Source organism: Alistipes sp. 56_sp_Nov_56_25, from assembly GCF_001915285.1.
Lineage (GTDB): Bacteria > Bacteroidota > Bacteroidia > Bacteroidales > Rikenellaceae > Alistipes > Alistipes shahii.
Window position 1 is genome coordinate 1 of the sequence record NZ_MNQF01000002.1, and the last position, 230,686, is coordinate 230,686.

Genomic DNA, 230,686 nt, shown 5'->3' on the forward strand with positions numbered 1-230,686 from the left:
AATTTTCTGCGGAATCAAATTCAACCGATGCAACCCGTCCAAAAAGATTTTCGCCGCAATCAGGTATTTGTTTTTGGTCGATACGCTGAATGTGTCGATATTGGATAAATACCGTTTATAATCTAAATAAGAATTGCGGTTGATGCCGTGTGTTTCCGCATACCGAATAAAATGCGTGATCCGCACCCGGTATTCGTTGCGTGTTGCATCCGTGACATCCAGTGCGCCGAATACCTCGTTTTTCAGTAATTCCAACCGATTTGACCGAATAATCTCGTTTGTCATGTAGTTTTTAGTGATTTGTTACCGTAAAACTACAAAATAAATTCTATATTTGCAAATGTAAGTATTTGATAAATAGGTATTTGGAAATTGGTGAATGTTTTACCTATGTTTTACCCGGGGCAAAGAAAAACCGTCGCAAGTTATTAACTTACAACGGTTTACTGATGCGATTTTGTGACACCGACAGGACTCAAACCTGTAACCTTCTGATCCGTAGTCAGATGCTCTATTCAATTAAGCTACGGTGCCGAATTGCGAATGCAAATGTAGGGCAAAAATCCGAAACACGCAAATAATTGCTTAAAAAATTTAGTAAAAAAGATGATCCGGACGACGGGTGTTATGCCATCGTTCGGATTATCAGTCGTTTAAAAAATGACGCTATTTCATCAATTCCTCCAGCCGGGACTGCAATTGCCTGCCGGGAAGGTTGCGGGCGACGATCACGCCGTCGGGCGAGATCAGGAAATTCGACGGAATGAAGCGGATGCCGTACATTGCTGCGGCAGGGCTTTGCTTGCCGCAGCCGGGGGACAGCACGTTCGTCCACGGCAGGTCGTTTTCGGCGAGAAACCGCTGCCAGCGTGCCGCATCGTGGTCGATCGACACCGCGTAGATCGAAAATCCGCGTCCGCTGAATGCGGCATAGGCTTCTTTCAGGTAGGGGATTTCCCGGCAGCAGGGACCGCACCACGTGGCCCAGAAGTCGAGCAGCACCCAGCGGCCGGGTCCTGCGAGCGACGAGAGGGCGACGGTCTCTCCGTCGGCGTCTTTCAGCGTGAGGTCCATGTAGGGCCGGCTGACGGACGAGCGTTCGACGGCTTCGATCTCGCGCCGTACGCTCGCCAGCACGGGGTGGTTCTGCAATTGGGCGGGGAACTGCGCGAGCCGTTCGCGGGCCTTCGCCGGGTCCGCATCGGTGCGGCGGGCGTAGAGGAATGCGCCCAGCAGGTTGTCGCGGTTGGCTTCCAGCGCGTCGCCGGGAATCTGCCGGTAAATCCGTCCCAGCGAGTCGAGTTTCCGCCTGCGCTCGGGTGTGTCCGGTTCGTTTTCCAGTGCCTGCAGGACGTTGCCGAGCGATACCTGCGCGGCATTCATGGCGTTGAATGCATCGTTGAGCGGCGTCCCGGTGAACTGGAAGCCGCGTACGTCGCCCGTGGGCTCGAGCCGGATGTCGGCCGCTTCGAGCTGGATCGGCGCCCCGATACGGCGGTCGTTGTGCATCAGGTTGGCGATCGTCGGTTCGGAGACGTGTCCGCGGATGCGGAATGAGCTGTCGCGGCGTATGACCGTCGTGGCCAGCACCGAGTCGTTCTCGTAGGGCGAGCACAGGCGGAGCGTGTCGCCCGGAGCGAGGCCAGCCCTGCCCGAAAGGGTGTAATTGGGGCCTCCGCAGCCGGATAGCGCTACGGCGGCGAGGATTGTCGGGCAAATTCTGTTCATCGGAAAGTCTTTATTTGAGTACTTCTGCGAGTTTTTCTTCGAGGTGTTCGCCGCGCAGGTTCTTCGCTACGATTTTACCTTCGGGTGAGATCAGGAAGTTTGCGGGGATGGAACTGACGGCATAGAGCGCTGTTGGATCGAATCCTCCGCCTTTTTTCTGTGCCACATTGATCCAGTTCATGTCTTGTTCGCCGATGGTGTTTTCCCAACGGGTCAGGTCCGTGTCGAGCGATACGCCGTAGATTTCAAAGCCTTTGGCGTGAAAGGTTTCGTAGGCTTTCTTCAGGTGGGGCACTTCGTTCATGCAGGGCGTACACCATGTGGCCCAGAAGTCGAGCAGCACCCAGCGGCCGGGACCTGTGAGTGACGAGAGCGCAATGGTCTCTCCGGCGGTGTTTTTACAGGAAAAATCGGTATAGGGTTGGCCGACAGCGCTCCGTGCGGTGGCCTGGGAGGCATCCTGCGACTTTTTCAACATCGGATGCGCTTGTATTCCGGGGGTGAATTGCGCCAGCCGGGCTTTGACTTTTTCGGGATTGTCCTTGATGTTCTGGAATTCGTAGCTGTTGAAGACCCAGGCTCCGAAAACATTGTCGAGGTTGGCGTCTACGGTTTGGGTATAGAGTGCATTCATTTCGGCCAGGATCGCTTGGAGCGACTGCCCCGGGGAGCCTTTGCGGAGTTTGTCTCCGAAAGCGTACATTGCTTCGTCGAATGCTTTTTTCCGGTCGTTGAGCGGTGTTCCGCAGACGACATAGCCGAATGCGGGATCGTATTTCTCGATTCGGATTTTTCCGGGTTCGAGGAAAAACCAGGCGGGGTGGTTGGTTCGCTTCGCGTTGGCCAGGAAAACCAGGTCGGGAGTCGTAACGGTCCCTTGCAGCGAAACGGTCGTGTCGGCGTTCACGACACCGGCGGCGAGCACCGTGTTGTCGGAAGCCAGCAGATAGACCGAGTCGCCCGGAGGCAGTTCGTAGCGGCCTGTGATGGTGTAGTTTGCGCCTCCGCAACTGCATAGCAGGGCGGCGAGGGCGGCGGTCAGAAGGTTTTTCATGGCGGTGGGTAGTTTGGTGTTGGTTTTATTTGATCTCCCGGTCGGGATTCTTTTTCAGGAATTGCTCCCAGCTCTGCGAGCCGCCCTTCGAGGCGGCTTTTTTGCCGCCTCCGAGCCCCTTGACGCGTTCGTCGCCCAGCGCGGCGTTGAGCGGACTGGCCGAGGTGAAGTAGTGGCACAGGGCGACGGCCATGCCGTCCGTGGCGTCGAGCCGCTTGGGAGGGCGGTCGATGGCGAGCGTGCGGCAGACGATGGAGGCCACCTGCTCCTTGGCGGCCGATCCGCGGCCCGTGATCGACTGTTTGATGCGCATTGGGGCGTATTCGAAAACGTCGATGCCGCGGCTCAACGCTGCGGCCATGGCCACGCCCTGCGCCCGTCCCAGCTTGAGCATCGACTGCACGTTCTCGCCGAAGAACGGCGACTCCAGCGCCACTTCGCGCGGGGCGTACTCGTCGACCAGCGCTCCCACGCGCTCGAAAATGTAACGCAGTTTGGCGTAGGGGTCGGGGAGCTTGTGCAGGTCGATGTCGCCCAGCACCACCGAGCGCACCGTGCGCCCCTCGATCTCCAGCACGCCGTAACCCATGTAGTTCGTGCCGGGGTCGATGCCCATGATTCTGTATTTCTCGACGGATTTCATCTGCATTTTATGGAAAAAGCCCCTCCTTCCGGCTGTACGGAACGGAGGGGCCGGAATGTCGTTGGGAAATTACTGGGCCAGCAGCTCCGAGATCTTCTCGTAGAGCGCCTCGCCGCGCAGGTTCTTGGCGACGATCGTACCCTGACCGTCGATCAGGAAGTTCGACGGAATGCCCTGGATGGCGTAATCCTTGGCGGCCTGGTTGTCGAAGCCTTTCACCTCGCTGACGTGCAGCCAGTTCATGTCGTTCTGCTCGACGGCGCCGAGCCAGTCGCCGCGGTCCTCGTCGAACGATACGCCGTAGATTTCGAAACCCTTCTTGCGGAACTCGTCGTAGGTCTTCTTCAGGTGGGGAACTTCGCCCATGCAGGGACCGCACCACGAAGCCCAGAAGTCGAGCAGGACATATTTGTTCGCCGGATTCCTGACCACCGATTCGAGCGATACCTGCTCGCCGTCGGCATTGGGCTGTGCGATGTCGATGAACGGCTGGCCGATGTCGGTTTTCATCTTCTGCTCGGCGTTCTCCTTGAGCCGCACCAGTGCGTCGGTCTGCTGCATCTCGGCCGGGAATTTGGCGATTTCGTCGAGCAGTTCCTGCCCCGAAAGCTCGTAGCCGAGCTGCTGGGACAGCAGCATCACGCCGAAGAGGTTGTCGCGGTTCTGGTCCAGGACCGTGCGGGTCAGCTGTTCGTACTCCTGTTCGATGGCCTCGCGACGCTCGGCGGTGGTTTCCGGATTGCGGAACTCCTGCACGAGGGCGCTTCCGGCTGTGGCGTAGGCGTCGCTGGCGTCGTTGGCCGGCGTGCCCGTCACCTTCTTGCGGTAGGGGTTCTGTGCGTCGTCGGTCACGTTGATCGTGCCCGGTTCGAGGATCAGCATGGCGCCGAACGTCGCCCCGTCGTCGCGTGCGTCGCGCAGAATGGCCGCCTGAGGTTTCTCGGCCACGCCCTCGAAGCGGAACACCCCGTTGGCCACGGCCGCCGAATCGAGGATGTTGTCCTTCTCGTCGAAGAGGTAAACCATGCTGTTGGCTCCTTCGACCTTGCCGTCGACGGCGTACTTGTTTTTGTTGGCGCAGCTGCACAACACGGCTGCCGCCGCTGCGAGGATCAGGATTTTTTTCATCGAATTATTTTTTTGTGAGTTCTGCAAGTTGTTTTTCCAGCGCGCGGACCTGCTGCGCCAGTTCGGGCAGGCGTTTGAACACGGCTGCCGAACGGTGGTACTGCATGCCCGGGAGGGCGGGGTATCCGAAGCGGATTTCGTCGTCGGGAACGTCCTTGTCGAGTCCGCTCTTCGAGCCGACCTTCACGCGGTCGCCGATGGTGACGTGGTCGGCGATGCCCACCTGCCCCGCGAGGAAGCAGTTGCGGCCGACCTTCGAAGTTCCCGCGATGCCGGTCTGGGCCGACGACACGGTGTTCTCGCCGATCTGCACGTTATGGCCGATCTGGATCAGGTTGTCGAGTTTCACGCCCCGGCGGATGACGGTCGAGTCGGTCTTGGCGCGGTCGATGCAGGTGTTGGCGCCGATCTCCACGTCGTCCTCGATCACCACGTTGCCCAGCTGGGGAATCTTGTCGAATCCGCCCGCGGCGTTGGGCATGAACCCGAATCCGTCGGCGCCGATCACCGCCCCTGCGTGGAGGATGCAGTTCGCACCCACGATGCAGCCTTCGTAGATTTTGACTCCGGGGTAGAGCGTGGTGTTGTCGCCGATCCGGACGCCGCGGCCCACGTAGACCTGGGGGTAGATCTGGCAACCCTCGCCGATGACGGCGTCCTCCTCGACGACCGCGAAATCGCCGATGTAGCACTCCTGGCCGACCTGCGCCCGTTCCGAGACCGATGCGCGGCCGCTGATCCCCTTGCGGCGGGGTTTGGCGGCGTTGTACATTTCGAGCAGTTTCAGGACGCAGGCGCCCGCGTCGTCCACCTTGACGAGCGTCGCGGCTACCGGCTGCGAAGGCTCGAACGCACGGTCGACCAGCACGATCGACGCGCCCGTGGTGTAGAGAAACGGTTCGTATTTGGGGTTCGTGAGGTAGGCCAGCGATCCGGCCCTGCCCTCCTCGATCGACGAAACGGTGTGTACCTTGGCGTCCTTGTTGCCGACGATGTCGCCGCCCAGGAATCCGGCGATCATTTCGGCTGTAAATTCCATCATATGTTTCATATGTTACAGGTATTTGTTAATATCTATTCCTATGGGCATGAACTCTTCCACGGTGCGGCCGAACGAAAGCACCTCGCGCACGGTCGACGACGAGATGTCGGCCACGGGCGAGGGGGTGAACAGCATGACGGTCGTGATGTCGGGGTAGATGCGGTGGTTGGTGGCCTCCATCGTGCGTTCGTACTCGAAGTCGGTGGTGTTCCTCACGCCGCGGATGATGGCGCAGGCTCCTGCCGCCTCGGCGAATTCGCCCGTCAGCCCGGTGTAGATGCACGCCTCGACGCGCTCATCGCCGCGGTAGATGTCGTCGATGAGCCGCTTGCGGTTCTCGACCGTCAGCAGCCCCTGCTTGGAGGTGTTGTTGCCGATGCCGATGATCACGCGGTCGAACAGGTTCAGCGCTTCGTCGACCAGAGCCGCATGGCCGCGCGTGAAGGGGTCGAACGACCCGGGGAAGATTGCAGTGCGTTCCATATCGGACAAAGGTAGAAAAAAAACGGAAAAACAGCACGTTTTCCCGTTTTTATTCATTGCAGCCGCGGCGGGTCACTCCTTGTGGAGCAGACCGCGCAGGCGACGCAGCGCCTTGCTCATCTGCGCTTCGACGGTCTTGACGGAAATATGCATTTCGGCGGCTATTTCGGCGTTCGAGAGCTGCTCGTTGCGGCTTTTGAGGAAGATGTCGCGGCAGCGGCCGGGCAGCTGCGAGACGGCCTCGGCCACGAGCTGCGTGATCTCGTCGGTCTCGATCTGCAACGACTCGGGGCTGGCGAAAACCTCGCCTAACTCTTCGAACGGAATGTAGGAAAAACGGTCGTCGCGCAGGCGGTTGAGCGCCCGGTTGCGCACGGCGCGGAACAGATAGGCGCGTACCGAGACGGTGATCCGCAGCTCGGCGGCGTGCTGCCAGACATGGGTGTAGACGTCGAGTACGACCTCTTCGGCCGAAGCGCGGTCGCGGAGCCAGAACTCGGCGAAGCGGCACAACGGCGCATAGTAACGGTCGAACAACTCCCGGAAGGCGGCGATTTCCCCCCCCCCGTTCGATTCTCAACCACAGGTGAACGTCGTATTCGTTATCTGACATGGCGTGTCGTAAGACTGTGTAAAAGTACTAAAAATCGGGATTCCCCGAAAAGCCGTTGCGGAAAAGCAGGCCGCAGGGTGGGGAGGCGACCCGCTTTTCCGCGGCTTTGTTCACTCGATGTCCTCGAAGAAGAATTCCGAGAATTTTAGTTTTGCGTTTCCGTAAAGTTCCGGCAGGAGCCTTTTGGCCCGTTTTTCGAAATCGTCGTAATCCTTCCGGTCGTATGCCCAGGCGATTTCTGCGATGGCGGCCATCCTGGGGAGCGTCATTCGCTGCACATGGCCGAAATCGGCGATATATTCGGTCCATACGTTTCCCTGAATGCCGAGGATATTCCTGTACTCGGCGGGTTTCAGGCGGTCGTAGGGATCGAGTCGGTAAACCTGCCTCATGGAGAGGTACCGTGTGGGTCCTATCGGCTCGTACTTCTCGGGATCGGAAGTCTGCGAGTAGTCGAGGTAGCAGTTCCACTTGGGTGTCATGATGACTCGGTTTCCCTTCCTCGCGGCGTCCGTTCCCCGGAACTGATCCGTCCAGGCCATGATTACCGCTGACTTCGATATTCCGCCCTGCATGATCTCGTCCCATCCGATCAACTCGCGTCCGTGCTCGTGGAGCCACTTTTCGACGCGGTGCATGAAATAACTCTGAAGTTCGTTTTCGTTTGCCAGTCCCTCCTCCCGGATGCGCCTCTGGCAGGCGGGGCACTCCTTCCAGCGCTCCTTGGGACATTCGTCGCCCCCGACGTGTATGAATTTCGAGGGGAACAGGTCGAGCACCTCTGCGAGCACGTTTTCCACGAATTCGAAGGTCTCCTCCTTTCCGGCGCAGAGCACGTCCTTGGAAATCCCCCAGTGGGTCCATACCTCGTAGCCCTTGCCCCGGCATCCCAGCTGGGGATAGGAAGCCAGCGCCCCGAGCATATGCCCGGGCATGTCGATCTCGGGAATGACCTCGATGTAGCGCTCTGCGGCGTAGGCCACGATGGCGCGTACGTCGTCCTGGGTGTAAAAACCGCCGTAGGGTTTTCCATCGTATCGGTTGCGGCTTTCGTCGGTCTTGTCGTATCGGCCGATGACGGTCTCCCTGCGTACGGACCCGATCTCGGTCAGCAGGGGATAGTGTTTGATCTCGATGCGCCATCCCTGATCTTCGGAGAGATGCCAGTGAAATACGTTCAGCTTGTGCATGGCGAGGATGTCGATGAAACGCTTCACCTCGTCTACGGTCCAGAAATGACGCCCGGAGTCGAGCATTCCGCCTCGGTGTGCGAAGCAGGGTTTGTCGCGGACGACGACCGCGGGTACTGTTCCGTCGGTAGCGACGAGTTGGCGGAGTGTCTGCAAGGCGTAGAACACGGCTTGCGGGGAGCCTCCGAGAATTTCGACGGTACGGGGCGTCACGGCAAGAGTGTACTCCTCGGCGGCGAGGGACGGGGATGTCCGGAGACGGATTTCGCCCTTCGCGGCCACGGGTATTTCGCGCCCGATGACGGGTTCGATGTCCGTTGCGAAGATTTCGGCGGGACGCCGGAGTTCTCCTTCGGCGGCGATGGCGGTCTGGGCCGTGATCCGAAACTCTCCCCTGGCTTCGGTGATTTCCGCGGGGCGCGGGATGATGTCGATGCTCCGGGCGGAGCCGGCTGCCGCGAGAAGTGTGACGAAGATTAATAAAATGCTCTTTCTCATTGGATTGGGGAAGGGTGGTGGCTGAAAAAGCCGCCTGCGGGAACGCTCCCGCAGGCGGGTGATAAGGGATTAGTCGAGGTTCAGTTCTTCGAGGTTGCCCCAGACTTCGAATTCGGCGAATGTGCCGCCTTTGTAGGTCATCGGCGTCGGTTTTACGCTCGACCCGCTGTTCCACGACATGTGGAGCGTGAAGCGGATGTAGCGCGCCCGCTGTATTTCACCCAGATAGACCGAGTTATGGAGCGAGTGGGACATGATTCCCTCGTCGGGCTTCGTCCCGGTGAACCGTTCGCTGTATGTCCAGTCCGCGTCGTTCTCCATGCCGTCGCCCGTGATGGTCTTGGCCGTTTCGATCGTGATGTCGCCCGGAGGATTGTTCAGTACGCCGCCGGCTTTGGTGCGGGCCGTGATGCGGACGCCGCGCACGGTCACCTCCTTGCCCATGTCGAAGACGAAATAGAGCGGAACGTAGACCACCGGACCGACGGATGCCTTGAAATTGTAGGTCCAATAGCTCGCCGGGTTGCCGTCGAGCACGTCCTTGGCCCACCCGGTCTTGGGATTGCCTTCGCCCGGGGTGTATTCCGAGGTGCAGTGGACCACTTTCCAGCCTTCGCGGTCGAGCAGCTGGGCGGGCGGCAGCACGCGCTTGTTGAAGAGGATGTAGTAGACGTTGCCCTCGTCGGAGGTCTGCGCAGCGTCGTCGCCTTTGATCTGTTCGATGGTGATCGGTAGCAGGTACTGCTCGCCGTCGGGCATCTTCTCGCTGTTTAGCGTCACCTGCGCCGTCGACGAAACCTCGTTGTAGCGGGGCAGGATCACCTCCTTCTTCGAAAATTCGTAGGCCTCGGCCGGCACGAGTTCGTACGACGTGTCGTGGGCCTTGTTGTAGGCGTCGACCAGCGTGCGGTCGACCTTGAAGGTCACGGTGAGGTTCTCCGCACTGACCGACCGGGCGACGGCCCGGATGTCGATCGTCTGGGTTTTGGGTTCGAGCAGCGAGATCTGGAGCGGCTCGGCCCCGGCGTTCTGGATCGCCAGCACCGCGGGCCCGTTCAGCCCCGTTCCCGGATTGTCGTCCTTGCAGCCTCCCGACGCAATCAACAGCGCGGCGGCCGCAACGAGACGGATGGAAGCATATCGTTTCATGGTCGTGTTCGTTTTGGGTTCTACTTGTTTTTGGCCGGGAGTTTGATGTCGAGCATCACCGGCAGGTGGTCCGAGGCTTTCGTCACGTCGCCCGACTTAAACCAGCGCAGGATCTGCGAGCCTACGACTTCGCACTTCGGCGTGCCCTTGAGCTGCATGATGTAGTCGATGCATTTCGAGGGATTGTCCGACGGGAAGGTCCCGAATCCGGTGATGGTCAGGATCTCCCAGTCTTTCTGGAGCAGTTTGCCCGTCTCCGACGAGGGTGTGGCGTTCATGTCGCCGCCCAGGAAAACGGGCTTCCCGGAGTCGCCGTAACGTTCCTTCATCGTTTTGGTGATCAGCTCCACCTGTCCCAGCTGCGCCTCGGAAGAGACATGGTCGAGGTGCGAGGTGCAGATCACGTAATCCTCCATCTCCATGACGACCAGTACGCGCGGCTCGGCGCCCACGCCCTTGGGCAGGGCCACCGAAAACTTATTCACGGCCTTCTTGCGGGTTGTCACGCCCTCGCCGTATTCGCCTCCGTCGTAGGGCATGGCCGCACCGTATTCGAAGTCCCAGCTGCCCATCAGGGATGCGAAATGCTTGAGCTGGTAGACGTGGCGCGTGCGGTTGGTGTTGTTGTCGAGCTCGTTCATGCAGATGGCGTCGGCGTCGATCTCCTTCATCATGTCGGCGATGAGCTGGTAGTCGTCCTTGATGTATTTGTTGAAGATTCCGACATTGTAGGTCACCAGACGTGTCACACCCTCGCCCTTGGAGTTGTCGATCGAGACGTGGGGCGGAATTTCGGTGTCGTAAAACGGTTCGTCCTCCATGCAGGCTGCGGCATTGCAGGCCAGGCCGAGCATCAGCAGGGTCATCAGGTATTTTTTCATGAGTTCCAACATTTTTCGGTTTGTTTTGCGGTTAAAAATTCAGTCCGTCGTTCCATCCGGGGTTCTGGGTCAGGGCGCCGCCCGTCAGCGAGCGGTCGTCGGTCGGAATCGGATAGAAATAGTCGCGGGTTTCGTCCCAGATGCCGGGGTTGTTCTTGTGTGGCGAGATGTAGCCGTGGTCGCCGTCGGAGAAGAGAATGTCCTGGTCGATCACCAGTGTCAGTTTGGCCGTGGTCGAGGGCGTTTCGCCCTTGGTGGCGAAATAGACGTCGGGCGTTCCGTCGCCGTCAATGTCGTACTCGCCCTTGGCGGGGATGTAGAGGCCCAGCAGCGGTTGTTCGAAGGTCTTGCCCTCCTTCCAGCGCATGATGTCGTAGTAGCGGAATCCCTCCATCGCCAGCTCGATGGTGCGTTCGCGGCGGATTTCGAGGATCACCCCCTTGTTCGCACCCGTGACGTTGGGATAGCCGGTCTTCGCATCCGACAGGTAGGGGTCGGGGTTTTTGTTGGCGTCGTCGAGGATCAGGTTGGACATGCCCACACGGTCGCGCAGCCGTTTGACCGAGAGGTTGATGTCCTCCTGCGTGAGGGTTCCCAGCTCGGCCTTGGCCTCGGCGAAATTGAGGTAGACCTCCGCCGAGCGGAAGATCGGCAGGTCGTTGAACGACTTGTTGTAGGCGTCCTGCGCCGTTCCGGTGACGAACTTCACGACGTGGTAGCCGGTGATCGAGTTCGCCAGGTCCGGCGCTAGCTTGGTCGTGGCTCCGATACGCGTGTATCCCGGCGTGCGGATGGTCTGGGCCAGGCGCGGGTCGCGGTTCGAACACTGCTGCTTGAACTCCATGGTTTCCCAGCCGGCCTTGTCCGTGAATCGCGAACCGTCGGCCATCAGGTAGCTGTCGACGATCTTGCGCGTCATGCCCGGTTTGCCGTACGAGGCGCTGATGGTGTAGAAATTGGCGTTGTGGAAGACGCCCAGCGCCGAATTATAGTCGCGGGCGAGGATGACCTCGACGCTCTGCGCGTTCTCCGAGGCGAACAGGTCGCGGTAGCTGGTGGCCGGTCCGGTCGCGGTGTAGAGCGAATAGCCGCTGTTGGTGATGAATTCCTCGGCTGCGTCGGCGGCCTGTTCGAGATACCATTTCCAGTCGTGTTCGTAGCCGTCGATGCTGTGGTACTTGCGGAACGTGCCTTCGAAGAGGCAGAAGCGCGACTTGAGCGCCAGCGCCGTCCATTTCGTCACGCGGTAGAGATCGCGTTCGGCCGGCAGATAGCGGATGGCGAAGTCGATGTCCTCGATCATGCGCTGCATGACGAATTCGCGCGAGTCGCGGGGACGCTTCAGCTCGGGGTCGGCCGATCCGAGGGGCTTCGCGTACCAGGGCACGTCGCCGAAGCGCTTCACCTTCTCGAAATAGAAGTAGGCGCGGAAGAAACGGGCCACGGCGTCGTAACGGTTGCGCACGTCGGTGTCCTTGCAGTTGCCCGAGTATTCGAGCAGGGTGTTGAACTTGCGCAGGTCGGTCCACGTCCAGCCGCCTCCCGAGGCGGGAATCGTGCGGCCGTCGCGCATTTCGGCGGCGATTTCGTTCTTCACGATGTTGTCGTAGCCTTCGTTGTAAAGGCCGTCGCCGGGGAAGATCGTGTAGAAGGTGTTGCTGAAGGCCTGCAACTCGTTTTCGTTCGAGAAGAAGGTCTCGGGCGACATCTGCGCCAGCGGATATTTGTCGAGCCAGTCCTCGCACGACGAAAGCGTCAGGGCGCAGCCTACGGTCAGTATCGATAGAATCTTTTTCATAACTCTTCTCATTTAAGCGGTTAGAAGGTGACGTCCACGCCGAACATGTAGGTCCGCTGCCAGGGGTAGAGACGCAGGTTGCCGTTCGTGGCGGCCATTTCAGGGTCGATGTAATCCGAGCGGATGCCCGACCAGGTAAAGAGGTTTTCGCCCGTGAAGTAGATGCGCAGGCTCTCGATCAGCGCCTTGCGGGTCCATTGTCTGGGCAGCGTGTAGCCCACCGTGAGGTTTTTCAGACGGCAGTAGCCGATGTTTTGCAGGTAGCGGTCGTTGACGGCCGTCAGCTCGCGGTTGGTTCCCTGCAGGGCCGTGTAGCCGCGCGGACGGGGGAAATAGGAGTTCGGATTCTCCTCCGACCAGATCTGCGTGTGGAAGTTCTTGGGGAGGTAGGTGGCGTAGGGACGTGCGTAGGGACCCCAGAAGGCCAGTGCGTTGGCGGCCGGGTACCAGTCCTGGCGGCCGATTCCCTGGAAGAAGATCGAGAAGTCGATGCCTGCCCATTGCAGCGCCAGCGTGGCGCCGTAGTGGTAGCGCGGCTGGCTGTTGCCGATGATTTCGCGGTCGCCCGGATCGTCGACGGTGTTCTTGCCGATGGAGATTACGTTGTTGTCGTCCAGATCGCGGAATTTCAGGTCGCCGGCGCGCAGTCCCTTTTCGGCTCCTGCCGAGGCGTTGATGATCTCGTTCACGGTCGTCTGGTCGACGGGGTAGTTGCGGGCTTCCTCGTCCGAGGCGAACAGTCCGTCGATGCGGTAACCCCAGATTTCGCCCCAGCGCATGCCTTCGTAGTATTTCTTGGCGAAGGAGCGGTCGGGGTTGTCGAACTTGGTGATGTTCGAAACGTAGTCGTTGAAGGTCAGCGTCACGCTGTACGAGAACGGACGGCGCAGCAGCTGGAACTCGTCGCGCCAGTTGAGCGAGAGCTCGTAGCCCTTGGTGCGCAGGTCGGCGCTGTTCATTTTCGGCGAGTCGGCGCCGTAGGTGGCCGGCAGGGCGATGCCCGCGGTGAGCATGTCCTTCGTGTCGCGGATGTAGAAGTCGGCGGAGAAGGCCAGGCGGTTGTTCAGGAAACTCATGTCCACGCCGAGGTTCTTGTGGATGCTTCGCTCCCACGAGAGGTCGGAAGCCACCGGGGCCGAGATGGTCGCCGTGGTGGGCTTGTCGCCGCCGAACAGGTAGTTTTGACTCCCGATCGAGATTTTGCGGATATAGTCGTAATAACCGACGTTCTGGTTGCCCAGTTGGCCGTACGAGAAGCGCAGTTTGAGGTTGTTGAACTGGTCGCGGATGCCGTCGAAGAAGGCCTCTTCCGAGACGCGCCATCCCAGCGAGAACGAGGGGAAGAAGCCCCAGCGCTGCCCGCGCTTGAAGCGCGATGTGCCGTCGTAGCGGCCGCTCGCCTCGACGAGGTATTTGCCCTTGTAGTCGTAGTTCAGACGGCCGAAGAAGCCCATCAGGGCGTATTCGTTCTGACCGCCGCCTACCTCCATGCGTTTTTCGCCGTCGGCGCCCTGGCCCACGAGGTTCAGGTCGTTGAGCGTTTCGGAGAGCAGGTTGTAACCCGTTGCGGCCACGTCCTTGAGGAATTTGGTCTCCCAGTTGAAGCCGACCATCGCCTTGAAGTTGTGGTCCCGGGCGAAGGTGCGTTCGAACGTGCCGTAGAGGTTGGCCTGATAGTAGGTGTGGGTCATGCTCTTTTCATAGAGTTTGTCCTCCATCTTTCCGGACGTGAGCGTGTTTATTTCACCCGGATACTGCGAGTACTCGGTGTTGACCTGACGGTTGGTGTAGCGCGTGGTGTTGAACATGTAGGTGAAGTTACCCTTGATCTCCAGCCCTTTGACCGGGGTCCAGGTCAGCTCCGTCGTGGTCGACATGTTGTCCGTATGGTCGTCGTTGGTGTGGCCGTCTTTGTTGAGGATCGTGGGCAGTCCGTCCATGATCTGGTAGTTCGAGAACGACGTGTTGTAGACGCTCGTGCCGTCGGGGTTGACGGGAACGAACGAAGCCAGTCCGTGTACGGTGCTCCACGAGAAGGCCGTATTGACATCGCTCGGGCCGGGGTAGAAGTACTTGTAGTTGTAGTAGCTGGTGTTGTTGCTCACCTTCAGCCACTTGTTGATGTCGAAGGTGATTTTCGACCGGAATGTGATCTTCTGGAGCTTGTCGGGATGCTGGCGAAAAAGTCCCTCCTCGCTGTAATAGCTGCCCGAGAGCAGATAGTCCACACGGTCGTTGCCTCCCGAGAGCGAGATGCTGTGGCTCGTGTTCGGGTGCTCGTCCTTGAACAGGTAGTGATACCAGTCGGTGTTGCCGTAGTAGACATAGGTGTCGCGGCCGTCGCGCTGGTCGATCTTGACCCACGGGCGGTCGGGATGCTCCGTGCGGTCGTTGCGGCGCGCCCACAGCTCCATCATGTCCTGTTCGGTGTAGCGCGTGTAGTTGTTTCCGGCGTAGGAGCGCCAGAAGAGGTCGTTGAGGTAGACCGAGTAGTAGCCGCGGGTCTCGTAGTCGGTCGAGGTGGTGGGTTCGTTCCAGCCCCAGCGGCCGCTGTACGAAATGCGGGTCTTGCCCGAGGAGTCGCCGCTCTTGGTCGTCACGAGCACCACGCCGAATGCCGCACGGGCGCCGTAGATGGCCGCCGCCGAAGCGTCCTTGACCACCGAGATCGAGGCCACGTCGTTGGGGTTGATCTTCATCAGGTCGCCTTCGGCGCCGTCGACCAGCACCAGCGGCGAACCGCCGTTGATCGAGGTGATGCCGCGGATGTTGAGGCTGGCCGGATTGCCCGGGCGTCCCGACGAAGTCGAGACCGTGAGTCCCGGGACGGAGCCTTGCAGCATGTGGGCCACCGAAGGCGCCGACCGGTTCTGCAGCTGTTTTTCGTCCACCGTGGCGATGGCGCCCGTGAGGTTCACCTTTTTCTGGGTTCCGTAACCCACGACCACCACGTCCTCCATCTTCACGGCGTCCTCCGTAAGGAACACCTTCACGTTGTTCTGCGTGGCGGGGACGGCGACTTTCTTGCTCACGTAGCCCAGATAGGTGAAGCTGAGCGTTATGTCGGCGTCGGGGACCGTGAGCGTGAAGCTGCCGTTGGCTTCCGTTACCGCACCGCGGGTGTTGTCGCCCACGAGCGTGACGGCCACGCCCGCCAGCGGCGTTTCGGACGAGTCGTTGACGACGCCTGTGATCGTGCGCTGCCGGGCCGGGGACTTGCGGGCCGGGATCAGGGCGATCTGGCGTTCGGTGATGGTGAAGTTCAGCCCTGTCGGGGCGAGCATTTCCTTCAAGGCGGCTGAAATCGGCATTCGCTTCGCCTTGAGGCTCACGTGTTGGGAAAGGTCGGTCTGCTTGGCGTCGTAGAAGAACGTGTAGCGGGTGTTCTTCTCGATGCGGGATATGGCCTCCGAAAGCGGGATGTCCGTGAACTCCATATCGAGCGTCGGTTCCTGCTGCGTCTGGCCGGATACAACCGTCGTACTGCCTGCGACCAGCAGCAAGAGGATTGCAAATAGTCTGAAGTGCATCATGGTTGAAGTTTTAAGTTTGTGGAAAGTTTGCGGCGGCATTGGTCATGGGCCGCTGCGGTAAGGTCGGGTAGGGGGTCGGTTTATCGCTTCATAGGCAATCGGGTTTTTAAAGGTCGTAATGCAGGGTTTATTCGAGTTCGGAAATCGTGACGGTGTTGTCTTCGGCGAACGTGTAGGCGATGGGGTTGATGCGGCTCATGATGCGCAGGATCTCTTCGAGCGGTTCGTTGGTAATGGTGAACGTGTAGGCGTAGTTGTGTGCGAGGGCCGGGGTGATGTGGATTTCGGTGTCGTACCAGCGCGCCATGTAGCGGCAGATTTCGCCCAGCGACTGCCGTTCGAACGCGAGTTTTCCCGCGGCCCAGCAGGATTCCATCGCCACGTTGCCGCGACCGATGACCATTTTGCGCGTGTCGGGGTCGTAGCAGGCGATCTCTCCGGGACGCAGCAGTCTGCGGCTGCCGCGCCCGGTGTCGAGCGACACCGAGCCTTCGACCAGCGAGACCGACACGCAGCGGTCGGCCGCGGTGCGGACGTTGAATTTCGTGCCGTGGACGTTTATTTTCAGCCCTTCGACCTCGACGGTGAAGGGGCGTTCGGAGTCTTTGGCCACCTCGAAGAACCCTTCGCCGCGGAGTTTTACGCGGCGTTCCCCGGCGGCGAAACGGGCGTCGTAGGTGAGCGTCGATCCGCCGTGGAGCCAGACCGTCGAGCCGTCGGCCAGCCGGGCCTGCGACTTGCCTTCGAAGGCGCAGAGCCGCTGTTCCGCCGTCTCTGCGGCGGAGCGGAAGAGGTCGGCGCGGGTTGCGAAAAGGGTCACGGCGACTGCCGCGGCGACAGCTATGGCCATTTGCAGCAGGTGGCTCCGGCGACGTTTCGGGAGCTGGTCCGCATGCGGAATTTCGTAGGTTCCGATCCGTTGCTGCAACTGCCGCCACAGCCGGTCGCGGTCCGGCTCGTAAGCCGCGGCCCGCTGCTGTATTTCGCGCCATACGCGGGTCAGGTTGTTGTAGAAGCGGCGGTTTTCCGCTTCGGCGGCCCATCGGTCGAATTCGCGCTGTTCGGCCTCGCCGAGCGTGCCTTTGAGGGCGCCGACCAGAAGGTCCCAGGTATGGTTGTCCGGATTCATGGTTTGCTGTCGTTTCTATTGTGACACGAAAAATCCGGCCGACCCCTACGGGACAGCCGGATTTTTGCGGAAAATTTTTCAGCGTTCGATTTTCACGTACTCCGCATAGACGATCCGTGTGTGGGGATTGGTCGAGACGATCTCCTGCCGGAGGGCCTTCGTGCCCCAGCGGATGAAGAGGAAACGGCGCGGGATGCGGTGGACCGCCTGGCGCAGGGTGTCGACGCTGCGGATGCGGCAGGCGGCCGAGTCGCGGCCGATGCGTCCTTCGACCGAAATCCACGGGTCGCGCCAGCGGAACATCCGGACGGTGTCGCGTACGGGGAGCGTGTCGTGTATCCGGACGACGACGGTGTCGCGCAGCGGGGTGCGGATTTCGGCGTCGGTGACGGCGACGGCCTTGGCGGCGGCTTCGAGCCTGCGGAGCCGGATGCCGAGGCGCCGGATCTGCTCGGCGTCGGCCGCGCGCAGCGTTTCGAACTCCCCGCACCGCAGCCGGAGGGCCTGCACCGAGGCCGCTTCCGCGCCCAGCCGTGTGCGGTAACGGGTGACGTCGGCCGTCAGGGCCGTCTGGTTTTCGACCAGCCGCCGGTTCTCGGCGCGGTAATGGCGGCAGGTGAAAAACAGCAGTGCGGTTGCAAGAACCGCATACGCAAAGAGGTATTTTTTCACGATTTTCGGGTTTTGGTTCCCCGAAAGATAAGACGGTTGCGTCCGGTCCGGTTTCTATTTTTTCGGAAAAAGACCCTCCATCGCTTCGGCGATGCGTTCGGCGACGAAGGTCATCAGCGGCTGCCCGTCGCAGCGCGAAAGCGAGGTGACGCCCCGGTGGTCGGCGAAGAAAAGTTCGTCGAGCGAGGGCAGGTCGGCGCGTCCGAAGGCCTCTTCGCGCAGTTCCAGCCCTGCGGCCCGAACGGCCAGCATGGCCAGGCGGCGTTCGACGCTTGCGGGACCGGGGACCGTCAGGACGGTGCGGCCGGCGATGGCCAGCAGCGGCGCGTCGTCGGCCGAGCGGAGAATACCCGCGCTGTCGCAGCGCACGGCGACTTCCGCCCCGCGCCGTTCGGCCAGCCTGCGGGCCAGCTGCGCTGCGGCCTCGCGCGCGGAAGTCGGAGCCTCGGAGAGCGTCAGATCGTATCCGACGGTCACGGCTTCGGGCTGAAGGCTCCGGAAGGCGTAGCCGTCGTAGAGCGACACCCCTGCCGGGAGCAGACGTTCCGTGCCGTCGGGGTCCAGTTCGATGCGCACGAAGCCCGACACGCCCGCCGGATAGCGTTCCGCGGCGGAGAGCGTCTCGATACGCTTCGCGAGCCGCTCCGCGGCGGGGGCGTAGGGGCGTCCGAACAGTTCGCGCGACGCGGCGTCGAGCACGGCGATGTGTCCGGCGACGTTGCGCGCGCGGCCCCGGGCCAGATGCACGGTCTGGTATAGGTAGAGACCGGTCAAAGCAGAAAGATTTTCAGCAGCAGTTCGCGCAGCAGTTCGCCGTCCGACGCGCCGCCCGCACCCAGTCCCTTGCTCTTGGCGTCGTATTCGCGCAGCAGCCCGAGGATGTTGAACACCTTGCGGTTGTCCCATCCGGCGGCGTTCTGCTTGATCTCGCCGATGACGAACGTGTTGTTCTTGCGCAGGATGCGCATCAGTTCCGTGTCCGGCGGAAAGGGCCGTCCTTTGTGGCGTGCGAGCCAGCGCAGGTAGTTGACCACGAACAGCTCCTTGAACTGCCCGAACAGCGCCATGACGGTCAAGAGCAACGGGTTGTCCTTGGGGTTGCGGGCGAAGTGCTCGGCGATCATCAGCGCGCGGGCCATGTCCCGCGTGACGACCGCCTTGCAGAGCTCGAAGTTGTTGAAATCCTTCGAAATGCCGATGTTGGCCTCGATGTCGGCGTCGGTGATGCGCTGCGTGCCCTCGGGCAGCGAGACGGTGAGTTTCCGGATTTCGTTGGAGATCTTTGCGATGTCGGTTCCCAAATGGTCGGTCAGCATCGAAAGCGCCTTGGGGTCGATCGTGAATCCTTTCTGCCGGATGAACTGCTGTAACCACGCCGCGATCTCGTAGTCGCGCGGGCGCACCGATTCCAGCACCGTGCCGTTCGCCGCACAGCCCTTGTAGAAGGCCGAGCGTTTGTCGGCGTTCTTCTCCTTGTGGCAGATCACGAGAATGGTCGTCGGCGAGGGCTTCTGCGTGTAGAGCGCGAGCTTGTCCAGCCCCTTGAGCTGCTGCGCCTCCTTGAGGATCACCACCTGGTATTGTCCCATCATCGGCATCTGGCGGCAGAGGTTGATCACCTGCCCCGCCTCGGAGTCGCGCCCGTAGACGGTGATCTGATTGAAGGCCCGCGCGGCCTCGTCGAGGATCGTCGCGGCCAGCTGGTCCGAGAGTGCGTCGATGAAGTAGCTCTCCTCGCCCATCAGCAGGTAGATGCCGGAAAACCGGCGGGCCGCGACCTCTGCCGCGATCCGTTCGTACTGGGCGACGGAATCCTTGAATTTCAGAGCGCTCTTTGCCATTTTAAACGATTTCTTTGGTGATGCGCAACACGTTTTCCGTGCCGGGCGTAAGGCGGTAGCGGTCGTCGATGCGGCGTCCGACGAGCCAGACGATCTCGTCGCCCGACAGCAGCACGAACTGCCGCTGCTTCTCGGCCACGGAGACCTTGGCGTCGACGAGGAAGTCCGACACCTTTTTGCGGCCCGTCATGCCGAACGGCACGAACCAGTCGCCGTCGCGCCAGCGGCGCAGCGTGAGCGGGAATTGCAGGCGGTCGGCGTCTATCTGCGCGATGTTCTCGGGAACGCCGAAATTCTTGATCGTGTCGATGTCGCAGTATTCGTAGTAGAGGACCGAGTTGCCGCAGTAGCTGCGCGGGGCGCCTTTGCGCACCGTCGTCAGACACGCGTCGTCGGGGGCTATCGGCGCTATGACGATCTTTCCGCGGTCGATCGAGGCCACCCTTTCGCGGGCGTAGAACCGCCGTCCCGTGGCGTCCTGTTCGAGCGAGTGGCACAGTGCGTCGATCACGTCGCCCTTGAATCCGTAGCCCGAACTCAACAGTTCGTAGATCACGAATCCCTGCGGAAAGGCCGGATCGAGGCGGTCGAGATGGATCGTATCGATCCCCGTGTCCGAGGTGACGGCTTCCGAGCGGATGCGTTCGATGCCGTGGTTGATGAACAGCTGGGCGTCGGTCAGGCGCGCGAGGTTGCGGCTCATCAGGCTCGTGAACTTGGGGTTGATTTCGCGGATGCGGGGGATCAGCCCCAGCCGGATCTTGTTGCGCAGGTATTTGGTCGACCGGTTCGACGAATCCTCCCGGAAGGGGATGCGGTTCTGGACGGCGTATTCGAGAATTTCCTTGCGCGACGCGAACAGCAGCGGGCGGATCACCTTTCCGACCTGTGTCGAGATTCCCGTCAGCCCCCGCAGCCCGGTTCCGCGCAGCAGGTTGATGAAAAAGGTTTCGATCGAGTCGTCGGCATGGTGGGCGATGGCGATGGCCGTGTAGCCGTGCTCGCGGCTCAAGGCGTCGAACCATGCGTAGCGCAGCCGCCGGGCCGCCATCTCCATCGACTCGCCCGTGCGCTCCATTTCGGCCCTGGTCTCGAAGCGCCTGTTGTAGAACGCCGCGCCGTGCTTTTTGGCCTCGTCTTCCACCAGCACTTCGTCCTCGTCGCTCTCTGCGCCGCGCAGCTGGAAGTTGCAGTGGGCCACGCCCACCCGGTAGCCGCAGCGGGTGAACAGCGAGAGCATGACCATCGAGTCCACGCCGCCCGAGACGGTGAGCAGGATACGGTCGTCGTGCGTGGCGAGGTCGTTCTCGTCGATGTAGCGTTGAAAAGAGTCCAAAAGATTCATAATATGTTCACTTCAGTATCTATTTCGATGCCGAATTTTTCGCGGACCTTCGCCTGCACCGTGCGGGCGAAGGCGATCACCTCGCCGCCCGTGGCGCCGCCGTGGTTCACCAGCACCAGCGCCTGCCGCTCGTGAACCCCCACGCTTCCCTCGCGGTAGCCTTTCATCCCGGCCCGGTCGATCAGCCACCCGGCGGCCAGCTTTATGCGGCCTTCGGGGGCCGCATAGTGCGGCATGTCGGGATATTCGGCAAGGAGCCGTTCCGCGACGGGGGCTTCGACCACCGGATTCTTGAAGAAACTGCCCGCGTTGCCCAGCACGGCCGGGTCGGGAAGTTTTGCGCGGCGGATTGAGCAGATCGCCTCGCGGATGTTGCGCAGCGTGGCGCCTCCGCGGGCTTCGACCTCGCGCTCCACGTCGCCGTAGCCCAGTTTCGGACGCGGCGTATGCGAGAGGCGTATTTCGATGGCTGTGATGATCACGCGCCCTTTCAGGTCGTGCTTGAAGACGCTTTCGCGGTAGCCGAATCCGCAGTGCGCGGCGTCGAGCGTCAGCAGGTTGCCCGTTTCGACGCAGTACATCTCGACCCGGCGGATCGCGTCCTTCGCTTCGCAGCCGTAGGCCCCGATGTTCTGCACCGGGGCGGACCCCGCCTTGCCGGGGATCAGCGAGAGGTTTTCGATGCCCCACAGACCGCGTTCGACGGCCCATTCCACCAGGTCGTCCCATTCGACGCCCGCCTCGACGCGCAGGCGAACTTCGTCGCCGTCGTCGCTCAAAAGGGCGATCTGCCGGGCCACGGGGGTCAGCAGCACGCCGTCGTAATCTTCGGTGAAAAGGATGTTGTTGCCCCCGGCGAGCACCGTCCACCGCCCGGGAATCCCCGCGGCGAAAAACGTGCGCAGATCCTCGGCCGTTTCGAATTCTACGAGGCGTGCGGCCCGCTGGTCGACGCCGAAACTGTTGCGCCCGCGCAGGCTGATTTGGTGAAATTCTCGAATCATGGTATGCAAAGTTAGAAATTATTTTTAACTTTGAGATTCAAACCTGAATAACTCAATGGTGTGGCTGATCTGCATACTGCTGTCCTTGCTTGCGCTGATCCGTTTTTTTGGCGGCGATTCCCGGCGCAAACGTCGGAGGCACCGCAGGTTTGGCAATCGGTGACCATGTAAACGATAACAGAATATGTTCGACGAAAAAGATTTGCAGCAAATCCGGGAGCACGGACTCACTCCCGAACAGGCGGAGACCCAGTTGGAGAATTTTCGCCGCGGATTCCCTTTCCTGAATGTCGTGCGGGCCGCATCGCCGGGCGACGGCGTGCTGGTTGTCGGCGCGGCGGAGGCCGATGCCGCCGTGGAACGCTATGAAAAAGAGTCTGCCGGACTGGGGGTGGTGAAGTTCGTGCCCGCTTCGGGGGCCGCCACGCGCATGTTCAAGGAGCTGTTCGAGTTCGTCAACGACGGCAAACGCGGCAAGGGCATCGACACGCTGCTGGAAAATATCGGGAAGTTCGCCTTCTGGCCCGAACTTCGCGCCGTGCTGCCCGCCGGGGCCGACGACCGTGCGATCGTGAATGCCATCGTCGGCGACGGGCTGAACTACGGCCGCAAGCCCAAGGGCCTGGTCACCTTCCATGCCTATCCCGAAGGGGCGCGCAAGGCCGTCGAGGAGCACCTGGTCGAAGGGGCGGCCTACGCCGCGGCCGGAGGCGTCGTGCGCATCCATTTCACCGTCTCGCCCGAGCACGTCGCGGGCTTCGAGGAGCTGCTCGCCGCAAAGGTCCCCCTTTACGAAAAGCGGTTCGGCGTCCGTTACGAGATCTCGTTCTCGGTGCAGAAACCTTCGACCGACACCCTCGCCGTGAATCCCGACAACACGCCTTTCCGGCAGGACGACGGCACGCTGCTGTTCCGTCCCGCGGGCCACGGGGCGCTGATCGAAAACCTGAACGAGATCGACGCCGACCTGATCTTCATCAAGAACATCGACAACGTGACGACCGATGCCCGCCGCGGGGACACGGTCCGTTATAAAAAGGTGCTTGCAGGGGTTCTGCTCGACCTCCAGGGGCGCGCCTTCGAGTACCTCAAGGCCCTCGAAGTGGGTGGCGCCGAGCTGGAACCCATCGCCGAATTCATCGAGAAACAGCTCTGCGTGAAACTCCCCGCCGAGTACGATTCGGCGCTGCTGCGCGCCGTGTTGGACCGTCCGATCCGCGTCTGCGGCATGGTCCGCAACGAGGGCGAGCCGGGCGGCGGCCCGTTCTGGGTCGGGAACCCCGACGGTACGGAGTCGCTTCAGATCGCCGAGTCGAGCCAGATCGCGCCCGACGACCTGCCGCTGATGCAGTCGGCCACGCACTTCAATCCGGTGGACCTCGTCTGCGGCGTGCGCGATTCGAAGGGATGCAAGTTCGATCTGCGCCGGTACACCGATCCCGCGACGGGATTCATCTCGTCGAAATCCTCCGGCGGCCGCGATCTGCGCGCGCAGGAGCTTCCGGGTCTTTGGAACGGTGCGATGGCGAAGTGGAACACGGTCTTCGTCGACGTTCCCGTCACGACATTCTCTCCGGTGAAGGTGGTGCAGGATCTTCTGCGCCCCCAGCACCAATAGGTTTAAGGTTTTGCGGGTGTCTTTCGCCCGTCTTGTCCGGGCCGGCCGGGGAATGCGTTTGTATCTCCCGGCCGGCCCGGATCGTGTCGCGCCGAAGCCGGACTGCCCTTATTGCAGATGCAGGACCAGTCTGTCGAGTCCGAAGAAACACTCCGTGAATCCGGGAGCCGGGGCGACGGCCTCTATCGTCAGCGTGTTTCCGCCCTTGCGGATCTGTCCGTTGCCGAACGCAACCTCTTTGGCGATCAGTTCCGGGGCATGTCCCGGGCCTGCGGCGGCCGCCATTGCGGTGCGGCGGGCCTGCGGTTATACATCTGCTCCATTTGTGCCGGAAATTTGTCAAAATAGGATAAATTGCTGTTCAGTATCCCCGATTGTAGATAATCTTTTTTATATTTGTGCGTTAAAACCGAAAAACAATAATCAAAACTAAATAACGCTATGGAAAACAAACTTCAACAGTTGACGCAGAAGCTCTACGACGAGGGGCTGGAGAAAGGGCGCGCCGAGGCCGACAAGCTGGTGGCCGACGCCAAGGCCGAGGCCCGGAAGATCGTCGCCGAGGCCCGCGCCGAGGCCGAAGAGATCGTCAAAAAGGCGGAGGCCAAGGCCGAGGACGTTTCGAAGAACACCATGACCGAGATTTCGCTGGCCGGCAAGCAGGCCGTCGGCAGAATCAAGTCGGAGATCGCCTCGCTGATCATCGCCAAGGCTACGGCCCGGGGCGTGAAGGAGGCCGTCGTGGACCCGGCGTTCATCAAGGAGATGCTCGTCGCCGTAGCTAAAAACTGGAACGGTTCCGATTCGGGCAAGGTCGAATTGCAGGCCCTGCTGCCCGAGGGCGAGCGCAAGAAGCTCGACGCGGCGTTCGAGGAGAGTGCGAAGGAGCTGCTCGCCGCCGGTGTCGAGGTGGGCTGGTCGAAGGAGGTGAAGACCGGCTTCAAGGTGGGCGCCAAGGAGGGCGGCTACTACATTTCGTTCGCCGACGCCGACATCGAAGCGCTGTTGGCAGAGTACCTGCGCGACAAGGTGTTCCAACTGTTGTTCAAGGCGTAAGGCATGTTTGCGACCCAATATTATTGTCTGGTAGCCTCCCTGAAGGAGTACGCGCTCGACGCCGACACCAAGGGCTTCGACGCCCGGGCCATCGTCTCCGGGATTCTGGAGGAGGTGAACCGCGGCGACGCCCGCGAGGTGCGGCTCCTGTACGACTACTACGACTGTGAGAATATCGCCGCCCTGCGTGCGGGGCGCTCGGCGCACAATCCGCTGGGCAACTTCACGCGCGAGGAGTTGGCGGAGGAGCTGAAAGCTCCGAAGCGGCTTCCCGAGGCGGTTGCCCGCGTGGTGAGGGCCTATGCCGATCCCGAGGGCGAGGACGCCGAGACGGTCGACACGTCGCGGCGTTTCGAGAAGGAGCTGTTCGGGGCCTACTACGCCGCCTGCGGAAAGGCCGGGAGCCGCTTCCTGCGCGAGTGGTCCGCTTTCGACCGGAACCTGCGCAACGTTTCGGCGGCCGTCACGGCGCGCGCCGCAGGGCGTGCGGTCGAGGAGGTCGTCGTGGGCGGCGGCGATGTCGCCGAACAGTTGCAGCGCAGTTCTGCGGCCGATTTCGGGCTTCGGGGCGAACTTCCCTATATCGACGCGGTGATCGCGGCGGTGAACGACGAGGCCAACCTCGTGGAGAAGGAGCACAAGATCGACCTGATCCGCTGGAACGAAGCCGCGGAGCTGGCGACCTTCGACTATTTCGACGTCAACGCCATCCTTTCCTACCTGGTGCGGATCAACATCGTCGCCCGCTGGACGCTGCTCGACGCTGCGCGCGGCCGCGAGATGTTCGCCCGCCTGCTTGCCGAACTGGACGGCAAGGAGCTGATTAATAAGGAATAAACAATAAAAACATACAATGAAAACTACAGGACGTGTAAACGGTATCATCTCCAACATCGTGATCGTCAAGGCCGACGGACCCGTGGGTCAGAACGAGATCTGCTATGTCTGGACGGGCGATACCAAAATGATGGCCGAGGTCATCAAGGTCATAGGCGACGCGGCCTATGTCCAGGTTTTTGACAGCACCCGCGGTCTGAAGATCGGCGACCGGGTCGAATTCGAGGGTCACATGCTCGAAGTCACGCTGGCTCCGGGCCTTTTGTCGCGCAACTACGACGGTCTTCAGAACGACCTCGAAAAGATGGACGGTCTGTTCATCGCCCGCGGTTCGATCACCGATCCGGTCGACTACGATGCCGAGTGGGAATTTTCGCCGCTGGCCAAGGTCGGCGACAAGGTCACGGCGGCGTCGTGGCTGGGCGAGGTGAAGGAGCAGTGGGTGATGCACAAGATCATGGTTCCCTTCACGATGACGGACTGCTATACGGTTAAGAGCGTCGCCGAGGCGGGCAAATACAAGATCACCGACACGATGGCAGTCCTGACCGACGCCGAAGGCCGCGACCACGAGGTGACGATGGTGCAAAAATGGCCCGTGAAGCAGGCCGTGCGCTGCTATACGGAGAAACCCCGCCCGTCGCGCATCATGGAGACCGGCGTGCGTCCGATCGACACCTTCAACCCGATGGCCGAGGGTGGTACGGGCTTTATCCCGGGGCCTTTCGGCGCGGGCAAGACCGTGCTCCAGCACGCCATTTCGAAGCAGGCCGACGCCGACGTGATCATCATGGTGGCGTGCGGCGAGCGCGCCAACGAGGTGGTCGAAATCTTCAAGGAGTTCCCCGAGCTGATCGACCCGCATACGGGCCATACGCTCATGGAGCGCACGATCATCATCTGCAACACGTCGAACATGCCCGTCGCCGCGCGTGAGGCGTCGGTCTATACGGGTATGACCATCGGCGAATACTACCGCTCGATGGGCCTCAAGGTGCTCGTGATGGCCGACTCGACGTCGCGCTGGGCGCAGGCGCTGCGCGAGATGTCGAACCGTCTGGAGGAGCTTCCCGGCCAGGACGCCTTCCCGATGGACCTTTCGGCGATCATCTCGAACTTCTACTCGCGTGCGGGACTGGTGAAACTCGTCGGCGGCCAGACCGGATCGGTGACGTTCCTCGGCACGGTGTCGCCTGCGGGCGGCAACCTCAAGGAGCCGGTGACCGAATCGACGAAGAAGGCCGCGCGTTGTTTCTACGCCCTTTCGCAGGGCCGCGCCGACTCGAAGCGCTATCCGGCCATCGACCCGCTGGAGTCCTACTCGAAATACCTCGAATACCCCGAAATCCGCGAATACCTCGACGAGCACATCGAGAAGGACTGGGTGGACCTGGTCTACGCGGGCAAGACCATCGTGCAGCGCGGCAAGGAGGCCAACGACCAGATCAACATTCTGGGCGACGACGGCGTGCCGGTGGAGTACCACGAACGGTTCTGGAAATCGGAGCTGATCGACTTCGTCATCCTGCAACAGGACGCCTTCGATGACATCGACGCCAACTGCCCGATGGAACGCCAGCAGATGATGTACAAGATGGTGTTGGGCATCTGCAACCAGGAATTTGCGTTCGCCGATTTCGAGGCCTGCTCGCAGTTCTTCAAGGGGCTGATCAACCTCTTCCGCCAGATGAACTATTCGGAGTGGAAGTCGGAGAAGTTCGAGGGTTACCGGAAGCAGATCGAGCAGTATGTGAGTGAACAATCCAAATAAGCGGGAGAAATTATGACAACACGAGCATTTCAGAAGATATATACCAAGATTGACAACATCACCAAGGCTACCGTGACGCTCCGCGCCACGGGCGTCGGCAACGACGAACTGGCCACCGTCGGCGGCAAGCTGGCGCAGGTGGTGAAGATTATGGGCGAGAACGTCACGTTGCAGATTTTCGCCGGAACCGAGGGCCTGTCCACCGACTCCGAGGTCGTCTTCCACGGCGAGCCTCCCAAGCTGCGCGTTTCGGACAACCTCGCGGGGCGTTTCTTCAACGCCTACGGCGAACCGCTCGAGGGCGGCGAGATCATCGAGGGCGAGGCCCGCGAGATCGGCGGTCCGACGGTGAATCCCTTCCGGCGCATCCAGCCTTCGGAGCTGATTGCCACGGGTATCGCCGGCATCGACCTGAACAATACGATCGTGACGGGGCAGAAGATCCCCTTCTTCGCCGACCCCGACCAGCCCTACAACGCCGTGATGGCCAACGTGGCCCTGCGCGCCAAGGCCGACAAGATCATCCTGGGCGGCATGGGCCTTACGAACGACGACTTTCTGTACTTCAAGTCGGTCTTCGAGAACGCCGGCGCGCTCGACCGCATCGTGTCGTTCGTCAACACGACCGAGAATCCGCCCGTGGAGCGTCTGCTCGTTCCCGACATGGCGCTTACCGCCGCCGAGTACTTCGCCGTCGACAAGGGCGAGAAGGTGCTGGTGCTGCTCACGGACATGACCTTGTACGCCGATGCCCTGGCCATCGTGTCGAACCGCATGGACCAGATTCCGTCGAAGGACTCGATGCCCGGTTCGCTGTATTCGGACCTTGCGAAGATCTACGAAAAGGCCGTGCAGCTGCCCAACGGCGGTTCGATCACGATCATCGCCGTGACGACGCTTTCGGGCGGCGACATCACGCACGCCATCCCCGACAATACGGGTTACATCACCGAGGGCCAGCTGTTCCTGCGCAACGACTCCGACACGGGCAAGGTGATCGTCGACCCGTTCCGTTCGCTGTCGCGTCTGAAACAGCTCGTCATCGGCAAGAAGACCCGCGAGGACCATCCGCAGGTGATGAACGCCTGCGTGCGCCTCTACGCCGACGCGGCCAACGCCAAGACCAAGCTGGAGAACGGCTTCGACCTCTCGGACTACGACGAGCGCACCCTGAAGTTCGCCTTCGACTACTCGGAGAAACTGCTGGCCATTGATATCAATATCGAGATCAACCAGATGCTCGACACCGCATGGGGGCTTTTCGCCAAGTACTTCACCCGGGAGGAGGTCGCCATCAAGGAGGAACTTATCCAAAAATACTGGAAGGAGGCGTAACGCGCAATGGCAATCAAATTCCAATATAACAAGACCTCGCTGGGCGAACTCGGCAAACAGCTGAAAATGCGCCAGAAGGCCCTCCCTACGATCAAAAGTAAGGAGTCGGCCCTGCGCTCCGAAGTGAAGAAGGCGAAGGACTCCGCAAGCGACTACCGTCGTCGGCTCGACGCTCTGAAGGCCGAGTACGACTACATGGTGTCGCTCTGGGGAGAGTTTGATTGTGACCTCCTGCGCATTGCCGACGTCGATTTGTCGGTCCAGAAAATCGCGGGTGTGCGCACGCCCGTCCTGCAGGAAGTGAAATTCGAGGAGAAACCCTACGATCTGTTCTCCTCGCCGGTGTGGTTCGCCGACGGAGTCGGCATCCTCAAGCGCATGGCGCAGCTGGGGATCGAGTTCGAGGTCTACAACCGGAAGATGGAACTGCTGGACCATGCGCGCCGCAAAACCACTCAAAAGGTGAACTTGTACGAAAAGGTTCAGATACCCGGGTACGAGGACGCCATACGTAAGATCAAACGCTTCATGGAGGACGAGGAGAACCTCTCCAAGTCGGCCCAGAAGATCGTGAAAACCAAGCAGCAGGCCGCCGGGGAGGGCGCGATGTTATGATAGCCAGAATGTCAAAATACAACTTTGTGCTCTTTGCGGCGCAGAGTGAGGATTTCGTCGAGAAGCTGCGCGGCCTCGGGCTGGTGGACATCACCACCGCGGGTTGGGAACCCTCCGAGGAGGACCGCCAGCTGCTGCTGGACATCGAGAGCCTTGCGAAGGCCGCGGAGTTCCTGAAGAACTTCCGCGCCGGGGAGCGCTGCGACGCTGCCGCCGCGCCGTTCGCTTCGGGCGAGGAGGCCTATGCGCATTACGCCGCCGCGCACCGCGAGGCCGCGACGCTCAACGCCGAGATCGGGCGGCTGGAAAAAGCGGCCGAGGAGCTGCGTCCCTGGGGGGCGTTCGACGTGGAGGCGACGCGGAAACTCGCCGCCCGGGGCATTGTCCTGCGCTATTTCTTCACCCAGCGCAACACCTTCGACAAGCAGTTGGCCGAGTGGTCGGAGCGCTATACGGTTTCGGAGGTCAGCCGCACCGATGCCACGGTGTGGTTCGTCGTCGTGGCCAAGCCCGGCGAGGAGGTTACGCTCGACGCGCAGGAGATGAAGACCCCGACGATGGACATTCGCGAGGCGGAGCGCCGCATCGCCGAAGCCGAAGGGAAACTCCGGACCCTCGACGCTGAATTTTCGCGTGCGGCCGCTTCGGAGGCCCTGCTCGCACAGCACGCCTGCTCGCTGAAGGAGCGTTTGCAGGGCGTGCGGGTGAAGGCTACGGCGCAGGAGGCCGCCGACGGTACGCTGGTCGTCATGGAGGGCTGGGCCGAGAAGGAGACTTCCGGTCGGGTCGACGCCCTTTTGGAGGAGTACCCCAACGTGGTCTTCCTCAAATCGGACCCCACGCCCGAGGACGAAACGCCCGTGAAGCTCAAGAACCGTTGGTTCGCGCATGTCTTCGAACTGGTGGGCGACATGTACGCCCGCCCGAAATACGGGACGATGGACCTCACGCCCTTCTTCGCTCCGTTCTACATGCTCTTTTTCGGCATCTGTCTCAACGACGCCGGCTACGGACTGATCCTGACCCTGATGGGGTGGTGGATGCTCGCCAGGAACCGAAAGCCCGGCATGATGCGTCAGGCGGCGTGGTTCGCCACGCTGTGCGGCGTGTCGACCGTCGCGTTCGGACTGCTGTGCGGCTCGTTCTTCGGCATCAACATGAGCACGTGGTTCCCCTCGGTGAAATTCCTCGATTTCCAGGGACAGTTCTTCTCCATCGCGCTGGTTATCGGCGTGGTGCAGATTCTTTTCGGCATGCTGCTCAACATCTGGATGACCGTTCGCTGTTTCGGTTTCGGCCGTGCGCTGGGACTGCTGGGGTGGTTCATCATCCTCGTCTCGTGCTGTCTGGCCATGGGCCTTCCGATGGCGGGTCTCGCCATTCCGGGCTTTACGGCCGGATCGGCGGCCTTCTATGCGGCGCTGGGCGTCGGCGGCGTGCTGATGCTGCTTCTGAACAATCCGAAGCGCAATCCGCTCATCAACCTCGGCGCGGGTTTGTGGGACCTTTACAACAACCTCACGGGACTGTTGAGCGACGTGCTGTCCTATATCCGTCTGTTCGCCATCGGGCTTTCGGGCGGTGTGCTGGCGCTGGTGTTCAACACGCTGGCGTCGGGATTCGTGCCCGAAGGCGCGAACATCGTGGTCCGGCTGCTGATTATGATTCCGATTCTGCTGATCGGTCACGGCATCAACCTTTTCATGTCGACCATCTCGTCGTTCGTGCACCCGCTGCGTCTGACGTTCGTCGAGTTTTTCAAGAACGCCGGTTTCGAAATGGCCCCGCGCAATTTCGACCCGATTCGTAAAATGAACGATACTAACGAATAATAACAATTAAAAAAAACTCAAAACATTATGGAAACAACAGCATTGGTATTGGCTTACGTCGGCGTAGCGCTGATGGTGGGTCTGGCAGGTGTCGCTTCGTCGATCGGTACCGCAATTACGGGTCAGGCCGCAGTAGGGGCCATGAAGAAGAACGGCGGCGCTTTCGGCAGCTACATGATTCTTTCGGCGCTTCCCGGTTCGCAGGGTCTCTACGGTTTCGTCTGCTTCTTCCTGGTGCAGAAGGGTCTGACGGACCCGACGATGGTGCAGGGCGCGGCTATCTTCGGCGCCGGTCTGCTGGTCGGTCTGGTGAACATCGCCGCTTCGATCTATCAGGCAAAGGTCTGCGCCAACGGTATCGCCGCTATCGGCAACGGTCACGACGTGATGGGTAAGACGCTGATCCTCGCGGCTTTCCCCGAGCTGTACGCCATCCTGACGGTGGCCGCCACCTACCTGATCGCAACGCTCGACGGCGTGAATCTCTTCTGACGGGGCGGAACGCCCGTCACCGGAAAGGGAGACCCTGCGGGGCCTCCCTTTTTCGTTGCCGTCCTGCGGTCGGGGCGCTCTCCGAATACGAAGGAACGGTTGTCGTGGGACACCACGACAACCGTTCCTTCGGGGGATATGGGTATTACGGCCGAACCGGCGCTCGTTCCGTGACTACCGTCCTTTGCGGCGCGACGAGGTGCGCACCTTCGGGCCTTTGCCGCGGGGCTCTTCCGTACGGCGCGCCGCGGCCCCGGGCAGCAGCAATTCGAAGTCTAACTGGCGTTTCTGCAGGTCGGCGCGCTTCACGCGGATGCGTACCGGGCTGCCCAGCGTCATGCGGATGCCCGTCGAGCGGCCGATGATTTCGTAAAGCTGCTCGTCGAAGGTGAAGAAGTCGCCCTCGATGTCGCGCAGGAACGACATGCCCTCGATGTGGGTTTCGTCCAGCTCGACGTAGACGCCCCATTCGGTAAGCCCCGAGATGTGTCCCTCGAACTCCTCGCCGATGTGCTCTTTCATAAATTCGACCATCTTGTATTTGATCGACGCGCGTTCCGCCTCGGCGGCCACGACCTCGCGGTCCGAAGCGCGTGCGCAGAGGTCTTCCAGTTCCGTTTTGTCGGCCGGCTTGCCGCCCGCGAGGTAACGCGCCAGCAGGCGGTGGACCATCATGTCGGGGTAGCGGCGGATCGGCGACGTGAAGTGCGTGTAGTAGGGGAACGCCAGACCGTAGTGTCCGATGTTGTCGGTCGTGTAATAGGCTTTGGCCATCGAGCGCACGGCCATCGTCGCCACGGCGTTTTCCTCCGTGGTTCCCTTTATCTGTTTGAAGAGCTTGTTCAGTTCCTTGGCCACGGCGCGGCCCTTCGTAGCCTTGAAGATGTGCCCGAAGCGGAGGATGAACTGCCGGAAGCGGTCGAGTTTCTCCTCGCTCGGGGTGTCGTGCACGCGGTAGACCATCGTGCGCTCCGCCGAGCGGCCGCTCTCGGTCCTGCGTTTGCCGCAGAACTCCGCCACGCGGCGGTTGGCCAGCAGCATGAACTCCTCGATCATCTGGTTCGACTCCTTCTGCTCCTTGAAGTAAACGCCTAACGGTTTGCCGTTCTCGTCGAGGCGGAATTTCACCTCTTCGCGGTCGAACGAGATCGCGCCGTTCCTGAAGCGCTCCTTGCGCAGCGCCTGCGCCAGCCGGTTGAGCGTCAGCACCTCCTCGGCGTAGTCGCCGCGTCCCGTTTCGATGATCTCCTGCGCCTCGGCGTAGGTGAAACGGCGGTCGGAGTGGATCACCGTGCGTCCGAACCACTCTTCGAGGATGTCGAGGTTTTCGTTGAGCGTGAACACCGCCGAGAAGCAGAGGCTCGTCTCGTGGGGGCGCAGCGAACACAGCTCGTTCGAAAGCCGTTCAGGAAGCATCGGCACGGTGCGGTCCACCAGATAGACCGACGTGCCGCGCTCCACGGCCTCGTCGTCGATCACCGAGTGGGGCCGCACGTAATGGGTCACGTCGGCGATGTGCACGCCCACTTCCCAGACGCCGTCCTTTATTTTGCGCACCGACAGCGCGTCGTCGAAGTCCTTGGCGTCCGCGGGGTCGACCGTGAAGGTCGTGACACCCCGGAAGTCGCGCCGCTGGGCGATCTCTTTGGTCGTGACGCGGGCGTCGATGGCCTGGGCGGCCTCCTCGATTTCGGGTTCGAAGCGGTAGGGAAGCTCGTATTCCGCCAGGATCGAGTGCATCTCCGTGTCGTTGTTGCCCGCCATGCCCAGCCGCTCGACCAGTTCGCCCACGGGGCTTTTGCTGCCCGGGAGCCAGTCGGCGATGCGCACCACGACCTTCTCGCCGTCGCGCACGTCGGGATAGGTGCGCTTCGAGAGATAAATGTCCATCGGCATGCGGCGCGAGTCGGCCCGTACGAAAATCTGGTGCGCCCCGACTTCGGCCACGCCCACGTAGGGCTTGCGGTTGCGTTCGATGATCCGCGTGATCTCGCCCTCCAGCTGTCCGTTGCGGCCGCGGTGCATCACCACGACCTCGACGCGGTCGCCGTTCAGGGCGTTCGCGGCGTTGCGCTGGTTGACGAAGATGTCGCTCTCCTGCCCTTCGACCTTCACATAGACCGAACCCGAGGGGGCCATGTCGGCCACGCCCTCGTAGTGGGGCAGGTGGGTCTGCATCAGACGGTATTTTTCGCGCGCGCACTCCTCGACGACTCCCTCTTCGAAGAGGCGTCCGAGGATTTCTAACGTTTCGCGGCGGCCCTCTTTCGTGGCGCCTCCGGAAGCCGAAGCCAGGTGCTTCAGCGAGAACTTATTGTTGGGGAATTCCCGGAACATGCTCAATATGATCGAGGTGCGGTCCGTCTTCCGTGCTCCGTTTTCGGAGCGTTGTTTCTGTTTTTTCATCATTTCTCAAAAATTTGCGGGGCTTCGGTCCTCCGTCGGATTTCCGTTGTGCCCGTTTTGCCGCTGTCGCGGCCGGCCTGTGTGCGTTTTGCGGGACCGGGCGTTATTTTTCCAGGAGTTGCAGGGCCAGTTTCCGCATGTAGGCGATGCCCACGCCGATAGCCGCTTCGTCGGGGAAGAATGTCGCCGTGTGCGGGCGTCCGGCCGCAGCGCCCACGCCCAGCCGGTAGAACAGCGACGGGTATTGCTTGCAGTAGAACCCGAAATCCTCGGCCGTGGTGCGCAGGGGCAGCATCTCGACCTTCAGCTTCTCGGCTTTGGCCAGGGCCGTGGCCTGCTTCACGAGGATCTCGTCGTTGACGACGCACGGATAGCCGCGGCCGATCGTCACTTCGGTCTTCACGCCGTGCCGGGCGTCGATGTCCGCGGCGATGATCTCGATGCGGCGGTGGATGATGCCGCGCTCGCGTTCGTCGAACGTGCGCAGCGTTCCCTCCATGTAGATCTCGTCGGGCACGATGTTCGTCGCGCCCCCGGCCTCCACGCGGCCGATCGAGAGCACGCACTCCTCACCGTTGAGCGCGATGAGGCGCGTCAGCAGTTCGGCGCCGGCCGCCACGGGGTCTTTGAGCTGCTTGCGCATGGCGCCGTGCCCGCCCGTGCCGCGGACGCGGAAGCGCAGTTCGTCGCTTGCCGCCATGTACTTTCCGGCCCGGAATCCGAGGGTCCCGACCTCCAGCTGCGGTTCGACGTGTTCGCCGACGACGGCCCGCACGTCGTAGCCCTCGAACGGCTTTTCGGCCAGCACCAGCGAGGCTCCGCCCGGGTTGCACTCCTCGCCCGGCTGGAACAGCCCGAAGAGCGTGCCCCGGAAATCGGGCGCCTCGGCGAAGGCTTTCAGCACGCCGAACAGCACCGCGGCGTGCATGTCGTGGCCGCAGGCGTGCATCACGCCCTCGTTCTGCGATCTCCACTCGCAGTCGTTCCGCTCCGTGACGGGCAGGGCGTCGATGTCGGCGCGCAGCACCGCGGCGCGCCGGTCGCCTTCGGGGGTCTTGCGGCCCTTGATGCGGGCCACGACGCCCGTCGATGCGATCCGGCGGTGTTCGATGCCCAGTTCGTCGAGCTGCTGTTCGATGAACGCCGCCGTGTCGTGTTCCTTGAACGACAGTTCGGGGTGCGCATGCAGGCGGCGGCGGAATTCGACAGGTTCCATTGATTCTCTGTTTTATCGGTTTGGGTCAGAAAACCGCCTTGACGATTTTCTGTATGTTCGTCGTGCGGCTCATCGTGTAGTAGTGCAGCACGGGCACGCCTGCGGCCATCAGTTCGCGGCTTTGGGCGATGGCCCACTCGGTTCCCACTTCGCGCACGCCGTCGGGATGCGCCTTGACTTCGCGTACGAGTTCCTCGGGCAGCTTCACGCCGAACGTTTCGGGCAGTATTTCCAGGTGGCGCAGCGTCGAGAGGGGCTTGATGCCGGGGATGATCGGCACGGTGATCCCCGCTTCGCGGCAGCGGCGCACGAAGTCGAAGTATTTGGCATTGTCGAAGAACATCTGCGTGATGACATATTCCGCCCCGGCGTCGACCTTGTCGCGCAGGCGGGCGATGTCCGAGGTGATGTCGCGCGCCTCGGCGTGCACCTCGGGATAGCCCGCCACGCCGATCGAGAATTTCGAGTGGTGGCACTCCTCGACCTCGCCGTCGATGAATTTTCCGCGGTTCATGTCGGCGATCTGCCGCACGAGGTCCACGGCGTGGGCGTGGCCCTGCGGATGGGGCATGAAACGCTTTTCGTTCTGCGACTTGTCTCCGCGCAGCGCCAGCACGTTGTGCAGGCCCAGGAAGTCCATGTCGATCAGCGTGTCCTCGATGTCGTATTTCGACAGTCCGCCGCAGATCAGATGCGGGACCACCTCCACGCCGTAGCGGTTCTGGATGGCCGCCGAGATGCCCACCGTCCCGGGGCGGCGGCGCACGACGTGCCATTCGACGCTGCCGTCCTCGCGCTCGGTCTCCTTGATTCCCTCGCGGTGGAAGGTGATGTTGACGTAAGCCGGGTCGAGGGCCATCAGCGGCTCCACGGCGGCGAATATCTTCTGCATGCCGTCGCCCTTGAGCGGCGGGAGCAGTTCGAACGCGAAGCGGGTGCGCCCGGAGGCGATCGCTTCGTTGATGATCTCTACGACGTTCATACGTTGTTCGGTATAATCTTTTTTACGGTTTCGGCCTCCATTCCGCGGCGGCGTGCGTAGTCGAGCAGCTGTTCGGCGCCGATGGTCCCGACCGAAAAGTAGTCGGCGTCGGAGAACATCAGTCCGCACAGCGCCTCCCCGGGGTCGATCATCCAGTTTTCGGTCAGCCGCATTCCGGTCGTCACCTCGACCGCGAGCAGGTCGAAGACCTCGCGTTTGAGCGAATGGTCGGGCGAGGCCGGGTAGCCGAAGGCCATGCGGCGGCCGCGGTACTGGCCGCGGACTGCCTGCTCGGGGGTGGGCGGCGTGCCCGTTTCGTAGCCCCACATCTCGCGCCGCATGAAGGCGTGCACGGCCTCGGCGAAGGCTTCCGTGAGGCGGTCGGCCAGCAGTTTGGCCATGATGGCCGAATAGTCGTCGCCCCCGGCGCGGAACTTTTCCGCCAGCTCCTTCAGCCCGATGCCGGCCGTCAGGGCGAAACAGCCGATCCAGTCGCCGTCCGGTGCGATGAAGTCCGCCAGCGACAGGTTCTCCTCGCCGCGCGTCTGGTTGCGCAGCATCGGGAGGCGTTTTTCGCGCCCTTTCGCGTCCGTCACCAGAATGTCGTCGCCCTCGGAGCGTGCCGGGAAGATGCCCGCTACCCCTTGCAGCGTCAGCAGCCGCTCGTCGCGGATGCGGGCCAGCAGGGCCTGGGCGTCGGCGAAGACCTTGCGCGCCTCGGCGCCCTTTTCGGGATGGTCGAGAATCTCGGGGTAACGCCCCTTGAGTCCCCACGCCGCGAAGAAGAAACTCCAGTCGATGTACGGTTCGGCGTCGGCCACGTCGAAGTCGGGGAAGACCATGCGCCCCGTGTGGAGCGGCACGACGGGTTCGTGCTGCGCCGCGCCGCGCCGCGCCCTGCGCGCTTCGGCGATCGGAATGAGGTCGCGCTCCCGCAGCCGGCGGGCGTACTCCTCGCGCAGGGCCTGCTGGTCGGCTTTCACCTTGTCGGCGTAAAGGTCGCCGTCGGGGCCGAGCAGCTGCGCCAGTATCTGGCTGTTGCGGCTGGCGTTCGCGGAGTGGACCGCCACGCCCGAATAAACCGGGGCGATCTTCACCGCCGTGTGGAGGTCCGAGGTCGTCGCGCCGCCGATGATGACCGGAATGCGCAGCCCTCGCCGTTCCAGCTCCTCGCAGACGCGGGCCATTTCGTCGAGCGACGGGGTGATCAGCCCGCTCAGGCAGATGCACTGCGCGCCCCACGCCACCGCCTCCTCGACGATGCGTTCCGGCTCGACCATCACGCCCAGGTCCCGGATTTCGTAACCGTTGCAGGCCATCACGACCGCCACGATGTTCTTGCCGATGTCGTGCACGTCGCCTTTCACGGTGGCGATCAGCACTTTCCCCGAATTATGCGCATTCGCGGCCGACCCCTGTTCGATATAGGGCGTCAGCGCCGCCACCGCGCGTTTCATCACGCGGGCGGTCTTCACCACTTGCGGCAGGAACATCTTGCCCTCGCCGAACAGCGTGCCGACCTGCTCCATGGCAGGCATCAGCAGCGTGTCGATCACGGCCATCGGGCTTCCCAGCGCCTCGTAACCCTCCAGCGCATCCTGCTCCACGTAGTCGGCCACGCCCTTGAGCATCGCATGGGCGATACGCTCTCCGAGCGTCCCCGCACGCCATGCGTCGGGGGCCTGCGGCTGCGCCCGGGCCGTCTGCTGCACCCCGTGGGCATACTCCGCGAGCCGCTCCGCGGCGTCGGCCCGGCGGCAGAGGATCACGTCCTCGACGCGGCAGAGCAGTTCGGGTTCGATCTGGCTGTACACTTTGAGCATCTGCGGGTTGACGATGCCCATGTCCATTCCGGCCCGGATGGCGTGGTAGAGGAACGCCGAGTGCATCGCCTCGCGCACCGTGTTGTTGCCGCGGAAGGCGAACGAAAGGTTCGACACGCCGCCCGAGACCTTCGCATGGGGAAGGTGCTCCTTGATCCAGCGCGTCGCGTCGATGAACGCCTTGGCGTAGCCGTCGTGCTCCGCAATGCCCGTTGCGACGGCCAGCACGTTGGGGTCGAAAATGATGTCTTCGGGTGGAAATCCGTTGTCCGTCAATAGCTTGTATGCCCTCTCCGCAACCTCTGCTTTACGTTCGAAGGTGTCGGCCTGGCCCCGCTCGTCGAAGAGCATCACCACGGCCGAAGCGCCGAAGCGGTGGATCTCCGCGGCCCGGCGCAGGAATTCCGCTTCGCCCTCCTTGAGCGAGATGGAGTTGACCACCGACTTACCCTGCGTCACTTCAAGTCCCGCTTGAAGTACCTCCCATTTCGACGAGTCGATCATCACCGGCACGCGGGCGATCTCCGGCTCCGAGGCCATCAGGTTGAGGAACGTGCGCATCGCCGCCGGACCGTCGATCAGCCCGTCGTCCATGCAGACGTCGACGATCTGCGCCCCGGCGTCGACCTGTGCGCGGGCCACCGAGAGCGCCTCTTCGTAGTTGGCTTCGCGGATCAGCCTTGCGAAACGGGCCGATCCGGCGACGTTCGTGCGTTCGCCGACGTTGATGAAGTTGGCTTCGGGGACGATCCGCAGCGGCTCCAGACCGCTCAAGGTCGTGATGTGCTTCGGCGCGGGAACGGGCCGCGGGGCGTAGTCTCCGGATATTTTCGACAATTCGAATATGTGGGCGGGCGTCGTGCCGCAGCAGCCGCCCACGATGTTCACCAGTCCGCGACGCATATACTCGCCGACATCCCCGGCGAACATTTCGGGCGTCTCGTCGTAACCGCCCATCACGTTGGGAAGCCCTGCGTTCGGGTGCGCCGAGATGCGCGTTCCGGCCACTGCCGCCAGCCGTTCGAGGTAGGGCAGCAGCTGCTTGGCCCCATAGGCGCAATTCAGCCCGACCGACAGCAGGTTCGCGTGCGACACCGAGACGGCGAAGGCCTCGACGGTCTGCCCCGAGAGGGTGCGGCCGCTGGCGTCGGCGAGCGTTCCGGAGACCATCACGGGGATCGCGCGGCCCAGCCGCTCGCAGAGCGTGTCGATGGCCCAGAGGGCCGCCTTGGCGTTGAGCGTGTCGAAAACGGTCTCCACCAGCAGGATGTCCGCCCCGCCGTCCACCAGTCCCCGCACCTGATCCGTATATGCTTCGACCAGTTGTGCGAAGGTCACCTCGCGGGCCGCGGGATTCTGTACGTCGGCCGACATCGAGGCCGTGCGGTTCGTGGGACCCACCGATCCCGCCACGAAACGCGGCTTCTGCGGGTTGCGGGCCGTGAACTCGTCGGCCGCGCTGCGTGCGATTCCGGCTGCGGCCTTCGAAATCTCGTAAGCGCACTCTTCGAGCCGGTAGTCGGCCAGCGACACGGCGTTGGCGTTGAACGAGTCGGTTTCGATGATGTCGGCTCCCGCCCGCAGGTATTTTTCGTGAATCTCGCGCACCACGTCCGGGCGGGTCAGCGCGAGCAGGTCGTTGCAGCCCTTGAGCTGCACCGGCCAGCCGGCGAACCGCCGGCCGCGGTAGTCCTCCTCCTGCAGTCCGTAGCCCTGCACCATCGTGCCGAAGCCTCCGTCGAGCAGCAGGATGCGGCGCTCCAGTTGGTCGTATAGCGTTGTCGTCATTTATTTTTCGGTAATTTCTATTTCGTAGAGTTTCGGCCAGTTTTTGCCCGTCACGAAGATGCGGTCCCCCTCGGCGTCATAGGCGATGCCGTTCAGCACGTCGGTCGTCGCGGTCATTTCCGTTTCGGGCAGCAGCCCCGCGAGGTCGACGACGCCCTCGACGACGCCCGTCGCGGGGTCGATGACGACGATCTGGTCGGTGGTGTAGACGTTGGCCCATATTTTGCCGCCGATCCACTCCAGTTCGTTGAGGTATTCGACCGGCGCGCCCTTGTAGGTCACCGTCACGCGCTTTTCGCGGCGGAACGTCGCGGGATCGACCGTGTGGATCGTGGCCGTGCCGTCCGACATGTAGAGCTTCTCGCCGTCGGTCGTGAGGCCCCAGCCTTCGCCCGGATAGCGGAAGTCGCGGATCTTTTGCAGTTTCCCGTTCTCCAGCGAATATACGTGCGCGGTGTTGGACTGCCAGGTCAGCTGGTAGAGCTTTCCGCCGAGCAGGGTGATTCCTTCGCCGAACTCCGAACGGGGCAGGCGCGCCATGACCTCGGTTTTCCCCGTCGCGAGATCGGTCTTCCGAACGACCGATTCGCCGTGCTGGCCCGTACCTTCCCACATCGTCCCGTCGACGTATTGCAGCCCCTGGGTGTAGGCGCCGGTCGAGTGGGGGTAGGTCGCCGCGATGCGGTAGGTGTACGTTTTCGGCTCGGCCTGCACGGCCGCCGCGGCCTGCGCCTTTGCGCCGGGGCGTTTGGCGCGCGCCGCCGGACCGCCGCATGCGCCCAGCAGCAGGATGGAAAACAGGAATATCGGGGTCGTTTTCATTGTTTCGGAACAAAATAGCTCACAAAGATACGAAAAAGTCGGATGGGATCAAAACGGAATTGCGTGCGGTTCGGTAAAACCTTTCGGCTGGCAAAAGGGGCGTTGCGACTCCAAAGGCTGCGGAAAAGCCGGATGGGATCAAAACGGAATTGCGCACGGCTCGGTAGAACCTTCCCCGGCAAGCGGGGGGGGCGTTGCGGCCCCAAAGGTACGAAAAACAAACCGTATATCATAATTTGACCGTATTATTACGGGTAATGTCTTGCCGGAAATGGAATAATTTCGTATCTTTGCCTCCCGATTCTGAACGGAAATACGAAGAATAACAAATGTAATTCATTTATTATGAACATTGTAAGAGAACAACGCGGCGAGAATAACTCGCTGATCCGCGTGACTGTCGGCGAGGCGGATTACGGGCAGGAGGTCGAAAAGTCCCTGCGCGAGTACAAGCGCAAGGCCAACATCCCCGGATTCCGTCCGGGCATGGTCCCCATGGGCATCGTCAAGAAGATGTACGGCAAGGGCGTCCTGGCCGAGCAGTCCTACCGTCAGGCTTCGAACGCCGTTTTCGAATATCTCCAGAAGGAGGGCATCGACTATCTGGGCGACGTGATTCCCGCGGAGGAGCAGGGCGACTTCGATTTCGACAACGCCACCGAGTTCGAATTCGTGTTCGAGATCGGCGAGGCTCCCGAGATCAAGCTGGAGCTTTCCGACAAGGATAAGCTGACCTACAACAAGATCAAGGTCGACAAGAAGATGCACGACGACTACCGTTCGAACTACCTGCGCCGCTTCGGCCGCCTGGTGGACGCCGAGAAGGTGACTTCGGACGAGGCGCTGTCGGTGACGCTCGACAACGGCGAGATGAACGTTGCGGACGCTTACGTGGGTCTGATCTCGATGGACGAGGCCGACCGCAAGCCTTTCATCGGCAAGAAGGTCGGCGACAAGATGAAGGTGAATATCAACGAACTCTATAAAAATCCCGCCCAGCGCGCCGCCTGCCTGCAGGTCAAGGAGAACGAACTGGAGGGCGTCAACCCCGAATTCGAACTGGAGATCACCAAAATCCGCAAGTTCGCCGAGCCGGAGCTGAACGAGGAGTTCTTCAAGATGGCTTTCCCGCAGGGCGGCGTCACGGACGAAGCCGGGCTGGACAAGTTCATCGACGCGCAGATCGAGGCCGAGCTGCGCCGAGAGAGCGACTACCTCTTCACGTTGCAGGTGCGCGACTATCTCGTGAAGAAGGCCGACCTGAAGATGCCCGCGGCGTTCCTCAAGCGCTGGCTCTACACGATCAACGAGGGCAAGTTCTCGATGGAGGACATCGAGAAGGATTTCGACCAGTTCCTGAAGATGTTCACTTGGAACTACCTCCAGAAGCACTTCATCAAGACCGACGGCATCTCCGTTTCGAAGGAGGAGGCGCTCTCCGAAGCCAAGGCGCTGGCCGCCTCGCAGTTCGCACAGTACGGCATGCCCTCGGCGCCGGACGACATGCTGGAGGGTTACGCCGAGAAGATTCTCGCCGACAAGGATCAGGGCCAGAAGATTTACGAGAAGCTCTATGAGGTGAAGGTCGTCGAGGATGTCAAATCGAAGGTCAAGGTAACTGAAAAAGCCGTATCTGCGGACGATTTCGCTAAATTGGCGAAGGAACTTTAAGTTTCGCGGAATTTTATCTATCTTTGGACTTTGCAGGCGTGATGTTTGTAAAGTCCTTTGTGCTTTAAGAACGCGCTTTTAGGGGCGGCTGTGGGTTTTCACGCTTCCCATCCGGTTCTGCGCTCCCGTCCGCCCGCCTGGGAGGCGGCTTTCGGGAGCGACGGGGGCCGGATCGCTTGCGGCGGTTTTCGCGCCCGCTTTAAGAAGCGGGTTTCGGGGGCGATGGGGAATCCGGAATGCTTCCGGCGGCTTGTGCGCTCCTGACCGGCAGAAGGCAGAATATGAAGAGTAAATAAATACGACTATGTCAGAATTTGAAAAATACGCACGGAACCACTGCGGGATCAGTTCGCTGAAACTGCACGATTTCCAGTCGGTAAGCGCGGCCTACGTGTCGCCTACGATCATCGAGGAGCGTCAGCTGAACATCGCCACGATGGACGTTTTCTCGCGCCTGATGATGGACCGCATCATCTTCCTCGGCGCGCCGATCTACGACGACGCGGCCAATATCATCCAGGCCCAGCTGCTGTTCCTCGAATCGGTCGATCCCGAGAAGGACATTCAGATCTACATTAACTCGCCCGGCGGGTCGGTTTCGGCCGGACTGGGCATTTACGACACCATGCAGCTGGTGAACTCCGACGTGGCGACCATCTGCACGGGGCTTGCCGCCTCGATGGGCGCCGTGCTGCTCACGGCGGGCGCCAAGGGCAAGCGTTCGGCGCTCCCGCATTCGCGGGTGATGATCCACCAGCCGCTGGGCGGCGCGCAGGGTCAGGCCTCGGACATCGAGATCACGGCGCGCGAGATTCTGAAAACCAAGCGCGAGCTGTACGAAATCCTCTCGGTCCACTCGGGCGTCCCGGTCAAGAAGATCGAGAAGGACGCCGACCGCGACTACTGGCTGTCGGCCCGCGAGGCGAAGGATTACGGACTGATCGACGAGGTGCTTTCCAAACGAGACAAGTAAACCGCATGGCACAGAATAAGAACAACAACAAGAACGGCGGCGACTGCTGCTCGTTCTGCGGCGCCAAGCGCACGGACGTGGAGATCATGTTCCAGGGTTCGGACGGCGCGAATATCTGTAACAAATGTATCGAGAACGGCTATAAGATCATCGTCGACAACGACATCGCCTCCGAACGGGGACGGCGTCCGGCGGCGGCTCCGCTCAAGATGGAGGAACTGCTCAAGCCGGCGCAGATCAAGGAGTTCCTCGACCAGTATGTCATCGGGCAGGATGCCGCCAAGCGGTATATGTCCGTGGCGGTCTACAACCACTACAAGCGGCTGCTGTACGCCCCGAAGGAGGACGAGGTCGAGATCGACAAGTCGAACATCGTGCTGGTCGGTCCGACGGGCACGGGCAAGACGCTGATGGCCCGCACGATCGCCAAGCTGCTGAAAGTGCCGTTCACGATCGTCGACGCGACCGTTCTGACCGAGGCGGGATATGTGGGCGAGGATGTCGAGAGCATCCTCTCGCGGCTGTTGCAGGTCGCCGACTACAACGTCGAGCAGGCCGAGCGCGGCATCGTCTTCATCGACGAGATCGACAAGATCGCGCGCAAGGGCGACAACCCCTCCATCACGCGCGACGTTTCGGGCGAGGGCGTGCAGCAGGCCCTGCTGAAAATCCTCGAAGGAACGGTGGTCAACGTGCCTCCCCAGGGCGGCCGCAAGCACCCCGAGCAGAAATTCATCCAGGTCGACACGCGCAACATCCTCTTCATCTGCGGCGGTGCGTTCGACGGCATCGAGAAGAAGATCGCCCAGCGGCTGAACACCCGCGCGATGGGTTACGGGCGGCTGAACGCAGATCCCATCGACCGCTCGAACCTGATGCAGTACGTCACGCCGCAGGACCTCAAGTCGTTCGGACTGATTCCCGAACTGGTGGGACGTCTCCCGGTGCTGACCTACATGCAGCCGCTGGAGCGCGCGGCCCTGCGTTCGATCCTCACCGAGCCGAAGAACGCCATCGTCAAGCAGTACAAGCGTCTGTTCGAACTCGACGGCGTGAAACTCGCCTTCGACGATGACGCGCTGGACTACATCGTCGACAAGGCCGTCGAGTTCAAGCTCGGCGCGCGCGGTCTGCGCTCGATCTGCGAGGCGATTATGATGGACACGATGTTCGACATCCCCTCGACCGATGCCCGAAAGTTCACCGTCACTTTGCCTTATGCAAAGAAAAAGATAGAAAAGGCAAATATTTTAGAACTTAAACAAGTCGGATAATTTCTTTTTGACTATCTTTGCCGGGAATAAACAGCTAAAACGCATAAAATACTAACTCCATGTCTACAACGAATTCAAAACTTACGCGCGTTGCCGATAATATCCGCATCCTTTCGGCCGCGATGGTCGAGAAGGCCAAGTCGGGGCATCCCGGCGGCGCCATGGGCGGCGCGGATTTCATCACGGTGCTCTTCACCGAGTTCCTGCGTTACGACCCCGATAATATGGCGTATCCCTACCGCGACCGTTTCTTCCTCGATCCGGGCCACATGTCGCCGATGCTCTATTCGACGCTCGCGCTGGCCGGGCACTATTCGACTGAAGATCTGCAATCGCTGCGCCAGTGGGGCAGCGTGACGCCGGGGCACCCGGAGGTGGACGTGATGCGCGGCGTGGAGAATACGTCGGGACCGTTGGGACAGGGCCACGCCATGGCGCTGGGAGCCGCCATTGCGGAACGCTTCATGGCCGCCCGTTTCGGCGAGTGGATGGCGCACAAGACCTATGCCTATATTTCGGACGGCGCCGTCGAGGAGGAGATTTCGCAGGGCGTGGGCCGCATCGCCGGCCATCTGGGCCTGTCGAACTTCGTGATGTACTACGATTCGAACAACATTCAGCTCTCGACGATGGTCGACGAGGTGATGACCGAGAACGTGGCCATGAAGTACGAGGCGTGGGGCTGGAACGTGTTGTCGATCGACGGGCACAACATCAATGAGATCCGCGAGGCGCTGGTCGCCGCCGAGAGCGAGACCGAGCGTCCGACGCTCATCATCGGCCATACCGTCATGGGCAAGGGCGCCAAAGGCCCCGCCGGAGAGAGCTTCGAAAACAAAGTCTCGACCCACGGCCAGCCGCTGACGGCCGCCGGGGCCGATTTCGCCGCTACGGTGAAGAACCTGGGCGGCGATGCGGAGAATCCGTTCGCCGTCTTCGCGGAGAGCCGCGAGGTCTTCGCCGAACGTCGCGAGGCGTTGAAGGAGTGGGCCGCGAAGCAGGCCGCCGTCGAGAAGTCGTGGCGCGCGGAGCATAAGGAGCTGGCGCGCAAACTCGACGATTTCCTTTCGGGCAAACTTCCCGAAATCGACTACAAGTCCATCGAGATGAAGGCCGACGTGGCTACGCGCGCCGCATCGGCGACGGTGCTGGGCGTCTTCGCCGAGAAGATCGACAACATGATCGTGGCTTCGGCCGACCTGTCGAATTCGGACAAGACCGACGGTTACCTGAAGAAGACCAAGGCGTTCACGAAGGGCGATTTCAGTGGGAAATTCTTCCAGGCGGGCGTCTCGGAGCTGACGATGGCCTGCGTTGCGAACGGCATGGCGCTGCACGGCGGCGTGATCCCCGTCTGCGGCACGTTCTTCGTCTTCTCCGATTATATGAAGCCCGCCGTGCGCCTCTCGGCGCTGATGCGCCTGCATGTGGTCTACGTCTGGACGCACGACTCGTTCCGCGTGGGCGAGGACGGCCCGACGCACCAGCCCGTGGAGCACGAGGCGCAGATCCGCCTGATGGAGCACCTGCGCAACCACCACGACGAGCGTTCGATGCTCGTGCTGCGTCCGGCCGACGGCGATGAGACCGTCATGGCGTGGAAACTGGCCGTCGAGGAGCACCGCCCTGTGGCGCTCGTGCTGTCGCGCCAGAACATCAAGACCCTGCCGACGCTGGGCGCCATCCGCCGCGAGGAGGCCGCGCAGGTCGCCAAGGGCGGTTATGTGGTGATGGATGCCGCCAAACCCGCCGCGGTGCTGATCGCCACGGGTTCGGAGGTCGCAACGCTGGTCGAAGGCGCCGAACTGCTGGCCGCCGAGGGCATTCCGGTCCGTGTGGTGAACGTCCCGAGCGAGGGGCTGTTCCGCGACCAGCCCCGTTCGTACCAGGAGAGCGTGCTGCCTGCGGGCGTTGCGCGCTACGGCATGACTTCGGGCCTTCCGGTCAATCTCCGGGGACTGGTGGGCGAGAACGGCGTGATCCACGGTCTCGACCATTTCGGCTGGTCGGCCCCCTACAAGGTGCTCGACGAGAAGTTCGGCTACAACGGGGCTACCGTCGCCGCCGAAGTGAAGAAGATGCTCGGGAAATAGCGGAGACCGTCCGGGTTCGGCGGCAACGATTTTCGAGTTGCCGCCGAAGTGACCTATATATAAAATGTGCAGGAGCCACCGCCCGACGCGGTGGCTTTTGTTTTGCAGATTCCGAAATTATGCCTATCTTTGCAATCCCGTCTGTCAAGCGGGGAAATGTGGAAAGATTTGACTGATTGCAAACCACAATAAAAAATCGCTAAAACAGCACATTTTTTATTTTCAACAGCCAATTTTTCCCATTTTATACGTTTAACCATTAAAAATGTATGAAAATGGGCTTTTTATTTACATCGGAATCGGTGTCCGAAGGACATCCCGACAAGGTTTCGGATCAGATTTCCGACGCAATCCTCGACGAATTCCTGCGCCGCGACGCCAACTCGAAAGTCGCCTGCGAAACCCTTTGCACCACGGGACTCGTGGTCGTGGCGGGTGAAGTGCGCTCGGAGGCGTATGTCGACGTGCAGGGCGTGGCGCGCCGCGTGATCAACCGCATCGGCTACACCCGGAGCGACTATCAGTTCGACGGCAACTCGTGCGGCATTCTGTCGGCCATTCACGAACAGTCGTCGGACATCAACCAGGGCGTCGTCCGCGAAGCCGAGGAGGAGCAGGGCGCCGGCGACCAGGGCATCATGTTCGGCTACGCCTGCAACGAGACCCGCGAGATGATGCCCGCGACGCTGATCCTGTCGCACGTGATCCTCAAGGAGCTGGCCGTCATCCGCCGCGAAGGCGAGGTGATGACCTATCTGCGTCCCGACTCGAAGTCGCAGGTCACGATCGAGTACGACGAGACGACGAACAAGCCGCTGCGCGTGCATACGATCGTCGTCTCGACGCAGCACGACGAGTTCATCCTCCCGGGCGAGGGCCGCAGCGAGAAGGAGGCGGAAAAACAGATGCAGGACAAAATCCGCGAGGACGTGCGCACGATTCTCATTCCGCGGGTCAAGGCGCGTCTGGAGCGCGCCGGCGACCAGCTGGCCGCACTGATCGGCGACGACTACATCCTGCACGTGAACCCCACGGGCAAGTTCGTGATCGGAGGGCCTCACGGAGACACGGGACTTACGGGCCGCAAGATCATCGTCGACACCTACGGCGGCCGCGGCGCGCACGGCGGCGGCGCCTTTTCGGGCAAGGACTCGTCCAAAGTGGACCGTTCGGCGGCCTATGCCGCGCGCCACATCGCCAAGAACCTCGTGGCGGCGGGCGTCGCCGACCAGATTCTGGTCGAGTTGAGCTACGCCATCGGCATCGCGCAGCCGCTGTCGATCTACGTCGATACCTACAATTCACCCCGTCCCGCGGCGTTGGCCGGCATGACCGACGGCGAGATCGCCCGCCGCATCGGGAAGCTCTTCGACCTGCGTCCCGCGGCCATCGTGAAGCGTTTCGGCCTGAAAAACCCGATCTTCGAGGCGACGGCCTCCTACGGGCATTTCGGCAATCGTCCTTACACGAAGGTGGAGAAGGTCTGGGAAAACGGCGTCGAGACCGAGCGCGAAATCGAGTTCTTCGGCTGGGAGAAACTTGATGCCGTGGAGCAGATCAAGCGGGAGTTCGGCCTTTAGCGTCCGGATACGCTGAAAAATCGGGGCGTCCGTGCAGGATGTCCCGATTTTTGTGCGAAAAGGACATACTAACCGGACGTTATTGTGCGTTTGTCCTTCGAAATTGAAATTTAAACGTACAGCTTATGTAATGAAGTTGCCTCTGATTAATAGAACCAAAACATTTAATTCATTATGAAAAAGGCATTTTTGATTTTAGGACTCGTAGCCGTGTCGGCCGCAGCCGGCGGACTGACGGCTTGGACGGTTTCCGCGGACCGCGGAGGTTCCGTCGCATACATCGAGCGCGAGGTGGAACGTACGCCCGCGCTGGGAACCCAGTTTACGTCTTACCAGGCCGAGCAGTATCCCGACCTCACCTACGCCGCCGAGAATGCGGTGAAGGCCGTCGTGAACATCGAGGCCATCCAGCAGGTCGAGATGCCCCAGCGCCGGGGCTACGATCCGTTTCTGGAGTTCTTCGGAATCCCGCAGGATTATGGCCGCGGCGACGGAGGTCCGCAGTACCGCGAGCAGCGGGCCGGCGGTTCGGGCGTGATTATTTCGGAGGACGGCTATATCGTGACGAACAACCACGTCGTGGACGGGGCTTCGAAACTCAAGGTGAAGCTCAACGACGGGCGTTCGTTCGACGCCAAACTCATCGGCAAGGATTCGGCGACGGACCTCGCGCTGCTGAAGGTCGAGGCCAAGGGGCTGCCTACGCTGGCTTTCGGATCGTCCGATGCGCTGCGTCTGGGCGAATGGGTGCTGGCGATCGGTTCGCCGTTCGACTTGCAGTCGACCATCACGGCCGGCATCGTGAGCGCCAAGGCGCGGCAGCTGGGAGCCATTCCCAACGATTTCAGGATCGAGTCGTTCATCCAGACCGACGCGGCGGTGAACCCCGGCAACTCGGGCGGCGCGCTGGTCAACACCCACGGCGAGCTGGTGGGCATCAACACGCTGATCAAGTCGCAGACGGGAAGCTACGTGGGCTATTCGTTCGCCATTCCCGAGTCGATCGTCCGCAAGGTGGTGGTCGATCTGAAGGAGTTCGGCGTCGTGCAGCGCGCCCTGCTGGGCGTACAGTTCCGCGTCGTGGATCAGGATTTCCTCGATACGGAGGGTAAAGAGTTGGGCATCAAGGATCTGGGCGGCGCCTACGTGGCCGCAGTTGTCGAGGGCGGAGCCGCTTCGGAGGCCGGAATCCGCAAGGGAGACGTGATTCTGGACATTGATGGCGTGAAAATTGTTGAGCCTTCGACGCTTCAGGAGCAGATCGCCAAACGCCGACCCAACGATACGGTTAAATTATCCGTAAAAAGAGACGGAAAGGTGAAACAATTTGATGTTACTTTGCGTAATAAAGCAGGTAAAACGGAATTGGTTACCAAGGAGGACGTCGACGTTGTCGATGCGCTCGGAGGTAAGTTCGCCGATGCGGGCGCCAAACTGTGCCGCGAACTTGACATCAAGGGCGGCGTGCAGGTGGTCGGCATCAAGGCCGACGGAATTCTGGCCCGCGCCCGTGTTAAACAGGGATTTGTGATCACTCACATCAACGACCGCCCGGTCTATTCGCTCGGCGACATGCAGCGGATGACGGAGAAGGTCCGTTCGATCGACGGCGTTTATCCCAACGGCCGTTCGGCAAGCTACACGCTGGTGGAGTAAATCGCAGCCCGGGCGGGTTTATGGATTGCAGTATTATTAGGATAGTTAGAAAAAAATATGCGTCAATTAAAGATTACAAAGTCCATCACCAACCGCGAAAGCGCCTCGCTGGACAAGTACTTGCAGGAAATCGGCAAGGAGGAGCTTATCACGGTCGAGGAGGAGGTGGAACTCGCCCAGCGAATTAAAAAAGGAGACCAGGAAGCGCTTGAGAAGCTCACCAAAGCCAACCTGCGTTTCGTGGTGTCCGTCGCCAAACAATACCAGAATCAGGGATTGAGCCTCCCGGACCTGATCAACGAGGGCAACCTCGGGCTGATCAAGGCCGCCGAGAAGTTCGACGAGACCCGCGGTTTCAAGTTCATCTCCTATGCCGTGTGGTGGATTCGTCAGTCGATTCTCCAGGCTTTGGCCGAGCAGTCGCGCATCGTGCGTCTGCCGCTCAACCAGGTGGGTTCGCTGAACAAGATCAACAAGGCGTTCGCACGCTTCGAGCAGGAGCACGAGCGCACGCCGTCGCCCGAAGAGCTGGCTACGGAACTGGAACTCCCGAAGGAGAAGGTCACCGACACGCTGCGTGTCGCTGGCCGCCACGTATCGGTCGACGCTCCGTTCGCCGACGGCGAGGACAACTCGCTGCTGGATGTGCTGGTGAATCCCGATTCGCCCAATGCCGACCGCGGGCTGATCAACGAGTCGCTGTCGACCGAGGTGGACCGTGCGCTGGAGACCCTCACGGAGCGTGAGCGCGACATCATCAAGTACTTCTTCGGCATCGGAACCTCGGAGATGACTCTCGAAGAGATCGGCGAGAAGTTCGACCTGACGCGCGAGCGCGTGCGTCAGATCAAGGAGAAGGCGATTCGCCGCCTCCGGCATTCGTCGCGGTCGAAACTCCTGAAATCCTATCTGGGATAGGGAATCCCGTGCAGTTCGTAAAAATCCCGGCCTTGCTTCTTGCAGGGCCGGGATTTTTCGTCTTTCGGGCGGGGCGGATTACCACACGATCGGTTCCTTGCCCACGGAGCGGAGGTATTCGTTGGCGCGCGAGAAGTGGCGGCAGCCGAAGAATCCCCGGTAGACCGACAGCGGCGAAGGGTGCACGGCTTTGAGGATCAGGTTGCGCTGCGGGTCGGCGATGGCGCCTTTCTTCTGGGCGTAGCTGCCCCAGAGCATGTAGACGATGCCCTCTTTGCGCTGGGCGATGGCGCGCACCACGGCGTCGGTGAAGGTCTCCCAGCCGCGGCCGGCGTGCGATGCGGCTTCGTGGGCGCGGACCGTGAGCACGGCGTTCAAAAGCAGCACTCCCTGTTCGGCCCAGCGGTCGAGGTTGCCCGTAGACGGTATGGGCGTGCCGGTGTCGTCGGAGACCTCCTTGAAGATGTTTTGCAGCGAGGGCGGGAAGGGAACTCCGTCCGCGACCGAGAAACAAAGCCCGTTGGCCTGTCCGGGACCGTGATAGGGGTCCTGGCCGATGACGACCACTTTCAGGCGGTCGAACGGGCATTTGTCGAAGGCGCGGAAGATGTTGCTGCCGCGCGGGAAGATGCGCCGCGAGGCGTATTCCTGCCGTACGAACTCCGTGAGCTGCGCGAAATAGGGTTTTTCGAACTCCGGGGCGAGGAGTTCCTTCCAGTCGGGGGCTATCTTTACATCCATGTTACGAGCGGTTAAAGTCGTGTAAATGTAGTAAAAAGTTCCCGGAATGCCGTGTTTTTGCGGCGGATTTCGGCGGGCAGGGCAAAAAACGGGCGGCATCCGCTGAACTTGGGGTGGACGCCGCCCGTCGCTGATGGTAAGAAGGGGGCTATTTTGAGGTTGCGCCGTAGCCCACGACGAGGATTCCGTCGAGACTGCCTTGGGGTTTTTCAGGCCGTTCGGAGAGCTTGTCCCCGCTGCCTTGGAGGTAAAAATCGACGGGCAGCGTATATTTCACGCGCACCTTCTCTCCGCGCTGTTCGCCGGGCGTCCATGCTCCGGCGGGCGAGGAGGCGATCACGCGGCGGGCCTCGTCGGCAAGCAGTTTGTCGGGCGATTGCAATACCAGGATGTTGCTTTGAACGAGACGATGACACGTCCCTGGATATTGTTTTTCATCGCTTCGGCCGGGTATTGGATGTGCATCTGTATCCAGTTGCGGAAGTCTTTGATCTCGCCGCTTCGGAACGAAGGCATCTTCTCGGTGACCAGGAATGGTTCGTTACCGTCGGGAGCGCCCTGCACGGTTGCGCTTTCGGTCTGGGGCAGGCGGAAATCAACGGGCAGCGTATATTTCACGCGCACCTTCTCTCCGCGCTGCTCGCCGGGCGTCCATGCTCCGGCGGGCGAGGAGGCGATCACGCGGCGGGCCTCGTCGGCAAGCAGTTTGTCGGGCGATTGCAATACCAGGATGTTGCTTTTTTCGATGGTGAACGTCACGACCACGCGGCCCTGAATGTTCCGTTCCACGGCCTCGGCGGGGTATTGGAGGTGCTCCTGCACCCACGCGCGGAAGTCGTTGAGGTCGCCGCCGCGGAACGAAGGCATCTTTTCGACGATCAGAAACGGCATGTCTTCCGTGGACGCGGAGGCGATTTTGACCGATCCGGGTTTCTCGTTGAAAACGGCTTCGTCAGCCGCCGGTTTGGCTGCGCCTTTGGTGGTGATCACGATCACGCCGTTTTTACCCCGCGAACCGTACACTGCGGTGGAGGACTGATTTTTGAGGACGCTGATCCGTTCGATCGTATTGGGGGCGATGTCGTCGATGCTCGTCCGCTCGACGCCGTCGACGATATAGAGCGGTTTGGCTTTCCGCTCCTTTTCGGCTCCTGCGGCGCTTTGAGGCGCGGGCGTTTTTTGGTCGCCGGGGGTTACGCTGACGGGGTCGAGCTTGTTGCTCTCGGTCTCCAAGGTGATTTCAAAACTCTCTGCGCCGGATTTGTCGGAGACGCGGACTTTCCGGGTCTGGCAGCCGACGTAGGAGATGACAAGTTCATTGCCGGGAGCCGCTGAAATCTGCGCCGTGCCCTCCTTGCCGGTCACGGTTCCGACGTTCGATCTGCTGATCAGTACGATTGCGCCCGGAAGCGGCTGGCCGTTCTGGAAGACGGTTACGGAGACTTTTTTCTTCGTTGCGTCCTGGGACGCCGTTTCGTCGGCCGGGGCCTTTTCGGTTTCTGCAATCCGGACCTCGGCGGCGCGCGTGGTCAGCGAGAAAGCGCACAGGAGTCCTATCACGGCGGGAAGCGTTCCCGCCAGCCGCAGCAGGGAGTGCCTGCCGGAAGTTTTCGTTGTCATCATTTTAAAGCGTTTTTTGGTTAAGGAATCCCGCAGCCCGTTGGCTATTTCCGGACTATAACCGAATAGCTGCCTGAATATGGTTTTCATGTAATGTTCGATGTCGTACCCTTCGGCCAGCACGTCGCTGTCGGCTTCGAACTCCTCGGCTTCGGTGAGCCGCCGTGCGGCGAGCCATACGAAAGGGTTCCACCACAGCGCGGCCTTCATGCATTCCATCGCCACGCGCTCGGCGGAGTGGCGGTGGGCGACGTGGCTCGCCTCATGGGCTACGATGGCCTGCAACTCTCCGGCCGAGATCTGGTCCCAGAGGTAGATCGAGCGGAAGAACGAGAACGACGCGATCCGCTGCGGGGTGCGCACGAGCGTGAAACGCTCCGTGCGGGTGATCGCCGCACTGCGCCGCAGCCGGCGGATGCGCACGACCTGCCACAGCATGACGCCCGCGACCAGCCCGACCCCGATCAGGTATACCGCCAGGCATATCGCTTCGGGTGTGACGGCCGGAGCCGCCTCTTCGACCACCTCGGCGGTCCATTCGGCCGCGGGCAGTGCGACCGTCGGGGCGACCTCGATCACCTTGCCCGGCCAGACGGGGATGCGCAGCAGCGGAATGACCGCCGCCAGGAGGGTCGATGCGAGCAGGTAGGCCCTGCACCAGCCGAACCGCACGTGCCGTTCGAGCAGGATGGCGTAGGCCGCCAGCAGCACGCCGCTGCAAGCCAGCGCTTCGAGGGCGTAGATGGCGAGGGTTTTCACGACGGTTATTTTTTGGCGTTGTGCATGATTTCGAGAATTTCATCCATCTCCCGGGCGGGGATGTTTTCATGGCGCGAGAAGAACGACACCAGTTGGGCCAGCGAGCCGTCGAAATAGCTGGAAAGCATCGACGACATGACGCCGCGGGCATACTCCTCGCGGCCGATCAGCGGAAAATAGCGGTGGCTCTTGCCCTCGGCCGTATGGCTGACGAAGCCCTTGTTCTCCAGAATCTTGAGAAACGTGGCGACGGTGGTGTACTTGGGGTGGGGTTCGTCGGTCCGGGCGATGATGTCGTTGACCACCGCGTCGCCCAGACGCCAGAGAATCTGCATGATCTCCTCCTCGCCGCGAGTCAGTTCCGTAATCTTGGTATTCATAGGTCGTGTTGTTTCGGGTTTACGACACAATATTACTACTAAATTTTTAGTAAAACAAATTTTCGATCTAAAAATTTAGTAGATAAGCCCGAAATAATTGATACCTAATGTTTATAAGAAAGGTGGAGAGGCCTGGTCGGAGTGGTCGGAGCTGGGAGCGAGGCTATCGTAGCTGCCGTTCGGCCTCGTTGTCTTTCTCCTCCTTGTCGTCCTCCTCCCAGTCGAACCACGGGAATTCGTGCCGGCCGCCCAGCGCGAAGCGCGTGTAGGTGATCGGAAGTCCCATTTCGAGAAAGCGGGTTTCATAAGCCGTCTTGACCGAAAGCACCTCGTCGGCGAACCCCGAACCGTAGATGTCGGGTTCGGAGACCTCGCAAGTCAGCCCGTAATGGCGGATGACCTCGCCCGTGTAGGCGTAGAGGTGCTTGGAGTCGGTCTTGAGGTTGATCCACCCGTCGGGCCGGAGCAGGCGGGCGTAACAAGCCAGGTAGAGCGGCGAGGTGAGACGTTTCTTGGCCCGCCGGGTCTTGAGCTGCGGATCGGGGAAGGTGATCCAGATTTCGGACACTTCGTTTTCGGCGAACAGCGCGTCGATGAACTCGATGCGTGTGCGCAGGAAGCCTACGTTGTGCATCCTGCGGTCCGTGGCGGTCTTCGCGCCGCGCCACATGCGTGCGCCCTTGATGTCGATGCCGATGTAGTTGCGCTGCGGGTCGCGCTGAGCCAGCGCGACGGTGTATTCGCCCTTGCCGCAGCCCAGTTCCAGTACGATGGGATTGTCGTTGCGGAAGAAATCACGGTTCCAGTTCCCTTTCAGCGGGTGGTCGCGGTGGAACACCTCGTCGAATTCGGGTTGCACGAAACATTCGAAAGTCAGGTTCTCGCGGAACCTGCGGAGCTTGTCTTTGCCCATAGTGGTCTGTTGTTCCGCCGGACTGCGGGGCCGGCAGGACGGTAATGTGTTTTCGGTTATCTGCTTTGCTGCAGGTCGACGCCGACGGCTTCGACCCCGCGGACGGGGCGGACCGGCGTGACCGAGCAGCGGTAGTCGCCGTGCTGCGTGAGGCGGATTCGGCGGCGGTAGGGGATCGCTGCCTCGCGCATCAGGGCCGCGGGACCTTTCGGGTGCGGGATGACGAGCAGGAACCACTCCCCGAAGCGGAGCGAATCGGGGGTTACGGTGGCGATGCGGACCGTCAACGTGTCCTCCGCGAAGCGGTCGTTGCAGCGCAGGAAGATCACGGCGTCGCGCAGCGACACGGTGTCTGCGTTTGGCAGGCGGATTTCGGCCCGCGAGTCCCACCGGGCGGGGTTGACGTCGGTGACCGCCGACTGGTGGGGCGAGACGCAGCTTCCGGCCAGAAGCGCGGCCGCCACGGCCGCGATATGCCCTGCCGAGCGTTTCACCGCGCTATTGGTTTTGATGCGTTCCGCCGTTATTGCCGCCTTCGCTGCCGCCTCCGTTGCCGTTATTGCCGGCCGGGGCGTTTCCGCCGTTGTTTCCGTTTCCGTTTCCGTTTCCGCGGCGGCGGTTGCGGTTGTTGCGGCTGCGGTTTCCGCCCTCACGGCCGCCTCCGTTGTTTTCACGGGGTTCGCGGCCGTTGTTCTCGCGGGGTTCACGGCTGTTGTTTTCGCCTCGGTTATTGTCGCCGCGGCCGTTGTGCAGACGCTCGCCGTTGCTGCCGTTGCCGCCGTTCTGACGCTCCCCTCCGTTGCCTCCGTTGCGCGGACGGTCGTTGCGGCGCGGCTGCCTGTCGGGACGGCCGGGCTGTCCTTCACGCGGCTGGCGGGTCTCTCCGCCGGACTCCTGCGGCGTCTGTCCGTTCTGCCCTGCGGGGCGTCCCTGCTCGCCGCGGCCCTTGTTGTTGCGGCCGCCGCGCTTGCGGCGTTTGGCCTGGTCGAAGCGGGTGATGCTATCCTCCTCCGAACGGTAGGTCGGCTCCTCGATCTCCGGGCGGATGTCGTCGGCGTCCTGCAACCGTTCGACCTTCTTGCCCTGGCGGTTCAGCGCCATGATCTCCCGCACGCGCGAAACGGGCAGCGTGGTGACGTTGGCCATCGCGTCCTTCGACGAAGAGAAGGTCATCGTTCCGGCCAGCACGTCGCTCTTGACGCAGAACCATTCGCCTTCGGCAGCCTGGAGCGGTTCGCGCAGGCGCGGGAACTCCTTGCGGGCGTCGACATAGGTGTCGTATTCGTACATCATGCAGCACTTGAGCTTCGAGCACTGCCCGGCCAGCTTCTGGGGGTTGAGCGAAATGTCCTGCACGCGCGCGGCTCCGGTCGTGACGCTCGAAAAGCTCGACATCCACGACGCGCAGCACAGTTCGCGGCCGCAGGCGCCCAGTCCGCCGATGCGTCCGGCCTCCTGGCGGGCGCCGATCTGCTTCATCTCGATGCGGATGTGGAACCGTTCGGCGAAGACCTTGATCAGTTCGCGGAAGTCCACGCGCTCGTCGGCGATGTAGTAGAAGATGGCCTTGATCTTGTCGCCCTGATACTCCACGTCGCCGATTTTCATGTTCAGGCCCATGTCGGCGGCGATCTGCCGCGAGGCGATCATCGTCTCGTGCTCCAGCGCGATGGCCTCCTGCCACTTTTCGATATCGTAGGGTTTGGCCTTGCGGTAGATCTTCTTGTATTCGCCGTTGTAGGGGTTGAATCCCGTGCGGCGCATCTGGCGCGCCACCAGGTCGCCCGTGAGCGACACGACGCCGATGTCGTGGCCCGGCGACGCTTCGACGGCCACGATGTCGCCCCGTTTGAGGTCGAGGTTGTTGACGTTCTGGTAGAACGAACGGCGGGGGTTCTTGAAACGCACCTCGACGATGTCGCTCGGCATGTTGACCGGGTACTCGTCGAGCCAGGCCGTTTCGTGGAGCTTGAAGCACCCGTCGCAGAGTTTGGCTTCCGGCTCCGAGCCGCAGTTGCAAAAGGCGCACCCGCGGCCCACTTCGGGTTTGCAGGCGCCCGTATGTCGTTTTTCGGTATCCATGATTGGGTATAATTTGCGTAAAGATACAAAATAATTCACAATTCAGAATTCACAATTCACAATTTTGGCTTATTCGGGAACTATGCCTGCAAACTGAATTTATGAATTGCGAATTGTGGATTGTGAATTCCCGTTTGCATGCAAACGGCTGATGCTGCGGCGGATGCGCACGATCATCATCACGGCTGCGGCCGACAGTCCGAACGAGAAGCCCAGGAAAAGCCCCGAAGGACCCATGCCCATCGTGAAACCGAACAGGTAGCCCGCCGGGAGGTTCAGCAGCCAGTAGGAGACGAAGGCGATCGGCATGATGATCTTCACGTCCTGAATGCCCCGCAGGATACCCACCGAGACGTTCTGGATGCCGTCCGACAGTTGGTAGAGCGCAGCGAAGACCATCAGGTTCGAGGCGATGGCGATCACCTCGGCGTTGGTGGTGAAGAAGGTCGGGATCACGTTGCGCATCGTGATGAAAACCAGCGCTGCGAGGGCGTTCCACGCCAGCACGAGGTGGTACGACGCCTTGGCCGCGAGCGACAGCTGGCCGATGTCGCGCGCGCCGTAGCAGTGCGACACGCGGATGGTGGTGGCCGCGCCGATCGACATGACGATCATAAAGGCGCAGTTGCCGATGGTCGTGGCGATCTGGTTGGCGCTCATCGTCTCCTTGTTGAACCACCCCATCATAATTCCCGTGCCGACGAAGGCCGAGGCTTCGAGGAACATCTGCATCGAGATCGGCAGGCCCATGTGCAGCAGTTGTCTGACCGACGCCCACGAGTAGTTGCGCGGCGAAAAGCCTTCGAGATAGACGCGGTATTTGCTGCGGCTGTAAAAGTAGCCGATCATCAGCATCGGGGCGATGATGCGCGACATCAGCGTGCCCAGGCCCGCGCCCTCGGCGCCCATCTCGGGAAATCCGTAGCGGCCGTAGATGAACACCCAGTTGAAGCCGATGTTCGCGAGGTTGGCCGCGATCGTGACGAACATCTCGACCTTCGTGTTGCCCACGCCTTCGAGGAACTGCTTGAAGGTGAAGAACAGCATGATGAACGGCATGCTCCACACCAGCATCCTGTAATAGGGGATGGCCATGTCGACCACTTCGGCGGGCTGGCCGAGGTGGTACATCAGCGGGATGACGGCGTACTGCACGGCGGCCATCGCCACGCCCAGCAGTCCGTAGAAGAGAATGCCGTTCTGGAGCAGTCCCGACGATTTCTCGCGGTCGCCCTGCGCGTAGAGTTCGCCCACGAGAGGCGTCATGCCCAGTGCGATGCCGATGGCGGCGATGAAGAGGATGAAGAAGACGGCGCCGCCGAACGACACGGCGGCCAGCGGCGTGGGGTCGCTGCCTCCGTAGCGGCCGACCATCAGGTTGTCGGCGACCTGCGTGAGGATCTGCCCCAGCTGTGTCAGCACCACGGGCAGCGCCAGCCGCAGGTTGGCTTTGTATTGCTCTTTGTATGTTGCGAAACTGTACATTCGATTCGGGTATTGAGGTGCAAAGATAGCCATTTCCGCCGGGATTGCAATTCACAAACCCCTCCCGGGGCGGAAAAAGCGCCGGAAGGGGCTGCGAAAGTGCCCGCGGTGCGGATCAGTAGGGCAGTTCGATGCGGATGCAGCAGCCCCCGCTGTATTCGGGGCAGACGCGGATGTCGCCCCCGAGGCGGGTGACGATCAGGCGGCAGAGGTAAAGCCCGATGCCCGAACCGGGTTTGAAGGGGTCGACCTTGGTGAAGCGTTCGAACACCCACTCCTGCTTTTCGGGCGGGATGCCGATGCCCGTGTCGCTGACGCTGATTTGCAACGTGCGCCGGGGCTCGTCGTTGCGGCAACGGAGCGTGATGCGTCCTGCGGCGGTGAACTTGGCGGCGTTATGCAGCAGGTTGTCGACGACGCGCGTCAGGTAGAAGGCATTGGTGGGTATCTCGATCTCCGTTCCCGCTTCGTTGACGTATTCGACCGCCGGATTGTCGCCGAGCTGCTTTTGCAGCTCCAGCCGTTCGGCGCAGAGCAGGCGGATGTCGGTCTGGGCGACCGGGAGCGGGCTTTCGGAACTGACGAGCTGCGAGAGTTCGAGCATGTTCTCCAGCAGGGCGGTCAGGGCCGTGGTGCTCTTCCAGATCTCGGCCTGAAAAGCCTGCCGGGCCGCAGGCTTCTGTTCCGTGAGCAGCAGTTCGGAGAAGCCGTTGATGGCGTTCAGCGGCGTGCGTATCTCGTGGCACATCGAGTTGATGAAGGCGGTCTTCATTTTTTCGCTCTCCTGGGCGCGGCGGCTTTGGCGCTGCGCCTCTTCGCTGGCTGCCATGAACTGCGTGCGCGCCAGCTTCAGCCGCCGGACCATCGCCTGCTGGTAGGCGGCCCAGCCGGCGAGCAGCAGCACGATGCCGCCGGCGACAAGCAGGAAGAGTTTGTTGCGGTCGGCCAGCCGGGACTTTTCGAGTTCGAGGCGGTTGACGTCGTAGAGCGCCTGCATCTCGGCCAGCTTGCTCTGCGCCTGGTCCATGCGGCTGTGGTAGCGGAAGTCGTTGCCTTTCCGCATGGCTTCGAGGGCTTTTGCGTAATCGCCCGCCTTTTCATACAGGTGCGACTGCGCTATGTAGATGGAGCCGAGATCCGCCTTTTTGCCGGTCTCGGCGTAGTGGGTCAGCAGCGAATCCATGTAGGCCGTGCTCCGCTCGTAGTCGCCCCTGTCCCGGTAATAACGGGCGCTGGTGTTGTATATCTCCTCGCGGTCGCCGCGCCCGCGCGCCAGCTCCATGCATTTGTCGTAGTAGCCGTCCACCTCCTCCCGGGTGAGGAGGCCGCCCAGGAAGACCATCTTGCCGTAGGACCGCATCAGGTATTCCGCCGAGTCGCGGCGGGGCGTTCGAAACGTTTGTCGGCAGCCACCCACGCGCGGTGCAGGTCGATGCACCGGCCGATCTGACCGGCGGCGCGCGGATCGTCGGCGTAGAGATAGATGTCTGCAAGTTCCTCGCGGCAGAGTTTTTCGAAGTGAACGCGTTCCTCCAGCGGGTATTTTTCGAGCTTGGCGAGAGCCTGCTCCACATAGGGGATGGCCTGGGGAATGTTGCCGTAGGCTTCGGTGGCGATCGACGAATAGTCGATGGAGAGTCCCGTGAGGAATTCCCATTCGATCTCCTCCTCGGGGGTGAGGCTGCCCGGTTGCCGCTCGCGGAACTCCGCCTGCGCGCGGTCGATCGCCTCGAACGAGTTGGCCACCGACATCTGCTTCCAGAGCCAGAAGGCGTTGAGCGATGCACGGAACAGCGCGAAGCGGCGGTCGGGCAGGAGGCTGTCCGCAAGGCGGACGTACTCCAAAGCCCGTTCGGGCTGCTTCGCCGAGAATCCCTGCACGAGCCGGTCCAGCGCCTCCCGGCATCCGTAGTCGTCTCCGGCTCCGGCGGCTTCGGTGAGTGCGGCTTCCCAGTAGAGGGCGGCGAGCGCCGTGCTGTCGGCGCAGAGGTCGGCCAGCCGGACATAGGTCTGCTCCCGTTCGGCGGGCGTGCGCGCCCGGGACAGCGCTGCGGACAGGCTGTCGGCTTCAGTGGTTGCTGCGAACGCCGTCGTCGCGGCGCAGAGGGTTATAAACAAGGCCCCGGAGAGGGTTTTCAGAGAAATCGGACGCATTTGGTTTCTCTGAAGAGGTATGAAATATTCGCACAAATTTAGGAAAAATGGAAAATATCGCATCCTTTCCTGCCGGAAAAATGCGAAAAGGGGCCGGGAAACGATCCCGGTCCCTCTCTGCGAGCGGTCGGTTATGCCACGCGCAGTTTTACGCCGCGGCCCTTGTCCGACTCCACGATCACGGTGTCGCCCTCGTGGAGCTTGCCGTCGATGATCAGCGTCGAGAGCGGTTCCTCGACGTTGTCCATCAGCGTCCGCTTGAGCGAACGCACGCCGTAGCGCGACTCGTAGCCCATGGCCGCCAGCCGGCGTTTGGCCCCTTCGGTGATCTTCACCTTGTAGCCCAGCCTGCCCGTGCGGGCCATCAGCCCCTGCAATTCCAGGTCGACGATCCGTTCCACGTCGGCGATCTCCAGCGTGCGGAACAGCACGATGTCGTCGATGCGGTTGAGGAACTCCGGGGCGAAGGTGTGCTCCAGAGCCTTGCAGTACTCGCTCTGGGGCGTCCGGTCGGCCACGGCGCTCTTCGAGGTGGTGCTGTAACCCACCTGCACCGATTTCCGGACCACGGCCCGCGAACCCACGTTCGAGGTCATAATGATGATCGTGTTCCGGAAGTCGACCTTGCGTCCCGAGCCGTCGGTGAGGTGTCCTTCGTCGAAGATCTGCAACATGGCGTTGAAGACCTCGGGATGGGCCTTCTCGATCTCGTCGAAGAGCACCACGGCGTAGGGCTGACGACGCACGGCCTCCGTTAACTGGCCTCCTTCGCCGTAACCGACGTATCCCGGGGGCGAGCCGATCAGGCGCGCCACGTTGTGTTTTTCGCCGTATTCGCTCATGTCGATCCGGATCAGCCCGCGGCGCTCGTCGAACAGCCATTTCGACACCTCCTTGGCCAGCAGCGTCTTGCCGACGCCCGTGGGCCCGACGAAGAGGAAGACGCCGATGGGGCGGTTTTCGTCCTTCAGTCCGGCGCGCGAACGGCGGATGGTGCGCGAAATCTTCTCCACGGCCTCCTGCTGTCCCACGACGCGCTTGGCGAGGTGTTCGCGCAGGGTTTGCAGACGGATCATCTCGCCGTCCGAGACGCGCTCCGCAGGGATGCCCGTCATGGCGGTAATCACCTCCTGGATATGCCTTGCGGTGATCTCCACGGGATTGCTTTCGAGCGAGCGCTTCCATTCGGCGCGGCTCTCGCCCAGCTTCGAGCGCAGCGCGATTTCCCGCATGCGCGCCGAGGCGGCCTTCTCGTAGACCAGCGCTTCGACCGCTTCGCGGCGTTCGCGCCTGGCGTCGCTGAGCGCCGTCTTCATGGCCCGCAGCTCCTCCGGTTCGCGTGCCGATTGCAGGTGCGCCCGCGAGCCGGCCTCGTCCAGCGCGTCGATGGCCTTGTCGGGGAAATAGCGGTCGGTGACGTAACGCCCGGTGAGCGTCACGCAGGCCTGCAACGCCTCCTCGGTGTAGTGCACCTTGTGGTGGCGCTCGTAGTGGGGCGCGATGTTGCGCAGGATCTGGAGCGTCTGCTCGGGTGTCGTCGGCTCGATCACCACCTTCTGGAAGCGGCGTTCGAGGGCCGAGTCGGTCTCGATGTTCTCGCGGTACTCGTCGAGCGTCGTGGCGCCGATGGTTTGCAGTTCGCCGCGCGCGAGGGCCGGTTTGAGGATGTTGGCCGTGTCGAGGCTGCCCTGCGTGGAGCCGGCGCCCACGATGGTGTGTATCTCGTCGATGAAGATGATCGTGTCCTTGGCTTTGCGCAGTTCGTCCAGAAGCTGCTGCATGCGCTCCTCGAACTCGCCGCGGAACTTCGTGCCCGCCACGAGCGACGAGACGTCGAGCGAGAAGAGCGTTTTGTCGGCGATGGTGTAGGGCACTTCGCCGCGCGCGATGCGCAGCGCCAGCCCTTCGACGATGGCGCTCTTGCCCACGCCGGCCTCGCCGATCAGGATCGGGTTGTTTTTCTTGCGGCGCGAGAGGATCTGCACCACGCGTTCGATCTCCTGCTCGCGGCCTATGATCGGGTCGATCTTCCCCTCGCGGGCCAGCCGCGTAAGGTTCACGCCGAACTTGTCCAGCAGGTGGGCCGGGCCTTTCTCCTCGTTCCTGTTCTCCTCGCCGAAGTCGAGCATGTGAACCTGCACTTCGGTGCGGAAGTCGTCGCCCACGGCGAATTTTTGCAGGTCTCCCGACACGCTGTCGGCCGTCACGCCGTACATCTCCAGTACGCGCGCGGTCGCCGTCGAACGGTCGCTGATGATGGCCAGCAGCGCGTGGGCCGTCGACACGCTCCGGGCGACGCCCGGCATTACGAGCAGTTCCTCGGTGAAGTCGCGGTAATACTCCTCGGGCGACCGGGTCTCCTGCTGTTTGGCGCTGATTACCTCGCGTTCGATGCGCAGGCGCACCTGATAAAGCTCCCAGTCCTTGAGCCGGGAGGATAAAAGCTGGTAGGCGAGCGACCCCTCTTCGCGGAGCAGTTCCAGCGTGAGGAAGTCCTTGAGCGAATGCGTCATTCCCGCCTTCGTCGTGTTGAATGCCGAACGGGCGATGATGCCCTCCAACGTTTTCGAAATTTTTGGTTGCATGTTGCGTCGTCGTTATGAATTCGCCATACTAACGAGAGCGCGTATGTGATTATTATGCGGCCGTTTTTGTTTAGTGTCTGAACTTTGGTGGCTGACGCAGAGGCCTTTCCGTCGGACGGGCATTTTCGGAGCAGCCCCAAGGCATCGGGTTTACCGGCTGACTTCCAATATCTTGCGGGCTTTATCGGAGTGTTTCCGGACGGAAATGTATAGAATCGGCTTTTTTATGACGCGACTTGCCGGAATGTTTCGGATATTTCGCTGACGATCACCGAAATCCGCCCGGAATGCATTTCCGGCCTTTTGGGGTATAAAATTTTATTTCGGGTGATTTTGTGACGGAAAAGGCTCTCCCGGACAGTCGGTTTTAGCTCTCCGCCCGCCGGGTTTTCAGTTGCGGGGCCACTCGCCGACCTCCATGTCGCGCATCTCCGCGCCGTCGATCGTAAGGCGTACGGCCGTGCGGACCTTGTGGAAGCCGAACTCCCCGGCGGCTCCGGGGTTGACATGGAGCAGGTCGTAGACGGGATCGTAGATGACTTTGAGGATGTGGGAATGCCCGGCGATGAAGAGTTTCGGGTGCACGGACTGGATTTTCTGCACGGCGCGCGGGTCGTAATGGCGGGGATAACCTCCGATGTGGGTCATCAGCACCTGCACCCGCTCGCACTCGAAGGCCTGGAACGCGGGATAGACGCGGCGGGTCATGCCGCCGTCGATGTTGCCGCTCACGGCGCGGAGCGGCTTGAATGCGGCGATCCGGTCGGCCAGCTCGATCGAGCCGATGTCGCCCGCATGCCAGATTTCGTCCACGTCTTTCAGAAATTCGCGGAGCGTGTCGTCGAAGGTTCCGTGGGTGTCGGATATAATGCCGATGCGTTTCATTGGTACTTGTCTTTCCACAGCTGCGCCATCCGTTCGGCGATTTTGGCCTCGGCGGCGTTCTGCGTGTCGGGTTCGTAGAACTTCGTGCCCGAAAGGCTCTCGGGCAGGAACTCCTGCTCGGCGAAGTGTCCGGCGTAGTCGTGGGCGTATTTATAGCCCTTGCCGTAGCCCGCCTTGTCCATCAGGCGGGTCGGGGCGTTGCGCAGGTGCAGCGGCACGGGACGGTTCGTGGTGTCGCGCTCGACCAGCGACATCGCCTTGTTGATGGCCATGTAGGCCGAATTGCTCTTGGGGCTGGTGGCCAGGTAGATCGTCGTCTCGGCCAGCGTGATGCGCGCCTCGGGCATGCCGATCTTGTGCACCGTGTCGAAGCAGGCGTTGGCCAGCAGCAGGGCGTTGGGATTGGCCAGCCCGATGTCCTCCGAGGCCAGGATCACCAGACGCCGGGCCAGGAACCGCGGCTCCTCGCCCCCGGCCAGCATCCGCGCCAGGTAGTAGATCGCGGCGTTGGGGTCGCTGCCCCGGACCGATTTGATGAAGGCCGAAATGACATCGTAGTGCTGTTCGCCGTTCTTGTCGTAGAGGGCGATGTTCTGCTGGAGGCAGTCGGTGACGTACCGGTCGGTGATCGTCACCTTGCCGTCGGTGGCCCCGACGACGATTTCGAGGATGTTGAGCAGCTTGCGCGCGTCGCCGCCCGAGAAGCGGAACAGCGCGCCGGTTTCCGTGACCTCGATGTCGCGCTCTTTCAGCTCGGTGTCGGTCGTCAGGGCACGGTCGAGCAGCACTTGCAGGTCCTTGTCTTCGAGCGACTTGAGGATGTAGACCTGACAGCGGCTCAAGAGCGGCGAGATCACCTCGAACGAGGGGTTTTCGGTCGTCGCGCCGATGAGCGTGAAGACGCCCTGCTCGACGGCCCCTAACAGCGAATCCTGCTGCGACTTGTTGAAACGGTGGATTTCGTCGATGAACAGCAGCGGGGCCTTCTGGTCGAAGAACCGCTGCTTGCGCGCCGACTCGATCACCTCGCGCACGTCCTTCACGCCCGACGTGACGGCCGAGAGGGTGAAGAACGGGCGTTCCAACTGCGTGGCGACGATCTTCGCCAGCGTGGTCTTGCCCACGCCCGGAGGTCCCCAGAGGATGAACGACGGGACGTTGCCCGTCTCGAAGAACTTGCGGAACACCCCGTTTTTGCCCACGAGGTGCTCCTGCCCGATGTATTCGTCTATCGTGCGGGGGCGCAGTCGTTCGGCTAAAGGAATGTTCGGCATGGCATGTTCGATTTATTAGGAACAAAGATAGGAAATTTTCAAAAAATAATCCTATATTTGTCGAACATACTGACAAACACGGAAAGTGTAAGTCTGTTCCCGAATCGTGAACGTAGGAAATTCATTGCAGCGCGGAATAGGCAAACATCTTGCTGCGTCGTATCCGTATTCTGCGGGTATAGGCGTGGGGGTTGTTGCTTATTTTGGCTGCAAAGGTATCCTACGACCTGCGATTCTGAAATGGGCTTCGGCACCACGCTTTCTTTTTTGTTTATGCCGCCGGGGTGCAGGTGGATGAAAAGCCTCGATTATGAAAAAGTTATTGCTGACGATTTGCACCTCGTTGTTTTGTGTGCTGTCCTATGCGCAAACTGAACATTTGACGTTCAAAGGTCTGCCGATAGATGGCAACAAACAGGAGTTTGTGAAAGAATTAAAGCGTTGCGGATATATTGTAGAGCTTGGCTCTGATGATTGTTTGTCAGGAGAATTTGTGGGACGGGCTTGTTTGGTTATTATTCACTCTACTCCGCGTACTGACATTGTATGTGGTGTTACTGTGATTTTTGAGCAGGTTTATGATGCATGGAGCCAGATTAAATCAGCATATGAAAACTTGGTGTGGTTTTATTCAAAAAAATATGGTGATCCTATTTTAGACAAGAAAGAGTTTACAGGAACTTGGAAAGACGGTGATGGTCATGAGCTATTTGCCTTAAAACATGATCAATGTATTTATAAAACGGATTTTTCATACATTAAGGATGATGTTCTTATTGGATATGTTATGATAGAAATGACGAATACTTGTCGTATCGTTATAAACTATTATGATACTGCAAATGTTGCGTTAATGAGAAAAGAACAGGTACAGGACATCTAAAAACAGAGAGCGATTCATATTTTGAAATCGCTCTCTGTTTTCTTTAATTACTCCTCCGGCTTCCGCAGCTCCAGATACAGTTCGTCGAGCTGCGACTGGTCGATGTAGCCCGGGGCGTCGAGCATCATGTCGCGGCCGGCGTTGTTCTTCGGGAAGGCGATGTAGTCGCGGATCGACTCCGAGCCGCCGAACAAAGAGCACAGACGGTCGAAACCGAACGCAAGGCCGCCGTGAGGGGGCGCGCCGTACTTGAAGGCGTTCATCAGGAAGCCGAAGCGCTTCTGCGCCTCCTCGGGCGTGAAGCCCAGCAGTTCGAACATCTTCTCCTGCAACTTCGAGTCGTGGATACGGATCGAACCGCCGCCGATCTCCGTGCCGTTGCAGACGAAGTCGTAGGCGTTGGCGCGCACGCGGCCCGGGTCGCTGTCGAGGTATTGCACATCCTCGAGCTTGGGCGAGGTGAAGGGGTGGTGCACGGCGTAGTAACGCTGCGTCTCGTCGTCCCACTCGAACAGCGGGAAGTCCACCACCCACAGCGGGGCGAACTTCTGCGGGTCGCGCAGCCCCAGCTGCTGGGCCACTTCGAGGCGCAGGGCGCACAGCTGCGTCAGCGTCTTGAACTTCTTGCCGCAGAGGATGAAGACCATGTCCCCGGCCACAGCGCCGCAGCGCTCGGCCATGGCGCGCACCTCCTCGGGGGAGTAGAACTTGTCGATCGACGACTTCACGCCGTCCTCCGCGACGCGAATCCAGACGAGGCCCTTGGCGCCGATCTGCTGCCGCTTGACGAACTCCGTCAGCGAGTCGATCTGCTTGCGGGTGTACGCGGCACAGCCCGTGGCGGCGAATCCGGTGATGTATTCGGCCTCGTCGAATACGCTGAAGCCGTGCCCCTTGGCGAGGTCGGTGATCTCCGCGAACTCCATGCCGAAGCGCAGGTCGGGTTTGTCCGAACCGTATTTCTCCATCGCCTCGATCCACGGCATGCGGCGCAGCGGCTCGGTCAGGAAGATTTCGAGCACGTCCTCCTGCTCGACGAACGACATTTCGCAGTCGATCTGCGTGAACTCGGGCTGGCGGTCGGCGCGCAGGTCCTCGTCGCGGAAGCAGCGCACGATCTGGAAATACTTGTCGTAGCCGGCGACCATCAGCAGCTGCTTGAGCGTCTGCGGCGATTGGGGCAGGGCGTAGAACTGGTTGGGCGACATGCGGCTCGGCACGACGAAGTCGCGCGCTCCTTCGGGCGTCGAACCCACCAGGCAGGGGGTTTCGATCTCGAGGAATCCCTCGTCGGAGAGGAAGCGGCGGATCTCCTGGGCCATCTTGTGGCGCAGAATCATGTTGCGTTGCAGGGGCGGACGCCGCAGGTCGAGGTAGCGGTACTTCATGCGCAGGTCGTCGCCGCCGTCCGAGACCTCTTCGATGGTGAAGGGGGGCACTTCGGCTTCGTGCAGGATGGCCACCTTCTCGGCCGTGACCTCGATGTCGCCCGTCGGCATTTTGGGGTTTTTCGACTGCCGCTCGACGACTTTGCCGACGACCTGGATGACCCATTCGCGGCCCACGCGGCAGACCGTTTCGCGCGCCTCGGCGGGGGAGTGTTCCTCGACGACGATCTGGGTGATGCCGTAACGGTCCCTCAAGTCGATGAAGGTCATGGCGCCGAGGTTCCTCACTTTCTGCACCCATCCGGCCAGGGTGACGGTTTGGTTGACGTTGCAGGCCCGGAGGCAGCCGCAGGTATGGGTTCTGTACATGGCGATATGTTATGTTTAGTCGTTACGATCCGCAAAGTTAACTAAAATTCATAATTCATAATTCATAATTCATAATTAAATGACAGGATGCCTTGTTAAAACCTTTGTGTGTGAAGAACGCCGCCGCCGGAATTGCAGCGAGGCGGATGAAACGGCGGATATGCAGGGAAAAGAGCGAAAAGAGATGCGGAATCCCCGAAACGAACCTCCCGGGACCGGGCGTCGTTTCGGGGATTTGTTGGGCGGCCCGGATTTCGGACAGCCGTTTCTGACCGATAATTACTCCACCGCTTTGAGTTCGAGTACGCGGCTCGCATATTCCTTGCCCACCGTGAATTCGAGTCCGTTCTCCATCAGGAACGCGCCGCTGAAGGTCTTGCCGTCCTGCGGGACCGGCTTCCCGTCGACGTTCAGTTCGGTGATCCGGTAGCGTTTGCCGGGGTCGAGACCCGCCATGCGGAAGGCCGGCGACGGCATGTTGAGGAAGTGCTCCAGCTTGTAGACGAACCAGACGGCGCGGTCCTTTTCGGGTGCGACGTACATCAGCGATGCATAGCCTGTCTTGTCGTAGGGCGAGATCAGCCGGTAGAGGTCGCCCTGCTGCACGATGGGACGGATCTCCTTGTAGTCGGCGATCGCCCTGCGTGCGAACTCCTTCTCTTTGCCGGTCATCTTTGAGGGTTGCAGCTCCAGCCCCAGGCGTCCCGACATGGCCACGTCGAAGCGCAGTTTGAGCGGAACGTTGCGGCCCGTCTGGTGGTTGGGCGAGGCGCTCACGTGCGAGGCCATCGCCACGGCGGGATAGAAGTTCGACACGCCCCACTGCATGTAGATGCGTTGCAGAGCGTCGGTGTTGTCCGAGGTCCAGAATTCATCGTAGTAGGGCAGGACGCCATAGTTGACCCGTCCGCCGCCGCTGGCGCACGACTGCATCACCAGACGGGGATATTTCTCCCGGATGCGCCGCAGCACCTTGTCCATGCCGCGGTGGTACTCGATGTAGAGGTGCGATTGCCGGTCGGCCGGCAGGAAGGTCGAGCCGTAGTTGTAGAGCGTCATGTTGTCGTCCCACTTGATGTAGGCGATGTCGGGATGCGCGGTCATCAGACGGTCGACCACGCCGAAGACGAACTCCTGCACCGCGGGGTTCGACAGATCGAGCACCTGCTGCGTGCCGCCGCGGCCCTTGCGGTTTTCGCGGTAGGGCTGCTGGATCACCCAGTCGGGATGCTTCTCATAGAGTTCGCTCCGGGTGTTGGTCATCTCGGGTTCGATCCAGATGCCGAACTTCACGCCGTGTTTGCGGGCCGACTCGGTCAGTCCCTCGATGCCCTGCGGCAGTTTCTCGCGGCAGACCGTCCAGTCTCCGAGGCTCGTCTCGCCGTTGTTGCGCGGGTATTTGTCGCCGAACCAGCCGTCGTCCATCACGAACAGTTCGCCGCCCAGGTCCGCCAGGTCGGCCATCATCCGGTCCATGCCCTCCTGGTTGACCTTGAAATAGACGCCCTCCCACGAGTTGAGCAGCACGTCGCGAAGCTCGGTTCCGTGGTTGAGCCGGTGGAGGCGCGCCCATCGGTGGATGTTGCGGCTCACGCCGCTCTTGCCCTCGTCGCTGAACGTGAAGGCGAATACCGGGGTCGTGAAGACCTCGCGGGGTTGCAGCGTGTATTGCGACTGCTCCTCGTTGATGCCCGCGAAGAGGTGCGTGGTGTGGGTGTTGTCGTTGTCCAGGGCGATGCGGTAGTTGCCGGCCCAGGCCAGCGTGCCGCCGATGACGCGGCCCGTCAACTCCCGGGGGCGTCCGTCGAGCGAGATCATCAGCGAGGGGTTGTCGCGCTGCGTGTTGCGCACGCCGTCCTTGTTCTTGAGCACCTTCATGCCGTCGGTCAGCGGCTCTTCGTGGAGGTAGCACTCCGCGCCCCATGTGCCGTGGAAATGCGTCAGCCACGTGTCGCCCCGGCGGACGGGCATGTAGGCCGATGCGAACCGGTAGAGCGTCACGGGTTTCTTCTCCGTGTGGCTGATCTCGGTCCACGTCTCGATCACCTCGCAGTCGTCGTAGGTCTTGTAGAAGAGCGTCACGAAAAACGGGTAGTGCTTGTCCTTCATGGCGATGGCGGTGGTTTCGGAGCCGTCCCTGCGGTCGCGCGACACCGACTCGACCGCCAGTTCGAGCGACATCGAACCGTCGCCGTGCGTCGCCTGAATGGCTACCTCGCGGTAACACTGGGCGCCGAACTGCGGGTAGGCCGCATCGCCGAACGCCGCTCCGCTGGCGAGGATGTCGTCGGGCGAGGCGACGCGCGCTCCGAAATACTGGAACAGAGGGGTTTTGCCTTTTTCTGCCGTCAGCAGCAGCGAGGAATTCCGGGTCGAGAGCAGGATGTTTTCCGCCCGGAGCATGCCGCCGGACAGCAACGCAGCGCCGGCCCATGCCAATACCAAAAGTTTCTTCATTGCAGGGTTGTCGTATAAGGTTGATTTCGGATATAAAACTAATAAAAAAACGCGGATTCCGCAAAGAACGCAGGCCGGACAATCGTCCGGCCTGCGAATCCAGAAATCCGAAACGGAGCCTCCGCGGTTATTTCGGGGCTGTGACGAACGGTGTCTCCAGCAGTTTTTTCAGCGTGGCGGGGTTGTCGGTGGTGATGTAGTCGACACCCAGCGCGATGCAGGCCATCATGTCGGCCGTCGAATTGACCGTCCAGGCGTTGACCTCGATTCCGCCGGCGTGGGCTTCCGTCACCCACTCGGGTTTTTTCGAAAGCACGGTCGAATACTGGTAGTCGATGCCCGAGAGCTTGTCCGCCGCGACTTCGGCCGGAGCCTTGTCGCCGCCCAGGTACTGTACGCCGGCCGCGGGCATGGCCGCCCGGAGCTGCTTGCAGACCTCGTAGTCGAAGGCGATGTAATCGACCCGCGTCTCCATCGACTTCGCCTTGACGGCGGCCACGACGGCGTTGACGGCCCGCGTGTTGCTTGCGGCCGAACTGTGGGTCTTGATTTCGCAGATCAGTTTCATCGAAGCGTCCTTGGCGCCCTGCTCCAGATAGGCGTCAAGCGTCGGTAGTTTTTCGCCGTTGGCCAGCGTGAGGTCCCTGATCTGTGCATAGGCGCTCTCTTCGATCCGCAGGTCGCTGCCTGCCACCGTCGTGTTGTGGTTGATCACCGGCACGTCGTCGGCGGTGATCCAGACGTCGAACTCGGCGCCGTGGATGCCCAGTTTCTGGGCGTTGGTCAGGGCAGCGATCGAATTCTCGGTCGAATTCTCCACGCCGTCCTGATGCTGGCCGCGGTGCGCGATGATCCGGGGCATCGAGACGGAGGGATTGTCGCAGACGGTGAATTCGACCGTGCCGAGCGGGTATTGGCTGCCGTTGCGGACGAGCGCCATGAAATACCGGCCCGTTCCGGCGGGAATCCCCGCGGGGAGGGTCACTGCCAGCGACTGAAGGGTATTGTCGCCGGAGGCTTCGGTGAATGCGGCGTCGGCCGTGAACGCTGCGGTCACGTTGGCCGACGAGGTGAACTTCACCTTGTCGCCGGCTGCGAAACCGTTGCCGTAGACCGTATAGGTGTAGCCTGCGCCGATCTCGCACCTGGTCAGGTAGGTGAGGTTCGAGAGTGCGAATTCCACGGGCGTCTGGCCGGCGAACGCCGCATCCTGGTAGAGCAGGGCGATCTGGTCCCCGGTCAGCGCGTCGTCGAAGACGCGGGCCAGAACCACTTCGCCGTTCCATGCGTTGCCCATCGAGCCTACGGCCGAGTCGCCGCCCAGCGCGAACCACCGTGCGCCGTCCTTGGCGTGGATCAGTTCGCCCGGAGCGTCGGCCGTGCCCTTGAGTTGGCCGTCCACGTAGATATAGGCTTTCTCGGCGGTTTTGTCCCAGACGCCCACGACGTGGTAGTAGCGGCCCGGTTCGGGCGTCACGTCGCTCTGCGCCCAGCGCCACGTGCTTTTGCCCGTGGTGCTCACATTGGGCAGGAATGTGATGCAGGCCGGATGGCCTCCCTGGCCCTCCTTGCAGATCAGGAAACCCGTGCCGCCGGCTTCATGCGCCGAGAAGGGCTTGTACTCCTTCGTGCCGTCGTTGCGGTTCGAACGCAGGACGACCTCCAGCGTGTGGCCGTCGTCCAGACCCTGCTTGAACGTCTCGTTCGTGTAGTAGTCCACCCGGTAATAGGAATCCTTGCGGGAACCCTGCCCCGGGGTGTGCGTGTAGTTGGTCACGATGCGCTTGTAGACGTCGTGGTAATAGCAGGTCAGCGCCGTGCCGGGGTAGGAGAGCACCTCGTTCTTGAGCGGCGATACGTCCTCGGCCGTGCCGTCGGCGTGGAAGACAACGTCGAGCAGGTCGGCTTTCGGCGCTTCGGGCGGCACAGGTCCGGGTTCCTGCGTGATGGTGAACTCCTCGACCAGCGTGGGGTCCGAGACCGAGATGAACCGGACTACGCCGGAGCGCTCCCTGCTCACGGTGTTTTCCGGAATCAGAATCGCCAGCGTCATGCCGTCGACGGTGGGGTGGGTGAACCAGTCGGTCTTGCTCTGGTCTATCGCATAGGTCCATTTGCCGTCGGTCGTTACGGTGAACACGACCGTGCTCCCTTCGTAGGGGATGGTCCCGTTTTCGGGGGCGAGGTTGGACGCTACCGAGAACGCGACGTTTTTCCATTCGGCCGTCTCGTCGTCTTTGCACGACGGGCAGAGCGCCAGGGCGAAAGCCGTGAACAGAAAAAACGATAAAAAACCTTTTTTCATATTAGGAAGGTTATGTGGTTAATTTTTCAGTTGATTGATCCGGCCGGGTCATTGGTCGTTTTCAGGCTTCTCCGTCGCGGGGCGGACCGGGAAGATCAGCACCGTGGCGGCCGCCGCGTTCACCTCCGTGTCGGGACTGCCGACCGAAACGGGCAGCACGCAGCGACTGTCCGCCGTGATCGCCGAGACGTCGATCCGAATGCCGATCTTCGCGGTGTGGGCGTTGTTGTCGAGCCGCACGGCGGCGGTCGGGAGGTCGTAGCAGGCTTCGGGCATCAGCACGTAAGCCGTACCGTTGGCCTTGTTGTAGGCGGCCAGCGCTTCGGCGTCGACCGAGAGTGCGGCCGTCGAACCGCCTTCGTTGTAGCCGCTCCGGTAGATCCACACCTCGTAGTCGATCGCTGCGGCATCGGCCGTCAGGGCGACCTGTTGCAGGCCGTTTTTCGGGATCAGCACCTTCGAGCCGATGTCGTATCCGATCTCTTCGTTGTCGGAGCACCCGGCCAGGCAAGCTGCCGCCGACAGCGCGAGCGCTAAAAATAGCTTTTTCATGGTCGTTTCTTTTCGCTAATGGTTAATAACCCGGATTCTGAACCAGCTGGCCGTTGATGTTGAGCTGCGAGTTGGGGATCGCCAGCCAGTAGTGTTTCGGCGTGGTGAAGATGCGCGTGTCGTTCTCCTTCATGTCGACCAGCTTGTAGAACTTCTCGGGCGTGTCGCCCTCGATGTTCCAGGCCTTCGGGATGGGGCGCAGGCACTCTTCGGCGATCTTCCAGCGGCGGATGTCGTGGAAACGGCGTCCTTCCAGCATGAATTCAATCGAACGTTCGCGGCGGATGATGTCGCGCAGCTTCTGGCCCGAGGGGATGCCGCCGGCCCTGCTCCACGACTCCTGGAACGTCGGAAGGCCGCAGCGCGAGCGGATCTTGTTCAGGCACTCGTAGCCGTAGTCGCTCAACGTGCCGTCGTACTCGAAGTCGGCTTCGGCGTAGCTTAAGTATAGCTCGGCGATGCGCATGTAGGGGAAGACGTAGCTCATGTAGGTGCTGACGGAGTAGTTTCCGCTTGAGTTGAGCGTCATCTTCGACTGTTCGTTGACCCATTTCTGGCAGAAATAACCGTTGTAGGACTGGTATTCGTTGTCGTAGCTGCCGGTGAAGCCCTGCGGCTCGCCCTTGTGCGCCTTGATGGTCATTTTGCCGCCGTTGAAGCGGTACGTGCCCCGGTCATAACCCACCGACGCATAGAAGCGCGGCTCCTTGTGGAGGTGCATCTCGACCGTCCCGGCCGCCTTGTTGTAGGCCAGCGGGTCGATGTCCTTCGTCTCGGGGTCGTCCTCCCACGGAAGTCCGTTCCGGGTGTAATACATCTGGACGGCCTCGAACGTCGGGCACAAATAGCCGCGGTAGGCGCCCGACACCTTCGTGTAGTTGTTGGCCAGGTGGCAGCCGAACTGCTTCTGCGTGTAGGTGATCGAGCCTGACTTGTTCAGGCTCATCAGGTACTCGTTCTGGTTCAAGAACTGTGTCGCGTTGCCGTCGCCGGTGAAGATGTAGGTGTAGTTGGCGCGCCCCAGTTCGAACGGGTCGGTCGTGCTGGTGCTTTTCGACACGGAGAGGCCCAGTTGGCGGTCGTCCATCGTGTAGGCTCCCGTTTCCTTCGAAGCCTCCACGCAGTCGATAGCCTCCTTGGCGGCGTCCATCGCGCGTTTCCACTTCTCGGCGTCGTAGGTCTGGTTGATCAGGTGCGTGCCGTCCTTGTTGACGAAATCGGCGTAGAATTCCGAATTGCCGTTCACCAGCGGCGATGCGGCGTAGAGCAGCAGGCGGGCGCGGTAGGCCAGCGCCGTGGCCTTGATGGCGCGGCCGTACGCGATGGGACCCCAGTAGTCGGGCAGCATGTCGGCGGCCTTGCGGAACTCCTCCTCGATGAAATTGACGCACTCGTCGTAGGTGCTGCGCGGCACGTTCACGCTGCTGGCCGGCGCATTCAGGTCGATCTCCTCCCGGGCCAGTACGATCGGACCGTAGTACTCCAGCAGGATCTGGTGCAGGTGGGCGATCAGGAAGTGCGCCTCGCCCGACCAGTAGCGCAGGTTGGCCTCCGAGATGTCGGGAACAGAACCTATGTTGTTCAGGAAGTTGTAGGCATAACGGATGCCTTCGTAGATGTTGTACGAGTAGTTGCCCGTCGGAAGTCCCGAGGTCGTTCCCCACATGTTGAAGTAGGTGCTCGTCGAGGACTCCTGCGAGGTGGCGTATACGAGGCTCTTCCACGAGAAATAACGCACCGATCCGTAGTAACTCGAAATCAGGTCGTCGCCGCCGCTCAGGTCGGGCATGGCCTGCGCATGGAACAGGTCGGGGCACTTGCCGTAGACCATGAAGAGCATCTTTTCGGCCTGGGCCTGGGTCTTGTAGATGTCGTCCTGCGTGGGACTGCCCTCGGGAACGACATCCAGGAAATCGCAGGATGCGGCCGCGAGAAGGAGGGCTAACGCCATTGCTATTTTTTTCATAACGGTATCTTCTTTTGGATTAGAATTGGTATTGAACGCCGATTTTCGCCATCCGCTGCAACGGGTAGGACAGGCCGTGGCCGCCGCCCTTTTCGGGGTCCCAGTAGTCGAACGGGGAGATGACGAAGAGGTTGTTGCCCGACAGGTAGACGCGGAGTTTCTTGATGGTGTAGCCCAGCTCCACGGTTTTCAGGCGCAGGTATTTGGCGTCGTGGATGTAGAAGGTCGAACTCTGGGTGTTGTTGGAGCTTAACTGCGAGGTCAGGCGCGGATAGGCCGCGTCGGCGCGGTTGTTGTCCTCCGACCAGTGGTTGTCGGCGATGTACTGCGTGATGCCGTAGCCGAAGTGCGAGGCGTCGCAGAACGGGTGCATGTTGTACATCCGCAGCGATACGTTGGATGCGCCCTGGAACATGAACGAGAAGTCGAGCCTGCGCCACTTCACCGTCGCGCCGATGCCGTACTGGATTTCGGGAACGGTCGGGCTGCCGGCCGTCGTCACGTCGTTGCCGTCGACGATGCCGTCGCCGTTCAGGTCGCGGTACTTGATGTCGCCGACCGTGTAGTTGCCGAACCGCTGTTTGGGCGAGTTGTCGATCTCCTCCTGCGAGGTGAACAGCCCGTCGGCGACCAGCACGCCGGTGATGGCGTTGACCGGATGTCCCACGACCGACATGTAGTCGTACATCAGGTCGCCTTCATCCTTCTCGACCACTTCGTTGCGCGAGAAGGTGAACGTGCCGCGCAGGCTCAGCGACCAGTCCTTGTTGAACTGCTTGTTGTAGACGGCCGAAAGGTCGACGCCGTGCGATTTCACACGTCCGATATTGCCGTAGGGCGTAACGCCCAGCAGGCCCGTCGACGAAGGCAGCGAGGTGCGCCGCATGAAGATGCCCGTACGGTCTTCGGTGAAGTAGGCGGCTTCGATGTTCAGCGCGTTGAACAGTCCCAGTTCGAGACCGACGTCGAGTTTCTTGGCCTCCTCCCACGTCGCGTTGGGGTTGCCGTAGGTGGTGATCTTCGGGCCTTTGCCCTGGGAGTTCCAGTTGTAGTAGAATCCCGATTCTTCGCCCATGGCCACGATGGAGCGGTAGGGGAAGCGCTCGCCCAAGGCGTCGTTGCCCGCCAGACCGTACGATACGCGGATCTTCAGGTTGCTGACCGTCTTGCGGATGCCGTCCCAGAACGACTCGTTGGAGATCACCCAGCCGGCCGCCGCCGAGGGGAAGAAACCCCAGCGTTTGCCGGGAGCGAAGTTCTCCGAGCCGTTGTAGCCGAAACTGGCCTCGAACAGGTAGCGGTTGTCGAATCCGTAGGTCACGCGGCCCGCCATGCCCTGCTCGCGGTAGGGCAGCAGGTTCTCCTCGCTCGTGCCGGCGATGTTGTTCTTCTTCTCGTTCATGCGGTAGACGAACATGGCTCCCACGTCGTGTTTGCCGAATTTGCGGGCGTAGTTCAGCGAGGCTTGCAGCGCGTAGCGGCGGTGGCCGCCGTTGCCGTCGGTGCTGGTCAGGTAGGTCGTGCCCGTGTCGCCGATCGAGTTGGTGATGAGATTGGCCGTGCCGTCGGGGTTGAGCGAACTGCCGTCCTCGACCTTGAAATAATAGGGGGTTGCCGTGCGGTAGGTCGCCGAATAGGTGTAGTTGTAGAATGACGCCGTGAGGTTGGCGCTCAAGCCCTTGGTGAAGAAATCCAGGTTCTGGTCCAGCGTGAAGGCCGTCGTCATGTAGGAGTAGTAGCGCTTGCCGTAGCCGCGGGACAGCTTGGCCAGCGGGTTGAGGTCGGTGGCGCCGGTGTCCCACGAGGCGTTGTTGCCGTAGCGCACGAACGTGTCGCCCTCTTCGGCCGGGAGCGTGGCCGGGAAACGTACCGGATTGGCGCGCATCGAGTAGTAGAACAGGTTGCCGATGTCCTCGATCGGGCGGGTGTTGTACTCCAGCTGGGCGTTGACCTTGATGCCGACGACCGTCGTCTTGGTGATGTTGGCGCTGACGTTGCTCTGGAAGATGTATTTCTGGTGGTTCATCTTCACGTCGTAGGGGTTCTGCTCGATGTCGGCGATGATGCCGTTTTCGTTCGAAACCGCTGCGTTGAGGAAGTAGCTGACCTTACGGCCGCCGCCGCGGATGTTGAGGTTGAGGTTCTGGTTGACCGAGAAATCCTTGAACATCAGGTCGTACCAGTCGTTGTTCGGATAGAGGTACTTGTTGAGTCCCGCCTTTGTGCCGTTGATCTTGTCGGCCGAGTAGAACGGCTGGTAGGCGTGGAGCGTTCCGGTCTCCTTGGCGGTGTTGAAGACGGCCTCGTTGTAGAGCTGCATGTAGGTCACGCCGTCGGCCACCTGCTGTACCATCGTGGGCATCGAGAAGGTGTTTTCCAGACGGACCGAGACGTTCATCTTCTCCGAGTTGCGGCCGTTTTTCGTGTTGATGAGGATGACGCCGTTGGCGCCGCGCGAACCGTAGACCGAGGTCGCCTGGGCGTCCTTGAGCACCGAGAACGACTCGATCGACTCGGGAGGCATGTTGTTGAGCATGTTGCTCAACACCTCCACGCCGTCGAGGATGATCAGCGGCGAGTTGCTCGACCCGAAGGTCGAAATGCCGCGGATGTAGAACGAGGCGCTGTCGTAGCCGGGTTCGCCCGAGGTCTGGCGCGAGATCATGCCGGCGATGTTGCCGGCGAACGCCGTGGTCAGCGAACTGGAGGTGATATTCAGGTCGGAGGGTTTTACGGAGGTGATCGAGGCGACCATCGACTCCTTTTTCTGCGTGCCGTAGCCGATGACCACGACTTCGTCGAGCGCGTTGCTCTGCTCGGCGAGCGATACGAGTTTGAACAGCTCGGTGTCCTCGACGTGGAGTTTCTTCGTGTCGAAACCGACGTACGAGAAGGTCACATATTTCGATTTGGCGGGAATGGTGAAGGTGTACGAGCCGTCGCCGTTGGTGATCGTGCCGGCCGTCGTTCCTTCGACGTAGATCATCACGCCGGCCAGCGGGGAGTTGTCGGTGCCGGAGATCACCGTGCCGCTGACCGTTTGGGCGACGTCGCGCGAACCGCTGGCGGCCTGGTAGATGCGGACCTGCGTGCCGCCGACCGAATACTGAAGGCCGACGTCGGGCAGGATCTGGTCGAGAATCCGGTTTGCGCTTACGTTTTTCTCCCTGACCGTTACGACCTTGGTCAGGATCGGTTTTACTTCATCCGCATAGATGAACCGCAGATCGCTCTGCGCCTCGATGGATTCGAGGACCTCCCGGATGCTTGCATCGGCTGCATCTATCGTTACATAGATGCTCCGGATCTGTGCGAGGAGATTTCCCCCCCCCACGCGAGGCATAGGGTTCCGGACAGCAGCAGCGCGGCGACGAATCGCAGGACTGCCGGAAAATGCCCGTTCCCGGGTGCTTTTTGGCGAGTTTCTTCCATAATGGTTTTAATTGGTTCTGGTTAGTAATTGGTGTGGTTTCGAAATACAGAGTGCATGGTTTGGACCGTTTTTTGGGCCGGATGTGTGTGTTTTGTAGGAGCAAATTGAATTTAAGGGTTTTGTGGACTATTCCATTTGCAAATATAGAAATTATGCAATAAAATGCAAGCATTTCTTTGATTTTGATTTTTTCTTTTTGGAAGAAGGAGTGTTTTGAATCGAAATTGATGCGCCTGCGTCGCTTCCGGGTGGAGTTTGCCGGGCGCGGGGTGCGTTCTTCGGAAAAAATGGTTACTTTTGCCGAAAACAATCCGGCATGGAACAGCACGAAACCGACGAAAAATTCATGCGCCTGGCACTAAACGAGGCGCAAAAGGCGTTAAAACAACAGGAGGTGCCCATCGGTGCGGTCGTCGTGGCCGGCGGTGCGGTGATCGGGCGGGGGCACAACCTCGTCGAAACCCTGGCCGACCCCACGGCCCACGCCGAGATGCAGGCCCTCACGGCCGCTGCCGCGACGCTCGGGGGCAAGTATTTGCAGGAGTGCACGCTCTACGTCACGGTCGAGCCGTGCATCATGTGCGCCGGGGCGATCGGATGGGCGCAGGTGAGCCGCGTGGTGTGGGGCGCCGACGATCCCAAGAAGGGCTTCCGGCGTTACTCCGAGGCGGTGTTCCACCCCAGGACGACCGTGGCGCGGGGGGTGCTCCGGGAGGAGTGCGAGGAGTTGATGAACGGTTTTTTCGCGGGTTTGCGCGGATAGATTTGGTAAAAAAGGAATTTTTTTTATACTTTTGCATCCAACGCGTTTCGGACAGGGGCGCATGAACTGAAAAACTTATAAAATCGAATAGAAAAGCAATGAAAAAGTTATTTGTATCGGTTGTCGCGCTGTTGGCGGCGGTGTCGCTCTCGGCGCAGGATGTTACTGCAATCTACAACGAAGCCGCAGCAGCTTTCGGCGCCAAGGATTTCGCAGGCGCGGCCGCGAAGTTCGAACAGGTGATCGAGCAGGGGCTGGACAGCGAGGAGGCCGCGTCGCTGGTGGCCACGGCCAAGACGACGCTTCCCAAATGCTACTTTATGATGGGCGGCGGAGCGATCCGGACCAAGAACTACGACGAGGCGCTGAAGAATTTCACCAAATCGGCGGAGCTGGCCGAACTCTACGGCGACATGAGCCAGATGGCCAAGGCCAACGGCTGGGTGGCCAAGATCTATCAGATTCAGGGCGGCGACGCTTTCAACAACAAGGACTATGCGACCGCCGCAGGCGTGTTCGAGAAGGGCTACAAGGCCGACCCGGACAATACCGCGATGGCGCTGAACCTCGCCATGAGCTACTGCGAGATGGGCGAGTACGAGAAGGGTATGGACATCTACGAGGCGGTGGCCGCCAAGACGCACCCCAAGTATGCCGATGACGCCGCCAAGGCCAAGGAGATGATCGCCCTCTACACCAATAACAAGGTGGCCACGCTTCAGGCTGCCAACGATTTCGACGGTATCATCGCGATGGCCGACGCGCTGCTGGCGAAGAACGCCGAAAACGCTCTGGCGCAGAAGGTCCGCTTGCAGGCTTATGCCAGCAAGAAGGATTACAACAAGGTGATCGAGCTGGGCGAGGCTGCCGCCAAGGTGCAGACCGATCCCGAGGATGTGAGCCTGATGTACCTGACGCTGGGCGCCGCCTACAACGCCAAGGAGATGAAGCCGCAGGCCATCGAGGCCTTCCGGAAGGTGACGGCGGGACCGGCTGTCGAGAGTGCGAAAGCCGCGTTGGCCGAACTAACCAAATAGCCTGCGGGCCGCAGGAGGAAGAGGGCGGCCTGCCGGGTTTTCCGAAGGGCCGCAGACAGTGAGCCTCCGGCCCCATGAAATAAACCGCAGAGCGGGTTCCGGATTTCCGGAACCCGCTTTTTCGTGCCGGAGCGGGGGGCTGGTTCAGCGTTCCGACGGCTCTTCGGGTGCGGCGTTTCGAAGGGCGTTTTCTCGGATGCGGGTCAGTCCGCTGCGTGTCAGCGGCGTGCGGCCGCAGAGGGCTTCGAACGCCGCTTCATCCATGCCGAGCCACGTCGCGGCGTCCATCGCCAGCGGGTCGAACACGGCATCGAACGCCGCGTTGCGGTGCTGCGGGGCGCGGCGGTTCCAGGGGCAGAGGCTCTGGCACGCGTCGCAGCCGAAGATCCAGCCGTGAAGGTCCGTTTGACCGGGCTGTTCCCGCTCGATGGTGCGGCACGAGATGCAGCGGCCCGTGTCGATGGTCCTGTCCGGGGCGACGGCTCCCGTGGGGCAGTTGTCGATGCAGCTGCGGCAGGTTCCGCAGCGCGACCCTTCGAACGGTGCGTCGTAGCGGTCGGTCTCTTCGGTGAGAATCAGCTCGCCCAGCACGACGTAGCTCCCGTATTGCGGCGTGACGAGCAGCGACTGCCGGCCGATCCACCCCAGCCCGGCCTCTACGGCCAGCTGCTTTTCGGCCAGCGGCGCGGTGTCGACGAAGGCGCGGCCTCCCAGACCGGGGTGCGCCGCGCGCAGGGCGTCGAGCATCCCGCCGAGCATCGTCCGGAGGGTGGCGTGGTAATCCGCCGCGCAGGCGTAGGAGGCCACCTTCGTCCGGTGCCCGGGCGGATAGCCCTCGCCGACGCGGTTTTTGTACGACACGGCGCAGACCACGGCCGTGCGTGCGCCTTCGACCAGCCGGCGCGCGTCGAAGCGTTTGTCGACGTTGCGTTCCAGATAGCCCAGCGACGATTGGCGGCCGCGGGCCAGCCATGCGCGGAACAGCGCTTCGTTTTCGGCCAGATGGCGGCACGGGGCGATGCCGCAGAGGTCGAACCCTGCGCCGACGGCGAGCCGTTTGATGTACAGATGGTCGATCATCGTGATAATTTATGTCAAAAATAGTGTTTTTTAGCCGGAAATTAGTAATTTCGCCCCAAACTTTTGCGTTATCCGAACGTAGCTAAAAAAGAACACATGATGACTATCAATACACTGTACGAACTGGTCCGCAACAGCGTGGAGAAGTTCGCGTCGAAGGTCGCTTTCTCGATGTACGAGGGCGATGACGTGACTTATGCCGAGGTGGGCCGTCGTATCGCCAGGGTGCAGGAAATCCTCACCGGAGCGGGGCTTCGCGCCGGGGACAAGGTGGCTCTCCTGAGCAGCAACATGCCCAACTGGGGCATCAGCTATTTCGCCGTCACGTCGGCGGGCATGGTGGCCGTGCCGATCCTGCCCGACTTCTCGGGCGAGGAGCTGGACATGATCATCGAGCATTCGGAGGCCAAGGCCCTGCTCGTGTCGGACAAACTTTTCACCAAGCTCTCGAAGCAGACCATCGAGCGGCTCAACGTGGCGGTCCGCACCAAGAACCTCGGCGTCATCTCGCAGCGCGTCCGCGGGGAAGGCTCGACGGGCGTTCCCCGGCCCGACGACCTGGCCGTGATCATCTACACGTCGGGAACCACTTCGAAGCCCAAGGGCGTGATGCTGACCCATGCGGCGCTCTGCGCGCAGGTCGACATCTCCGCCTCGATCTTCCCGGTCGACGGCGGCGACACGTTCCTTTCGGTGCTGCCCCTCTCGCACACCTACGAGTGCTCCATCGGCATGATCTATCCCTTCTCGATGGGCGCGCGGGTGGTCTACCTCGACCGTCCGCCCACGGCCTCGGCGCTGATGCCCGCCCTGCGGGCGATCCGCCCGACGGTCATGCTGATCGTGCCGCTGATCATCGAGAAAATCTACCGCCACCAGGTGCTCGCCAAGTTCAATTCCAACTCCTTCTGGCGCACGCTCTACCGCATCGGCTTCATGCGCCGCTACCTCCACCGCGTCGCGGGCGGGAAACTGATGAAACTCTTCGGCGGCCGTCTGCGCTTCCTGGGAATCGGGGGTGCGAAACTCGACGGCGGGGCCGAGAAATTCCTGCTCGAAGCCCGCGTCCCCTATGCCATCGGCTACGGGCTGACCGAGACCGCACCGCTGCTGGCCGGCGCGGCCCCTTCGATGGTGCGGCTGGGATCGACCGGTCCCCAGGCCCCGGGCGTCGAACTGCGGCTGGAGAACGTCAACCCCGAGACCCGTCAGGGCGAGATCGTGGCCCGCACGCCGAGCGCGATGGTGGGCTATTTCAAGAATCCCGAGGCTACGAAGGAGGCTTTCACGGTCGACGGATGGTTCCGCACGGGCGACCTCGGGGAGCTGGACAAGGACGGCTGGCTCTACATCAAGGGCCGTCTGAAGAACATGATCGTGGGTCCCGGCGGCGAGAACATCTATCCCGAGGACATCGAGACGGTGCTCAACTCGCACGTCTGCATCGCCGATTCGATCGTCACGGAGCAGGAGGGCCGCCTGATCGCCCTGGTGCACTTCAACCGCGAGGAGATCGAGTCGATGATCGACGACTGGCGCGAGGAGTGGGAGAGCAAGAAGGAGGCCTGGGAGGCCAAGACCGAACAGCTGAAGAAGGAGATCATGGATTTCGTCAACGCCAAGGTCAACCGTTTTTCGCGGATCTCGGAGGTCGTCGAGGAGAAGGAGGATTTCATCAAGACCCCCACGCACAAGATCAAGCGTTTCCTTTACAACAAGAACAAGAACGGCCAGACTCCGGACCAGCCTGCCGCCGGAAAATAAACAAAGCCCCCGCTCCGAGGCGGGGGCTTTTTCTTAATCCGGAGCAGCCGGAGCGTTTCCGCGGGGCGGTCGGCTTTCGGCGAGGGACCGGGGCGCTTTCGAGGAGCCGCCTCACTTGAGGTAGATGCCGTGGGCGGCGCACTCGGCGATCATCCGCTCGGGCCAGATGCTGACCTGGACTTCGCCGATATGGGCGCAGCGCAGGTAGAACATGCAGAGGCGCGACTGGCCGATGCCGCCGCCGATCGAGAGCGGCAGCCGTCCTTCGAGCAGCAGGCGGTGGAACTCCATTTCGCGCCGCTCGGGACATCCGCAGATCGCAAGCTGGCGTTCGAGGGCCTCGGCGTCGACGCGGATGCCCATGCTCGAAAGTTCGAAGGCGCTCTCCAGCACCGGGTTCCACACGATGATGTCGCCGTTGAGCCCTTTGTAACCGCCTTCGGTCGGGGTGCTCCAGTCGTCGTAGTCCGGGGCGCGTCCGTCGTGCCGCTGCCCGTCGGAAAGTTCGCCGCCGATGCCGATGAGGAACAGCGCGCCGTATTTGCGGGCCGCCGCCTGCTCGCGCTCCTTGGGCGTCAGCGCGGGGAACTCCTGCAACAACTCCTCGGCCTGCAGGAACGTGATTCGCTCGGGCAGTATGGGCGTGATGTGCGGATAGAGTTCGTAAACCTCCTCCTCGACGGCTTTCATCGCCTCGTAGATCGTTTCGACGGTCGCTTTCAGGAAGTTCAGGTTGCGCTCTTCGGGGCGCATCGTGCGTTCCCAGTCCCACTGGTCGACGTAGAGCGAGTGGATGTTGTCCAGCTCCTCGTCGGCGCGGATGGCGTTCATGTCGGTGTACAGCCCGTATCCCGGGGCGATCTTGTAGGTCCCCAGTTTCATGCGTTTCCATTTGGCCAGCGAGTGCACCACCTCGGCCCGGCGGTCGCCCAGATCGCGGATCGGGAACGACACGGCGCGCTCCACGCCGTTCAGGTCGTCGTTGATGCCCGTGCCCGAAAGGACGAACAACGGCGCCGTGACGCGGCGTAGGCGCAGGCGGCGGGCCAGCATGTCGGGAAAAATCTCCTTGAGATAGGTGATGGCCTGCTCCATCGTTTCGGGAGCGAGCTTGGCCGTATAGTCTTCCGGAATGAAAAGCGGCATAAGTTCAGGGTTTGGATTCGTGAAAAACGGTTTATTTTGCAAATATAGTGAAAGGTGAGGGCAATTGGGAGTGTTCAGGCTCAAAAAATGTCGGTTTTAACCGCGGAACCGGATTTTGGCCTGCCCGAAATCCGTTCCGGGTGGGCGGCCGCATAAAAATAACGCACGTAACAGAAGCGTTACGTGCGTTATTTCATTTCCGGTTCCGGTTATTTCGCGGCGGGCAGCAGCGCCGAGTCGGGCTGCTGGCGTTTGTCGCCCACGTCGATCAGGTTCTCCTCGGAGACCCCCAGCGAACGGTAGTAGTCGTTCAGTTCGGCCACCACCTCCTTGCGGTCGGCGTAGCTGGCCAGGTAGTAGATGTCGCCCAGCTGGTCGAGCTTCTCGTCGATAAGGCCCGAGACCATGTCGCCCTGCGCCCCTTCGAAACGGAGGTAGTGCTCGATGTATTCGATCAGCGTCTGGGCATACTCCCTCAAGAGGGCGTCGCCCTTCGCGGCGGCTTCCTTGTCGCCCATGGCCGAAGCGGCGTAATAGGCCTCCAGGAAGGGGTAGGTGTTGGTGTCGGTGAAGCGCACCTGCGAGGTCGGCATCCGCTCCAGCCCCAGGTCGAGCAGCTCGACGGCCTCTGCGACGCGGTTCTGCCGCAGCAGCTCCTTGGCCACGCGGGCGAAGGCGTCGCGGGCGTGCGAAGCCGAAAGGTTGTACTGGATGAAGTAGTCGGCGTAGACCCGCGGGTCTTCGAGGTTGCCGTAGCGGAACGTGTCGCGCAGCAGCGGCGCGGCGTAGTCGGCGTCGATGCGTCCGATCTCGTAGGGGTTCTGCGTCGGGGTGAGGATCGGCACCAGGCGGTAGGCGTAGCCGTCGAACTGGAGGTAGTCCATCAGCCCGAAGTCCTGGAGAATGTAGACCTGCGTCATGTAGATCGGGCGTTTCCAGTCGAAGTTGGCCAGCATGTCGAGGATCATCAGCTGGTTCTTGTCCAGCGAATTCTTCTTGATGTTGATGAACACCGTGTCGACCATCTTGTCGCGGTCCTTTTCGGCCACGATGCCCGACGCCAGGGCGTTCTCCTTGTTCACCGGCAGGGCGATGCGCTTGGCGGGGATGTAGTCGGCCAGCGTGCCGTCGGCGAGTTTGACCTTGCTGCGGGGGTCGTCGCTGCGCACGAAGTCGATCACCTCCTTGATCTCCACCGGGCGGTCGATGCTGTTGGTGACGTAGATCATGTCGTTGTTGAAGGTGTACTTGTGCTTGGGCAGCGAGAAGGGGACGCCGGGGGCGTCGTTGGCCTTGGTCTTCATCTCGTCGATGTACCACTCGCCGCCGAGGTAGGAGGTGTTCATAATCCGCACGTCGGGGCGCACGCCGTAGACCTCCTGATTGTTCCACAGCGGGAAGGTGTCGTTGTCGCCGTAGTTGAGGATGATCGAGTTGGGGAGCGTCGACTGGAGGTAGTTCCAGCCGATGTCGCGGGCCATCGTGCGGTGCGAACGGTCGTGGTCGTCCCAGTTCTGGGCCGCGAGGATGGCCGGGACGCTCATTGCGACGACCGTTGCCGCGGCTGCCGTCGCCACGTTGTCGCGCTTCGAGAGCCGGGCGATCAGGTCGCGCAGGGCCAGCACGCCGAATCCGATCCAGATCGAGAATGCGTAGAACGATCCCGCATAGACGTAGTCGCGTTCGCGCGGCTCGCCGGGCGAGGTGTTGAAGTAGAAGACCAGCGCGATGCCCATCATCACGAACAGCCACAGCACGATCGAGAAGTTGCGCTGGTCGCGGTTCAACTGGTAGACGAGTCCGATGAGTCCCAGCAGGAAGGGGAGGAAATAATAGGTGTTCCGGCCCTTGTTTTCGGCGATTTCGCGCGGCAGGTTGTCCTGCGGGCCGACGTATTTCTCGTCGATCCAGCGGATGCCCGAGAGCCAGTTGCCGTCGGTGATCGTCGTGCGCGAAGGCTGTATGTCGCTCTGGCGTCCCACGAAGTTCCACATGAAATAGCGCCAGTACATGTACGAAAGCTGGTAGTTGAAGAAGAAATGGACGTTTTCCCAGAACGTCGGTTCGGTGACCGTGCGGGTTTCGCCGTAGGAGTCGGTGTAGGCCCGTTTGCGTCCGAAGTCGAGCGTCTCGCCGCGCATGGGACGCCCCTGTGCGTCGCGCAGGACCTCGCCCTTGTCGTCGCGCAGCGTCTCGGTCTTGGTGCGGTAGGCGGCCCACTCCTTGTAGGCCTTTTCACCCTTCGAGTAGTTCCACATGCGGGGGAAGAGCTGCATGAACTCCGGAGCGTGGGTGTAGCCCGTGAGCACCGTGGCGGTCTTGTACTTGCCGTCCTCGTCCAGATACCACACCTTCTTCTCCTTCACGCCCTCGGGGGGAGCCGAATACTGCGCGCCGTACAGCAGCGGGCGGTCGCCGTACTGGTCGCGGTTCAGGAGCGACAGCAGGGCGTGGGGGTTGTTGGGGTTGTTGGAGTTCATCGGCGGGTTCGCCGCGGCGCGGATGGTCACCGAGGCGTAGGAAGAGTAGCCGACGAGAATCATCGTCGTCGAGAGCAGGATGATGTTGAGCAGCACGCGGCCCCGTTTGTGGGCGGCCCATGCGGCCCATCCCAGGCCGATGATCAGCGCCAGCGCGAAGAGCGTGATGCCCGAGTTGACCGGCAGGCCGAACGTGTTGACGAACAGCGTGTCGATCTGCGCCCCGATCCAGACGGTGTAGGGGATGATGATGTTGTTGACGAAGACGATCATCGCCCCGGACACGAGCGTCGAGAGGGCGATGCCTCGCCAGGTTACCGTGGCGGTCTTGCGGAAGTAGTAGATGAAGACCAGCGCGGGGATGCAGAGCAGGTTGAGGATGTGCACGCCGATCGAGAGGCCCATCAGGTAGGCGATCAGCACGATCCAGCGCGAGGAGTGGGGTTCGTCGGCCTGCTCCTCCCATTTGAGCATCAGCCACACGACCAGCGCCGTGAACATCGACGAGAGCGCGTAGACCTCGCCCTCGACGGCCGAGAACCAGAACGTGTCGGTGAAGGTGTAGGCCAGGGCCCCGACGGCTCCGGCGCCCAGGACGGCCCATGTGTTGGCGGCGGTGAGCTGCGCGCCGTCGCGCGTCACCAGACGCCGTGCCAGGTGGGTGATGGTCCAGAACAGGAACAGGATGCAGAAGGCGCTGGCCAGCGAGTTCATGGCGTTGACGGCGATGCCCACGTAGTCGGGGTTTCCGAAGGCGAAGAGCGTGGCCAGGCGCGCCAGCATCATGAACAGCGGTGCTCCGGGCGGGTGTCCCACTTCGAGTTTGTAGGACGTCGCGATGAACTCCGAGCAGTCCCAGAGGCTTGAGACGGGTTCCATCGTCATCAGATAGACCATCGCCGCGACGGCGAATACGGCCCAGCCCGTGATGTTGTTCCAGCGTTTGTAAAAGTGCATATCCGAGAAAACTTTTTTCGTAACTACTTATCGTGCAAAAGTAATGATTTAACGCGTTTTTTCCAACCTTATTACGCGAAATGCGTTTACAGCCACCTTTTCCACCATTTTTTCTGCGGGGCCTCGGCCGTTGCCGCCGGCGCGGCGATGGCGGCGGCAGCCGCTGCGGACCCGGCGGCGTTCCCCGACCCTCTGCGTTTGCGGCGGCGGGACGGCTTTGCCGAAGGGGCCGGAGCCGGGTTGGGGGCGTTTTTCGGCGCTGCGGTGGCGGCGGATTTGTTCCCGGCGGCTTTCGCGGCGTTGCCGGAGCCTTGCTTCGGGGCTTGCCCGCGCGTCGCGTCGGCGGGGCGGGAGGCGGTTTTTCCGGCCGGCTCGATGGGCGTTCCCGGTGCGGGACGCGTGCCCCGTCTGCGACGCGGGCGCGACGGGCGGGAAGTCGCCCCGGCCTCGGGCTGCGCCGGATTTTGCGCAGACTGCGGCGTCTTCGCGGCATTGCGGGCGGCCTTCTGCTCCGTGTTGCGGGCCGGCCGCTGCGCAGGCTGCTGTCCGGCGTCCGCATCCCGGGCGGGACGCTGTGCGGATTTGGCTCCGGCGTTCCGGGCCGGTTTCGGCTCCTGGGTGCGGGCGGGACGCTGTGCGGCCTTCTGCGCGGGTTTCCGCGCCGGGGCGGCCTTGCGCAGGGCATATTCCGGAACCGGTCCCTCGGTGGGGATCGTAAGTCCGGTGAGTTTCTGGATGTCGCAGAGATACTCGAACTCGTCCTCCGAGCAGAACGACCACGCCGCGCCCTCGTGTCCCGCGCGGCCCGTGCGGCCGATGCGGTGGACGTAGGTTTCGGCCACCTCCGGCAGTTCGTAGTTGATCACCAGCGGCAGCTGGTCGATGTCGATGCCGCGGGCGGCGATGTCGGTGGCGATCATCACCCGGCACTCGCCCGACTTGAAATCGTTCATGGCCTTCACGCGGGCGTTCTGCGACTTGTTGCCGTGGATGGCGCACGACCGGATGCCGGCCCGGTTCAGGATTTTGGCCAGCTTGTCGGCGCCGTGCTTCGTGCGCGAGAATACGAGCACCTGCTGGGCGTCGGATGCCGAGAGCAGGTCGATCAGCAGCTGGCTTTTTTCGGCTTTTTCGGCGAAATGGACCGTCTGCGCGATGGTCTCGACCACCGACGCCGGGGGCGTGACGGTGACCAGCACCGGGTTGCGGAGGATTTTCGCGGCCAGCGCGGCGATCGACTCGGGCATCGTGGCCGAGAAGAAGAGCGTCTGACGCCGTTCGGGAAGCAGCGGCAGGATGCGGCGGATGTCGTGGATGAAGCCCATGTCCAACATGCGGTCGGCCTCGTCGAGCACGAAGAAACGGATCGTGTCGAGCGTCACGTAACCCTGCCCGATCAGGTCGAGCAGGCGGCCCGGGGTGGCCACCAGCAGGTCCACGCCCTTCTGGAGCGCGTCGACCTGCGGACGCTGGTTGACGCCGCCGAAGATCACGCAGTGGCGGATGGGGGTGTAGCGGGCGTAGTCGCGGCAGCACTCGTCGATCTGGATGGCCAGTTCGCGCGTCGGGGTGAGCACCAGGGCGCGGATCGGGCGGCGTCCCTTGGGGGCCGGTTCGGCGGCTAAAAGTTGGAGCATCGGCAGCGTGAAAGCTGCGGTTTTGCCCGTTCCGGTCTGGGCGCAGCCCTGGAGGTCGCGGCCTTCGAGTACGGGAGGAATGGCTTGTTGCTGAATGGGGGTGGGATCTGTGTACCCCTTTTCTCCGATGGCGCGCAACAGCGGCTCGGAGAGTCGTAAGTCTTGAAATTTCATAATAATCGGCGTAAAGGTACGATTTATTTTTCGGTTTCCGTGTAAAAATTCGTACCTTTACCCGTTCAAAACGTTAATTTGCGATTATGGATTCCAAACTCGTACTTTACAATACGCTCACCCGCCGCAAGGAGGTCTTCGAGCCGCTCGTTCCGGGCCGCGTGGGCATGTATGTCTGCGGTCCCACGGTCTACGGCGATCCGCATCTGGGCCACGCCCGGCCCGCCGTGACGTTCGACCTGCTGTTCCGTTACCTCAAGGCTTCGGGCTACAAGGTGCGCTACGTGCGCAACATCACCGACGTGGGCCATCTGGAGCACGACGCCGACGAGGGCGAGGACAAGATTGCCAAGAAGGCCCGGCTCGAACAGCTGGAGCCGATGGAGGTGGCGCACTACTACACGGAGCGTTACCACCGGGCGATGGACGCGCTCAACGTCGAGACCCCCTCGATCGAACCCTATGCCTCGGGACACATCATCGAGCAGATCGAGTTCGTGAAGAGGATTCTGGCCGACGGCTATGCCTACGAGGCGAACGGGTCGGTCTACTTCGACGTGGAGAAGTACAACGCCAAATACAACTACGGCAGGCTGTCGGGGCGCAACCTCGACGACATCGTCGCCAACACGCGCGAGCTGGACGGGCAGTCGGACAAACGCCACTCCTACGACTTCGCGCTGTGGAAGAAGGCGTCGCCCGAGCATATCATGCGGTGGCCGTCGCCCTGGGGCGACGGTTTCCCGGGCTGGCACATGGAGTGCTCGGCGATGTCCACGCGCTACCTCGGGGAGCGTTTCGACATCCACGGCGGCGGCATGGACCTGATGTTCCCGCACCACGAGTGCGAGATCGCGCAGTCGACCGCCGCGCTGGGCCACGATTCGGCCCGCTACTGGCTGCACAACAACATGATGACGGTCAACGGGCAGAAGATGGGCAAGTCGCTGGGCAACTTCATCACGCTGGAGGAGTTCTTCACCGGGTCGCACCCGAAGCTTTCGCAGGCCTATTCGCCTATGACGATCCGTTTCTTCGTGCTCCAGGCCCACTACCGCTCGACGCTCGATTTCTCGAACGAGGCCCTGCAAGCCGCCGAGAAGGGGCTGGACCGCCTGATGAAGGGCATCGAGACGCTCGGGAAGATCAAACCCGCGGAGGTCTCGACGGTCGATCCCGCCGAGCTGGAGACGCGCTGCGCCGAGGCGATGGACGACGACCTGAACTCGCCGATGGTCATTTCGGCGCTGTTCGACTGGGTGCGTACGATCAACCAGCTGGCCGACGGCTCGCAGACGATCACGGCCGCCGACCTCGCGGCGCTGACGGCTACCGTGCGTCGCTACGCTTTCGACATCCTGGGCCTGCGCGACGAGAAGGCCGCCGGGACGGCTTCGGGGCGCGACTACGTGACGCCGCTGGTCGAGATGCTTTTGGACGAACGCCTGAAAGCCCGCGCGGCGAAGGACTGGGCCGCCTCGGACCGCATCCGCGACGGACTCACGGCCGCCGGCATCCGCGTCAAGGACCGCAAGGACGGCACGGACTGGGAACTGGAATAAAACGCCTGCTGGTATGGGGAATCCGGACAAGATCGTAGCCGTCGGACTGGGCGAGGTGCTTTACGACCACGATGTCGTGACGGACGAATATACCTTCGGCGGCGCGCCGGCCAATTTCGCCGATCATTTCCTCAAGTGCTCCCGGCTGATTTCCGGCCCGGATGCGGCGGAGGTGCATGTGGTCAGCGCGGTCGGGGACGATGAGCGCGGCCGCGCGGTGTCGGCCGAACTGGAGGCCCGCGGGCTTTGCGACGGGCTTTGCCGCGTCGGGGAGCTGCCTACCGGCGTCGTCGACAAACGCCGGGATGCCGCCGGGGTCAACGCCTACGAGATTCTGCCCGGCGCATGGGATGCAATGACGTGGTCGGATGCGCTGGCCCGGCTGGCCGCCCGGACCGATGTGGTCTGCTTCGGTTCGCTGGCGCAGCGCAGCGCGGCGTCGCACGCTACCGTCGTCCGGTTTCTCGACGGGGTGATTCGCCGGGAGCGGCCGACGCTGCGCGTGTTCGACGTCAACCTGCGGCAGGATTTCTTCTCGCGGGAGGTGCTGGAGGAGTCGATGGCTCGCTGCAATATTTTGAAGATCAGCGACGAGGAGGCTCCGCGCGTGGCCGGATGCCTGACCGGATGTCCCGCCGCCGATCCGGGCGGGCTGTGCCGGGAGTTGCTCGACCGCCGGGAGAACCTCGAAATGGTCATCCTCACCGAGGGCGCCGAGGGCAGCCGCGTGTTCACCCGGAACCGGATTTCGGCCTATGTGATTCCCCGCGGGGAACGTGTCCGCCCTGTCGACACGGTCGGTGCGGGCGATTCGTTCACGGCAGCGTTTTGCGCGATGCTGGCCGCCGGGTACGACATCTGGCCGGCCCAGGCGTTCGCGTCGAAGGTCGCGGCTTTCGTCTGTTCGTGCGCGGGCGCCACGCCGGAGTACCCGGCCGCGGCGAAAACGGAATTTTCAGGGAATTTGTAACGTTTTATCTGATAAGGACAGAGACATGGAGACATACCGGTACAATACCTTGCGGTTTTTCAGGGTGCAGTTCGGCCTGCCCGCCCGGATGCCTTTGGAGTGGTGCGTCGTACGGGAGACCTCGCGTGCGGGCAGCGAATTGCGGCTCGGCGTCGCGCTGAAAGGAACGGGGCTGTACATCGACGTGGCGATGCGGCGGTTCTTCTCGCAGGTCGACATTCCGCTCATCGAGCGCCGCTGCTACCCGGCCGAGCGGATCAGCCGGGGGGATGACTACGAATACCGGAGCGCCGAAGGGTGGAGCTTCACTTGCCCCAAGCATTACATTTGCGATATTTATTACCCCGCGCGATTCAGCCGCGAACTGCTGGCGCATAGCGTGCTGTGAGGCAGCCCCGGGCGTGCGCGTCGTACGTGCGGGCCGGTAATGGAATTTTTAAGGAAATATAACTTATGACGGAGATAAAATCGGCGGCTTTGGAGCTCGGAACCGAGCGAATCCGGAAGCTGCTCGTACAATATGCCGTGCCGGCGATCATCGCCATGACGGCCTCGTCGCTCTACAACATGGTCGACAGCATTTTCATCGGCCACGGGGTCGGGCCGCTGGCCATCTCGGGCCTTGCGCTGACCTTCCCGCTGATGAACCTCGCCGCGGCGTTCGGTTCGCTGGTGGGCGTGGGCGCCGCGACGCTGATTTCGATGCGCCTGGGCCAGCGCGACTACGAAACGGCCCAGCGGGTGCTGGGCAATGTGCTGGTGCTCAATCTGATCATCGGCATAGCGTTCGGCCTCGTGGCGCTTCTGTTCCTCGATCCGATCCTCTATTTCTTCGGGGCCAGCGAGGCCACGATCGGCTATGCCCGCGAATACATGACCGTCATTCTGCTGGGCAACGTGGTCACGCACATGTATCTGGGTCTGAACTCCGTGCTGCGCGCCTCGGGGCATCCCCGCAAGTCGATGTACGCCACGATCAACACCGTGGTCATCAATACGATCCTCGACCCGCTGTTCATTTTCGGTTTCGGCTGGGGCATCCGCGGAGCGGCTATCGCCACGGTGCTGGCGCAGGTCATCTCGCTCGTGTGGCAGCTGCGCATCCTTTCGAACAAACAGGAGCTTCTCCACTTCCGCCGCGGCATCTACCGCCTGCGGAAGAAGATCGTGCGCGACATGCTGGCCATCGGCATGTCGCCCTTCCTGATGAACCTCGCGGCGTGCTTCATCGTCATCCTCATCAACAAGGGGCTGAAGGAGTACGGCGGCGACCTGATGATCGGCGCCTACGGCATCGTCAACCGCCTGGCGTTCTTCTTCGTGATGATCGTGCTGGGCGTCAACCAGGGCATGCAGCCCATTGCGGGTTACAACTTCGGCGCGAAGCAGTACGACCGCGTGATGCGCGTGCTGAAGCTGACGATGATCGGCGCGACGTGCGTCACCACCGCGGGATTCCTCCTCGGCGAGTTCATGCCGCGCCTGGCCGTGGGAATGTTCACCTCCGACGAGGAGCTGATCCGCCTGGCGGTCGAAGGCATGCGCATCGTCTTCTTCTGCTTCCCGATCATCGGTTTCCAGATGGTGGCCACCAACTTCTTTATGAGCATCGGCATGGCCGGCAAGGCGATCTTCCTGTCGCTGTCGCGCCAGCTGCTGTTTCTGATGCCCGGACTGATCTTCCTGCCGCACATTTTCGACGTCTGCACCGAGTGGAACGGCAGCTGGGGCGTGTGGTGCTCGATGCCGCTGTCGGACTTCCTGGCTTCGCTGGTGGCTTTCTTCATGCTGACTTACCAACTGCGGAAATTCCGGGCCATCGGTGCGGAAAACGCCGCCAAAGAGGGATAGGACTATGGAACAATTCGTCATCAACATCGGCCGCCAGCTGGGCAGCGGCGGCAGGACCGTCGGGGAGATCATCGCCCGCAGGCTGGGCGTGAAGCTCTACGACAAGGAGTTGATCAACCTGGCGGCGCGCGAGAGCGGCATCTGCCCCGAGTTTTTCGAGAAGGCCGACGAGAAGGAGTCGCGCGGCGTGATTTCGACCGTGGTCGGCTACCTGCGGGCGCCGTTCGTGGGCGACGACGGGGGCGTGACGAACGTGCTGTCGAACGACGCGCTGTTCAAGATTCAGAGCGACGTGATCCGCGCCGTCGCGGCGCGTGAATCGGCGGTTTTTGTGGGCCGCTGTGCCGATTACATCCTGCGCGAGAATCCGCGCTGCGTCAATGTCTTCCTCACGGCCGACGATGCCGACCGCATCGGCCGCATCCGCCGCCGGCAGGGATGCACCGCGGAGGAGGCCCGCGCGATGATGGAGCGCGTCGACGCCCGGCGCGCCTCGTATTACAACTATTACAGCTCGCGGACGTGGGGCGAGGCGGCGACCTACCACCTCTGCGTCAGCACCTCGCCGCTGGGCGACGAGGGCACGGCGGATTTCATCCTGGAGTTCGCCGCACGGAAACTGAACATGAAATTTTGAGCATATTATGGTACTTGCGGAACAGATCAAGGAGATCGAACAGCGCCGGGAAGCGCTGGAACGCTGTTTGGACATCGACCAGAAGCGCATCGACCTGCGCAACGAAGAGGAGAAAACCCAGGAGCCGAACTTCTGGGACAACCCCGACAAGGCGCGCGAGCAGCTGCGCAAGGTGGCGGGGATCAAGGCATGGGTCGAGGATTACGACGCCATTCGCAAGGATGCCGAGGACCTTCAGCTGATGCCCGACTTCGTGAAGGAGGGCGTGGTCAGCGAGGAGGAGATGGACGCCCACTACGCCGCGACGCTCGAAAAGATCGAAAAACTCGAAATGCGCAACATGCTGCGCCGCGACGAGGACAAACTCGGGGCCATTCTCGACATCAACGCCGGGGCGGGCGGCACGGAGGCGCTCGACTGGGCGTCGATGCTCATGCGCATGTATACCCGCTGGGGCGAGGCCCACGGCTATAAGGTCAAGGTGCTGGACTTCCAGGCCGGCGACGAAGTCGGGGTGAAATCCTGCACGCTGGAGTTCGAGGGGGAATACGCCTACGGCTACCTCAAGAGCGAGAACGGCGTGCACCGCATGGTGCGCCTGTCGCCGTTCAACGCCAACAACAAGCGTCAGACTACGTTTGCTTCGGTGTTCGTATCGCCGGCCGTCGACGACACGATCGAGATCACGGTCAATGCCGCCGACATCGAGTGGGACACGTTCCGTTCGTCGGGCGCCGGAGGGCAGAACGTCAACAAGGTGGAGACGGCCGTGCGCCTGCGCTACCACGCGAAGGACCCCGACACGGGCGAGGCGATCGAGTACCTGATCGAGAACATGGAGACGCGCTCGCAGCTGATGAACCGCGAGAACGCCATGCGCATCCTCCGCTCGAAACTCTACCAGCGCGAGCTGGACAAGCGTATGGCGACGCAGCAGGCGCTGGAGGCTTCGAAGAAGAAGATCGAGTGGGGTTCGCAGATCCGCTCGTACGTCTTCGACGACCGCCGCGTGAAGGATCACCGCACGGGCGTGCAGACTTCGGCCGTGGAGTCGGTGATGGACGGCGACCTGGACGCCTTCATCAAGGCCTATCTGATGGAATACGGCGCGCAGGCGTAGGGATTATTCCTCCCAATGATAAAGTCCGCCCACTTCTTTCCAGTCCGAATGCGTCTTATGTAGAAGGACGCCGCTGCCGTTGTACTCTTCCACTACCTCGGCAACGGCCTTGTCGAGTGATTTGTTCAGGACGATGTATCCGATTGCGGGGATTCCGAGATGCCATCCTTCCCAATGCCCGTTGATGACGTACCAGTAGTTTTGCAGGAAACGCATCCGCTTCCGGCCCGATTCTGCGGATGTCCGCTCTTCGTCGGGCCAGTATCCGTTTTTCTCCAGAAACAGTTCGAGAGCATCCTTGTATTCATCGGTGAGATAGAGCTGTTTTAACCCCGCTTGCCGGATTTGCGGTCGGAAATCGTCCAAAACCCTGTAATAGGCTCCCGCTTTGCGGAGAAGGTAAAATCCGTCGGTCGGAAATGTGGGAGGAGGGGAGCTTTCGTAATAATAATCGAACATGCCGTCCTCTGCGATACAGAACGTCAATTGCGATTGGATAACGACGTAGCGGTAGGCCGAATCGCTCCGGAAACCCCTCGGGCGAAGCGTCGGGTCGGGATTGAAGAGGGTGGTAAAGAGATTGTAAACGTTACGCAGCGTGTCGTTCTGGTTGCCCGGAGCCGATGCGTTGGACGTATATTTCCGATGCCATGTCTCCAGAAACTTCTCCATCCCCGGTCCCGATTTGCAGGAATAGATTGAGTCGAGTTCCTGGGCTAACTCTTTTGCCCGGGATGGAGCGTAGCGAAAATCCGGATTGTCCGCCTCCGAGGGCAGCGCATCTTTCGTTGCCCAAAGGAAATAGCCTCCGATGAAACAGACAACCAGAAAAGACAGGGCCGGGAAAAGGTTCAGCTCGGAGCGATCCGTTTTACGAAGGTTCATGGCAGAGGCGCTTTTCCGCAAAGATAGCATTTTTCGGTGCAAAATATTATCTTTGCTCTATGAAGCGATCTGTTTTTATCCTTGTATTCACCATTTTTGCAGCCTTCGCCGCTCCGGCGCAGGTGAACGTCGGCATGACCGACACGGCGTCCTATTACCCGCTGCTGCGGGGACGGCGCGTGGCCGTGCTGGCCAACCAGACCTCCGTGGCGGAGCTGCCCGGCGCGCCGGGAGCCGATGCCTCCGGGCGGGTGCATCTGGTCGACCTGCTCCACGGTGAAGGGTTTGCCGTCGCGGCGATCTTCTCGCCCGAGCACGGATTCCGCGGCACGGCCGATGCTGGGGAGCAGGTCGCAAGTTCGGTCGACGCCCGGACGGGCATTCCCATCCGCTCGCTCTACGACGGCAACGCGAAACAGCCTTCGGACGAGGCGATGCGCTCGTTCGACGTGCTGGTCGTCGACATGCAGGACGTGGGTCTGCGCTTCTATACCTATTATATCTCGATGCTGCGGATGATGGACGCCTGCGCCGATTTCGGCCGCCGGGTCGTGGTGCTCGACCGCCCCAATCCCAACGGGCATCTTGTCGACGGTCCCGTTCTCGACATGAAGTACAAATCGGGCGTCGGGGCGATTCCGGTCCCCGTGCTCCACGGACTGACGATGGGCGAAATCGCCCGCATGGCCGTCGGCGAAGGGTGGGCGAAGCCGTGCGACCTGACGGTCGTGAAGTGCCGCAACTACACCCATGCCACCGAATACCTCTTGCCCGTCGCTCCGTCGCCCAACCTTCCGACTGCGCGCGCCGTCTATCTCTATGCCGCGCTGTGCCCCTTCGAGGGCACGGTCGTGAGCCTCGGACGCGGAACGGACTGCCCGTTCGAAATCTACGGACATCCCGATATGACCGGACGCGCCTTTTCCTTTACGCCGCGCCCCACGGCCGGGGCCAAACATCCGCCGCTCGAAGGCCGGCTGTGCCACGGCGTCGACCTGCGCGGCATGCCGCTCTCCGAGGCCCGCGAAGTGGGATTCTCGCTGCGCTACGTGATCGACGCCTACCGCGATCTGGGGCTGGGGGACAGGTTCTTCACCCCGATGTTCGAAAAGCTGGTCGGTGCGGGATGGGTGCGCGGGATGATCGTGGCCGGGGCTTCGGAGGAGGTGATCCGCGCCCGCTGGGTTCCCGATGTGGAACGCTACCGCGAAAAGCGGGTGCAGTACTTGCTTTACGAATAGAATGATGGGGTTTTACGTCATTGCGAGGAGCCGCAGGCGACGTGGCAATCCGAAAAAAACGCAGAGTCGGCCATGGAGAGCAGCTATGTATATATATTGACCAATAAACTGCATACGGTGCTGTATGTCGGCGTTACGACCTCGTTATCCCGGCGTATGAAAGAACATGCCGCCGGTCAGTCTGCATTTACGCGCCGCTATAACGTCCATAAGTTGATTTACGCCGAGGAGTATCGGGACGTTCGGGATGCAATCGCCCGGGAGAAACAAATCAAGAGTTGGAGCCGGAAACGGAAAATCGGGTTAATAGACTCTCAAAATTCATTGTGGAAGGACTTATCGGACGGGTTCGTCTGATTCTTGATCTGGGCCGTAATGCCACAGCGCAGCAATCGGATTGCCGCGTCGCCTGCGGCTCCTCGCAATGACGTAAAAGCGCTCCGATCCGGGGCGCTTTTTCTTTTTCATACGGGCGTTACCCGATCCGCCTCGGTGATCTTCCGCAGGACGCGGCAGGGCGAGCCGACGGCCACGACTCCCGCCGGGATGTCGTGCGTGACGACGCTCCCGGCCCCGATCACCGTGTTGTCGCCGATCGTCACGCCCTGCATCACGACCGTGTGGCCTCCGATCCAGACGTTGTTGCCGATGGCAATGGGCAGCGAACGCATGATGCCCGCGTTGCGCTGGTCGGGCAGCAGGGCGTGGTTGACGGTGTAGATGCCGACGTTCGGCCCGATGAAGACGTGGTCACCGATGGTGACGGGCGCTTCGTCGAGGATCGTCAGGTTGAAATTGCCGACGAAATGGTCGCCGACCGAAATCTGCGCTCCGAAATCGCAGTGGAACGGGCTGTGGATGCAGACCGACTTGCCGACGTGTCCGAACAGCTGCCGGATGATCGCCTCCCGCTCCTCCCGGCGGCTCGGGGGCAGCTGGTTGAGCCGGAACACCAGCTCCTCGGTCCGCAGCAGCGCGCCGCCGATTTCAGGACAGATGGCGTGGAGCCAAAGCCCGGCTTTCATTTTTTCGAGATCGCCCATGATTCGTTGGTTGTTGGGTGGGGGAAGCGGCTTTTCAAACCGCAAAAAGCACACCCCGTTGCCGAGGTGTGCTTCTCTTTCGGATATTCCGTGTTACTCCGAAACGATCGCCTCGCTCGGGCATACGCCTGCGCAGGTGCCGCAGTCGATACATTTGTCGGCGTCGATCACATAGATGTCGCCGGCCGAAATAGCCTCTACGGGGCACTCGCCGATGCAACTGCCGCATGCAACGCACGAGTCGGTAATTTTGTAAGCCATTGTGTTGAGTGTTTATTGTTAAATGTGTGTGTGCAAATATAAAAACTTATTTGATAATATCAAAACCCGTGTAGGGAATCAGCGCCTCGGGGATGCGGATGCCTTCGGGGGTCTGATAGTTCTCCAGCAGCGCGGCCACGATGCGCGGCAGGGCCAGCGACGAGCCGTTGAGGGTGTGCGCCAGCTGGATTTTCTTCTCCTCGTCGCGGTAGCGGAGTTTGAGGCGGTTGGCCTGGAACGACTCGAAATTCGATACCGACGACACTTCGAGCCAGCGTTTCTGGGCCTCGGAGTAGACTTCGAAATCGTAGGTCAGCGCCGAGGTGAACGACATGTCGCCGCCGCACAGGCGCAGGATGCGGTAGGGCAGGCCCAGGGCCTTGACGATGCTCTCCACGTGGGCCACCATGCCGTCCAATGCTTCGTAGCTCTTTTCGGGCAGCGAGAGCTGCACGATCTCCACCTTGTCGAACTGGTGCAGGCGGTTGAGTCCGCGCACGTCCTTGCCGTACGACCCGGCCTCGCGGCGGAAGCACGGGGTGTAGGCGGTCATCTTCACCGGAAAATCCTCCTTTTCGAGGATCACGTCGCGGTAGATGTTCGTCACGGGAACCTCGGCCGTGGGAACGAGGTAGAAGTTGTCTACCGTGGCGTGGTACATCTGCCCCTCCTTGTCGGGGAGCTGTCCCGTGCCGAAGCCCGAAGCCTCGTTGACCATCACGGGCGGCTCCACTTCGAGGTAGCCGGCCGCCGTGTTGCAGTCGAGGAAATAGTTGATCAGCGCGCGCTGCAACCGTGCGCCCTTGCCCTTGTAGACGGGGAATCCCGCGCCGGTGAGCTTCACGCCCAGGTCGAAGTCGATGATGTCGTACTTGCGGGCCAGCTCCCAGTGGGGCAGCGGGTTTTCCGGAAGCGCGGTGTAGCTTTCCACGAGCTTGACGACGAGGTTGTCCTCGGCCGTCTTGCCTTCGGGGACGATCTCGGCGGGGAAGTTCGGCAGCGAGACGATGGCCGACTGCAACTCCTGCCGGGCGTCGGTCAGCTCGGCTTCGAGGCGCGAGGACTTCTCCTTGAGGTCCGCCACGAAGCGTTTGCGCTCCTCGGCCTCCTCGCGGCGGCCCTGGCCCATCAGTGCGCCGATCTCCTTGGCGGCCTTGTTCTGGGCGGCCAGCGTGTTGTCGAGTTCCAGCTGGAGGGCTTTGCGCCGGTCGTCGAAGCTGATGATCTTTTCGATGACAGGCGCGGCGTCCACGCCCTTCTTGGCCAGCTTGCGTGCGGCGGCCTCTTTGTCATCGCGGATTTGCTTTATCGTAAGCATAATATCGTGAGTTTTTTTGTGTTTTCGCCTTACAACCTGCAAAATTAGTAAATTCGCGTCAAACTGTCACGCCGAGACGCCGTTTTTTGCGATTTTATGAAAAAACCGGACTTCCGCCCAAAGCGGAAATCCGGTTTTCGGTTGTGCGGGCTGCGGATCAGCGGGTGTGGAGCACGAGGTCCGTGCGCAGACGCTTGCCTTCGGCCGGGACTTTCGCTGCCGTGTTTCCGGAGGCTTTCGCCGGAACGGCGACGCGTTCGCCCGTCAGGTAGGTCGTGAAGCGCTGTCCGCCGGTCTCGATGCTTCCGGTCCGCGATTCCGCGGCGCGGGCCGCGGTCTGTGCGGACGCCTGCTGGAGGGGCTTCATCTTGAGGGACGAGTAGGTTTTCGAACCGGCGTACTGGCGCAGGTAGCTCGAACTCGACGCCTGCGGCGTGCTGAAGAGCAGGAACATGTAGCTGTTGACCTCTTCGGGTGAGTAGGGGCTTGAAGCCCAGTAGAGCGTGTCGCCGATGTAGCCGACGGCCATTCCGGCGTCGCCCCAGAAGATCGACAGTCCGTTCGAGAAGCCGAGCGTCGCATAGGCGCCGTTGTACATCCCCGCGTACTGGGGTTCGACGATCAGCATGTGCAGCTCCTTGTCGTAGTAGCCTTTCAGCTGGGGTGCGAAGTCGCGCATGTCGGTCATGCCGCTGATGAGCACGTCGCGGTCGTTGATGCGCGCGATGTCCATGCGGAAGGTCTTTTCGGACGACTGCGAATCGACGTCGACGGTCGCCGTGACGCCGAATGCGCCGATGAAGTCCTCCAGGGTCTTCGTCCGGTCGAAATCCTTGGCGAAGTAACCGAACGTCGACGCGCTCTTCGAAACGAAAGCCGTGTCGCCGAACGAGTTGTACATCAGCAGGGCGAGTGTGTACGTGCTGCCTTCGTCGAGCGGGCTGAACGACGTGCCGCGGCCTTCGGGGGAGTTGAGCTGCGCGATCATCTCCTCGGGAACGTCGTAGCCCCGGGATGCGGTCACCTCCTCCAGTGTCATGCCGAGCGCTTCGCACAGGTAGTCGGCGACGGCGGTTTTGACGCAGAGATATTTCATCGCCGCCACATTCGCGGTCTGCATCTGCCAGATGAGCGTGTTGTAGGGCGAGTAGTTGAGGTTGTTCTCCGGAGCGTAGAACTCGAATTCGAGCGATCGGGGAGCATATTCGTCGTTCGGGTCGTTCGTGAACCGCTGCGTGTAGAGCTTGCAGGGGTTCTCGATCGAGTCGTAGGCCAGCGCCACGGCGGTGTAGTTGCCCGAGGGAACGTTCCAGACCGAGGCGTCGTCCGCGAGGAGCGTCACCACGGGGGTCACGGCCTCCAGTTTGTCGTCGATCAGCTGCCGGCGCACCTCCTGCTGCCGTTCGGCGTCGGCGGTGATGTCTCCGGCGACGACCGCGGCCTTGTAGTACTTCGTGTATTCGTTGGGCGAGAAGTGGAGTTTCGGAGCCTTGAATCCGGTGCTCGTGGTCTCGATGCCCTCGAAAGCGATCTCCACGACGGGCGTGGTGTCGATGTCGGTGTCGAAGATCAGTTTCTCGGTCCCCTGGGCGAAATAGCCCGACGACACGTAGTAGATCAGGTAGAACGAGAAGGTGCTCTCGCCGTCGAACGTGCAGGGATAGCTGGCGTACGCCGAGTCGTTGCCGGTGTAAACGGCCATGTCGGCGACGTAGACGTACTCGTTGTAGTTCGAGTTGTAGTAGCCGATCGACTGCGCCGGCACGGTGCAGGTGTTGTCGTCGTGGAGGACGAACTTGAACGTCACGCCGCTGGCCCAGTCCTTCAGCCGGAAGATATTGGCTCCCACGGCTTTCTCGACCTCCAGGCCCGAATCGCGGCCCGAATAGTACCCGTTGTAGTGGTAGGTTGCCAGCTGGGGGATCTCTTCGCCCTCTCCGGTGGTGCGGTAGAGCGTCTCCCACTCCAGTTCGTAGGTGGCCGAAAGGGTCACCTTGTCGGAGTACTGCGCCACCTGCGCGGCGTTGTCGCCCGGACGCGCCTCCCGGCTGCTGATGTAGAGCGTGGTCTTGTAGTTCGAACCCATGACGAAGTTCGAAAGGTCGACCTCGACGGGAACCGTCACGGAGTGGCTGCCGTCGGGAATGGTCGCCTCGGCCGGAACCGAGAACAGCTCGTAGTCGTCGTCCTTGGTCGCCAGATAGACCTTGTAGGCGCCTTTGTTGCCCGGACGCGCGATTTCGACGTTGATCACGCCCTGCACGGCGTCCTGCGGAAACTCCTTCTGGATGGACGACTGGATGAAGTGGATGGCCTTCGCATCGTCCTTGTTGGGGGTGTATTGGTCGCCCTCCTGCGTCTGGCTGCAGGCCGCGGTGAAGAGCAGCAGTCCCGCACCCAGATATTTCGATATGTTTTTCATAGTGTACTTGATTTTCAACGGTTCAAAGGCTCGTTAGGGATTCTGGTCCTCCTCGTTGATGTTCGGATTGGCATCCAGTTCGGCTTTGGGAATGGTCAGCACCCAGTCGTAAGTGTCGGCTTTGGTGATGTTGACGTTCCGGCGGTTCATCATCGAAATGCACTCCTCGGAGAAGCCGTCGTCGGTCCGGCGGTCGATGCCCTGGCCCAGGCGGCGGACGTCGAACAGCCGGCCGTACTCACCCCACAGTTCGATGCGGCGGTGGGTGAGGATGTTTTCGAGGAACGATCCGGTCCAGGTCGTGGTCGTCGCGCCGAGCAGCGTGCCGCTGCGGTTGTTGGCGCTGTAGCCCGGGTCGCGTTCGGCCATGACGGTGTTCATCAGTTCGCGTGCGCTCTTGAGGTCGTCCAGCCGCAGGGCCGCTTCGGCGGCCGTGAAGTACATCTCCTCGACGCGCATGTAGATGTAGTCGCCCAGGAAGGAGGCCACGTTGGCGAACGAGAATTTTTTGCTGACGTAGGGCGACTCCTTGTCCGAGGGGTCCCACCAGTCGCGGCGGATGTCTGTCGCGCTGATGCGGTTGTAGAGCTGCTTGCTGATCAGCTTCGGCGCCGATTTGGCATAGGCGCCCTCCTTGTTGTCCATGTGGGTGAAGAACCCGGCGTAGCCGCCCGCCTGGTCGGCCACCTGAATGCCTGCGCCCCACATGACGTTCTGCTTGTCGAGCGAGTTCATGCCGCCCGTCAGGTCGCTCTTCGTGCCGACGGCGTAGCCGCCTTCGTCGATCACGCGCTTGGCCGCCTTGAATGCCCCGTCCCAGTCGCCTTCCGCCAGACAGGCGCGCGACTTGATGCCCAGGGCCACGTAGAGGTTGATGTGCGATTTGTTATTCTCGGCCAGCGTGGTTTCCCTGGCCTTTTCGAGCAGTTCGATGGCACGGTCGATGTCCTGGTCGATACGGCCGTAGACCGTGCGCAGCGATTCGCGGGGCTGTCCGCCCGTGTCGATCGACGTGCCGGTGGTGTAAACCGGTACGCAGGGCTCGTTCCAGCGCGAAGCGCCCGTCAGGGAGTTGTAGGGGGCGCGGGAGAACCACGTCGCCAGGTTCAGGTAGCAGAGCGCCCGGATGGCGTAGGCCTGTCCTGCGACGTAGGCCACGTCGGCCTCCGTTCCGGCCATTTCCGGCTCGGCGTCGATGATGTAGTTTACATTGGCGATCCATTTGTAGTTGGCGTACCAGACGTCGTACGACCGGAAGGCCGACGAAGTGTAGTTGCTCTTGACGTTGTAGCAGTGGTCGCCCCAGAACCAGCCGTTGCCCTGCGACTGCATGATCAGGTCGTCGGCCATGCAGTCGAGCGCCAGGTTGTAGGCCGCGATGCCGAAGCACTGGTGGGTGTTTGCGGTCGTGGACCATCCGGCCGTCCACATCGAGCGGTAGACGCCGTTGACCGAAGTGATGGCCGTGGATGCCGATTTGAGCAGTTCCTTGCCCGAACCCGAGTCGGTCGGGGAGAAATCGAGCATCGAGTCGCTGCACGAGGGGGCTGATAAGCCGATCAGTGCGATGATAAGATATATTGCTTTTTTCATAGTTGTTTTCTCCCGTGGTTAAAAGTTCAGGTCGATACCGAATGCGATCACGCGCGACGGGGTGTAGCTGTAAGCCACCGATCCCGTGAAGTTATACTGCGGGTCCATGCCGTCCATGTGGTTGAACATGGCGATGTTGTCCAGCGTGGCGTAGATGCGCAGCGACTCGATGTCGATCTTCTTGAGCCAGCGCTTGGGAAGCGTGTAGCCGACGGTGATGTTCTTGATGGCGAAGTACGAAGCGTCGATCAGCGAGTTGCTGGCCGTGGCGTACGAGCCGCCCACTTCGAGCATCGGCACGTCGGTCTTGTCGCCCGGCTTCTGCCAGCGGCGTTTGGCGTTTTTGTGCCAGTTGTTGCCGGCGTACTGCACGTACATCGAGCCGTTGTAGAGTCCGTCGTAAACCCATCCGCCGATCGAATAGGTCGTCAGGAACGAGACGTCGATGTTCTTCAGGATCGTGAACGTCGAACCGATGCTGCCGAAGAGTTTCGGCTCGCGGCTTTCGTGGTAGTATTTGCTCAAGGTGGCCATCGCCACGTTGTCGGTGATGTACTCGTCGCAGCGCGTGTTCACCAGCGCCCCCTCGTCGTTGACCGTCTGGGTCCAGTAGGCGTAGTAGAGCTGCTTGCCCGTGGCGGGGTCCACGCCGGCCGTTTTCGGCAGGTAGAAGGTGTAGATCGGCCGCCCCACCTCGATGACGCGGATGCCCGACGTGATGACATCCTGGCCGCCCGTGAGCGAGAGCACCTTGTTGCGGTTGAACGAACCCATCAGCGTCGCGTCCCAGCGGAAGTCGCGCTTGTCGAGGATCGTTCCGCGCAGCGAGACCTCGAGCCCCTGGTTGCGCAGCGAGCCGACGTTGTCGTTGAAGCCCGTGAATCCGGTCGAGATCGGCAGCGGACTGTTGAGCAGCATGTCGCGCGTTTTGCGGTTGTAGTACTCGACCGAAACGCCCAGTCGGCCGCCGAACATCGTGGCTTCGATGCCGGCGTTGAGGTTGCCGTTCTTCTCCCAGGTCACCTTCCTGTTTTCGAGCTTGTCGACGAAGGCGCCCGCATCGGTGGCGTTGGGCCACGTGTAGTCGTAGAGACCCTGCCATGCGTAATAGGTTCCCAGGTTGTCGTTGCCCTGTACGCCGTATGAAACCTTCAGCGTGAGGTTGTCGAGCCACTGGCGGGTGTTCTCCATGAACTGCTCTTCGGAGATGCGCCACGAGGCGCCCACCGACCAGAAATGGCCCCAGCGGTCGCTGGGATGGAAGCGCGACGAACCGTCCGTTCGCCAGCTGGCGTCGATGTAGTAACGGCTCTTGAAGCCGTAGTTGATGCGCGCGAGGTAGGACTCCACGCCGTAGTTGTGCGAATAGCTGTTGTTGTCGGTGGTCGTCACGGCGGGTCCCAACTCGTCGATCCCGCCGACGATGCCGGTTTTTTCGCCGAGGGCGTAGTTGTACTTGTAGCGGTAGTACTCATGGCCGGCCAGCAGGTTGAGGGAGTGGTCGCCGAACGTGCGGTCGTAGGTCAGCAGCTGGTTGAACGTGTAGCTCAGCGTGCGGGTGTTGGTCTTGCTGAGGCGTCCGCCCTGCTGGGCCGCGTTGCCGTGCTCCTTGTCGTAGACCAGCGTGCGCTGGTAGTCGGTGTAGTCCGTACCGAAGTTCATCGTGAGTTTCAGTCCGTAGAGCCGGGCCTCCTCCCTGACCGTCCCGAAGGTGATGTAGCTGCGCGCCGAAAGCGAGTTGCGGGTGTAGTAGGCCTTGTTGTTGTAAAGTTCGGCCTTCGAGTTGAAGCCCTGGGCCGAGGGGCGGTTGGCGTAGCCGTTGTCGTCCTCCGATCCGTATTCGTATTGCAGCCGCCCGTCGGCGTCGCGCACGTTGTTGCCGGCCATGTCCTTCAGGTAGACGGGATAGACCGGGGCCATGAACTGCGCCGTGTACCAGACGTTCGCCGTGCTTGCGTCCTCGAAACTCTGGTAGCTCGATTCGCTGTGGGCGAAGTTGGCGTTCATGCCGATCTTGAGCCAGCTCTTGGCCTGCGAATCGGCGCCCACGCGGCCCGTGTAGCGGGAGAAGTCGGTGTTCTGGAGAATGCCGTCTTCCATGTAGTATCCCAGCGATGCGACGTAGTTGGCGCGTTCCGAACCGCCGTTCACCGAGACGATGTGCTCGGTGCGTATGGCCGAATTGTCGCTGATTTCGTCCAGCCAGTTCTCGTTCCATGCAGCTTTGGCATCCGAACGGATCTTGCCCGTCGACTGGTCGATCAGCGTCTCCCACGTGTAGTTCTTGTACGGGTTGTAGTATTCGGGATTCTTCAGTCCGCCGATCTGCTGGCCGAGGTTGGCGGCGGCGTAGCGGCTCGCGCCCTCGAAATCCATGCCCGTGCCGTATTGGGCGCTGTTGCGCAGCGCTTCGTAGCTCATTTCGACGTAATCTTTCATGTCGACCAGGTCGTAGCGGGGGATGGCGCGCGAGGCGATTCCGACGTTGCCCTTGTACGAAATGCGGATTTTGTCCTTCTTGCCCTTCTTGGTCGTGATGACGATGACGCCGTTGGCTCCGCGAGCGCCGTAGAGCGCACCTGCCGATGCGTCCTTGAGCACGGTCATCGTCTCGATGTCCGCGGGGTTGATCGCGCTGAGCGACCCGTCGAAGGGGATGCCGTCGACCACGTATAGCGGTGTCGCCGAGGCGTTCACCGACCCGATGCCGCGGATGATGACCGATGCCGCCTCGCCCGGCTGGCCGCCGCCGGAGGCGACCTGCACGCCGGCTACGGTTCCTTCGAACGATTTGGTGACGTTGCCCACGACGCGCTTCTGGAGTTCGCCGCCCTTGACGACGGCGGCCGAACCGGTGAACGACTCCTTCTTGGCCGTACCGTAGGCCACGACCATCACGCCTTCGATCTCGGCGGTGTCCTCCCGGAGCGTGACGTCGATGCGGGTCTTGTTGCCGACAGGGATTTTCTCGGTCTTGTAGCCCAGGTAGGAGACGACGAGCGTGGCGTTGGCCGGGACGTTCGTCAGGGTGTAGTCTCCGTCGACGTTCGTCGTGATGCCCTGCGTAGTGCCCTCCACGAGAACGTTCGCGCCGATGATGGCTTCGCCGTTGGCTCCGGTGACTTTGCCGCTGACGGCGACGTTCTGCGCCCAGGAGGCCGTCGTCCATGCCAGCGACAGGATGCACCAGAGAATTGCTGCTATCTTGTTCATAGATGTACTCTTATTTGATGTTGTGCGTGTTGTGAATGATGGTCCAGAGGTCGCCTTCGGGTTTCGCTCCGGCGGGCAGCTGGACGCTCTCCATCGGGTAGATGAACTTCTCGGGGTTGGCGATGGGTTTCCCGGCGGGCGACCGGAGCGGTTCGTCCGTTCGGGTTGCGGCCTGCGCCTTCGCCCGGGCGGCGTCCGGAGCCGCGCTGGTGGTCGCCGAACCCCATTTGGTGACTTTGTCGCCGACCGTGTTGGTCGCCGTCGCCATGAAGACGTACGTGGTTTCGGGCGTTACGCCGCTCTCCCCGGTGAAGAGGATGGCAAAGCCGTTTCCGTTGATGTAGGGGAGGTACTCCTCCTTGAGGTCGTGTCCGAACTCTTCGATCACGGCCGGATAGTTGTCCGTGCTGACGTTCGCCAGGGCGCTCTGTTTGAAAATCGCGTAACGCACCGTTGCGATGTCGATGCCCTTCATGACGCCGGCCACGGTGTTGTGCGTCGGGCCGTAGTTGGCGTTGGTCGAGGCTGCGGCTGCGAACCACGCGGCTGCGGCCGTGCTGGTCTTCGTGGTGACGGAGTTGACGCAGACCGTTTCGGCGCCGCTCGACGAGGTGGCCAGCGTGAGCAGCGTGTAGGACGTGCCGGCGCTGACTCCTTCCGTAAGTCCGTTGTAACCGTCGGCGCTGTTTACCGTCGCCGAGAGCAGCTCGGGGTTGAACTGGACTCCGTAATTGGGGTCTTTCAGGAATGCGGCGATGGCCTGTCGGTCGTAGGGATCGGAGAAGACCTGATTGAAGAGCTTGGTCGTCAGCGTACGGTAACGGACGTCCGTCACGTCGTCTCCCTTCCAGTGGGTCCACACGGAGTTGGTCCAGCCGTAACCCGTCAGGGCGAGGTAGGCGTTGGTGATGTAGAACCGCTGCGTGAACCAGTCGCTGCCGCCGTAGTTCGGACCGGCGGAGTAGCCGTCGGCCGTGGTCTTGAACTGCGTGGAGGAGAGGTTCGAGGTGATGTTGCCCCGCAGGTCCATGCCGAAGGCGAAGATCACGTAGCTCAACTCGGGGGTGAGTCCCGTCATCTGGAGGCTCTGGGTTCCCGACTTGAGCATCGAGGCCATGGCCAGCTGGAGGCTGATGCCCTGCTTTTTGGCGTATTCGACGATATAGGTCTGGAAGGCGGTCATCAGCTCTTCGGGCGAATACTTGGCGAAGGTCGTGGCCGGGAGAATCTCATAATAGTAGGTTTCGTCGCTGGAGGCGTAGATGTCGAACGCCACGGCGTCGGAGATGATCGTCGTCGGGGCGATGACCAGCGGCGGAACGTCGGCGTCCGAGGTGACGAACGAGAGCTGTGCGGCTTCCGAGTTGGTGAAGCGCGTGGCGTCGGACGTCATGGCGCGCACCGAGAAGGAGTAGGTGCGGCCCTTGTCGAGTTTCGACAGGATGACCGTACGGTTTCGGGTGGTCGACACCTCCCCGCCGTCGACCGAGAACTCGTAGAGTTCCGCTTCGGGCACTTCGGTCCAGGAGATGACGGTTTTCGACGCATAGGCGCTGCCGAGCGTGATCTTCGGCTGGGGAAGCTGCTCCAGATCGTCGGTCAGCACGTGGATGTAGGTGAAGGGGGATTCGGTGTATTCGGCCGGGTCCCGGGGGCAGGCCTTGACCGCCACGACATACTCTTTCTGCCGTTCCAGACTGTTGAATTCCAGCCGGCAGCCGGTTGTCGAGGTTTCGCTCCCGCCGTCGAACGTGTAGACGTAGGACCCTGCGTCGTCGACGGCTTCCCAGCGGAGGGTGAATCCGGTGGTCGTCAGGTCGCTGACGATGATCTGCGGCTGTGCGACGGGTTGCAGGCCGGAGCCGGTCTCCGCCGCGTCGTCGTCCGACGAGCAGGCGCACAGTCCCGCGAGGGCCGCCGCCGCGAATGCCGCGTATTTATAAAAGGTTTTCATAGGTTTGATTCTCTTTTGCGTTAGTGAATGTGTCATTCGACGGTTACCTCGATCGGTTTGCGAATGGCCGCGCCGTCCGAGACGATGATCGTCGTCCGGCCTTTCTTGAGGCCGGTGAGCTTCATCACTCCGCCCCGAAGTTCGATCTTCACGAGGTCGGGAACGGAAACGGTGTACCCCAGGACATTGGTGGCGGTGAAGTGGTTGCTCAGGTCGATGCTGACGGTGTCGCCCACGCCGACCCGCTGCGCCGGGATGCCGTCGATCTTGGCGATGTTCCGCAGCAGCTTGTAGGTGTCGAGGCTGCCGATGCCCATGTTGCCCAGATACTGCTGGTATTTGCCGGTGCAGTAGCGGTCGACGGACTGGGTGCTGCTCAACAGCGCCTGCCGGAGCATTTCGCCCGTAAGGCCCTTGCGTTTTTCAGCACCGTAGTAATAGCTGACGGCCAGCGCGCAGGCTCCCGACACGTGGGGGCAGGCCATCGAGGTCCCCTGGCTGCCTTCGTAGCCCGAAGAGCCGTCGGCGGCCACGCTCGTGCTGTAAACGCCGCCGTAGGCGTTGCTCAGCATCTGGTCGCCGCCCGGGGCCGAGATCTGGACCCATGTGCCGTAGTTGGTGTAGTAGGCCGGGGCGCCCGTGAACGCGGTTGCGCCCACGCTGATCGCGTTGGCGTCGGCGGCGGGATAGCAGACCTCGCTCGAAGCGTCGTTGCCCGCGGCGAAGAGGACGATGCCGCCGGCCATCGGGCCTGTCTGGTTGCCGTTTTCGTCCAGTCCCGCATATTTGTTGAAGTACTCCATGGCACGCGAGAGCGCCGAGTAGGAACCGCGTGTCCAGTCGGTCACGGAGATGGTTCCGGCGGTGTATCCCCAGCTGTTCTGGCAGATCACGGCGCCGTTGTCGGCGGCGTACTTGATGGCGCGGATCTGTCCGGCCAGTCCGGCGCCCGACGATCCGGACTCCGACTTGCCGAGAATCTCGCACGACATGATCTTCACGCCGTCGCCCCTGCCCGAGCCGCCTGCGATGCCGCAGACGCCCACGCCGTTGTTGTTCACGGCGGCGATCGTGCCGGCGACGTGCGTGCCGTGCATCAGTTCGGCCGAGAAATCCAGTTCGCCGGTCTCTTTGGTGAAGTTGTAGCCGTAAATGTCATCCACATAGCCGTTGCCGTCGTCGTCGACGCCCGGCGTGCCGTTCAGTTCGGCCTCGTTGACCCACATGTTGGCGGCCAGGTCTTCGTGGTCGTACTTGACGCCCTGGTCCACGACGGCGACGATCACGTCGGGATTGCCCGTCGAGAGCTGCCAGGCGGCGTATACGTTGGCGTCGGCGCCCAGCTGGCTCGTCTGCGCGAAGATGTTTCCCGTGTTGTTGTAGTGCCATTGCATCTGCTGCGAGCGTTCGCTCTCGTTGAACGGGAAGGGGACGTTGCGCACCTCGTCTGCGATGGCGCGGGTGACGCTCTGCGCCCCGGCGGCGGGAGATGCCGCGCGGCGGTGGTCCGAAGTTTCGGCGGCCAGCGAGTATTCGATGATTTCGATGTCCTTGCACGAAGAGAGCAGGCTGGCCATCTCGCTCGTCGGGACCGACGGGTCGTATTTGGCGTAATACCAGAGGTGCAGGCCTTCCCTGCGGGTGCGTTCTTCGAAACGCCCGCCGTCCGGGAAGAGCCGTTCGAAACGTACGGTGTTCACCGTGTTGAGGATGCGGTCGATCTCGTCGATGCCGCTGCCTTTCGAAACGCCCTGCGCGCGGCTCTTTTCCACGATGCCGGAGGCCTCGGTCTTCAGTTTGAGGATGATCTCGCCGCCGATGGCCGCCGGGGAGGCGTTGACGATGACGGGACCCGCGGTCTCTTCGCCGCCGCTCTGCGTGTCGTCCTTGGCGCACGATGCCGCCGCGAGGACGGTTGCCGCCAGGAGAAGCGATTTGAATGGATATTTCATAGACGATCAGTTTTTAGTGTTATTCCCGGATGCAGCGTATCTGTGCGGAACAGTCGTGCTCGCCGAGCCTGTAATTGCACCAGTTGGGGTTGAAGTTCACGAAGTAGGCCGATGACTTCGTCGCATCGGGAGTCGCCTGGGCGGTCCAGTAGAATGCCATGCCGCCCGTGTAGTTGCAGATGCTCACCGAGATGTAGTCCGTGTAGTAGATGTTGCCGGCCATCGGGTAGTAGTCGCCGGTGTTTTTCCAGCGGCGCCCGCAGTCTTCGTAGGCGTTCCAGTCCCATTTGACGCTGACGCCGGTTTCGTCGTAATCCGCCGCGGCGCCGCCGTTGGTGATCGAGTTGTTTCCAGCGGGAATGCCCCAGAGATCGGGTCCCGGGACCTTGTAGCCCGGAGGGCAGGGGTCGAAAATGGTCTTCTCGGGACCCCACAGCCCCGGATGCGTGGCCTTCGGGTCTGTTCCCGTGCAGTACCAGTCGGCGTGGCCGTTGTACGGCGATTGCAGGTAGGTCATCGGGTTCAGGATCGAATTGGGAATGTTGGCCGGCGGCGTGGCGAGCACGGCGGCCTGCGCGTTGTAGACCCATGTTCCCGTTCCGTCGCCGATCGCGGTGTTCGGTTCGTTGTAGGCCGGGACGTTGTTGCCGTCGGTATTCGCGTGGTAGGGCGATCGCGAAGGCGTGAAGGGGTCCTTGCGGCCCCACTCGTAGAACATGCCTCGGTTGCCCACGTCCATCGGGGTGTTGTTCAGCGCTCCGAGGTTGCGGTCCATGATCACGGCGGCGACTTTGCCTTCCGAGTCGATGTGGTCGTGCGCCGTGATTTCGTCGTTGCAGACCCAGATGTGCCAGCTCCAGACGATGTTGCCCTTGATGTCCTTCACGGCGATCACGGCGTTGCCCTCCGAACGCCCCGTCGAGAAGGTCACGTAGCCGCCCCGGTAGATCGGCGCGCCGTCGATGATTTCGCGCGACATGGTCTTGTCGCCGTCGTGGCGCGATTCCCAGAGCAGTTCGGCGAAGGCGCCGTCCTCGATGGCGAGTCCGTAGTTGGCGATGTAGTCGCTGACTCCGTCGCCGCCGCCGTTGCCCTTGACCGATGCGTCGAATTTGTAGACGCCGCCGGTCCGGGCGATGTAGCAGTTGGCCGTGCCTTCGGCGCTCAGGTTGACGCTCCGTTCGGCGCGCTGTACGAGTGCGACCTCCTGCGAAACGGTCTCCCCGTTCTTCTCGGCGCTGACCGTGAGTTTGCCCGTCAGGGTTTCGGCTCCGGCGTTGATCAGGGTCTCGACCAGCAGGGCGTTGCCGTCCTGCCGGGCGACGGTGAACCAGTCGCCTTCGGCGGCGTAGTCCCAGCCGTCGGCGTTCGTCGCCACGGTGATCACGGCGTTGCCTCCGTCGGCGTCGAAGATCACTTTTTGGCTCGACACCTCCACGTAGGCCTTGCTTTCGCCCTCCTCCGGCCATATCCGGGTGGTTTCGGTGCAGGCTGCCAGCAGTGCGGCCGACAGCACTGCGATGCTGCATATTATCGTATTTTTCATGTTCGGGATCGTTTTGTGTTCGTCTATTCCTTCCACGTGGTGGGGATCTTGTCGTAGTCCGAGAGTTTCGTACATCCCGCGAAACTGCTCTTGGCGGCGGTGATCGCGGTGAGTCCCGAGGCGGCGGCATTCTCCGCCGTGCGGTCGTACAGGTGGTATTTCACGCCGTCGACGACCGTGTAGGGCGATTCGCCTTCGAGCGACGCGCAGCCCTGGAAGGTCGAAGTCAGCGTCTTGAGCTTCACGGCTTCGTCGAACAGGCTCACCGGAACGCTCCTGAGCGTCCCGCAATCGCGGAAGAGATTCGCGACGCTGGTCAGTTTGACGGGGCTGACCAGCATGTTCTTGCCGACCTCTTCGAGTGACGTACAACCGTCGAAGACCGAATTGAACATGGTGGCCGAAGCGCAGTTGAACACCTCCGACCCGACGCGGACCAGTCCCGTGCAGTCGGCGAACAGGCTGGTGTAGGTTGAAATCTGCGTGGTTTTCAGCAGCCCGTCGGGGATCTCCCGGAGTGAGGTACAGTTGAGGAATGCCTTCTGGAAATTGAGCGACGTGCCGTTCAGTCCCGTGAAGGCGTCCGGCGCGATGCTTTCGATTCCCGAGCAGCCGGAGAACATCTCCGTCAGGGTCTTCGTCTTGGTGTTGGCTTCGAACAGGCGCGAGGGAACCGTCGTGAGGCGGGTGCAGTTCAGGAAGCACTGGGCCACGGTGGTCGCGTTGACGTTCTTGGCGAAGAGCCCTGCCGGAATCGTCTCCAGGGCGGAGCATTCGGAGAACGTGTTGTTGAAGGCCGTCGCCCCGGTCAGTCCGTCGAAGATTCCGGCGGGCACGCTCTTCAGTGCCGTGGCCCCTGCGAAGAGGCGGTCGCATTTGGCCGAGGCCGTGCTCTTCCCGAAGAGGAGGCCGACCGATTCGAGGGCCGTGCAGTTCTCCAGGGCGTTGGAATAGGTCGTCACTTTCGGGTTGCCGGCGAACAGTCCGTCGGGCAGCGTCGTCAGTGCGGCGCAGTTCTGGAACACCTTGCCGAAGGTCGTGACGGAGGGATTGCGGCTGAACAGACCGGCGGGAACCGTTTTCAGTCCCGACGCCGCGAATACGCTGGTGGCGGTCGCCAGATTCGGCATCCCGGCGAAAATATCCTCCGGAACGCTTTCGAGCAGCGTGCAGTTTTCGAACAGGCTGCCGATGTTGGTGATCGCGGGTGCGCCGGCGAAAGCCTCCGCGGAAACGGTTTTCAGGTTGTCGCAGTCCTTGAACATCGAGGAGATATTCTTGCAGGCGGCGCAGCCGGAGATGATGTTGGCGCCGATCTCTTCAAGCCCCGTACAGCCTGCGAACAGGCCCGAGAACGAGGTGACTTTGGAAAGTCCGCCGAGGACGCCTTCGGGGATGCTTTTGAGCGAGGTGCAGCCTTTGAAGACATTGGTGAACGAGGTGACCGCCGTATTGGTGGCGAACAGCCCTGCGGGGAGCGTCGTGAGCGACGCGCAGCCGTTGAAGGCGTCGTTGAAGGCGGTGACCAGGGTAAAGCCGTCGAACAGCCCTGCGGGCACTTCGGTCAGCGAGGTGCAGTCCTTGAAGATGTTGTTGAAGGCGGTCTTCGTCACGGTCGTGAAGGCTCCGCTGCTTTTGAACAGCTCGGCCGGGACGCTTTGCAGTTCGCTGCATCCGGTGAAACAGCTCATAAAGGTCGTCACCTTGTCGCAGCCTGCGAACAGGTCGGCGGGAACGCTCTGGATGGCCGTTTTGCTGAATGCGCTCTGGAAATTGGTGACCTTGTGGTTGTTGGCGAACAAGCCGGCCGGGACGGATTTCAGGCTTGTTCCCGAGAAGAGCATGCGGAACGAGTCGACCTCGGGGTTGTTGGCGAACAGGCCGGCCGGGACGGATTCGAACGACTCGGTGTTGGCGAACAGCGAGTTGAAGGTCGTCACCTTCTTGTTGTTGGCGAAGAGTTTTTCGGGAACCGTCTTCAGTTTGCCGTTCGAGAAGATGATCGAACAGTCGGTCAGCTCCGTGTTGCGAGAGAAGAAATCCTCGTCGATCTGGGTGATCGCCGTGCCGGAGAAGAGCGAACCTACCGAGGTGATCTTCGTGCAGTTGTAAAGCAGGTCGGCGGGCACTTCGGTGACCATGTTGCAGTTCTGGAAGCAGTAGGCGAAGGTTTCCGCCTCGGTTGCATGGTCGAACAGCCCGTCGGGAACGGCTTCGAGGACGCGGCAGTCGGCAAATGCATAGTGGAAGGTGGTGACCTTGGCGAAGGCTTCGGTGTTGTCGGAGGGAATCCGTTTCAGCTCGCGGCAGTTCTGGAATGCGCGCGCCATCGAGGTCAGCCCCGTGCGGCCCCAGTTGTAAACCTCCCTGAACTGTTCGCCCAGTCCGTAGTCGGGGATGTCGTAGGAGTTGAGCGACGTCACGCTGCCCTTGACCGAGACGATGTAGTAGCCCGGGTCGGTGTAGGTGTGCGAGGGGTAGGCGGAGGTGACGTTCTCCTCGATGCTGCCGTCGCCCCAGTCGATGGTGGCGTCGATGGCCTTGTCGAACGGCAGATAGGTCTTCAGGCTCGACGAGGTGATGTCGATTCCGAGGATGAAGGCGTCGAGGTCCAGACCGGTCTGGGAGACGGTGACGACCTGTTCGGTCTGGTTCTGTTTGCCGTCGCCGGCCGATACGGTGATGGTTGCGGTGCGGGACGATCCGCTCGAATTGGTCTCTGCGGTGATTGTAAGTCCCTGCTCGGTTTTCGTGGCGGAGAGCCAGTCGGAATTTTCGGAAAGCGTGTACTCCCAGTCGTAGTTGGATCTGATTCCCAACTCTTTTTTGTCGGATTCGGTGGGAGTGGGCGAGAGGGGAATGGTTTTTAGCGAAACGTTGACGTAGACGGCGCGGTCCTGCGTGACGCGGATCGTTTCAGAGACGGGATTACCCCCCCCCTCGCCGGCAATCAGCACGAAGGTCGTTTCGCGGTCCTCGATCTCCTCGTTGGGGTCGAGCGTCATCGTGACTTTGTCGCCCTGCTGTTCGAGAAGCAGCCACGGGCAGTCTTTGGTTTCGAAGATCCAGTCTTCGTCGGTCGACTGCACTTCGAATTCGGCGGTCAGTTCGCCGACGGCGGGAATCTGGAAGTTGTTTTTCGATGCGGCGATTTCGAGCGTGCCGTACGCGTTCTGCGTGGCGGAGATGGTCGCGGTCTTGTCGCCGGCGGTAATGGTGATCGTAGCCTGCTGCTGCTCCTCGACCTTGTTGCCCTCGCAGTTCAGGACGAGCTGGTCGGCGACGTCGTCTTTCTCGATGGTCAGCCAGCCGGCGTTGACGGCGTCGTATTTCCACGTCGTGTTGGTCTGGATGTCCACGACGACCTCTCCGCCCAGGCTCTTGAAGCCGATCGAGGCGTTGCGTTCGTCTTCAGCGGCGAACCATGTGTTTTTCGACGAGATGCCCAGTTCGGCCGCAATGCCGGACGGTTCGTCGCCCGGGACGGGATTGGTGTAGGTGATCGTCTCTTCGGAGCACCCCATCATGCCGAGCAGTAAAGCTGTCAGTGCATATAATTTTTTCATGTGTGCTGCGGTTTAATGTTTCGATACGGGAAAGGTGCTGCCCGAGGGTGCGATGCCGTCGGCGGCCCGGGTGACGGAGGTCGGGGCCGTGCCGGTGTCGGCCGGAATGTCCCAGTCCACGAGATACATCGTGCCGGTGGCGTAGTAGAGGTCGCCGAACGACAGCCACTGCTGCTCCTGGTATCCGATGATGCCCAGCGTGGTGTACGGCGATTCGAAACCGTTCAGGAGGATCGCCTTGCGGGTTTCGTCCGCGTCGTCGTTGTAGCCCTCTCCCAGTCTGCCGGTCAGCATGCCGTTGTGGAAACCTCCGCCCTGCATGTTGATCGAGTACAGGTAGTGGAAGCGGGAGACCGTCGGGGAGATCTCGCGGGTGTAGCAGAGCCTGCCCAGTTCGATCGACATGGTTTGGGTGTTTTTGTCGTAGGTGGCTTCCACGACCGTGCCCGTCAGGAACAGGTTCTTGATGTAGAAACTCTTGCGGTACTCTTTCTCTTCGACGGTGCAGAACGTACCCGTGCCGCTCACGCCGATCGGTTCACGGCCGTAATACCAGTTTTCCGCATGAAGTCCGTAATATCCCAGCATTTGGTAGTAGGGGTTTTCCTCGCGTGAGATTTGCGAAACGGTCACTTTGCAGGATTCCGTAGCGGAGCCTTTGGTCGCCCGGACGGTGAGCGTCGCATTGCGGTGGGCGTCGGGATTGCGCGGGGCGCCGACGCGTACCGTTCCGCTGACCGGGTCGCTTTCGACCGAAACCCAGTCGGCGTCGCTCGTGACGCTCCACTGGCCGTTGGAGACCACGGTGAAGAGAACGCTCTCACCTTCGGAATCCAGCGAAATTTCCTCCGAAGCGGTGGTGGACAGCAGGACCGTTTCCCACGAGAATGCCTGGTGAACGGCGATTTCCTGTTTGTCGCCGGCCGTTTCCACGGTGATTTTCGAGTTGCGGACATTGTCGGTCGTATTGCTTGCCGCGGAGATGGTCAGCAGGCCCTCTTCGGAGGCCAGCGTCACCCAATCGTCCGGACAGCTCACCTTCCAGTCGGAGGGCGTGGCTACCGCGACGGTGGTCGTTCCGCCTTTCTGGGCGAACGCGACACTACTTCGCGAGAGGACGATCACATCCGCGACCTCCTCTTTGTTCTTGTCGTCGCAGCCGCTTGAGGCGCAGAGGACGAGAACCGTCAATAGCGTAAAGCATCTTCTCATAAAAATTGGATTAGGAATAAAAAATGAATGGGTACGGTATCCCGTTTCCGGAGAACCGTATTTGCTGAAAATTGCATCGTGTGAAATTTTTGGACTTGTTTATTTGCGGCACAATATACGAAAATTTGCCCGAATGCTTTCTGGAAATCCTGAAAATATTGTCGTAAAAGTCTTTTCTTATTGTTTGTTTTTCGGTGTTATGCGTGTGTATAAGGTTGATTTTTAACGATTTTGAAGAATGACAGCCGTTTTGCGGCTGCAACTGTTTTGTTTGTCGGATATTGTCATCGCAGGGATATTTCCGGTCCGGTGAAAAAGAAGTGTATTTGTTATATATTGACCATTTGGGGCGTAAGCTGTTGAATGATAATTGATAATGTCCGTCCCGGCGGCGGTTCCCGCGATTTTCCGTCCGCGACGTCCCGATATTGACCGCTTTTTGTTACTTTTGCAAAAAGAAAAAAATGAAACTCGTCGAACTGTTAGCTCCTGCCAAAGATTACGCTGCGGCCGCGGCCGCCGTGGACTACGGCGCCGATGCGGTCTATATCGGCGGCGCGCGGTTCGGCGCGCGGCAGGCCGCGGGGAACTCCGCGGAGGAGATCGCCCGGGTCGTGGAGTATGCCCACCGCTTCGGAGTGCGGGTCCACGCCACGCTCAACACGCTCGTGTGGGACGACGAACTGGAGGCCGCCGAACGGCAGGCCCGCAGCCTGATCGACGCGGGCGTCGATGCGCTGATCGTGCAGGACATGGCTCTGCGGCGGATGGACCTTCCGGTGGAGCTGCACGCCTCGACGCAGGTTTCGAACCGCACGCCCGAGGGGGCGCGGTTCTTGGGCGAGGCGGGGTTTGCGCGGGTGATTCTCGAACGCAACCTCACGCTGGAGGAGATCCGGGCCATCTGCGCCGCCACCGCGGCCGAGGTCGAATGCTTCGTCCACGGGGCGGTCTGCGTGGGGTACAGCGGCCGCTGTTTCCTCTCGCGGTCGATGTCCGCGCGCAGCGGCAATCGCGGGGCGTGCAGCCAGCCCTGCCGCCTGACGTGGGACCTCACCGACGGAAAGGGCCGGACCTGGATTGCCGGGAAGCATCTGCTGTCGGTGCGCGACATGAATCTTTCGCAACGCATTGGCGATCTGCTGGATGCGGGCGTCACTTCATTCAAGATAGAAGGTCGGCTCAAGGATCTCGCTTATATCCGGAACGTTGTGGCCCACTACCGCCGGGCGGTGGACGAGGCGCTGGCCCTGCGGCCGGGGCTGGTGCGGTCGTCCGTCGGCGAGAGCGTCCCGGATTTCACGCCCGATCCGTCGAAGAGTTTTACACGCGGGGAGTCCGACTATTTTCTGGACGGAAAGCGCGCCGGAGTGGCGTCGTTCGACACCCCGAAGGCGGTCGGCGAACGGGTGGGCCGCGTGGCGGGCGTTTCGGGCGGCACGTTCACGCTCGACGGTGCGCACGATCTTGCGCCGGGCGACGGCATCTGTTTCCTGACGCCGCGCGGCGTGACCGGGACCAACGTCAACGCCGTGGAGGGTCGCCGCATCACGCCCAATCGCATGGAGGGGATCACGCCCGGGGCGGAGGTCCGCCGCAATTTCGACCGCCGTTTCACGCTGGCCGTGGAGCGCAGCCGCACGCGGCGGGTGATTCCGGCGAAGGCCGCGGCGGAGGCGACGGCCGAAGGGCTGAAACTTACTTATACGGATTGCGAGGGCGTTGCGGCCTCGGCCGTGCGGGCCGTGCGGCTCGACCCGGCGAAGAATCCCGACGCCAATGCCGCCGCACTGCGTGCGCAGGCGATGAAGTCGGGCGACACGATCTTCGCGGTCCGCGAAGCCGAAGTGCGGGGCGCGGAGTGGTTCGTGCCGGCGTCGCTGGCTGCGGAACTGCGCCGCGAAGCGTTGGCGGCACTTGCCGGAGCGCGCCGCGAACGGCGGCCGGAACACCGCATTCTGCCCGAGAATCCCGCCGCGAAATACCCGTCGGAACGGCTTGCGGCCGAGGAGAACGTCACCAACCGGCTGGCCGAGGCGTTCTACCGCGACCACGGGGTGCGGCAGATCGAACGGGGGCTGGACCTCGCGTCGACGACCGCCGGGCATGTGGTCTTGCGTTCGGCCTACTGTATCCGCCGCGAGATCGGCGAATGCCTTCGGGAGCATCCGCGGCTGCGCGGCGACCTGTTTCTGGAACACGGCGCCTACCGTTACCGGCTGGCGTTCGACTGCGAGGCCTGCGAAATGTCGCTGGTCGATCCGCTTGAAAAGCGGGAGCCGGAAGGTGTGTAACTATTTATAAAATAATGTATGCAGGAACAGCTGACGCCCGATTTCGGGGATTATGAACTCCTCGACACGGGGGATTTCGAGAAACTGGAACGCTTCGGGCGTTATGTGACGCGCCGTCCCGAGCCGCAGGCCATCTGGAGGCGCTCGCTCGCCGAAGAGGAGTGGCGGCGCATGGCCGACGCTTCGTTTCGGCGCGATGCGCGCAGCGACGAGCGGGGCGAATGGCGTCTCGCGCCCGGAATGCCCGACCGCTGGGTGGTGGAGTATGCCTATAAGCGGATGCGGCTGCGCATGCGGCTGGGGCTTACGTCGTTCAAGCATGTGGGCATCTTCCCCGAGCAGGCCGCCAACTGGAATTTCATCTACGACAACTGCCGGGCTTTGGCCGGAGACGGACCTACTGATGGCGAGCGTGTTGCGGCTGTCGGTTCGGGCGTTGCGCGAGGTGGCGCCCCCAAGGTGCTGAACCTCTTCGCCTATACGGGCGGGGCGACGCTCGCGGCGCGGGCCGCCGGGGCCGAGGTGACGCACGTCGATTCGGTCAGGCAGGTGGTGACCTGGTCGCGCGAGAACATGGAGTTGAGCGGCCTGGAGGGCGTGCGGTGGATCGTCGAGGATGCGCTGAAATTCGTCCGGCGCGAAGTGCGCCGCGGGAGCCTTTACCGCGGGATCATCCTCGATCCCCCGGCTTACGGGCGCGGGGCCGGCGGCGAGCGGTGGATTCTGGAGGACAACATCGGCGAGATGCTGGAGTGCTGCGCGCAGCTGCTCGAACCCCGGGGGGCGTTTCTGGTGCTGAACCTCTACTCGATGGGCCTCTCGTCGACGCTGGCACGCACGGCTGTGAGGCAGGCGTTCGGCGCGCCGCGCGAGGAGCAGTGGGGCGAGCTGTGTTTCACCGACCGGGCCGGCAAGCAGCTGCCGTTGGGAACCTATTACCGGTTTACGCGGTAGGGTTTGCGGGGGGGGGCGCGGGGGATGCGCTGTGTTTTTGGCAGCCGTCCTCAAGTCGGAATCCCGTGTCGCGTTCCGCGGCGCAGGCGTAAGACGCCGGTTCTATGAATACGAGCGCAGAACGGCAGTTGCAGACTGCGAAATTGCAGCGGCCGAAAAGGGCATAAGAAATCGGTTTCAACTTGCCGGGGCAAGTTGGCAGGGCGCAGCTCCGCCCTGCGGAGGCCCGCCGGTTTTAGGAGCTCCCGGAGGCTTCGTTCCTTTTTCCTTTCGGTTCTGCGCCCGTGAGTTTAGACGGATTCTATCAACCTTAAAACACGTGATATGAGTATTCTTGCAGTGATATTCGGAATTTTGAGCGGCTGTTTCCTCGCCGTGCTGGTGGGCATCATCGGCAGCCACCGCCGTATCGGCTTCGGCTGGGCGTTTCTGATAAGCCTGATCTTCACGCCGCTCGTCGGGCTGATCGTCGCCCTGCTGACCGATCCGCTGCCCGGCGGAGGGCAGCGATGGGGTTGTGTCGGAACCGTCGTCGCCATTCTGGGGCTGTTGTTCTTCGCCGCGTTCCTGCTGCTGGCGCTGACGGGCGGGGCCATGCTGCTGGCTCTGTGAAACCCGGAACGGAGATGTCCATACCCCTGCATCAGACCGCCCGGCGCTTCGATTCCGGGATATTCCTTAAAGAAGGCTCTTCCACTTCGGAGGAAGAACCGGTCGGGTATGCCCACCGGGATGACTACGGCGATTGAGCACTCCTCGTCAGCGTGATCTTTACACCGCCGGTAGGACTGATCGCGGTGCTTTTGACCGATCCGCGGACACTTGATCTACTGGTAGCGTTTTTCCAGCTCGGCAATCATTGTTTCGAGCTTTTCTTCATTCGTCTCGAAGTAGCGTGAGTCGAAAGCCCTCGGAATCATACCGAGCCAGTTCCGCACCTTTTTGCTGGCGAGCATTTTGCCGAATACCTTGTCGATATTCGTATCCGCAGACCACAAGGTTTCCCCCATCTGTTCGGGCAGGATGGCTTTCATGCGCTGGTCGTAGTAGATATTCATCGAGTTGTCGAATGCCCCGAGTTCGTTGTAGCAGCGCAGAAGGTCGATGACGATCTGTTTGTCGGCGATGTCGGACGCGATGCCCGTCGTCTTGAACATCTCCAGCGCGTCGGTTAGGAAGCGGTAGGGTTTTCCCATGCTGCCGGTGATCCGCCGGGTATAGTAAGCTACCGTGTCGGCGGGAAGACCGTCGAGCGAGAAATCATGCTCCTTCAGGCGGTATGCGACCCGTTTCTCGTCGTTGTACATCCATTTGTAATCCTGTATAACTTGCAGGTTGTCGCGTAGTTCGAGCGCAACGAGCTGCATGGCCTGCCGCACCTCCCTCTGTTTTGCCGAGTCGGCGATTTTGGCCGTCAGCCACAGCGTCAGCAGCACGCCGCCCGTAACGATCGAGAATTGGCGGACATAGTCGCCGATATTCCACTTTTTAAACCGGTTTTTTAAGGATTTCTTCATGGTGTGTCGGATTAGAATACGTAATAAATCAAGATTCCCGCCCCGGCCGAGAGGACGATCAGCAGGATGGGGTTGACCTTGCGCCACGAACCCACGAAAACACCGCCGAAGAGCGCCCAGCTCCAGGCGTCGATGAAGTTCCGGTCGTCGGGGTTGTCGCCGTGGGGGAAAATCAGCAGCAGAGCCGCGGCGGCGATCATGCCGATCACCACGGGCCGCATGCCCCGCATGGCCCCTTCGACCAGCCGGTTCCCTTTGAGTTTCATAAAAAAACGCGCCACGAGGATCATCAGCGTCAGCGACGGCAGGCAGACGGCGAAAGTGGCGATCGCCGAACCCAGGATGCCGCACCAGGTGTGTCCGGTCTGGACGCCGACGCTGTAACCCACGTAGGTCGCCGAGTTGATGGCGATGGGTCCGGGCGTGATCTGCGACACGGCGACGATGTCGGCGAATTCGGCGGCGGTCATCCACTGGTGCTGCACGACCACTTCGTTTTGGATCAGCGACAGCATGGCGTAGCCGCCGCCGAATCCGAAGAATCCGATCTTGAGGTAGGATATGAAGAGTTGCCAGAGGATCATAGCTGCGCTAATTAAGAATTAAAAATTAAAAGTTGGGAGTCGGCATGTCCCGCAGGCGGTCTCTGCCCTCGCTCAACCGCAAAACTCACCTTTCACCTTTCACCTTTTTTGCCATTGTCAACTCCCAGGCGATGCCCAGCGCGGCGGCCGCGGCGAGTATCCAGATCGGCGACCAGTCGAGCCACCAGATGGCCAGGGCCGAGGCGGCGATGACGACCAGCATCGTCCAGTGCATGCCGCGGGAGAGCGTGAGCACCGGGCCGATGATCAGCGCCACGACCGCCGGGCGCATGCCCTTGAAGGCCGCGTCGACGACGGGGTTCTGGCGGATGCCGGCGAAGAAGATGGCGATTGCAAGGATGATGACGAACGACGGCGTCACCGTGCCCAGCAGGGCCGCCGCCGCGCCGCGCAGTCCGCGGACCTTGTAGCCTACGAATACCGCGGTGTTGACGGCGATCGGGCCGGGGATCGACTGCGCGAGGGTCAGCAGGTCCAAAAACTCCTTCTGCTCGATCCACTTGCGTTTGGTGATCAGCTCGCGTTCGATCAGAGGCAGCATGGCGTAACCGCCTCCGAAGGTGAACATCCCGATTTTCAGGAACGAGACGAATATGGTTGTCAGCCGTTGCATCGTCATTGGCGGGTTTTGCGGCCCAGCAGGTTCATCATCCCGTCGATGTAGGTCATCGGGTGGGTCGGTGCGCCGGGCAGCCAGAGGTCCGGGGTGTGGGTGCCGAAGAACGTGCGGTCGACGGCGCGGCTGTCGGCGAAAAGTCCGCCCGAGCAGGCCTCCGAACCGCAGGCGACGAGGATTTTGGGTTCCGCGACGGCGTCGTAGCAGATTTCCAGCGCCTCGGCCATGTTGGCCGTGACGGGGCCGGAGACTACCACGCCGTCGGCATGGCGCGGCGAGGCCGTGAAGCCGATGCCGAAGCGGCCGAGGTCGAAATTGACGTTGCCCGTGGCCCCCAGCTCCATTTCGACCGACGCGTCGCCCCCGGCCGAGACTTCGCGCAGCTGCAATGCGCGGGAGAAGCAGCGGCGGATTTCGGGACGCACCTTTCCGGCGTCGAACGCTATGCGGGGGTCGCCCGGACGGACGACAAGTCCTTCGCGCGTGGGCGAGCCGATGCGGTAGTCGTTGGTGAAACGGACGTTGCGGGGCGCGATGCGCGCGCATTCGCCGCAGAAGAGGCAGCGGCCCAGGTCGAGCGCAAGGGGCGCGGCCGTGAAGGCTCCCGTGGGGCAGACGGCCGCGGCGTGCTCGGCGTCGTCGGCGTCCCGGGTCTCGGTCAGGCAGGGACGGCCCCGGAATTCGGGGGTCAGCTCCACGGCGTCGAGGTCGGGGATCGCCTGCCGTCCGTGGCTGTGCAGTACGCGTATTTTTGGGAGGATCATTTTTGAATAAATAATTGAACAAAATTAACGAAAAGCCTCGTGACGGCCAATTCTTTTCCGGGCATTAAGTCCCCGCCGGGGCGGGGTGGAGTTGGGTCCGGTTTGTAAACGCGGCGGTACGCAGCGAACGGAGTGTATGAGGGTTGCCAAACGGTGCGATTACAGATCATGGCCGCAGTACGAGAGGTTGAAACTCTTGTTGCAGATCGGGAAGTCGGAGATGCCTTCGCCGCGCACGGCGAGCGCCAGTGCCAGCCAGTTGTGGAGGCTCGGGTCCTTGATGCGGACGGCGGCGATGCGGCCCTCGGCGTCGGTCAGGAGAACGTGGCAGGTCTCGCCGCGCCATCCCTCGACCAGTCCGAACGCGAGCGACGAGGGGGCCAGCGGCGCCGCATAGTCCGGGCGCGGGTGTCCGGCGTTCCCGCATTCCTGTCCGTGGAGGTCGAGCAGGCGGTCGATGTATCCGGCCGATTGCAGCACCTCGCGGCAGCGCACCATCAGCCGGGCCATCACGTCGCCATGCGTTTTGACGATGCTTTCGTGGCGCAACGCCCCGGCGAAGACGCCCCAGGGGTGCGACGTGCGGATGTCGCGGGCCAGACCGCTCGCGCGGGCCGCCTGACCCACGCCGCCGATGCGCTGCATCTCGTCGCGCGGGACGATGCCGCACTGTTCGAAGCGGGCCAGCAGCGAGGGCGACGACTTGATGTCGCGGCGCACCTGGTCGTAGCGGCGGGCGATTTCGCGCACGTTCGCACGGATCATCGCCGCCTTTTCGGCCGTCAGCGGGTGGTCGGTGCCGAGGGGCCGGATCAGCCCCTTGCCGAAGCGGTTGCCGCACCACGCCTGCGTGGTGTTGATGGTCATGGTGCGCAGGGCCTCCGAAGCCACCTGCCCCAGCTGGTAGCCCACGTCCATGCAGAGGGCGCCCGTGTCGGCGATCTGCATGGCCATGCGTTCGAGTTCGAGGGCCGCGGCGCGTTCGCACTCCAGCGCGGCCGGGACTTCGCGGCGGGCGAGTTTCTCGACGGCCCGGGCGAAGGCCGTGGCGTGCGCCACGGCGCTGTCTCCGGCGACGGACTCCGCAAGGCACATCTGCCGCAGGCGGTTCGCGGTCGTTTCGAAGGCCGTCTCGACGTCCCGGTGCTGGTAGCCCAGCGCGATTTCGAGGTGCAGGACCTGCTCGCCGTTGCAGATGAAGCGGAAGGCCCCCGGTTCGATGACGCCTGCGTGGATCGGCCCGACGTTGACCTCGTGCAGCGAGCGTCCCTCCATCGTGTAGAAGGGGTAGTTCTCGATCGAACTGCGGCGGTCGTAACGCCCGGCGGGGAACCGCAGCGGCTTGGGCCACGGCATGCCGTCGAAACGGATGCCGTAGCGTTCCGAGATGTCGCGCTCGAAGGGGTGCATCTGCGGGTGCAGGGCTGTGAGCGAGGGGAGCGCCGTCTCGTCGTAGTAGTCCGTGGCGTGCGAAGTGATCAGCACGCGGCGCTCGGCGTCGTCGAGCAGCAGCAGGAAGAAACGCATGCGGTCGCCCGACGGGAGGGCGAAATAGTGGGCCGCATGGTAGCGTGCGTCGGAGAGTTTTACGCGAAGGTCCTCGTAGAAGGCGGCGTAGGAGACTTCGGGGATGTCGTTCAGCGCGACGGAGGCGCCGGTATTGTCGGTTACGTAGTAATTCATAGCGATGCGATTCGGTCGATCAGTTCCCGGAAAAATGCGGGCTGCCAAAGCCCCAGCCCGATGGCGGCGGCGAGCAGCGACAGCGCCGACCACGACAGTGCGCGGTCGGTCGCCGAGGGGTGCAGTTCGTCCTGCCGGGGCTGGTAGCAGAGGCGCAGCAGGCGCGAGCAGAAGAAGTAGATGACCAGGCACAGCAGCAACATGATGCCCGTGACGAGCCACCAGCGGCCGTCGGCGATGGTTTGCTTGAGGATCATCAGCTCGGAGAGGAACAGCGGCGAGGGCGGGAAGGCCACCAGCACGACCATCCCCGTGAGCAGTCCCACGGCCCCCACGCGGTTGATGTGGATGTAGTCGCCGATGCGGTTGATGCGGTAGTTGCCGTAGACCTGCCGCACGACGGCGATCTGGAGGAACAGGCTGCTCTTGATGAGCGTATGGCAGACGACGTGGAACACGGCGGCCCAGACCCCGATGCCCCCGATGCCCAGCCCGATGGCCGCGATGCCCATGTTCTCGACCGTGGAGTAGGAGAGGAAGCGTTTGTAGTTGTTGGTGCGGCGCAGGAACAGCGCGCCGACCACCAGCGACAGCACGCCGACGAGCAGCAGCACGGATTTCACCCATGGGAAGACTTCGGTCGCGGCGAGCAGTTTGTAGACCCGCAGCAACGCCAGGAACCCGGCGTTGACCAGTCCCGTGGAGATCAGCGCCGAGGCCGGGGCCGGGGCGGCGAAGTTGGCGTCGACGCCCACGGTGTAGAGCGGGAACAGCTCGGCCTTGCAGCTGTAACCGCAGAGGATCAGCAGAAAGGCCGTCTTCAGGTAGAGGGCGCTGCCGCCCGGGGCCGCGGCGGCGACGGTGGCGTAGTCGAGCGACTCGCAGTCGGTGGCGGCGGCCAGCAGCAGGATGCCCAGGTAGGCCATGGCGATGCCCGTCGAGCAGACGAAGACGTATTTCCACGCCGCTTCCAGCGCCTGCGCCGTGCGGCGGTGGTAGACGATGCCCGCCGAGCAGAGCGTGGTGGCTTCGAGGAAGATCCACGTCACGGCGAGGTTCGAGGCGAAATAGGCTCCCGCGATGGCTGTGGTCAGGAGCATCAGCAGGCCCGCGTAGGTACGGGTCTGGCGCAGGTCGCAGTCGTGGAGGCTGGCCTTCGAGTGGAAAAAGGCGAAGGCGGAGACGATGCAGAGCAGGCAGTAGAAGAGCGTGCCCGCGGCGTCGAAGGCGAACCACACGGCCGAGGTCTCGCCGTAAAGCCCTCCGGCGACGATCCGAACGGCGAAGGCCGCCTGCACGGCGTAGAAGGCCGCGCCCGTGAGGCGCAGCAGGCTCCGGCGGCGGACCGTGAAGGCCGCTGCCGCGATGAGGACGCTGAAAATGAGGTAGCAGATCATGGCGTCAGTCCTTTACGTTGGTGAGTGAATCGGCGTCGTCGGCATGGAGCTTGCCGTCGATTTTGGTGAAGAAGATGCCCAGCATCAGCACCGAGATGAGGATGTCGAGCAGGATGGCGAAGTTGATCAGCAGCGGCATCTCGACGCCGATAGCCGTCGAAAAGAGGAACACGCCGTTTTCGATGACCAGAAAGCCGACCATGTGGGAGAAGATCCGGCGGCGCATGACGATCAGGATCAGTCCGCTCAGCAGCGAGTAGAAGGCCACGCCGAAGAACACCAGGTCGATGGTCGTGTCGGCGATGTAATAGGTGACCGAGGCGCTCACGGCCAGCGCCACGAGCGACAGCAGCAGCGAGCCGGACTGCGTGGAGCCGGAGCGCGAGACGCGGTTGATCTTCGTGCGGCGGATGACGGCGAAAAGCAGTCCCGGGACGAGGATGCCCTTGAAAAGCAGGGTTTCGAGGCAGATGAAGGCCAGTTCGGCGGGGTTGATGGCGTGCAGCCGCACCAGGGCGACGGCGAACAGCAGCCACCCCTGAAGGCCGATCAGCGAGGCGAAATTGCGGAAACGCTCGGTGATCGCCAGATAGACGAGCGTCACGACGTAGAGGATGATCAGCGGAAGTATCATTGCAGACCGATGTTAAGTTGCAGCAGGTAGCCCGTGAAGAACACGAGGACGGCCAGCGCCGCGACGGTGAGGATGAAGGTGGTGTTGCGGGCGAGTTTGTTGCGGGCCTGGGTCGATTCGACGATGCCCACCGAAAGCCCCGTGACGAGCACCGCGAGCGGGGCCGCCGCCCACCAGCGGGGGCAGCAGGTCGCGGCGACGGCGTCGGCGGCGAGCACCGACAGCGCGGCGGTCTTGAGCCATCCGGCCATCTTGATATAGGCCAGGTCGACGCCGCAGTAGTCGAGGCACATCACTTCGTGGATCATCGTCAGTTCGAGGTGCGTGCGGGGGTCGTCGACCGGGACGCGCCCGGCCTCGGTGAAGACGATCTTCACGAGCACGTAGGCCGCCAGCAGCAGCACCACGACCAGCTGCACGCCGTTCACGGCGTCGCCCGAGAAGATCGCGTCGAAAGAGGTGTAGCCCGACAGCAGGGCCAGCGTGCCGAAGACGAGCATCAGCGCCGGTTCGACCAGCGCGCCGTACAGGGCTTCGCGGCTGGCGCCCATGCCCTCGAACGAGCTTCCGGTGTCCATCGCCGCGAGGATGAGGGCCACGCGGCCCAGAGCCAGGAGGTAGGCGAAGGCGATCAGGTCGCCTTCGAACGACAGCGCGGACGGCAGGTCGCCCACGGGGACGAACAGCGCGGCGACGAGGGCCGTGCCGAGCGTGACGGACGGGGCCGCGCGGAACACGGCGGTCGTCGTGGGGGAGTAGACGGCGCCCTTGCGCAGCAGCAGGCGCACGTCGTAAAGGTGCTGGGCGAAGCGGATGCCCTTGCGGCCCGCGAGCAGCGCGCGGGTGCGGTTGATCAGTCCCGGAATCGCCAGGGCCGCCAACAGAAGAAGGAGTGTGTTGAGTGCTGCCATCTTAAATCGCGTTAAATACCGACAACAGGAACACCAGCCCCAGGAAAGCCAGTGCGAAAAGGATGTAATGGTTGATCTTGCCCGTGCGCAGGCGCATCACGCGCTGGTTGATCACGCGCAGCAGTTCGACCCACCAGGCGGCGAACAGCCGGCCGATGCGGTCGCGGTGGCCGATGTCGAACGAGTGGGCAGCGGGGAAGATTTCGCCTTTGCCCACGGGGGAGCCTTGGCCGCTGTTCTGGGTCAGCGACGTGGCGATGGATTGAAGCCCTTCGGAGAAGGATTCGCCCGTGTACTGCATCCGGACGTTCGGCGCCGTGAAGCCGCAGCCCCATGTAGGACCCTTGGCGACGGTGCGCGTGCGCAGCGTCCGGCGGCGGAGCCACAGCAGCAGGCACACCACGGCGATCAGAATCCAGGCCGTGCGTCCCGCGGCGGCGAGCGGCGGCGAGAGCAGCCAGTCGGCGGCGTCGGCCGGGGTGCGGAGGAAGAAGCCCGCGGCTCGGGTCGCGGCCGAGACGGCCGCCCGGGGGAACAGCCCTACGAAAAGGATGCCTGCGAGCGGCAGGGCCATCGCCGCGATGCGGAAGGTGTCGGCCTCGGACGACTCGGCGACCTCGTGGGTGCGGGGCGAGCCGAGGAAGACCGTGCCGTAGAGTTTGGTGAAGGCCAGGACGACGAGTCCGCCGATCAGCGCCAGCGCGGCCAGTCCGGCGGCGGACGCCAGTACGTTGCTGCCCGAAGCGATGCCGTCGAGCATCCCGAGGTAGATCAGCAGTTCGGAGACGAAGCCGTTGAGGGGCGGCAGGGCGCAGATGGCCGCCGTGCCCGTGAGGAAGAGGATCGCCGTGAGCGGCATGTGCTTCGCAAGCCCGCCCAGCGCGTCGAGCGACGTGGTATGGGTCTGCGAGAGGATGTTGCCCGCGCCGAAAAAGAGCAGGCTCTTGAACAGCGAGTGGTTGAGCGTGTGCAGCAGGGCGCCCGTGACGCCGCACAGCGCGACGAGCTGGTTGCCCGAGGATTTGCCCAGCGCGGCGACGCCGAGTCCGATGAGGATGACGCCGACGTTCTCGATCGAGGAGTAGGCCAGCAGGCGTTTCACGTCGTTCTGCATGGCTGCGAGGATCACGCCCCACAGGCCCGTGACGACGCCCGCCGCGAGCAGGATCACTCCGGCGGTGTGCAGGAGGGGCTGTTCGCCCAGCGCGGCCGTCACGCGCAGGATGCCGTAGACGCCCGTCTTGATCATCACGCCCGACATCAGGGCCGAGACGTGCGACGGGGCTGCGGGGTGCGCCTCCGGAAGCCAGACGTGCATCGGGAAAAGTCCAGCCTTCATGCCGAAGCCCGCCAGGAACACCAGCAGCAGCGGCAGTCCCGGCTGCGTGCGGAAGTAGTCGCCCAGCGCGCCGAACGTGGCGGCGCCGCAGGCCGCGTCGAGCCGTACGAAGCCGATGACGAGCAGCACGAAGCCGATGTGCATCATAATCAGGTAGGAGAGCGCCGCGCGCCGGACTTCGCGCCGCTGGGCGTCGAAGAGGATCAGCAGGAACGACGCCACGGTCATCAGTTCCCAGAAAAAGAGGAACGAGAAGCCGCCGTCCGAAAGGACCACGCCCAGCATGGCGTAGAACATCGCCACCAGCGCCGTGTAGTGCAGCGAGATGTGGGCCGGGGATTTCTCGGCAAGGCAGTGGGCCAGATAGCCCCGCGAGTAGAGCACGGCGGCGACGGCGCCGACCGAGATGATCACGACGAACAGCGCCGAAAGCCCGTCCATCGAGCCGGTGTCGCCGCCGAAAAGCGTGCCGGGGATCGACCACACGGGGCCGCTGTCCGCTCCGGCCAGCACGCCGACGGCGCGCGCCGAGCACCACAGGGCGCCGGCGGCCGTGAGGGCCAGCGCAGTCCAGACCTTGCGCCGCAGCGGCGTGGCGAAAATGGCCGCCGCCACCGCCGTCAGGGCGATTAGCAGGTAGAGAAAAAGCATATTTCAGAAATTTATCGTATTCTTAACCGTTGACCACCGATGCCATGACCACCGCCGCGAGGGCCGCGGTCTCGGTGCGCAGACGCTGTCGTCCGAGGGTGATCTCTTCGAAACCGTTGGCCAGCGCGAAGGCGATTTCGCCGGGCGAGAAGTCGCCTTCGGGACCGATGAAGACCGTGGCCGTCTCGCCCGGACGGAGCGCGCGGGCCAGGTAGGCCTTCCCGGCGGGCGACTGCGCCGGGGCGCAGTGGGCGATGAACTTCCGCCCCTCGGGGGCCGACAGCACCGCTTCGCGGAAGGGGGTGAGCGGATGCAGCACGGGGCGGTAGGCCTTGAGCGACTGTTTCAGCGCCGCGGTGACGACCTTCTCGCCCCGCTCGGGCTTGAAGACCCGGCGTTCGCTGTGTTCCGTTTCCAGCGGCACGACGGCCGTGACGCCCACCTCGGTGGCTTTTTCCAAAAACCACTCGAAACGCTCCGAATTCTTGGTCGGCGCGACGGCCATCGTCAGCGCGTAAGGCAGTTTTTCGAACCCGGTTTCGGCGCTGACGACCCGCACGGTGCAGCGCCGGGGATTGTCGTCGGTGATTTCGCAGCAAAATAAATTGCCCCGTCCGTCAGTTATATGGATGCGCCCGCCGCACTGGAGCCGCAGTACGCGGATGCAGTGTTTCGACTCCTCCTCGTTCAGCGTATGAAGCGGGGGGACGATGTCCGGCGCGTAGAAAAGTTGCATGATTGGAGACCTATTATTTATTCTATTTACAGATTTTTCCCTAACTTTGTCGAATAATGCGCGACAAAGTTACTAAAATAACACGATCGATGAAACGTATCACCGCTTTATTAACACTTTTTCTGGCTATGACATTCATATCCTGCAAGTCCGGGAAAACCGTGGGTGAAAATCCTTTTTTCGCCGAATGGGAGACTCCATACGGCGTGCCGCCCTTCGACAAGATCGAACCGGAGCACTTCCTGCCCGCGATCGAACGCGGCATGTCGCTGCACGAGGCCGAGATCGACGCCATCACGTCGAACAACGACGCGCCGACGTTCGAGAACGTCATCCTCGCCTACGACGCTTCGGGGAAGATGCTTTCGCAGGTCGAGCTGATCTTCGGGATGCTCTGCGCCGCGGAGAACACCTCCGAAATGCAGGCGCTGGAGGAGCAGATTATGCCCCGGATGGCGGCGCACGCCGACAAGATCCGTCTCAACGGGAAACTTTTCGAACGGATCAAAGCCGTCTACGACCGTCGTGCCGCGCTGGGACTCGACGCCGAGCAGAGCCGTCTGCTGGAGAAGACCTACCGCAGTTTCGTGCGCGCCGGAGCGCTGCTCGACGCCGAGCGGAAGGCGCGTCTGAAGGCGATCAACGAGGAGCTGTCGCTCACGGCCGTGAAGTTCGGGCAGAACCTCCTCGCCGAGAACAACAACTATGCGCTGGAACTCGCCTCGTCCGATCTGGACGGCATTCCGGCCACGGCCCGCGATCTGGCCCGCGAAAAGGCCGAGGCGATGGGCCGGAAGGGCAAATACGTCTTTACGCTGCACAAGCCCAGCCTGATCCCGTTTCTGACCTACTCGTCGAAACGCGAACTGCGCGAGCAGATCTACAAGGCCTACCTCAACCGCTGCAACAACGGCGACGAGTATGACAACAAACAGCTGATCAACGATTTCATCCGCCTGCGCACGGAGAAGGCCCACCTGCTGGGCTATCCCTCGTATGCCGCCTACGTCGTGGACGACGAGATGGCCGGAACGACCGACGCCGTGTACGGCCTGCTGGAGGAGATCTGGACCCCGGCGCTCGAAAGCGCCAAGGGCGAGCTGGCCGAGATGGAGGAGCTGTTCCGGAAGGATTTCCCCGAGGGAGAGTTCGCGTCGTGGGACTGGTGGTATTACGCCGAGAAGGTCCGCAAGCAGAAATATGCCCTCGACGAGGAGATGCTGCGGCCCTATTTCTCGCTGGAGAACGTGCAGGGAGGCATCTTCTTCCTCGCCAACCGGCTCTACGGCATCACGTTCCGCCCGATCGTCGTGCCGCTGTACCACCCCGAGGCGGTCGCTTACGAGGTGCTCGACGTCGACCAGTCGCATCTGGGCGTGCTCTATTTCGACTACTTCCCGCGCGACGGAAAGAGCCAGGGCGCGTGGTGCGGCAACTATGTGGAGCAGACCTACGAGGACGGGAAGCGCGTGGCGCCCGTGGTGTCGGTCGTCTGCAACTTCACGCGCCCGGCGGGGGGCAATCCCGCGCTGCTGACCCTCGACGAGACCGAGACGCTGTTCCACGAGTTCGGGCATGCGCTCCACTTCCTGTTCCACGACGTGAAGTACCGCGGACTCGCGGAGGTCGAGGGCGATTTCGTGGAGCTGCCCTCGCAGCTGATGGAGAACTGGGCGTTCGATCCCGAGGTGCTCAAGCAGTATGCCGTGCATTACCGTTCGAACGAGGTGATTCCGAAATACCTCGTCGACAAACTGCGCCGCAGCGAACTTTTCAACCAGGGTTTCATGGCCACCGAGCTGATCGCCGCGTCGCTTTCGGACATGGACATCCACTCGATCACCGAATACGAGCCGTTCGACCCGATGGCCTTCGAGCGCAAGGCCCTGACCGAAAAACGCGGGCTGATCCCGCAGATCGAGCCGCGCTACCGTTACCCCTATTTCTCGCACATCTTCGACGGCGGCTACTCTGCGGGCTACTATTTCTATACGTGGGCCGAGGTGCTCGACAAGGACGCCTTCGAGGCCTTCCGCGAGAGCGGCGACCTCTTTAACAAGAAGATCGCCGGCGATTTCCGCCGCAAGATCCTCGCCCGCGGCGGCTCGGAGGACGGCATGACCATGTACCGCGATTTCCGCGGCAAGGACCCCGACAAGCGGGCGATGCTTCGCGGCCGGGGGCTTCTGAATGAACCCGAACCGTCCGGCGAGGACGCCGCTCCCGCCGCCGAAACGGCATCCGCCGCCCGGGAAAACTGAAACTCGAACCCATCGGAAAAGAAACCGCTAATTTGATATGATAATGAAAAAAGTACTGTTTATTATGGCCGTTTCCGCTATGGCGGCAGGCTGCGCCGACAATTCGATCCCCAAAGCGCAGCTGCCCGAACTCGATCTGTCGAATCCCCTGCTGGCCGCATGGGATACGCCCCATGAGACCCCGCCGTTCTCCGAGATAAAACTCGCGGACTACGAACCGGCGTTCGATGCCGCGATCGCCTGCTCGCGCGCCGAGATCGACGCGATCGTGAACAACCCCAAGAAACCCACCTTTGGCAATACGATCGTGGCGCTGGAGCGTCAGGGCGAGCTGCTCAATCGCATCGCGGGGCTTTTCTTCAACCTGCTCGAAGCCGACACGTCGGACGAAATGCAGCAGATCGCACAGCGCGTGCAGCCCAAGCTGACCGAACTGTCGAACGACATCTCGCTCAATCCCGAGCTGTTCGCCCGGGTGAAACAGGTTTACGAGCATCCGGGACGTCTTCGCAAAGAGGACAGGAAACTGCTCGAGGACACCTATCAGAGTTTCGCTCGCAGCGGCGCGGCCCTTTCCGACGCCGACAAGGAGCTTTACCGCAAGTACACCTCCGAACTCTCGGGGCTGACGCTCCGGTTCGGGCAGAACGCGCTGGCCGCGACCAACGCATTCACGCTCAACATCACCGATCCGAAGGTGGTGGCCGAGCTGCCCGCATTCGTCCGCGAAGGCATGGCCGCCGAGGCCAAGGCCCGCGGCGAGAAGGGCTGGACCGTGACGCTGCAACATCCCAGCTACCTGCCGTTTATGACCTATTCCTCGAACCGCGAACTGAAGGAGAAACTCTGGAAAGCCAGCAATTCGAGGGCGCTGGGCGGCGAGTTCGACAACACGGAGATCGTGAAGAAAATCGCCAATACGCGTCTGAAGATCGCCAACCTGCTGGGCTACAAGTGCTATGCCGATTACGTGCTCGAACGCCGCATGGCCGAGAATACGAAAACGGTCAACGACTTCCTCGCGGAACTGCTGGCCGCGACCAAGTCCTATGCCGACGCCGACTACCGCACGGTGAGCGACTACGCCGCTACGCTCGGTTTCAAGGGACAGCTGATGCCTTGGGACTGGTCCTATTACACCGAGAAATACAAGGATGAGAAATATGCCCTGAACGACGAGCTGGTGAAACCCTACCTGAAACTCGAAAACGTGAAGAAGGGCGTCTTCATGCTGGCCAACAAGCTCTACGGGCTGAATTTCACGCCCGACGACAAGATCGAGGTGTACCATCCCGACGTGACGGCCTACGACGTGACGGACGCCGACGGACGCTTCATGGCAGTCCTCTATCTCGACTTCTTCCCCCGCGAGTCGAAGCGTTCGGGGGCGTGGATGACCGAGTTCCGCGGCACGAAGATCGAGGACGGCAAGGAGATCCGTCCGCTGGTGTCGCTGGTGATGAACTTCACCAAGCCCACCGAAACGGCTCCGTCGCTGCTGACGTTCGACGAGCTGGAGACCTTCCTCCACGAATTCGGACACGCCCTGCACGGCATGCTGGGCGAGGGCAAGTACGAGTCGCAGACCGGCACGAACGTCTACCGCGACTTCGTGGAACTGCCCTCGCAGCTGATGGAGAACTGGGCGACCGAGAAGGAGTTCCTCGACCTGTGGGCCGTGCACTACGAGACCGGCGAGCCGATGCCCGCCGAGATCGTCGACCGCATCGTCGCCGCACAGAACTATCTGGCGGCTTACGCCAACGTGCGCCAGCTGTCGTTCGGTATGACCGACATGGCATGGCATACGCTCACCGAGCCGTTCGAGGGCGACGTGGAGCAGTTCGAAGCCGTCTCGATGGCCCCGACGCAGGTGCTGCCCGTCGTTTCCGGAACGGCGATGGCTCCGGCTTTCGGCCACATCTTCTCGGGCGGTTACGCCGCCGGATACTACGGTTACAAGTGGGCCGAGGTGCTCGAGGCCGACGCTTTCTCGCTCTTCAAGGAGAAGGGCATCTTCAACCGCGAGGCGGCTTCGTCGTTCCGCGAGAACGTCCTCTCGAAGGGCGGCACGGAGCACCCGATGGAACTCTACGTGCGTTTCCGCGGCCACAAGCCCGAAACCCGCGCCCTCATCGAAAAGATGGGTCTGGGAAAATAAGCGATCCGTTCACCGATTCCGGAGGAGGGCCTGCACAGGCCCTCCTCTTTTCGTATCCCGGGGACCGGAACGGCAGGCTGCGGTTCCGGGTCGGGCATTCGGATCTTCGGCGCCGCGGGCGACGACGCGTCTGTCCACCCCCCCCCGCCGGGCGCGATTCTGTTTTGCAACCGTCCGGTTTTTTCGTATCTTTGCGACTTGGGAAGAGAATTTTTTTGTTGACTACATCTATGCTTGAAAAATCGAATGCCGCATTGATCGAGGCGATCCATGCGCATACGCCGCAGCATTCGAATCCGGCTTCGCTGCTGATGGACATGCTGAACATAGGCCGCGAGGCCGCTTACAGGAGGCTGCGCGGCGAGGTGCCGTTCACCTTCGGCGAAGCCAGCGCGCTGTGCGCGCGGATGCACTTCTCGCTCGACCGGGTGGTGGGGCTGGCGGCTACGGACAAGTTGTCGTTCCAGCTCAAGTTCAAGGAGTTCACCGCGCTGCTCGAAACCTATAACGAGATTCTGGAACGCGACATCGCCTTTATGCGCGAGGTGGCGTCAGACCCCACGACCGAATTTGCCACGGCGACCAATTCGCTGCCGGCGGAGTTCTACGGCAAATACGACAACCTGAACCGGTTCAAGCTCTTCAAATGGCTTTACCAGCACGAAGTGGGCAACCCCGCCGTGAGGACCTTCGAGGAGCTGAAGCTCCCCGCGGAATTGCGGCGCAACTGCCGGGAGTATGTCCGGTGGGTGCAGTCGGTCGCGACGACCTACCTGATCTTCGACGACAGCAATTTCAAGCACTGGCTCAACGCCCTGCGCGCCTACCGGGAGATGCACCTGATTTCGCAGGAGAGCGTTCGCGTGCTCCGGGACGAACTCTTCGCCATGCTCGACGAGATGGAGACGGTGGCGGTCAAGGGGGAGTTCGAGAACGGCAACAAGATCTTCCTCTATCTTTCGGACATCGACCTCGAGTCGTCGTACAGCTATGTCACGACCAGCAGACACCAGGCCGTGAACATCGGAATGTTCTCGCTGAACGGACTGCGGACGCCCGATCCGCTGATGTACGAATATGTGAAGAAATGGATCAAGACCCAGAGCCGGTTTTCGACGCTCATATCCGGCAGCGGAGAGCTGCGGCGCATCCACTATTTCAAGCGTCAGCGCGAGATCGTCGCCCAGCTGGGCTGACGCCCCGTTCCCGATGCGGAGTCTCTCCGGCGGGCACGAAAGGAAAGGGGAGGGTTTCACAACCCTCCCCTCGAAGCCTCCGGATGTGCGGAACATAGTTGCGTCACTGTCAAGCAATCCTTCCAACTTCTGTGGGCGTCACTACATGCAAACTGAATTCTTCATAGCCCCTTTCGGAACTGGTACAAACGTACGCCATTTCAGCGGGCGAACCAAGACGAAAATCGAAACAATCCGAAATGCGATGTTCTAATTTCGTGTATCGAACGGATTATCGCCGCTCCGGTTTCGATAATCGGTTATTCCGGGAGGCGGCGTTTCGATTATCGAAACGAAAGGCCTCCGGCGTCTGGAATCCGAAACGCCGCTTCCGCCCGCCGCAGAAATGAAAAAACGACTAAATTTTGCACGGGCCGCGACGAAGTAGTAAAAAATTACTACTTTTACCCCGTCCCCGTTCATACCGGCTATTTCCCATGGAAAACGAAAGAACACTGCTCGAAAAACTTGCCCGCGGCGACCGCGCGTCGTTCGACGCCCTCTACATGAGGTATGCGGCGAAGACCGAGGAGTTTCTGTGCCGCATGCTCAAGAACCGGGCAGAGGCCGAGGACATCACCCACGACCTGTTCCTGAAAATCTGGCAGAACCGCAGCACGATGGCCGGCGTCACGGCCTTCGGCTCCTACCTGTTCCGCATGGCCCGCAATGCCGTATACGACCGTTTTGACAGCCGCACGGTGCGGACCAACTTCGCCCGGCAGACCAATCTGCTGCCCGAATACGAACTTCCGGACGTGGACAACCGCGATCTGCTGCTGCTGATTCAGCTGGCGGTGGAGAAGATGCCCGGGCAGCGGCAGCGCATCTTCCGCATGAGCCGTGAGGAGGGCATCGCCAACGACGAAATCGCCCGGCGTCTTGGCATCTCCACGCGCACCGTCGAAAATCAGATTTCGAGGGCCTTGTCCGAACTGCGCAAACTCGTCACGCTGATCCTGTTTTTCTTCTAAAAACTTTTTTCACCTTTCGGGCGTGCGTAACGGCCGCGTGAACCGTCTTATTGGTGAAACGGGAAAGATCGTTATGTCTGTAAATCGAATAAAAACCATTATCGAAACCTTCCTCGGCAGCGACATGCCCGGGGAGGTGCAGCAGCGCTTCGCGGAGTGGCTGCGCGACCCCGCCTCGCGCGATGAAAAGGAGCGGGCGCTGGAAAACTACTGGAACGGACTCCGGGCCGAAGAGCCGGGAGGCCGTGAACGCAAACTCGAACGGCTCCACGAGGCGATGCGCCGCGGCGAGCGGTTCCGCGTCCGCCGCATCTGGCGCAACGTCGCAGCCGCGGCCGCCGTCGTGCTGCTGGCCGCCGGAACGAACTACGTCGTGGTGAAGGATTACCTGCGCACGAAGATCGAAACCAACATCGTCACCTCGGCCCACGACAAGGGCGAGTACGTACTGCCCGACGGTACGCATATCTGGCTCAACGCCGGGAGCGTGCTCCGGTACTACGGCGACCTGACGGGGCGCCGCAGGGTGGTGGAACTCGACGGCGAAGGCTTCTTCAAGGTCCGGCACGATGCCGACCGTCCGTTCATCCTGCAGATGGAGGATATGAACATCGAGGTGCTCGGCACGGAGTTCGACGTGATCAACTACGCCGAGTTCGCGACCACGGAGGCCATTCTCTGCAACGGCAGCATCCGCGCCTACGGCGGCCGTTTGCCGGCGCCCGTGACGCTGAAACCCGGCGACAGGCTGGTGTTCGACAGGAAGGAGGGGCGCGCCTCGCGCTCGCGGGTCTCGACGCGCAACTACTCGCAGTGGATGGGCGGCTCGTTGTCGTTCGACGACACCTCGCTGGCCGACATTCTCACCAACCTCGAACGCTGGTACGCCGTCGAGATCGACGCTCCCGAGGCGTGGACCCGGCAGGTGCGCATGTCGTTCAAGCTGATCCGCAACGAAAGTATCGAGGAGATTCTGAAAGCCATGTCGCTCGTCGTGGAGATGGACTACGTCTGCGCAGGGCGGCGCATAACGATCATTCCCAAACAACCGAAAAATTCCTAAAAATTACGCGCCTATGTAAAAAGGACCCGGACTTTCCCGCTTTCACTTCCGGAACGCAGAATCCGTTCCGGCCGTTTCGACCATTACCTAAATTACAAACCCATGCGTAAACTTATCCAAGCTAAAATCCTTGGTGCAGCCCTGCTATTGCTTTTTCTGACCACGGGAGGACGGGCGCAAACTCCCCCCCCCCACGGTTAGCATTGCCAAGGAAAACGTCTCTGTCGAACAGGTTTTGAAAGAGATAGAGCGACTGACCAATTACACGTTTTTCTACAATAACGGCGACTTCGACCTCAAGCGGATCGTGTCCGTCGCGGCCGTGCGCAAGCCCGTGTCCGAGGTGGTGCGGCAGATGCTGCCCGACTGCTCGTGCCGTTTCGAGAACCGGAGGATCATCCTCGTCAAGGACGCCGCGCCCCAGCGCCAGACGGTGAAGGGCGTCGTCAAGGACGAGAAGGGTGCGCCCGTGATCGGCGCCACGGTCCTCGTGACCGATGCCGGGCAGACCCGGGGCATATCGACCGACATGAACGGCAGCTTCACGCTCACCCTCCCGGCGCTTACGGCCGAAGCCATGCTCGAAGTGTCGTTCATCGGCTTCGACACCTACAAATCGGCGGTCGGAAGCCGCACGTTCTTCGACGTGGTGCTGACCTACGCCCAGCAGAGCATCGACGAGGTGGTCGTGGTGGGATACGGCGTGCAGAAGAAGGCCAACCTCACGGGAGCCGTGGCCACCGTGTCGCAGAAGGAGCTGAAAGACCGTCCCGTGTCGAACGTGGGCCGCGCCTTGCAGGGCGTGATCCCCAACCTCAACGTGACGCTCTCGTCGGGACAGCCCGGAGCCGGAGCGACCTACAACATCCGCGGTACGACCTCGCCCAACGGCGGCAGCCCCCTGGTGCTGATCGACGGCGTCGAGACCTATCCCGACCGCATCAACTCGAACGACATCGAGTCGATCACGGTCCTGAAGGACGCTTCGTCCGCCGCCATCTACGGCGCACGCGGAGCCTTCGGCGTCATCCTGATCACCACCAAGAGCGGCAAGTACAACGAGAAGGCCGAAGTGTCGTACAACGGCTATTTCTCCGTCTCCAGCCCCACGACCTCGACCGACTACGAGACGCGCGGATACTACTCGGCCAAGATCGCCGACTTCTTTATGATGGCCACGCAGAACACCCCCTACACCTCCTACACCGAGGCCGACTACAAGGCTCTCTGGGAGCGGCGCAACGACAAGACCGAGAACCCGGCGCGTCCGTGGGTCGTCACCGACAGGCGCAACGGCCGTCAGCAGTACGTCTATCTGGCCAACTTCGACTGGTACAACTACCTCTACGACGACAGCCGCCCGACGTGGGACCACAACATCAACATCAAGGGCGGAACCAAGGCGCTCTCCTACATGGTCAGCGGACGCTATTACCAGCAGAAGGGCGTCAACCGCATCGAGCCGGACATGTTCAAGTCCTACAACTTCCGCGTGAAGCTCCAGGCCGAGATCAAACCCTGGCTGACCATCGCCAGCAACACCAAGTTCTTCCAGTCGAACTACAAGTATTACGGTTACGAGGACGAGTATAACAACTTCCGCAAACCCACGCTGCACGCCCTGGCGTCGTTCGTGCCGGTGAATCCCGACGGTACGGCCGTGTCGCACACCTCGATGACCCAGTCGTCGACCCACTACCTGATGGACGGTTACAGCGCCATGATGCAGAAGGGCAAGAGCTTCGGCAACAAGAAGACGCAGGAGATCACCACGACGTTCGAAGCCACGTTCAAACTGCACAAAAACTTCAACATAAAGGCCGACTTCAGCTATACGCAGGGATACCTCCACAACGACTACCGCAGCGTCAATGTCCAGTATTCGCAGTATCCGGGCGAGGTGATGACCGAACCCGAAGGAAGCTTCCCCAACAAGTACAAGGAGGTCGTCTGGGACCAGAACTACTATGTGGCCGACGTCTACGGAACCTACAACAAGACCTTCAGCGAGAAGCACAACCTGACGCTGATCGCCGGTTACAACTACGAGGCCAAGTATTACCGCGACCTCACGGCGGCCAACGACGGACTGCTGTCCGAGGACCTCTCGGACTTCAACCTCGCCAAGGGCACGACCAACTTCACGCTCAACGGAGGCCGCAACGAATACGCCATCATGGGCTGGTTCTACCGCGCGGCTTACGATTACAAGGGCAAGTACCTGGCCGAAGTCAACGGACGCTACGACGGTACGTCGCGTTTCCCGCGCGGCAAGCGTTACGGCTTCTTCCCCTCGTTCTCGGCGGCATACCGCATCAGCGAGGAGGCGTTCTTCGAACCGCTGCGCAAGACGGTCGACAACCTCAAGATCCGACTTTCGTACGGTTCGCTCGGCAACCAGCAGATCGGTTACTACGACTTCATCCAGACCATCACGACCAAGGGCTCGATGGGCGACTATTCGTTCGACGGTACGATTCTCGGCCAGCACGCCACGGTGAGCGATCCCGTGTCGGGCAACCAGACCTGGGAGAAGGTCATCTCGAAGAACCTCGGCGCGGATCTCAACATGTTCAGCAATCGTCTCTCGCTGACGGCCGATTTCTACATCCGCGACACGAAGGGCATCCTGGGCAAGGGCAAGTCGCTGCCCTCGATCTACGGCGCCAACGAACCGCAGGTCAACTCGAACAACCTCCGTACGAAAGGTTACGAACTGGTGCTGGGCTGGCGCGACTCGTTCAAACTCGCCGGAAGCACCTTCAGCTACGGCATCACGGGGACGTTCTCGGACTACACGGCCGAGTACACCAAGTGCGACAACCCCTCGGGGCTGATCGGAGGCCCTTATGTGGGCAAGAAGTACGGCGAAATCTGGGGCTATAAGGTCGACGGGCTGTTCCGCAACGACGAGGAGGCCGCCGAGTACGCTTCGCGCGTGGACCTTTCGAAGGTCGCCGCAGGATATTATTCCGCGACGGGAGCCTATGGAAAGGGCGTTCGCGGAGGCGACATCAAGTACCTCGACCTGGACGGAAGCGGTATCGTCGACGGCGGCAAGGGAACGCTGGAAGACCCGGGAGACCGCCGCGTGATCGGCAACTCGTCGCCCCGCTACCAGTACGGACTCACGCTCAACCTTTCGTGGTACGGATTCGACCTCTCGGTGTTCATGCAGGGCATCGGCCGGCTCGACTGGTATCCCGGCGCGGACAACCTGCGCTTCTGGGGGCCGTACAGCCGTCCCTATGCGACCTTCATTCCGAAGAATTTTATGAGTCAGGTGTGGAGCGAGAGCAATCCCGACGCCTATCTCCCGCGCGCCCGCGCCTATACGTCGCTCAACTCGACGCAGGGCACGGCCTACTATACCAACGACCGTTACCTGCAAAATCTGGCCTACTGCCGGCTGAAAAACCTCACCCTCGGCTACACGATTCCCAAGCGGCTGACCTCGAAGGTCGGCATCAAGGAGTGCCGTGTCTACTTCAGCGGCGAGAACCTCGCCACGTGGAGCGCCCTGAAAAACGATTTCCTCGATCCCGAGCAGGCTGCCGCCGATTCGGACAAGAAGTCGAACGTCTATCCCTGGTGCAGGACCTATTCCGTGGGTCTGAACTTAACCTTCTAAAGCGATTGCCGTTATGAAAAAATACATTCTTTATATACTGACCGGTGTGGCGGCGTGCGGACTTTGCAGCTGCGAGGACGCGCTCGACCGCTACCCGAAGGACCGGCTCACTCCCGATAACTTCTTCCACACGGAGGAGGAGTGTCAGCTCTACACCAACGATTTCTACACGATGTTCCCCTCCGCCGGGACCATCTACGGCGAGACGGCCGACATCATCGCCAAGACCACGCTCACGAGCGAGGTGCTGGGCAACCGCACCGTGCCCGCGACGGCTGGCTCCTGGAAGTGGGAGAAGCTGCGCGACATCAATTTCTTCCTCCAATACTCCTCCAACTGTGCCGACGAGCACGTGCGGCTCGAGTACGAGGGCGTGGCGCGCTTCTTCCGGGCGTGGTTCTACTTCGAGAAGGTGAAGCATTACGGCGACGTGCCCTGGGTCGACCGTCCGATCGACGCCGGCGACCCGCTGCTCTTCGAAAAGGGCCGCGATCCGCGCGAGATGGTGATGCAGAAGGTGATCGAAGACCTCGATTTCGCCGTTACCAACCTGCCCGTCGAAAGGTCGGTCTACCGCGTGACGCGCTGGGCGGCGCTGGCGCTCAAGAGCCGCGTCTGCCTGTTCGAGGGAACCTTCCGCAAGTATCACGGGCTGAAGGACTGGGAAAGCTATCTTACGGCCTGTGCGACGGCGTCGAAGCGCTTCACCGACGAGAGCGGATACTCGGTCTACACGACGGGAACGACGCCGTATCTCAACCTTTTCTCGTCGCTCAAGGCCCTCGACACCGAAATCGTGCTCGCCCGGGCCTACAACACGGCTATCGGTCTGAAGCACGACGTCAACGGCTACCTCACGAGCATCACGATGGGACGCCCCGGCCTGCTGAAGAACATCGCCAACATGTATCTGATGAAGGACGGCACGCCCTTCACCTCGCAGCCCGGCTGGGAGACGATGCAGCTCCCCGAGGAGAGCAAAAACCGGGACGGCCGCTTCGCACAGACGGTCCGCACGCCCGGGTACAAGCGCATCGACGACACGGCGCTGTCGGCCCCGAACCTTGCGGCGACGATGACCGGATACCAGCTGGTGAAGTACCTCCAGTCGGCCAAGTACGATTCGTACAACGCTTCGACGAACGACCTGCCGCTGCTGCGCGCCGCCGAGGTGATGCTCAACTACGCCGAGGCCAAGGCCGAGCTGGGAACCCTCACGCAGGAAGACATCGACCTTGCGATCAAGCCGCTGCGCGACCGTGTGGGCGTCGCCAACCTCTCGCTCACGAAGGCCAACGCCTCGCCCGACCCCTATCTGGCTTCGCCGGAGACCGGCTATGCCAATGTGACGGGCGACAACAAGGGCGTGATCCTCGAAATCCGCCGCGAACGCACCGTCGAACTGCTGATGGAGAACCTCCGCTACTGGGACATCATGCGCTGGAAGGAGGGCAAGCGTTTCGAAAAACCCTTCACGGGGCTGTATTTCCCCGGCACGGGGTCCTACGACCTGAACAACGACGGCGTGGACGACGTCTGCATCTGGTCCGGCTCGAAGCCCGCGACCTCGGCCCCGGCGGTCTACGAGCTGAACAAGGAGATCTTCTTGAGCGGGGGCGACAGCGGCTACATCATTATCCATACGGATTACGCCCGTTCGTGGAACGAGGAGCGCGACTACCTCTATCCCGTGCCCACCGACGACCGGGTGCTGACCCAGGGCGCCATTACGCAGAACCCCGGCTGGAACGACGGCCTGAATTTCTAACCTGAAAAAAAGAATGATTATGAAAATCAAGCGATTCATACTGCTCGCCTTCTCCGGCTGCTGCCTGGCGCTGTCCGGGGCGGCCTGCTCCGGGCTGGAGGGCGACAACTCCGACTTCGATTTCGGGGACATGACCTCCGACGCACCCGACAATCCCTACGACGGACAGGGTTACGACCGCCTGCCCAACTCGGTGCGGCTGGCGACCTACAACACCCACCGCTGCGAGGGATGGACCCAGAACTCCGGGACCGACCGCGCGAACTACAACAACACGGCCAAGGTCATCTCGCTGATGGACCCCGACGTGATCGCGTTGCAGGAACTGGACAAGAACACCACGTGGCATCAGACCGACCAGTTGCAGGAACTGGCCGACCGCACGGGGATGCGGCCCTACTACTGCAAGACGATCAGCTACCGCGGCGGCGACTACGGCATCGGCATCCTCTGCAAGACGGCGCCTAAAAACACCTATGCGGGCGATCTGCCGGGAACCGAGGCGCGGAAGTTCTTCCTCGCGGAGTTCGACGGCTACATCTTCATCGCCACGCACTTCTGCCACCAGAGCGATGAGAACCGCCAGCGGTCGTTCGAGATCATAACCGAGTATATCGCCGCCAACTACGCCGCCTATACCAAGCCGATCTACCTGGCGGGGGACCTCAACACGTCGAAGCTTCCGGCAGCGGCGCTCGAATCGTGGAAGATCATCAGCACCTCGGCCAATACCTTCGTGAACACCTCTTCGCCGTCGCGCATCGACTATGTGCTCGTCTACACGGGCAATTCGCCGTCGTACGAGGTGCTGCGCACCGCCGTGCCCTCGTACGAGGAGATCAACGTGATGACGGTCTCCGACCACCTTCCCGTACTGGTAGACCTCAAAAAGTAAGCGATTATGAAAAACAGACTCTTGAATAGCTTTTTCCGGGCGGCGGCGGCCTTCGCGCTGCTGCTCGCGGCCGGAGCGTGCAAGGACGACGTGGCGCTGCCGATGCAGCGGGTAGCGCTGAACACGCACGCGATTCTCGCGCCGTCGTTCGCCACGACGCTCTCGTTCGACGTCGAGGCCAACTGCGACTGGACGATCTCCGTCGCGGGCGACGACACCTCGTGGGCCGAACTCTCGCAGACCGAGGCCACGGGCATGGCGACCGTGGCGGTGTCCATTGCCGAAAACAATACTTCCGGCTCCCGTGCGCTGACGATACGCGTTGCGGCCAAACGGAATGCCGCGGTCGTGGAGGAGTTGTCCTTCGTGCAGGCTTCGGCGACGGCCGAGGGGTATCTCTCGATCCCCGATCTGCGGAAACTGGCCGCCGACGGCGACTACTCCGTGACGCAGGACGTGAAGATGCGCGGAATCGTGGTGTCGAGCGTCCAGGACAATAACTATTACGACAACTGCATCGCGCTCCAGAGCGCCCTGAAAGCCAACTGCGGCATTACGCTCCGCACCGACGAGGTGCTCTACCGCAAGCCGGGCGAGGAGCTGGAGATCGACCTGAAGGGGGCGGTCGTCGGGGTGAATCCCGAAACCGGCGTGATGGAGGTGAAACCCGCCGCGGACGACAAGGTGAGCCGCACGGAGACGACGCAGGTGAAGATCGAAGCCTTGAAGATCACCTACGAGGAGCTTCGGTCGGGAGCCTACGAGTCGATGTATGCAGGCATTTATTCCCAGGTCTACGTGCCGGAAGGCGGTTCGCTGAACGGTATAACGCTCAAGGACGATCTGTCGATGCAGGACCCCGACAACAACCGTTTCCGGCTGGTGGCTTCGCAGGCTTCCTCGTTTGGCATTGATCCTGCGCCGACGGGTAGCGGAGTGCTCAAGGGAATCGTTGTGCCGCAGGACGGCGCCTATGCGATCCGCCCCTGCACGGCCGGGGACAAGGAACTCACCGGGCTGCGCTTCGGCGCCCAGGTTGGAATCAGGCTGCCCTATGTCTTCTCGTTCTACGCCGCCTCGCAGGCCAACAAGGATTGCAAGTACGTGACGGTGACCGATGGCACGTTCGACAAATTGGGGGCAGACTTCAAGGTCGAGGACAAGGATGTCACCAAATGCGTCGTGCTGACGGCAAAGGTGGCCCCGACGTCGAACAGCAGCCATTTCCGGCTGACGCACTGGGCCGATGAGGCCGCGCATGACAACATTCCGGCCAAGTCGATGGTTTACGGTCAGGACTCCTATTTCCTGCTGACCGTGCCTTTGGCCGAGGATATGCCTGCATCGTTCCGCATCTCATTCGGTATGTCGGGAACGGGCGGCGCTCCGAAGAACTGGGCGGTGGCCTATTCGACCGACGGCACGGAGTACGTCACTCCCTCCGACGGCTCGACAGCCATCTCGATTCCCGGGGCGATTGCGAGCAGCGGCTATTTCTATTATTTTACGGTGACCCTGACGCCGCAGTTGCGGCTGATGAAGGGCCAGACGCTGCTACTGAAACTTTATCCGACAGACAACGTCAGTTGCAACGGCGGTACGGCTGGATACAATTCGGATTCGCGCCTGCATTCGTGCGTCGCGATTGAGGCCGTGCCGAAATTCAGTACACCGAAACCGGTCGGAGCGGTTTATTTCGAGCCTTTCGACGGGTTGACCGAAGGGTTGGACTACCTCTACGGCGATAAGTTGGCTGCCATGCTGAACTATTGCGGCAGCGACATCTCGGAATGGGACGCCGTGCTGAAAAACGGACTTTCGGGCACCAACGTTCATCAGCGTCCGGGTTATGCCCAGATCGGTTATGTCGAGTCGCAGGCCGTGAAGCGGGCAGAGTATGAGAATAAGGCGGGGGCACTGCTCACGCCGGCGCTGAACGCAACGGGCGATCTGAACCTCTCTTTCCGCGCGATGGCCTACAAGACCTGTTCGGATCGCCCCAAGGGTAAGGCGACCGAACCCAAGGACAAGAAGGGCGATCTGACGGAGATCGTCGTCGAGGTGATCGGCGGCGGAACGATCGACGGCGCGACGAAGAAGGTCGTGTCGGGACTGGCGACCGATGCGTTCAACACCTATTCGCTGACGATCGACGGCGCGACGGCCTCCACGGCCCTGCGCTTTACGAGCGAACCCGCTTCGGGCGAGTTCTCGCGCTGGTTCATCGACGATATCTGTGTGACGAAGTAGGGGTTGCCCGATGATTGAAAAGCGTCCCGGAGCATTCGCTCCGGGACGCTTCGTTACAGGCCGGATTGCGTCCGGTCAGTTCTCCGCCTTGGTGGTGACGGTGAAGAGCTGGCGGCCGTATTCGTCGGTGGCGGTTATCCGGATCTCGGCGGACGGCGTTACGGGCGTGTATTCGAGCATGTGGTCGGTGCGGTATTTGTCGAGGAAGCTGAACGAGGAGATGTCGTTGCCGCAGGCGTCGTGGACCGTGACGTAATAGTCGTCGTACTCCCGGACCGCCTTCAGCTGCGAGGCGGGAACCGCGGCTCCGTTTTCGCGGCATTCGAATTTCCACGTCGGATGCCAGTCCCAGACGTTGAGGCGCACGACCGGCCTGCCTTCGGCGTTTTTCAGCCCCGAGTTGTAGACCCGGCAGTATTGCTCGTCGCTGTCGCTGAAATTCACGCTCCGCCGCTCCGTGATCGTTCCGCCGCTGAAATCGTAACGGGTGAATGTCGCCGGGGCGCCGTCGTGGCAGAGCGGGAAATACCACCATGCGCCGCATACGCACGGGTGCGTGTACTCGGTCACGCTCATGTCGCTGCGCGGTACGGTGACCGTTTCGGCGATGTGGTTGTGGCCCGACCAGATCGTGACGGGCAGCTGCTTGTCCTTGTAGATGTCGAGCAATTCGTCGGCGTTGTCCATCGGGTTGGGCGATGAGGCCCCCGGGTTGCGGCGGAAGGCCGGGCAATGCCACGCGATCACGATGCGCTCGACGTCCGACGGCATGTAGTCGGCGTCCTTCTGCGCCCAGTCCATCTGACGCCGGTTGAGGCGGACGGCGAACGACCGGTCGCCGCCGGTGTTGACATACTGCGTATTGTCGAACACGACGTAGTGCACCTTGCCGATGTTGACGGCGTAGTATGTCGGCCCGAGCGCGGAGATATAGGCCAGTTCGGCCGCCGAATCGTCGTCGCCGGCGATGTTCTGCACGGCCATGTCGTGGTCGTGGTTGCCGATGGCGTGGAAGGTCTGGATCGGCATGCCCCCGCGTTCGCAGACGTTGACGAAATTGGCCAGCGTCGCCTTGTTGGCGTTGGTCCAGTGCGACTCCTGCGTCATGTCGCCCAGATTCATGCCGTAGACCGGCACGCCTGCGGGCAGGGCTTTGACGTAGTCGCGCAGCGTCTTGAGGTAGGTGCGGCGGAACGTCGTGGAGTCCAGTTCGCCCTTCGGGGGACAGATCGACGGCGTGGCCGACGATGTGGTCTTGATCATCGCCCGGTTGCGGATATGCATGTCGGCCGACACGATCATAATGTGGCGGTCGTTGTTCACCTTTTTCAGCGTGAAGTCGTGCCGCTGCACCTGCTCCACGCTCGTGGGAGCGGTGACCCTGCGGTAGAAGCGGGGGATGAACCCGCGCGTGGATTCGACCTCGTAACCCGACGGGACGGTCAGGTAGACCAGTTTCGACTTGTCGGACGACGTGCGCAGCCCGTAGGCCCCCTGTTTGTTCGTGCGCGTCATGTTCACGCCGTCGGTCACGACGACGCCCTGCACGGCGGCGCCGGCGCACGTCACGACCCCGCGCACGGTGGCTTTCGGGTCGATCTTCGACCAGTCGACGCCGTCGTCGGGCGAAGGGGGCGGATCGACGGGTTTTTCCTGTTCTCCGGGATCGTCGCCCGAACCCGAACAGCATATGCCGCCGGCGGATATTGCGAACAGGGCGGCCAATAAAAGCAACAGTTTTTTCATGGTTGCGGTTTTTGCGGTTTGCGGCATGGGACGGCTTTCGGGAAAAGCGGGGAAAGGAAGGTCGTCCTCTCCCCGCTTCGACCGTTCGTTACACGCCGCTATTTGTTATAGCGGATGGCGAAATATTCGAGGCTGCTGGCGTGTTCCGCGGCCAGGGCAGCGCCGCTGGCGCTCTGGTTCAGGCGCGCGTTGGCGTAGTCGGAGCCGTCGCTGCAGAGGTCGCTCGTCGGGCGAAGCCGGATGTAGACGTTTTCGTGGCCGAGAATCTCCTGGGGAAGCTCGAAGTCGATGCTTTTGTAGGCCACGCACGACGAATAGAGCGTGTTCGCCCAGACGGAAACGTCGGGGATGGTGTATTCGCCGATCAGATTCCACTGCGAGTCGTCCTTTGCGGCCTGCGAATCGGTCAGCGACCATTCGGCACACCAGAAACGGGGCGAGAAGAAGCTCTGCTGCGTGTTCATAACGGAAATCTGCATCGAGATATGCGATGTCGTGATGCCTTCGGTCGAGAAGTTGATCAGCCAGGCGTAGGGGCGGTCGGTGTCGTCGTCCCACCAGAAGTGGTTGGCGAAGGCGGTGTAGCAGGAACCGTATACATTCCCCTTGCCGCGCATACCCGTGCTGCCGTTGTAGTTGATTTGCGTGGAATTCGTCGCAATCTCATTGTTGCCCGGCCAGCCACCCGTGCCGTTTGCCGCGTTTTTATCCTTGGCATAGGGACCGCACCACTCCAGCGTTCCGTCGGGATTGCGGCTCACCAGATCGTCCATCAGCGGATTCCAGCTCTCCTTCGCGGGGTCGATCACTACGCCGATGCCGTTCTTGTTGCCGAAGTTGGCTCCGAAGATATAGGAGGCATTGTTGCCGACGGGACCCAGGTATTCGTAGGTTCCGCCGCCCCACATGTGCTGCTGGAAGGTGGCCTGCAGGTACTCTTTGCTGGCGGAGCCGGTGTACTTCTCCTGATAGGTGTGCGTCAGGTAGCCGTTCGTTCCGTAGGTGGGTTTCTGGACCTTGTTCTCTTTGTCGGGATTCCAGTAGCGGTACTCCGTCAGCAGGGCCGAGAAACCGTCTTCGACACTGTTCTGCATGTTGTCCCAGATGTCACCCTTGGTCTGGTGGCGGATCTGGTAGCGGCCGATGAAGCCGAGCGTCGGATCGTCGTCCATTTCGGCCGGGTCGGCTCCGTCGCGCCATTCGAAACGCGAGAAACGCTCGTGGACGATGACGCCCGAAATCTTGCCCGAGCCGTAGGGCAGGCGCGTGCCGTCGCTGCGGTAGGCGCAGTTGGTGTTGGTAAGCATGTACATGTCGTCGCCGTTGATGTCGCGCACGAGCAGCGGGTATTTGCTGATGCGGCTTGCGCCCGTGCCGATCGCATAGCCCTCGTTGATGGGCGTGATCGCGCCTTTGCGTACGGGGAACTCGACGTCCTTCAGGGTGACGTAGGTGTAGATGTCGTCGTCGGTGAGCTGGCTCATCCACTTCTCCTTCACGGGAACGTCCGATGCCGAACCCGCAATGCGCGAAATGACCATCGCCTTGGTGACGTTGCGCAGTTCATAGCGGTCGGGGGTCTCGACCAGGTAGCCCGAGGCGCCCTGAATGAGGATCTGCACGTGGTCGTACTGTTCGAAGACGTTGTCTTCGGCCGTGGCGGTCTGGACGGCGATGCCGTATTTGCCGTCGTAGGTTTCGAGGTAGACGGTCCGGTCCGATATGCTGTAATCAATCTTTGCGGTCGTGCTTTGCGTGTTCTCGCCCGCATTGTGGCTCTTGGTGTTGCTCACCACGATGCCTTCGAGGATGACGTAGTCTTCGACCTTCTTGTTCATGGCATACGTTTGGCGGAACTCCTCGAATGTGATCTGACGTCCGAGGGTCTCCTTCGCCGTGCGCTGCAGGAGGTTGAATTCGACGGAGACGGTCTCCTCCCAGCCGTCGGTGAAGGAGAGCGACACGGCAGCCGAACGCGGGATTTCATCTGCGGCGTTCGCCTCGGTCGTGATGGACAGACTGCGCTTTTCGCTCTCGGAATCCACGATTTCGAGACTCTCGATCCAATCGGCGTTGTCGGCCTTGGCATATTCGATGTCGACCGTGATCTCCGAGAAGGGAATGTTGGTCTCGATCGGCGAGATGTTCTCGCCGCCGGCTCCGGCGACGATGACGGACGAGTTGGCGAACTCGATCTTGGCGTCCACGAGCGCCTTCTGCTTGACGTAGACCGTGTCGCGGCGCGCGTCCACGTCGGAGCAGAGCACGAAGCCCGCTTTGCGTTTGAAGCCTTCGTTGAATTCGCATTCGGCGGTGATGGCGCCCTTTCCGTCCTCCGTCTCACCGCAGGTCAGGCTGATCCAGTCGGCCTGGTTGATACGCTCGATATGGAAGGCGCTGTTGGCGTAGATGTCGATGTCGAACGTATTCGCATCGGCTTCGACGACGAACTCCTTCTTCAGCGCGCCCAGTTTGACCAGGGCCAGATCGTCGGCGTCGTCGACGCTGCAGGCCGCCGAGGCTGCGCATACGGCCGCAATGCCTAAAAATTTAAATATCGATTTACGACAGTTCATATTCTATACGTTTTATTCGTTGTTGTTTGTTCCGGCCGTGCGCGGCGGACGGTGCATCCGCCGCGCGACCGCAATTCGTTTAGTTGTAGCGTACCGTTATCGTTCCGATACGGGCCTGGCTGTTACCGGCCGCAACGGACGGCGTCAGCGTTCCCTTCTCGATGCCCAGCGCCGTCAGGTAGTTCGAAGACGTGGCTTTGGGGTCGATGTCGGTAACCTTGTCGGCCACCTGCAAGCGCAGAACCACTTTCTCCCGGCCGAAGCAGTCGGCGGGCAGTTTGCGCAGGTGCTCGGTGAAGCCCGGGGTCGAATCCTGCGACGTGGTCGACCACCACGTGATCGAACGCTTCTTGATGATCGGGCTGTCGGGAACGGCCTGGAACGTCGCTCCGCCGTCGACCGAATAGAGCAGGTTCCAGTGCGCCGGGCCGGAGAGGGTCGTGTTGCTCATCGAGCCGTGGCCCCAGACGATGCCGAAGACCATGTTCGAACCACTGATTCCCTGCGTGGAGAACGAGATGTCGAAGTATTTGCCCTTGTCGGCGTCGAAATCCCACCATTGCTGGGTGAACGTGATGCCGCCGTTTGCCACCAGACCTTTCTGTTCTTTGGTACTGCCTCCATTGCCCGAGCAGACGACGTTGTTGAAGTCCGCTGCGGCACCCTGCGTGGCGCCGTATTTATTGATCTCGCCTTCGCCGATCTCCGGTATGAGGTCGGTCTTGCGGTCGTTCCAGTTCCACTCGACGACGGTTTTCGAGAACGGTTCGTCGGTCAGCGCGATCTCCTCGGCGGTCATGGCGCGCAGCTGGTAGCGGCCCAGGTCGCCGAAGCGGATCGGGGCGACGTCGTCAGCCACGACGATGCCGCGGAACGTGCCCGAACCCTGCGGTACGACGGAGTTGAAATCCAGGTCGCGGCCCGAGCTGAAACGCCGCCAGGGAGCGGCCGTATTGGTCAGCATGTAGATGGTCCGGCCCGTGTTGTCGTAGCACATCAGCGGGGCCACGTCCCAGCGCGGGGCGGTAGCCGTGCCGATCGGGTTGATGTTGTCCTTGAACGAATAGCCGTCGGTGCAGTTGGTGTAGGCGCCGTCCTTGCACATGATTTCGAGGTTGGTGACCGACACCAGCGTGAAGATGTCGTCGTCGGTGAGTTCGCCGATCGTCTTCGTCTTGACCGGAATCTTGAACTCGTCGGGCGTCGAGGTTTCGAGGATGTTGGCCGCGGTAAGTCCCGTGATGGTGTAGCACTCGGGGGAGTTCTTCTTTTCGAGCGTGGCCCCGTTCAGGGAGAGGCGCACCTTCGAGAAGCGGGCCGGCGTGTTGTCTTCGGAGGAGGCGAATTTCAGGCAGAAGCCCCACTTGCCGTCGAGGCTCTCGATATAGGCCGTCCGGTCGTTTTCGCCGCGGTCGAAGAAGAACTGTTTGGTCTGGGGGCTCGAAACGACGTTCTTGCTGTCGGGGTCGCTGACGATGTAGCCTTCGATATACTGCTGGAGCGTGATCTCGCCCGGAGTCAGGGCGCGCACCGCGGCGAAATCGGCAGCGGTCGGGTAGGGCTTCTGGGTGATTTTGCACGAGGCCGAAACGGAGTTGCCGTGTTCGTCGGTGAAGTTGAGCCGGATCGTGGCGGTGCGCGGCTCCGAACCCTCGTTTTTGGCCAGCGAGAACGTCAGGCCGTCGTCGGTGATCGCGGGCTTCAGAATCCACTCGGCGCCCTCCGCGACGGGAACGTCGTACGCCACGTCGTAACCGATCTGGTCGGAGTAGGGCACGAGGTTGTTGGTCGTGGCCGGAACCGCGCAATCCTGGGCGTAACCTTCGTACGTTTCGGCATTGCTGTCCAGCTTGAGCGCCGGCAGGGCGATGCCCTGCGTGACGGTGAGCACCGATTTGGTGATCTCGCCCTTGGCGTCTTCGATGAAGAGGGTCAGATCGGCGATGCGCGCGAATCCGGAGTCGTTGTCCGTGACCTCGAACGTGATTCCCTTGTAGGTGGCCGAGACGTTGGAGATCCACGGTTCGACGGGCTGCGCCTGCGGTTCGTCGCCGCCTTCGCCTTCGCCGCCCTCTTCGCCCTCTTCGGCGCGGGTCAGGACGGTGACGGGATCGTTGGGCAGACCGTCGTTGTCGTAATAGGTGACGCTGGCTTCCAGATCGTCGATGCAGTAGCGCAGGTTGGTGCTGATCGGCGTGAAGATCTGCGACCGGGACTTCAGCAGTGTAACCGCCGGTTTCGAGAACGAGAGCGAAGCGTCGGTGATGGCTCCGGCCTGCGAGAACATCACCGTATCGGTCAGGGAACCTTTCTCGAACACGACGCCGATCTTTCTCGAAATGCCGTAGTTGGCCGAATAGGTGAATACGATTTCGTTATTGCCGTATCCCTGGAGTTTGTTGAGGGAGGCCCACTTCACGGGACGCGTGAAGCGCGCCGTCCAGTCGCCGTTCGAGTAGACCAGCACGTGCGTCGAGCCGGCATCCTTGGTCAGGGAAAGTTCGCGCGCCGAGACCGCCAGAGGCAGGTCCAGCTCGAAATCCTCCTGGCAGCCGGTCAGGGCCGTCGTCAGGGCCGTCAGGGCGATCAGTACGCCGGCGACCGATCTTTTCTGTTTATTGAATATTGTTTTCATTCGTCTGAAAGTTTCGGATTATTACAAGCCGTAAGCCTTGTATTCGTTGTTGTCGAGGTTGTTCTTCGAGTAGGTGACCTCCGTGTCGGGAATGGGGTAGTAGCGGTGGCACGGTTTGATCCGGCTGTTAGCCGTGTTGAGTTGCAGATAGGCGTAGTCGCTGTTGTCCGTTACGGCTTCGTACCAGATACCCCAGCGGACCAGGTCGTACTTGCGCTGGAATTCGCCGAAAAGCTCGCGGGCGCGCTCGTTGCGGATCTCCTCCTCGAGGCGCGCGGGGGTGCGGAAGGTGTACTTGGACAGATTGGCGCGCGTGCGGGTCATGTCGAGGTATTCGACCGCCTTTTCGTAGTTTTCCTTATAGAAATAGCACTCGGCCATCATCAGCAGCGCGTCGGCATAGCGGAAGACCTTGTAGTTGTTGCCGTCGGCCGAGGACTGCATGTTCGGACACCAGAACTTCGGTCCGCACCACGGGCGGGTGTTGGTGCTGTTGAACGTCTTGTCCTCGTATCCCCATGCCATGTTGTACTTGGCGCGGATGTCCTTGCCCATTTTGGACTGGAGACCCTGGCTGAAATAGACGTTCGGACGCATCGCCGACCAGACGGTCGCCTGGTCGCCCAGTTCGGGAATCTCCACGCCGTCGTAGATCGCCGAATTGGCCGCACGCGGGTAGGGCTGGCAGATGCAGGCCACGTTGGACGTGTAGGTAAGGGCGCCCTGGGTGTAGGTGTGCTGAATTTCCATGATCGACTCCGGGGTGTTCTTGTTCCGGAACAGGATATTCTCGGCGTAGTCGTACTGCGACAGCGGACCGTAAATCGTTTCGATCTGCTCCAGCGCGTCCAGCGCCACGTCCCACTGCTTGTTCCACATGGCCATCTTGGCGATGAGCATGTAGGCGCAGGAGGCTCCCAGACGATTGGCTTCGTTGTCGTAGGTGCGGGTTTGGGCGGCGAGGGGAGCTATCGACTGAAGGTCTTCGATGACCTTGTTGCGGGTCTCGTTGGCGTCCATGCGCGGCAGCACCTGAATCCGGCTCAAAACCTCGTTGTCCGTAACGTCGTCGAAATAGAACGGAACGTTGCCGAAGAAGCAGGTCAGCGTCCAGTAGAAGAACGCCCGCAGGGTTTTCGCCTCGCAAAGCAGCTGGTGGTACTGCTCCTCGCTGATCACCTCGTTTTTATAGGCGCGCTCGATGCCGTTGACGGCGAAGTTGCAGCGCTGTACGCCGAGGTAGCCGTTGCGCCAGACCGTCGAACCCATGCGCGGCACGGCGGGCGAGATGTCCAGGCTGGCGTCGAGCGTTCCCGACGGGCAGTAGGCGATGTCGGTGACACACTCGGTGGCGATCATGTAGGTATAGGTGTAGATCGACTTGATCGGAATGTAGCATCCGTTTACGACCGACTGGCATTCCGAAAATTTGCGGAAGAAGTCGTCGGGATTCGAGATGCCCGATGTGTCTTCGTCCAGCGTGCATGCCTGGAACGAAAGCATGGCCATGGCCGCGGCCGTGTAGAATATATGTTTGAGTTTCATCGTCTTAATTCTGTTAGGTTAGTATCTCAACTGAAGGCTGAATATGATGGTGCGGGGCTTGGGATAGGCGCCCAGGTCCATACGGCGCAGCGTCGACGAGGTTCCCTCGCTGGAAACGTCGGGGTCGAATCCGTTGTACTTTTTCCACAGAAAGAGGTTTTCGCCCGATACGCTCAGGGTGAGGTCTTTCATCCACGAGCATTTTTTCTTGAGGTCGAACGTGTACGACAGCGTGACGTTCTTCAGCCGGAGGTACGAAGCGTCGTGGATCATAAAGTCGCTCGGAAGCGCGGCGTCGCTTTTCGCTCCGGCCCGCGGAATGTCGGAATTCGGGTTCCGGACGGGATGCCAGGCGTTCAGCATGTAGCGGTACTGGTTAGCGAACTGCGAACCGGCCATGTAGATTTCCGAATAGTTGTAGATCTTGCCGCCGAGCGAGTAGGCGAAGTAGACGCCCAGCTTGAAACCGTGGATGTAGAACGTGTTCTGCAAACCTCCGTACAGATAGGGGTCGGCGTTGCCCTGGTAGATCAGGTCTTCGCGCGAGAGCACGCCGTCGTGGTTGGTGTCGTAGTAGCGCGGGCCTCCGTCGGTGTTGGCCGGGCTGACGTAGGTTTTCGTCACCGCGTTTTCCTCGCGTTCCTCGGCGCTCTTCCACGTGCCGCCGTATTTGAATCCCCAGAGCGAGTTGAGCGGGTAGCCCTTGACGTAGCCGTACATCATGTAGGGGTTGTTGCCCGGCGAGTTGTAGGCCGAAATGAAGTCCTCGGAACCGATGTCGTCGACCTTCTGTTCGTTGTGCGACAGGGTGAGCGTCGTCGACCAGTGGAACTTCGGGCGGACGATGTTGTGGCTCTCGACCGACAGCTCGATACCCTTGTTCGAGGTCGAGCCGATGTTGGTCCAGCGTGACGTGTAACCGGTTTGGGCCGCAACGGCCAGCGACATCAGCAGGTCGGTCGTTTTGGATTTGTAGGCTTCGGCCGTGATGTTCAGGCGGCCTTTGAACATCGACCAGTCGATCGCCACGTTGTAGGCCGTGGTCTTCTCCCACGTGAGGTCCGGGGAGTCCAGGCGGCTGCGGTAGAACGCCACGGGCTGCGATCCGTCGAACAGATAGCCGCCCGTCGTCGAGGAGAGGGTGGCGAGCGAACGGTAGGTGCTGATCGCGTCGTTACCCGTCAGACCGGCGCTCAGGCGCAGCGACAGGTCGTCGATCCAGTTGCAGTCCTTCAGGAAATTCTCGTTCGAAATGTTCCACTTGAGGGCGGCCGACGGGAAGAACGCCCACTTGTTGTTGGCCGCGAAGTTCGAGGCTCCGTCGTAACGTCCCGTCACGGTCAGGTAATAGCGCGACTTCCAGTTGTAGTTCAGACGCGCGTAGACCGACGTTTTGGTTTTCTTCGAGTAGGAAGTGCCCGCCGAATAGGTCTCTTTGTCCTGCACGGCGTTCATGTTGTTCCACAGGATGGCGTCGTCCATGTAGCCTTTGCCGCTCAGGTTGAAATCGTGCGAGGCGAAACTGTAAGCCGAGAAACCGCCGAGAACGTCGAACGAATGGCCGTTCTTCTCGAACTTGTAGCCGGCCGTGGTCTCCCACGAGAACGAGTGCTCGTCCCACTCGGCGCGGTAGGCCTCGCCGCCTTCGTTCTCGCCTTTCAGGGGAAGGGTTCCCGGATAGTAACGGTAGGTATGCCGCTGGTAGAGATAGTAGGAGAAGGTGCTGTTGATCGTGAAGTTCTTCACCGGCTCCAGTTTCAGCGTGAAGGCGTGGTTGTTCGAGTGGCGTTCGAGGTAATAGGTGTTCAGGTCGATCAGCGCACGCTGCGTGTTGATCTTCTGCCCGTTGTAATACAGCGGGTTATACGTGTCGTTCGGCTTGAGCAGCGGTGACAGATACTGGGCGCTGCTGTACCAGGCCGTTCCGCCGATGGAGGATTTGTTCTGGTCGTTGTGACGCCAGGTGTACGAACCCGTATAGCCGACTTTCATCCATTTGAACAACTGGCGTTCGAGGTTGATACGTCCCGTGAAACGCTGCTGGCCGCTGTCCTGGATGATACCTTCGGTGTCGTTGTAGGAGAACGAAGCGTAATACGACGATTTGTCGCTGGTTCCCGACAGCGAGAGGGCGTAGTTGGAATAGAGGGCCGTGCGGGTGATCTCGTTGATCCAGTTCGTCCCTTCGCCCAGCGAGAGCGGGTCGGAATAGACCGAACCGGAGAGGGGCGTGTCCTTGCCTACGTCGGGGTGGTTGGCGTCGCTGCCGAAATAGGCGTAGTCGTTGCGGTACTGCGCGAATTCCGACGCGTTCATAATGTCGAGCTGACGGGGCAGTTGGGAGAAGCCCATGTCGGTCTTGAAGGTGATGTTGACCTTGCCCTTGGAGCCGAGACCCCGTTTGGTGGTGATGAGGATGACGCCGTTTGCGCCGCGCGAACCGTAGATCGCCGTCGAGGAGGCGTCCTTGAGGACGGATATGCCTGCGATGTCGTCGGAGTTGATGTCGTTCAGGTCGTGGATGGCGTCCATCACGCCGTCGACGACGATCAGCGGCTCGTTCGACGCGTTGATCGAGCGCGTGCCGCGGATGCGGATGGTGGTCGTGGCGCCCGGCTCACCGGTGGTCGACATGAAGTCGGCTCCGGCGATACGTCCCTGAAGGGCGTTGTCGACCGAAAGAACCGGTACGTCCTTGATGTCGTTCATCTTGACCGTCGCGACCGAGCCGGTCAGGTCCTTTTTGGCGACCTGCCCGTAACCGATGACCACGATTTCGTCGATGTCGGTGGAGGAGTCCTTCTCCATCCTGACGGTGAAGTTCGTCCGCGAACCCACGTTCAGGGTCTCGGTCTTGTAACCCAGGTACGAAATCTGGAGGCTGTCCGAAGACTTGGCCTTGATGGTGAATTTGCCTTTGGCATCGGTGACTGCGCCCTGCGTGCCTTTGACGACCACGACCGTGGCGCCGATCAGCGGGTTGCCGTCCGGGTCGAGGACGGTTCCGCTGACAGTCTGGGCCTTTTGTTGAGCCGTTGCCGGCGCCGTGTGCGCCGCGAGCAGTATCAGTACCGCCACCAGCGACATCACTCGGACGGATGCTCTTATTGAGTGAAGAATTTTATTCATTTTAGGCTTTTTTTTGTTGAAACGACTTGTTCCTCTTTTTTACTCTTGTTCCTCCTCGTCGAAAGGCGCTCCCAGGATGATGTCCTTACCGCTGCCGTTGTTTTCGGCAAAGTAGTCCTCTTCGACCTTCTGCAGACGGCGGATGTAGAAATTGTCGAGGTAAATGCGGTTGTTGACGGCGGAGTTCTGCGTGAGGGAGCCGCAGATGATGCGGACCCGCGTGTTGGCCGTAATCGGGTTGGCTTTCGTGCCGGCGACGAAGACGAGGAAATCGTGACCCTCCCACATGTCTTCGGGGAACTCCTCGCTCGAAATGTCGTAATAGCCGGCTTCGAGGTCGATCGTGGTCTTTTCGGATTGGGCGAAATCACGGATGACGCCCCCGCCGAGCACCTCGACCGTGATCTTGTTGTCGTCCCGGGCGCCGGTCATGTAATCGGTGAAGGCCACGGCGCGGAACGAAACCATCAGCAGCGAGTCGCTGCGGAGCGTGTTGGTGTAGGGCGAAATCAGGTCGGCTCCGTGGCCCTTGTCGTCGCCCAGTTTCAGGTAGCCGTTCTTGCCGTAGCAGTGGGCGACCTCCTCCCCTTCGATCGTCGTGGACGTGAACCCGAGGTTTTTCTGGGCCGTGGTCCAGTTGTCGATCGGGGTTTCGCCGTCGGTGAAGCGCGGGTCGGTCTTGCCGTACTTCAGGGTCGCGAAATCATTGCTCACGCGGGCCGTGGAGCCTTGGTGGATGGGGATTATCCGGTTGTAGTTCAGTTCGCCGTCGGAGGCTGCCAGAATCAGCATGCCCGTGCGCCGCGTGTAGTAGCTCGACGTCGTGCTGCGCCGGTTGGCCTTCAGGGTTATCACGCGAAGCCCCGTCTGGGGATCTGTCGAAGAGTAATCCACCACCTTGGCCCACGGCGTCGCTGCGTCGTCTTCCCACGTCGCGACAAAGTCGATATTGGCGTCCACGTAGAGTTTGGCGAGACCGCCTTTCACGCCGACGATGCCGGCGTCGATAGGCTCTTTTGCGATCGGGTCCGCGTAGACCTTGATCGATTCGTTACGATCGGAGTTCGAATGCGTTTCACACGACGTGATGCCGATTGTCGCCGCGATTAATGCGGCTCCGGCCAATCCGCGTGAAAAACGGACGAAACCCTTCGTCAGGAATGTTTTTCTCATAATTGGTAAAAAGGTTAAGATTGGGTTTTATTTATTTGGGGTCGGTTGATCGACGGGAGGTCTACTGTTTCAGCTCGAAGTCCGCCAGGATCGGGCGGTGGTCCGACGGGTCGTAGAAGTTGGACACGTAGGGGCTTTGGGTCGCCGTGGTCCACTTGTCCATGACGGTCAGTGCGTTCACTATGCGGGCGTACATCGAGGGCGACGCATACATGTAGTCGATACGGGCGTTGCCGTAAGTCGACGATATGAAGCTTCCCGGGTAGCGTTCGGCGATGATGTCCTTGAGGTCGGTATGGTCCAGAATGTGGTTGTGGACCAGCAGCCGGGTGTCGTTCTCGGGATAGCCGTAGTACCAGTTGTCGGCGCGCGACCGCGAGTTGAAGTCGCCCATCATCAGCCAATCCTGACAGGAAGCGTACGCGGGATTGTTGACGGTCTGCGCGCAGATGTACTTGATCTCGAATTCGCGGTACTTGTCGCCCTCCTTGTTGGCGGCGCTCGCCGCCTGATCGGCCGAGCCGACTCCGAATCCATAGGCCTGCGGCCACGTGTGGAGCGTCACGATGTTTATCGTCCGGCCCTTCACGGTAACCCGCTGAATGGCGGCGCCGTGGGACACGGGCTTGCCCGCCTGGTCCGAATCGGTTATTTTCAGCAGCGTCTCGATCGGATATTTCGACGTGATGGTCTGCGGATAGTTGTCGCGCCAGCCGCCGACGGCCGTGTAGGCGTGGCCGTAACGGGCCGCCAGTGCCGCCCAGCCGTCGGGCAGGAACCGGGCGGAGGAGGCTTGCGCCGAATTCGTATTGTCCTTGTAGATGGTGGCCGATTCGCACCATACGCAGATGTCGGGATCGTATTTCTTCACCCACGCGACGAAGTTGTTGTAATTGTTCGCCTGGTCGGACCACATGCCGTTCTGGATGTTCCAGTAGAGCACGCGCAGGTTGTCGGAGCCGCGGCCCATCTCGCCGAGCGCGCGGACCTCGATATTGTCCACGTAGAAGCCGTGCACGCCGCTGCTCACGTCGTTGCCGGCCCAGTAGAGCATCGTGCCGTCGGTCGCGTTGTTTACGACGACCTCCACGTTGTGCCACTTCTTGACGGCCGCTTCGCTCGACGGGAGCGTTACGTGGCTCTTTTCGACGATGTATCTCCCCGAGGCGCTCGTGTAGCCCGAATTGTCGGCCGTCAGGGCGATGCTCTTGCCGTCGACGGAGGCCGACGCGATCATGCCGCCGTTCACCACCTGGAACAGCAGGAGATCCGTCGATCCGTACTGGTAGCAGAAATCGAACGAAACCTTCACGGAACGTATGCCGTCGATGGATTTCAGGGCTGCGGTCTGGAAAATGCCCCGCCCTGTGTTACCTGTGCCGCAAGCCAGATAGCCCTGGTATTCCTGGCAGCGGAACATATAGGTATAGTCGGCGATATTGCGGCTCGCGACGTACGAATCGGACATCAGGTGGGACGTGCCGACCGTTTTGCCGCTGATCTCGTCCCACGTGTTCGACTGGATGAACGCCGAGCCGGGGTTGTTGTAGGCGACCTTCTCGAAGGAGTTCGCATAGCCGTCGCGTCCGGTTCCCGTACCGGGGGTGACGGCTTCGGCCGTCGGAGCGTATCCCGTCGACTCCTGGCCGCCCATGATGTTGCCGCCCCAGACGAAATTGTCGAAACTCTCGTAAAACACCAGGTCGGCGTCGGGGGCGTATTTCAGCGTTACGGACGTGGCCTTCCCCGCCGTCAGCTGCGCAGTCGTCAGCGTGTGCTCCATGGCGCGGTGCTCCGAATCGGAAATGGTGATTTTCAGGCCCGACGGATAGTCGCCCGGAGCCAGCATCACGTAGAAATGTTTCGGCGTGCCGCTCTCCAGCGAGACGCATTTGCCGTTGTCGGTGCAGTTCAGCACGGCGAAACCGACACCGCCGGTGATTGAGAGGTAGCCGCGCGAGGGCAGGAAATTCGCATAGCCTGCCAGGGGGCTTTCTGCGAGGTTCTCGACCTTCACCGAGGCGATTTTGGCCGACCCGGTCAGGGCCAGGTCCAGCACGGCGAAGGCGTCGTCGAACACCAGCTTGTTGCCGTTCTCCTTGGTGTAGGAGCCGTACATGGGATACGATTGCAGCGATGCCGCCGTGGCGGCCCAGAACTGCGAGTAGGGCAGTTTCACGTCGGCATAGGCCGAAGAGCCGTACCAGCCGGAGGAGCCTGAATTGGTCAGGATGGCGTTGTAGGTCCCGGAGCTCGAAGCGCTCGCCTCGACGTAGTAGCGGCCGTTTTCATCGCTTTCGACGGCATAGGATTTTCCGTTGACCGAGACGAGCGATTTGCTCCATGCCCGTTCGCCGGTTCCCATGGCCTTGCGGACGGAATTTTCCGCCTCGCGGAGATAGAAACGGACTTTGCCGTTCACTACCTGTATGTCCTCGTATTCATCGCCGCCGCCCGGATTGTCGGGTCCGTCGGGATCGTCGACATGTTTGTCTCCGCTGCTGCACGCCATGCAGAGACACCCCGCCAGCAACAGCGCCGGCTTCAGGATGAAGTTCAGGGATTCTCGTAGATTTAAGGTCATAGTTTCGTGTTTTATGGTTGGGTGAAAAGTTGTCGGCTGCCGGTCGGACACAATGAAAAACGCGTGCATATTGCCATATACGGCAATATGCACGCGTCAATCGCGGGCGGTGACGGTTTACTTAACTCCGGGTATTCGGCGCGGCGAGGGGGGGGGAGGGAAATTTACAAGTCCCCTGCGGCGCGAGCAGGCTCGTGCCGTAACCGGACGGTGGTGATCGAACAATCGGCGGTAAAGTAAATTCACGGCTCTAATTTTGATCGTTTTTTTATCGGAAATGAGTTTCGAAAAGATTCATTTCCGAAAGCAAATGTAACCAAAATATTGTTATCGGGCAAATAGGATGCATAAAAAATAATCGTTTTTTTAACATTTTTGCTGCTTTTCGTGTTTCGATTTGGGGAGAGGGCCGTTCGGCGTGGCTTTTCGTTTGAAAGGAATGTCCGGAGGGGAACCGCGGATTCTGCGGCCCGTTCGGAACGGGGAGAAGCGCGCCGGCAAGAGACGGAAAAGCCCCGCATTCGGGGAATGCAGGGCTTCGTTGAGCTACCAGGATTCGAACCTGGAATAACAGGACCAGAATCTGTTGTGTTACCGTTACACCATAGCTCAATAGATTTTGGTGATGCAAAAGTAGAACTTTATTTTGCAAATGCAAAGAAAAATCCGGAAAAAATTTCATACATTTGTTTCAATCTACGCAGAAAAAACCGCTTGAAACTTAAAATTTACACAAAATCAGAAAATTATGGGAATTAAATTTCGGCTTATCGCCATGAACTTCCTTCAGTATGCGATCTGGGGTTCGTGGCTTATCTCGCTGGGCGCCTACCTGGGAGGCGGACTCGACTTCTCGGGATTGCAGATCGGCAGCTTCTTCGCGACGATGGGAATCGCCTCGCTGTTCATGCCCGCCGTGATGGGGATTATCGCCGACCGCTGGATTCCGGCGCAGAAACTGCTGGGCATCTGCCATTTCATCAGCGGCGCGTTTCTCATCGCCGCGGCCTCGCAGACGGCTTACGCCCCGCTGTACAGCTGCATGCTGTTGAGCGTGATGTTCTACATGCCGACCATCGCCTTGTCGAACTCCGTGGCCTACAATGCCCTCGATCTGGCCCGGCTCGATACCGTGAAGCATTTCCCGCCCATCCGCGTATGGGGAACCGTGGGATTCATCGCCGCCATGTGGTTCGTCGACCTGACGCACATCGGGGGCGTGCAGATCAAGCTCACCGAGTGGCAGCTCTACGTTTCGGCCCTGCTGTCGTTCGTACTGGCGGCCTACTCGTTCTCGCTGCCGGGGTGTCCCGTCGAGCGCAGCGCGCAGAAGCAGTCGTGGGTCGATACGCTGGGCCTGCGGGCCTTCGCGCTCTTCAAGGAGAAGCGGATGGCCATTTTCTTCGTCTTCTCGATGCTGCTGGGCGCCGCTTTGCAGATCACCAACGCCTTCGGCGACAGCTACATTCAGAATTTCGGCTCGATGCCGCAGTATGCCGATTCGGCCATCGTGAAGCACTCGGTGATCCTGCTCTCGCTGTCGCAGATGTCCGAAACGCTCTGCATTCTGCTGATTCCTTTCTTCCTCCGGCGTTTCGGCATTAAGAAAGTGATGCTGATTTCGATGCTGGCCTGGGTGCTGCGCTTCGGGTTCTTCGGCATCGGCGATCCGGGATCGGGTGCGGCGTTCCTCGTGCTTTCGATGATCGTCTACGGCGTGGCGTTCGACTTCTTCAACATCTCCGGCTCGCTCTTCGTCGAAAAGGAGACCAGCCGCGAGATCCGCTCCTCGGCGCAGGGCGTCTTTATGATTATGACCAACGGTTTCGGCGCCTTCTTCGGCTCGTATGCCGCGGGCGCCGTCGTGGACGCATACGGGTGGCCCGATTCTTGGTTCATCTTCGCAGGGTACGCGCTCGTGGTGGCCGTGGTTTTCGCCGTGGTTTTCAAATACAGGCACAACCCTGCCGAAATGGAGGGCGTGAAACATTGATGACTGACGGTCCGGCGGCGGGGAGAACCTTGCCGCCGGATTTTTTTTATCCGCGCAGGAACATTTCGACGTGGGGAGCGCCCGCTTCGGGGTATTCGCCGGCGGACAGTGCGCCGGAAGGGCGGATGATGACCGGATGCATGGCGGGCGTTTTATTTTATAGAGGTGCCGTTACGACATTAAAGATACGAAAATTATGGATACGATCGGTGTGAATGATGCGAGCTGCATCCGCTGCGGCCGCTGCGTGAAGGTGTGCCCTTCGCAGATTTTCGTGCAGGAAAAAGCCGGGGGCGACGTGACGCTGCATAAACCCGAAAACTGCATCCTTTGCGGACATTGCGTGGCCGCCTGCCCCACGGGGGCGGTGAACCATGCGGAGTTTCCGGCCGAGCGGGTGCATGCGGTGGATTACGGCGCGATGCCCACGCCCGAGCAGGTGGAACTGCTGCTGGCCGTGCGGCGGTCGAACCGCGCACTTTCGGCGCGCCCCGTGCCGCAGGAACTGCTGGACCGCATCGTTGCGGCGGCGGACCGCGCCCCGACGGCGAGCAATGCCCGCCAGCTGGGGTATACGCTGGTGACCGACGCGGCGCAGCTGCGCGCTGTCACGGAATATACGCTCGGGATTTTCGGCACACTCGAAAAGCGGCTGCTGCATCCGCTCGTGCGGCCGTGGCTGAGCCGCCTCGTGCCGGGCGTTTATCGCTATGTGCCGGTGTTCAAACGCCTGCGGCGCGAATATGCCGAGGGCCGCGACCGCGTGCTGCGGGGCGCGACGGCGGTGCTGTTCATCCATGTGCCCAGGGAAAGCCGGTTCGGTGCGGAGGACGGGAACCTGGCGTATGAAAACGCTTCACTGATGGCCGAGGCGCTGGGCGTGAGCCAGATATACATGGGGTTCGTGCTGACGGCCGTCCGGCAGGACAGGAAGGCGAAGCTGGCCGCGATGCTGGGACTGGGCGACCGCCGCATCTGCGCGGTGATGGCCCTCGGGATGCCGCAGTTCCGCTATCCCAATTACATCGACCGCGCGCCGGCGCCGGTGACGCGGAAATAGCTGTTTCGGCGTTTTGCCGTTACAGATGGAAAGTCCTGTATGTATAAGCGGGTATGCGTCAATACATATTGTCGTACATCGACTGCGATTTGTCGTATTTCAGGTCGGAGAGCGATGCGGCCTTGACGCCGATGTTGAAACTCCACGAACGGTGGTAGCCGAACGGAATCCACGAAAAGGACATCTGCCAGCAGTGGAGGTCGCGCGTGATCGAGACCGACGAGGTGGTCAGTTTGTTGGCCTTGATGTCGTAGCCGCCCTGGAAGGTGATGCCCGTCTTGGGGGTGACGTTCAGCGAACCGTTGAAGCCGATGGTTTGGGTGACGTTCTTCCGGTAGCCCGTCGTGCCGTTGTTGGTGTACGAGATCGAGTAGTTGACCGCGTAGTTGAATCCGAAGTTCCACGGCAGCGAGAAGTCGTAGTAGCTTTGCGCCATGTACTGTCTTCGCAGCACGGGGTCCATCTGCCCGTAAGGATCGTAGAACGGGTTCTGGTACTCCGGAGGTATTGACGTGATGTCGTTGATGGCCGTTTCGCTCCGGTCGTTGCGCGATTTGAACGTATAGCCGAACGACCAGCCCGTCGAGACGACGCGGCCCGGGAAGAAGAGCTTGTTGTAACGCTTGCCCTCGGGCGAGACGCGGTAGGGGTCGAGCGTCAGCGAGAGGTTGATGCCGAAATTGTTGAACAGCGTCGTACGGAACGAGACCGGGATGTTCGAAAGTCCCATCGAATCGGCCAGGAAGTTGTACGAACCGCTGATGCGCAGTTCGTCGATCAGCTTGATCTTCTTCACGCCCGAGGTGTCGCGTTTCGAGAGGACCTTCATTTCGAGGTTCTGCGACAGCGAGAAGTTCATCGACATCGAACGGCCCGACGAGGGGACGCCGTAGGCGTTGACGGCATAGGGCGAATAGGTCGTGAAGCGGCCCGTGGAGTCGGTCTGGCGGGTCTTGTAATAGCCGTATTTGGGGTCGCTGAAGTCCGGGGCGTAGGAGAAGCCGATCGAGGGGGTCAGCGTGTGGCGGATCGCCTGGATCTTGCGGTCGCGGCTCTTCTTCGTGAAGTCGTACATGCCGTAGACCGTCGTGGAGGCCGAAACGCTGAAGTTGTAGTTGTAGAGGCGGTAGAAACCGTAGTTCGTCGGCAGCGTGTCGGTCTGGTTGGTGACGGGGTTCCACTCGAACTCGACCTTCTTGAAATACCACTTCTCGTTGTAGTTGACCGACGGCGAGAGGTTGATGTAGTTTAACAGGTTGAACGACGCCGAAATCGGAATCGAGTGCTCGATGCCGTTCTTCATGTTTTCAAGCGTCTCCTTGGAGAAGACCTCCGATTCGGTGGTGGTCACCGAGTTGGTCATCTTACCCGTGTACTGCATCGAGATCTTCTCGTACCAGCGGTCCTTGCCCTGCTTCTCCTTGCGTTTGAAGGGGTAGAAGCGCGAGACGTTGAAGACCATCGTGGGGAGCGTGATGGAGATGGTCTTGTTCTGCGAGTTCTGCGAGATGGCCATGTTCGCCGACAGCGAGAAGGGCGTTCCGGCCCAGTTCTTCGAGTAGGAGACCGTCGAGTTGGTCTGTGTCGAGAGGATGTCGTTGAGGTTCGTGGCTGAATAGCGGCTGTAACCGCTCGTGGCGAAGTTCACCGAGGCCGAGAAGGTCGAACCCGGGTTGGCCTTGGGGTCCTGCGAGTGGGTCCACTGGATGCGGAAGTTGCTCTGCTTGATGTAGTCGTCCTCGCCCTTTTCGCCCGTCTTGACATTCGAATACTGCATGTTGAAACTGCCGCTGTACTTGTAGCGCTTGATGTAGCGCGAGGCGGCCGAAGCCTCCCACGATCCCAGCGTGTAGAATCCGCCGCGCACCGCCAGGTCGGCGTATTCGCCCAGGGTGAAGTAATAGCCCAGGTCGCGCAGGAAGAAACCTTTGGAGTACTCCTCGCCGTAGGTGGGCATCAGCAGGCCAGACTTGGGACCCATGTTGATCGGGAAGAAACCCTCGGGGATGCCGAGGAAGTAGATCGGCACGTCTTCCATCACCAGGTAGGCCGGGCCGGTGATCACCTTCTTGCCGGGTATGACCTTCGCCTTGGTCATCGCCAGGTAGAAGTGGGGGTGGTCCGTATGGTCGCAGGTGGTGTACTTGCCGTGCTCGATGTTGATCGTGTTGTCGGGCATCTTCTTCACGCTGCCGCCCACCAGCCAGCCGTCGCCCTGCTGCGTGGCCACGCCCTTGATCTTCGCCTTCTTCGAGTCGAGGTTGTAGGTGATCGTGTCCATCTGGTAGGTGGCCGACCCTTCGGTGAATTCGGGTTTGGTGACAATATCCTTGCCGTCGAGCGTGTCGGGCTTGCCGTAGGCGTAGACCATCTTCGAATCCATGTCGATGCGCATGTAGTCGGCCTTGAGGTTGCTGTTCTGGTAGGTGACGTCGCCCTTGTTATAGATGTAGACCAGCTTGTTGCGCACGTCGTAGACCAGCGAGTCGGTGTTCTTGCCCGTGATCGGGTCGTCGAGGAACGCCCCTGCGGGCCGCGGCGTCTTCACCGAATCGCGGCGGAGCGTGTCGGCGGCGAGCGAGTCGGGCCGTGCCGCGCCCGGAGAATCGGCCTTCTGCGCCACGAGCGAGTCGACCTGCGCCGAAAAGAGCGAATCCTTCTCCTCCTGCGGCAGTGCGTTGAACGCTTCGCGCCGCCGGGCCTCTTCGCGCGCCTGCCTGCGGGCCTCGCGCCGCGAGGGGGTGACAAAAGGCGGACGTGCGCTCGTGTCGGGACGTATCGCGTCGGCGCGGAACGGAACCGGGACGGTGTCCCCGGGGGCGGGATTGCGGGTCGTGCGGGGCGCTCCGCCGCCCAGTACGATCTGGGCAAACAGCAGAATCACCGTCGCCGACAAGAGATATTTTACCCTAATTTTATCCAAAATCCCAAAAATTTTCCATACCTTTGCCGACAAGTCGGCAAAAACGCCCGGATCGAGGTCCTGTGCCCCTCCCGCCGCGTTTTCGGCCCGACAAAGATAGGTAAAAATTTATAGAAAGCTCACACTTGGTACCATTAAATATGCGCACACGACTTTTGCTGCTATTCGCCTTCGCGGCTGCAACTGTTCTTATGAACGTTGCGTCTGCGGGGAATATTGCGCACGGCGTCGAAGTCGTGGTCATCGACGCCGGGCACGGGGGAAAATTCCCCGGCGCGCACTACGGCGGGGTCTATGAAAAGGACCTCACGCTGAAGGTGGCGCTCAAACTCGGAAAGCTCGTCGAGGAGGGGATGCCGGGCGTGAAGGTGGTCTACACCCGCACGGCGGACAGGACTCTGGGGGCGGACCTGGCGGCCGACCTGCAGGCGCGGGCCGACATTGCCAACAAGGCCGGGGGCGACCTCTTCATCTCGATCCACGCCAACGCCGCACCCCGGGCGACGGGCGTGCGGGGCGTCGAGACGCTGATCATGGGCGAGAGTTCGAAGGAGCAGCGCTACAACGAGAACGCCCTGTTCGAAAACAACCGCGAGGATCTGATCGACATGTCCGACGAACGGACGGCGGCCATCGTGCGGGCTTACATTCAGAATCTCCAGTTCACCTACGGCGAATACAGCATGGCTTTCGCCCGCTGCATTCAGAACAGCTACCTCAAGGCGGGCCGCCATTCGCGCGGCATAAAGCCGCAGCTGCTGCGGGTGCTCTATGCGACGGACATGCCGGGCGTGCTGACCGAGATCGGGTTCATGTCCAACCAGCAGGAACTGGCCTACATGAAGTCCGATAAGGGGCAGAACGAGATCGCCCGGTCGCTCTACCAGGCGATCCGCAACTATTCGGTCTATGTGCTCGGGACCCGGATGGCCGAGGAGGAGCAGGCCGCTGCCGCGAAACCGGCCGCTGAACAGCCTGCGGAAAAGTCAGCCGGAAAGGCCGCGGAAAAGAGCGTTGAAAAGCCTGCGGCAAAGTCCGCTGAAAAGACCGCAGCGGCGCAGCCCGCGGAGGGAAAGGCCGCGACGGCAGCTCCGGTCAGAACCCCGGAGAGACCGGCCGTACAGCCCCTGCGCTATACGATTCAGGTGATGGCTTCGGCGTCGTCCGTGCCCCTCGCCTCGGCGCAGTTCCGCGCCTACCGCGGCAAGGTGAAGGAGTATGCGGCCGAGGGACGGTTCCCCTATAAATACGGTGTGGGCGAGTACGGCACCCGTGAAGCCGCACAGCGGAAGCTGGCCGAGGTGCGCAAGGTATTCCCCGGGGCCTTCGTGGTCGCGTGCCGGGGTACGCAAATTGTAAAATAAAAGTACAGATATGAAAAGGGAAGTTAAAATCGGAATTTTCGGCGTGACGATGATCATTGCCGCGTGGGCCGGAATCCGGTTTTTGAAAGGATTCGACATTTTCAGCCGCAATTCGGTCTATTACGCCGCCTACGACCAGATCAACGGCGTGCAGGCGGCGTCGCCGATTATGATGAAAGGCGTCAAGATCGGTACGGTGACGGGCATTTCGTTCGATCCGCAGCGCAGCGACAACGTCGTGTTGCAGTTCACCATCAAACGTCAGTATCACATTCCGACCGACTCCGAGGCCAAGATTTACAGCAACGGGCTGATGGGCGGAAAGGCCATCGAAATCAACTACGGCACGGCGCGCACCTATCTCCAGAAGGGCGACACGCTGCGCTCGGTGCGCGAACGCGACCTGATGGACGTGGCCGGGTCGGAGCTGGATTTCTTCAAGCAGAAGGTGTCGCAGGTGACGGGCGACCTCTCGCGCACGCTGACCAACCTCAATCGCCTGATGGAGGCCAACGCGCAGAATATTTCCGGGACGTTGAGCCACCTGAACGCCATTACGGGCGACATGGCCGGCCTGCTCGACGCCGAGAAGCGCAACCTGAAAGCCGCCGTCGACGACCTTACGGAGTTCTCCGCGATGCTGGGCAGGAACACCCCGCGTGTGGACAGCATCGTCGGCAACCTGAACCGGATAACCGGGGAACTGGCCGACGCCGGGTTCGCCCGCAGGCTTACGGACGCTGTGGACGAGGTGAACGGTCTGCTGGCAAAGGTCGAGGCGGGCGAGGGGACCGTCGGCAAACTGATGAACGATCCTGCGCTCTACGATTCGCTGACCGAGGCCAGCGCTAATCTCGCCTCGCTGCTGGCCAACCTCGAGCAGTATCCCGGCCGCTACGTGCATTTCTCGCTTTTCGGGCGCAGTCCCGAGAAGATGCAGGAGAAGGCCGAGCGCAAAGCCGCCAAAGCTGCGGCCAGGGCCGAGCGGGACTCGGTGAAAAGAATTAAAAATTAAAAATTAAAAATGAAAAATTGACTGGCAGACAGGAGGTTCATTCAGCCCTCTCGGTGTGATAATATGGTCGTATAGGGCGTGGCGCGAAATTTTCCGACCGGCGCCCTTTCGATTTTTCATTCTTAATTTACCGTCATGATTTACCCTGCTACATTCGAGCAAAAGATAGGTTTCGACCGGCTCCGCGAGCAGGTCGCGGCACGTTGCACCATGCGCGCCGCCCGCGAGCGGCTCGCCGCGGAGGGCTTTTCGACCTCTGCGCGCGAGATCGAACGGCGGCTGGCGCTCGCCGACGAAATGCGCCTGCTGCTGGATATGGAGCATGATTTCCCCGGGGGCGAGTACCCCGACGTCGATTACATCGTCGCCAAACTGCGCGTCGAAGGTTCGTTCCTCGACGTGGAGGAGGTCGTGACCCTGCGCCGGGCGCTGGCCGCAATCGGCGGCATCGTCTCGTTCATCATCAGCCGCGAGGAGCGTTATCCGGCCCTCCATGCCCGCACGCGGGGCGTTGCGGCCTTTCCGGAGATCGTGCAGCGCATCGACGGCATTCTCGACCGCTTCGGCCAGGTGAAGGACAACGCCTCGCCCGCCCTGCAGGAGATCCGCCGCTCCATCCGCGAACGCGAAGGGCAGGCGGCCAAGCGGTTGCAGGCCGTGCTGTCTGCGGCCAAGGGGGCGGGCATCGTCGATGCCGACGCCCAGATCTCGATCCGCGACGGCAAGGCCGTGATCCCGGTTTCGGCGGGCAACAAACGCAAACTGAACGGCTTTATCCACGACGAATCGGCGACGGGCAAAACCTTCTACGTCGAACCGGTCGAGGTGGTGGAGATCAACAACGAACTGCGCGAACTGGAGTACGCCGAGCGGCGCGAGGTGGTGCGCATCCTCACGGAGTTTACCGAAGCGATCCGTCCCGACGCGGGGCTGATCGCCGATTCGGGCGACTACCTGGCCGAGATCGACATGCTGCGCGCCAAGGGCCGCTGGGCCTCGGAGAACGGGTGCGTGCGGCCGATCCTCTCGACGGACGACAGGCTGGTGCTGAAAAACGCCCGCCACCCGCTGTTGCAGCAGACGCTGCGGGCTGCGGGGCGCGAGATCGTGCCGCTGGATTTGCAGCTCGACCGTCGCAAGCGCATCCTCGTCATCTCGGGACCCAACGCCGGCGGCAAGTCGGTCTGCCTGAAAACCACGGGCATCGTGCAGTACATGTTCCAGTGCGGGTTTCCGGTTCCGGTCTCCGAGGTCTCGGAACTGCCGGTCTTCGAGAGCATTTTCATCGACATCGGCGACGAGCAGTCGATCGACAACGACCTGTCGACCTATTCGTCGCACCTGCTGAACATGAAGCACATGCTGGCGGGCGCTTCGGGCCGCACGCTGGTGCTGATCGACGAGTTCGGGTCGGGAACCGAGCCGGTCATCGGCGGGGCCATCGCCGAGGCGATCCTCGAGCGTCTGCTCGGCAGGGGGTGTTACGGCGTGATCACGACCCACTACGCCAATATCAAGTATTACGCCGCGTCGGTGGAGGGCATCGCCAACGGCGCGATGATGTTCGACGTGCAGAACATCCGGCCGCTGTTCCGGCTGGAAATGGGCAAGCCGGGCAGTTCGTTCGCCGTGGAGATCGCCCGCAAGATCGGGCTTCCGGAGGATATTATCCGTGCGGCGAGCGAGAAGGCCGGGTCGGATCACATCAATATCGAGAAACAGCTGCGCGAGATCGCCCGCGACAAGCATTACTGGGAGCAGAAGCGCGACCGCATCCGTCTGACGGACCGCAAGGTCGAGGAGTTGGAGCAGAACTATGCCGAGCAGCTGGCGAAGATCCGCGCCGAGCGGCAGGAGATTCTGAAAAAAGCCAAGCAGGAGGCCCGGCAGTTGATCGCCGACGCCAACAAACAGATAGAAAATACGATTAAAACCATCCGCGAGGCGCAGGCCGAGAAGGAGCTGACGCGGCTGGCGCGGCGCGAGCTGGACGACTTCCGCGAGGCGGTCGAGAAGGCCGACGAGGCCGGGAACGAAGCCGCCGTGGCCCGCGAGATCGAGCGTATCGAACGCCGCCGCCGACGGCGCGCCGAGCGCAGAGCGCAGCAGGGCGCGCAGCCGGCAGCCGGGGAGGCCGCTCCGCAGCCCGAAAAGCCGCGCGAAGTGGTCGCCGGGTCGAAAGTCCGCATGGCCGGGCAGGAGATGGTCGGCGTGGTGCAGTCGGTGAAGGGAAAGCGGGCGCAGGTGGCGTTCGGACAGATACTCACGACGGTGGACAAAGGGCTGCTGACGGTGGTTTCGAACAACGAATACCGCGAGGCGACACGCCCCGTTGCAGCCCGTACGGTACTCTCGGTGGACATCTCGTCGCGCAAACTCAACTTCAAGGATCACATCGACGTGCGCGGCATGCGGGCCGCCGATGCGTTGGACGAGGTGCGCAACTTCATCGACGACGCGCTGATGGTGGGTGTGGGCACGGTGTCGATTCTCCACGGCAAGGGCACGGGGGCTTTGAAGGAGGAGATTCGCCGCTACCTGCGCACGGTGCCGGAGATCGCCTCGGCGGTCGACGAACATGCCGACCGGGGCGGTGCGGGAATTACGATCGTGACCTTCGATCTGTCGTGATTTTGCAGTCTGCGACTGCTGCTGTTCTTTGTACCTTTTTGCGGAAAAAAGGCACAAAGATCCGGCGACTATGTTGCGGCTTGAGTCTTTTTGACGACCAGAAAGCGGCAAAGAGCTGTAAATATTTTCGTACTTTTGGAAATGAAAGTACAAAAGATAAACCATTGGGTATTTTATGAAATATCGTCTTTCGCAAATCGCCGCCGTCGTGGGCGGCAGGTTCTCCGGAACGGACTGCGAAGTGCAGTCGGTGGTGACCGACAGCCGCTCGCTGACGTGCGAGCTTGGCTCGGGACCGGTGTTCGTCGCCATGTGCGGCGCGAACCACGATTCGCATGCGTTCGTGGCGCAGATGTATGCGCGCGGCGTGCGGGCTTTTATGGTCGAACGGCCTCTCGAAGCCCTGCCGGAGTGCGGTTACGTGGTTGTTGAAAACGCCATTGCGGCCTTGCAGTGTCTGGCGGCCTATCACCGGGCGCAGTTCCGGGGAACGGTGGTGGGCATCACCGGTTCGAACGGCAAGACGGTCATCAAGGAGTGGATTGCCGAGGAACTGCCCGCGGGGATGAAGTGCTACCGTTCGCCCAAGAGCTACAATTCGCAGCTGGGCGTGCCGCTGTCGGTGCTGATGATCGAGGGCGACGAGCAGCTGGCGCTGATTGAGGCGGGGATTTCGAAACCCGGGGAGATGGCGCGGCTGGAGCGCATCATCCGTCCCGACGTGGTGGTTTTCACCTCGATCGGCGACGCGCACCAGGAGAATTTCCTCAATCTGGAGCAGAAATGCGACGAAAAGATGGTTCTGGCCCACCGTGCCGAGACCATCGTTTACCACAGTTATTACGAGCCGCTGGGCCGCATGATCGCCTCGCGCTTCGCGGGGCGGAAGCTCTGCGACGCGGCCTCCTGCCCCGAGGTCCCGGAGACGCTGATCGGCAACGAGGCGTCACGCCGCAACGCCCGGATCGTCGAGGCGTTCTGCGCGGCGATGGGCTATCCCGCGCCGTCGTTTACCGAAGCTCCCGAGGTCGCCATGCGTCTCGAAGTCAAGGACGGCATCAACGACTCGGTGCTGATCAACGACGCCTACAACCTCGATCTCAACTCGCTGGCCCTGGCGCTCGACTACCTGCACAACGTGGCGTTGTCGCGCCGCCGGACGCTCGTGCTGTCGGACATCGCGCAGAGCGGGCTGACCGACGACGAACTTTACGGCCGCGTGGCGGGAATGGTCGCGCGGGCAGGCATAGACACGCTCGTCGGCATCGGTCCCAAACTGAAGCGTTACGCCGCGCTGTTCGGCTGCGACAGGGAGTTTTACGCCTCGACCGACGAGTGCATCGCCCGCATCGGCCGCAGGGCCGTGGCCGGGCGTGCCGTCTTGTTGAAAGGCGCGCGGGAGTACCGTTTCGAGAAACTCGCGCATGCGCTGGCGCGCAAGAGCCACACGACGGTGCTGGAGGTCGATCTCGACGCCATGATCCACAACCTGAACTATTTCCGCTCGAAGCTCGACTTTCGGACCCGGCTCGTGGCGATGGTCAAGGCGGGTTCGTACGGCGCGGGGGATTTCGAGGTGGCGCAGATGCTCCAGCATCAGGGCGTCGACTACCTCGCCGTGGCGTTCGCCGACGAGGGCGTGCTGTTGCGCGAGCGGGGGATCACGATGCCCGTCGTGGTGCTGAATGCCGACGCCGACAGTTTCGACCAGATGATCGCCAACCGCCTCGAACCCGAGATATACAGTTTCCGTTCGCTCGCCGATTTCGCCGATGCGGTGTCGCATGCGGGCGAAACCCGCTATCCGGTTCACATCAAGCTCGATACGGGCATGCACCGGCTGGGATTCATGGAGGGGGAGATCGGGCGGTTGTGCGAGGTGCTGCCGACATTGCCCGCCGTGAAGGTGGCGTCGGTCTTTTCGCACCTGAACTGCGCCGACATGCCCGAAGAGGATGCCTACACCCGGGAGCAGATCGCGCGCTACGACCGCATGAGCGCCGCCGTAGCCGCGTCGCTGCCCTATTCCGTCATCCGCCATACGGCCAATTCGGCGGCCATCGAGCGGTTCCCCGAGGCGCGGTTCGACATGTGCCGCCTCGGGCTGGGGCTTTACGGCTTCGGCTGGGAGCACAATGCGGGCCTGCGCCCGGTTTCGGCGCTCAAAACCCGCATCGTGCAGATCAAGCGTCTCGAAGCGGGCGACGCCGTGGGCTACGGGCGCGCCGGGAAATTGCTGCGGCCGACCGTGACGGCGACCGTGCCGATCGGTTACGCCGACGGGCTGGACCGCCATCTGGGCTGCGGACGCTGGTCGATGCGTGTGGCCGGGCGGCCTGCGCCGATCGTGGGCCGCGTCTGCATGGACAGCTGCATGATCGACATCACGGACATTCCGGGCGTCGGCGAGGGCGACGAAGTGACGGTCTTCTCCGCCGAGCCGGGCAACGACCTCGAAACGATGGCCCGGGTGCTCGACACGATACCTTACGAGATTATGACGTCGGTCTCGTCGCGTGTGAAACGAATCTACCTCAAGGAATAAGGCGCGGAGCGCAATTCATAATTCAGAATTCACAATTCAGAATTATGCCTGCGAACCTAATTAATTATGCATTATGAATTCTGAATTTGGAATTTTATACCTGATTCCCTGTCCGATTTCGGACGAAACGGCGCCGTGGGACGTGCTGCCTGCGGCCAACCGGGCCGTGATGGATGCGCTGGACTACTTCATCGTCGAGAACACCCGCACGGCGCGGCGTTTCCTGTCGAAAGCCGGCATCGCGCGGTCCATCGGCGAACTGGAATTCCGCGAACTGAACGAGCACACCGCGGCCGGCCGCGAAATCGAGGAGCTGATCGCGCCGCTGCTCGAAGGCCGCTCGGCGGGGGTGATCTCCGAGGCGGGCGTGCCGGGCGTGGCGGATCCCGGGGCGCCGGTCGTCGGGGCGTGCCACCGCCGCGGCATCCGCGTCGTGCCGCTCGTCGGCCCATCGTCGATCATTTTGGCGGTGATGGCCTCGGGACTCAACGGACAGTCGTTCGCTTTCAACGGCTACCTGCCCGTGAAGCCGCCCGAACGGACCCGGGCCATCCGTTTCTTCGAACGCCGTGCGCTGGCGGAGGGGCAGTCGCAGCTTTTCATCGAAGCTCCGTACCGCAACGTGAAGCTGATGGAGCAGTTGGTGCAGACGCTCGGAGACCAGACGCGCCTGACCGTCGCCGTGGACCTCACGGCTCCGGACGAGCGGATCGAGACCCATACGGCCGGGGAGTGGCGCCGCCGCCAGCTGCCCGAAATGAACAGGCGCCCGGCCATTTTCATCATCGGATAAGCGCAGCCTTGCCGTGAAGCGGCTTTTGGGCGGTAGCGCGCAGGCCGGTTCGATGTCCGGCATGCAGGCATTGTCCTTGAAGCCCGCCTCTTGGCCGGGTTGGTATGCAATTTGTTCGAATAAGGGGAGGAAAACTGAAAAATTACAAGATATGAAAAAAGAAAAAGTTTATAATGAGGCTGTTAGCGGCGACGAAGGGTTCACCCCCGGCGATGGTTATCCGTCGTGCGACGGGGAGCCTTGTGCCAATGTGTCAGATGAAACCGACGAGGCGACTGACACATTGGCAGACGGAGAACCCGCTGCCGAAGCCGACGCAGCCAAGGCGCTCGAAGAGGCCGTGGCCCAGTGGCAGGACAAGTACGTCCGCCTGCAAGCCGAGTTCGACAACTACCGCAAGCGCACGCTCAAGGAGAAGATGGACTTGGTGCAGACCGGGGGCCGCGACGTGCTGCTGGAGATGCTGCCTGTGCGCGACGACGTGCAGCGCGCCGTGGACGCCATGCAGAAGAGCGACGATCTGGAGGCGCTGCGGGCGGGCGTGACGCTCATTTCACAGAAATTTACCGAGGCGCTCCGCCGCAAGGGCGTGACCGAGATCGAGGTGCTGGACAAGGAGTTCGACGCCGATTTTTCGGAGGCCGTTGCCCGGTTCGCCGCCGGCGACGAGAAGAAGGGCAAGGTCATCGACGTCGTTCAGACGGGTTACATGCTGGGCGAGAAGGTGCTGCGCTTCGCAAAAGTAGTTGTAGGAGAGTAAGACCATGGCAGAAAAAAGGGATTACTACGAAGTGCTGGGCGTTGCGAAGAACGCTAACGCAGACGAAATAAAGAAGGCCTACCGCAAAGCGGCCATCCAGTTCCACCCCGACAAAAACCCCGGGGACAAGGAGGCCGAGGAGAAATTCAAGGAGGCCGCAGAGGCCTACGACGTGCTGTCGAACCCCGACAAGCGCGCCCGTTACGACCAGTTCGGCCATGCCGGAATGAGCGGCGCGGCAGGCGGCGGGGCCGGCGGCTTCGGCGGCTTCGGCGGCGGAGGGTTCTCGATGGAGGACATCTTCTCGCAGTTCGGCGACATTTTCGGCGGCCATTTCGGGGGCGGATTCCGCTCGTCGAACGGCGGCGGGGGACGGCGCGTGAACCGCGGCTCGGACATCCGCGTGCGGGTCCGTCTGACGCTGGCCGAGATCGCCAACGGAGTTACGAAGAAACTCAAGATCAACAAGACCGTCGCCTGCGACAAGTGCGGCGGCTCGGGAGCCAGGGACGCCAATTCCTATTCGACCTGTTCGACCTGCAACGGCACGGGCTATGTGACGCGGGTGGAGAACACCTTCTTCGGCCGGATGCAGACGCAGGGCGTGTGCCCCACGTGCGGCGGCACGGGCAAGGTGATCACCGCGTCGTGCGACAAGTGCAAGGGCGAAGGCACGCTGCGCGGGCAGGAGGTCGTGGAGATCAAGATCCCGGCCGGCGTGGGCGAGGGCATGGTCCTCACCGTCACGGGCAAGGGCAACGCCGCGCGTCAGGGCGGCGTGAACGGCGACCTGCAGGTGGTGATCGAGGAGGAGCGCAACCCCGAACTGGTGCGTGACGGCAACGATCTGATCCACAACCTGAACATCACCGTGACGACGGCCCTGTTGGGCGGTACGGTCGAGGTTCCGACGGTGGACGGGCGCGCCAAGATCAAGATCGCCCCGGGAACGCATGCCGGCAAGGTGCTGCGCCTGGGCGGCAAGGGACTGCCCGACGTGAACGGCTACGGTCGCGGCGACGAACTGGTGGTGGTGGACATCACCGTTCCGTCGAAACTCTCGGCCGAGGAGCGAAAACTCGTCGAGCAGTTGGCCGCGCAGCCCTCTTTCCAGAAGGTGGAGTCGGTCAAGAACCAGAATATTTTCGAACGGATGAAAAGCTTCTTCAGGTAATAATCCGGGATGAATTATTAATCGTTCGTACATTGATTCCGGCTTGTAATTGGCGGCGGAATGCCGCGTTTGCAAATCTGACCCACCCCTAAACCCCCGCCTGAGGCGGGGGCTTGTCGCAATGCAACCACAATAAAGAGAGTCATGCAATAAAATTGCGAAGATATTCGTATCTTTACAAAAAATAGAACGACCATGTTAGGCTTTACCCCTTTCAAACGGCACCCGAACAAATTCAATTACATCCCGCGTTATTACGACCCCGAGAAGGAGGCCCGTGAACAGCGCCGTGCCGAGTTGCGCGGCGAGCGCGCCGAGGATGCCGACCGCGAATACCAGCCCGGACAGTACATCCGCACCCAGCGCGAAGCCCGGGATGCGCGGCGTTCGAACGAGGAGGAGCGGGGGCGTATCCGTGTGCTGAAGATGGCCGTGGGGGCCGTGCTGGTGCTGCTTTTCATCTACCTGCTCTACCCGAAGCTGGCCGATGTGTTCCTGCGCGCGCGGACCGCACCCGCGACCGAAACGCAGCAGGTCGGGGAGGAGGAGTTCAATCCCTATGCGCCTATTAGGGTCGTTCCCAACGATTACGAGGAGTAAATGGCAGACAAGATCAGATTATTACCCGAGGTCGTTGCCAACCAGATCGCCGCGGGCGAGGTCGTCAACCGGCCCGCCTCGGTGGTGAAGGAGATGATGGAGAACGCCATCGACGCCGGGGCGACTTCGGTGAAGGTCAACTTCCGCGACGGCGGCAAGGACCTGATCCAAATCGTCGACGACGGCTGTGGCATGTCGCCCATCGACGCGCGCATGGCCTTCGACCGCCACGCCACGAGCAAGATCGGGGCCGTGGAGGATATTTACGCCCTGCACACGTTCGGATTCCGCGGCGAGGCTCTGGCTTCGATCGCCGCCGTGTCGCAGGTCGAACTGCGCACCCGGCAGGCCGGCGACGAGGTGGGTACGCAGACCGAGATCAACGGCGGGCAGTTCGCGGCGCAGAACCCGGTGATGTGTCCCGTGGGTTCGCAGTTCTTCGTGCGCAACCTTTTCTACAACGTCCCGGCGCGCCGCCGTTTTCTGGACAAGAGCACCACCTCGGCGTCGCAGATCAAGGCCGAGTTCCAGCGCATCGCGCTCTGTAACCCGCAGATCGCCTTCGAACTCTACGCCAACGACGCTCCGGTCTATACGTTGCAGGCCGGATCGCTGGCGGGACGCATCGTCGACGTGGTGGGGCGTCACATCAAGCAGAACCTGCTGGAGGTCGAGGCCGACACTTCGATCGCCTGCATCGAGGGATATATCGGCCGTCCGGCTGCCGCCAAGAAACGCAACACGGAGCAATACCTTTTTGTCAACGGGCGCTTTTTCAAGAGCACCTATCTGACGAGCGCCATTCTGAAAGCCTACGAGAAGCTGATTCCCGAGAGCTGCCAGCCCTCCTATTTCCTCTACCTGACGCTCGATCCCGGGCGTATCGACGTCAACGTGCACCCGCAGAAAACCGAGGTCAAGTTCGCCGACGAGGAGGCCGTGTGGCAGATCGTCAACGCCGCTGTGCGCGAGACGCTGGCCAAAACGGGCGCCGTGCCGCTGATGGATTTCGACCGGGACAGCCCGGTGGAGATTCCCGTTTTGCAGAAAGGAACCGTGTACAGCGAGCCGTTGGCCATGTCGAACAGCGACTACAACCCTTTCCGCGAGGAGTATATCGACCCTTCGGCGCCCGATCCCAACGAGGATTTCACGGGCTTCGACGTGCCGTACCGCGACGGCGGGGTCGTGTCGGACAACTCTGCCGCGGGATTCCGCACGGGCGGAGGCCGGAGCGCCGCGCCGTCGTTCCCGCAGGCCGCGGCGGGCGGATTCGCCCTGCCGGGTGCGGACGCCGGGGAGTTTGAGGAGTTCGAGTCGGGAGGCGGTTTCGAGATCACCCCTTCGGGCGGCGGATTCGACGACAGCGCCCTGGATTTCATCCCTTCGTCGGCCGCTCCCGAACAGCAGCGGTTCGACATGCCGCAGCGTCCGGAATTCACCGATGCGCTGCCGCTGCCGGGCGGATATGTCGCCGCTCTGCTGGGCGGCCGCTTCGTGGTGGTCGACGTGCGGCGCGCCCGCGAGCGGATTCTTTACGAGGATTACCTCCGGATGCTGGGCAACGGCTCGTCGGTGAGCCAGCAGCTGCTGTTCCCCGAACGGCTGGTCCTTTCGGGCGACGAATACGCCCTGCTGGAGGAGAATGCCGTGGAGTTCGCTGCCCTGGGCTTCGACATCGACTTCTGCGGCGAAGGGACCGTCGAAGTGAGGGGCACGCCCGCCGACATGCCCGCCGACGCCGTGGACCGGCTGCTGTTCGACCTGTTGCAGGCCTTTGCGACTCCGGTGTCGCTCTCCGATGTGCGGCGCGAGAAGATCGCCGGCGTGATGGCCCGCTCCGGCGCCAAGGGTGCGGGGCGGACCATGTCGCGCGAGGAGGCCGCGGCGCTGCTCGCACAGCTGGCCGACACGGGCAGTTTCAGTTTTTCGCCCTCGGGCAAGGCGATCACCGCCGAGATCACGCCGGAAGATTTGCGCGCCAAGTTGGGATAATCCGGCGGAAAAGAGTTACATTTGCAAAAATTAAAACGCATGAACCGCTATTTTCAGACCCCTCCGGTGGTCAAGAATTTGATAATCATCAATGTACTGGTTTACATGGCCACGGCGCTGCTGCCCGTCGGCGACACGATCATGCAGTATTGCGCCCTGTCGCTGGGAACGCCCTATTTCCATACCTACCAGTTCATCACCTACATGTTCCTGCATGCCAATTTCGAACATATCTTCTTCAACATGTTCGCATTGTGGATGTTCGGGCGTACGCTCGAATACGAACTCGGCTCGCAGCGTTTCCTGACCTTCTACATGGTCTGCGGCGTGGGTGCGGCGCTGATCCAGTACCTCACGGCGCTGGCGTTCGGCGAACTGCCGCTGCTGCTGGTCGGCGCGTCGGGCGCGGTGATGGGCCTGCTGCTGGCGTTCGGCGTGATGCATCCCAATGCGGTCATCATGCTGCTGATTCCGCCTATTCCGATGAAGGCCAAGTGGTTCGTCATCATCTATGCCGTCATCGAGCTGTTCCTCGGATGGAGGGGCGTGGGCAACGTGGCTCATTTCGCCCATGTGGGCGGCATGCTGTGGGGATTCCTGCTGCTGCATTGGTGGAAACGCCGGGGAACGATCCGTTTTTAGACGATGGCTCCCGATTACTATAACGGATACGGGGGAGGCCCTTCGGGGAAACGGCGCCGCAGTCTCGTCATGCGGCTCGTCGACCTGGCGCTGACGCTCGTGACGCTGGCCGTGGGCGCGACGATGGTTCTCACCTATTTCGTCCCCTATGTCGATCCGGGCAGCGTGTGGTTCTTTCCCGTGCTGGGGCTGGCCGCTCCGGTGGTCTATGTCGCGTCGGTCGTGCTGACGCTCTACTGGATCATCCGCTGGCGCTGGGTGTGCGCCGGGGCGATGCTGGTCGTCGTCGTGGCGGGGCTTTTCAAGGTCTCGCTCTTCTGGCGTCCTGAAATCCGCCGCAGCTATGCCACGGAGACGGCCTTCGACCGCGCTGCTGTCAAGGTTATGAGCTACAACGTGCGCAGTTTCTACGGCGAGGACGGCCGGAGCAGCGTCGACGACATCCTGCGCCTGATCGAGGAGCAGGCTCCGGACCTGATCTGCCTCCAGGAGTTCAATGCCCGCCTCGCGGAGCAGTCCGAGGAGTTTTCGCTGCTGGGCGAGAAGTACGAGATCGCGCACTTCGGACGCACGCAGGCCCCGGATTCGGTCTACGGCTCGACGCTGACCATCTTGAGCAAATACCGCATCCTGCGTTCGGACACCGTGCTGACGCCTTCGTCTTCGGTCTGGGCCGACGTGATTGTGGGCGAGGACACCGTGCGGGTTTTCAACAACCACCTGCGCTCGACGGCCATCAACGCTTCGGACAACCAGTTCATCACCAGCCATCAGTTTCTCTCGGACACAGCGCGCGAGACCAAAATCCGCAGTATCGTGACCCGTTTGCGCGAGAATAGCGTGCTTCGGGCCGCGCAGGTCGACAGCATCGCGCAGGTCGTGGGTGCGACGCGCACGCGGCGGATCGTCTGCGGCGATTTCAACGATACGCCCATGTCGTATGTCTACCGCACGATGGCGCGGGGGCTGCGCGACGCCTTCCGTGAGTGCGGGTCGGGCTATTCGCATACGTTCCGCGGTTTCTACAACACGCTGCGCATCGACTACGTGTTGAGCGGCGGTTTCGAACCGCTCTCCTACGAGGTGCTTCCGGTCGACTATTCGGACCACCATCCCGTCGTCGTGCGGCTTCGGAAAAGTTCCTGACGAATTACCCGGAAAACGGGATGCCCCGGCGGAAACACTCTTTCCGCCGGTTTTAATTTGCCGGCAGGTGTTGTCCGGAACGATTTTTTTGCTATCTTGTGGAAAAATTCAGCCAATCGTTCGCCATGATCCGATCCCTTCCGCTCGTAAGGAGAACGCTTCTCCTCTCCGTATGTGGGCTGTTCCTTTTCTCCGGCCGGCTTTTTGCCGGAAATCCGTTGCTGATGCCTTCCGAAGCCCCTTACGGGGCGCCCCGCTTCGACCGTATCCATGCCGCCGACATCATGCCCGCCATTGAGGAGGGCATCCGCGCCTACAAGGCCGGGATTGCGAAAATCAGGGCGCTGGACCCCGCGGAGGCGACTTTCGAAAACGTCGTCGTGCCGCTCGACCGTGCCGACAGCCTGCTGGACGTTCCGCGCGCGGTGCTGGGTTACCTGAAATCGAATTTCGGAGGCGACTCCATCATCCGGATCTCTCTGGAATCCGCGCAGCTGACCGGAGAGGCATACGACGCCGTGACGCTCGACACGGCGATCTTCCGCCTGGTGAAGGCCGTCTACGACCGGCGCGATGCGGCCGGGCTGGATTCGCTCCAGCTGCGGACGCTCGGCAAGGTCTACCGGAGCTACATCCGCGGCGGGGCGCTCTGCACGCCCGGGCAGAAGGAGCGGCTCAAGGAGCTGAACCGCGAGATTTCGCTCAAACGCATCCGCCACGGACAGAACATCACGCAGGCGACCCAGGAGTTCGTCCTGTACGTGCAGGACAGCAGCCTGCTCGACGGGCTTGCGGGGACGACCCGGCAGCGTTTCGCCCGCAATGCGGCCCGGCAGGGGCATCAGGGCGTCTGGGCCGTCGGGTTCACGAACGGCGACTATGCGTCGGTCATGGCTTCGGCCACGAACCGCGACCTGCGCAGGAGACTCTACGAGGCCTACACCTCGCGCTGCATGGACCGGAAGTACGACAACCGCCAGTTGTCGGTCGACATCGTCAACCTGCGTCTCGAACGGGCCCGGATGCTGGGATACGAGAACTATGCCGCCTACACGCAGGAGACGAACATGGCCGGGACGCCCGAAAAGGTCCGCGAACTGCTGCTGCCGCTCAAGGACGCTGCCGCGGGGAAGGGGCGTGCGGAGCGTGCCGAACTGGAGGCTTTCGCCGTGAAATACGAGCGGGATTCGGCCTTCCGGCTGGAACCGTGGGACGTGGCCTTCTATTCGGGCAAGCTGCGCAAGGCGAAATTCGGGTCCGAACTGGGGCGCATGCGCAACTACCTGTTTTTCGACAATGTGCTCAACGACGGCGTTTTCTATGTGGCCAACCGTCTTTTCGGAATCACGCTGACGCAGCGCACGGACATTCCCGTTTTCCACCCCGACGTGCTGACCTTCGAGGCGAAAGACGCCGAAGGCCGCCCCCTCGGACTGCTTTATCTGGATTGCTTCGTCCGCAAGGGCAAACGCGGCGGCGCGTGGTGCTCGCGCCTGCGCGGGTATTCGTGCGCCGGAGAGCGGGAGGTGCTGCCGCTGGTGACCATCAGCTGCAACTTCTCGCGTGCGGCCGAAGGCAGGCCGAAGCTGCTGTCGACCTCCGAGGTCAAGACCCTCTTCCACGAATTCGGACACGCTCTGGCGGGTTTCCTCTCGCGCGGGCCGTATCCGCAGGTGACGGGCAGCTTCCCGCGCGACATGGTCGAACTGCCCTCGCAGTTGAACGAGCATTGGGCCTGGGAGCCGGAGGTGATGAAACACTACGCCCGCGATTACGAGACGGGGCGTCCGATTCCCGATGCGCTGATCGCGAAGTTCAAGGAGTCGGAGAACTTCCTGAAGGGGCTTTACCTGACCGATTTCTATGCCACCGCGCTGCTCGACCTCGAATGGCACACCGTGCTGCGGCCGGTCGAAGGGTGCGACGTGGCGGCTTTCGAACGGGCCTTCCTGAAACGTTACGACTTCCCGGAGCATACCGCTTTACGCTTCCGGACGACCTATTACAACCACATCTTCGCCAGCAGTTACCCCGCGCAGTACTACTCCTACACGTGGTCGGCGGTGCTGGACACCGATGCCTTCGCGGCATTCACTGGCACGGGCGATATTTTCGATCCCGAAACCGCGCGCCGTTACCGCCGCCATATCCTGACCGAAGCGGGCTATGACGAGCCGATGGCGCAGTACGTGCGTTTCCGCGGCGCCGTGCCCGACGTGAAGCCCCTGATGCGCCGTTACGGGCTGGCGGAATAGCGGCCCGGCGGAACGGAACAGCCCCGGCCCGATGAGCCGGGGCTGTTCCGTTCGGTCACTCTCCGATCTTCTTGCGCGGGTGGACCATGTTTTCGGGTTGCAGCACCTTGTGCAACTCCTCTTCGCTCATCAGCTTATGCTCGAGTACGAGGTCGTAGATGCCCTTGCCGGTTTTGAGGGCCTCCTTGGCCAGCATGCTCGACGTTTCGTAGCCCAGATAGGGGTTGAGCGCAGTCACCAGCCCGATGCTGTTAAAGACCATCCGGCGGCAGACCTCCTCGTTGGCCGTGATGCCGGCGATGCACTTCTCGCGCAGCGTGTTCATGGCGTTGATCAGCATTTCGATGCTCTCGAACAGGCAGTGGACGATGATCGGCTCCATGACGTTCAGTTCGAGCTGTCCGGCTTCCGATGCGATCGTCACGGTGAGGTCGTTGCCGATCACGCGGAACGCTACCTGGTTGACGACTTCGGGGATCACGGGGTTGACCTTGCCCGGCATGATCGACGATCCCGGCTGGCGCGGCGGGAGGTTGATCTCGTTCAGCCCGCAGCGGGGACCCGACGAGAGCAGCCGCAGGTCGTTGCAGATTTTCGAGAGTTTCACCGCAAGGCGTTTCTGGGCCGAGGAGTTCATAATGAAGGCGCCCGTGTCGCTCGTGGCCTCGATCATGTTCGACGCCTCGACGAGCGGCAGTCCGGTGATCTCGCGCAGGTAACGGGTGCAAAGCCCGGCGTAGTCGGGGTCGGCGTTGATGCCCGTTCCGATGGCCGTGGCCCCCATGTTGATCTCGAAGAAAAGTTTCATGTTGGCCGTCAGCCGCTCGGTCTCCTCGGTGAGGTTGGCGGCGTAGGCTTCGAACTCCTGTCCGAGGGTCATCGGCACGGCGTCCTGAAGCTGCGTGCGGCCCATCTTGATGATGCCGGAGAACTCCTCGCCCTTGGCGTGGAACGCCGCGATGAGTTCGCGCAGCGAGGCCACCAGTTTCTCGATGCTGCGCACCAGTGCGATCCTCACGGCCGTGGGGTAGGCGTCGTTGGTCGACTGCGAGAGGTTGACGTGGTTGTTGGGGTGGCAGAACTGATATTCGCCCTTTTCATGGCCGAGGAGTTCGAGCGCCCGGTTGGCGATCACTTCGTTGGCGTTCATGTTGGTCGACGTGCCGGCGCCGCCCTGCACCATGTCGACGACGAACTGCTCCTCGAGTTTGCCGGCGCGCAGTTCCTCGCAGGCCCGGATGATCGCGTCGGCGATCGCCGGGTCGAGCAGTCCCAGGTCGCGGTTGGCCATCGCGGCGCCCTGCTTGACGTCGGCCAGGGCGCGGATCAGCTCCGGGAAGAAGTTGAGCCGCACGCGGCTGATGTGGAAATTCTCCACTGCGCGCATGGTCTGCACGCCGAAATAATACTCCGCCGGGATTTCCATTTCGCCCAGCAGATCGTGTTCACGACGGGTTTTGCCCGAAAGTCTGATTTCCGTAAAGTCCATGATCGGTATGTTTTTATTAAAGGTACGCAAAAGCGGGGTGGCGTCCAAGCCGAATCGGGCACGGTCCGGTAAGACGTTCCGACATCAAATATAATGCTTTTTCCGCCACTTTGTCAAAACAAAAAATCTTGTTAACTTTGTATTCGCTCCGCGGGGTCGCAGAATTCGGCGGCGGACGAACGCAGAACCGAAAAACAAATAAAGAATATGATTTTAGACTCTCTGAAAAACAGCGCGCTTTACTACGGCGTAAGCCCGCGCATGAAACAGGCTTTCGAACTGATCGCCTCGACCGACTGGACGACGATGGAACCGGGTATTCACGAACTCGACGGCAAGGACATCTACGTCAACGTCATGGAGCGCGAGCTGAAACAGAAGCCCGACGCCAAACTCGAAATCCACAACGAGTACATCGACATCCAGGTTCTCATCCGGGGCGAGGAGGAGTCCTTCGGCTGGAGCGAGCGCAGGGAGCTCAAGAAGCCGCTGGGCGAATTCAGCGTCGAGAATGACATCCAGCTCTTCGACGACGTGCCGCAGACCTATTACACGATGCGTCCGGGACAGTTTACGGTGCTTTTCCCCGAGGACGGGCACGCTCCGATGGTGGGCGAGGGCACGGTGCGCAAGATTATCGTCAAAGTGCGCAAATAAGCGCCGCAGGCGATACCGCTACGGGCCGGAGCATAGTCTCCGGCCTTTTTTCAGGCGGCGGCAAACGCTGTGTGCCGCGGGGCGATGCGCAGGCTGAGCCATGAGCAGAGGGCGCAGACGATGAAGACCGCACCTGTGGAGAGGAGCGTGTCGCCGATGCCGACCAGCGGCGACACGATGCCGCCGAACGAGAAGCAGATGGCGCCCAGCATGGCCGAGGCAGTTCCGGCGTATTCGCGGGCCGCTCCCATGGCCAGCGCCGTGGAGGAAGTGAAGGTGAGCCCCATGGCGAAGAGCAGGCCGAAAAGCAGTCCCTCGTAGACCCAGAACCCGCATCCGAGGCCTAGGGCCACGGCTTCGGCAGCGGCGAAGAGGAGCATGCCCATACATCCGGCTCGGGTGCTTCGTTCGGGGTTGCGGAAGCGGATCGAGAAAGCCGCGGCACTGCCGATGGCCACGGCGTTGACGGCGAAGCAGATGCTAAATTCGAACGCCGAAAATCCGTAGTGTCCCTGCATGATGAAGGGCGAGGAGGCGATGTAGGCGAACAGCACGCCCTGGGCGAAACCCATCTGCAGGACGTAGGCCACGTAGCGGCGGTTGCGGAGCACGGTGCCGAAACTGCGGAAAATGTCGCCCCAGGCTACGGCGCTGCGGCGTTCGGCCGGGAGCGACTCGCGGAGGCGGAAACAACCTGCGAGCAGGACGCATCCCAGCATCAGCAGGATGCAGAAGATGCCCTGCCAGCCGATAGAGTCGGTGAGGGTGCCGCCGATGATGGGGGCGACGACCGGAGCCACGCCGTTGACGGCGCCGATCAGCGCCAGCATCCGGGCCAGGTCGCGGCCTCCGAACCGGTCGGTGGCGACCGACCGCGAAATGACAATGCCGCCCGAACCGGCGATGCCCTGCAGGAAACGCGCAGTGACGAATTGGCGGATGTCCGAGGCGAAGATGCAGAGCAGGGTGGAGCCGATGAAGAGCCACATGGCCGTCAGCAGCGGCGTTCGGCGTCCGTATTTGTCGCTCAGGGGACCGAAGAGCAGCTGTCCGGCAGCCAGGCCGATCATGCTGGTGGTGAGTCCCATCTGCACCATCGACGAGGAGGTATGGAAGAAATCCGTCATGGCGGGCAGCGTCGGCAGGTACATATCCGTTACGAACGGACCGAATGCTGTCAGCAGGCCCAGCAGGACGAGCAGGTAAATTTTGCTGTTGTCTTTGTTCATAATACGCTGTTTTATCGTAGCAAAATTACTCTGAATTTTCGCCCTGCGAATCGCCTTTTGGGACGGGGTGTAGTTCAATTTCGGAACTGTCCGGACCGAAAAAATCCATGTATCAACCCACTTGGGAGAGGCTTTATTTGCCGATTCCGAAGTAGCGGAATCCGGCGGCTATGACTTCCGGTTTGTCGAAGATATTGCGGCCATCGACGATCGTCTCGCCGCGCATCGCCGTGTACAACTGGGCCCAGTCGGGCATGCGGAACTCTTTCCATTCGGTGATGAGTGCCACGGCGTCGGCTCCCTCCGCGGCCTCGTACATCGTCCGGGCATAGCGGATCGGCCGGCCGGCCATCCGCCGCTGCGATTCGGGCATGGCGACCGGGTCGTAAACACAGACCTTGGCGCCGGCATTCAGCAGGTGGTCGATCACCACCGTTGCCGGAGCTTCGCGCATGTCGTCGGTCTCGGGCTTGAAGGCCAGCCCCCAGATTGCGACGACCTTGCCCCGCAGGTCGCCCAACGCGGTCTGCAATTTCTCGAAAACAATCCCTTTCTGCTGCTCGTTGACCCGCTCGACGGCCTCGATGACCTGCATCGTGTAGCCGTGTTCCCGGGCCGTGTGGGCTAGCGCCTTCACGTCCTTCGGGAAGCATGAACCGCCGTAGCCGCAGCCGGGGTAGAGGAACTTGTTGCCGATGCGGGCGTCGGAGCCGATGCCCTTGCGGACCATCTCCACGTCGGCGCCCACGCGGTCGCACAGGTTGGCGATCTCGTTCATAAACGAAATGCGCGTCGCGAGCATGGCGTTGGCTGCGTATTTGGTCATTTCGGCCGAGGGAATGTCCATGAACAGCACGCGGAAATTGGTGATCAGGAACGGCCGGTAGAGCTTGGCCATCAGCTTGCGCGCCCGTTCGCTGTCGACGCCCACGACCACGCGGTCGGGCGACATGAAGTCCTTGATCGCCGCACCTTCCTTCAGGAATTCGGGGTTCGAGGCAACGTCGAACGGGACCTTGCAGCCGCGCTTCTCGAGTTCCTCCTCGATCACGGCGCGCACCTTCTGCGCCGTGCCCACGGGGACGGTGCTCTTGGTGACCAGCACGGTGTATTTCCGGATGTGGCGACCGAAGGTGCGGGCCACGTCGAGAACGTATTTCAGGTCGGCCGAACCGTCCTCGTCGGGCGGGGTTCCGACGGCCGAGAAGACCACCTCGACATGGGGCAGGCACTCCGTGAGGTCGGTGGTGAAATGCAGGCGTCCCGCCTCCACGTTGCGCCGCACAAGCTCTTCAAGTCCCGGCTCGTAGATCGGGATAACGCCTGCGTTCAGACCCTCTATCTTTTCGGCGTCTATGTCCACGCAGGTGATGTCGAGTCCCATTTCGGCGAAGCAGGCCCCCGATACGAGTCCTACGTAACCCGTTCCCACGATTGCAATTTTCATCATAATTCCTGGAGTTTTTTCTTTCGGAATGTAAATATAGTCTTTTTTTCGAAATATCCCCGCCGCAGTACGAAAAAGGGCGGTCCGAAGACCGCCCCTGCGTCGTTCTATTTTCCGCACCTGCATCCGGCGACAGCCTCCGCCAGCGTTGCGCAGGGATCGCACATCTCGTGCGAGTAGCCCTGTTTCATCTCCACGGGATCGCACAGGGGTTCCCACTTCATCTTCTGGGCGAACTCCGCGAGCAGGCGCACCGAGGCTCCGGCCCAGCAGAACGAACCGAACCAGCCGAATCTGCGCCGGGGAATGCCGCGCGCGGCGATGCGGTCGAGCAGTTCGGCCACGGGCGGGAACAGGTTGCCGTTGTAGGTCGGGCCGCCGACGATCAGCGTGTCGAAACGGAAAACGTCGCGCAGGACCACCGACGGGTCGGCGTAGGAGAGGTTGTAGACCCGGATCGGGCCGACCTCCCGCGAGGCCAGTTCGCGCGCGATGCGCTCGGCCATCTGCTCCGTGTTGCCGTACATCGAGGCGTAGGCCACGACCACGCCCGGTTCGCCTTCGTAGCGGCTCAGACGGTCGTAAATATCCAGAACCTTTGCGATCTGCCGCTGCCATACGGGTCCGTGCGTCGAACAGATCGTCCCGACGGGCAGCGTGCGGACCTTCTGGAGCGCCTTCTGCACGGGACCGCCGTACTTGCCCACGATGCAGGCGTAGTAGCGGCGCATCTCGTCCCAGTAGCGGTCGGTCTCGACCTGCGAATCGGTGATGCCGCCGTCGAGCGCCCCGAACGTGCCGAAAGCGTCGCCGGAGAAGAGCGTCCGGTCGCCGGCGCACCACGTGACCATCGTCTCGGGCCAGTGCACCATCGGGATCATGTGGAACGACAGCGTCTTGCCGCCCAGATCGAGCGTGTTGCCCTCCTTGACCTCGACCGTGCCCCCGGCGATGCCGTAAAACCCTTCGATCATCTGGAGCGTCTTGGCATTGCCGACGATCTCGATGTCGGGATAGATGCGGCGCAGCGCTGCGATCGACGACGAGTGGTCGGGTTCCATGTGGTTGACGACCAGATAATCGATCTTCCTTTCGCCGATGGCCTCGCTGATGTTGGCTTCGAGGCGGCTGCCGAAGGACTCTTCGACGGTGTCGATCAGGGCGATCTTTTCGCCTGCGACCAGATAGGCGTTGTACGACACGCCCATCGGAAGCGACCAGAGGGCTTCGAAGCGCGTGGTGGTGCGGTCATTGACCCCGACGTAGTGGATGCCGGGAAGTATTTCGGTAATTGCCATAAACCTTTTTTGTTTTGTTTTGGCACAAATTTACAAAAAATATTTTTCCGGCGCTACTGCCGGCTTTTTTATTGCTCCGGCAAGTTGCATGCCGGGGTGCGGAAGAGTCCCGTGCGCGGCGCGGCCTTCGCCCGGAAACAAAACGCCGCAACCCGATGAAGGGTTGCGGCGCATGCCGGCAGGACGGCGGTTCAGAGGAACCGCGGCATATCTTCGGCCCTGCTTTGGGGTGTGGACTCCAGCGCGCCGGAGATGATCTCCGACGGGATTTCGGCCTTGACGAAGACCGAGACGTCGCTCGTGCTCGAAGTGCTGGTCAGCGTCATCCGTGTTCCGTCTGCGTTGAACGAAACCCGGTATGAGGCGCTTCCCCACGGGGTGTTGTCGCTGTACCGGCCGCTGAGCGTGGGTTTGTCGTAGGAATACGTGCCGTCCAGGTGGACGTATTCGGGCTTGTAGAGCCGCTGGTAGATGTCGAACGAACCGGACTCGCTGAACGAGAGGTAGACGTCGGCGGACTGGAGCGAACTCCACGAAACCAGATGCCAGCTGCCGACGACGTTGCCGTCGCCCTCGGGTTCGGGCGTATCCTTGGACGAATCGCCGCACCCGGTCAGCGCGAACGCCGCGGCGAGGCCGATCAATAACAGTTTGATGTTTTTCATAATGTGCCCTTGTTTTATAACCAACCTCCGTTCTGGGAATGAACCTCACGTGCGATGAAGGCGAATTCCTTCGTGATCGGCATGCCGTTCATTCCGCTGTTGTTGCCGTTTCCGGCGAGCAGCTTGATCCGGACCACCGCCGAACCGGGTTTGGTGCACTTGAGGATGATCTGGTTGGCGAATATGGTCGGGTTCGCCGAAATGCCCAGCCGGTTCATGTCTTCGGCCGAAATGGAGATTTCCGTAATCTTCAGGTCCAGATTTCCGCCGCCGAGGTACGGTTGCAGGTTCAGCGTGTACTGGCTGCCGACGGGAATCGGGATGCAGGTGATGCCGCGGACGTTCATCAGCACCTGGTAGGCGTCGATGTAACCCGTGCCCATTCCCTTTTTGTACTGCGACAGGTCGAGCGTCGCCAGACTGCCCTTGTCTGTGAAATACTGTTTCGTTCCGGTGCAGTATTGGTTGATGTCGTTTACCGATGTCAGCAGCAGCGTCGTGAATTCGTTCTGGGTGAAGGTCTTGCCGAGTTGCAGCGCATAGGAGAGCCCGAGCGCCGCCACGCCCGAAACGTGGGGGCAGGCCATCGACGTGCCCTGCATGTAGCCGTACTTTCCGCCGTTGACGGTCGATAACACCTCGGACGCTCCGGTATTTATGTTTTCCAGATACGACTGGTAGGCGTCGCCGCCGGGAGCCGCAATGTTGCAGCCGGGACCGTAGTTGGTGTAGTAGGCCGGGGTGTAGTCGCACGACATGGCCGTTACGGAGATGTAGTCGCGGTAAGCGCCGGGATAGCCCGATATGCCGGTCAAGTCGTTGCCGGCGGCGAATATGGCCAGTCCTCCCTCGATGGCCGCGCAGTTCTGTTTGGCGATGAAGTAGTCGATGGCCTGCTTCTCGGCGCTGGCGCCGCTGGAATAGGCCGCGTCGGAGGTTACCGAGCCGGCAGGGTAGCCGTAGCTGCACTGGATGATCGCCGCGCCGTTGTCGGCGGCGTATTTGATGGCCTTGGCCGACGTGGCCACGTCGCCGCCGTCTTTGTCGTGGAAAATCTGACAGGACATGATCTTCACGCCGTCGTTTTTGCCCGAGCCGCCTGCGATGCCTGCGACGCCCGTGCCGTTGTTGTTCACGGCTGCGACCGTTCCTGCCACGTGCGTGCCGTGGTCCGGTGCATCGCCTTTGGTGCTGATGGTCAGCGTCGTATTGTCGACGAAGTTGAACCCGTGTATGTCGTCGGCATAGCCGTTCGAGTCGTCGTCACGGCCTTCCGAGCCGTTCAGCTCGGCGGTGTTGGTCCACATGTTGGCGGCCAGGTCGGGATGGTCCCACTGCACGCAGTTGTCCACGACCGCGACGATAACGCGCGGGTCGCCCGTGCAGAGCTTCCAAGCCTCGTCGCAGTTGACATCGGCTCCCGCCTTGATCTTCGAATAGATCGACTTGTCGCCGGTGTTGATGTAGTGCCATTGTTTGCCCAGGTGGGGATCGTTGAACCCGACGGCCGCACGGGTCTGCGGCGCAGCGCCGGTTTCGGCCAGCGGGATGACCCGGCCTTCGTGCACGTGCATCAGCTGCTGGTTGAATTCCACCTTGCTCACTTCGGCGATCCGGGCCATGTCGAGGGCCGCCTTGTCGAGATCGGCGGCGGCGTCGAACTCCACAACGTACCAGCGGTGCAGACCGGCGGCGCGCGTGCGCTCCTCGTTCCGTTCGTCTACCGGGAACAGACGCTGTAACGCCTTTACCCCGATGCTGCCGAGCACGGCGTCGAAATCAGCGATGCCCGAACGGGTGGCGACGCCGCCCGAACGCGTAACCTGCATGACCGACGATTCGATGCCCGCTACGGCCTCTTCGCCGAAGCAGACCAGCAGTTCGCCCCTGACGGCGTTCTCCGACGAGAATACGAGTTTGGAGGCCGCTTTCGCTTCCGGTTCGGGACCCGTCGCCTGCTCCGTCGCATCCTTGGTGCACGACCCCAGGGCGAGCGCCGCAGACAGGAGCAGCAGGCTCCATAAAGTTGTTGTCCTTGTCATAATCTTATAATCCTAATATTAGTGCATGTCGTGACCGGTGTTTCGTTTCATTGGACCACAGAACCCGACACGGTCGCTCGGACTGTGTCGGGTCGTGTGGAACAATATGCGTCGGTTATTTCAAAACCGGAAGGTTTTCGCGGATTTTGAAATCGGCGCGGCGGCCGATCTGTTTCGGCAGCGGCTCGCATTTCGCCGTCTTCACGCTTAACGTGCGGACGCCGTGGTTCGTGTTGTCGCTGTTCCTGACGAATGTGGCGTTCATCTGGAGACCGCGGCTGTCGAGCGACTTCCCGATATGGGCCGGAACACGGACGCTGCTGAACGGGATCTTCGTGCGGACGCCCTGAACTTTGGCTGCGGATGCTGCGGATGTCGTTCCGCTCTGCTTCGTGATGGTCGTTCCGTCGGCATAGTATGCTGCCAAGGCTCCGACGATCTTGTTGACGGTGAAATCAGCAACGGGAACCTCGACGTCGGTCGTCAGCGCTGAAACTTGTTTCGACGCCGGATCGATCGTCAATACGATCGGATCGCTGCCTTCGCTCTCTTCGGTTGCGAACGAGAAGATACCGTAACCGCGGGTCTGGTCCGGGGTGAGCGCCTCCGTGAATTTGCCGAGCAGGTTGCCGTTGTCCTCCCGGCCGAGCTGCACGCCGCTCATCGTGAGCGTCGACTTGGCCGAGTCATAGGTTGCGTACCATTGGGTGCCGTCCTCTACGGCGAAATCCTTCACGAAAAATTCGGTGTTGCTTCCGACGGTAGGTATTACCTCGAATACATTTTCGAACGTGTCTTCAGCGCTGGCCGCGTAGGACATGCCGTATTTCCCGATGATCAACTCTCCGGTATAGGGCGGTATGTCCGTCACGAACGGTTCGCACACGATCAGTTTTTTCTTGCCGTAGTTGTTCGTTGCTTCGACAACCAGCGTATAGGATGCGCCCGGTGTCAGATTGATCATTATGTCCCAATGCTTTCCGGTCGTTGCAAGTTCTTCCATCGCATCGGCATTGAGTTCTTTACCGTATTTATCGACTACATCCTGCAGGGTCAGGCCTCCGGTTTGAATCTCGATATTGTCGATTATGGAAGTTTTGTTGAAGTAGGTTTTGATCTTCTTCATCTCCGTGCCGGTGATCTCGTACACGGCCGATGAGTAATCGGGATACTTCGATACATATGCTGCGGCATCGGGATAGGCGCTGACTTTATAGAGCGAGCCGGCGATGTCGTTGGGAACCGAGGTCCCTCCTATGCCCGGGAAGTAGAACGATGCTGCGGAAGCTTCGCCGGAAACCGGTTTTTGCGCTTTGTCAAGGGGCAGGGCGACTACGGTATAGGTTCCGGGTCCAGGCAGTACGGCTTCGGCGGAGACTTTCTCGCCGCCTACGGTGAAGTCCTGCAACTCGTTGATGTTCTCGGCTGATCCGTCGGCGATCGCTGCGACAAGCGTAGCGGTTTCGGCCTCGGTCAATTCATTTTCGACGAGAACATAGCGGATGTTCGTAACGTCGGTGCCGTAGGTGAAGTCGATGACGGCGCTCGCCGTCTCTCCGTCGGCGCTGACCTTCATGCCGGCGTATGCGGCGGAGAGTGCATAGTCGGTCACTTCGGCGCCGGGCAGGAGGATACGGAACAATCCGGACTTATTGGCTTTGAGGTTGCCGGCGCTGCAAACGAACGCGAGGGCCTCCTGGGGGAACGTGATCACGCCGTTTACCAGCGTACCTTCCCCGCCCGTGAACATAGCGATTTCATAATCGCCATAAGCCGGGTCTCCGTCGGTAATACCCGTGAACTGACGCGGCATGACCACTTTCGTCGGGTCGCTGCAATCGATGGTGATGTTGACCGGAGTATAGGTCAGTTTGACCTGCGACTCGATCTCTTCCTGCGAACCTTTGAAGAATTCGGTCAGGAACGGCCAGCCGTACATCTCTTCGATCATGTAGATGCCCTTCTTCGATTTGTGCTCGTGGATCGTGACCTCGATTTCGGGATTTCCGCCGTTAAACATGCTGCAAAGATAGTCGTCGCGGAATTTGCCGGTTCCCAGTTTCACCCAGGGCCAGGGGGCGACGATGATGTCGAGCGAACGGTTGCCGTAGGGCGTCGTGTTGTCCTCGTCGTTGATCAGGAACGAAAGGGGGTATTCCTTGCCGTCTTCGAGTTTGGTGCGGTCGAAGGTGATCAGCAGTTCGGAAGTCTCCTTGCCGGCTGCGAACGATACCGACGACGGAATGGTGAACAGACCCGACTCGTCGCTGGCGAGAATCGCTACGGTCAGCGCCTCGTCCTTGGCGATGCGTTTTACCGGGATGGCGATGGAGGAGACGTCGTCGCTGATGCTATGCTGGGTGGTCACATTCTCGGGGAAGTAGACCTGTGCGCCGTCGACCTCGGGACCTGCTTTGAAGTCATCGTCGCTGCAGGCCGTGAACAGCCCCGCGACGATGGCGACAGTCGCCAGAAAGAATATTTTTATACTTTTCATAAATAGCGATGTTTTTTATTTAACAGACTTGACCGTTTGGGTCGGGTTGGGGTTGTTCTTGCCCGCAAGCGCCTTATTCTGCTGTACGGCGTTCAGCGGGAACACGCAGTTCCACCAGGGGGCGCGTCCGTCCGTGGAAAGCTGGGCCATCGGGGGAGCGTTCGTGCCGGTGTCGCCGTTGTGCATGCCGATGTTCAGACGCTTCAGGTCGTAGAAGATGACGCCCTCGCCCCAGAACTCGATCCGCTTCTGGAAAATGATCTCGTCGATCAGGTCGTTGGCCGCCGGAACCGTATAGGCCGGATCGCGGTTGGCCATGAACGACTGCAACAGCGACTTGCCGGTGGTGGCGTCGTAGTGCGCCGTAGCCTCGGCCTCGATCAGGTACATCTCCTCGACACGCATCATCGGGATGCTCGTCACGTTACCCGTGGAATAGTTTCGTTTTTCGCCGTTGGCCGCGTGGAACTTAAACGATGCGTAGGGGGCTATCGTTGCGAACTCCTCCTCGGTCAGGGTCGTATAGGGTGCGATGGCGTCGAACGAGCGGTCGGCTCCGACAAAGCTCTTTTTGCGGAAGTCGCCCGACGAAATGCGGTTGTAGCTGAATACCGAGATACCCGGCTGCGCTCCGTAGCCGTAACCCCAGATAGACTCGGTCGCCATGTGGGCCGACCACGACAGCAGGTTGTTGAGCACGGTGTCGGTGGTCTGGATCATGGCCCACATCCACGACGAATTGACCGTGTTGAACCCGGTCTTCGGGTCGAGCCACTGGCTTTCGGTCATAATCGTGCAGCCCGAAGCGTCGATGGCCTTGCGGGCGTATTCGGCGGCCAGACGGTAAGCGGCGTCGCCGGTCGGAACTTCCGCATACGATTCGGTGAATCCGCCCAGCCAGAGGTAGGCGCGGGCCTTGAGTCCGTAGATCACGGCCAGCGAGGGCAGGTTTTTCGTTGCCGGCGTATAGTTGGCCAGCAGGGTCTCGGCGGTGTTGAGGTCCTCGAAGATGAACTTGAACATCTCCTCACGCGATACGCGCGGGTTGTTCTCCAGTTCCTCCATGCTCGTATCTTCCCGGACGATGGGAACGGTCAGCCCCTTGACGGCTTCCAGCTCGGTCTCGTAGGCGGGACGTTCGGGAGCCTTGGCCGGCAGCGCGTCGTAGAGACGGGCCAGGTCGAGGTAGCAGAGCGCGCGGAAAGTCTTGGCGATGCCCATCATCTCCTCTGCGCCTTCGCTCTGGTTTGCGATGTCGATGGCCTCATTGGCCGTGAAGATGAACTTGTAATAGTTGGTGTAGAAGAACGGGGACATCTTGCCGTTCGCTGCCAATCCGGTCGAGTTGCCCGGATAGAGCCATGCCTGCCAGCGGTCGTAGTACTGGTTGCCGCCCGGCAGGTTGCCGCTGACGGGGAACACCTCGCCGACCATGCGGTCGGTGGCGCCGAAGATGCCCGGGTAGCCGAAGTCGATGTGCTCGCCGAGGTCTATATAGTTGGTGATGAGCACCGTCGGCATCGCAGTGATAAGACCCTCCTTTGCGAACGGAGATTCGGCAGTCTGATCGCTGGTGGCGTATCCGCTTTCGGGGAAGGTCTCCTTGATACAGCCCGAAAGAAGCACGGATGAACCGAGAAGCAGCGCCGTTGTTTTCAGTATGTTGTTCATTTTCATAATATTCGTCGTTTAACAAATTAGAACGTTACGGTTACACCGCCCGAGAAGGTGCGAATCGGGGCGTAGTAGTACGGGTTCGTGATTCCGTTGATGGACTGACGCGGGTCGAGACCCTGACGCTTGGACCAGTACCATACATTGTCGCAGGCGAGGTAGATACGCAGATTCTCGACGAGGAACTTGCGCGTGATACGCTTGGGCAGCGTATATCCGAGCGTGATGTTCTGGATGTTCAGGTACGATGCGCTGGTGAGGAAACGGTCCGAGACGGCTGCCTGATTCGAGTCGTTGTAAGCAAAACGCGGAATGTTCGAACCGGAGTTCTCGGGAGTCCACGAATTGAGCAGGTCGTGGTGGTAGTTGTTTCCGGTCGACGTTCCTGCCGGGGAGTTCATGTAGAACCTGTAGCCCTGGTCGAGAACCTGTCCGCCGAGCTGGTAGGTGAAGCCGATCGAGAAATCGACGCCGTAGAAGCGCAGCGACGTGCCGAAACCGCCGTAAACGTCCGGCAGGGCGTCTCCGTGCATTTCGCGGCCCTCCTGCGAGGCCACCGAGTAATCGGAGGTCTTGATGCGCTCCTTGTTGCCGGCATCATCGGTCTTGTAGGTGTACCACAGCGATTTTCCGGTCTCGGGGTCTACTCCCGCGTAGGTCGGAACGTAGAACGAGAAGACGGATTCCCCTTCGGTGAGGAATTTGGTGTCCTGCCAGCGGCCCACGTGTTTGCCGTCGGCCGTCGTGTTGTTTTTGAACTGCTCCGGCAGGTGGGTCACCTTGTTCTTGTAGTGGGTCATGTTGAGCGAGAAGTCCCACACGAGGTTTTTGGTCCGGATCAGGTCTGCGTTCAGTTCGATTTCGAGACCGCGGTTGACCATGTCGCCGATGTTGGTGAAAATGGTCGTGTAACCCGACTCGATCGGAGTGGCCAGCTCGAACAGCATGTCGGTGGTCTTGCGGTTGAAGACATCGATGCTACCCGACAGACGGTTGTCCCAGAGGCCGAACTCTACGCCGACATTGAGGTTGGCGTTGGTCTCCCAGGTGATGTCGGGGTTGCCTTTCTGGTAGAGTACGCTCGTAACGCCGTCGCCGCTGCTCAGGATCTCGCGGTAGTCGGTATAGCGGTAGTAGGATTCCGCTTTCGATCCGAGGTTGTCGTTACCCTGCGAACCGTACGATGCTTTGACCTTCAGCATGTTGACCCACGAAGCGTTGAACCAGCTCTCGCGGTTGATGATCCAGGCTGCGCCGAGCGACCAGAAGTTGCCCCAGCGGTGGTCGGGGTGGAAGCGCGACGATGCGTCGCGGCGGTACGATCCCGAGAAATAGATGCGGTTGTCGTAGTCGTACTGTCCGCGGAAGAAGTAGCCCTCGTTGTTGTACTCCAGAACCGACGAACCCGACCGCGACGAGTCGACGACGGCGCCGCTGAGTTCGGTGTTGTCCGGCGAGAACATCATGGTCTTCGAGCCGTACAGACCGTAGGATTTGCGGTTGTACATTTCATGGCCGAAGAGCAGGTCGAGGTTGTGGACGTCGGCGAAGGTGTTGGTGTAGGTCAGGAACTGCTGCATGTTGTAGGCGATCTCCCGACTGTGGCTCTTGAAAACGGCGCCGCCCGATTCGGCGAACTGTCCGTAGTAGGGGTTCGACACCTGCGTACCGCGGGTTTCGTCGAGCGACACGCTTCCGTTGAGGGTCAGTTTCAGGCCCTTGTACAGGGAGAAATCGGCAAAACCGTTGGCCATGAAGGCATTGCCCTCGTTGATGTATTTGTTGAGCTGAATGTCCTGCAGGTCGTTGCTCTTGCCGCCGTTGGTGCGCAGTGCGCCGCCGTTGCGGCCGTCGCCGGTATCGTACATCTTGAATCCGTACTCGTCGATCATAATGTTGCCGTTGCCGTCGCGCATGTAGACCGGATAGATCGGCGCCATGCGGATCGCCGTGGCGAATGCGTTTCCGCCGTCGGCGTTGCCTTCGCCCTGACCGTCGCCGTCGTCGTTGGTTTGGTTGCCGTTGTTCCAGACGAAATGGGTGTAGGACATGTTACCGCCGACTTTCAGCCACTTTTTGGCCTGGTAGTCCGCGCGCAGACGGGCGGTGTAGCGCTCGTTGCTCGAACCGTCGACGATACCCGTGTTGTCCAGATAGCCGAGCGATGCGAAGAAATTGGCGCGGTCCGTTGCGCCGGAAACGCTGACGTTGTACTCCTGACGGAACGACGACGATTTGTAGATTTCGTCGAGCCAGTTGTCGGGTTGCAGGTAGAACTGCTGGCCCTTGGCGTCGGTTACCAGGCGGCCCTGCTTCGCACGCGGATTGAGACGGCCGTTTTCGCCGATGAGGTTCTGGCCGTCGGGCACGGTGAAGACGTTGTAACCCAGACCGCCGGGATCGTTCGACGTCAGCAGCTTGTTGGCGGCGATGTTGGCGGCCAGGGGAGTGTACTTCTGGTCGAGCGTGTAATAGTTGTACAGCGACTTGTAGTGCATCTCGTAGTATTCGCCCGCATCCTCCACGATGTCGTAGGTCTGCAATGCACGGGTGTTGATGCCCCACTTGCCGTCGAAAGTCACGGTGGCCTCGCCGGCCTTCGCACGCTTGGTCGTGACCATGATTACGCCGTTCGCGCCGCGGGAGCCGTACAGGGCGTTCGACGCGGCGTCCTTGAGGACGCTGATCGACTCGATGTCGGCAGCGTTGATGTTGTTGATGTCACCTTCGTAGGGCACGCCGTCTACAACCCAGAGCGGGTCGTTTTTGGCATTCATCGAACCGTAGCCGCGCACGTAAATCTTCTGACCGGAACCCGGACGGCCCGAGGCGGAGGAGAACTGCACGCCGGCGATTTTGCCGACGAGGGCATCCCCGACGTTCGAAGACTGCGTTTTTATCAGATCGTCGGATTTGATCACCTTCGCCGCTCCGGTGAAGGCGTCTTTCTTGGCTGTACCGAAGGCCACTACGATCACGTCGTCGATGGCCTGTGTGTCTTCTTTGAGCGAGATGTTGATTCGGGTCTTGCCTCCGATGGCCACCTTCTGTGTTTCATAGCCGATGAAGGATACGACCAGCGATCCGTTTCCGGGAGCCGTGATGGTGAAGCTACCGTCTCCGTTTGAGGTCGTGCCGACATGCGAGCCGTCGACCATAACCGTTGCTCCGGCGACCGGTTTCCCGTCGGGACCGGTGACTGTTCCGGAAATTTGCTTACTCTGGGCCAGCGAGAGTAATATTCCCCCCCCCAATAAAGCAATTAACGATAGTAGAATTTTTCTTACCATAAGCGTTAATCTAATAGTTTTTTTTAAAAAAAAAAGTTCACAAGCAAAGGTATGAAATTGCTAACTCGTTTACAAATAAATTATTAAAATAATTTACCAGTATAACATATGTGTAGAAGATTGGTCGATAACGGTTACGATTTTGAAAATATCATCTCAAGGGGATTACAAATTGTAATCCCCTTTTCGGGTGTTTTCGGGTGTTTTGAGCGAATGTGTTAGCTGCGTGAACTTCTGCGTATATGTGAATCGGTCCTCAAAGGCGCTCCCGGACTTTTTCCAGGTCGGTATCGCGGTACAGCGTATCGAGGCGTTTCGAGAGCCGCTCCATGTCACCGTCGAGTTTCGAGTGGGTGATGGTCGCATAAATCTGCGTAGTCCGTATGTTCTTATGTCCCAGCAGCTTGCTGATCGTTTCGATCGCCATTCCCTGCGAAAGCGTGATCGTCGTGGCGAAGGTGTGCCGGGCCGAATGGAACGTGATGTGCCGGGGAATGCCCGCCAGAGACATAATGCGTTCGAGGCAGATGTTGCACCAGCCGTTGCTCGGCAGGCGGAATATCCGCGCATTCCGCTGCATCGGTTTGTATTTCTGCAGAATGGTGTACGGTATCGCGAAGATGCGCACGTTGACCGCAGATCCTGTTTTGCGGCGGGTGGTGCTGATCCACAGCTGTTTGCCGTCCTGCTGGATATGCTGCGGGGTCAGCGTGCAGAGGTCGATGTAGGAGAGTCCCGTGAAGCAACTGAACAAAAATGCATCGCGTACCAACTGTAAGGTCATGTCGTCGAGGTCCAGACGGATCAGCTTGCGGATTTCGGTCATGGACAGGTAGTTTCGCGCGACGAATTCGCTGCGCAGTTTGTAATTCGCGAAGAGGTCCTTGGCCATGTGGCCCCGGCTGCGGGCCAGCATGAGGATGTGCTTGAACGCGATCATGTAGATCCACGTCGTGTTTTTCTTGTGTCCGCACTCCTGTGCGATGTAGTGGTGAAACCCCGTCAGGAACTCTTTGTCGAGTTCTTTGAACAGCAAATCCTTGCGGTTGAATATGTCGTTGACGTAGTTTTCGAGATGCTTGTAAACACACCTATATTTATAGTAGGTCGTTTTGCTGCGGCTGATGCCCACCATCCGGCTGAACTCCTCGTTGTGATGCCTGAAGAAGGCCAGCAGCGTTTCGTTGCGCTGGTCGTTGCCGAAATACATCTCCTTGACCATTTTCGGAGTGACCAGGGCATGCTCGTAAAACAGCGTGTTGTAACATCTTTCGATGCGGAAACGAATCTGCGAGAGTTGTTCGTTGACATGTGAGGCAACCGCGCTGCGCCCTGCCGCCCGTCCCATACTCACATCCCAGAGATTCGGATTCACGGATAGTTGCGTGGACAGCTGCGTTCGCTGTCCGTTGATCGTAATGCGTCCCATGATCGGCGTGTTTCCATTGCGTAAAGGCGCATTCTTCTTGATGTAAAACAGTACTTTGAACGTGTTTCTCATTCCCTTCCTAACCTTTTTTAAACAATAAACAAACCGCGATAAAGGTAATGATAAAGTTACTGCCAAACGGTATATCAATTGGACCAAATAGCTTATACGGCACGGTTTAACCCTTCTTGTCCGGTAACTATCTGGTAACACAACCCGGACGCACGGAGATGTCGTCCGTATATCTTACACGCTTAATACCAAACTATTAGGCATTTCTCGGAAAATGCGTTCCGGAACGCTGTAATTATCCTATATCCAGCAGTTTATTATCCGGAATCCGGGGCGATTGTTTTTTATTTTAAAATTTTATTAAAATTAACGCTTATGGTAAGAAAAATTCTACTATCGTTAATTGCCGTTTTGGGGCTTTGTGTATATGGATTCGCCCAAAACCGGCAGGTTTCCGGTAAAGTTGCCGATGCGGAGGGTAAGCCTGTCGCGGGCGCAACCGTTATGGTCGACGGCACGTCGACCGGTACGACCACGGGCACGGATGGTAAATTCACCATCGCCGCACCCGCCGACGCTACGCTGGCGGTTTCGTTCATCGGTTACGAGACCCGGAAAGTGGCTGTTGCCGGAAAGACGCATGTCGAAGTCGTGATGCACGAAGATGCGCAGGCCATCGAGAATGTCGTGGTGACCGCTTTCGGCACGACGACGAAAAAAGACCTTACGGGATCAATCGCCACCATCCGCGGCGAGGAGCTTGCGAAGCGTCAGGTTTCGACCGTTTCGAAAATGCTCGAAGGAGCGGTTCCCGGCGTGCAGCTGACTACGGCCACCAACCAGCCCGGTACGGACGCTGCGATCTACGTCCGCGGCGTCGGTTCGCTCAATGCGGGCACCGGCGCGCTGATCGTGCTCGACGGCTCGCCCTATCAGGGCAGCCTGTCCGACATCAACCCGGCCGACATCGAGTCGATCTCCGTGTCGAAGGACGCCACGGCCAACTCGCTCTACGGTTCGCGCGCCGCGAACGGCGTGGTTTTCATCACGACCAAGCGCGGCAGCCTGGACAATCCCACGATCAGCGTCGACACGCGATTCGGTATCAACACCCGCGCTGTCCCCGAGTATGACATCATCACCGATCCGGGCGAATACCTCGAGGCGCAGTGGCGCACGATGCGCGACACGAAGTGGGCGTCAAGCCCCGAAGAGGGAGGCGGCGATCTGGCTGCCGCGGCGCTCTATGCCTCGCAGGAGGTGCTGGGTGCACACGGAAATTACAACCCCTACAAATATTCGTCGACCTACCTGATCGACCCTGCGACCGGCAAACTCGACCCGTCGGCCCGGCGCATGTACAGCGAGCGCCTGCAGGACGAACTCTTCAAGACCGGATTCCGCAACGAAACGAACGTTTCGGTCAGCGGCGGGAACGAGAAGTCCGATTATTTCATCTCGCTGGGTTACCTCAAGGACGAATCCTATGTGATCGAATCGGATTTCGAGCGTTACAGCGCCCGTGTGAACGTCAACACCAAGCTCCGCAAGTGGATCAAGGTGGGCGCCAACCTCTCCTATGCCCACACGGTGCAGAACAACATTCTGGAGGGCAGCAGCCTTGCTTCGTCGGCGTTCGCCACGGCGCGTTCGTGGGAGCCGGTTTTTCCGGTCTACGCCCGCGATGCCGAGGGGAAAATCAAGTATGACGAAAACGGCGACAAGGTCTACGACCTGGGTACGGGGCAGACCGACGGCACGACGACCCGTCCCGGAACCTCGGGCCAGAACATCATCGCCACGCTGAAGATGGACACGCGCGACATCAAACGCAACAACTTGCAGGGCCGCGCTTACGGGGAGATCTATTTCCTGCGCGACTTCACCTTCACCTCGAGCATGTCGCTGGGCTATCGCGCCTCCGACGAACTGCTGTTCTATAACCCCACGATCGGCGCCGGACGCGGTTCCAAGGGCCGGATCAACAAAAAGTCTACGGACGTTTACGATCTGAACCTGATCCAGATGCTCAATTACAAAAAATCCGTCGGACGCCACAATATCAATGCGCTGATCGGACATGAGTACAACAGCTGGGTGCGCGATTACGCCGAGGTCGAGAAGACGAACATTTACGATCCCAAGAATCCGCAGCTGAACAACGCCGGCGAGATGGGGTCGATCAACGGCTATCAGGACGTGCTGCGCATTCAGGGTTTCTTCGGCAAACTGGAGTACAACTACGACAACCGTTATTATTTCTCGGGCGGTATCCGCCGCGACGGAACCTCGCGTTTCAAATACAATCCCTGGGGCACGTTCTGGTCCGTCGGCGCTTCGTGGCGCATCGGAGCCGAGAAGTTCATGGAGAGTACGCACAGCTGGCTTTCGGAGCTGAAACTCCGCGCCACGTACGGTACGCAGGGTAACGAGGACCTGGCCAACTACTATCCCTATACCGACCAGTATACGGTTACCATTTCCGAAGGCAAGCTGGGTACGGAGATCTATTACTACGGCAATCCCGATCTGACGTGGGAGAAGCAGAAGACGTTCGATCTGGGTCTGGACGTGGGTCTGCTGAACGACCGCATCAACCTGACGATGGACTACTTCATCCGCGTGTCGGACGGTCTGCTCTTCAAGCGTACGAAGGATATTTCGACGGGCCGCGCCTACGACTGGTACAACGTCGGCAAACTGCGCAATTCGGGCTTCGAATTCGACTTGAACGTCAAGCTCATCCAGAAAAAGGACTGGTACTGGGACATGTCGGTCAACGGTTACACCTATGCCAACAAGATGCTCAACCTGCCCGACGAGTACAAAGTCTCGGGCATGCCCAACGGCAACCAGCGCATTTACGAAGGCAAGGACATCTACCGCTGGGAGATGCGGCAGTTCGCAGGTCTGGATGAGAAGGGCAACTCGCTTTGGTACATGGATCAGGATATTCTGGACGACGCCGGCAACGTTGTCGGCGTGGAAAAAGTCACGACCGGCGATGCTACCGAGGCCACGCAGTACCTGCTGGAGAAGAGCGCGCTTCCCGATTTCACGGGCGGCCTGAACACCACGCTGCGTTGGAAGAGCCTCGACCTGACGATTATGACCAACTTCCAGTTCGGCGGCTACGGCTACGATTACGACTTCTCGGCGTTCAGCAGTGCGAATTTCCCGATGAACCGTCTGAAGAACTATGCCGACGCCTGGAATCCGGAGACCGGGAAAGGTTCGGCGCCGATCTGGAACACGAACGACTCGAACATCAACGCTTCGTCGGATCGTTTCCTGATCAGCAAAACCTACTTCAACCTGCGCAACATCACGCTGGGCTACACCTTCCCGGCAAACTGGATGAGCAAGATCGGCATCAAGAGCGTTCGCGTGTACTTCGCCTGCGACAACGTCTTCTTCGCATCGAAGCGCAAGGGCTACGATCCCCGTACGAGCATGGGCGGTCGGGCGCGACGGTCGCTTTGAACAGCGTGGACGGTACGTATTATTCGCCGATCCGCACCACTTCGGTAGGTCTCAATATTAACTTCTAAGCAGCGACATTGATATGAAAAAAATACTGATATTTTTAATGAGCGCGGCAGTTGCGGTATCCTGCAGCGACGATATCTTCGACGTGGACCCTTCGGGAAAAGTCTCTTCGGAGACCCGTGACGAGGTGGCCAAGGAGGACCCGGACAAGGTGCTTCAGGGTATCGAGGCGTCCATTTACACCCACTATGCCACCTATTACAAGAACGATCTTCAGTGGCTGACCGGTTTCAAAGGGTTCGAACTTGCGTTCGGCATGGCCGGGCAGGACATGACCCTGCTGCTGCAACACAGCATGAACCTTTACATGTACATCAACGACTACTGGCAGGAGGAGTATACGCCGACTATCAACGTGTGGAACATGTTCTACATTCCGATCGCCACGGCCAACGAGATTCTCGCGACGGCGACCCTCGACGCTTCCGCCGAGTCGGAGACGATGAAGGCCTACCGCGCCCGTGCGCTGACCTCCCGCGCGTTCGGCTACTACCACCTGATCAACGTGTACCAGTATCCCTACTCGGCGGCGAACAAGGACCTTCCGGGCGTGCCTCTGGCCACCGAGGAGACCCTCGGCCAGAATCTGCCGCGCGCCACGATGGAGCAGGTCTACAAACGCATTACCGACGACCTGGACGAAGCGCTGCGTATTTTCGAGGAGATCGGATACGACGACACCGGTTCCCGGACCGATTTCGACGCCAGCGTGGCCGCCATTCTGCGCGCCCGTGTCGCATTGGTCATGGAGGACTGGGGGAAAGCCGTCTCGCTGGCCGACGATATTCTGGCCAAATACACGCTCGTCTCCAAGGAGAACTACAACAGCGGCTTCAACCGTATCGAGAACGTTCCGAGTCTGATCTTCGGCTTCAAGATGACGGCCGACAACTGCCAGACATGGGCTACCTGGTGTTCGCAGATGGACCCCTACATGAGCGGTTATGCGGGTATGTGGGCCGAGCGTCCGATCCACTCCTACCTCTATGCGCGTCTGAATCCGACCGACGTGCGTCGCGGCTGGTGGCTCAACAAGACGGACAATCCGGACCCGGACGCTGCGACGAGCGGTTATGCCTGCCTCCTGCCTTCCAACCTGCCCAATACGCTTGCTTCGGGCGTGAAAGCGCGTTCGGAGTACGTTTCGGTCAAGTTCCGCAGTTACAACGGCGACTGGAACAATACCGATCTGATCTATATGCGCGCCGAAGAGGCCGTCTTCATCAAGGCTGAAGCCGAGGCGCACAGCAACATCGCCGCGGCCAAGAAGACGCTCAAGGATTACGTGACGACCTACCGCGATCCGGGTTACGACATCACGGCCGCTTCGCTCGACGATGTCGTCGAGGAGATCATTCTTCAGAAACGTATCGAGATGTGGATGGAGGGCGCTCTGGAGTGGCTTGACCGTCGGCGTCTGAATATGCCGATTGATCGTCGGGACGATGCCGCGATGACGGCGGCAGGCGTTGCGAACAACCACATTTACAAAGCCATGTGGGAGCAGAACGAATCCGGCATGCGGTTCCAGCTGCCGCGTTCCGTCGTGATTGCCAACCCGGAAATCGGCGAGGCGAACCAGAATAAAACGAATTAAGCGTCTCTGTATCAAGCCTGTTAAGTCCGCTGTCCGTTTGGGCAGCGGACTTTTTTCTGATTTCCGGGTCGGTCGTTTTTTGCCGGGCCGGGAAAAATTTACCGACAAAATTGCATGAGGCATTTGCAGTATTAAATTTTTTGCTTATCTTTGCACCACGATAACAGGGAATACCCCGTTTTTCGCGGATGGTGCCATAGCTCAGTTGGTAGAGCAAAGGACTGAAAATCCTTGTGTCCCCGGTTCGATTCCTGGTGGTACCACTTAAAAATCAACGACTTGCAGAAATGCAGGTCGTTTTTCTTTTCCAGTCGGCGCTCACCGCTACTCTGCGGGAGTCGAACGGGGCCGGATTTGCAGCGCATACGGTGCACATTCGGAAGACGGGGGCGATCCGAAGACCGGGGCGTGAAAACTGTGACGAACGGTCCCCGGCATCAGCTTTTTCGCCGCTGTTCCGGTTGTTTTCGCTGCTTTATACAACAATTTTTTTATTTTTGCATATTTCAAAAAGGCCGAAAAGTGGCTTGAATGGATTTGTATTCGTTATGCTTCCGGCAACTACACGCTTGAAGGTGTCGTTTTAGTCGCTGTGCTACAAGTGTGTAGTAAAAATTGAGTGCATAATTGCGGAAATTTGCATTATGAAACGGCAGCGGCGTAATGAGATTCTGGTGAAACAAGTCGTGGATCGGCTGAAAACAGTCCGCCGGGAGAGAGGCCTTACTCAAGAAAATGTCTGGTTCGACACCGACCTGAACATCGGGCGGATCGAAAGCGGAAGGCATAGCATTTCACTGACGACGCTGGCTGATTTGTGCGATTATTACAATGTTCCTCTGGAGGATTTCTTCAAGAAGATAGTGACGCGCTGAACAGTGAAATGAAAGAACCCGGGGAGTGGAGCCTCGGGTTCTGTTTTTTGTGTCGGAGTGTTTTCAGATTCGTTTTTCGTAAGCCAGCCGTTCGCCGCTCCGGTAGACGACTTTCCCGCAATAGGTGAATCCCGTGCGTTCGAGCAGCCGCAGCATGGTCTGGTTGTCGAAGTTGGTGTCGATGCGAAAGGCTTTGACGCCGCGTTCCTGTGCGAGTGTCTCCACACGGTGCAGGAATTCCGCCGCCACGCCGCGGCCCCGTTCCCCGTCGGCGACCGCTATGCGGTGCACCAGCACGTACGGCTCGTCGGTGAGCCATTGTCCGTCGATGGCGTCGTAGGCCGGTTCGCCGTCGAACACCACCGCGCCGTAGGCGATCACTGAAAGCGGGCCTTCCACGCCGGGTTTGCACAATACATAGCCGCGGTTGCGGCCGATGTCTGCCGAGATATGTCCCGGGGCGGGATAGCCGTCCTGCCACTGGCGGCTGCCTGCCGCGTGCATCCGGGCCTGTGCCTGGCGGATGATCTGCATGATGCGGTCCGTTTCGCAGGACTGTGCCTGCCGGAAAATCAATTCGTTGTCCATGTTGCAAAAATAGGAAAATATTTGAGACGCCATACTGTCAGGACATTTTTTCTGCCTTTTCGGAAATTTTGTGCCGCGTTTGTGACAATTTATGACATTTTTTCAGTTTCTCCGAACTGGCATAGGATTTGACCGTATCGGATACGAAAGCGCTTCATAAGAGGCGCGGAGATGAAACGAAATGTTAAACCAAATAAAACCAAGGAGGACAAAACTATGGTACCTGTAAGACGTAATCAGAACTGGCTGCCGAGCATTTTCAACGATTTTCTGGGCAACGACTGGCTTGCCGAACGCCACAACACCACGGCTCCGGCCGTCAACATCATCGAGGATGAGAACGAATACAAGGTGGAAGTCGCCGCCCCGGGTATGACCAAGGAGGATTTCAAGGTGCATATCAACGAGGATAACGAGCTGATCGTCACGATGGAGAAAAAGGCCGAGCAGAAGGAGGAGGACAAAAAGAAGGGCACGTATCTGCGCCGCGAGTTTTCCTACACGAAATTCCAGCAGAGCCTGCTGCTGCCCGACAACGTCGTGCGCGAGAAGATCGCGGCCAAGGTCGAGAACGGCGTGATGACCATCGAGATTCCCAAGAAGAAAGAGACGGAAGCCGCCGTTGCGGCCCGCCAGATCGAGGTCAGATAGCCTGCGGCCATTCTATGATGGGGAGGGAGAATCCGTTGAACGGGTTCTCCTTTTTTTGCGACGGCCGCAGTGGGCGACGGGCCGCTGGCGGTCAGCGGGTATGCGGAACGGGCGGCCGAGAGGTCGCCCGTCGTTTGTCAGCGTTCGAGGTGGAGAATGGGGTAGGGACGACCCGACGGGTCCAGGGCGTCGCGCGAGACGACGCGGAAACCCATCCGTGCGTAGAATCCCGCGGCCTGCGCGTTCTGTTCGTTCACATCCACGCGTCGCACTCCGCAATGGACCGCGACGTGCTCCACGAGTTCGCGCCCCAGACCTTTCCCGCGCGCGGAGGGCGCGACGAACAGCATTTCGAGCCGGTCGGCTCCGATGCCCGCAAAGGCTGCGAATCCGTTTCCGGAATCCCTTATGACATAGATTTCCGCAGCCGGAAGCGCCTCCTGGCGCACCATGCGGCGGAAAAAGGGGATGTCCTCCGGAGCCAGAAAGTCGTGCGGGGCGCGTACCGACCTCTCCCACAGATCGGTAAGTGCGTCGAGTTCGTGCGCAGTCGGAGATGCGAGACGCTCGATCATGATTATAAGATCGTTACGGGTTGTTTGCGCCGGGTGAAGCTGCGTGCGAGGGCTGCGGCGAAGGGGGTGTGGAAACTCCGAGCTCCGACCGGACATCCCTTGACGCAGGCGCAGCAGCGGATACAGCGCGCAGGGTCGGTGTGCGCCTCGTCGCCCCGCGCGATGGCCTGCGTCGGGCAGATCGCGGCGCAGCGGCCGCAATGGGTGCAGCGGTCGGCATCGCATGCGGGCAGGTAGACGACCGGGTTTTTCTTCTGCCGGCGGCGGTAGCCCACGACGAAACGGATGAAGCGCAGCATCGGCACGAGCGGCGTGTGCACGTCCTTCAGTTTTGCGGCGTCGACCGGGGCAGGCGTTCCCGCCGCGAGTTTTTTGCGCACCGCGGCGCCGAACTCCGCGGCCCGGGCGAGGTCCTGCGCGTCGGGGCGTCCTGCGGCGACGGGGGTTTCGGGGGTGCTGTACGAGTGCTCGCCGACGAATGCCGCTGCGGCCACGGGGACGAATCCCTGCCGGGCGGCGAGCGCGGCCAGCTCCGCGGCGGCCTTTTCGAAGGCCCGGTTGCCGTAGACCGCGATCACCACGGCGGGCGTTCCCGAGCCGCGGAGCGTTTCCAGTCTTTTTGCGGCCGTCGGGGCCACATGTCCCCCGTAGACGGGGGCGGCGATGACCGCCACGGCGCCGGCCGACAGTGCGGCGGAGTGTGCCGCGGCGTGCGTCAGGTCGATGGTTTTCAGGGCGGCGGCTTCGGTCCCGGCGTCGGAGGCGATGCTCCGGGCTACGGTCTCGGCGATTTTTTTCGAAGTGCCCGTCGGCGAGAAGACGACGGTGCAGACGGTTTCCGGTTTCATGGCGTTGGGTGTTGACTTGCGGGCAAAGATAATCAAAAATCCCGTGCCTCGGACCTTCTGTTGCAGATTACGGCTCTTTGGCTTATATTTGCCCCGCAACTTTAAACGACAGATTATGAGGATCAAAACTTTTGAAATCCGCGTCGACCCGGCTTTCCGGGAACACGACGAGCGGACGGTGAACGAATTCCTTTCGGCCGTCCGCGTGCCGCGTCTGCACTGCGGATGCCTGCGCAGCCGCAGTGCGTGGATGCTGCTTGTCATTTTCAACGAGGAGACCGCCGACGAACCCGCGATGCGCGCCGCGCTGGTCGGCAGGCACCTCCCCGCGGGGGCGGAACTCACGCCCGGGGAGTGCGAACGCTTCGAGGCGCTCCGCGTGTGGCGCGACCGGCGTGCGGCCGAAATGGGCTGCAAGCCCTTTGTCGTCGCCTCGAACCGCGACCTGCTCAACGTGGCCCGGAGCGGAGCCGCCTCGCCTGCCGACCTGCTTTCGATCGCGGGATTCGGTTCCCGCAGAGCCGAACGCTACGGCGAGGAGATCGCTGCCGTGCTCGGTTCGGTCGCAGAGGCGGATTTCGACTGAATGTCCGGAAGTGGGTTCGTGCCGGAAAAACGGGTGCGGACCGGAATTTTTTTCTATATTCGCTGCGATACAACTAAATTTTGGGAAAGATGAAAACGAAACTGATTGCCTGTGCGGCGCTGCTGATGGCGGCATGCTGCGGAAGTCCGTCGGCCCGAAAGGCCGCGGCGACGAAAACCGAAGTGAAACACGGCCCGGAGATCGTTCTCGCGGCCCCCGACACCGTGGGTGGGACGAGTGTGAACGAGGCGCTGGCCAACCGCCGCTCGTGGCGCGAATATGCGGCCGCGCCGCTGACGCTCGAAGAGCTTTCGGGCGTGGTGTGGGCCGCCGCCGGCATCAACCGCCCCGGCACGGACCGCCTGACGGCTCCTTCGGCGCTGGCGCTCTATCCGGTGCGTGTCTATGCGTTTTTCGCCGAGGGCGTCTATCGCTACGACGCCCGGGCGCATAAGCTGGTGCGCGTGCTGGAGGGCGACCGCCGCAAACTGACCGGGATGCAGGACTTCGTCTTCGCCGCGCCGCTGAATCTGGTTTATCTGGCGGACCGGACGGTATACGAGGACCGGAATATCCCGGCGGAGCACGTCCGCTACCTCTGCGGGCAGGATGCCGCGGGCTATGCCGAGAATGTCAACCTCTACACGGCGGGGCACGGCCTGCGCTCGATCACGCGCGGCAGCGTTCCCGAGGCGGAACTGCTGGCGGCCCTCGGGCTGGAGCCGGTGCGCTGGTTCGTGGCGTTGGCGCAGACCGTCGGCAAATAGGCCTTCCGGCCGGCGGGAAGGGCGACCCCTGCGAAAGGGCCGCCCTTTTTCGTGTCGCCGATGGACCGGCCGGGGCTTGTCTCCGCGCTTCGGACGTCGACCGCCTGAAGGCCGGCTATCCGATGCGTCGGGTGCGGCCCGACGCCCGAATCCGGGGCTGGCGGCTACTCGTTGCCTTCTCCGAAATAACGCCACAGCGGCGCGGCCATCAGAGCCTGCCGGATACGGTCGGTGCGGAGCAGTTCCAGCACCTCTTCGCGCGTCAAGAGGTGCACGCGCAGGTCCTCCGTCGGGTCGAGATGCTGTTCGCCGAGCGGTTCGACGCCCGTGGCGAGGTAGCAGTAGGTGAGGTTGTTCTGTGTGGCGGGGTTGGCCGAGAGGGTCGTCAGCAGACGCCACTGGCCGCTGCCGTAGCCCGTCTCTTCCATCAGTTCGCGCTGCGCGGCTTCGAGCGGCGAGGCGTCCGACGGCTCGGTGACGCCGGCCGGAATTTCATACGAGGTTTCGCCCAGCCCGTGGCGGTACTGGTCGATCAGCACGAACCGTCCGTCGCGGGTGACGGCCGTGACGTTGATCCAGTCGGGATATTCGAACACATAGTAATCCGGAATGCGGCGTCCGTCGGGCAGTTCGAGGCTTTCGTGGCGCACGGTGAACCACGGTTTGCGGGCGAGATATTCGCTCGTGAGGACTTTCCATTTGCGGTTTTTCGGATTTTCCATCATTGTAATGCTTTCGGATAGGGCAAAAATAGTGTTTTTTTGTTATATTTGCGATTCAAGAAATTTGCCGATCATGCTATCTCAAGCCGAACGCAACCAAATCATAGACCTCATCAACCGGGAGGTGGTCCCCGCCATCGGGTGCACCGAACCGATCGCCGTGGCATTGTGCACGGCCCGTGCCGCCGAAACGCTGGGCGGGGAACCCGAAAAAATCACGGTGCGCCTGAGCGCCAATATCCTCAAGAACGCCATGGGCGTCGGAATCCCCGGCACGGGGATGATCGGACTGCCGATCGCCGTAGCCCTCGGGGCGCTGGTGGGGCGTTCGGAATATCAGCTGGAGGTGCTGCGCGACGTGACGCCCGAAGCCGTCGAACGCGGTCGCCGCATGATCGACGGGCGGCGCATCGCGATCTGCCTGAAAGAGGACGTCGATGAAAAACTCTATATCGAGGCGGAGGCCGAAGCCGCCGGCCATAGGGCCGTGGCGGTCATCGCCGGGGGACATACCTCCTTCGTCTTCGTCAGCCGCGACGGCGAGACGCTGCTCGACAGGCGGACCCCGGCGGCGGGCGGCGGGGAGGAGGTGGACGTGCCCCTGACCCTCGCGCGCATATGGGATTTCGCCATGACCTCGCCGCTGGACGAACTGCGCTTCATCCTCGAAACCAGCCGCCTGAACAAGGCCGCCGCCGAACGCTCCTTCGCGGGCGAGTTCGGTCACTGCGTGGGCCGCACGCTGTGCTGCGACCGCGAGCGGAAGGTGATGGGCGACAGCATCTTCACACGGATACTATCCTACACCTCCGCCGCCTGCGACGCCCGCATGGCCGGGGCGATGATCCCCGTGATGAGCAACTCGGGAAGCGGCAACCAGGGCATCGCCGCGACGCTGCCCGTGGTGGTCTACGCCGAGGAGACGCACGCCTCGGAGGAGCAGATGATCCGGGCGCTGACGTTGAGCCACCTCACGGTCATCTACATCAAGCAGAGCCTGGGACGTCTGTCGGCGCTGTGCGGCTGCGTGGTGGCGGCCACGGGATCGAGCTGCGGCATCACCTACCTGATGGGCGGCGGCTACGGCCAGGCGGCCGCGGCCGTGAAGAACATGATCGCCAACCTGACGGGCATGATCTGCGACGGAGCCAAGCCCAGTTGTGCGATGAAGCTCACGAGCGGCGTCTCGACGGCCGTGCTGTCGGCCATGATGGCCATGGACGGCCATTGCGTCACCCCGGTCGAGGGCATCATCGAGGAAGATGTGGACAAATGTATCCGCAACCTCACCGCCATCGGCCGCGACGGCATGAACGAGACCGACAGCCTCGTACTCCGGATTATGACCAATAAATGCTGACTATGAAATATCTTACACTGAAAACCCGTCTGCTGGCCCTGCTGCTGCTGGCCGCGACCTGCGCCGCTGCGCAGCCCACCCCTGCCCAACTGGCCTCCCGTCCCGAACTCACCGCGAGCATCTACCACTCCTACGAGTACCTGCCCGGTCCTGCCGCTCCGGTTCCCGACGGCTACGAGCCGTTCTACATCAGCCACTACGGCCGTCACGGAAGCCGCTACCACTCGAAAGAGGAGGCTTATGCCGAGCCGCTCGCCGCGCTGCGCAAAGCCGACAAGGCCGGGGCGTTGACCCCCAAGGGCCGCGAGGTGCTGGCCAAGGTCGAGACGCTGGCCGCCGATGCCTGCAAACGCTACGGCGACCTTTCGCCCCGCGGCGTACAGGAACACCGCGGCATCGCCGAGCGGATGTTCGCCGCCTATCCCGGGGTTTTCTCGACCGACGGGGGCCGCGTGTGCCGTATCGAGAGCCGCTCGACGCAGGTTCCGCGCTGTATCTTGAGCATGGCGGCTTTCAACGAACGTCTCAAGGAGCTGAATCCCGCGATCCGCGCCACGCGCGATGCGAGCGCCCGCGATCTTTGTTATCTGGCCAACGGACCCTCGCTCAAGGCAAGCCGCGGGGCCGCTTCGGCGGTTGCGGACAGCCTGACCCGCGTGCGTGTGAACCCCGACCGGTTCGTGAAGTCGCTCGTCACCGACCCCGGGTGCATCGACGAGCCGCTGGATCTGATGGAGGATCTTTTCATGCTGGCCGCCATCACGCAGGACGTCAGCCATCTGGGCATCGAGTCGTTCTATGAAATCTTCACCAGAGAGGAACTCTATGCGCTCTGGGAGTGCGAGAACGTCCGCCGTTACCTGATCATGGGACCTTCGGCCCGCTTCGGCGATCCGCTCGTCGCCGATGCCAGGCCGCTGCTGCGCAATATCGTCGAGACGGCCGACCGCGTCGTTGCGGGGGAATCGGACCTTTCGGCCTCGCTGCGGTTCGGTCACGACACCTATGTGGTTCCGCTGCTGGCCCTGCTGCGCGCCGAGGGAGCCTATGCCCGCGTGGAGTCGCTCGACGACGTAGCTGCGGCGTGGAACGCCCATACGGTGACGCCGATGGGAACCAACGTCCAGTTCATCTTCTTCCGCAATCCCGAAACGGGGGACGTGCGCGTCCGCGTACTGCATAATGAGCGCGACGCCAATCTGCCCCTCGCCGGAGGCCCTTACTATCCGTGGAAAGAGCTGAAGAGATACTGTGAAGCGTTGTATGGAGCGGAAAACTGAAAAAGATGACGAATTGATTTGGTTTTTGGGCGGAAATGTATATCTTTAAGCGATCAAACGTTTGAACCATGTACATTTCCAGACTGGCATTCGTGCTCGCGGCATTGTCGGCCGCGTCGTGTATCGACAAGGATGTCGACAATACCGAATTTTATGAAAAGTATGCCAGGGGATTCGACAACCGGACGACCGTGGCGGTGAATATCGCTTCCGAGGTTGCCGGCGAGTATTATGCGGTCTATTTCGGGAATCCCTACGATGGGGAGTCGCTTGTGAAACAGCCTGCATTGACGGGTTTTACGCCTGTTTCGACCACGCTCGACGTGCCGAAGGACGTTGAAAGGCTGTATGTCGTGGCGCAGGGCGAGATGAAAAGTTACGAGGTGGGGAACCTGTCGATCTCGGCCGCTGCCCGGCCCGGCCCGCAGACCCGCGCCGCCGATGTGAATCCGGTCAGCGCCCGGGTTATGACGGCCGTCAACAGCATCTATTTTCCCGAAAAGACCAATAACGTCCGGGGCGACGACCTTTTCAAGTGCACCGACCTGGTGATCGACCGGACGCCGAGTTCGGGCGATTTCGACGAGGCGGAGATCTGGCTCACGTTTCTCGGCGACGGCGGCTGCCGCCATAGCCAGCTTTTCGGCAAACTCTGGTTCTACACCTATCCCTCTTCGAAACAGGATGGGCTGACGCCCGGCGACTGCACCTTTTACGGGGTGAAGAACGGCGAAGTGGTCGCGATTCCCTATTCCGAGGTCCGGGCGCAGCGCAGCTGGGTTTTCTACACCCGGGAGGAGTTCTCGTCGAATATCGCCTCCTACAAGCGTTACAAACTGGGCGTATTCCCCAAGGGGTTGAACCTCGGATTCGTTTACATCGGCAACAGCACGGTGAGCAACGGCGGATTCCGTTTCACCACGCTCCGGCTCAATGAGCGCGTGCAGGATTATACGCTGACGTACCAGGACGACAAGAAGACGTTCCGGATCGTCGACCGGCATCTGGCCAACGGTTATATCTGCCACGTCACGGAGGGTGATTTTCAGGGCAACATCCTCGGCATGGAGAACCGCGTGGTGACCGAGAGCGCGAAATACGACGGCGACTACAACGACATTCTCTGCATGATCGAGAGCAACCCGAGGACCATCGCCCCCGGCGAGGAGGTCGAGATCGGCAACAGCGGCAACAAGGACCCCGAGGAGATCGCCTGCAAGACCTCTGTCGGGCTTTACCTGTTCGAGGACAATTATCCGTACCGCGGCGATTTCGACTTCAACGATGCGGTGGTTCAATGTGAGATCAGGGATTACTACCAGTCGAAAAACCGGGCCAAGCAGATCACCGTGCAGCTGATGGCGACCGGATCGCATATGTCCAACAGTTTCGGATTCCGGGATTCGAAGGGTTTCCAGCCGTTCCTTTCCGGCCTGAAGGGCTATCGGAACGTCTATGCGGCGCAGGCTTTCGAGCCCGTCGGCGAGCCTGTCGTGCAAACGCTTTACGGCGACGTGGTCCCCTGTCTGAAAAACGAATCGGAGTATTATATCTATCCGTCGAGCTTCAATACGGCGGAGTATCCCAGCGTGCTGGACATTCCGCTTTCGGACCCCGACGACGCCTCGTGGAAGTTCGAATGGCCGCAGGAGATGCAGAGCATCGACGACTGCTACTGGTTCCTCAAAAGCGCTTCGGGCGGTTCCCGTGAAAAGGACTGGTACAAGCGTCCGAAGGATGCGACCCTGCTGTTCGGGCGTTGACGTTCCCGGTTTGTGAGCGGCTTTCCGCACAAACTGTTAAACGGGGCGGATGGACTGTGCGTGACGTACGTTCCATCCGCCCCGTTTTTTTCGGTGCGCGAATCTCCTCATTTGAATTTGGGACCAGGCGGAGGCTCTCCCGCATATTTGCCGCTTGCGGCATGAAGGGCTTTCCGGAAAGCCGGGATGCCCGGTTTACGGGGCTGTCCGCCGCTTTGGCGGCGACCGTGTGATGCGACTGCTGTGGCGGCCCGTTGTTCGCGCGCAGCCTCCGACCGCTGTTGTAACGACGGCGGGAAGGGGGCGGAAATGCCTCCGGTCCGGTTCGGAACGCGAGGGCCTGCCGGCTATTTAGTGGAAAATCGTTTTGACGATGATGCCTGTGGCTCCCTGGTGGCGGGTGGTGTAATCCTTGGCGATGCGGCTGGTTTTCTGCAGGAACTCCTCGTTGTCGCGCAGGGGCACGAACCACGTGCGCAACTGCTCGTAGTCGGTCACCGACCGGGCGGCGCCGAGCGTCACCAGATCGCGGGCCTCCTTGAATTTTTCGTAGTTGGGACCGAAGGCCACCGGAAGTCCGAACGTCGCGGCTTCGAGCGTGTTGTGAATGCCGACGCCGAACCCGCCGCCGATATAGCTCCAGGTGGCGTAGCCGTAGACCGAGGCGAGAATCCCCACCGTGTCGAGGATCAGCAGCTGCCGCGAACCGTAGGTCGTGCGGGGCGTGCATTGCGTGTAGCGCAGCGCGCCGCCTTTGGTTTCGGCCATCAGCCGTGCGATACGCGACTCGTCCATTTCGTGGGGGGCGACGACGAATTTCACGTCGGGATTGTCGTTTATCAGCCGGATCAGCAGCTCTTCATCCGGTTCCCATGTCGATCCTGCCACGAACAGGCGGTTGTCGCCCTTGAAGCGGTCGATGACGTCGATGCGTCTGGCCGCGCGGGCGATCTCCGCCACGCGGTCGAAGCGCGTGTCCCCGGCCACCAGCACGTTGTCGAAGCCCAGCGTCGCCAGCAGTTTTTTCGACTCCTCGTTCTGCACGAACATCACGTCGAACGACTCCAGCGCCTGTCGCCACATGCCGCCGTAGGGGCGGAAAAAGACCGAATTGCGGCGGAAGATGGCCGACACGACGTAGGTGCGGATTTTCCGGCGGCGCAGTTCGCGGAGCAGGTTGAGCCAGTACTCGTATTTGACGAAGATGGCGATTTCGGGGTGCGCGGCGTCGAGGAAGCGGCGGGCGTTGCCCGGCGTGTCGATCGGGAGGTAGAAGATGTAGTCGACGCCCTTGTAGTTCTTGCGGATTTCGTAGCCCGAAGGCGAGAAGAAGGTCAGAAGAATCTTGTATTCGGGGTGCGTCTTGCGAAGCTGTTCGATGATGGGGCGGCCCTGTTCGAACTCTCCGAGCGACGCGACGTGTATCCAGATGATCCTGTCCGTGGGGGCGATTGCCTCCCGCATGCGGCGGAAGAGGTCTTTGCGGCCTTCGATCCAAAGGCGGGCCTTCGGATGGCGTGGCGCCACGAGACGGATGGCCCAAACGTAGAGAATCAGACCGAAATTATAGAACCACATCGGTATTTACGGTGTTGAGTTTTCAGTTTCTAACGCCCGCGCCCGGTGACCCGACGTCAGGCTGTTCTTTTTCAGTCCGGCAAAGATAGTACAATTTGTCGGAACTGCAAAATTACCAATTGTATTCCAGCGCGTTTTCGATCAGTTCGACGCGGACGCTGCCGTCGGCGGCGGCTTCGGCGGCCGCCAGATCGAACTGCACTTCGCCCTCCCAGCCCACGGTGCGCAGGTAGCAGGCGGCGGCGCGCGACAAGGCCCGGAACTTGCGCTGCGTGGCGGCTGCCTCGGGAGGCGTGAGCGACCCGGAGCGCCGGGTCTTGACCTCCACGAAATGCAGCACGCCTTCCCGGCAGGCCACGATGTCCAGCTCGTAACGGCCCTGCCGCCAGTTGAGCGCGCAGATCTCGTACCCCGCACGTCGGAGGTATTCCGTCGCGGCGCGTTCGCCGGCCCGGCCCGTTTCGGCTGCCGCGGTCATCAGTGGATGATGCGTTGGATGGTGTTGGCGCGCTCCATGGCGTTTTTCAGCCCCTCGGCGTCGTCGCGTTCGAGCATCCGGCGCATGATCTGCAACTGGTGTATGTGTTCGCGCAGCACGTCCAGCACGTTGTATTTGTTGCGCAGCAGGATCGGGACCCACGTTGCCGCCGAACTCTTGGCCAGGCGCACCGTGCTCTCGAAACCGCCGCCCGCCAGGTCGAAGATGTGACGCTCCTCGCGCTCCTTTTCGAGCACCGTGAGCGCCAGCGCGAACGAGGTGACGTGCGAGATGTGCGAGACATAGGCCGCGTGCAGGTCGTGCTCTTCGGGGTCCATGTAGACGGCCGGACTGCCCAGCGTGCGGAAGATGCTTTCGACCGTGGCCAGGGCGTCCTTGTCGCTCCGCACCGTGTCGCACAGCACGACGCTGCGGCCCGTGAACGCGCCCCGCTGGGCGGCTTTCGGACCGCTGTACTCCGTACCCCACATCGGGTGCGCGGCGACGAAACGTCCGCGGCGGGCGTGCATCGAGATCACCTCGCACAACTCGCCCTTGATCGAACCCATGTCCATCACCACCTGCCTGCCGCCCGCGCGGTTGAGCGCCTTGACAGCCATCAGCGGGATGGTGTCGACGGGGGTGGCCAGCACCACGAGATCGGCTTCCGGAACACCCTCCTCGAAACTCACGATCCGGTCCGCAAGGCCCAGCTGCAACGCCTCGGCGGCGTGTTCTTCGGAGCTTTCGACCCCGAGTATCTCCTCTGCGATGCCGTGGTCGCGAAGGGCCAGGGCGAACGAGCCTCCGATAAGGCCCAGACCCGCAATCAGTACTTTCATAAAACGATATACCTATTTATAATAAAAAAGACAGGTCGCCGCCCGGTTCGACCTCGAAGGTTTCGACTCCTTTGCGGAACATCCGCATCGGGCGTCGGCCGATCAGCTCCAGTTTCCCGTCCTCGCAGCGCAGCATGCAGCCTTCGCGCAGTCCGGCCACCCAACGGCGCGGATTGGCCTCGATATACTCCAGGATGCGCTGTTCGCGGGTCTCCCCGGCGTGCCCCGCGGGGTTGGCGTCGAGGTAGTGGGGGTTGATCTGGAATTTGACCGCTCCGATGGCTTTGAACGACTCCGGTTCCACGATGGGCATGTCGTTTGTTGTCGAGATCGTCGGGCAGCAGACGTTGCTGCCTGCCGACCAGCCCACGTAGGGCGTTCCGGCCTTGATTTTGCGGAGGATGGCCGTCATAAGCCCCTGCTGCTGCATCTTTTTGGCCAGGGCGAACGTGTTGCCGCCCCCGACGCAGATCGCTTCGGCCCCGCGGACGAGGGCGGCGGGGTCCTTGGCCCGGTGGACCGAACGCACGCGGATGCCCAGTTCGGCGAAACGCGCCTGCACCTTTTTTTCGTAATCGGCGTAGGAGAACGTGACGGCCGCGTAGGGAACGAAGACGATTTCGCGCACCCCGTCGAGAAAACGCCCTATCTCTGGCAGCGGATAGCGCAGGTATTCCTCGCCGGCATTGGTCGAATTCGAGATCAGAAGCAATTTCATAAGGTTGTGGTTTTGAATGTATTAATTAAATTTTTGTGCTAAATGTCGAAAAAGTTGTGAATAAAAAAACAGGCCGTTTTGTCAAAAGTAATAAAAAAAGTGTTACTTTTGCGCAAAATTGCTCTGGAAATGTAAAAGAACTATTTCCAAATAATTGTTTAACTAAAAAATTAAAATTATGTCAGAAGTTCAATCAAAAGTTGTCGAGATCATCGTCGACAAACTGGGTGTCAAGGAGTCGGAGGTAGTCCCCGAAGCAAGCTTCACCAACCACCTGGGCGCAGACTCGCTCGACACTGTAGAGCTGATCATGGAGTTCGAGAAGGCTTTCGATATCCAGATCCCGGATGAGGACGCTGAAAAGATCGCTACCGTCGGCGACGCGATCTCGTATATCGAGGAACACAAGAAATAATTTCCCTTAAACAACGTTTCACGGCTGATAAAGCCTTAAATTTATGACAGGAAGAAGAGTAGTTGTTACGGGCATCGGTACGATAAACCCGCTCGGTAATAGTATAGAGGAGTATTTTTCGAATCTGGAGAAGGGAGTCAGCGGTGCCGCACCCATTACTCATTTCGATGCCGAAAAATTTAAGACCAAGTTCGCTTGTGAAGTAAAGAATTACGATCCGACCCAGTATTTCGACCGTAAGGAGGTGCGTAAGTACGACCTCTTTACACAGTATGCTCTGATCGCGGCCACGCAGGCCGTGGAGGATTCTGCCCTCGATCTCGAGAAGGTCGACAAGGAGCAGGTGGGCGTTATCTGGAGTTCGGGCATCGGAGGAATCAAATCTTTCTTCGATGAGTGTCTGGGCTGGGCCGCCGGGGATGGAACCCCGCGGTTTAGCCCGTTTTTTATTCCCCGCATGATTTCCGATATCGCAGCCGGTTTCATCTCCATGAAGTACGGCTTCATGGGTCCGAACTACTGTACGGTGTCGGCGTGCGCTTCGTCGAACCACGGCATCACGGCCGCCTTCGACGCCATCCGTTACGGCAAGGCCGACGTCATGGTGGCCGGCGGTTCGGAGGCTGCGGTCAACGAGCCTTCGGTCGGCGGATTCAACTCCATGCAGGCGCTTTCGACGCGCAACGACGATCCGCAGCACGCTTCGCGTCCCTTCGATAAGGACCGCGACGGCTTCGTGATCGGCGAGGGCGCCGGTGCGCTGATCCTGGAGGAGTACGAGCATGCCAAGGCGCGCGGCGCGAAGATCTATTGCGAGGTCGTAGGCGGAGGCGCTTCGGCCGACGCTTACCACTTCACGGCTCCCCATCCCGAGGGCAAGGGCGCCATGAAGGCGATGCGCGACGCCATCAAGGACGCTGGCATCGCTCCCGAGGATATCGACTATGTGAACGTGCACGGAACCTCGACCCCCGCGGGCGACATTCCCGAGCTGAAGGCCGTGGCAGGCGTTTTGGGCGACCATGTTTACAACGTCAACATCTCCTCGACCAAATCAATGACGGGACACCTGCTGGGCGCTGCCGGCGCCGTGGAGGCTCTGGCGTGCATTTTCGCGCTGACGCACGGCGTGGTTCCCCCCACGATCAACTGCGAAAACCGCGATCCCGAGATCGACGAAAAACTGAATCTGACGCTTAACGTGGCGCAGAAGCGCGACGTGAAGTGTGCGTTGAGCAATACGTTCGGATTCGGCGGTCACAACTCGACGGTTATTTTCCGCAAACTCTGATCCCTGTAACGTCCGCGCCGTGATTGACTTTTTACTGCGTCCTATCCGACGGAATTTCGGGCGTGACCGGGCATATTACAGAATTGTCGACGATCTGTTCGGATTCATTCCGCACAACGTCGAACTCTACAAGCTGGCTTTGATTCACAAGTCAGCTTCTTTGGTTTTGGAGGACGGCCGCGCGATCAACAACGAACGTCTGGAATATCTGGGCGACGCTGTGATCGAGGCCGTGACTTCGGACTATCTGTTCATCGAATACCCCGACCGCGACGAGGGCTTTATGACCCAGCTGCGGTCGAAGATCGTCTCGCGGCAGTCGCTCAACGCGCTGGCCGTGAACCTCGGTCTGGATGTCCACGTGATTTCGAACGGCGGCACGGGCATTACCCAGAAGCATATCTACGGCGACGCCTTCGAGGCGATGATGGGGGCGGTTTACCTCGATCAGGGGTACGAGTTCGTCAACCGGCTGCTGATCAATAACATTTATTTCCGTTTCCTGAATCTGGAAGAACTGACCGAGTCGGAGAGCGATTTCAAGAGCCGCCTGATCGAGTGGAGCCAGAAGAACCGCCACCAGGTCGAGTTCCGCACGGAGCACGACAAGGAATACGCTTCGAACCATCCGGTTTTCTACTGCACGGTGCTGGTCGACGGCATGGAGGTCGGCCACGGAGCCGGGGATTCGAAGAAGGAGGCCGAACAGCGTGCGGCGTTCTCCGTGTCGCAGTACATGAGCGACGAGCAGTGCGCTTCGCTGCTGGACAAGGTCGACCGTCTGGAAGGCACCCGTTCAGGAAGCGGGTTTTAGAGGGCGGTGGCAATCCGTTGCATTTCCGGTCCTGTTCTGCGCCCGCCCGGCAGATGGGGATTCGGACCCGGTTTCAAACACCCTCCGCAGGCGGCTGTACCGGCTTGCCGGGATGAAAACGGTATGAATTCGTATATAGTCACTTTCTGCTTTTATGAAGAATATCCTCGATAAAATGGCGTCGCGGGGCGTGGAGGCCTTGAGCGACCGCGAGCTGCTTGCCCTGCTCACCGACGACGAACAGTTGGCCGAAGTGGTGCTGTCGGCTTACGACGGTTCGCTGGCGCGTATCGGCGACCAGCCCGAAGCCCGCCTGCGCATGGTCGGGGGACTGGGCCTGAAACGGGCGCGGATGCTGTTGGCCGCGGCGGAATTCGGACGGCGGGCTGTCGCTTCCGGGGGTTCCGGGAGCGATTTCATCAATACGGGCGACGATGTGGTGCGGCTGTTCCGGCCGCAGCTGGAACGCCTCTCCCACGAGGAGTGCTGGGTCGTCTACCTCACCTCGTCGAACCGGGTTATCGAGCGTTACCGCATCAGTCAGGGCGGGGTGACCGGCACGGTCGTCGACCACCGGCTGATCGTCAAACGGGCGTTGGAACTGCTCGCCACGCAGCTGATTCTGGTGCACAACCACCCTTCGGGAACGCCCGAGGCGAGCGGGCAGGACAAGACGCTGACCGAACGTGTGGCGCGCGCCGCGGCGTTGTTCGACATCCGGCTGCTGGACCACATCATCATCGCCCGCGACGGCGATTTCTCGTTCCTGCGCGAGGGGCTGATGGGGCGGTAAGGGTTCCGGCAGGTAAGATGAACGGCGGTCCTTGTCGGACCGCCGTTCGGTTTTTGGGAGAAAAGCCCGTCAATAGAAGATCTGGTGCGTTTCGATTTCTGTGTAGCCCCGTTCGGGGATGACTGTCTCCTTGCCGTCTTTTTTCTGGAAACACTCCACCTCCTGAATCCAGATAGCCTCGGTAACCCGTCCGCCGACTTGCTTCCATTCGATCCGCTCGTCCAGGGTTCTGAAACTGATAAACGATCCGTCGGGCAACTGCTCGACCACGAACTCGCTCTCGTCCGGGTTCGTGTTCGTCAGATGGGCGCTGCGGTTGCCCAGCCGTCCGATTCCGGAGAGTACCGACCCCATGAAGAAATCGGCGTCCTCGATGTCGGGACATACGTCGAACAGGAGCGCGTTGAGGTCGAGGTTGCACAATGCGGGCGTGTTGGGCCGGTCGGCGTGGTATTCGAATTCGTAGCTGAAATCGACCTCCTTGCCCTGGTAGATGTCGAGACCGGTGAGGTCGTTGCCGGTCCAGCGGCAGACCGTGCGCGGGTAGTAGTGATATTCGTCGCCGCTGTATGTGCACTCCTTGCAGCATCCGTTGCCGTCGTAGGCGAAGGTCCAGCGTTCGGGACCGTTGTCGCTGCGTGCGGCGACGGCGCGCCCTGCATCGTCGAGCGTAACGGTGTACGATCCCTTTTCGGGCGATTCCGTCGTTTCGGCGGACAGTTTCAGGGTCTTGGCGTCGGGATAGCTGATCCGGAGGACCTCATCCATGGCGTCGGCCGAGTTTTCCGGGCTGTCGTCCCATTCGTAACACGTGAGGCGTCCGGCATCGTCGTATGTGAAGCGGCTGGTCGAAGTCCATCGTTCCGGGTCCGAATCGCCGCTGTTTCGGATTGTCTGCTGGCGGCTGTCGATGCGCATTATCCGGTTGGCCGGTGTCGATTCGATGGGGTCGTCCGCGCCCTCCTGCGTGACGGTGATCTCGATCTTCGACGTGCCGCACGTGATGACGATTGTCGCCGTGCGCGACGCTCCCGACGTGTTGGGTTCGAGGGTGATTTTCAGCGTGTAGCTGCCTGCCGCATCGCCGCGGTCGGGCGAAATCGAAATCCAGGCGGGCGCTTCGGCGCGGGTCTCGGCGATCGTCGAGGTCCATGCCCCTTCGGTGGTGAAGGTCACGCCCCGTGCGCTCTGCGTGTCGTCGGCGGAGACCGTCTGTTCCAACTGGCGCGTGTCCGGAACCTTGATCTGCCCGAAATCGCCCGAGTAATCCTTGTCGTCGCTGCATGACGCGAGCAGCGCGGCGGCGATGAACGCCATGAAGAATTTTGCTGTTTTCATTTCGTTTATTTTGTTTAAAGGGTTGTTCCCGTCCCGGTAAACAAAAGGCGCAGGCAAGATTTCGTATCCACAGGTGAGGTATTGGACGACCCGAACGGTAGAATAGGGAAATATGCCCGCGCTGAAAACAGCGAAGGCATCACCTTTGTTCCTTATCGTTCTGTGAAAGTGTCCAATTTTCACCCGTAAGAAAAAGCCGATGCGCTTTTTATTGTCGTATGTCGGCGGCCCTCGCAGGCTGCCGATACAAATATAGAAATAAAATCCCGATCGAAGACCCTTGTTGTCATTTATTTTGTATTTTTGTCATTTGGAAAAACAGTAAACAACAGAGAATACGATGACTCAGGAAGAACTTTTCAAAAAGCTGGTAGCGCACTGCAAGGAGTACGGATTCGTGTTTCCTTCGAGCGAAATCTACGACGGTCTGGGAGCCGTGTACGACTACGGTCAGAACGGCGTGGAGTTGAAGAACAACATCAAGCGATATTGGTGGGATTCGATGGTCAAACTGCACGAGAACATCGTCGGCATCGACGCCGCGATCTTCATGCATCCCAAGACGTGGGAGGCCTCGGGCCATGTGTCGGCCTTCAACGACCCGCTGATCGACAACAAGGATTCGAAGAAGCGTTACCGCGCCGACGTGCTGATCGAGGACTGGCTGGCCAAACAGGATGAAAAGATCGAAAAAGAGGTCGAGAAGGCCCGCAAGCGTTTCGGCGAGTCGTTCGACGAGGCCAAATACCGCGAAACGTCGCCGCGCGTGGCGGAGACCGCGGCCAAACGCGACGAGGTGCACAAGCGTTTCGCCGATGCGCTGAACGCCAACGACCTTGCGGAGCTGCGCCAGATCATCGTCGACTGCGAGATCGCCTGCCCGATCTCCGGCACACGCAACTGGACCGAGGTGCGGCAGTTCAACCTGATGTTTTCGACCCAGATGGGTTCTACGGCCGAAGGCGCCAATACCATCTACCTGCGTCCCGAGACGGCGCAGGGTATCTTCGTCAACTTCCTGAACGTCCAGAAAACCGGGCGCATGAAAATCCCGTTCGGCATTGCGCAGATCGGCAAGGCCTTCCGCAACGAGATCGTGGCCCGTCAGTTCATCTTCCGCATGCGCGAGTTCGAGCAGATGGAGATGCAGTTCTTCGTGCGCCCCGGAACCGAAATGAAGTGGTGGAACGAGTGGAAGAACACCCGCATGGCCTGGCACCGTGCGCTGGGCTTCGGCGACGATGACTACCGCTTCCACGACCACGATAAACTGGCCCACTACGCCAACGCCGCGACGGACATCGAATACAACTTCCCGTTCGGGTTCAAGGAGGTCGAGGGCATCCACTCGCGCACGGACTTCGACCTGGGCAGCCACCAGAAGTTTTCGGGCAAGAAGTTGCAGTACTTCGATCCGGAGACGGGTGAAAGCTATGTACCCTATGTGGTCGAGACGTCGATCGGCGTGGACCGCATGTTCCTGCAGGTGATGTCGGCGGCCTATACCGAGCAGACGCTCGAAGGCGGCGATTCGCGCGTCGTGCTGAAATTCCCGCCCGCATTGGCTCCGGTCAAGGTGGCCGTGCTGCCGCTGGTGAAGAAGGACGGCATGCCCGAAGTGGCGCAGAAGATCGTCGACCTGCTGAAATACGATTACAATGTCGTTTACGACGAGAAAGACTCCGTCGGCAAGCGTTACCGCCGTCAGGATGCCGTCGGTACGCCGTTCTGCGTGACGGTCGACGGCCAGACGCTGGAGGACGGGACCGTGACGATCCGCCACCGCGATACGATGGCCCAGGAGCGCGTCAAGATCGAGTCGCTGCACGCGATGGTCGACGAGGAGTGCTCCTACCGCAAGTTGTTCAGGACGCTGAACCTCTGATTTGGGACGCATTCTTGCCATAGACTACGGGACCCGGCGCACGGGAATCGCCGTGAGCGATCCCCTGCGCCTGATCGCCGGAGGGCTGGAGACGGTCGAGACGAAGGGGCTGGAGGCCTGGCTGGCAAAATATTTCGCCCGGGAGGACGTTAGTACGATAGTCGTGGGGAAGCCTTCGCGGATGGACGGCACGCCCTCCGAGACGTGGCGATTCATCGAGCCGCTGGCCGGCCGCCTGCGGCGGGCGTGGCCCGACAAGGAGGTGGTTTTCTACGACGAACGCTTTACTTCGGTGATGGCCCACCGCACGATGCTCGAAAGCGGCATCGGCAGGATGGCCCGCCGCGACAAGGCGTTGGTGGATAAGATTTCGGCGACGATTATCCTCCAGTCCTATATGGAAAGCATTTCCTGTCGATAATCCGGACGCGACGCGATAAGCCCCTCCCGAGGGAGGGTTTTGGGGTGGGGTCAGACTTGTAAACGCGGTCGTAGACCGCGATAACGGCGGGCGAAAGCAAGATTGCCTGCGAAAAATTGTTTATAGATTTTGTTATGATATACCCGATTGTAATTTACGGAGATGAGGTGCTGCGCCGCAAATGCGAGCCGATTGCGCCCGATTACCCCGATGTGAAAAAACTCGCCGAGGACATGTTCCTCACGCTCGAAGAGGCCGAAGGCGTCGGACTGGCTGCGCCCCAGATCGGCAAGGACATTCGTCTGTTCATCGTCGACTGCACTCCGTGGGCCGAGGAGGACCCGTCGTGCGCCGATTACAAGCGCGCTTTCGTCAATCCCGAGATTTACGAATTTTCCGAGGAGAAGAAGACCTATAACGAGGGCTGCCTCTCGTTCCCCGGGATTCATGCCGACGTGGCCCGCTCGCTGTCGATCCGCATGCGCTACATGGACAC

At 61.1% G+C, this 230,686-nt stretch carries 166 protein-coding genes, 3 tRNA genes and 2 pseudogenes (1 of these 171 cut by a window edge); 72 read left to right on the forward strand and 99 right to left on the reverse strand.

The genetic code is table 11. The features are described from left to right. The 20 genes and pseudogenes from BHV64_RS00860 to murB form a co-directional block, all read right to left on the reverse strand. Positions 1-285, reverse strand: a pseudogene (locus tag BHV64_RS00860) (tyrosine-type recombinase/integrase); the annotation flags it as partial. A 175-nt stretch (positions 286-460) separates the two neighbouring features. Next, a tRNA-Arg gene (locus BHV64_RS00865) sits at positions 461-534 on the reverse strand. Between the two features lie 132 nt (positions 535-666). Next, positions 667-1,728 (reverse strand): TlpA disulfide reductase family protein, encoded by a 1,062-nt coding sequence (locus BHV64_RS00870; RefSeq protein WP_217727341.1) that lies wholly within the window; start codon positions 1,726-1,728, stop codon positions 667-669. Positions 1,729-1,738: 10 nt separating this feature from the next. Further along, positions 1,739-2,782 carry a TlpA disulfide reductase family protein gene (locus BHV64_RS00875; RefSeq protein ID WP_217727340.1) on the reverse strand — a complete coding sequence of 348 codons (1,044 nt, stop codon included), beginning with the start codon at positions 2,780-2,782 and terminating at the stop codon, positions 1,739-1,741. A gap of 25 nt (positions 2,783-2,807) precedes the next feature. Then, positions 2,808-3,398 carry a crossover junction endodeoxyribonuclease RuvC gene (gene ruvC / locus BHV64_RS00880; RefSeq protein ID WP_044054829.1) on the reverse strand — a complete coding sequence of 197 codons (591 nt, stop codon included), beginning with the start codon at positions 3,396-3,398 and terminating at the stop codon, positions 2,808-2,810. Between the two features lie 96 nt (positions 3,399-3,494). Next, positions 3,495-4,553: a TlpA disulfide reductase family protein gene (locus BHV64_RS00885; protein WP_195636302.1), complete on the reverse strand. Its 1,059-nt coding sequence runs from the start codon at positions 4,551-4,553 to the stop codon at positions 3,495-3,497. A 4-nt stretch (positions 4,554-4,557) separates the two neighbouring features. Then, on the reverse strand, positions 4,558-5,595 hold the full coding sequence (lpxD, locus tag BHV64_RS00890) for a UDP-3-O-(3-hydroxymyristoyl)glucosamine N-acyltransferase (protein ID WP_217727339.1): 1,038 nt from the start codon (positions 5,593-5,595) through the stop codon (positions 4,558-4,560). Positions 5,596-5,607: 12 nt separating this feature from the next. Then, positions 5,608-6,078: a pantetheine-phosphate adenylyltransferase gene (gene coaD, locus BHV64_RS00895; RefSeq protein WP_015547533.1), complete on the reverse strand. Its 471-nt coding sequence runs from the start codon at positions 6,076-6,078 to the stop codon at positions 5,608-5,610. Positions 6,079-6,150: 72 nt separating this feature from the next. Further along, complete coding sequence (locus BHV64_RS00900) at positions 6,151-6,615, reverse strand: RNA polymerase sigma-70 factor (RefSeq protein ID WP_044054510.1); 465 nt, start codon at positions 6,613-6,615, stop codon at positions 6,151-6,153. Between the two features lie 186 nt (positions 6,616-6,801). After that, positions 6,802-8,379 (reverse strand): beta-N-acetylhexosaminidase, encoded by a 1,578-nt coding sequence (locus tag BHV64_RS00905; protein ID WP_149887588.1) that lies wholly within the window; start codon positions 8,377-8,379, stop codon positions 6,802-6,804. A 69-nt stretch (positions 8,380-8,448) separates the two neighbouring features. Further along, entirely contained in the window at positions 8,449-9,528 is a 1,080-nt protein-coding gene (locus BHV64_RS00910; RefSeq protein ID WP_288115480.1) for a BT_3987 domain-containing protein, read from the reverse strand. A gap of 20 nt (positions 9,529-9,548) precedes the next feature. After that, the gene (locus tag BHV64_RS00915; protein WP_229104312.1) at positions 9,549-10,409 is read right to left on the reverse strand and encodes an endonuclease/exonuclease/phosphatase family protein; all 861 of its coding nucleotides are present in this window, start codon (positions 10,407-10,409) and stop codon (positions 9,549-9,551) included. 31 nt (positions 10,410-10,440) lie between these two features. After that, on the reverse strand, positions 10,441-12,207 hold the full coding sequence (locus tag BHV64_RS00920) for a RagB/SusD family nutrient uptake outer membrane protein (RefSeq protein ID WP_217727338.1): 1,767 nt from the start codon (positions 12,205-12,207) through the stop codon (positions 10,441-10,443). 20 nt (positions 12,208-12,227) lie between these two features. Further along, the gene (locus BHV64_RS00925; RefSeq protein WP_259872907.1) at positions 12,228-15,737 is read right to left on the reverse strand and encodes a TonB-dependent receptor; all 3,510 of its coding nucleotides are present in this window, start codon (positions 15,735-15,737) and stop codon (positions 12,228-12,230) included. Positions 15,738-15,867: 130 nt separating this feature from the next. Further along, a complete protein-coding gene (locus BHV64_RS00930) occupies positions 15,868-16,869 on the reverse strand; it encodes a FecR family protein (protein ID WP_217727337.1) in 1,002 nt (333 codons plus the stop codon). Positions 16,870-16,947: 78 nt separating this feature from the next. Then, on the reverse strand, positions 16,948-17,541 hold the full coding sequence (locus tag BHV64_RS00935; protein ID WP_217727336.1) for a DUF6549 family protein: 594 nt from the start codon (positions 17,539-17,541) through the stop codon (positions 16,948-16,950). 54 nt (positions 17,542-17,595) lie between these two features. Next, positions 17,596-18,315: an aminotransferase class IV gene (locus BHV64_RS00940; RefSeq protein ID WP_217727335.1), complete on the reverse strand. Its 720-nt coding sequence runs from the start codon at positions 18,313-18,315 to the stop codon at positions 17,596-17,598. Further along, positions 18,312-19,382 carry a DNA polymerase III subunit delta gene (gene holA / locus BHV64_RS00945; RefSeq protein WP_015547539.1) on the reverse strand — a complete coding sequence of 357 codons (1,071 nt, stop codon included), beginning with the start codon at positions 19,380-19,382 and terminating at the stop codon, positions 18,312-18,314. The genes BHV64_RS00940 and holA overlap by 4 nt, the downstream gene beginning before the upstream one ends. Position 19,383: 1 nt before the next feature. Then, entirely contained in the window at positions 19,384-20,727 is a 1,344-nt protein-coding gene (gene tilS, locus BHV64_RS00950; protein WP_278793157.1) for a tRNA lysidine(34) synthetase TilS, read from the reverse strand. After that, a complete protein-coding gene (gene murB, locus BHV64_RS00955; protein ID WP_193559061.1) occupies positions 20,724-21,731 on the reverse strand; it encodes a UDP-N-acetylmuramate dehydrogenase in 1,008 nt (335 codons plus the stop codon). The genes tilS and murB overlap by 4 nt, the downstream gene beginning before the upstream one ends. A 184-nt stretch (positions 21,732-21,915) precedes the next feature. Here murB and BHV64_RS00960 point away from each other — a divergent pair, with 184 nt between their 5' ends. Next, positions 21,916-23,349 carry a DUF4301 family protein gene (locus BHV64_RS00960; RefSeq protein ID WP_195636314.1) on the forward strand — a complete coding sequence of 478 codons (1,434 nt, stop codon included), beginning with the start codon at positions 21,916-21,918 and terminating at the stop codon, positions 23,347-23,349. A gap of 108 nt (positions 23,350-23,457) precedes the next feature. Here the strand turns inward: BHV64_RS00960 and BHV64_RS00965 are convergent, their stop codons facing one another. Beyond that, positions 23,458-23,634 carry a hypothetical protein gene (locus tag BHV64_RS00965; protein WP_015547543.1) on the reverse strand — a complete coding sequence of 59 codons (177 nt, stop codon included), beginning with the start codon at positions 23,632-23,634 and terminating at the stop codon, positions 23,458-23,460. Positions 23,635-23,790: 156 nt separating this feature from the next. Between BHV64_RS00965 and BHV64_RS00970 the strand changes: the two genes are divergently transcribed. Genes BHV64_RS00970 through BHV64_RS01000 form a run of 7 tightly spaced genes read left to right on the forward strand, consistent with a single transcriptional unit; the run spans position 23,791 to position 31,287 of the window. Then, on the forward strand, positions 23,791-24,405 hold the full coding sequence (locus tag BHV64_RS00970; protein WP_015547544.1) for a hypothetical protein: 615 nt from the start codon (positions 23,791-23,793) through the stop codon (positions 24,403-24,405). 3 nt (positions 24,406-24,408) lie between these two features. After that, positions 24,409-25,242, forward strand: a complete 834-nt coding sequence (locus tag BHV64_RS00975; protein ID WP_288115481.1) for a DUF2764 family protein — start codon at positions 24,409-24,411, stop codon at positions 25,240-25,242. Between the two features lie 16 nt (positions 25,243-25,258). Further along, positions 25,259-27,013: a V-type ATP synthase subunit A gene (locus BHV64_RS00980; RefSeq protein ID WP_217727334.1), complete on the forward strand. Its 1,755-nt coding sequence runs from the start codon at positions 25,259-25,261 to the stop codon at positions 27,011-27,013. Positions 27,014-27,025: 12 nt separating this feature from the next. Further along, positions 27,026-28,348, forward strand: coding sequence for a V-type ATP synthase subunit B (locus BHV64_RS00985; RefSeq protein WP_022062483.1), 1,323 nt, complete (start codon positions 27,026-27,028; stop codon positions 28,346-28,348). Positions 28,349-28,354: 6 nt separating this feature from the next. Beyond that, the gene (locus BHV64_RS00990; protein WP_015547547.1) at positions 28,355-28,963 is read left to right on the forward strand and encodes a V-type ATP synthase subunit D; all 609 of its coding nucleotides are present in this window, start codon (positions 28,355-28,357) and stop codon (positions 28,961-28,963) included. Positions 28,964-28,971: 8 nt separating this feature from the next. Further along, the gene (locus BHV64_RS00995; protein ID WP_195285263.1) at positions 28,972-30,795 is read left to right on the forward strand and encodes a V-type ATP synthase subunit I; all 1,824 of its coding nucleotides are present in this window, start codon (positions 28,972-28,974) and stop codon (positions 30,793-30,795) included. A 27-nt stretch (positions 30,796-30,822) separates the two neighbouring features. Continuing rightward, the gene (locus BHV64_RS01000; protein ID WP_022062481.1) at positions 30,823-31,287 is read left to right on the forward strand and encodes an ATP synthase subunit C; all 465 of its coding nucleotides are present in this window, start codon (positions 30,823-30,825) and stop codon (positions 31,285-31,287) included. Positions 31,288-31,461: 174 nt separating this feature from the next. Here BHV64_RS01000 and rnr read toward each other — a convergent pair whose 3' ends face one another. From rnr to BHV64_RS01025, 5 genes are all read right to left on the reverse strand, one after another. Next, positions 31,462-33,693 carry a ribonuclease R gene (rnr, locus tag BHV64_RS01005; protein WP_217727333.1) on the reverse strand — a complete coding sequence of 744 codons (2,232 nt, stop codon included), beginning with the start codon at positions 33,691-33,693 and terminating at the stop codon, positions 31,462-31,464. A gap of 103 nt (positions 33,694-33,796) precedes the next feature. Then, complete coding sequence (locus BHV64_RS01010; RefSeq protein ID WP_138265266.1) at positions 33,797-34,909, reverse strand: M20 metallopeptidase family protein; 1,113 nt, start codon at positions 34,907-34,909, stop codon at positions 33,797-33,799. Positions 34,910-34,934: 25 nt separating this feature from the next. Next, the gene (locus BHV64_RS01015; RefSeq protein ID WP_015547551.1) at positions 34,935-35,891 is read right to left on the reverse strand and encodes a methylenetetrahydrofolate reductase; all 957 of its coding nucleotides are present in this window, start codon (positions 35,889-35,891) and stop codon (positions 34,935-34,937) included. Next, positions 35,888-39,502 carry a methionine synthase gene (gene metH, locus BHV64_RS01020; protein WP_288115483.1) on the reverse strand — a complete coding sequence of 1,205 codons (3,615 nt, stop codon included), beginning with the start codon at positions 39,500-39,502 and terminating at the stop codon, positions 35,888-35,890. Before metH ends, BHV64_RS01015 begins: the two co-directional genes overlap by 4 nt. After that, complete coding sequence (locus BHV64_RS01025) at positions 39,503-40,324, reverse strand: glutaminyl-peptide cyclotransferase (RefSeq protein WP_118406094.1); 822 nt, start codon at positions 40,322-40,324, stop codon at positions 39,503-39,505. A 345-nt stretch (positions 40,325-40,669) separates the two neighbouring features. On the opposite strand from BHV64_RS01025, the gene BHV64_RS01030 reads away from it, so the two are divergent. The 7 genes from BHV64_RS01030 to BHV64_RS01060 all read left to right on the forward strand — a co-directional run bounded on the left by BHV64_RS01030 (position 40,670) and on the right by BHV64_RS01060 (position 50,489). Then, on the forward strand, positions 40,670-41,995 hold the full coding sequence (locus tag BHV64_RS01030; RefSeq protein WP_015547553.1) for a trigger factor: 1,326 nt from the start codon (positions 40,670-40,672) through the stop codon (positions 41,993-41,995). A gap of 304 nt (positions 41,996-42,299) precedes the next feature. Beyond that, positions 42,300-42,968, forward strand: coding sequence for an ATP-dependent Clp endopeptidase proteolytic subunit ClpP (gene clpP, locus BHV64_RS01035; protein WP_015547554.1), 669 nt, complete (start codon positions 42,300-42,302; stop codon positions 42,966-42,968). 5 nt (positions 42,969-42,973) lie between these two features. Beyond that, a complete protein-coding gene (gene clpX, locus BHV64_RS01040; RefSeq protein ID WP_015547555.1) occupies positions 42,974-44,242 on the forward strand; it encodes an ATP-dependent Clp protease ATP-binding subunit ClpX in 1,269 nt (422 codons plus the stop codon). Between the two features lie 59 nt (positions 44,243-44,301). Beyond that, on the forward strand, positions 44,302-46,335 hold the full coding sequence (locus BHV64_RS01045; protein WP_288115484.1) for a transketolase family protein: 2,034 nt from the start codon (positions 44,302-44,304) through the stop codon (positions 46,333-46,335). Between the two features lie 275 nt (positions 46,336-46,610). Continuing rightward, positions 46,611-47,915 (forward strand): methionine adenosyltransferase, encoded by a 1,305-nt coding sequence (metK, locus tag BHV64_RS01050; RefSeq protein ID WP_044054831.1) that lies wholly within the window; start codon positions 46,611-46,613, stop codon positions 47,913-47,915. Between the two features lie 174 nt (positions 47,916-48,089). Next, positions 48,090-49,571 carry a Do family serine endopeptidase gene (locus BHV64_RS01055; RefSeq protein ID WP_138265261.1) on the forward strand — a complete coding sequence of 494 codons (1,482 nt, stop codon included), beginning with the start codon at positions 48,090-48,092 and terminating at the stop codon, positions 49,569-49,571. Between the two features lie 57 nt (positions 49,572-49,628). Then, positions 49,629-50,489 (forward strand): sigma-70 family RNA polymerase sigma factor, encoded by an 861-nt coding sequence (locus tag BHV64_RS01060; RefSeq protein ID WP_010266169.1) that lies wholly within the window; start codon positions 49,629-49,631, stop codon positions 50,487-50,489. Between the two features lie 78 nt (positions 50,490-50,567). On the opposite strand, the gene ung is transcribed toward BHV64_RS01060, so the two are convergent. The 13 genes from ung to BHV64_RS01125 all read right to left on the reverse strand — a co-directional run bounded on the left by ung (position 50,568) and on the right by BHV64_RS01125 (position 65,367). Beyond that, positions 50,568-51,230 (reverse strand): uracil-DNA glycosylase, encoded by a 663-nt coding sequence (gene ung / locus BHV64_RS01065; RefSeq protein ID WP_015547563.1) that lies wholly within the window; start codon positions 51,228-51,230, stop codon positions 50,568-50,570. Positions 51,231-51,378: 148 nt separating this feature from the next. Beyond that, positions 51,379-51,612 (reverse strand): hypothetical protein, encoded by a 234-nt coding sequence (locus BHV64_RS01070; RefSeq protein ID WP_288115485.1) that lies wholly within the window; start codon positions 51,610-51,612, stop codon positions 51,379-51,381. Next, on the reverse strand, positions 51,567-53,609 hold the full coding sequence (locus tag BHV64_RS01075) for a M56 family metallopeptidase (protein WP_288115486.1): 2,043 nt from the start codon (positions 53,607-53,609) through the stop codon (positions 51,567-51,569). The genes BHV64_RS01070 and BHV64_RS01075 overlap by 46 nt, the downstream gene beginning before the upstream one ends. Positions 53,610-53,614: 5 nt before the next feature. Beyond that, positions 53,615-53,989, reverse strand: a complete 375-nt coding sequence (locus tag BHV64_RS01080; RefSeq protein ID WP_138265259.1) for a BlaI/MecI/CopY family transcriptional regulator — start codon at positions 53,987-53,989, stop codon at positions 53,615-53,617. A gap of 163 nt (positions 53,990-54,152) precedes the next feature. Beyond that, positions 54,153-54,902 (reverse strand): tRNA (guanosine(46)-N7)-methyltransferase TrmB, encoded by a 750-nt coding sequence (trmB, locus tag BHV64_RS01085; protein ID WP_015547565.1) that lies wholly within the window; start codon positions 54,900-54,902, stop codon positions 54,153-54,155. A 56-nt stretch (positions 54,903-54,958) separates the two neighbouring features. Next, complete coding sequence (locus tag BHV64_RS01090) at positions 54,959-55,396, reverse strand: hypothetical protein (RefSeq protein WP_118406091.1); 438 nt, start codon at positions 55,394-55,396, stop codon at positions 54,959-54,961. A 4-nt stretch (positions 55,397-55,400) separates the two neighbouring features. Further along, complete coding sequence (gene ricT, locus BHV64_RS01095) at positions 55,401-56,984, reverse strand: regulatory iron-sulfur-containing complex subunit RicT (protein WP_288115487.1); 1,584 nt, start codon at positions 56,982-56,984, stop codon at positions 55,401-55,403. A gap of 99 nt (positions 56,985-57,083) precedes the next feature. After that, complete coding sequence (locus BHV64_RS01100) at positions 57,084-58,469, reverse strand: MATE family efflux transporter (protein ID WP_217727805.1); 1,386 nt, start codon at positions 58,467-58,469, stop codon at positions 57,084-57,086. A 115-nt stretch (positions 58,470-58,584) separates the two neighbouring features. Beyond that, on the reverse strand, positions 58,585-59,829 hold the full coding sequence (locus BHV64_RS01105) for a tetratricopeptide repeat-containing sensor histidine kinase (RefSeq protein ID WP_254886417.1): 1,245 nt from the start codon (positions 59,827-59,829) through the stop codon (positions 58,585-58,587). After that, a complete protein-coding gene (locus BHV64_RS01110; RefSeq protein ID WP_229094709.1) occupies positions 59,829-60,623 on the reverse strand; it encodes a hypothetical protein in 795 nt (264 codons plus the stop codon). The genes BHV64_RS01105 and BHV64_RS01110 overlap by 1 nt, the downstream gene beginning before the upstream one ends. Positions 60,624-60,754: 131 nt before the next feature. After that, positions 60,755-63,208 (reverse strand): ATP-dependent Clp protease ATP-binding subunit, encoded by a 2,454-nt coding sequence (locus tag BHV64_RS01115; RefSeq protein ID WP_195285270.1) that lies wholly within the window; start codon positions 63,206-63,208, stop codon positions 60,755-60,757. 390 nt (positions 63,209-63,598) lie between these two features. Beyond that, positions 63,599-64,093: a metallophosphoesterase family protein gene (locus BHV64_RS01120; protein ID WP_022061787.1), complete on the reverse strand. Its 495-nt coding sequence runs from the start codon at positions 64,091-64,093 to the stop codon at positions 63,599-63,601. After that, on the reverse strand, positions 64,090-65,367 hold the full coding sequence (locus BHV64_RS01125) for a replication-associated recombination protein A (protein ID WP_138265255.1): 1,278 nt from the start codon (positions 65,365-65,367) through the stop codon (positions 64,090-64,092). Before BHV64_RS01125 ends, BHV64_RS01120 begins: the two co-directional genes overlap by 4 nt. Positions 65,368-65,677: 310 nt before the next feature. Here BHV64_RS01125 and BHV64_RS01130 point away from each other — a divergent pair, with 310 nt between their 5' ends. Next, a complete protein-coding gene (locus tag BHV64_RS01130; RefSeq protein WP_149887371.1) occupies positions 65,678-66,250 on the forward strand; it encodes a hypothetical protein in 573 nt (190 codons plus the stop codon). A 47-nt stretch (positions 66,251-66,297) separates the two neighbouring features. Here the strand turns inward: BHV64_RS01130 and aspS are convergent, their stop codons facing one another. The 6 genes from aspS to BHV64_RS01160 all read right to left on the reverse strand — a co-directional run bounded on the left by aspS (position 66,298) and on the right by BHV64_RS01160 (position 78,630). Beyond that, positions 66,298-68,007 carry an aspartate--tRNA ligase gene (gene aspS, locus BHV64_RS01135; RefSeq protein ID WP_288115489.1) on the reverse strand — a complete coding sequence of 570 codons (1,710 nt, stop codon included), beginning with the start codon at positions 68,005-68,007 and terminating at the stop codon, positions 66,298-66,300. A gap of 279 nt (positions 68,008-68,286) precedes the next feature. Then, a complete protein-coding gene (locus tag BHV64_RS01140) occupies positions 68,287-70,464 on the reverse strand; it encodes an alpha-galactosidase (protein WP_195285273.1) in 2,178 nt (725 codons plus the stop codon). A 127-nt stretch (positions 70,465-70,591) separates the two neighbouring features. Further along, positions 70,592-72,769, reverse strand: a complete 2,178-nt coding sequence (locus tag BHV64_RS01145) for a glycerophosphodiester phosphodiesterase family protein (protein WP_149887368.1) — start codon at positions 72,767-72,769, stop codon at positions 70,592-70,594. Between the two features lie 48 nt (positions 72,770-72,817). After that, on the reverse strand, positions 72,818-73,321 hold the full coding sequence (locus BHV64_RS01150; RefSeq protein ID WP_288115491.1) for a DUF1735 domain-containing protein: 504 nt from the start codon (positions 73,319-73,321) through the stop codon (positions 72,818-72,820). Between the two features lie 22 nt (positions 73,322-73,343). After that, entirely contained in the window at positions 73,344-75,287 is a 1,944-nt protein-coding gene (locus BHV64_RS01155; RefSeq protein ID WP_288115492.1) for a RagB/SusD family nutrient uptake outer membrane protein, read from the reverse strand. Between the two features lie 19 nt (positions 75,288-75,306). Continuing rightward, positions 75,307-78,630 carry a TonB-dependent receptor gene (locus BHV64_RS01160; protein WP_441294226.1) on the reverse strand — a complete coding sequence of 1,108 codons (3,324 nt, stop codon included), beginning with the start codon at positions 78,628-78,630 and terminating at the stop codon, positions 75,307-75,309. 266 nt (positions 78,631-78,896) lie between these two features. Between BHV64_RS01160 and BHV64_RS01165 the strand changes: the two genes are divergently transcribed. The 3 genes from BHV64_RS01165 to BHV64_RS01175 all read left to right on the forward strand — a co-directional run bounded on the left by BHV64_RS01165 (position 78,897) and on the right by BHV64_RS01175 (position 80,520). Next, a complete protein-coding gene (locus BHV64_RS01165; RefSeq protein WP_181989587.1) occupies positions 78,897-79,082 on the forward strand; it encodes a hypothetical protein in 186 nt (61 codons plus the stop codon). Continuing rightward, positions 79,037-79,483 carry a nucleoside deaminase gene (locus tag BHV64_RS01170; protein ID WP_118406082.1) on the forward strand — a complete coding sequence of 149 codons (447 nt, stop codon included), beginning with the start codon at positions 79,037-79,039 and terminating at the stop codon, positions 79,481-79,483. The genes BHV64_RS01165 and BHV64_RS01170 overlap by 46 nt, the downstream gene beginning before the upstream one ends. 98 nt (positions 79,484-79,581) lie before the next feature. After that, entirely contained in the window at positions 79,582-80,520 is a 939-nt protein-coding gene (locus tag BHV64_RS01175) for a tetratricopeptide repeat protein (RefSeq protein ID WP_022062114.1), read from the forward strand. A gap of 144 nt (positions 80,521-80,664) precedes the next feature. On the opposite strand, the gene queG is transcribed toward BHV64_RS01175, so the two are convergent. Further along, positions 80,665-81,600 (reverse strand): tRNA epoxyqueuosine(34) reductase QueG, encoded by a 936-nt coding sequence (gene queG / locus BHV64_RS01180; RefSeq protein ID WP_288115495.1) that lies wholly within the window; start codon positions 81,598-81,600, stop codon positions 80,665-80,667. Between the two features lie 99 nt (positions 81,601-81,699). Here queG and BHV64_RS01185 point away from each other — a divergent pair, with 99 nt between their 5' ends. Then, the gene (locus BHV64_RS01185; protein WP_288115496.1) at positions 81,700-83,364 is read left to right on the forward strand and encodes an AMP-binding protein; all 1,665 of its coding nucleotides are present in this window, start codon (positions 81,700-81,702) and stop codon (positions 83,362-83,364) included. Positions 83,365-83,475: 111 nt separating this feature from the next. Here the strand turns inward: BHV64_RS01185 and asnA are convergent, their stop codons facing one another. The 3 genes and pseudogenes from asnA to BHV64_RS01200 all read right to left on the reverse strand — a co-directional run. After that, on the reverse strand, positions 83,476-84,510 hold the full coding sequence (gene asnA, locus BHV64_RS01190) for an aspartate--ammonia ligase (RefSeq protein WP_138265247.1): 1,035 nt from the start codon (positions 84,508-84,510) through the stop codon (positions 83,476-83,478). 209 nt (positions 84,511-84,719) lie between these two features. Continuing rightward, a complete protein-coding gene (locus BHV64_RS01195; RefSeq protein ID WP_015547580.1) occupies positions 84,720-87,947 on the reverse strand; it encodes a glycosyltransferase family 117 protein in 3,228 nt (1,075 codons plus the stop codon). 719 nt (positions 87,948-88,666) lie between these two features. Continuing rightward, a pseudogene (locus BHV64_RS01200) lies at positions 88,667-89,758 on the reverse strand (DEAD/DEAH box helicase); the annotation flags it as partial. Positions 89,759-89,844: 86 nt separating this feature from the next. Between BHV64_RS01200 and cysS the strand changes: the two are divergent. The 6 genes from cysS to prfB all read left to right on the forward strand — a co-directional run bounded on the left by cysS (position 89,845) and on the right by prfB (position 95,898). Beyond that, positions 89,845-91,320, forward strand: coding sequence for a cysteine--tRNA ligase (gene cysS / locus BHV64_RS01205; protein WP_138265244.1), 1,476 nt, complete (start codon positions 89,845-89,847; stop codon positions 91,318-91,320). 13 nt (positions 91,321-91,333) lie between these two features. Beyond that, positions 91,334-92,290 carry a carbohydrate kinase family protein gene (locus BHV64_RS01210; protein WP_015547582.1) on the forward strand — a complete coding sequence of 319 codons (957 nt, stop codon included), beginning with the start codon at positions 91,334-91,336 and terminating at the stop codon, positions 92,288-92,290. Between the two features lie 25 nt (positions 92,291-92,315). Further along, on the forward strand, positions 92,316-92,678 hold the full coding sequence (locus BHV64_RS01215) for a hypothetical protein (protein ID WP_149887363.1): 363 nt from the start codon (positions 92,316-92,318) through the stop codon (positions 92,676-92,678). A gap of 65 nt (positions 92,679-92,743) precedes the next feature. Further along, a complete protein-coding gene (locus BHV64_RS01220) occupies positions 92,744-94,141 on the forward strand; it encodes an MATE family efflux transporter (protein WP_147620392.1) in 1,398 nt (465 codons plus the stop codon). A 4-nt stretch (positions 94,142-94,145) separates the two neighbouring features. Then, positions 94,146-94,778 carry an AAA family ATPase gene (locus BHV64_RS01225; protein WP_015547585.1) on the forward strand — a complete coding sequence of 211 codons (633 nt, stop codon included), beginning with the start codon at positions 94,146-94,148 and terminating at the stop codon, positions 94,776-94,778. A 7-nt stretch (positions 94,779-94,785) separates the two neighbouring features. Continuing rightward, on the forward strand, positions 94,786-95,898 hold the full coding sequence (gene prfB / locus BHV64_RS01230) for a peptide chain release factor 2 (RefSeq protein ID WP_015547586.1): 1,113 nt from the start codon (positions 94,786-94,788) through the stop codon (positions 95,896-95,898). A 3-nt stretch (positions 95,899-95,901) separates the two neighbouring features. Here prfB and BHV64_RS01235 read toward each other — a convergent pair whose 3' ends face one another. Further along, positions 95,902-96,570: a hypothetical protein gene (locus tag BHV64_RS01235; RefSeq protein ID WP_288115497.1), complete on the reverse strand. Its 669-nt coding sequence runs from the start codon at positions 96,568-96,570 to the stop codon at positions 95,902-95,904. 272 nt (positions 96,571-96,842) lie between these two features. On the opposite strand from BHV64_RS01235, the gene BHV64_RS01240 reads away from it, so the two are divergent. Next, positions 96,843-98,024, forward strand: coding sequence for an exo-beta-N-acetylmuramidase NamZ family protein (locus BHV64_RS01240; RefSeq protein WP_288115498.1), 1,182 nt, complete (start codon positions 96,843-96,845; stop codon positions 98,022-98,024). A gap of 72 nt (positions 98,025-98,096) precedes the next feature. Beyond that, entirely contained in the window at positions 98,097-98,381 is a 285-nt protein-coding gene (locus BHV64_RS01245) for a GIY-YIG nuclease family protein (RefSeq protein WP_015547588.1), read from the forward strand. 107 nt (positions 98,382-98,488) lie between these two features. On the opposite strand, the gene BHV64_RS01250 is transcribed toward BHV64_RS01245, so the two are convergent. The 11 genes from BHV64_RS01250 to BHV64_RS01300 form a co-directional block, all read right to left on the reverse strand. Then, the gene (locus BHV64_RS01250; RefSeq protein ID WP_195636356.1) at positions 98,489-99,067 is read right to left on the reverse strand and encodes a sugar O-acetyltransferase; all 579 of its coding nucleotides are present in this window, start codon (positions 99,065-99,067) and stop codon (positions 98,489-98,491) included. A 93-nt stretch (positions 99,068-99,160) separates the two neighbouring features. Then, positions 99,161-99,328 (reverse strand): DUF362 domain-containing protein, encoded by a 168-nt coding sequence (locus BHV64_RS01255; RefSeq protein ID WP_015547590.1) that lies wholly within the window; start codon positions 99,326-99,328, stop codon positions 99,161-99,163. A 46-nt stretch (positions 99,329-99,374) separates the two neighbouring features. Next, a complete protein-coding gene (gene serS / locus BHV64_RS01260) occupies positions 99,375-100,646 on the reverse strand; it encodes a serine--tRNA ligase (protein ID WP_015547591.1) in 1,272 nt (423 codons plus the stop codon). 157 nt (positions 100,647-100,803) lie between these two features. Further along, positions 100,804-103,068 carry a hypothetical protein gene (locus BHV64_RS01265; protein ID WP_022062105.1) on the reverse strand — a complete coding sequence of 755 codons (2,265 nt, stop codon included), beginning with the start codon at positions 103,066-103,068 and terminating at the stop codon, positions 100,804-100,806. A gap of 33 nt (positions 103,069-103,101) precedes the next feature. Then, the gene (locus tag BHV64_RS01270; RefSeq protein WP_022062104.1) at positions 103,102-104,661 is read right to left on the reverse strand and encodes a RagB/SusD family nutrient uptake outer membrane protein; all 1,560 of its coding nucleotides are present in this window, start codon (positions 104,659-104,661) and stop codon (positions 103,102-103,104) included. A gap of 18 nt (positions 104,662-104,679) precedes the next feature. Then, positions 104,680-107,874 (reverse strand): SusC/RagA family TonB-linked outer membrane protein, encoded by a 3,195-nt coding sequence (locus BHV64_RS01275; RefSeq protein WP_217727691.1) that lies wholly within the window; start codon positions 107,872-107,874, stop codon positions 104,680-104,682. Positions 107,875-107,884: 10 nt separating this feature from the next. After that, positions 107,885-109,828: a hypothetical protein gene (locus tag BHV64_RS01280; RefSeq protein WP_015547595.1), complete on the reverse strand. Its 1,944-nt coding sequence runs from the start codon at positions 109,826-109,828 to the stop codon at positions 107,885-107,887. A gap of 32 nt (positions 109,829-109,860) precedes the next feature. Further along, positions 109,861-111,780 (reverse strand): S8 family peptidase, encoded by a 1,920-nt coding sequence (locus tag BHV64_RS01285; RefSeq protein WP_015547596.1) that lies wholly within the window; start codon positions 111,778-111,780, stop codon positions 109,861-109,863. Positions 111,781-111,799: 19 nt separating this feature from the next. Beyond that, a complete protein-coding gene (locus tag BHV64_RS01290) occupies positions 111,800-113,326 on the reverse strand; it encodes a BACON domain-containing protein (protein ID WP_217727692.1) in 1,527 nt (508 codons plus the stop codon). Positions 113,327-113,349: 23 nt separating this feature from the next. Then, entirely contained in the window at positions 113,350-116,892 is a 3,543-nt protein-coding gene (locus BHV64_RS01295) for a BACON domain-containing protein (protein WP_288115499.1), read from the reverse strand. A 12-nt stretch (positions 116,893-116,904) separates the two neighbouring features. Then, entirely contained in the window at positions 116,905-118,104 is a 1,200-nt protein-coding gene (locus BHV64_RS01300) for a BACON domain-containing protein (RefSeq protein WP_083810243.1), read from the reverse strand. 464 nt (positions 118,105-118,568) lie between these two features. Between BHV64_RS01300 and BHV64_RS01305 the strand changes: the two genes are divergently transcribed. The 3 genes from BHV64_RS01305 (at position 118,569) to BHV64_RS01315 (ending at position 121,964) form a co-directional block, all read left to right on the forward strand. Continuing rightward, positions 118,569-120,398: a peptidase U32 family protein gene (locus BHV64_RS01305; RefSeq protein WP_118406073.1), complete on the forward strand. Its 1,830-nt coding sequence runs from the start codon at positions 118,569-118,571 to the stop codon at positions 120,396-120,398. An 18-nt stretch (positions 120,399-120,416) separates the two neighbouring features. Continuing rightward, positions 120,417-121,352, forward strand: coding sequence for a class I SAM-dependent methyltransferase (locus BHV64_RS01310; RefSeq protein WP_022062094.1), 936 nt, complete (start codon positions 120,417-120,419; stop codon positions 121,350-121,352). Positions 121,353-121,676: 324 nt separating this feature from the next. Continuing rightward, a complete protein-coding gene (locus tag BHV64_RS01315; RefSeq protein ID WP_118406072.1) occupies positions 121,677-121,964 on the forward strand; it encodes a hypothetical protein in 288 nt (95 codons plus the stop codon). 215 nt (positions 121,965-122,179) lie between these two features. Here BHV64_RS01315 and BHV64_RS01320 read toward each other — a convergent pair whose 3' ends face one another. The 10 genes from BHV64_RS01320 to BHV64_RS01365 all read right to left on the reverse strand — a co-directional run bounded on the left by BHV64_RS01320 (position 122,180) and on the right by BHV64_RS01365 (position 132,205). Then, the gene (locus BHV64_RS01320; RefSeq protein ID WP_217727693.1) at positions 122,180-122,869 is read right to left on the reverse strand and encodes a hypothetical protein; all 690 of its coding nucleotides are present in this window, start codon (positions 122,867-122,869) and stop codon (positions 122,180-122,182) included. Positions 122,870-122,880: 11 nt separating this feature from the next. Continuing rightward, positions 122,881-123,453: a chromate transporter gene (locus BHV64_RS01325; protein WP_217727694.1), complete on the reverse strand. Its 573-nt coding sequence runs from the start codon at positions 123,451-123,453 to the stop codon at positions 122,881-122,883. An 85-nt stretch (positions 123,454-123,538) separates the two neighbouring features. Continuing rightward, positions 123,539-124,087, reverse strand: a complete 549-nt coding sequence (locus BHV64_RS01330) for a chromate transporter (RefSeq protein ID WP_217727695.1) — start codon at positions 124,085-124,087, stop codon at positions 123,539-123,541. A gap of 2 nt (positions 124,088-124,089) precedes the next feature. Beyond that, entirely contained in the window at positions 124,090-124,854 is a 765-nt protein-coding gene (locus BHV64_RS01335) for an NADH:ubiquinone oxidoreductase (protein ID WP_217727696.1), read from the reverse strand. 159 nt (positions 124,855-125,013) lie between these two features. Next, the gene (locus BHV64_RS01340) at positions 125,014-126,537 is read right to left on the reverse strand and encodes a hydrogenase large subunit (protein WP_217727697.1); all 1,524 of its coding nucleotides are present in this window, start codon (positions 126,535-126,537) and stop codon (positions 125,014-125,016) included. Next, the gene (locus BHV64_RS01345) at positions 126,534-127,934 is read right to left on the reverse strand and encodes a hydrogenase 4 subunit F (RefSeq protein WP_015547604.1); all 1,401 of its coding nucleotides are present in this window, start codon (positions 127,932-127,934) and stop codon (positions 126,534-126,536) included. The genes BHV64_RS01340 and BHV64_RS01345 overlap by 4 nt, the downstream gene beginning before the upstream one ends. Positions 127,935-127,938: 4 nt before the next feature. Beyond that, the gene (locus BHV64_RS01350) at positions 127,939-128,568 is read right to left on the reverse strand and encodes a hydrogenase 4 membrane component (E) (protein WP_015547605.1); all 630 of its coding nucleotides are present in this window, start codon (positions 128,566-128,568) and stop codon (positions 127,939-127,941) included. Beyond that, positions 128,565-129,479: a respiratory chain complex I subunit 1 family protein gene (locus BHV64_RS01355; RefSeq protein WP_138265236.1), complete on the reverse strand. Its 915-nt coding sequence runs from the start codon at positions 129,477-129,479 to the stop codon at positions 128,565-128,567. Before BHV64_RS01355 ends, BHV64_RS01350 begins: the two co-directional genes overlap by 4 nt. A 1-nt stretch (position 129,480) precedes the next feature. Next, on the reverse strand, positions 129,481-131,469 hold the full coding sequence (locus tag BHV64_RS01360) for a proton-conducting transporter transmembrane domain-containing protein (protein WP_288115501.1): 1,989 nt from the start codon (positions 131,467-131,469) through the stop codon (positions 129,481-129,483). Positions 131,470-131,491: 22 nt separating this feature from the next. Continuing rightward, positions 131,492-132,205 carry an RsmE family RNA methyltransferase gene (locus BHV64_RS01365; protein WP_015547606.1) on the reverse strand — a complete coding sequence of 238 codons (714 nt, stop codon included), beginning with the start codon at positions 132,203-132,205 and terminating at the stop codon, positions 131,492-131,494. A gap of 128 nt (positions 132,206-132,333) precedes the next feature. Between BHV64_RS01365 and BHV64_RS01370 the strand changes: the two genes are divergently transcribed. From BHV64_RS01370 to BHV64_RS01410, 9 genes are all read left to right on the forward strand, one after another. Further along, positions 132,334-134,466 (forward strand): M3 family metallopeptidase, encoded by a 2,133-nt coding sequence (locus BHV64_RS01370; RefSeq protein WP_015547607.1) that lies wholly within the window; start codon positions 132,334-132,336, stop codon positions 134,464-134,466. Between the two features lie 79 nt (positions 134,467-134,545). Beyond that, positions 134,546-136,627: a M3 family metallopeptidase gene (locus BHV64_RS01375; RefSeq protein ID WP_138265403.1), complete on the forward strand. Its 2,082-nt coding sequence runs from the start codon at positions 134,546-134,548 to the stop codon at positions 136,625-136,627. Between the two features lie 230 nt (positions 136,628-136,857). After that, positions 136,858-137,823 (forward strand): hypothetical protein, encoded by a 966-nt coding sequence (locus BHV64_RS01380; protein WP_217727698.1) that lies wholly within the window; start codon positions 136,858-136,860, stop codon positions 137,821-137,823. A gap of 476 nt (positions 137,824-138,299) precedes the next feature. Then, positions 138,300-138,836, forward strand: a complete 537-nt coding sequence (locus BHV64_RS01385) for an RNA polymerase sigma-70 factor (RefSeq protein WP_217727699.1) — start codon at positions 138,300-138,302, stop codon at positions 138,834-138,836. Between the two features lie 73 nt (positions 138,837-138,909). After that, a complete protein-coding gene (locus BHV64_RS01390; protein ID WP_022062047.1) occupies positions 138,910-139,899 on the forward strand; it encodes a FecR family protein in 990 nt (329 codons plus the stop codon). Between the two features lie 235 nt (positions 139,900-140,134). Beyond that, entirely contained in the window at positions 140,135-143,530 is a 3,396-nt protein-coding gene (locus BHV64_RS01395) for a SusC/RagA family TonB-linked outer membrane protein (RefSeq protein WP_288115502.1), read from the forward strand. Positions 143,531-143,543: 13 nt separating this feature from the next. After that, entirely contained in the window at positions 143,544-145,298 is a 1,755-nt protein-coding gene (locus BHV64_RS01400) for a RagB/SusD family nutrient uptake outer membrane protein (RefSeq protein WP_288115503.1), read from the forward strand. A 19-nt stretch (positions 145,299-145,317) separates the two neighbouring features. Further along, positions 145,318-146,193 (forward strand): endonuclease/exonuclease/phosphatase family protein, encoded by an 876-nt coding sequence (locus BHV64_RS01405; protein ID WP_015547613.1) that lies wholly within the window; start codon positions 145,318-145,320, stop codon positions 146,191-146,193. 6 nt (positions 146,194-146,199) lie between these two features. Then, positions 146,200-148,443: a DUF5689 domain-containing protein gene (locus BHV64_RS01410; RefSeq protein WP_022062050.1), complete on the forward strand. Its 2,244-nt coding sequence runs from the start codon at positions 146,200-146,202 to the stop codon at positions 148,441-148,443. A 75-nt stretch (positions 148,444-148,518) separates the two neighbouring features. Here the strand turns inward: BHV64_RS01410 and BHV64_RS01415 are convergent, their stop codons facing one another. From BHV64_RS01415 to BHV64_RS01450, 8 genes are all read right to left on the reverse strand, one after another. After that, positions 148,519-150,189 (reverse strand): metallophosphoesterase N-terminal domain-containing protein, encoded by a 1,671-nt coding sequence (locus BHV64_RS01415; protein ID WP_217727648.1) that lies wholly within the window; start codon positions 150,187-150,189, stop codon positions 148,519-148,521. 98 nt (positions 150,190-150,287) lie between these two features. Beyond that, a complete protein-coding gene (locus tag BHV64_RS01420; protein ID WP_217727647.1) occupies positions 150,288-152,765 on the reverse strand; it encodes a DUF5689 domain-containing protein in 2,478 nt (825 codons plus the stop codon). Positions 152,766-152,844: 79 nt separating this feature from the next. Next, positions 152,845-155,400, reverse strand: coding sequence for a BACON domain-containing protein (locus BHV64_RS01425; RefSeq protein ID WP_149885908.1), 2,556 nt, complete (start codon positions 155,398-155,400; stop codon positions 152,845-152,847). Positions 155,401-155,421: 21 nt separating this feature from the next. Further along, entirely contained in the window at positions 155,422-156,945 is a 1,524-nt protein-coding gene (locus BHV64_RS01430) for a RagB/SusD family nutrient uptake outer membrane protein (protein ID WP_015547617.1), read from the reverse strand. Positions 156,946-156,963: 18 nt separating this feature from the next. Continuing rightward, on the reverse strand, positions 156,964-160,032 hold the full coding sequence (locus BHV64_RS01435) for a SusC/RagA family TonB-linked outer membrane protein (protein ID WP_138265402.1): 3,069 nt from the start codon (positions 160,030-160,032) through the stop codon (positions 156,964-156,966). Between the two features lie 81 nt (positions 160,033-160,113). Continuing rightward, positions 160,114-161,247, reverse strand: coding sequence for a hypothetical protein (locus tag BHV64_RS01440; RefSeq protein WP_022062055.1), 1,134 nt, complete (start codon positions 161,245-161,247; stop codon positions 160,114-160,116). Between the two features lie 61 nt (positions 161,248-161,308). Continuing rightward, positions 161,309-163,831 carry a metal-dependent hydrolase gene (locus BHV64_RS01445; RefSeq protein ID WP_229028755.1) on the reverse strand — a complete coding sequence of 841 codons (2,523 nt, stop codon included), beginning with the start codon at positions 163,829-163,831 and terminating at the stop codon, positions 161,309-161,311. 541 nt (positions 163,832-164,372) lie between these two features. Beyond that, positions 164,373-164,443, reverse strand: a tRNA-Gln gene (locus BHV64_RS01450). Between the two features lie 136 nt (positions 164,444-164,579). Here BHV64_RS01450 and BHV64_RS01455 point away from each other — a divergent pair. Then, complete coding sequence (locus BHV64_RS01455) at positions 164,580-165,824, forward strand: nucleoside permease (protein ID WP_138265225.1); 1,245 nt, start codon at positions 164,580-164,582, stop codon at positions 165,822-165,824. 196 nt (positions 165,825-166,020) lie between these two features. After that, complete coding sequence (locus BHV64_RS01460) at positions 166,021-166,884, forward strand: nitroreductase family protein (protein WP_195285290.1); 864 nt, start codon at positions 166,021-166,023, stop codon at positions 166,882-166,884. A gap of 58 nt (positions 166,885-166,942) precedes the next feature. Here the strand turns inward: BHV64_RS01460 and BHV64_RS01465 are convergent, their stop codons facing one another. After that, complete coding sequence (locus BHV64_RS01465) at positions 166,943-169,807, reverse strand: putative LPS assembly protein LptD (RefSeq protein ID WP_217727646.1); 2,865 nt, start codon at positions 169,805-169,807, stop codon at positions 166,943-166,945. A 140-nt stretch (positions 169,808-169,947) separates the two neighbouring features. Between BHV64_RS01465 and BHV64_RS01470 the strand changes: the two genes are divergently transcribed. The 12 genes from BHV64_RS01470 to BHV64_RS01525 all read left to right on the forward strand — a co-directional run bounded on the left by BHV64_RS01470 (position 169,948) and on the right by BHV64_RS01525 (position 186,727). Further along, the gene (locus tag BHV64_RS01470) at positions 169,948-171,171 is read left to right on the forward strand and encodes an N-acetylmuramoyl-L-alanine amidase (protein WP_217727645.1); all 1,224 of its coding nucleotides are present in this window, start codon (positions 169,948-169,950) and stop codon (positions 171,169-171,171) included. Positions 171,172-171,181: 10 nt separating this feature from the next. Then, entirely contained in the window at positions 171,182-172,186 is a 1,005-nt protein-coding gene (locus BHV64_RS01475) for an MlaD family protein (RefSeq protein WP_217727644.1), read from the forward strand. A gap of 135 nt (positions 172,187-172,321) precedes the next feature. After that, positions 172,322-174,817, forward strand: coding sequence for an endonuclease MutS2 (locus BHV64_RS01480; protein ID WP_147620366.1), 2,496 nt, complete (start codon positions 172,322-172,324; stop codon positions 174,815-174,817). 175 nt (positions 174,818-174,992) lie between these two features. Then, the gene (gene alr, locus BHV64_RS01485) at positions 174,993-177,362 is read left to right on the forward strand and encodes an alanine racemase (protein WP_195285293.1); all 2,370 of its coding nucleotides are present in this window, start codon (positions 174,993-174,995) and stop codon (positions 177,360-177,362) included. A 73-nt stretch (positions 177,363-177,435) separates the two neighbouring features. After that, the gene (locus BHV64_RS01490) at positions 177,436-178,155 is read left to right on the forward strand and encodes an SAM-dependent methyltransferase (protein WP_147620364.1); all 720 of its coding nucleotides are present in this window, start codon (positions 177,436-177,438) and stop codon (positions 178,153-178,155) included. 151 nt (positions 178,156-178,306) lie between these two features. After that, a complete protein-coding gene (locus tag BHV64_RS01495; protein ID WP_022062234.1) occupies positions 178,307-178,915 on the forward strand; it encodes a nucleotide exchange factor GrpE in 609 nt (202 codons plus the stop codon). Positions 178,916-178,919: 4 nt separating this feature from the next. Beyond that, a complete protein-coding gene (gene dnaJ, locus BHV64_RS01500; RefSeq protein WP_288115507.1) occupies positions 178,920-180,089 on the forward strand; it encodes a molecular chaperone DnaJ in 1,170 nt (389 codons plus the stop codon). A gap of 195 nt (positions 180,090-180,284) precedes the next feature. Next, positions 180,285-180,689, forward strand: coding sequence for a hypothetical protein (locus BHV64_RS01505; RefSeq protein ID WP_195525644.1), 405 nt, complete (start codon positions 180,285-180,287; stop codon positions 180,687-180,689). Further along, positions 180,690-182,684 (forward strand): DNA mismatch repair endonuclease MutL, encoded by a 1,995-nt coding sequence (gene mutL, locus BHV64_RS01510; RefSeq protein ID WP_276769491.1) that lies wholly within the window; start codon positions 180,690-180,692, stop codon positions 182,682-182,684. 39 nt (positions 182,685-182,723) lie between these two features. Continuing rightward, entirely contained in the window at positions 182,724-183,326 is a 603-nt protein-coding gene (locus BHV64_RS01515; protein ID WP_022062236.1) for a rhomboid family intramembrane serine protease, read from the forward strand. 3 nt (positions 183,327-183,329) lie between these two features. Continuing rightward, the gene (locus BHV64_RS01520; RefSeq protein WP_276769492.1) at positions 183,330-184,472 is read left to right on the forward strand and encodes an endonuclease/exonuclease/phosphatase family protein; all 1,143 of its coding nucleotides are present in this window, start codon (positions 183,330-183,332) and stop codon (positions 184,470-184,472) included. A 224-nt stretch (positions 184,473-184,696) separates the two neighbouring features. Next, positions 184,697-186,727 (forward strand): M3 family metallopeptidase, encoded by a 2,031-nt coding sequence (locus BHV64_RS01525; RefSeq protein ID WP_288115508.1) that lies wholly within the window; start codon positions 184,697-184,699, stop codon positions 186,725-186,727. Between the two features lie 55 nt (positions 186,728-186,782). Here BHV64_RS01525 and aspA read toward each other — a convergent pair whose 3' ends face one another. Beyond that, positions 186,783-188,216 carry an aspartate ammonia-lyase gene (gene aspA / locus BHV64_RS01530; RefSeq protein WP_022062238.1) on the reverse strand — a complete coding sequence of 478 codons (1,434 nt, stop codon included), beginning with the start codon at positions 188,214-188,216 and terminating at the stop codon, positions 186,783-186,785. Positions 188,217-188,423: 207 nt separating this feature from the next. Between aspA and BHV64_RS01535 the strand changes: the two genes are divergently transcribed. Further along, entirely contained in the window at positions 188,424-188,873 is a 450-nt protein-coding gene (locus BHV64_RS01535; protein WP_044054534.1) for a YhcH/YjgK/YiaL family protein, read from the forward strand. Between the two features lie 50 nt (positions 188,874-188,923). On the opposite strand, the gene BHV64_RS01540 is transcribed toward BHV64_RS01535, so the two are convergent. The 9 genes from BHV64_RS01540 to BHV64_RS01580 all read right to left on the reverse strand — a co-directional run bounded on the left by BHV64_RS01540 (position 188,924) and on the right by BHV64_RS01580 (position 204,516). Then, a complete protein-coding gene (locus BHV64_RS01540) occupies positions 188,924-190,102 on the reverse strand; it encodes a multidrug effflux MFS transporter (protein ID WP_015547633.1) in 1,179 nt (392 codons plus the stop codon). A gap of 133 nt (positions 190,103-190,235) precedes the next feature. Further along, positions 190,236-191,549 (reverse strand): UDP-glucose dehydrogenase family protein, encoded by a 1,314-nt coding sequence (locus BHV64_RS01545; protein WP_217727652.1) that lies wholly within the window; start codon positions 191,547-191,549, stop codon positions 190,236-190,238. A gap of 107 nt (positions 191,550-191,656) precedes the next feature. After that, positions 191,657-192,847, reverse strand: coding sequence for an FprA family A-type flavoprotein (locus BHV64_RS01550; protein ID WP_288115509.1), 1,191 nt, complete (start codon positions 192,845-192,847; stop codon positions 191,657-191,659). Between the two features lie 191 nt (positions 192,848-193,038). Beyond that, positions 193,039-193,512 (reverse strand): hypothetical protein, encoded by a 474-nt coding sequence (locus tag BHV64_RS01555; RefSeq protein WP_015547636.1) that lies wholly within the window; start codon positions 193,510-193,512, stop codon positions 193,039-193,041. Between the two features lie 14 nt (positions 193,513-193,526). Continuing rightward, on the reverse strand, positions 193,527-195,554 hold the full coding sequence (locus BHV64_RS01560; RefSeq protein ID WP_217727641.1) for a S8 family serine peptidase: 2,028 nt from the start codon (positions 195,552-195,554) through the stop codon (positions 193,527-193,529). A gap of 115 nt (positions 195,555-195,669) precedes the next feature. Further along, on the reverse strand, positions 195,670-198,051 hold the full coding sequence (locus tag BHV64_RS01565; protein ID WP_288115510.1) for a hypothetical protein: 2,382 nt from the start codon (positions 198,049-198,051) through the stop codon (positions 195,670-195,672). Between the two features lie 15 nt (positions 198,052-198,066). Further along, on the reverse strand, positions 198,067-199,728 hold the full coding sequence (locus tag BHV64_RS01570; RefSeq protein WP_229095967.1) for a RagB/SusD family nutrient uptake outer membrane protein: 1,662 nt from the start codon (positions 199,726-199,728) through the stop codon (positions 198,067-198,069). A gap of 20 nt (positions 199,729-199,748) precedes the next feature. After that, positions 199,749-203,015, reverse strand: coding sequence for a SusC/RagA family TonB-linked outer membrane protein (locus BHV64_RS01575; RefSeq protein ID WP_288115511.1), 3,267 nt, complete (start codon positions 203,013-203,015; stop codon positions 199,749-199,751). Positions 203,016-203,271: 256 nt separating this feature from the next. Next, the gene (locus BHV64_RS01580; RefSeq protein WP_288115512.1) at positions 203,272-204,516 is read right to left on the reverse strand and encodes a site-specific integrase; all 1,245 of its coding nucleotides are present in this window, start codon (positions 204,514-204,516) and stop codon (positions 203,272-203,274) included. Positions 204,517-204,831: 315 nt separating this feature from the next. Here BHV64_RS01580 and BHV64_RS01585 point away from each other — a divergent pair, with 315 nt between their 5' ends. The 4 genes from BHV64_RS01585 (at position 204,832) to BHV64_RS01600 (ending at position 210,477) form a co-directional block, all read left to right on the forward strand. Continuing rightward, positions 204,832-207,939 carry a SusC/RagA family TonB-linked outer membrane protein gene (locus BHV64_RS01585; protein ID WP_288115513.1) on the forward strand — a complete coding sequence of 1,036 codons (3,108 nt, stop codon included), beginning with the start codon at positions 204,832-204,834 and terminating at the stop codon, positions 207,937-207,939. A 106-nt stretch (positions 207,940-208,045) separates the two neighbouring features. Continuing rightward, positions 208,046-209,602 (forward strand): RagB/SusD family nutrient uptake outer membrane protein, encoded by a 1,557-nt coding sequence (locus BHV64_RS01590; protein ID WP_217727637.1) that lies wholly within the window; start codon positions 208,046-208,048, stop codon positions 209,600-209,602. 190 nt (positions 209,603-209,792) lie between these two features. Further along, positions 209,793-209,865: transfer RNA gene (locus tag BHV64_RS01595), tRNA-Phe, on the forward strand. A 381-nt stretch (positions 209,866-210,246) separates the two neighbouring features. Next, on the forward strand, positions 210,247-210,477 hold the full coding sequence (locus BHV64_RS01600) for a helix-turn-helix domain-containing protein (RefSeq protein WP_288115514.1): 231 nt from the start codon (positions 210,247-210,249) through the stop codon (positions 210,475-210,477). A 63-nt stretch (positions 210,478-210,540) separates the two neighbouring features. Here the strand turns inward: BHV64_RS01600 and BHV64_RS01605 are convergent, their stop codons facing one another. Further along, positions 210,541-211,065 (reverse strand): GNAT family N-acetyltransferase, encoded by a 525-nt coding sequence (locus BHV64_RS01605; protein WP_022062033.1) that lies wholly within the window; start codon positions 211,063-211,065, stop codon positions 210,541-210,543. A gap of 216 nt (positions 211,066-211,281) precedes the next feature. Between BHV64_RS01605 and BHV64_RS01610 the strand changes: the two genes are divergently transcribed. Then, positions 211,282-211,716, forward strand: a complete 435-nt coding sequence (locus BHV64_RS01610) for an Hsp20/alpha crystallin family protein (protein WP_015546665.1) — start codon at positions 211,282-211,284, stop codon at positions 211,714-211,716. Positions 211,717-211,853: 137 nt separating this feature from the next. Here BHV64_RS01610 and BHV64_RS01615 read toward each other — a convergent pair whose 3' ends face one another. Both BHV64_RS01615 and BHV64_RS01620 read right to left on the reverse strand, forming a co-directional pair. Next, positions 211,854-212,291 (reverse strand): GNAT family N-acetyltransferase, encoded by a 438-nt coding sequence (locus BHV64_RS01615; RefSeq protein ID WP_217727792.1) that lies wholly within the window; start codon positions 212,289-212,291, stop codon positions 211,854-211,856. 2 nt (positions 212,292-212,293) lie between these two features. Further along, complete coding sequence (locus tag BHV64_RS01620) at positions 212,294-213,139, reverse strand: 4Fe-4S dicluster domain-containing protein (RefSeq protein WP_118406607.1); 846 nt, start codon at positions 213,137-213,139, stop codon at positions 212,294-212,296. Between the two features lie 115 nt (positions 213,140-213,254). On the opposite strand from BHV64_RS01620, the gene BHV64_RS01625 reads away from it, so the two are divergent. Next, positions 213,255-213,725, forward strand: coding sequence for an HRDC domain-containing protein (locus BHV64_RS01625; protein ID WP_288115515.1), 471 nt, complete (start codon positions 213,255-213,257; stop codon positions 213,723-213,725). Positions 213,726-213,814: 89 nt separating this feature from the next. Further along, positions 213,815-214,492, forward strand: a complete 678-nt coding sequence (locus BHV64_RS01630; RefSeq protein WP_288115516.1) for a SagB/ThcOx family dehydrogenase — start codon at positions 213,815-213,817, stop codon at positions 214,490-214,492. A gap of 164 nt (positions 214,493-214,656) precedes the next feature. Here BHV64_RS01630 and BHV64_RS01635 read toward each other — a convergent pair whose 3' ends face one another. Next, complete coding sequence (locus tag BHV64_RS01635) at positions 214,657-215,214, reverse strand: NUDIX hydrolase (protein ID WP_288115517.1); 558 nt, start codon at positions 215,212-215,214, stop codon at positions 214,657-214,659. A gap of 73 nt (positions 215,215-215,287) precedes the next feature. Here BHV64_RS01635 and BHV64_RS01640 point away from each other — a divergent pair, with 73 nt between their 5' ends. The 3 genes from BHV64_RS01640 to BHV64_RS01650 all read left to right on the forward strand — a co-directional run bounded on the left by BHV64_RS01640 (position 215,288) and on the right by BHV64_RS01650 (position 219,617). Continuing rightward, on the forward strand, positions 215,288-216,574 hold the full coding sequence (locus BHV64_RS01640) for an L-cysteine desulfidase family protein (protein ID WP_288115518.1): 1,287 nt from the start codon (positions 215,288-215,290) through the stop codon (positions 216,572-216,574). Next, positions 216,568-217,854 (forward strand): histidine phosphatase family protein, encoded by a 1,287-nt coding sequence (locus tag BHV64_RS01645; RefSeq protein ID WP_253092553.1) that lies wholly within the window; start codon positions 216,568-216,570, stop codon positions 217,852-217,854. Before BHV64_RS01640 ends, BHV64_RS01645 begins: the two co-directional genes overlap by 7 nt. A gap of 68 nt (positions 217,855-217,922) precedes the next feature. Then, positions 217,923-219,617, forward strand: coding sequence for an LruC domain-containing protein (locus BHV64_RS01650; RefSeq protein ID WP_288115519.1), 1,695 nt, complete (start codon positions 217,923-217,925; stop codon positions 219,615-219,617). A gap of 351 nt (positions 219,618-219,968) precedes the next feature. Here BHV64_RS01650 and BHV64_RS01655 read toward each other — a convergent pair whose 3' ends face one another. The 4 genes from BHV64_RS01655 to pepE all read right to left on the reverse strand — a co-directional run bounded on the left by BHV64_RS01655 (position 219,969) and on the right by pepE (position 223,233). Next, complete coding sequence (locus tag BHV64_RS01655) at positions 219,969-221,195, reverse strand: 3-deoxy-D-manno-octulosonic acid transferase (RefSeq protein ID WP_022061735.1); 1,227 nt, start codon at positions 221,193-221,195, stop codon at positions 219,969-219,971. A gap of 112 nt (positions 221,196-221,307) precedes the next feature. Continuing rightward, positions 221,308-221,673, reverse strand: coding sequence for a YraN family protein (locus BHV64_RS01660; RefSeq protein WP_015546675.1), 366 nt, complete (start codon positions 221,671-221,673; stop codon positions 221,308-221,310). Beyond that, on the reverse strand, positions 221,673-222,515 hold the full coding sequence (locus BHV64_RS01665) for a prephenate dehydrogenase (RefSeq protein WP_195636991.1): 843 nt from the start codon (positions 222,513-222,515) through the stop codon (positions 221,673-221,675). Before BHV64_RS01665 ends, BHV64_RS01660 begins: the two co-directional genes overlap by 1 nt. Positions 222,516-222,531: 16 nt before the next feature. Continuing rightward, the gene (pepE, locus tag BHV64_RS01670; RefSeq protein ID WP_022061736.1) at positions 222,532-223,233 is read right to left on the reverse strand and encodes a dipeptidase PepE; all 702 of its coding nucleotides are present in this window, start codon (positions 223,231-223,233) and stop codon (positions 222,532-222,534) included. A 178-nt stretch (positions 223,234-223,411) separates the two neighbouring features. Between pepE and BHV64_RS01675 the strand changes: the two genes are divergently transcribed. The 4 genes from BHV64_RS01675 to BHV64_RS01690 all read left to right on the forward strand — a co-directional run bounded on the left by BHV64_RS01675 (position 223,412) and on the right by BHV64_RS01690 (position 226,546). Then, positions 223,412-223,648 carry an acyl carrier protein gene (locus tag BHV64_RS01675; protein WP_015546678.1) on the forward strand — a complete coding sequence of 79 codons (237 nt, stop codon included), beginning with the start codon at positions 223,412-223,414 and terminating at the stop codon, positions 223,646-223,648. A 43-nt stretch (positions 223,649-223,691) separates the two neighbouring features. Beyond that, positions 223,692-224,939 carry a beta-ketoacyl-ACP synthase II gene (gene fabF, locus BHV64_RS01680; RefSeq protein WP_015546679.1) on the forward strand — a complete coding sequence of 416 codons (1,248 nt, stop codon included), beginning with the start codon at positions 223,692-223,694 and terminating at the stop codon, positions 224,937-224,939. 34 nt (positions 224,940-224,973) lie between these two features. Further along, positions 224,974-225,753: a ribonuclease III gene (gene rnc / locus BHV64_RS01685; protein WP_083810279.1), complete on the forward strand. Its 780-nt coding sequence runs from the start codon at positions 224,974-224,976 to the stop codon at positions 225,751-225,753. Between the two features lie 154 nt (positions 225,754-225,907). Then, positions 225,908-226,546, forward strand: coding sequence for a JAB domain-containing protein (locus BHV64_RS01690; RefSeq protein WP_022061738.1), 639 nt, complete (start codon positions 225,908-225,910; stop codon positions 226,544-226,546). 69 nt (positions 226,547-226,615) lie between these two features. Here the strand turns inward: BHV64_RS01690 and BHV64_RS01695 are convergent, their stop codons facing one another. Then, on the reverse strand, positions 226,616-227,884 hold the full coding sequence (locus tag BHV64_RS01695; RefSeq protein WP_254886412.1) for a BACON domain-containing protein: 1,269 nt from the start codon (positions 227,882-227,884) through the stop codon (positions 226,616-226,618). A 340-nt stretch (positions 227,885-228,224) separates the two neighbouring features. Here BHV64_RS01695 and BHV64_RS01700 point away from each other — a divergent pair, with 340 nt between their 5' ends. The 3 genes from BHV64_RS01700 to def form a co-directional block, all read left to right on the forward strand. Next, a complete protein-coding gene (locus BHV64_RS01700; RefSeq protein WP_015546682.1) occupies positions 228,225-229,769 on the forward strand; it encodes a glycine--tRNA ligase in 1,545 nt (514 codons plus the stop codon). A gap of 1 nt (position 229,770) precedes the next feature. Further along, a complete protein-coding gene (gene ruvX, locus BHV64_RS01705) occupies positions 229,771-230,190 on the forward strand; it encodes a Holliday junction resolvase RuvX (RefSeq protein ID WP_022061741.1) in 420 nt (139 codons plus the stop codon). A 134-nt stretch (positions 230,191-230,324) separates the two neighbouring features. Continuing rightward, on the forward strand, positions 230,325-230,686 hold the 5' portion of the coding sequence (def, locus tag BHV64_RS01710; RefSeq protein WP_015546683.1) for a peptide deformylase. It continues 184 nt past the right edge of the window; 362 of the gene's 546 nt are visible here — the first part of the coding sequence; it begins with the start codon at positions 230,325-230,327; its stop codon lies off the right edge, out of view.

What these genes read in the sequence shown, in the direction of transcription:
- BHV64_RS01675 (WP_015546678.1), top strand. Translation starts at nt 223,412, where the DNA reads ATGTCAGAAGTTCAATCAAAAGTTGTCGAGATCATCGTCGACAAACTG.
- BHV64_RS01660 (WP_015546675.1), bottom strand. Translation starts at nt 221,673, where the DNA reads ATGACCGCGGCAGCCGAAACGGGCCGGGCCGGCGAACGCGCCGCGACG.
- BHV64_RS01580 (WP_288115512.1), bottom strand. Translation starts at nt 204,516, where the DNA reads ATGAGAAACACGTTCAAAGTACTGTTTTACATCAAGAAGAATGCGCCT.
- BHV64_RS01255 (WP_015547590.1), bottom strand. Translation starts at nt 99,328, where the DNA reads ATGGCTTACAAAATTACCGACTCGTGCGTTGCATGCGGCAGTTGCATC.
- metK (WP_044054831.1), top strand. Translation starts at nt 46,611, where the DNA reads ATGGGCTTTTTATTTACATCGGAATCGGTGTCCGAAGGACATCCCGAC.
- BHV64_RS01055 (WP_138265261.1), top strand. Translation starts at nt 48,090, where the DNA reads ATGAAAAAGGCATTTTTGATTTTAGGACTCGTAGCCGTGTCGGCCGCA.
- BHV64_RS00960 (WP_195636314.1), top strand. Translation starts at nt 21,916, where the DNA reads ATGTTCGACGAAAAAGATTTGCAGCAAATCCGGGAGCACGGACTCACT.
- BHV64_RS01495 (WP_022062234.1), top strand. Translation starts at nt 178,307, where the DNA reads ATGAAAAAAGAAAAAGTTTATAATGAGGCTGTTAGCGGCGACGAAGGG.
- BHV64_RS00990 (WP_015547547.1), top strand. Translation starts at nt 28,355, where the DNA reads ATGGCAATCAAATTCCAATATAACAAGACCTCGCTGGGCGAACTCGGC.
- BHV64_RS01515 (WP_022062236.1), top strand. Translation starts at nt 182,724, where the DNA reads ATGAACCGCTATTTTCAGACCCCTCCGGTGGTCAAGAATTTGATAATC.
- BHV64_RS01225 (WP_015547585.1), top strand. Translation starts at nt 94,146, where the DNA reads ATGGAACAATTCGTCATCAACATCGGCCGCCAGCTGGGCAGCGGCGGC.
- BHV64_RS01585 (WP_288115513.1), top strand. Translation starts at nt 204,832, where the DNA reads ATGGTAAGAAAAATTCTACTATCGTTAATTGCCGTTTTGGGGCTTTGT.
- BHV64_RS01640 (WP_288115518.1), top strand. Translation starts at nt 215,288, where the DNA reads ATGCTATCTCAAGCCGAACGCAACCAAATCATAGACCTCATCAACCGG.
- BHV64_RS01445 (WP_229028755.1), bottom strand. Translation starts at nt 163,831, where the DNA reads ATGACCTTAAATCTACGAGAATCCCTGAACTTCATCCTGAAGCCGGCG.
- BHV64_RS01220 (WP_147620392.1), top strand. Translation starts at nt 92,744, where the DNA reads ATGACGGAGATAAAATCGGCGGCTTTGGAGCTCGGAACCGAGCGAATC.
- BHV64_RS01620 (WP_118406607.1), bottom strand. Translation starts at nt 213,139, where the DNA reads ATGAAACCGGAAACCGTCTGCACCGTCGTCTTCTCGCCGACGGGCACT.
- BHV64_RS01600 (WP_288115514.1), top strand. Translation starts at nt 210,247, where the DNA reads ATGAAACGGCAGCGGCGTAATGAGATTCTGGTGAAACAAGTCGTGGAT.
- BHV64_RS01635 (WP_288115517.1), bottom strand. Translation starts at nt 215,214, where the DNA reads ATGGAAAATCCGAAAAACCGCAAATGGAAAGTCCTCACGAGCGAATAT.
- BHV64_RS00885 (WP_195636302.1), bottom strand. Translation starts at nt 4,553, where the DNA reads ATGAAAAAAATCCTGATCCTCGCAGCGGCGGCAGCCGTGTTGTGCAGC.
- BHV64_RS01615 (WP_217727792.1), bottom strand. Translation starts at nt 212,291, where the DNA reads ATGATCGAGCGTCTCGCATCTCCGACTGCGCACGAACTCGACGCACTT.
- BHV64_RS01320 (WP_217727693.1), bottom strand. Translation starts at nt 122,869, where the DNA reads ATGAAGAAATCCTTAAAAAACCGGTTTAAAAAGTGGAATATCGGCGAC.
- BHV64_RS01355 (WP_138265236.1), bottom strand. Translation starts at nt 129,479, where the DNA reads ATGGCAGCACTCAACACACTCCTTCTTCTGTTGGCGGCCCTGGCGATT.
- BHV64_RS01010 (WP_138265266.1), bottom strand. Translation starts at nt 34,909, where the DNA reads ATGGAACCTGTCGAATTCCGCCGCCGCCTGCATGCGCACCCCGAACTG.
- BHV64_RS00870 (WP_217727341.1), bottom strand. Translation starts at nt 1,728, where the DNA reads ATGAACAGAATTTGCCCGACAATCCTCGCCGCCGTAGCGCTATCCGGC.
- BHV64_RS01155 (WP_288115492.1), bottom strand. Translation starts at nt 75,287, where the DNA reads ATGAAAAAAATAGCAATGGCGTTAGCCCTCCTTCTCGCGGCCGCATCC.
- BHV64_RS01505 (WP_195525644.1), top strand. Translation starts at nt 180,285, where the DNA reads ATGTTAGGCTTTACCCCTTTCAAACGGCACCCGAACAAATTCAATTAC.
- BHV64_RS01460 (WP_195285290.1), top strand. Translation starts at nt 166,021, where the DNA reads ATGGATACGATCGGTGTGAATGATGCGAGCTGCATCCGCTGCGGCCGC.
- BHV64_RS01655 (WP_022061735.1), bottom strand. Translation starts at nt 221,195, where the DNA reads ATGTGGTTCTATAATTTCGGTCTGATTCTCTACGTTTGGGCCATCCGT.
- BHV64_RS01375 (WP_138265403.1), top strand. Translation starts at nt 134,546, where the DNA reads ATGGCGGCAGGCTGCGCCGACAATTCGATCCCCAAAGCGCAGCTGCCC.
- BHV64_RS01645 (WP_253092553.1), top strand. Translation starts at nt 216,568, where the DNA reads ATGCTGACTATGAAATATCTTACACTGAAAACCCGTCTGCTGGCCCTG.
- BHV64_RS01285 (WP_015547596.1), bottom strand. Translation starts at nt 111,780, where the DNA reads ATGAAATATCCATTCAAATCGCTTCTCCTGGCGGCAACCGTCCTCGCG.
- BHV64_RS01270 (WP_022062104.1), bottom strand. Translation starts at nt 104,661, where the DNA reads ATGAAAAAAGCAATATATCTTATCATCGCACTGATCGGCTTATCAGCC.
- BHV64_RS01335 (WP_217727696.1), bottom strand. Translation starts at nt 124,854, where the DNA reads ATGATCCTCCCAAAAATACGCGTACTGCACAGCCACGGACGGCAGGCG.
- BHV64_RS01560 (WP_217727641.1), bottom strand. Translation starts at nt 195,554, where the DNA reads ATGACAAGGACAACAACTTTATGGAGCCTGCTGCTCCTGTCTGCGGCG.
- BHV64_RS01350 (WP_015547605.1), bottom strand. Translation starts at nt 128,568, where the DNA reads ATGATACTTCCGCTGATCATCCTCTACGTCGTGACGCTCGTCTATCTG.
- BHV64_RS01215 (WP_149887363.1), top strand. Translation starts at nt 92,316, where the DNA reads ATGGAGACATACCGGTACAATACCTTGCGGTTTTTCAGGGTGCAGTTC.
- murB (WP_193559061.1), bottom strand. Translation starts at nt 21,731, where the DNA reads ATGATTCGAGAATTTCACCAAATCAGCCTGCGCGGGCGCAACAGTTTC.
- BHV64_RS00920 (WP_217727338.1), bottom strand. Translation starts at nt 12,207, where the DNA reads ATGAAAAAGATTCTATCGATACTGACCGTAGGCTGCGCCCTGACGCTT.
- BHV64_RS01345 (WP_015547604.1), bottom strand. Translation starts at nt 127,934, where the DNA reads ATGATCTGCTACCTCATTTTCAGCGTCCTCATCGCGGCAGCGGCCTTC.
- BHV64_RS01315 (WP_118406072.1), top strand. Translation starts at nt 121,677, where the DNA reads ATGAGTATTCTTGCAGTGATATTCGGAATTTTGAGCGGCTGTTTCCTC.
- BHV64_RS01250 (WP_195636356.1), bottom strand. Translation starts at nt 99,067, where the DNA reads ATGGGCGATCTCGAAAAAATGAAAGCCGGGCTTTGGCTCCACGCCATC.
- BHV64_RS01650 (WP_288115519.1), top strand. Translation starts at nt 217,923, where the DNA reads ATGTACATTTCCAGACTGGCATTCGTGCTCGCGGCATTGTCGGCCGCG.
- lpxD (WP_217727339.1), bottom strand. Translation starts at nt 5,595, where the DNA reads ATGATGGAATTTACAGCCGAAATGATCGCCGGATTCCTGGGCGGCGAC.
- cysS (WP_138265244.1), top strand. Translation starts at nt 89,845, where the DNA reads ATGGATTCCAAACTCGTACTTTACAATACGCTCACCCGCCGCAAGGAG.
- tilS (WP_278793157.1), bottom strand. Translation starts at nt 20,727, where the DNA reads ATGAATCTTTTGGACTCTTTTCAACGCTACATCGACGAGAACGACCTC.
- BHV64_RS01185 (WP_288115496.1), top strand. Translation starts at nt 81,700, where the DNA reads ATGACTATCAATACACTGTACGAACTGGTCCGCAACAGCGTGGAGAAG.
- BHV64_RS01280 (WP_015547595.1), bottom strand. Translation starts at nt 109,828, where the DNA reads ATGAAAACCTTTTATAAATACGCGGCATTCGCGGCGGCGGCCCTCGCG.
- BHV64_RS01435 (WP_138265402.1), bottom strand. Translation starts at nt 160,032, where the DNA reads ATGTCGCTGGTGGCGGTACTGATACTGCTCGCGGCGCACACGGCGCCG.
- BHV64_RS00930 (WP_217727337.1), bottom strand. Translation starts at nt 16,869, where the DNA reads ATGAATCCGGACAACCATACCTGGGACCTTCTGGTCGGCGCCCTCAAA.
- BHV64_RS00910 (WP_288115480.1), bottom strand. Translation starts at nt 9,528, where the DNA reads ATGAAACGATATGCTTCCATCCGTCTCGTTGCGGCCGCCGCGCTGTTG.
- BHV64_RS01045 (WP_288115484.1), top strand. Translation starts at nt 44,302, where the DNA reads ATGTCTACAACGAATTCAAAACTTACGCGCGTTGCCGATAATATCCGC.
- clpX (WP_015547555.1), top strand. Translation starts at nt 42,974, where the DNA reads ATGGCACAGAATAAGAACAACAACAAGAACGGCGGCGACTGCTGCTCG.
- BHV64_RS01265 (WP_022062105.1), bottom strand. Translation starts at nt 103,068, where the DNA reads ATGAAAAACATATCGAAATATCTGGGTGCGGGACTGCTGCTCTTCACC.
- BHV64_RS01305 (WP_118406073.1), top strand. Translation starts at nt 118,569, where the DNA reads ATGAAACTCGTCGAACTGTTAGCTCCTGCCAAAGATTACGCTGCGGCC.
- BHV64_RS01455 (WP_138265225.1), top strand. Translation starts at nt 164,580, where the DNA reads ATGGGAATTAAATTTCGGCTTATCGCCATGAACTTCCTTCAGTATGCG.
- BHV64_RS01570 (WP_229095967.1), bottom strand. Translation starts at nt 199,728, where the DNA reads ATGAAAATGAACAACATACTGAAAACAACGGCGCTGCTTCTCGGTTCA.
- BHV64_RS01665 (WP_195636991.1), bottom strand. Translation starts at nt 222,515, where the DNA reads ATGAAAGTACTGATTGCGGGTCTGGGCCTTATCGGAGGCTCGTTCGCC.
- BHV64_RS01140 (WP_195285273.1), bottom strand. Translation starts at nt 70,464, where the DNA reads ATGAAGAAACTTTTGGTATTGGCATGGGCCGGCGCTGCGTTGCTGTCC.
- BHV64_RS01080 (WP_138265259.1), bottom strand. Translation starts at nt 53,989, where the DNA reads ATGAATACCAAGATTACGGAACTGACTCGCGGCGAGGAGGAGATCATG.
- mutL (WP_276769491.1), top strand. Translation starts at nt 180,690, where the DNA reads ATGGCAGACAAGATCAGATTATTACCCGAGGTCGTTGCCAACCAGATC.
- aspS (WP_288115489.1), bottom strand. Translation starts at nt 68,007, where the DNA reads ATGTACAGAACCCATACCTGCGGCTGCCTCCGGGCCTGCAACGTCAAC.
- alr (WP_195285293.1), top strand. Translation starts at nt 174,993, where the DNA reads ATGAAATATCGTCTTTCGCAAATCGCCGCCGTCGTGGGCGGCAGGTTC.
- BHV64_RS01690 (WP_022061738.1), top strand. Translation starts at nt 225,908, where the DNA reads ATGAAGAATATCCTCGATAAAATGGCGTCGCGGGGCGTGGAGGCCTTG.
- BHV64_RS01115 (WP_195285270.1), bottom strand. Translation starts at nt 63,208, where the DNA reads ATGCAACCAAAAATTTCGAAAACGTTGGAGGGCATCATCGCCCGTTCG.
- BHV64_RS01480 (WP_147620366.1), top strand. Translation starts at nt 172,322, where the DNA reads ATGATTTACCCTGCTACATTCGAGCAAAAGATAGGTTTCGACCGGCTC.
- BHV64_RS01380 (WP_217727698.1), top strand. Translation starts at nt 136,858, where the DNA reads ATGCTTGAAAAATCGAATGCCGCATTGATCGAGGCGATCCATGCGCAT.
- BHV64_RS01525 (WP_288115508.1), top strand. Translation starts at nt 184,697, where the DNA reads ATGCCTTCCGAAGCCCCTTACGGGGCGCCCCGCTTCGACCGTATCCAT.
- aspA (WP_022062238.1), bottom strand. Translation starts at nt 188,216, where the DNA reads ATGGACTTTACGGAAATCAGACTTTCGGGCAAAACCCGTCGTGAACAC.
- BHV64_RS01025 (WP_118406094.1), bottom strand. Translation starts at nt 40,324, where the DNA reads ATGAAAACGACCCCGATATTCCTGTTTTCCATCCTGCTGCTGGGCGCA.
- BHV64_RS01535 (WP_044054534.1), top strand. Translation starts at nt 188,424, where the DNA reads ATGATTTTAGACTCTCTGAAAAACAGCGCGCTTTACTACGGCGTAAGC.
- queG (WP_288115495.1), bottom strand. Translation starts at nt 81,600, where the DNA reads ATGATCGACCATCTGTACATCAAACGGCTCGCCGTCGGCGCAGGGTTC.
- BHV64_RS01630 (WP_288115516.1), top strand. Translation starts at nt 213,815, where the DNA reads ATGAAAACGAAACTGATTGCCTGTGCGGCGCTGCTGATGGCGGCATGC.
- BHV64_RS01245 (WP_015547588.1), top strand. Translation starts at nt 98,097, where the DNA reads ATGGAGAGCAGCTATGTATATATATTGACCAATAAACTGCATACGGTG.
- BHV64_RS01365 (WP_015547606.1), bottom strand. Translation starts at nt 132,205, where the DNA reads ATGCAACTTTTCTACGCGCCGGACATCGTCCCCCCGCTTCATACGCTG.
- BHV64_RS01390 (WP_022062047.1), top strand. Translation starts at nt 138,910, where the DNA reads ATGTCTGTAAATCGAATAAAAACCATTATCGAAACCTTCCTCGGCAGC.
- trmB (WP_015547565.1), bottom strand. Translation starts at nt 54,902, where the DNA reads ATGGGCAAAGACAAGCTCCGCAGGTTCCGCGAGAACCTGACTTTCGAA.
- BHV64_RS01100 (WP_217727805.1), bottom strand. Translation starts at nt 58,469, where the DNA reads ATGTACAGTTTCGCAACATACAAAGAGCAATACAAAGCCAACCTGCGG.
- BHV64_RS01295 (WP_288115499.1), bottom strand. Translation starts at nt 116,892, where the DNA reads ATGAAAAAATTATATGCACTGACAGCTTTACTGCTCGGCATGATGGGG.
- BHV64_RS01000 (WP_022062481.1), top strand. Translation starts at nt 30,823, where the DNA reads ATGGAAACAACAGCATTGGTATTGGCTTACGTCGGCGTAGCGCTGATG.
- BHV64_RS01175 (WP_022062114.1), top strand. Translation starts at nt 79,582, where the DNA reads ATGAAAAAGTTATTTGTATCGGTTGTCGCGCTGTTGGCGGCGGTGTCG.
- BHV64_RS01290 (WP_217727692.1), bottom strand. Translation starts at nt 113,326, where the DNA reads ATGAAAAATACGATAATATGCAGCATCGCAGTGCTGTCGGCCGCACTG.
- BHV64_RS00985 (WP_022062483.1), top strand. Translation starts at nt 27,026, where the DNA reads ATGACAACACGAGCATTTCAGAAGATATATACCAAGATTGACAACATC.
- BHV64_RS01590 (WP_217727637.1), top strand. Translation starts at nt 208,046, where the DNA reads ATGAGCGCGGCAGTTGCGGTATCCTGCAGCGACGATATCTTCGACGTG.
- fabF (WP_015546679.1), top strand. Translation starts at nt 223,692, where the DNA reads ATGACAGGAAGAAGAGTAGTTGTTACGGGCATCGGTACGATAAACCCG.
- asnA (WP_138265247.1), bottom strand. Translation starts at nt 84,510, where the DNA reads ATGCCGCTTTTCATTCCGGAAGACTATACGGCCAAGCTCGCTCCCGAA.
- BHV64_RS01275 (WP_217727691.1), bottom strand. Translation starts at nt 107,874, where the DNA reads ATGAACAAGATAGCAGCAATTCTCTGGTGCATCCTGTCGCTGGCATGG.
- BHV64_RS01330 (WP_217727695.1), bottom strand. Translation starts at nt 124,087, where the DNA reads ATGCAACGGCTGACAACCATATTCGTCTCGTTCCTGAAAATCGGGATG.
- BHV64_RS01370 (WP_015547607.1), top strand. Translation starts at nt 132,334, where the DNA reads ATGACATTCATATCCTGCAAGTCCGGGAAAACCGTGGGTGAAAATCCT.
- BHV64_RS01430 (WP_015547617.1), bottom strand. Translation starts at nt 156,945, where the DNA reads ATGAAACTCAAACATATATTCTACACGGCCGCGGCCATGGCCATGCTT.
- BHV64_RS01420 (WP_217727647.1), bottom strand. Translation starts at nt 152,765, where the DNA reads ATGAACTGTCGTAAATCGATATTTAAATTTTTAGGCATTGCGGCCGTA.
- clpP (WP_015547554.1), top strand. Translation starts at nt 42,300, where the DNA reads ATGTCAGAATTTGAAAAATACGCACGGAACCACTGCGGGATCAGTTCG.
- BHV64_RS01125 (WP_138265255.1), bottom strand. Translation starts at nt 65,367, where the DNA reads ATGCCGAACATTCCTTTAGCCGAACGACTGCGCCCCCGCACGATAGAC.
- BHV64_RS01415 (WP_217727648.1), bottom strand. Translation starts at nt 150,189, where the DNA reads ATGAAAAAACTGTTGCTTTTATTGGCCGCCCTGTTCGCAATATCCGCC.
- BHV64_RS00915 (WP_229104312.1), bottom strand. Translation starts at nt 10,409, where the DNA reads ATGAAAAAATACCTGATGACCCTGCTGATGCTCGGCCTGGCCTGCAAT.
- BHV64_RS01575 (WP_288115511.1), bottom strand. Translation starts at nt 203,015, where the DNA reads ATGGTAAGAAAAATTCTACTATCGTTAATTGCTTTATTGGGGGGGGGA.
- BHV64_RS01195 (WP_015547580.1), bottom strand. Translation starts at nt 87,947, where the DNA reads ATGCACTTTTACAAACGCTGGAACAACATCACGGGCTGGGCCGTATTC.
- BHV64_RS00980 (WP_217727334.1), top strand. Translation starts at nt 25,259, where the DNA reads ATGAAAACTACAGGACGTGTAAACGGTATCATCTCCAACATCGTGATC.
- BHV64_RS01120 (WP_022061787.1), bottom strand. Translation starts at nt 64,093, where the DNA reads ATGAAACGCATCGGCATTATATCCGACACCCACGGAACCTTCGACGAC.
- BHV64_RS01210 (WP_015547582.1), top strand. Translation starts at nt 91,334, where the DNA reads ATGGGGAATCCGGACAAGATCGTAGCCGTCGGACTGGGCGAGGTGCTT.
- BHV64_RS00875 (WP_217727340.1), bottom strand. Translation starts at nt 2,782, where the DNA reads ATGAAAAACCTTCTGACCGCCGCCCTCGCCGCCCTGCTATGCAGTTGC.
- BHV64_RS01475 (WP_217727644.1), top strand. Translation starts at nt 171,182, where the DNA reads ATGAAAAGGGAAGTTAAAATCGGAATTTTCGGCGTGACGATGATCATT.
- BHV64_RS01550 (WP_288115509.1), bottom strand. Translation starts at nt 192,847, where the DNA reads ATGGCAATTACCGAAATACTTCCCGGCATCCACTACGTCGGGGTCAAT.
- BHV64_RS01170 (WP_118406082.1), top strand. Translation starts at nt 79,037, where the DNA reads ATGGAACAGCACGAAACCGACGAAAAATTCATGCGCCTGGCACTAAAC.
- BHV64_RS01700 (WP_015546682.1), top strand. Translation starts at nt 228,225, where the DNA reads ATGACTCAGGAAGAACTTTTCAAAAAGCTGGTAGCGCACTGCAAGGAG.
- BHV64_RS01300 (WP_083810243.1), bottom strand. Translation starts at nt 118,104, where the DNA reads ATGAGAAGATGCTTTACGCTATTGACGGTTCTCGTCCTCTGCGCCTCA.
- BHV64_RS01240 (WP_288115498.1), top strand. Translation starts at nt 96,843, where the DNA reads ATGAAGCGATCTGTTTTTATCCTTGTATTCACCATTTTTGCAGCCTTC.
- BHV64_RS01145 (WP_149887368.1), bottom strand. Translation starts at nt 72,769, where the DNA reads ATGAAAAAAGGTTTTTTATCGTTTTTTCTGTTCACGGCTTTCGCCCTG.
- BHV64_RS01030 (WP_015547553.1), top strand. Translation starts at nt 40,670, where the DNA reads ATGAACATTGTAAGAGAACAACGCGGCGAGAATAACTCGCTGATCCGC.
- BHV64_RS01405 (WP_015547613.1), top strand. Translation starts at nt 145,318, where the DNA reads ATGAAAATCAAGCGATTCATACTGCTCGCCTTCTCCGGCTGCTGCCTG.
- BHV64_RS01545 (WP_217727652.1), bottom strand. Translation starts at nt 191,549, where the DNA reads ATGAAAATTGCAATCGTGGGAACGGGTTACGTAGGACTCGTATCGGGG.
- dnaJ (WP_288115507.1), top strand. Translation starts at nt 178,920, where the DNA reads ATGGCAGAAAAAAGGGATTACTACGAAGTGCTGGGCGTTGCGAAGAAC.
- metH (WP_288115483.1), bottom strand. Translation starts at nt 39,502, where the DNA reads ATGACGACAACGCTATACGACCAACTGGAGCGCCGCATCCTGCTGCTC.
- BHV64_RS01610 (WP_015546665.1), top strand. Translation starts at nt 211,282, where the DNA reads ATGGTACCTGTAAGACGTAATCAGAACTGGCTGCCGAGCATTTTCAAC.
- BHV64_RS01490 (WP_147620364.1), top strand. Translation starts at nt 177,436, where the DNA reads ATGAATTCTGAATTTGGAATTTTATACCTGATTCCCTGTCCGATTTCG.
- prfB (WP_015547586.1), top strand. Translation starts at nt 94,786, where the DNA reads ATGGTACTTGCGGAACAGATCAAGGAGATCGAACAGCGCCGGGAAGCG.
- BHV64_RS01110 (WP_229094709.1), bottom strand. Translation starts at nt 60,623, where the DNA reads ATGCGTCCGATTTCTCTGAAAACCCTCTCCGGGGCCTTGTTTATAACC.
- BHV64_RS01015 (WP_015547551.1), bottom strand. Translation starts at nt 35,891, where the DNA reads ATGAACGTCGTAGAGATCATCAACGAAGCGATCGCCTCCGGGCGCACC.
- BHV64_RS01555 (WP_015547636.1), bottom strand. Translation starts at nt 193,512, where the DNA reads ATGAAAAACATCAAACTGTTATTGATCGGCCTCGCCGCGGCGTTCGCG.
- BHV64_RS01540 (WP_015547633.1), bottom strand. Translation starts at nt 190,102, where the DNA reads ATGAACAAAGACAACAGCAAAATTTACCTGCTCGTCCTGCTGGGCCTG.
- BHV64_RS01105 (WP_254886417.1), bottom strand. Translation starts at nt 59,829, where the DNA reads ATGCGGTCCTACGGCAAGATGGTCTTCCTGGGCGGCCTCCTCACCCGG.
- BHV64_RS01625 (WP_288115515.1), top strand. Translation starts at nt 213,255, where the DNA reads ATGAGGATCAAAACTTTTGAAATCCGCGTCGACCCGGCTTTCCGGGAA.
- serS (WP_015547591.1), bottom strand. Translation starts at nt 100,646, where the DNA reads ATGCTTACGATAAAGCAAATCCGCGATGACAAAGAGGCCGCCGCACGC.
- BHV64_RS01130 (WP_149887371.1), top strand. Translation starts at nt 65,678, where the DNA reads ATGAAAAAGTTATTGCTGACGATTTGCACCTCGTTGTTTTGTGTGCTG.
- holA (WP_015547539.1), bottom strand. Translation starts at nt 19,382, where the DNA reads ATGGCAAAGAGCGCTCTGAAATTCAAGGATTCCGTCGCCCAGTACGAA.
- BHV64_RS01470 (WP_217727645.1), top strand. Translation starts at nt 169,948, where the DNA reads ATGCGCACACGACTTTTGCTGCTATTCGCCTTCGCGGCTGCAACTGTT.
- BHV64_RS01520 (WP_276769492.1), top strand. Translation starts at nt 183,330, where the DNA reads ATGGCTCCCGATTACTATAACGGATACGGGGGAGGCCCTTCGGGGAAA.
- BHV64_RS01385 (WP_217727699.1), top strand. Translation starts at nt 138,300, where the DNA reads ATGGAAAACGAAAGAACACTGCTCGAAAAACTTGCCCGCGGCGACCGC.
- BHV64_RS01410 (WP_022062050.1), top strand. Translation starts at nt 146,200, where the DNA reads ATGAAAAACAGACTCTTGAATAGCTTTTTCCGGGCGGCGGCGGCCTTC.
- BHV64_RS01160 (WP_441294226.1), bottom strand. Translation starts at nt 78,630, where the DNA reads ATGCCTCGCGTGGGGGGGGGAAATCTCCTCGCACAGATCCGGAGCATC.
- BHV64_RS00925 (WP_259872907.1), bottom strand. Translation starts at nt 15,737, where the DNA reads ATGCACTTCAGACTATTTGCAATCCTCTTGCTGCTGGTCGCAGGCAGT.
- ruvC (WP_044054829.1), bottom strand. Translation starts at nt 3,398, where the DNA reads ATGGGCATCGACCCCGGCACGAACTACATGGGTTACGGCGTGCTGGAG.
- BHV64_RS00905 (WP_149887588.1), bottom strand. Translation starts at nt 8,379, where the DNA reads ATGAGAAAGAGCATTTTATTAATCTTCGTCACACTTCTCGCGGCAGCC.
- ricT (WP_288115487.1), bottom strand. Translation starts at nt 56,984, where the DNA reads ATGGATACCGAAAAACGACATACGGGCGCCTGCAAACCCGAAGTGGGC.
- BHV64_RS01325 (WP_217727694.1), bottom strand. Translation starts at nt 123,453, where the DNA reads ATGATCCTCTGGCAACTCTTCATATCCTACCTCAAGATCGGATTCTTC.
- BHV64_RS01605 (WP_022062033.1), bottom strand. Translation starts at nt 211,065, where the DNA reads ATGGACAACGAATTGATTTTCCGGCAGGCACAGTCCTGCGAAACGGAC.
- ung (WP_015547563.1), bottom strand. Translation starts at nt 51,230, where the DNA reads ATGGATGTAAAGATAGCCCCCGACTGGAAGGAACTCCTCGCCCCGGAG.
- BHV64_RS00995 (WP_195285263.1), top strand. Translation starts at nt 28,972, where the DNA reads ATGTCAAAATACAACTTTGTGCTCTTTGCGGCGCAGAGTGAGGATTTC.
- BHV64_RS01440 (WP_022062055.1), bottom strand. Translation starts at nt 161,247, where the DNA reads ATGAGAAAAACATTCCTGACGAAGGGTTTCGTCCGTTTTTCACGCGGA.
- BHV64_RS00965 (WP_015547543.1), bottom strand. Translation starts at nt 23,634, where the DNA reads ATGGCGGCCGCCGCAGGCCCGGGACATGCCCCGGAACTGATCGCCAAA.
- BHV64_RS01235 (WP_288115497.1), bottom strand. Translation starts at nt 96,570, where the DNA reads ATGGAGAAGTTTCTGGAGACATGGCATCGGAAATATACGTCCAACGCA.
- BHV64_RS01565 (WP_288115510.1), bottom strand. Translation starts at nt 198,051, where the DNA reads ATGAAAAGTATAAAAATATTCTTTCTGGCGACTGTCGCCATCGTCGCG.
- BHV64_RS01400 (WP_288115503.1), top strand. Translation starts at nt 143,544, where the DNA reads ATGAAAAAATACATTCTTTATATACTGACCGGTGTGGCGGCGTGCGGA.
- BHV64_RS01695 (WP_254886412.1), bottom strand. Translation starts at nt 227,884, where the DNA reads ATGAAAACAGCAAAATTCTTCATGGCGTTCATCGCCGCCGCGCTGCTC.
- BHV64_RS01060 (WP_010266169.1), top strand. Translation starts at nt 49,629, where the DNA reads ATGCGTCAATTAAAGATTACAAAGTCCATCACCAACCGCGAAAGCGCC.
- BHV64_RS01150 (WP_288115491.1), bottom strand. Translation starts at nt 73,321, where the DNA reads ATGAAAAAGCTATTTTTAGCGCTCGCGCTGTCGGCGGCAGCTTGCCTG.
- BHV64_RS00975 (WP_288115481.1), top strand. Translation starts at nt 24,409, where the DNA reads ATGTTTGCGACCCAATATTATTGTCTGGTAGCCTCCCTGAAGGAGTAC.
- BHV64_RS01360 (WP_288115501.1), bottom strand. Translation starts at nt 131,469, where the DNA reads ATGCTTTTTCTCTACCTGCTAATCGCCCTGACGGCGGTGGCGGCGGCC.
- coaD (WP_015547533.1), bottom strand. Translation starts at nt 6,078, where the DNA reads ATGGAACGCACTGCAATCTTCCCCGGGTCGTTCGACCCCTTCACGCGC.
- BHV64_RS00970 (WP_015547544.1), top strand. Translation starts at nt 23,791, where the DNA reads ATGGAAAACAAACTTCAACAGTTGACGCAGAAGCTCTACGACGAGGGG.
- pepE (WP_022061736.1), bottom strand. Translation starts at nt 223,233, where the DNA reads ATGAAATTGCTTCTGATCTCGAATTCGACCAATGCCGGCGAGGAATAC.
- BHV64_RS01340 (WP_217727697.1), bottom strand. Translation starts at nt 126,537, where the DNA reads ATGAATTACTACGTAACCGACAATACCGGCGCCTCCGTCGCGCTGAAC.
- rnr (WP_217727333.1), bottom strand. Translation starts at nt 33,693, where the DNA reads ATGAAAAAACAGAAACAACGCTCCGAAAACGGAGCACGGAAGACGGAC.
- BHV64_RS01425 (WP_149885908.1), bottom strand. Translation starts at nt 155,400, where the DNA reads ATGAAAACAATATTCAATAAACAGAAAAGATCGGTCGCCGGCGTACTG.
- BHV64_RS01310 (WP_022062094.1), top strand. Translation starts at nt 120,417, where the DNA reads ATGCAGGAACAGCTGACGCCCGATTTCGGGGATTATGAACTCCTCGAC.